The organism is Paraburkholderia sp. (genome assembly GCF_024281035.1).
Taxonomy (GTDB): Bacteria; Pseudomonadota; Gammaproteobacteria; order Burkholderiales; family Burkholderiaceae; genus Paraburkholderia.
On the sequence record NZ_JAMXLH010000032.1, the window covers coordinates 1 to 230,686 of the forward strand.

The window sequence follows — 230,686 nt, forward strand, 5'->3', positions numbered from 1 at the left end:
AAGGCAAGCCGGATGTGAAGTTCTCTCTTTCCACAAACACCAATCTGCGCGAGTCGGTAAGCGATTCAATGCCCAACCGGCTACCGAAGGTGCGCGAGTACATGAGGATGGCAGGTGGTCGCGTCATTCGCTCCGCTCCCGTTCAACTCGGCGAGATGAAAGCAGACGAATTGCTCCTGGAGGGTCCGTTTGTCAATAGCGTCAAGGGACATAATTTCCTGCTGGAGGCCAATGCCACCACTGGAGGACCGGAGACGCCATTTCTGGCGTTTGTGATGCGTAACGGAGCCAACAGCTTCCTTTTTCCTAGATACGAGCAGGTTCAACGAGCATCGCTAACAGATAACGAAGCGGTTGCGGTGTGGGACGTTATCTCCCGGACTGTGCGGCCACGTCCGTACGGGTTTTGAGGGGATAGCAATGCCCGTTGACTTCAGCAAACTGCCACCGGAAGAGCCGCTGACGGACAAGCCGATGTTCAAGGATGAATGTGGGCGCTCGGCAATATCGTCGCGAAGAAAGTGGGGAAGGTCGATCTGGTGGGGCTCGTCGTCTGGGCGAACCTGATTTCGCCGCTGCCGTTTCTCGTGCTGTCGTATTTCTTCGAGGGGCCGCTGCAAATCGAGCACGCGCTGGAGGGCATCGGCATGTCTTCCGTGCACGCTTTCAACGCAGTCGATGCGGATAACGCGGATAGTGGAAGCACGTCGAAGACGTCACACTCGCATTGCAAGCATCACAAGCCAGGAGGCGACATGAACGAACCGGTACGATCCACGCACGGCAACGGCGAGCGTCACGCCTCGGGCGGCAACGGCAAGCATCGCAGCGCGGCGGATCAGCCGTGCTTCGATCCCACCGCATACGGCAACGGCCCGGACGACTTCGTCACCGACATGACCGAAAACGCCGCGATCACGCATCACGCGATGCAGATCGGCAGCGAGGCGATTGCGTACACGGCGACGGCAGGGCATCTCGTGACCGTCGATCCGGTCAGCTCGCAACCGAACGCGAAGATCTTCTACGTCGCGTTCACGAAGGACGGCGCGCAGGCGCCGGAGCGGCCCGTCACGTTCTTCTACAACGGCGGGCCGGGTTCGTCGGCGGTGTTCGTGCTGCTCGGCTCGTATGCGCCGAAGCGCATCAGGACGTCGATGCCGGGTTTCACGCCGCCCGCGCCCTATACGCTCGAAGACAACCCGGACAGCCTGCTCGACAAGAGCGACCTCGTGTTCGTCAATCCGGTGGGTACGGGGTATTCGGCGGCGATCGCGCCGCATCACAACCGCGATTTCTGGGGCGTCGATCAGGACGCGGATTCGCTCAAGCAATTCATCAAGCGCTATCTCACGGCAAACGACCGCTGGAATTCGCCGAAGTTTCTTTACGGCGAGTCGTACGGCACGGCGCGCAGTTGCGTGCTCGCGTACCGGCTGCATGAGGACGGCGTGGACCTGAACGGCATCACGCTTCAGTCGTCGATCCTCGACTACACGCAAGGCGGCAACCCGATGGGCGCGCTGCCCACGGCCGCCGCCGATGCGTGGTATCACGACCGCGTGGGCGTGACGCCGAAGCCGAAAGATCTTCAGGCGTTTGTCGCGCAGGTGGCGCAGTTCGCGCGCACGGATTACCGCACGGCGCTCGCAACGTTTCCCGATGCGAAGGACCCGGCCATCGAGGCGACGCTCAAGACGCTCTCGCAATACACGGGCATCGACACGCTCACGCTCGCGTCCTGGAACCTCGATATCGCGGCCTACGACAGCCGCGGCAATGCGCTTTTTCTCACGACGCTGCTCAAGGACAAGGGCATGGCGCTCGGCGCCTACGACGGCCGCGTGACGGCCATCGATACCGGCATCGCGGGCAAGATCGATCCGAATTCCGGCGGCAACGATCCGACCATGACCGCCGTGAGCGGCGTTTATACGGCGATGTGGAACAGCTACCTGAACGAGCAACTGAAATTCCGTTCGAATTCGTCGTTCACGGACCTCAACGATCAGGCCTTCCGGAACTGGAATTTCAGCCATATCGACCCGACCGGCGCGCAAAAGGGCATCGACGCGCAGGGCAACATCGTGCTCTACACGGCGGGCGATCTTGCGGCCGTGATGGCGCTGAACCCGGATCTGCGCGTGCTTTCGGCGAACGGCTACTACGACTTCGTGACGCCGTTCTATCAGACCGTCGTCGATCTGCAGAAGATGCCGCTCGCCGACCAGAAGGTGCGCAACAATCTCAGCGCGCGTTTTTACCCGTCGGGGCACATGGTGTATCTCGACAATGCGTCACGCACCGCGCTCAAGGGCGATCTCGCCAGGCTGTATCAGAGCGCGGTGGCCGACCGGCACGCGGTTGCGCGCATTCGCGCCCTGCAGCGCATGAGCACGCTGAGCGCCATGCATCACTGACGCTCGCTCGCCGCCTCCGCGCATTCGCGCTCCTGCGCCATGGCGGCGAGGCACGCGCGCGCGTCGCCGTTCACGATGCGTGCGGCGCACGCGATCATCAGATTTTTCTGGAGTCCGAAATCCTCGACGAGAAACCCGCGTGCGCATTCGCGCCCTTGCGCGCCGGGCTGCGACGGTACACGCTCGGTCAGCGTGCCCGCATCGGTCGTATAGGCCCAGACTTCCTTGCCGAGTGCAGCCGCGAAGCCGATTTCGAATGCCGTACCGGAATCGGGCTCGCCCGGACCGCGAAAATCATCGACGTTGGCCATGACGATGTCGGCTGAGCGGATCGCATCGATGTTGGACCGATAGATCCAGGCGGCCTTGCGCGGGCCTTCGAGACAGGCCGGCGCTTCGGCGTCGAGCGGATAGACGCCTTCGAAGCCGTATTCGGCACAGGCGGCGCGCAGGCGCTCGCCGAATGCGCGCGCGTCGCGGCGGAACACGTCGAAGCCCGCGAGATAGACGCGCGGCGGGCGGGGCGAAAGGCTGTGAGTCATGGCGGTGTCCTCGAATTTCATGGCACGGCGGGAGCCGACGCGGCGATTCTAGCCCGCCCGTCGCCCACTCACGCTTCGTGTGAATCGGCATACGAATGGATATCAACGAATGTCGTAAGTCGCTACTGTTGTTCATCCCCAAACGCATCGGTTTGGGCAAAGCAGAGGTGACGTTGCGATTTGCGTGCCCGGACTCGCGCAAGCGCTGCGGGCCTGGCGTATCTGAAGCATGTGGAGAAAATGCGCACCTTTGCAAACGGCTAATCGAATGCCGATTTGCAAAATCGGGATCTTTTTCGAAGTGCGGTTTTCAGAGCGTGCAATCTTTCGATTCACCTTCTGCGCGAGGCCGCTTCGTTCTATGCTGTCGTTTTGGTTGACTCGAAGCCGGCCGTCAATGCGCGTTCAGTACCTTATTTGGCCGGTGTTTCGTACATTTCGTACAATGTGCCGCCCGATTGAAGGCTGATGAATGACGCGTCGATTCGCATCCAGGCAGGTGTCGTTGACTACTGAAGCAAGAACGCACCGCACTGCGCCCACTGTGTTGTCGGCCGGGGCCAGTCCGGTAAAACGAGAAGGAGGCACGAGGCAATGAAACGACTAAGGCTGCTGGCGCTCGCCTGCTCGATTGCCATGCCGGGTCTTTTGCTGACCCAGCCCGCCGCCGCGCAGGTTGCGCAGCCGACGCTGGAGAAAATCCAGTCGGCGAACCTCATCGCGATCGGCTATCGCGAGACATCGGTGCCGTTTTCGTACATGAATACGGACGGCACGGTCATTGGTTTTTCGCAGGACATCTGCAACAAGGTGATCGACGCCGTGAAGGCGAAGACGAACCGCCCGAACCTGAAGGTGCGCTTCATTCCGGTCACCTCGCAGAACCGCACTTCGCTCGTGCAGAACGGCACCGTCGATCTGGAATGCGGCGTCACGACGAACCTCAAGGAGCGTCAGACCCAGGTGGCGTTTTCCGTGACGTTCTTCATCGCGACCACGCGTTTGCTCACGCGCAAGGACTCGGGCATCCACGACTTCAAGGATCTCGCGGGCAAGACCGTGCTGACCAATCAGGGCACGACGTCCGAGCGCATTTTGCGCCGCATGAACGAGGAAAAGCAGATGAACATGCGGATCATCAGCGCGAAGGATTACGGCGAGGGGCGCGTGGCGCTCGAATCGGGGCGCGCGGTGGCGTACATGATGGACGACGTGCTGCTGGCGGGCACGCGCTCGCTCACGGCCAATCCGTCCGACTGGGTGATCGTGGGCACGCCGCAGTCGTCGGAGGCCTACGGCTTCATGATGCGCAACGGCGACCCCGCGTTCCGGCAACTCGTGAACGACACGATGACCTCGATCATGAAGAGCGGCGAGATCGATGCGATGTATACGCGCTGGTTCGAGAAACCCGTGCCGCCCAAAGGCATTAATTTCGCATTCCCGATGAGTGCGCAATTGCGTGCGCTCTTTGCCGCGCCGAACGATCAGCCGTTCGACTGAATCCGCGTTCCTGAACCATGAGATGATCGCTTGCCCGGCTCCGCGCGGCGTTTGCCACATTCGCCGCACAGCGCCGGGCGGCGAGCGTTGCGGCGCATTCATGAATGGCCGCAACTAATGCGTGCAGCGAACAACTCTCGGGGGCGGGCATGGAAGGATCGGACAGCACGGTGGCGATCGTCGGTGCAGGGCATGCGGGCGGCAATGCTGCCGCGCTCTTGCGGCAATACGGTTTCGAAGGGCGGATCGTGCTGATCGGCGCCGAGCCGGTGCTGCCGTATCAGCGTCCGCCGCTCAGCAAGGCTTATCTGAAGGGCGAGGCCGGTCTCGAACGGTTGTGGCTCAAGCCGCGCGCGTTCTACGACGAGCACCGCATCGAACTGAAGCTCGGCGCAGCCGCCGAGTCGCTCGAACGCGCGTCGAAGACGCTCGTGCTGGCCGACGGCAGCCGTGTTCACTACGACAAGCTGATTCTCGCCACCGGTTCGACGGCGCGCGTGCTTGCCATCCCGGGGCACGATCTGCAGGGCGTGGTGGAGTTGCGCTCACTGGCCGACGCCGACATGCTGCGCGAGCGCGTGCAGCCCGGCGAAAGGCTCGTCGTCATCGGCGCAGGTTATATCGGACTCGAAGCGGCTGCGTCCGCGCGCCAGCTCGGGCATGCGGTGACCGTGCTCGAAGCGGCGCCGCGCGTGCTCGGGCGCGTGACGGGCGTTGCCGTGTCGGCGTTCTATGCCGGCGAGCATCGCGCGAAGGGCGTCGACCTGCGCCTCGACGCGAAGATCGAATCTTTCGTCGCCGCGGGCGCGCAGGGGACTTCCGGCGCACCGGGCGCACCGGGAGCACCGGGAGCACCGGGAGCACCGGGCGCGAGGCTGGGCGGCGTGAAGCTGGCTTCGGGCGAGATCGTGCCGGCGACGGTGGCGCTCGTCGGCATCGGCGTGATGCCGAACGTGGCGCTTGCACAGGCGGCCGGCGTCGTTTGCACGAACGGCGTGCAGGTCGACGCCGATGCCCGAACATCGGACCCCGATATCTTCGCGATCGGCGACTGCGCGAACCGGCCGCTGGCCCACTATGGCCGGATGGGGCGCCTTGAAAGCGTGCATAACGCGGTGGAGCTGGCGAAGCTCGCGGCGGCGGCCATCGCGGGCAAGCCGCGCCCCGCGTGCGATGCGCCGTGGTTCTGGTCCGACCAATACGATCTCAAGCTCCAGACCGTGGGCCTGCTGGAAGGCTATGACGAGGCTGTCGTGCGCGGCGATCCGGCCGCGCGGCGCTTTGCCGTGTGGTACCTGAAGGACCAGACCCTGCTTGCCGTCGATGCGGTCAATTCGATGCCCGACTTCCTCTGCGCCAGGAAACTCGTGGGCAGCGGCGCGAAACTCGATATCGACGCCTTGCGCGATCCGGCGACAGATCTCGCTACGTTCGCGGCGACGGCGCTGGCCTGAGCGGGCAAGGCATCCGGGCCGTTTTTTTATCGGGCGCTATTTGACAAATTATTGACGTGCGTAGCAGTACGCTTTTGCGCGGCGGACTATCATCCCAGGCGGCGCCGCTGCATGTTCGCGTTTTGTACGTGTTCATGTTCGCGTTCGCGGCGCCGTGCCGGTGCGGCAGGGTCGCATCGGCCAGTCCTCAGCCGATGACGAGTCCCGCACGATGAATACACCCGCCCAGATACTGATCGATTCACCGGCAGCGATGCCCCCGGCCGTGCGCGCGAGCGCGCAGCCTGGCGGTTACGCAGCCTGGTTCGCGCGTTCCGATATCCCGGTGTTGATGGGCCGGGAGGGCGTGCGCTACGACTTCAACCACGGCTGCCGCGTGCAGGTGCCCGTAGCGGGTTGGCGCGTGCGAATGCGCGATCTCGACACGAACAGCATTGTCTACGACGAAACGCTCGGTGCGGGCGAGGTTGCGGCCAGCCGCCGCAAGTACTTCGTGCGCTTCCAGTTCGACGTGTTCGACGGCGCGCGCCTCGTGTTCTCCCATGCCTACGACGCGACATGGCGGCATGTGATGATCGAGATCGGCTCGGGTGCGCTCGGCGACGCGATTGCCTGGATGCCCTCGGTCGAGGCGTTCCGGCAGCAGCACGAATGCACGGTGACCGTGCGGCTCAAGCCGGGGCTTCGCGCGCTGTTCGAGGAAGGCTATCCGGCGCTGCAGTTCGTGGACAGCGCGGCAGGCGAGGCCGAACTCGAAGGCGAGAACTTCTATGCGTCGTACCGGCTCAACTGCTTCCTGCCGTATGCGGACCGCGATCTTCAGCCAACCGACGTACGCGTGAGCAGCCGCCAGGACTTCGCGTCGTACATGCTCGGCGTCCCCGCGATCGAGCGGCGGCCGAACGTCGTGGTCGCGAGCAGCGAGCGCACGATCCGCGAACGCTACGTGTGCATCGCCACGCAGGCTTCGGCGCAATGCCAGTACTGGAACAACCCGCGCGGCTGGACCGCGCTCGTCGCGCATCTGCGGGCGTGCGGCTACCGCGTGTTGTGCATCGACCGCGATCGCGAGTACGGCGTGCCCGGCGCGCTGAACAAGATGCCCGCGGGCGCCGAGGATTTCACCGGCGAGCGCCCGTTGCAGGAGCGCGCGAGCCTGCTCTCCCACGCCGACTTTTTCATCGGGCTCGGCAGTGGTCTTTCCTGGCTTGCGTGGGCGGTCAGAACGCCGGTCGTGCTGATCAGCGGCTATGCGCACCCGAAGAGCGAATTCAACACGCCGTGGCGCGTCATCAATTTCAACGCGTGCAATAGCTGCTACAACGACACGACGGTCGAATTCGACCGGGCCGACTTCAACTGGTGCCCGCGCCATGCCGACGAAGCGTCGGGACGCTACCAGTGCACCTCGGCGATCACGCCCGAGCACGTCATGCGTGTGATCGATCCGCTCGTCGTGACAGGCCTGCGCTAGCGATACAAAAAGCATCTTCCTGCGCGAAACGGCGGGCAACGGGCTGCATCTGCCGCCGTTTCCAACGTTGCCGCTGTCGCTGCGGCAGCAATGAGGTTGTCGTGCGTCTGCCGCACGACAAGCGCCTGGCGCGCGCCCGCCGCGACGCGGTTCATGCGCGCCTCCGATGTCGTAAACTGTCGCGACGGGCCGGATTGCCGGCCCGCTTCACATTCGCACCGGATTACGACCTCGCGACATGGCCGCACATCTCATCCTTTCCATTTCAGCATCGCGCGCAATGGCGTCGCGAAGGAGCCTCGCTTGAGCGTGCGCGAACTGCCCACGGGGCTCATGCTCGTTCACGGCAATCAGCCTGAGCGTCTGCGCGACCTGATCGTGCAATGGATCAGCCAGAATCCGGTCGCTCCACTCGAAAAAGAAGTGATGCTCGTGCAGAGCAACGGCATCGCGCAGTGGCTCAAGCTCGCGTTCGCGGCGGACCCGGAGGAAGGCGGCTGCGGCGTGGCGGCGGCGTTCGAAATGTCGCTGCCTTCGCGTTTTCTCTGGCAGGTGTATCGCGCGGTGCTGGGCACCGGGGCGGTGCCCGCCGTTTCGCCGTTCGACAAATCGCGGCTCACGTGGCGCCTGATGCGCATGCTGCCCGCATTGCTCGACACGCCGGGCTACGAGCCGCTCAAGCGCTTCATGGCGCAGGACGACGATCGGCGCAAGCGTTTCCAGCTTGCGCAGCGCGTGGCCGATCTGTTCGACCAGTACCAGGTGTATCGCGCGGACTGGCTCGCTGCATGGGCTGAGCACGAAGACGTGGTGATCGACGCCCGCAACCAGCGCGCGCCGCTGCCCGCCGACGCGCGCTGGCAGGCAGCGCTCTGGCGTGCGCTGCTCGACGACGTGGGCGACGACGTGCAGGACGGCATCGATCTGCGGCAGACGGGCCGTGCGGCAGTCCATGCGGCGTTCATGCGTTGCGCGGAAAGCTGGCGCGAGGGTGACGATGGCAGCGGCGACGGCAGCGGCAGCAGCGCAAGGCCGAAGGCGCTGCCGCGCCGCATTTTCGTGTTCGGCGTATCGAGCTTGCCGCGCCAGTCGGTGGAAGTGCTTGCGGCGCTCGCGCGCTGGACTCAGGTGCTCCTGTGCGTTCACAACCCGTGCATGCATTACTGGGCCGATATCGTCGCCGACCAGGACCTGCTGCGCGCGCGGCATGCGCGGCAGCGCCGCCGCGCAGGCGCGCCCGCCGTGCTCGACGATTCGCTGCTGCACCTTCACGCACAGCCGCTGCTGGCGGCCTGGGGCAAGCAGGGGCGCGACTTCATCGGCCTGCTCGACGAATACGACAGCGACGAAGCGCGCGCGAGCTACGCGCCGCATTTCACGCGCATCGGCCAGCGTATCGATCTGTTCGACGGCGCCGAGGCGCACACGCTGCTGCAACAGCTGCAAGACGATATCCGCGAACTGCGCCCGCTGCATGAGACGCGCGAGCAATGGCCCGCCGTCGATCCGCACGCGGACGAATCGATCCGCTTTCATGTCGCCCACAGCGCGCAGCGCGAAGTGGAGATCCTGCACGACCGGCTGCTGGCGGCCTTTGCTGCCGATCCCGCCTTGCGGCCGCGCGACGTGATCGTGATGGTGCCGGACATCGAGGTCTATACGCCGCACATCCAGGCCGTGTTCGGCCTGCTCGATGCGGACGATTCGCGCTATATCCCGTTCAGCGTCGCAGACCGCACGCAGCGCACGTTCGATCCGCTCGTCGGCGCGCTGGAGATGCTGCTCGCGTTACCGCAATCGCGCGTGAGCGTGAGTGACGTGCTCGACCTGCTGGAAGTGCCCGCCGTGCGTGCGCGCTTTGGCATCGACGCCGAGGATGTGCCGACGCTGCGCAACTGGATCGACGGCGCGAATATCCGCTGGGGCCTGCACGCTACGCAGCGGGCGAGTCTCGGCTTGCCGCAGGCCGACGAGATGAACGCGCCGAACAGTTGGGCCTTCGGGCTGCGGCGCATGTTGCTCGGCTACGCGGCGGGCGACAGCGCGAGCGCGTGGCGCGGAATCGAGCCGTACGCCGATATTGGCGGCCTCGATGCAGCGCTGCTCGGCCCGCTCACGCGCCTCGTGGATGCGCTCGATTCGACGTGGCAAACGCTGCGCGAACCCGCGACGGTCGAAGTCTGGTGCGAGCGGCTGCGTGCGCTGAAAGCGGCGTTCTTCGCCACCGGCGACCCCGAAGACGCCTACACGCTCGAACGCCTCGACGGCGCGCTCGAAACGTGGCGCGAAGCCTGTGCCGAAGCGCGGCTCACGGACAAGCTGCCGCTTGCGATCGTCGCCGAAAACTGGCTTGACGAACTGGCGGGCGGTGGCTTGCAGCAGCGCTTTTTTGCGGGCGCGGTGACCTTCGCGACGCTGATGCCGATGCGCGCGATACCGTTCCGGCGCGTGTGCCTGCTCGGCATGAACGACGGCGACTATCCGCGCAATCGCGTGCCGCTCGACTTCGACCTGATGCGTCGCGACTACCGTCCCGGCGACCGCTCGCGGCGCGAGGACGACCGCTATCTGTTTCTCGAAGCGCTGCTCTCCGCCCGCGACCATCTGCACATTTCGTGGATTGGCCGCAGCGTGACCGACAACACGCCGAGGCCGCCTTCGGTGCTGGTGGGACAGTTGCGCGATCATCTAAAGACGGGTTGGCGGCTTGAAGGCGACGAGGACGCGCAGGAAGCGCTTCTCGACGCGCTGACCATCGAGCATCGCCTGCAGCCCTTCAGCGCCGATTATTTTCCCGCGCAGCGTCACGCCTCGCCGCTCTATACCTACGCGCACGAATGGAGCCGTCCCGCGCCGGTGGCGGACGCCGCGGCGCATGGGGCGGCGCTGCCGCCGCCCGAACGCGACGAGCCGCTCTCGATCGACGAACTCGCCGCGTTCCTGCGCGACCCGGTGCGCAGCTTTTTCCAGCAGCGCCTGCGCGTCGCGTTCCAGGCCGAAGATGCGGCGAGCGAGAATCAGGAGCCGTTCGAAGTGGACACGCTGCAGGCGTGGCAACTCCAGAGCGAACTGATTCGTGCGCAGGCGGCCGCAATGGAGCGCGGCGACGACGACCTCGAACCCGTGGCGCTCGCGAGGCTCGAGCGGATGCACCGCAGCGGGGATCTGGCGGCGGGCGGCTTTGGCGAAGTGATCGGCCAGGAACTGCTCGCGCCGATGGGCGACCTTTTCGCCGCTTATCGCAAGGCGCTCGCGCGCTGGCCGGAACCGCTCGAACATCAATATGAAATACGTCTTGATGCGTCCGTCGATGGGCGCACGCTGACGATCGACGACTGGATCGACGATCTGCGCGCAGGCCCGGACGGAACGCGTGGCCGCGTGATTCTCGATGCGGGCACGCTCGTCAAGGCGAACAAGTATCGCGGCGAACGGCTGGCGGCCTACTGGGTCGCGCACGTTGCGGCACAACTGGCGGCGGGCGAGGTGACGACGGTGATCGTCAGCAAGGCGGGCGTGGCGGAGTTCTCGCCCGTGGCGCCCGAAGTCGCGCGCGACTATCTGACTGCGCTGCTCGGCGCGTGGGACGCGGGCTTGCGCAGGCCGCTGCCGCTTGCGGTGAAGACGGCGTTCGCGTGGCTGCGCCGCCTGCCGGATGCGTTCGACGGCAGCCGGGCAAGCGTGCCCGCCGAGGCGTGGGCGGATGCGCGTGCAACCTTCGAGGGCAACGTGCGTTCCCCCGGCGAGTGCGAGACGAACCCCTGGCTGCGCCGCGCGTACGCCGATTTCGACGCGCTGGTCGTTGACGACGCATTCATCACGCTTTCAACGCGGCTGCTGCTGCCCGTGCAGCGCGCGCCGCTGGCCGCATCGCGAGCGCCGCGCGATGCCGCTGCCGCCGCTACTACTGCCGATGGAGACACCGCATGACCCAGGCGCACGACGTCACGGCCCACGTGCTGGAGCCGCTGCGCTTTCCGCTCTACGGCAGCCGCCTGATCGAGGCGAGCGCGGGCACGGGCAAAACCTTCACCATCGCCATGCTCTATGTGCGGCTTGTGCTGGGCCACGGCGCGGCAAGCGAGCATGACGAGCCGGTCGATGCGATCGAGCAGGCCGGGCAGGGCGAATGCGCGCGGCCGCTTACGCCGCCGGAAATTCTCGTCGTCACGTTCACGGACGCCGCGACCAAGGAACTGCGCGAGCGTATCCGTGCGCGGCTGATCGAAGCGGCGGAAGCGTTCCGCGCCGATCCCGACGAAGTGTTCGCCAGCGAAGCGGACGGCGATCTGCTGCACGCATTGCGTGCTGACTACGATCCCGCAGCGTGGCCCGCCTGCGCGCGGCGGCTGCAACTCGCCGCCGAGTGGATGGACGAAGCCGCGGTTTCGACGATCCACGGCTGGTGCAATCGGATGCTCAGCGAGCATGCATTCGACAGCGACAGCCTCTTTTCGCAGACGCTCGTCACCGACCAGACGGAACTGCGCGCGGAAGTCGTGCGCGATTACTGGCGCACCTACATGGCGCCGCTCGACGCGCAATCGGCCCAGGAAGTGCGCGCCTGGTTCCGCGATCCCGACGAACTGCGCAAGGCCATCTTCGGCCTGCTCGCGCATGCGGACCTGCTGCCCGATGCAAGCGAGCCGGCCGCCTCGCTGTTCGCTGCGCGCACCCAGGCGCGCGAGGAACTCGAAGAGATCAAGGCCCCATGGCGCGGCTGGATCGACGAAGTAAAGGCGCTGCTCGACGCCGCACGTGCAAAGAAGCAGTTCGACGCCAGGAAGCTCAACACGCGCAACTGCGATACGTGGATCGAAAAGCTGCGCGCATGGGCGCACGACCCGGAGCTCGTGCAGCCCGCCTTTGATGAGAAGGCCGCGGTCTGGACGCGTCTCACGCCCGCCGGACTCAAGGATATCTGGCAGCCCGGCAGCGAGCCGCCCGAGCATCCGGCGTTCGTGGCGATGGAGACGTTACGCGACACGCTCGCGGTGCGTCCGAACGCGCGCCAGGCGCTGCTGTGTCACGCGGCGCGCTGGGTCGCGCGGCGCTTCGAAGACGAAGAGGCGCGCCGCTCGCAGATGGGTTTCGACGACCTGCTCACGCGCCTGCTCGCCGCACTGAAGAAGGAAAACGGCGAGCGGCTTGCGGCGATCATCCGCAAGCAGTATCCGGTGGCGCTGATCGACGAGTTTCAGGACACGGACCCGGTTCAGTACCAGATCTTCGACCGGATCTACCGCATTGCCGAGAACGTCGCCGATACGGCAATCGTCTTGATCGGCGACCCGAAGCAGGCCATCTATGCGTTTCGCGGTGCGGATATCTACACGTATCTGCGTGCGCGGCAGGCGTGCGAAGGGCGGCTTTATACGCTGAAGACGAACTATCGCTCGACGTGCGCGATGGTGGCGGCCGTCAACCGCTGCTTCGACGCCGCGGAATCGCGTGCCGAAGGCAACGGCGCCTTCCTGTTCCGCAGCAACGACGGCGAGGCGAATGCGCTTCCGTTCGTCCCTGCCGAAGCGCATGGCCGCGCGGAAAAACTCGTGGCGCAAGGCGCAGCGGTGCCCGCGCTCAACGTCTGGTGGCTGCCGCCAGGCGTTGATGGCAAGCCGCCCTCCAGCAAAGCGTCGTACCTCGTGAGCATGGCCGCGAGCTGCGCGACCGAAATGGTGCGGCTCATGAACCTCGGCGAGGCGCAAGCGGCAGGCTTCGAAAGCGAGCACGGCCTGCGTGCATTGAAGCCATCCGATATGGCCGTGCTCGTGAACAATCGCGACGAGGCGAGCGCAATCCGCCAGGCGCTGCGCGCGCGCGGCGTGCGCAGCGTCTACCTCTCCGATCGCGATTCCGTCTACCTCACGCCGCAGGCTGAGGAACTGCGCTACTGGCTCGCCGCCTGCGCGGAACCCGACGATGGACGGCGCGTGCGCACGGCGCTTGCGACGTCGACGCTCGGACTCGGCTGGAGCGAACTCGACGCCCTGGGTCACGACGAACTCGCATGGGAAGCGCGCGTGCTGCAGTTCCGCGGCTATCGCGATTGCTGGCGCAAGAAGGGCGTGCTGCCGATGCTGCGGCGCCTGCTCAACGACTTTCACGTGCCGCAGCGGCTGCTCGGCGAGACGGCGGGCGCCAGCGTCAACGGCGAACGCGCGCTCACGAACCTGCTGCATCTGGCCGAACTGCTGCAACAGGCCAGTACGCAGCTCGACGGCGAGCACGCGCTGATCCGTTACCTCGACGAACAACGCGAGGACGAGAGCGCGGGCGGTGGCGGCGACGCGCGGCAACTGCGCCTCGAAAGCGACGCGGCACTCGTGCAGGTCGTCACGATCCACAAGTCGAAAGGGCTCGAATATCCGCTCGTGTTTCTGCCGTTCGCCTGCGCGTATCGCGCGGTCAAACCGGACGAAGTGCCGCTCAAATGGCATGACGCAGAGGGCGACCTGCACATCACGCTCGAAGCGAACGGCGGCGAGCTTCAGCAGGCGGACCGCGAACGGCTCGGCGAAGACCTGCGCAAGCTCTACGTCGCACTCACGCGCGCGCGTTACGCGACGTGGGTGGGCTATGCGCCGCTGCAGGGCGTCGAGTCGAGCGCGTTCGGCTACCTCATGAGCGGCGGCGAGCCGCTGCCCGCGGACCAGTCCGAAGCGTGTCTTGAAGCGCTGCGCGGCGACTCGACCGACATCGACGTTGCGCCCGCACCCGAACCCGGCCGCGAACTGTTTGCGATGCGCGGGCCACGCGTCGCGCGAGGCCATGCGCGCACGATGGCGTATCGCGAGCGCGAGCGCTGGTGGGTCGCGAGCTATTCGAGTCTGAAGACGGTCGAGGCTGCGCCGGGCGGCATCGCCGCGCCCGATCCCGATGGCGCGCGCGCCGCGCCGGATACGCGCGGCGAGGACGTGTTCCTCGAATTGCTCGACGCGACCACGCCGCCGCAAGAAGAAGCGGACGAAGCGGACAGCGCGCCGTCCGTCGCGCTCGCGGGTGACACCATGCACGGCTTCGAGCGTGGCGCGGACGCGGGCACCTTCCTGCACGACCTGATGGAATGGGCAGCCAATGAGGGGTTCGACAAGATTGCCCAGGATGCCGCAAGCGTGCGCGATATGGTGGCGCGGCGCTGCAACGTGCGCGGCTGGTCGCGCTGGGTCGAGCCGCTCACCGAATGGCTGTTGCATCTCGTGAACATGCCGTTGAGATTGCCGCCCGTGGAGGGCGAAGCCGTGTCGCCGGTCGTGTTCGCCAACCTGGCTTCGTACATGGCGGAAATGGAGTTCTGGGTGACGGCGCACGCGGTCGATACGCTCGAACTCGATGCGCTCGTCACGTCGATGACGCTCGACGGCGAGGCGCGTCCCGCGCTCGACGCCACGCGTCTGAACGGCATGCTCAAGGGCTTCATGGATCTCGTGTTCGAACATGAGGGCCGCTACTACGTGGCCGACTACAAATCGAACTGGCTCGGGCCCGACGATGCCGCATACACGGCCGCAAAAATGCGCGCGCAGATCCTGCATTCCCGTTACGAACTGCAGTACGTGCTGTATCTGTTCGCGCTGCATCGGCTGCTCAAGGCGCGCTTGCCGGACTACGACTACGACCTTCACGTGGGCGGCGCCGTCTATATCTTCCTGCGCGGCGGACGCGCGCCGGGCCAGGGGCTGCATATCGAGCGACCGCCGCGCGAGCTGATCGAACGAATCGACGCGCTGTTCGCGCGTCACGAAGCGGCAGAGGGCATGGCATGACGAAGCGACGCACGCAGGACATGATCGGCGTGACCGGCGATCTGTTCGCGCAACAGGAGCTCGAAGCGGTGGCGCAAGACGCGCCACTGCCGGATGCGGGCAAGGCGCCGCGCGCACGCGAATCGGCACAGCAGATGCTCGCGGTGCTCGATCGCTGGGTCGAGCGTGGCTGGCTGCGCACGCTCGATGCCGCGTTCGCGCGCTTTCTCTGGACCGAGACGCCGCAGGCTGCACCGCTCTTGCTGCTTGCCGCCGCGCTGGCGAGCCATCAGCTCGGGCGCGGTCACGTCTGTCTCGATCTTCGGGCAACGCTCGACGATCCCGCTTTCGCGCTCTCGCTGCCGCCCGACGGCCCGCAACTGCCCGCTGCCGAACCGGTGCAGCCGCCTGCCGAAGTGCTCGCTGGAGTGACGCTCGCGCAGTGGCGTGCGGCACTCGATGCGCCGGAGATGGTGGGCATCGAGGCCGGTAATACGCCGCTCGTGCTCGCGGGTGCGCGGCTTTATCTGCGGCGCTACTGGCAATACGAACAGGACGTGCGCGCGGGCATCGAACGGCGGCTTGCGCGTCGCGCGCAAATCGAGGCTGCGTTACCCGCAGACGCGGCGCGCCGTGCGCTCGACGCACTGTTCCCTGCGCGCGCAATCGACGCGGGCCAGCCGCCGCGTGCGGACTGGCAAAAACTCGCCTGTGCGCTTGCGGCGCGCAGTGCGTTCAGCATCGTCACGGGCGGGCCCGGCACCGGCAAGACGACGACTGTCGTCAAGCTGCTGGCGCTCCTGCAGACGCTCGCGCTTGGACAAGCGGGCACGCGCGGCGCGCGGCCACTGCGTATTCGTCTCGCGGCGCCGACCGGTAAGGCGGCCGCGCGGCTCAACGAATCGATTGCGGGCGCGGTGAAGCGCTTGCCGTTCGACGCTTTGCCGAACGGCGAAGCGCTGCGCACGGCGATTCCCACGGTCGTGACGACGCTGCATCGCGTGCTGGGCACGCGGCCCGGCAGCCGCCGCTTTCGCCATGACGCGGCCAATCCGCTGCCTGTCGACGTGCTCGTGATCGACGAGGCGTCGATGGTCGATCTGGAGATGATGGCCGCGGTGCTCGATGCGCTGCCGTCCACGGCGCGCCTGATCCTGCTCGGCGACAAGGATCAGCTCGCTTCGGTGGAGGCGGGCGCGGTGCTCGGCGAACTGTGCGAGCGCGCGCGCGAAGGCCACTATACGGAGACGACGCGCGCATGGCTCGAAGCGGCGACGGGCGAGCGCATCGACGCCGCGATGCTCGACGCGCACGGCACGCCGCTCGATCAGGCGGTCGCGATGCTGCGCGAGAGTCATCGCTTTGCAGCCGATAGCGGCATCGGCGCGCTGGCCGAACTGGTCAATACGGGTGATGCGGCGGGCGTCGCGAAGATCTGGGCGCGCGGTTACGCCGATCTCGCGCGCGTGGCTTGTTCGACGGCAGACGATGCGCCGCTGCGCGCGCTGATCGTCGAGGGTCGCGCGGGTAATACGAGCGATACAGGCGATGCGCGCTCCGGCGAGGGCGCGACGGCGAGCCGTTACGGCTATCGGCACTATCTGGAGACGATGCGTGCGCTGCGGCCCGAGCCTGGCGCATCGCCCGAAGCGCTCGCGCAATGGGCGGCGGCAGTGCTGAAGGCGCATGGCGAGTTTCAGTTGCTTTGCGCGCTGCGGCGCGGCCCGTGGGGCGTCGAAGGATTGAACCAGCGTGTCGCGCGGTTGCTGCACGAAGGCGCGCTGATCGATCCGCGCGGCGACTGGTATGCGGGGCGGCCCGTGCTCGTCACGCACAACGACCATGAACTCGGGTTGATGAACGGCGACATCGGTATCGCGCTGGCCTTGCCCGTGCGCGACGGCGAACCGGCCGTGCTGCGCGTGGCGTTCCCCGCCATGGATGGATCGCGCGGCGTGAAGTGGGTGTCGCCGAGCCGCCTGCAAAGCGTGGAAACCGTGTTCGCGCTCACCGTGCACAAGTCGCAGGGTTCCGAATTCACCCACGCCGCGCTCGTGCTGCCGGACACCTATAGTCCCGTTCTCACGCGTGAGCTCGTCTACACGGGCATCACGCGCGCGCGGGAGTTTCTGACGCTTGCGGTGCCGGAGGGACGGCCCGTGCTCGACCGCGCGGTGGTCTCCCGGGTGCAGCGCGCGAGCGGCCTGATGGCGGGCCTCGCCGACGATGCGGATGCGGCCTGACGCGGGGTGATATGGCGTTTGGCTGCGAGCGATAAAAAGGGCGAGCCGCTAGTGCGGCTCGCCCTTTTTTCCGGATCGGCGAACTCGGCGAATTCGGCGCGCAGACGCTTAAACGATCGTGAGCGTTACGTCGATATTGCCGCGCGTGGCGTTCGAGTACGGGCAGACGATGTGGGCCTTGTCGACAAGCGCTTGCGCTGCCGCACGGTCCATGCCCGGCAGCGAAATCTTCAGTTCGACTTCGATGCCGAAGCCGTTCGGGATCTGCCCGATGCCGACGTTGCCGTCGATGGCGGCATCGGCGGGAATGGCAATCTTGTCGCGCGCGGCGACGAACTTCATTGCGCCGATAAAGCAGGCGCTGTAACCGGCAGCGAAGAGTTGCTCGGGGTTAGTGCCCGTGCCGCCCGCGCCGCCCAGTTCACGCGGCGTGGTGAGCTTGAGGTCGAGATTGCTGTCGGGCACGACGGCGCGGCCATCGCGGCCGCCGGTGACGTGGGCATGAGCGGTGTAAAGCACTTTTTCGATCGACATGACGAACTCCAGGGAGTAACGGTTGAAGGGCACTGCGGAAGGGAAATGATTAATGATGCAAAGCCAAAATCGGCGTTTCAGGTTTCAGTCTGATTTCAATTAGCTATCTATCAGAAGATAGATATCATTCGACAAAAAGAAGGCGGCGCACCGCCTTGCTTGAGAAGGCGGCGCACCGCCTTGCTTGCCAATTCTTTCAGGAGCTTCAGGCGGCGCGCTTTCTCCACGTCGCTTCCACGTCTTTGAGACGCGACTTCGTGTGAAACAGCCGGCTTGCCAGCACACTGCCCTGCAATGCCGCAAATAACGTTCGCGCCGCGCTTTCCGCACTGCCGTTAACCACGAGCGTGCCTTCCGCTGCGCCGGCCGCGAGTACCTTTGCGAGCCAGGCTTCGTTGGCGCGGAAGAACGCTTGCACCGCTTCGCGCACGCTATCGGGCAGCGATTCGATATCGGCGGCGAGCATGCCGCACAGGCAGATCTGATCGCCGTCGCCGAGTGTCTTGCCGAACATCTTCGTGTAAGCCGCGAGCTTTGCCTCGGCGGATAGCGTCGCATCGACCGAGCGCAGACCCGCCATCACTTCGTCGCTATATTGGCGGACTGCTTCGAGCACCAGGTCGTCTTTCGACGGGAAGTAATAGTGAATGCTCGACGTCTTGACGCCGACCAGTTCCGAAAGATCCCGGTAGCTGAATCCGTTGTAGCCACGCAGCATCATCAACGTGATGGCGTGATCCAGAATCTGATCCCGAACGGTCAATTTCGTTTCCATGTATCTCAATTTATCTACTGGAAGATAGAGAATCAAGGGCGACGCGAAAATATTTTTTCGCGTCGATGCGATGCTCGCAATAGGTACGGCAGTTTCAACAAACGACTGTCGCGATTCAGAGTCCGCGTTGACCTGCGGTGAAAATCAGGCGCAGACCGAGCGCGCCGATGGCGACGGCTGCGGTGCGGTCGATCCAGCCTCGCGCGCGCAGATAAAGTTCGCGCGGCCGCTGGCTCGAAAAGCAGAGCGCAACCACCGTGTACCACCCGGTTTCGATGATAAAGATGAACGGCGGCAGCGCGAAGTAGCACCACATCGGCGGATGCTGCGGCAGGAGCGCCACAAAGATGCTGCCGTAGGCAATGGCCGTCTTCGGATTGCTCAACTGCGTGGTGAGGCCCACCCAGAACGATTTGCCGGGGCGGCTCGCGGCGGCTTTGGCGCTGCCCACCGTGAACGGTTGACTCGCACCGCGCCAGATCCGCGAGGCGATATAGAGCAGATAGGCGCCGCCCGCGATCTTGAGCCCCATATAGAGCCATTCGACGGTGGAGAGCACGGTGTACAGGCCGGCGAGCGCGATGCCCGCGAAGCAGATCGCTCCGGCGCCCATCCCGAGCGCGGTGGCGACGCCATCGCGGCGCGACAGCGCGATCGAGCTGCGGGCGACGAGCACGAAGCTCGGGCCGGGGCTCATGGCGCCCAGCAGAATGGCGGCGAGGATGCTGACGACAGCGGCGAACGGAGTCATGGCAGGGCCTTCTGGAGGGAGGAACTGGCTACGGTAACACGACAAATATGAGCAAAAGTAGCGCTGGATCAAGACGTTCGCAGACGTTCGCGACTCCAGTGCGCGAGCAGCACGCGCGTCTGCTCGCGGATGTTCGTCTTCACGAACTCGGCTTTTTCCGCGTCGATATCGTCCCACTGCAGCAGCGCGAGCGTCGAGCGCCGCGCAACGTGGAACAGCAGAAACTGCCCGTACAGGCTGAACATGCGCACGACGGTGAGCGGATCGTCGGCAGGCACGCCGGTAATACGCGCAAGGAGCGCGACATTGACCGCGTTGAGCGGTTCGCGCACGCGCTCGCGCAGCACCTGTGAGCCGATCTCGGGTTCGCCGCCGCCTTGTTCGCGCGCGAAAAAGAGCCGCGCGTCGGGTTCGCGGTGCTTCACGAACGTGCGGTCCGCCACAGCCATCTGGATGCCGATGAATGCCTCGATGAGCGCATCGGGGTCAGCGTTGCTTGCCAGCGCTTCGCGGCCGCGCATCACGGCGGGCTCGAAAGCCTCCCACGACTCGTCCGCGAGCGACTCGGCGCACGCGCGGTAGAGCCCTTCCTTGTTCTCGAAGTAGTACTGCAGCGCGGGCGCGTTGACGCCCGCATGCGCGGCGATCTCGCGCGTGGATGCGCCTTCGAAGCCGTGCTGGCCGAACAGGATGATTGCGGCCTCAATGATCTTGCGCCGGGTTTCGTCGCCGCGTGCATAGCCTCCGGCCGTCGGGCGGCGCAGTCGTTTGCTTTCGCTCATGGGTCTCCTTGCCTGGCTGCCCGGAAATATATCACTTGACACAATTTTTCCAGTTGGAATAATTCCGTCAACCGGAAAAATTGAGACAGAAGACATGTCAACGACAGCAGGCGTGCCCGCACGCGATGCAGCGGACGCGGGCAACACGTCGGCGCGACGCGGCACGAAACGGAATTTTCTGATCGGAACCTTGCTGGCCGTGGTGGTGGCCGGAGCGGTCTGGGGCGGGCACTGGTGGGTGGTGGGCCGCTTCATCGAATCGACCGACGACGCCTATCTGCAAGCCGATAGCGTGACGGTCGCGCCGAAGGTGAGCGGCTACGTGAGCGACGTGTATGTCGCCGACAACCAGGCGGTCAAGGCGGGCGATCCGCTCGTGAAGCTCGATGCGCGCCAGTATCAGGTGGCGCTCGATCAGGCCCGCGCAACCATCGACGCGCGCGTCGCCGACATCGAGCATGCGCAGGCGCAGCTCGCCCAGCAGCGCGCGAACATCGCGCAGACGCAGGCGCAGCAGGAAGTCGCGCGCGTGAGCCTGCGCCATGCGCGCGACGAGGTTGCGCGCTACGCGCCGCTCGCCGCGACCGGCGCGGAAACGACTGAACGCCTCGCCGGACTCACGAGCACGCGCGACGAAGCCGCGGCCACGCTGGCCGCCGATTCGGCCGCAGTCGAAGCGGCGCGCGCGCAGATTACCGCGCTCACCGCGCAGCTCGCCCAGGCCCGCGCGCAACTCGAAGCCGCACGTGCGAATGCGGCGCAGGCACAACTCGATCTGGACAACACGGTGGTGAGGAGCGCGCTCGCGGGACGCGTGGGCGATCGCACGGTGCGCGTCGGCCAGTACGTGCAGCCCGGCACGCGCATGTTGACCGTCGTGCCCGTGCAAAGCACCTATCTCGAAGCGAACTTCAAGGAAACGCAGATTGGCCGCATGCGCGTGGGCCAGCCCGTCGAGCTTTCGGTCGACGCGCTGCCGGGTCATACGCTGCACGGCGTCGTGGACAGCTTCTCGCCGGGCACGGGCGCGCAGTTCGCGCTGTTGCCGCCCGAGAACGCCACGGGCAACTTCACGAAGATCGTGCAGCGCGTGCCGGTGCGCATCCGCCTCGATACCGGCCCGCAAACGCGCAGCGTGCTGCTGCCGGGCATGTCGGTGACCGTCGACGTGGATACACGCTCGGCGCGCGACGACGAGCGCCGCATCGACGCCGAGAATCACCGTGGCTGACGCAGCCGTTCGCGAGGCGGCCATTAGCGAACCGGCGCCCGCACCGCGTGCGAGCACGGCGGACTGGATTGCCGTTGCCGCCGGTGCGCTCGGCGCGCTGATGGCCACGCTCGATATCTCGATCACGAACTCGGCATTGCCGCAGATCCAGGGCGAGATCGGTGCGACCGGCACCGAAGGCACGTGGATCTCCACGGGCTACCTGATGTCCGAGATCGTGATGATCCCGCTCGCGGCGTGGCTCACGCGCGTGTTCGGCCTGCGCAATTTTCTGCTGACGAATTCGGCGCTCTTCATCGGTTTCTCGATGATGTGCGGCTGGTCGCACACGCTGCCCGTGATGATCGCCGGGCGCATCGGACAGGGCTTCACCGGCGGGGCGATGATCCCGACCGGACAGACCATCATCCGCACTCGCTTGCCGCTGTCGCAATTGCCGGTCGGCATGACCGTATTCGGCCTGATCGTGCTGCTCGGGCCGTTGCTCGGGCCGGTCGTGGGCGGTTGGCTGGCGGAGAACATCAGCTGGACATGGTGTTTCTTCATCAACCTGCCGGTGTGTCTTGCGCTGATCACGCTGCTCGTGGTGGGCCTCGCGCCCGACCGCCCGCACTGGGAGGCGTTCTTTAAGGCCGACTGGCTCGGAATCGCGGGCCTTGCCGCCGGCCTCAGTTCGCTGACTGTCGTGCTCGAAGAGGGCCAGCGCGAACGGTGGTTCGAGTCGGGCATGATCGTTGCGCTCACATGGGTCTCGCTTGCGGGCATGGCGTTGATCGCGCTCTCGCAGGTCACGGCGAAGAAGCCGATTCTGCGCCTGTCGCTGATGCGCAATCCGCGCTATGCGAGCGTGATCGTCATCGTGTTCGCGGTGGGCGCGGGGCTGTATGGCATTTCGTATCTGCTGCCGCAGTTCCTGAGCCTCGTCGCGGGCTACAACGCGCAGCAGTCGGGCTCGATCATGCTGCTTTCGGGCCTGCCCGCGTTTCTGATGATGCCGATTCTGCCGCGCGTGCTCGGCAAGATGGATTTTCGCGTGCTCGTGGTGAGCGGGCTCCTGCTGTTCACGCTGAGCTGCATGCTCGATATTTCGCTGACTGCGCAGAGCGTCGGCCACGATTTCGTCTGGTCGCAGCTCGTTCGCGGCACCGCCCAGGTGCTGGCGATGATGCCGCTCAATCAGGCGTCGATGGCAGCCGTCGCGCGCGAGGAATTCGGCGACGCCGCGGGTCTTTACAACATGGCGCGCAATCTCGGCGGATCGGTGGGGCTCGCGATCATCGGCACGCTGATCGACCGCCGCCAGACGTTCCATACCGCGATGCTGCGCGAATCGATCAGCGCGAATTCGCTGATCGGGCAGGAGCGCGTTGCTTCCGGTGCGTCGTATTGGCTTTCGCAGACCGGCGACATGGCGTATTCGCAACTGCGCTCGCTCGGCCAGATCGCAGCGCAGATCCAGCAGCAATCGATGGTTATCACGTATTCCGAAACGTTCTGGGTGCTCGGCATTGCGCTTGCCGCCTGTGTGCCCCTCGCGCTTTTGCTCAAGAAACCGCAGCCCGGCGCGAAGGTGTCGTCTGCGGGCCATTGAGGTTCAACTTTTTTGCTCATGACGGCCTTTCGTTCTTTTCGTTTCCACTTCGCGCCGCTTGTTTCGCTGACGTCGCTCGCCGCTGCGTGTGCGCTCGCTGCCTGCACAGTCGGTCCGGATTATCGCGGGGCGCCCGCCGTGGCCACCGATGCCGTGGGGGCCGCCGCATTCGTGCGTACGCCCGCGATCGGCTTGGCGAGCCTGCCTGCACCAAGCGACTGGTGGCTCGCGCTGAACGACGCGCAACTGAACGCGCTGATTGCCGCCGCGCTCGCGCACAACCCCGATCTGCGGGTGGCCGAGGCACGCTTGCGCGAGTCGCGTGCACAACTTCAGCAGCAGCGCGCAGCGGAATTGCCGAAGGTCTCTGCATCCGCTGCGGCCGTGCGCATGCGCGAGCCGAATCTGAGCGTGTTTTCTTCGTCGCAGCCGCAAGGCGGGGCGGGTGGCCAAAGCGGTTCAAGCGGAGGCGGTCCGCTGCAGTTCTACACGGCGAATTTCGACGCGTCGTGGGAGATCGATCTGTTCGGCGGCACGCGGCGCGCGGTGGAAGCAGCGAGCGACGAAGCGGACGCGGATAACGCCGAACTCGCCGACGCGCAGGTGTCGCTCGCAGCCGAGGTCGCACAGGCGTATATCGACCTGCGCGACGAGCAGCAGCGCCTCGCGATTGCACAGCACACGGCAGACTTGCAGCAGCAGATGCTGACCTTGACGGAGGAGCGCCGCGCGGGCGGCACGGCGGCGGAAGTCGACGTCGAGCGGCTGACGACGCAAGTGGAGAGCACGCGTTCGACGCTCACGCCGCTCGCCGCCCAGGTGGAGATTTCGCTCGACCAGCTTGCGGTGCTGACCGGCAAAGCGCCTGGTGCGCTCGACGCGGAACTCGCCGCGCCGCAGCCGTTGCCCGCGCTGCCCGCGTCCGTGCCGGTCGGCGATCCGGCGGCGCTGATCGCGCAGCGGCCCGACATTCGCGCGGCGGAGCGCCGTCTCGCATCGAGCAATGCGCAGATCGGCGAGCATATCGCCGATTTCCTGCCGAAGCTCACGCTCTTCGGCGATCTCGGGTTCACGGCGGCCAATCCCGGTCATCTGGTGCGCAAAAGCAATTTCAGCTGGGTGGGCGTGCCGTATCTGCAATGGAACGTGCTCGATTTCGGCCGGACGCTTGGCGCGGTGCACGGCGCCGAGGCCGCGCGCGACGAAGCAGGAGCGCGCTACGAAAAGGCCGTGCTGGGTGCGCTGCAGGATGCGAATGGCGCGCTCTCGCGCTATGGTTATCAGCGCGAGCATCTGGTGACGCTGCAAAAAGTGCAGGCGTCGGCGCAGCGTTCGGCAACATTGATGCGCGAGCGCTATCGCGCGGGCGCGTCGAGCCTGATCGATCTGCTCGATACGCAGCGCACCGAATTTGCTGCACAGCAGAACGTGATCGCCGGGCAGGCGGAACTGCTCAAGGATTTCGTTTCGTTGCAGAAGAGTCTGGGCCTCGGCTGGAAACCGGCGGCGTAAAGTTAGGGCGCGCGGTTTCGCGTCCATTGGCGAAACGGAGGAAGCGATGCTGGCTGGCGGCTGTCAATGCGGAAGGATTCGCTACGAGATCACGGGCGAGCCGATCGAGTGCACCGCGTGCCACTGCGAGGATTGCCGGCGCGCGTCTGCGGCGCCGTTTACTGCCTGGTTGAGCGTGCGCCGAGAAGATTTCCGTCTGGTTGCGGGGATGCCGTGCACCTACGCTTCGAGTCCGCCTGTCGAGCGTACGTTCTGCGCGGATTGCGGCACGCCGCTCACTTACCGGCACGCGATGTTCGCGGATGAAATCGACGTGGCGACGGGCAGTCTCGACCGGCCTGACGCCGCGCCGCCCGCGCATCATACCTGGACGTCGCAGAAGCTCGAATGGGTGCAACTTGCGGATGGGCTTGCGCAATATCCTCGTGCGTATCCCGAGGTTTGACGCCAAGACGCTGGCGCCGCGCTGCTCCGTGCGTATGCACACCCGGAGCAGCGCAGTGCGTGATTATCCCGCGATCAACGATGCTCGGTGACGAACTTCGTGATCAGATACGCGTCCATCGCTTCGGTGCCGCCCTCCGAACCGTAGCCGGAATCCTTCACGCCGCCGAACGGCGTTTCGGGCACCGCGAGGCCGTGGTGGTTGATCGACAGCATGCCCGCCTCGATGTCCTCGGAAAGGGCGGCAGACGTCGCGCTCGAGCGCGTATACGCATACGAAGCGAGGCCCCACGGCAGGCGGTTGGCCTCGATCAAGGCGTCTTCATAGCGCGAGAATCGCGAGACTGGCGCGAGCGGGCCGAACGGCTCTTCGTTCATGATGCTGGCCGAAAGCGGCACATCGGTCAGCACGGTCGGCGCGAAGAAATAGCCTTCGCGGCCGATGCGTTCGCCGCCGGTCAGCACCTTCGCTCCATGATCGCGTGCATCGGCAACGAAACGTTCCATTGCGGCGAGCCGACGGTCGTTGGCGAGCGGACCCATCTGCACGCCTTCTTCGAGGCCGTTGCCGACCTTGACCGAGCGGAGCGTGGCGACGAAATGTTCGACGAACTCGTCGTATGCCGCGTCCTGCACCATGAAGCGCGTGGGCGAAATGCAGACCTGGCCCGCGTTGCGAATCTTCGCGAGCGCGAGCAGCTTTGCTGCGCGCGGCACGTCGGCGTCCGCAAACACGATGGCGGGCGCGTGTCCGCCCAGTTCCATCGTGACGCGCTTCATATGTTCGCCGGCTTTCGCCGCGAGCAGCTTGCCCACCGGCGTCGAGCCCGTGAACGAGATCTTGCGGATCGCGGGATGCGCGATCAGATACGACGAAACCTCGGCAGGCACGCCGTACACGAGATTCAGGGCGCCAGCGGGCAGCCCCGCATCGATGAACACCTGCACGAGCGCGGCGCAACTCGCGGGCGTTTCTTCAGGTCCCTTCAGCACGACGGTACAGCCCGAAGCGAGCGCCGCCGACACCTTGCGCACCGCCTGATTGAGCGGGAAATTCCACGGCGTGAAAGCCGCAATCGGGCCGACCGGCTCGCGCGTGACGATCTGGCGAACCGCATCGGCTCGCGACGGAATCACGCGGCCATAGGCGCGACGGCCTTCTTCGGCGAACCAGTCGATGACGTCGGCGCCCGCGAGCGTTTCGGCTTTTGCTTCGGCCAGCGGCTTGCCTTGCTCGCGCGTCATGACCGCGGCGACTTCGTCGGCGCGCTCGCGCAGCAGCTGCGCCGCGCGGCGCATGAGCTTGCTGCGTTCGAGCGGCGAAACCTTGCGCCAGTCGCGAAACGCGCGTGCGGCGGCTTCGGCGGCATCGGAGAGGTCTTGCTCGCTCGCAAGGCTCAGGCGGCCGATCTGCGCTTCGGTAGCGGGGTCGATCACCGCAATCGTGCGGTCGCCGCCGCGCCATGCGCCGTCGACATAAATCTGGGTATCCGGATAGGGCTTCACGCTGGACGTCATGATGGGGCAATCCTCTTCGACAGTGGTTATGGCGGACGCTCGCGCGCACACGATTGCGTGTGCGCGCGTCGCTGGAAGATGCAGACCGCACATTGTGCCACCGCATTGCGCTTCGCGTGCGACGCACCGCTTGCCACGGCGTGCGGCGCATCGCACGCGCGGCGGACGGCGCACGGACCGCCGCTTGTGACGATGGCGCCGCCCGGCTAGGATGTCTTCGGCGCGCCCGCGCCGCGTCGTCAATCGAACCCGAAGGAGGAGGCGCCGTGCTGAAGAATCTGGATCCGCTGCTGAATGCCGACGTGTTGCACGCATTGGCTTCGATGGGGCACGGCGACGAAGTCGTGATCTGCGACGCGAATTTTCCCGCCGACGCGCTCGCGCGCGAGAGCGTGCTCGGCCGGCTGCTGCGGCTCGACGGCGTGGACGCGCCGCGTGCAGTACGCGCGGTGCTTTCGGTGTTGCCGCTCGACACTTTCGTCGATCATCCGGCGCTGCGCATGGAAGTGGTAGGCGACCCGGCCGCGATTCCCGCCGTGCAGCGCGAGGCGCAACACGAAGTCAATGCGGGTGAGGGCCGCGAGGTGCCGTTCGCCTCGCTCGAACGTTTTGCTTTCTACGAGCGTGCGCGCCGCGCGTACTGCGTGATTGCCACCGGCGAGCAGCGCGGTTACGGCTGCTTCGTCTTCAAGAAGGGCGTGCTGCTGGCAGCGGACGAGCCACGTCATTAAACGTGCAGTAAGCGTGCACGAAACCGGGCTGGAGGCGGTGCGCCGTCGTGCATCACCCGTGACGGGCGGAGTAAAATATGCGCCATTGAATGCCCGGATCAAGACGTTTTTCTTACACCCTCCAAGATGAATCCCGTCCCGAAGAACGAACCCAGGCGCAAGCAGCCGGCCCCCTGGGTGCTGAATACCCTTACGGCGCTCGTGGGGCTGATTACGCTCGGCCTGGGCGTCGGCTGGCTGGTTTATAGCTGGATTGTCGATCTGGAGATTCCGTATTTCGCGATTCCGCTGGTGCTTTGCGTGCCCGTGATCGTCGCCGTGGCGTTTCGTAACTTCTGGGATTAGCGCTGCGGGATGCGAGACGGGCGCTGAAACAAGCGGCGAGGGTGGCGTACTGGCGGCTGATGCAAACCGGTGTCAATGTAGCAGGCCCGATGTTGCGTCGCGGATGATCGAATGAATCAATGGATCGTTGATCACGCGAATCCTGCCACTTGATATGACCTTGCCTTCTGAAATTCTGCTCCATCTCACGTATCGGCAATTTTCGTAGCACGAAAGTGTGGCTGTCATAGGTCCATCCTGGTATCGAATCAATGGGCCGCTCGACTCTTCCCCCAAATACCAGACGAACACATACTCGGGTTCTGTTGAATCGCCGAGCGGCACTTTTTGGTACACGTAGGTATTTCCATTTTTTGAAACATATCCGGGGATTTGCGAGGATTCCTCGGGCGCTGGATTACCTGCGGACCATGCAGGCACTCGGAACCCGGAAATTACGAGAAGCATGAATATCAGGCTACGTATGAGATGCGTGGCATATTTAGTACAGGATGCGGAGTTTTTTCGCATTGGCAGAATCCATGATTGATTGTGTGTAACTTTAGATCGCGGTCTTTCGGTTCATCATGCGTTGAAGCAGAGACGGAGCCCCCCGCAGCTTTCCAGGCAACCGCAACCAGAGTGAGATGAACGCTGAAACAAGCGGTGAGGGCGGCGCACTGGCGGTTGATGCCGCCAGTTGATTAGCGCTTTAGCGACCGCCTAGGCAGCTTCTGCAGCCCGCCTTGAACGTGACAGAAATTCGCCTTCATACCATTGCTCCGCGTGCTCCGGCGGCAGGTTCAGGAATTCTCTGAAGCGAGGAATCGCGCAGTAGGCTACGGCTGCGAGCAAGATAAAGGCAGACACCCCGATGTTCACGGTAACGAGTTGAAGATGTTCCAACGCGAAGCCGCACAGCGATGAGCCAATCGAGCCGGCGATCATGGCGAGCGTCATTCCCGACGAAGTGAGCCGTGCGCGAAAGTTCTTCGGAATGGCGAGTGTCCTCTGCGCACTGAGCACCAGACCGGATGTGGTACCGCAGAACCCAAAGAAGAAATAGGCGGCAGCGAAGATCAGCGGCATTGTCGTGACGCTTGCCACGAGAAGAAATACACCTTGGCTGATGCATCCGCACATGAACAGGCCGAACCGGCTCAGTTTTCTGGTCGTTTGAGTGATTCGCCCCAATCCGGCAAGCAATGCCCCAGCGCTAATGCATGCCTCCGTTATTCCAAAGATCTGCGTACCCCACCCTTCGGATTGAATCCGGAGCGGGACCAACATCGTGATTGCCGGAAGGAACGCGATGAGAGATGCCATCGAAAGCAGGCTGAGGTATCGCTCGATAGGGATTTGAAGGCGAATGCGCCAACTATCCAGAATGTCGTTGCACCACGAGGCGATCCGACGCGCCTGTTTCGCTTTCGTCACGGCGGATTCCACGCGCGGCATGAAAAGATTCAGAATGCAGACGATGACCGTCATGGCGGCGTGGACCGCCAAACATGCCGCTGGAGAAAACTCGATCAACGCCAGACCAGCGCAAGCGGGACCAAGCGTTCGAGCGACCGAAGAGATCGAGTGCTGAATGCCCAATGCCGGTTGCAACTCATTGGCGGGGACGAGTTCTGGCAGGAATGCCGCACGAGCAGGAACGATGATCGACATTGCAATCGCATTGATTGCCTGAAGCGCAATGATGGTTGCGAGTGAGACATTCGGGAAAGCTGCGACGCCAGCGAGCAAGATCGAGCGAAAGGCGATCAGCCAGGACGTGGACTGTACCAGTTTCAGCTTGTTGTATCTGTCGCCTATAGGTGAGAGTAAAACATACGACAGGCAGGCGACTGCAGCCTGTACTGCGTAAAACTGAGCAATGCCCGCCGCGCCAAATTTTTGCACGATGAACCAGGACAGTACCGATAAGCCGAACAACCCCGAGAACAACGCCACGAATTGCCCGGCGAGAAAGGGTACAACGCCGGGTGTTCTGAAGGATTGAAGGTTAAACATTATTCGACTCAATGACGCTGCTGAAGTCAGGCGGTTTCAGATACATCGCATGGATTTATTCGACCTGCCGCTTTAATGTCGTGGACGCTTTATTTCTGACTTCCCCAGGCATGGCCACTGGCGATTTAAGATAGACACCTCTCTCCGTATCGAGGTCATGCTTGTTCCTTGGGAAACTATGGAGTACGGATCATCGCGACAATCTCAAGACATTTCGTCCTGCGAGAATCTTGTCGCGGATCCCAAGTTATCGACGGAACATTACATCCGGTTTACATGCGGGTAATCCGGCGCAGCCGAAGACATTCGCGAATTTGAAATCTCGCGAACTCTGCGCTACCGGAAGCGTGACGGCGCGCTCGTCGCCGGAGTTGATTCCATTGACGGACGAGCGCGGCTATACCGCGGTGCGCGTATCGCTCAACCTGCAATCTTGTACGCGGGCAGCTTGTCACCAAGGCGAGCGCCCATTTCCGCGCCGAGCGCCTGAAGCCCGCTGAGCGGGCGCACCATGACCTCGAACTCCACAATCTTGCCGCGCTCGTCGAACGTGATCAAATCAATGCCCTTCAGCTTCCGGTCGCCGACGCGTGCGCCGAATTCGAGCACGACACTCAAACCATCGTTGCTAACAAGTTGACGGTAGTACGTGAAGTCTTCGAATACGTTGATTACGGTGTTCAGTGCCAGCGCCAATGCCGCGGACGGACCGTAAGGCGTTGCCGCCATCGGCGAACGAAACACGGCGTTGGGATCGACAATCGATTCGAGTTCGCCAAGGTCGCGCCTGGCAACCATCTCGTGCCAGAGCTTCAGCGATGATGCGACTGCCGGGGGGATGTGCTGCGCCAGTTCAGTCATGTGGTCTCCTGTTTATGCCGCTTCAAGCGGCTTGTCTTTATGGAAAGGCGAGGCATCGAATGGATGCGGCGAGCGTCGTGGCTTGAGGAATCGCCCGCTCTGATTACTGCGACCGGCAAGGTACGTTCGAAAACGCAATTCGCAGCGCTGCCTCGCGGAGCTTGACAGCGCTGCGAACGATGTTTGACGCCGCTCAGGGAATCAGCACTTGCCGTCCCACCACACGGCCTTGCTGCAGCGCACGAAGCGCGTCGTTGACTTCTTCGAGCGGCCGGGTCGTCACCGGCGCGGGCCGGATCTTGCCGTCGCGCATCAGCGCAACGAGTTCGCGCAACTCGGCGAGCGTGCCGACGTAGCTGCCTTCGATACGCAGCGGGCGCATCGGGATGATCGGCAAGGCCAGCGTAATGTCGCCGCCCATCAGGCCCACGATCACCACATGTCCGCCGCGCGCGCATGAATCGAGCGCAAGCGAAACGGTCGACGTCGAGCCGACCAGATCAAGCACGGCGCGCGCGCCGCAGGTTCCGCCCACGGCCTCGACAATCTGCGTCGCGGCGTCGGGCGCGCGTGCGTCGATGGCGGCGAGCGCGCCTTCCTTCAACGCGGCTTCGCGCTTGTCCGCATCGATATCGACCACAATCGCGCCCTTGCCGCCCAGCGCCTTGATGACCTCGATGGCCATGAGCCCGAGACCGCCCGCGCCGATCACGACGACCGGCGTTTCATGAATGCGGTCGCCGAACTTCTTGATAGCGGAATACGTGGTGACGCCCGCGCAGGCAAGCGGTGCGGCTTTGACGGGGTCGAGCCCGCCGAGATCGACCAGATAGCGCGGGTGCGGCACGATCACGTACTCGGCGAAGCCGCCCGCGCGCATGACGCCGAGCGATTGCGGCCTCACGCAGATATTCTCTTCGCCGCGCAGGCAGGCCGGGCATGCGCCGCAACCGATCCACGGATGCACGACGGCGATCATGCCGGTTTGCACGGGGCCCGCATCGGGGCCCGCGGAGATGACCTCGCCGCTGATCTCATGGCTGGGCGTGAGCGGCAGCTTGATGCCGCGGTCGGCGAGCGAGAGTTTTTTGCCGCCGCCGAGGTCGTAGTAACCCTCCCAGATATGCAGATCCGAGTGGCACAGGCCCGCCGCCTTCACGCGCACGAGGACTTCGGTGCCCTGGGGTTGCGGGATGTCCTGGTGAATCAGTTCGAGCGGCTGGCCGTGGCCAGTGACGCAAAAGCAGCGCATCTGCATCGATATCTCCGTGAATGAAAGTAGGACGGTTCAGCGATGAGGAAAGCGATGACCAATTCTCCGCATCATAGCGGATCGCTCGTGCGTGGGGGCAGGGTGGTTTGATTCGGGTCGTGAAGCCTTGTCGTGAACCCGTGATGTGAACTCGTTTAGCGAATTCTTGTTGTGAACTGGTGTTGTGAATACCAGGGTGCGCTGCAGGGCGCGCGGACTAGCGTGCCTTGCTGCGCGCGCTCTTCCTGCCGCCGGCCGTGCGCGGCGGCTCCTTGCTGGCAACCGCGTCGGCGATGCCTGGCTGCTCCATCCAGGACAGCGCGTCCACGTAGGTAAGAAAATGCTGGAGATAACCCGGCGAAAGCTCGCGCATCAACGAAAGCGCCCGATGCACGAGGCTGCTGGAATTGAGTGGTCCGGCGTTTTGCGGAACCTGTACGAGCGACTGGCGCAACTGGCTTTCCGTGCGCACGGTGGCCCAGGTTCGGCGGAAGTAGTCGAGCATTTCGGGCGTAGACGGCCGCACGCGGCCGTTCGCCGGATCGTTCATCAGGTCGGCCAGTTCGCGCAACGGGCCAGGAGCGGGCGCGCGGTCCTTCGGCGCCACGGCAGATACGGCGTCGCCAAAGGATGCCGAATTTTGCGCAATCTGTTGCGCAATCAGTTCGGATAACGTGGCATTCAGTAATTCGCGTGCTGTGCCGCTTTGACTTGCCGCACGCCGCTCCAGCGCCTCGATGAAGCGGGCGCGTACGGGATCGAGCCGCGCCGCGCCGCGCTGTGCCTCGTTCGGCATCGCTTCGTTAGCGTCTTTAGCGTCGTTATTCACCGCGCTCACCACCGGAAGCCGTCGATCGCGGGACCGGCGCGATCTCCACGCGCCGGTTCTTCGCCCGTCCAACGGCGTCCGCGTTCGAACTCACCGGCTGCTCGGAGCCGAACGCCGCCGCAAACACGGACGAGGCGGGCACGCCTTCCTCGATGAGCGCGCGCGTCACCGTCAACGCGCGCTGCGCCGACAATTCCCAGTTATCGGCAAAGCGGTGATTGCCTGCGTGCACCTGCTGGTCGTCGGCGAAGCCGCTCACCATCAGGGTCTCGTCGCGCGCTTTCAGGTAAGCGGCAAGCGGTCCCGCCAGGCTCTTGAGCAGTGCGCGGCCCTCGGGCTGCAACTGGTCGGAGTTCAGGGCGAACAACACGTTGCCGCTAATGCCGATGCGCCCGTTGACGAGCGTGACCCGGCCCGACGCGAGCGGCCCCGCCAGCGCCTGTTCGAGTGTCTTGCGCCGCTGCGTTTCGAGCTGGCGCTGCTTGATCTCGTGGTCGAGCTTCGTCGAGAGTTCGAGCTGCACGCCGATCACCGCCACGAGAATCAGCACGAATGCGCCCAGCAGCGCCGACATCAGGTCGCTGAAAGCGGTCCAGATGGGCGTCGCAGGTTCGAAACCACCGTCGATGCCGCCGTCGATGTCCTCGCTCATGCGGCTTCGGCTCCCGCCGCTGCGCGCCGCGCTGCAAGCTGCTGCAAGCCTTCCATGATCTGCTTTTGCGACAGCATGCTGAGGTCGACGACTTCGCGCGCCTGCGCAACGTAGTACGCAAGCTGTTCGTCGCTGCGCGCGAGCGACTTGTCGAGCGCGCCTTCGATGCGTTGCAGTTGTTCGACGAGTTGCGCGTTCGAGTTGCCGAACGCCTGCACCGATGCGCCGAACGCGTCGCCGAGGCTCGCCACTTCAATGGCGCCGTGTGTGATCTGCGCGGCGATGCCGTCGAGCTTGTTCGTTTCGGATGTCACGCGATCCGTGAATTGCGCGCCGACGCGCTCGAAGAGTTCCGCCGACGTGCTGACGAGCGCGTCGATCGCGCCACGCTGTTGCGTGGAGGCGTGATTCACGGCGTTGAGCAGGGTTTCGAGCGTGGCGAGCAGGCGGCTGCGTTCTTCGAGCATCGCGGTATCGCGCACCATGCTTTCCGAGAGCTTCTGGCGCAGTTCGGCGATTACTTCAGCGGCGGCGCGCGGCGCTTCCGAGGCGGCTTCGACGAGCCGCGCGATCTCGGCGATGGTGTCGCGCGCCTGGGCCTGCGTTTGCGCGGCGATGGCGCTCGCGGTGCGCTCCAGCGTGTCGCAGATGGCCTGCTGCCGGGTCGCGTTCTGCACGGCTGCGTCGTCCCAGCGTGCGTAGAGCGTCGCGCTCATCGAAGCGATGCTCTCGCGCCACGCGTCGAGCCGCGCCGCGTCTTGCGATACGAGCCCCGCCTGCAGCTGCGCGTGCGATGCATTCACGTCGTGCAGCAGCGCTGCCGCGTGCTGCTCGAATGTTGCGGCTGCAACGGACAGGGCCTGCCGATGGTCCGCGGCGAGTTGTTCGTTTGCGCGCGTCTGCTGCGAAAGCGCGGCGTTCCAGTTTTCGGCTGCCGTGCCCGCAGAACGGTCGAGGCGTGCGGCGACGCCGTCGATCAGATCTGCGCAACGCGTTTCGAAGGTGGCCGCATAGCGCTCGAACGATGCGCGCAGATCGGTCGACAACGTTTCACTAGACTGGCGATGATCGGCAAGGGCTTCGCGCCAGAGCGCCGAAACGGTGGCCGCCGTGGTTTCGTGGCTTGTCGCGAGTCCGGCCATCTGCTGCTCGACGGCTTGCGTGACGGCAGCGTGCAGCGCGGCCGTTTCGGCCCTGACGTCTTGCACCATGCTTTCCACGGCCGGGCGGATCGCCGCGCCCGCGGCACGCGCGCTTTCGGCGGCGCCATCCTTGAACGTGCGCGCGACGGATGCGGCGAGTTCCGCGTAGCTGGCTTCGACTTTGCCGAAAAACTGCTGCTGGCTGGCGATCTGCCGCTCGTTCAGTGCGAGGCTTTGCTGCTCGATGGCCTGCATCATCGCCTGAAGGCGATCCACGAGCACGGGCATGGCCTCGGCCTGGCGCTGTAGCAGCTGGAAGCTCGCTTCGCGCTGATGCGCGTGCGAGAAAACACGCAAGGTCGTCGCGATTCGCGTGTCGAGTTGCTGGGCCGCATCGCTGCGCTGGCGGCGCACGAGTGCCGAGAGCAGCCCGAGCATGGCGGACGTGGCGACGCCGGCAATCGACGTCCCGAAGGCGAAGCCCAGCCCCTTGACCGGTGCGGCGAGCGAAGCGCGGATCGCGAGCGGATCGACGGCGCTTTCCAGCGCCGCGCCCGTGCCCTTGAGCGTGGCGACCATGCCGAGCAGCGTGCCGAGCATCCCGAGCAGCACGAGCAGGCCCACCAGATACGGGGTCAGCGCAGGGCCGGGCAGGGCCACGCGCGCGCCTTCCACGCGCAGTCGCACCGGGCCGCGCAGGCCGGGGTCGATCCGTTCGAGCCAGGCGCCGAGCGTGGCGGGCGGCTCGGCAAGCGCGGTCACGGCGTGTTCGAGCGTGGTGGTCGCCTGCCGATAGCGCCACAGTTCGAGTGCGCCCGCGAAATAGCAGGCGCCGATCAGCAGCGTGACGGCGAGCGCCAGCGGATTCGTGCCGAGATAGCCGAAGGAGATCCAGCAGAGCGCCGCACAACCGGCGAGAAATACAACGAGGTCGAAACGAAATCGGGACATAAAACTATGGGGTTAGCGGGCGCGAAGGGCTGCGAGCAGTCCTTCCACCGGTTGAAACCGAACTTCGAGCTCGGCGAGCAATACGCTCTGCCTGTCCTTGCAGAACCTGTCGAACCAGGCGCGAGGCGCGACGGCTTCCGGCTCGCCCGCGGCGTGTGCCGCGCGCAGCCGCTCGAAGTGCGCGCCGAGCAACGCAGGCACCGAAGCCAGCAGACTGCGCTCGCGCGCACCGAGAGAGCGCTCCATGATCGCGTCCACCGCCGCGAGGCGCGCGAGCGCGGGCGTCTTCGCCGCCAGCATCGCGCGCAGGCGGCCGCGCAACTGGCCGATCTCGGTTTCCAGGGTCTGCTGGATCGCGAGATGGCGCTGGCGATAGTCGCGGTAGTCGACCTGGTCGGCAGGTTCGTCCACCGGCGCAACGTGGGCTGTGCCACGCTCGCCACGCACGCCGCGCTGGACGGGCGCGGGCGCGTGCTCGCGGGCGATCACCTTCGTCAGCGCGCTGCGCACGCTCGTGCAAAGGTTTTTCGCCTCGTCGTCGCCGGACGCGCGTGCGCCCGCCGCACCCGCCGTGCCTGTCGCGACGGTTGGCGGCTGTCCGCTCAGCGCCGTGGACAGTGCGATGGCATCGGTCCAGACGAGCCACTGGCTCAGGCGGTCCGAGAGCGACTGCGGCGGTTCGGCGAAGTCGGCGTCGGCCAGTTGCGCGAGCAGGCGTACGAGCGTTGGTCCGCTCAGCGCCGGTCGCCGGGGGGCTTGCACCATGCTGCGAGAAGCAAAAAAGGCAGCAGTTTACACGCTGGCGCGGTTCGGGCTCTGAGAGCCTCATCGGCGGAGGTGGCGGCCGGGGGATTTTGGCGGTTCGGGCAGCGTGTTTTGAGCGCGCGAAACAGCGATCAAGCAGCGCAAAAAAGCAGCGCAAAAAGCAACGCTCAAAACACGCCGGGATGGGCGCGATACAGGGCGATGCAAGGCGATACAAGGCCGCGCAGGGCCGCGCCGCCTCAGCCTTTCTCGCGCCGCTGTTCCATCGCGCGTGCGAACGCATCGAACCAGGCGAGCGTCTCGGGGTTGGCCATCGTCCCTGGATTGGCGACCTTGTCGAGCGGCTGCCCGAGCAGCAGCTTCTTGATGGGCAGTTCCATCTTCTTGCCGGAGAGCGTGCGGGGCACGCCGGGCGCCTGAAACACCTCGTTTGGGACGTGCCGCGCGGAGAGCGCGACCTTGATGCGCTCGCGGATCGCCGCCGTCAATTCCGGCGTCAGCACATGATCGGGCCGCAGCACGACGAAGAGCGGCATATACGACTCGCGGCCCAGGTATTCGAGGTCCACGACGAGGCTGTCGAGCACCTCGGGAAGATCTTCCACGGCGCGATAAAGCTCGCTCGTCCCCATGCGGATGCCGTGGCGATTGATGGTCGCGTCGGAGCGGCCGTAGATGACCGCGCCGCCGTGCGCGGTGATGCGCACCCAGTCGCCGTGACGCCACACGCCCGGCCAGACGTCGAAATAGCTGTCGCGATAGCGCGTGTCGTTCGCGTCGTTCCAGAAGCGCAGCGGCATCGACGGCATCGGGGCCGTGCAGACCAGTTCGCCGACTTCGCCGATGAGCGGCTTGCCCGTGTCGTCGAATGCCTCGACGCGCGCGCCGAGGCAGCGGCACTGCATTTCGCCGAGCCGCACCGGCAGCGTCGGCAAGCCCGCCAGGAAGCATCCGGCGAAATCGGTGCCGCCGGAAATCGCGTCGATCCACACGTCGCCGACATGGTCGAGAATCCACCGGTACGCTTCCGGCGGCAGCGGCGAGCCGGTCGCGCCGACCGCGCGCAGGCGGGACAGATCGGCTTGCTGGCGCGGCTCGATTCCCGCCTTCAGGCACGACTGATAGAACGCGGAGCCCGCGCCGAAGAAGTCGACCCGCGCGTCGCCGATGAAACGCCACAGGGCGCCGAGGTCGGGATAGCCGGGGCTGCCGTCGTAGAGGCACAAGGTTGCGCCCGCAAGCAGGCCGCCCACCTGGCAGTTCCACATGATCCAGCCGGTGCTGGAATACCAGTTGTAGCGGTCGCCGGGGCGCAGGTCGAAATGCAGCGCCGCGATCTTCACCTGCTCCAGCACGATGCCGCCGTGCGAGTGGACGATCGGCTTGGGCAGCCCGGTCGTGCCCGACGAATAGACGATCCACAGCGGGTGATCGAACGGCAGCGACTCGGTTTCGAGTGTCGCATCGCCCGCAATGGCCTCGGCCCAGGCGACGCCGTGCGGGAATTCTGCGGCATTCGCCTGCACGTCGAGATTCGGCACGAGCACGACGTGGTGCACGCTCGGCAGCTCGTCGAGGAGTTCGTGCAGCAGCGCGCGGCGGTCGTACGGCTTGCCCGCGTACCGGTAGCCGTCGACGGCGATCATCACCGCGGGCTCGATCTGGCGGAAGCGGTCGAGCACCGCGAGGCGGCCCATGTCGGGCGAGCACACCGACCAGATTGCGCCCACGCTGGCGGTGGCCAGGAACGCGACGACGGTCTGCGCGATGTTGGGCATGAATGCCGCCACGCGGTCGCCGCGCTGCACGCCCATGCCGCGCAGCGTCGCCGCGAGCGCGCCCACCTGGCGCTCCAGTTCGGCCCAGCTCATTTCGCCGTCCTCACCCGCCTCGTTGCGGTGAACGATGGCGGGCCGCGCGGACGTCGCGTAACGGAACGCCTGCTCGACGTAGTTCAGCTGCACGCCGGGAAACCAGCGCGCGCCGGGCATCGCGGCACCGGCGAGCGCCTGGCCGCGCGGCGTATCGGAGGCAATGCCGGCCCAGTCCCAGATCGCCGACCAGAAAGCGTCGATGTCGTCGACGGACCAGCGCCAGAGTGCGTCGTAATCGTCGAAGCAAAGGCCGCGCTCGCGCGCGAGCCAGTGCATGAATTCGGTGATGCGCGCATTCGCGACGGTTTCGGGCGACGGCGCCCAGGCGATCGGTGCGTTGGCTTCGGTGGACGGACTCACGTTTTCGGTTTCCCTGCGGTTGCGAATGGGGCGGCGTTCAGTCACGGGCGCGCTCAATGGCATTGGGTACCATTTTTTGCGCCCGGCCCGCCACCCGGTTAAACGCCGAGATCGCTCGTGCCGCGTGGTTTGTCGCGTGTGGTTGCGTAATTGTTTGCGTGCCTGGTTGCGTGCTTTATCGCCGTTTTTTCCGCTTTTTTCCGTTTTTTCCGCCTTTTACCGTTTATTGGGGCGGGGACGTGGTGCGCGAAATGGGGCTATGCTTGGCAAATGTTCGATCAGTGTCTCTACTTCAACACCGCGGCGCTGGCGCGGCGGCTGGAACGCGAGTGGTCCGGTGCGTTCGAGCCCTTCGACCTCACACCGCCCCAGGCTTTCATGCTGCGCGCCGTGCTGGATCGTCCGCACGTGCTTCAGCACGAACTCGCGGATCTGCTTGCAATCGCGCGGCCCACGGCGACGCGGGTGCTCGACGGCCTCGAAGCGCGCGGCTACGTGGAGCGCCAACGCACCGAAGGCGACGGCCGTGAAGTGGCGATCGTGCCGACGGCCAAGGCGCTTGCCATTCGCGAGGCACTCAATGGCGCCAGCGCGGCCGTGACCGGCCGGATCAAGCGCACGTTGGGTGGCGAGGCGTTCGTGGCGACCGTCGCGCGTTTGCGCACGGCGCGCGCGACGCTGGGCTGATCCGGCAGGGCGCCTTACCGCATTACAAGTATTCGGTCTGGAGTTTCAACATGCGGCGCATCGGCGCTTTTTTCGTTTCGAGCTGGCTTGCAGCCGCCGTTCTTTTCCTTGGCCGGCATTCGGTGCCGATGATCGCGCTGAGCGGCGTGATCGCGTTTGCGGGTTTTGACATCTTTCGTCCCGACCGTTCCTGACCGTTCCTGATTGTTTGTGCGGGCGCAAGACGCCCAACCGCTGCCACGCTCGCGGTTTCCAGGGTGGGTTTCCAGGCTGATTTTGCAAGGCTGTTGCGTGTGCCGTTAGACTTCACGCTTCGCCCACAGCCAGCCCGCATGCCGCGGGCATGCCGATGACCGACGCTCTGCTTCCCGTCATGACCGATACGCCCGCGCAACTTCGCGAGGCGGCGCAACGCGCGCGCACCGCGGGCGACGAACTGGCCGCGCTCGCGCATCTGATTGCGGCAGAGGCGCTCGACGCGCGCGCGTCGGGTACCGGATCGGACGGCGCCGCGCGTGTCTGCATGGTGGCCACGGGCTACTTCATGAAGGGCGATCACGCGCGCGCGCAACGCTGGTACGAACTCGCGCTCGATCTCGATGTGGCCCAGGCCGCGGCCTGGCAGAATCTCGCGGCCATTCACGCGCAGGCGGGACGCGCCGGTGCCGCGCAACGTTGCCGCGACCGCGCCTATGCGCTGCAACGCGTCTATGTGGAAGCGTCGGGCGAGCCGGTGCGCCGGGTGTTGCTGTTGTGCGCGGGGCGCTCGGCGGGCAATGTGCCGTTCGATCTGCTCGTGCCGACGCCGCGCAATGCGCGCATCAAATACGCCCTCGATTACGCGCAGCCGCAAGAAGACGCGAGCCTGCCGCCAGCCGATCTTGCATTCAACGCAATCGGAGACCCGGATATAGCCGAGCCGCTGCATGCGCGCGTGACGCAATTCGCTCACGCGTTCGCACATCCGTTTCTGAATACGCCCGAACGTGTGGCGGCGACGCGGCGCGACCGGCTTCCCGCGTTGCTGCATGGCCTGCAAGACGTGCACACCGCCGCTTGCATCCGCATCGAAGCGGCGGATGAAAATAAACACGACCAGGTCCACGCACGCATCGACGCTGCCGGGCTCGCCTTGCCGCTGCTCGTGCGCCCGGTCGCCACGCACGGCGGCGAAGGCCTGGTGCGCTGCGACACGCGTGCCGAACTCGACGCGGCGCTGGCCGCGCAATCCGGCCCGTTCTACGTCAGCGCGTTTCACGACACGCGTGACGCAGACGGCTCATGCCGCAAGTACCGCATGGCTTTCGTCGACCGCAGGCCGTATCCGTACCATCTCGCGATTTCGCCGTACTGGATGGTGCATTACTTCTCGGCGGGCATGGAGGGCGTGCGCTGGAAGCTCGATGAAGAGGCTCGCTTCCTCGCCGAACCCGCCGCGACGCTTGGCACGCGCGGCGCGGCTGCGATTGCCGCCATCGGACAGCGGCTCGATCTCGACTACGCGGGGGTGGATTTCACGCTGCTGCCTGACGGCAGCGTGTTCGTGTTCGAAGCGAACGCGACGATGCTCGTGCATCGCGAGCGCCATGACGGCGAACTCGCGCACAAGAATCCTTACGTGCAGCGCATTTCGGACGCGTTCGAGGCGATGATGGACGCGCGCGTGCGCGCGGCCTGAAGTGCGTGGATAGTGCGTGGATAGTGCGTGGATAGTGCGCGGATAGTGCGTAGATAGTGCGTAGATAGTGTGGGGATCGCGCGTGGTTCGTGCTTGATCCGCTAGCGATCCGCTAGCGATCCGCGCGCGATCCTGCAGGATCAGACTTCCTCGGGCCAGGACATGCCTTCGCGCGCGAGCAGCGCCGACGAAGCAGCGGGACCGTACGTGCCTGCCGTGTAGGTGCGCGGCCGGTCGCCGAGCTGCTCCCAGCCGTTGAGAATCGGCTCCACCCACGTCCACGCCGCTTCGAGTTCGTCGCGGCGCATGAAGTGCGTGAGGCGGCCGCGGACCACGTCGATCAGCAGGCGCTCATAAGCTTCGGCGCGGCGCTCGGGAATTGCCTGCTGCAGATCGAGGTTCAGGTTCACGGGCAGGATGTTCATGCCGCTGCCCGGTTCCTTCGCGAGCATCTGCAACTGGATCGACTCTTCGGGCTGAAGCTGGATCACGAGGCGGTTGCCGTAATTGCGCGGGCCGCTCGGGAAGATCGAGAACGGCAGATCCGCGAATTCGATGACGATCTCCGACTGGCGCTTTTGCATGCGCTTGCCCGTGCGCAGGAAGAACGGCACGTTGGCCCAGCGCCAGTTATTGATGTGCGCGCGCAGCGCGACGAAGGTCTCCGCGCGGCTGCCGGGCGGCACGTTGTCCTCTTCGAGATAACCAATCACCGGCTGGCCGTCCACGGCGCCCGCCGCGTATTGGCCGCGCACGGTGTCGCGCGCGATATCGGCGACCGACATCGGGCGCAACGAACGCAGCACCTTGAGTTTTTCGTCGCGCACGGCGTCCGGGTCGAGCGAGACGGGCGGTTCCATCGCGACGATGCAGAGCAGTTGCAGCAGATGGTTCTGCACCATGTCGCGCAGCGCGCCGGTGTGGTCGTAAAAACCGGCGCGGCTGCCCACGCCGACGGTCTCCGCCACCGTGATCTGCACGCTGCGGATGTACGGCGCCTGCCACAGCGGTCCGAAAATCGGATTGCCGAAGCGCAGCACCATCAGGTTCTGCACCGTCTCCTTTCCCAGATAGTGGTCGATGCGGTAGATCTGCGATTCCGCGAAATGGCGGCCCACCGATTCGTTGATCTCTTTCGCCGACGCGAGATCGTGACCCAGCGGTTTTTCGAGCACGACGCGCGAACGTTCGTCCACGAGCGACGCCGACGAGAGGTTGTCGCAGATCGTCGTGAAGAGTTCGGGCGAGGTCGAGAGGTAGAACACGCGCAGCGCGTCCGCGCGCGAGGCTTCACGCAGATGCGCATAGTCCGCGGGCGCGTTCACGTCGATGATCACGTACTTGAACAGGCCGAGGAAGCGGTCCCATGCCTCCTGATTGAACGCCTTGGCGTCGACGAACGGGCGCGACTGCTCGTCCATGAACGCGTGGTATTCCTCGATCGTCCAGTTCTTGCGGCCCACCGCGATGATGCGCGTGTCGCGGGGCAGATTGTTGTGCAGATGCGCCATATAGAGCGCGGGCAGCAGCTTGCGCGCGGCCAGGTCGCCCCCGCCTCCGAAGATGATCATGTCGAGGGGCAGGTTGGGCACGGCTTGGACAGGCTGTTTCGTCATGGCGGATTAAATTTGACGCATGGTGGCGCGCAGGTGGCGCACCGGTTTCGAAAAAGCCGCGTCGGACGGGCCACCGGACGGGCGACAGGGAGCGGCGAAAAGAACTAATACTGCATGGTTTCCGGGGATTTTGCACGCGGACGGCATTCATGGAGCGCTGTTGGCACGCCGTTGGCACGCTGTTGGCATATCGCTGGCGCGCTGTTGGCGTATTGCGCGTGCATCGCCATCGCATCGCCATCGCATCGCCGGCGCGCGCCGTCGCTAGCCGAGCCCCGGCACCGTCACGCCAAAGGTATCGAGCAGCAAGACCACGTTGAGCGCGAGCACGGCCATGGCGCCCGCCACGGCGAACCCGGCCGTGAGCGGGCGATTGCGATACGGACCCATCACGTCGGCGCGGCTCGTGAACCAGACGAGCGCGGCCATCGGCACGGGCAGCGCGAGGCTCAGCACGACCTGGCTCGCGACGAGCGCCTCGGTGGCGTTCATGCCGAAGCCCACCACCACGAAGCTCGGCACCATCGTCACGGCGCGGCGCAGCCACACCGGAATCTGGAAGCCGATGAAGCCCTGCATGATCATCTGCCCCGCCATCGTGCCGACGACCGAACTCGAGATGCCCGAGGCGATCAGCGAGACCAGAAAGATGCCCGCCGCGCTGGCGCCGAGGAGCGGCACGAGCGTGCGATAGGCCGACTCGATTTCCGCCACGTCTGGGAAGCCCTGGTGAAACGCGCCCGACGCCGTGATGACCATCGCCATGTTGATGAGCCCGGCGATGGAGAGCGCGATCACGACCTCGATATTGGAGAAACGCAATAGCCGCGTGCGCTCGATCTCGTTGCGCGGCGCGACGCGCGCCTGGGTCAGGCCGGAATGCAGGAAGAGGGCGTGCGGCATGACCGTCGCGCCGATGATGCCGACGGCGATCATCACGGCCGGCGCGTCGGGCAGGCTCGGGGTGAAGGTATGGCGCAGGACGCTCGGCCATTCGATCGGCGCGATGAAGAGTTCGAGCAGATAACAGAACCCGATGATGCCGACGAGCGCGCCGATCACGAGTTCGAGCGGCCTGAAGCCCGTGCGCTCGAAGAGCAGCAGCCCATAGGTCACGACGGCGGTAATGGCCATGCCGGCAATGAGCGGGAGGTGGAAGAGCAGCGAGAACCCGATTGCGCCGCCGAGGAATTCGGCCAGATCGGTCGCCATGGCCGCGATTTCGCTTACGACCCACATCGCCCAGACAACCGGCGCGGGGAAGCGTTCGCGGCACAGTTCGGCGAGATTGCGTCCCGTGACGATGCCGAGCCTGGCCGAGAGCGACTGGAACAGCATCGCCACGATGTTGGCAAGCAGCACCACCCAGAGGAGCGCGTAGCCATAGCGCGCGCCCGCCTGAATATTGGTGGCGAAGTTGCCCGGATCCATGTACGCCACCGACACCACGACGGCCGGACCGGCGAGCGGCAGCATCAGCGCGGCGCCGCTGCGGCGCCCTTCGAGCGCCTCCCGCACGGCGGTAATGGTGCGCTTCGTCAGACCGTCGTGCACGGGTTCGTCGCGGGTGCGATGGTGCATGCACGGCTCCTCGGAAATTTGGGGGGCGGAACGACGGGCGCCATCGCGCGGCAACGCGAATCATGCAAAAAACGCGTCATCGGATTGCGGCCCTCGCACGTTAAGTGGGAAATCCATACACGAGCCGCCGATGGATTCCGCTATCACAGCACAAACCGGTGGTTCGCGCCTGTCTCGATTTGTTTGTCCGACGAAATGCCCGTACTCCCGATCATCGCCGTAAACAAGGCCCGTCTCGCGTTCGCAGTGCTGATGGGCGCGCTCGCTTGCAGCACGCTCGCCCATGCCGGCGACCGGGTCGTTAACATGGCCAACAGCGCGGCCAACAACGCGGCTACCAACGCAGCCACCAACGCAGCCACCAACACGGGCAACCGGGTCATCGTGCTCGATTCCGGCGAGGCGGCGCTCTCGCTCATCGACGAGGCGAGCCGCACGGTCGTCGGCACCGAGCCGACCGGCAAGCAGCCGCACCACCTGATGGTCACGCCCGACGGCCATTCGCTGATCGTCGCGGATTCGGTCTCGAACGACCTGATGTTCCTCGACCCGGTCACGGGCAAGGTGCAGCGCCGCGTGGAGGGCATCGAGGATCCGTATCAGCTCGCCTTTTCGCCCGACCGCAAATGGTTCCTGACGACCGGGCTGCGCCTCGACCGCATGGACATCTACGGCTACAACAACCACGATTTCACGCTCGTGAAGCGCATCGAACTCGGCAAGACGCCGAGCCACATGACGTTCACCTCGGACAGCAAGACCGTATTCGTGACGCTGCAGGACACCGGCGAGATCGCCGCGATCGACCTGGCCACGCAGACGGTGCTCTGGAAACTGCCGGTCGGCGACACGCCCGCGGGCCTGTGGATGACGCCCGGCGACAAGTACCTGCTCGCCGGCATGACCGGCGAGGACGACGTGGCCGTGATCGACTGGCGCAACCGCACGGTCGTGAAACGGATCCAGACCGGGCGCGGCGCGCATAACTTCCGCAATCTCGATGACGGCAGCCATGTGGCCGTGTCGAACCGCGTCGAGAGCACGATCAGCATCCTCGACTACCGGAAGCTCGAGAAGGTCGCCGACATCACGGGTCTCTTGCCCGGCCCCGACGACATGGAGCTTGCCGCGGACAAACGCTATCTGTGGGTGACGTTTCGCTTCGCGAAGCAGGTCGGGATCATCGACCTCGCGACGCGCCAGTTGATCGACACGATCCCCGTGGGCCGCTCGCCGCACGGCATCTATTTCGCCAATCGCGCGCCGGTCTATGCACCGAACCCGGACTGAGCGGACTCATTCCGCACGAATCAAAGGACTCATTCGAGGCACTCGATGATCGACACCCTCGTCTCACAACTCGATAACGCCGTGTCGTGGCTGCAAACGCTCGTCTACGTCGACGTGGTGCAGCCGTTTTTCTACAAATTCGGCTTCATGAGCTACGACGAGGACACCTACGACGCGCTCTACTGGGTGATCGTCGGTGTGCTCGAAGTCGTGATCACGTATATCGTTTTGCGTCCGCTCGAAGCGCTGCGGCCCGCCGAGGCGTGGGCCGACCGCAAGGCGCTGCGCGCGGACGTCTGGTACACGTGGATCGCGAAACTCGGCGTGCTGAATCTCGCGTTCTTCTTCATGCTCCAGCCGGTGTTCAACCACTGGCAGAGCCTGATGGCGATGTACAACGTGCCGAACATCGACGTGGACAGCCTGTGGCCCGGCGTCACCGACAAGCCCTTCGTCTCGTTCCTGATCTACCTCGTCGTGCTCGATTTCGCGGGCTACTGGTATCACCGCTGGCAGCATCGCATCGGCATCTGGTGGGAACTGCACGCGGTCCATCACAGCCAGCAGCAGATGTCGCTCTGGTGCGACGACCGCAATCACTTCCTCGACGACATCATCAACGCGGCGTTTCTCGCAGGCATTTCGCTCTTTATCGGGGTCGAGCCCGCGCAATTCGTCGTGCTCGTGGCCATCGGCAACTTCATGCAGAGCGTGCAGCACGCCAACATGCGTCTGCCGTTCGGCCCGGTGCTCGAGCGCCTGATCGTGAGCCCGGCGTTTCACCGCCGCCATCACGCAGTCGATTTCGGTCACGAAGGTATGCATTACGGCTGCAACTTCGGCGTGCTGTTTCCGTGGTGGGACATGCTGCTTCGCACCGCGTCGTGGAATGCCGAAGTGGAGCCGACCGGCATTCGCGACCAGTTGCCCGCGCCGCACGGCCACGGGCGCGATTACGGCGAAAGCGTGATCGCGCAGCAATGGCGTGCGCTCGTGCGCATTGCGCGGCGTCTGCGCGGCACGCGTTATCGGGAGCAAGCCGCGTCCTGAGGCGCGGCAAGCGCGGGCCGTATGCTTCGCGGCCCGCGCATCCCGCGGGCGGTGCAATGCCGCGTTGAAGTCCGCCTTGCCGTCCGGCTTGTAGTGCACATGGAACCCCGCCCGGAACCCCGCCCGGAACCCCGCCAGGGTGCTCGCCAACGCTGCGCGCCGCCGGATGCGATAATCGCGAATTCATCCGTTCCGGACCGCACGACCCGCGCCACGCGCGAGGCAGGAGAGCATTTTGATCCGCATCGACAACCCGCAGCACGACCACGAAGTCGGCGTCGCCGACGCCACCGTTGACTCCACCCGCATCGACGACGTGCGCATCGGCGCCGTGCGCCCGCTGATCTCGCCCGCGCTCCTGCTCGACGAATTGCCGGTGCCGGAGCGAACGCAGACGCTCGTCGAAACGAGCCGCGCGCAGATCGCCGACGCGGTCAAAGGGCGCGACGACCGCCTCGTCGTCGTGGTGGGACCGTGCTCGATCCACGACCACGGCCAGGCCATCGAGTACGCGAAGCGGCTCAAGGAAAAAGCCGACGCGCTAAAAGACGACCTGCTTATCGTGATGCGCGTGTACTTCGAGAAGCCGCGCACGACGGTCGGGTGGAAGGGCTATATCAACGACCCGCGTCTTGACGGCAGCTTCCGCATCAACGAAGGCCTGCGCGCCGCGCGGCAACTGCTGCTCGACATCAACGCGCTCGGTTTGCCCACGGCGACGGAATTCCTCGATCTGCTGAGCCCGCAATACATTGCCGACCTCGTGGCATGGGGCGCGATCGGCGCGCGCACGACCGAGAGCCAGAGCCACCGGCAACTGGCGTCGGGACTGTCGTGCCCGATCGGCTTCAAGAACGGCACCGATGGCGGCGTGCAGGTGGCCGCCGACGCCATCGTCGCCGCGCGTGCGAGCCACGCCTTCATGGGCATGACGAAGATGGGCATGGCCGCGATCTTCGAAACGCGCGGCAACGACGACTGCCACGTGATCCTGCGCGGCGGCAAGAGCGGCCCGAATTACGACCAGGCTTCGGTGGCGGCCTGCTGCGAAGCGCTCGTCAAGGCGGGCTTGCGCGAGTCGGTCATGATCGACTGCTCGCATGCGAATTCGAACAAGGCGCATCAGCGCCAGATCGAAGTGGCGGGCGATATCGCCGTGCAACTCGCCGACGGCGACAAGCGGATTACCGGCGTCATGATCGAAAGTCACCTCGAAGAAGGGCGCCAGGATCTGAAGCCGGGCGTGCCGCTCAAGTACGGGGTGTCGATTACCGATGCCTGCATCAGCTGGGCGCAGACCGGGCCGGTGCTGGATACGCTCGCGCAGGCGGTGCGTGCGCGCAGAAAGGTGTAAGGCGTGCGCGGGCGGCGGCGTATGCGCTTGCCGTCCGGCTTGTTATGCCTGGTTTAGATGTCAGTGCGCGCCCGCTGCGCCGCCGCCGCCCGAGCCCTTCGTCGACTTCGTGATCCAGATAAGCGGGATGATGGCGACGAAGATAATCGCGGAAATATAGAAGATATCGTTCAGGCCCATCATCGCGGCCTGCGCGTTCAACTGGAAATCGAACAGTGCGCGCGCAGTGGGCTCGCTCACATGCAGGAGCGTCTGCACGTTCTCGATTGAATTGCGGAATACGGGGTTTTCGGCGAAAGCCTGCTCCGTGAGCCGCGCGTGATGCAGGACCGTGCGGTTGTTCCAGGCGTTCGTCGCAATCGAGGTGCCGACCGCGCCGCAGAACACGCGCACGAAATTCGAAAGCCCCGCGGCGGCCGGCACGCGGCCCGGCGGCTGACCCGCGAGAATGATCGCGGTGAGCGGCACGAAAAAGAGCGCCATCGGAATGCCCTGGAGCAGGGTCGGCAGCACGAGGTGGAACGTGTCGACTTCGATCACGTACTGCGAGCGCATGAAAAACACCACCGCGAACATCAGGAACGCCATCGTCGCGATCACGCGTGCGTCCGAGCGCGGCAGGATGTGCCCGACCACGGGCGAGAGAATCAGGGCGAAGATGCCGAGGGGCGCGGTCACGAGGCCCGCGTCCACCGACCGGTAATTCAGGTACTCCTGCATCCATTGCGGCAGCAGCACGAGGTTGCCGAAGAACACCGCGTACGCGACCGAAATCGCAATCGTGCCGCCAAGAAAATTGCGTTGCTTGAAGAGGCGCAGATCGACGATCGGATGTTCCTCGGTCAACTCCCAGACGAGAAAGAACGAGAAGCTGATGAGGGCAGTCACGCCGAGCGCGACGATCACGGGCGAATTGAACCAGTCGAGATCCTTGCCCTTGTCGAGCAGGATCTGCAGCGACGCGACCCACGCGACGAGCAGTCCGAGGCCCACGACGTCGATGGGCGGCTTGCGTGTTTCGGATTCGCGGTGGCGGTAGATGGACCAAGTCACGAAGCTCGCGACCAAGCCCACCGGAATGTTGATGTAGAAGATCCACGACCAGTTGTAGCTGTCCGTGATCCATCCGCCGAGCGCAGGGCCTGCGATCGGGCCGACCGTCGTCGTCATGGCCCAGAAGGCGAGCGCCGTGGCCGATTTTTCCTTCGGCCAGGAACCGAGCAGAATGGCCTGGGAGAGCGGAATCAGCGGTCCGGCGACCGCGCCCTGGATCACGCGCGCGACGAGCAGGAACGGCAGGCTCGGCGCGATGCCGCACAGCCATGAGGCCACGACGAACGACAAGATCGACGCGACGAAGAGCCGGACCTGGCCGAAGCGCTGCGTGAGCCAGCCGGTAAGCGGAATGGAGACGGCATTGGCCGCGGCGAACACGGTGATGACCCACGTGCCTTCGTCGACGGAAACGCCGAGATCGCCCGAGATGGTCGGGATCGCGACGTTGGCGATCGACGTGTCGAGCACGTTCATGAACGTCGCGAGCGCGACCGCGATGGTCGCGAGGATCAGGCGGCCCCCTTCGAGGGGCGGCGGGGCGGGCTTGCTCAAGCGTGTTCTCCGCGGATTCGCTGGTAGCAGTATGTTGCGTGCACGGTGCGGCGCCGGTTTGGGGCAAGCATAACCGCAATCGGATTGCGCCTGCCCATGCCGGCACCAACCCGTTTGCGCTCGGCGTATGCTTGCGGCTGTCATGCGGGCATGATGGGGCGCGATGAGCGGGCGGCGATGGCCGCTGGCGCAGCGCTCATGCGACCGGCAGGCCAACAAGGGAGATTTTCCAATGGGCTGGGAATCGTTCGATGGGGGCTGGCGGCTTGCGCCAGCGGGGGGCGCGGCGCGGGCGGCGGTCGTGCTGCTGCACGGCGTCGGTAGCAACGCGCAGGATTTGATGCCGCTTGCCGAGACCTGGCGCGACGCCTTGCCGGGTGTCGCGTTCGTTTCGCTCGACGGCAGCGAGCCGTTCGATGGCGGGTTCGGCGGGCGTCAGTGGTTCAGCCTGCGCGACATCAACGAGAGTAACCGTGAAGAGCGCGTCGTCGCGGCGGCTGCGGTGCTGCGCAAGCGGCTCGACGCTGAACTGGCCCACTGGGGCCTCGGCTACGACGCGCTCGGGCTGGTTGGATTTTCGCAAGGCTCGATCATGTCGCTTTATCACGTCGCGACGCAGCCCGAGGGCGCTGCCGTGGTGGTCGCCTTTGCGGGGCGGCTCGTGACGCCCGTTGCGGCCAGGAGCCGCACGGCGCTCACGCTCGTGCACGGCGAAGACGACGAGGTGATCCCGGCGCAGGAACTGGAGCGCGCGGCCATCGCGTTCAGCGATGCGGGCTATGCCGTGGCCGCGTACGTCCTGCCGGGCGTGGGCCATACGATTACGCCGCAAGGCGTGCTGCTTGGCCGCGAAGCGCTCGTGCGCGGGCTCGAAGCGTGCAAATAAGGCGCCAGTAAGGGTGCCAGTGAGGGGGCAAAAAAGCAGCGCCTGAAAACAACAAATTTGTTGTGACTTTGGTGATCTCCCTCCGAGTGCCGACGGCCAATGAGCATGAAAACACGCAGCCTGAAATGCAACATACATGTTGTATTTCAGGCTTGACGTGCACAACATGAATGTTGTAGTGTCTCCGGTGACTCGCGACCACAGGAGAAACAACCGGTGAAGTACAGCGAGTTCCGGAAGTGGCTCAAGAAGCAGGGTGCGGAGTTTGAAAAACACCGAAGCGGATCAAGCCACTACCGAGTTACGCTGAATGGCAAATCAACAATTTTCCCAGACCACGGTGCAAAGGAAATAGGTACGGGGTTAGTTGAGGCGATCAAGAAGCAGCTCGGGATTAAATGATGGTATGGCTCCGCTGGGGCTGGCTTGCAAATCGCTGTATATGTTTTTCTTGCCTGGTTTGATGATTAATTGGCTAAATATTGGATTTTTATTTAAATTAGCTGATAATCTGTATATTTGAGTTATATATACTGGAGAAGGTAATGTTGTCGTATCCCATCGTGTTGACGCCGGATTCAAACGGCACGCTGCTTGTCACGTTCCCCGACGTGCCGGAAGCAATCACCGTTGGAGAGAGCGAAGAAGATGCGTACGTACAGGCACTTGATGCACTTGAGGCGGCATTTGAAATTTATTTTTCTGAGAAACGTCAGATTCCGATGCCTTCGAAATCCAGGCGCGGTCAACCTACGGTGACGTTACCAGCCCTGGTGGTATCGAAGGTGTTGCTTGCCAATGAAATGCTAAATCAAAAAGTGCGCAAATCTGATCTGGCTAAACGGCTTAAAGTAAATCAGGTGCAGGTGGATAGACTTTTGAAGCTTAATCATTCTTCAAAAATCGAGATGGTGGAGTCTGCATTTGCCGCATTAGGCAAGCGCCTGGACATTCGAGCTGTGTAAGCCACAAGCCCCACAACAGGCTGGTCAAATAAACGCGGTACCGCGGATCGTGCGTGTCGATGCGGGACGTGGAGGGACCACTGGATCAAATTTCCCGAATTTCCAGAAAGGCGTGGCCGAACCTGTGCTCGGCGCGCTCGTCGGGGGGCGTGAGGTCGGCAAATTAGCGACTTATTTGTTCAAAACGGCGTGGTCGGACTGCACAGTTATTTTTGGCGCAGCTAAAGTTCGCGGCTGCCGTGGCCGTTAAACAGGCCAATGGGCCGAAAAGGCCCGATCCACCCGGGCGTGAGACCAGAAACAGACGCGCATCGGGATTGACGTCCGGGGTGTCCCGACGGCAGGGCGCCTCTTTTCACATAAGAAAGACAGACATGGCCCAAGCCACGCCGCATTCCTCGTTTCTGAAAAGGCTGTCCCGCCACGACGTGGCGGTCGATATCGGCACCGCGAACACGTTGATCTATACGGCAGACCGGGGCGTCGTCCTGAATCAGCCGTCGGTGGTCTGCTTCGAGCGCCGCGCAGGGGCCGGCGAGGCAACGGTCGCCGCCGTCGGGCGCGAGGCGAAGGAATTACTCGGGCGCGCACCGTCGAATCTGGAACCCGTGCGGCCGCTGTGCAACGGCGTAATCGCCGATTTCCCCGCTGCGGGACACATGATGCGCTGCTTCGTGGCGATGGCGCGCACGCACCGCCCGCTTGGCCGCCGCGCGTCGTTCACGGTCTGTGTGCCGGCGTCGGCCAACCAGGTGGAGCGCCGCGCGATCCGCGAAACCGCGCTTGCGGCGGGCGCGGCAAGCGCGAATCTCATCGGCGAATCGCTTGCCTCGGCGATCGGGGCCGGGTTGCCGGTCGCGTCGGCGACCGGATCGATGGTCGTCAGTATCGGCGGCGGCACGACCGAGGTCGGCGTAATCGCGCTTGGCGGCCTGGCCTGCTGCGGCTCGGTGCGCGTGGGCGGCGACGAGTTCGACCGCGCCATCATCAATTACGTGCGGGGGCTGTATGGCGTCTTGCTCGGCGACCAGACGGCCGAGCACGTGAAAAAGACCATCGGCAGCGCGCTGCATGGCCAGCCGGTCGAAACCATGCGCGCCACCGGTCGCAGCCTCGACGACGGCCTGCCGCGCACGATCGAGCTGACGAGCCACGACATCGCGGACGCGCTTGCCGTGCCGCTGCGCCAGGTGATCGGCGTGGTGCGGCAGGTGTTCGAGACCGCGCCGCCCGAACTCGTGACCGACATCGCCGATACCGGCATCCTGCTGACCGGCGGCGGCGCGCTGCTCGGGCAGCTCGACGCGTGCCTTGCGGCCGAGCTAGGCGTGGCAGTGCGCGTGGCCGACGAGCCGCTCACCTGCGCCGTGCGCGGCGCGGGCCTCGCAGCGGCGTGCCTCGACGCGCACGCATTCCAATAAGCGGCATTGATCCGATGAATGGCGCGTCGCACGCGGCGCGCGCCATCGTGGGACAATAGCCCCTTTTTTCGCGGACGGACACACGCGGCGCCATCGTCGTTGCGCTGTGCCGCTCTGCTGCGTTTATTCCGCTTTTATTCCTTCGTGCCGTGAGTCAAGCCGTTTTTCCCGCGCCCCGATCGTTCATCGAATTGTCCGGGGGCGTGCCCATGCCATTCGTCGCGCGCGGCGAGGGGACGTTGCTGTTGTTCGTGCACGGCTCGCTGTGCGACTACCGCTACTGGCAGCCGCAGCTCGCGGGGCTCTCGAAGCAATACCGCTGCGTTTCCGTGAGCCTCTCGCACTATTGGCCCGCTGCCGATGCGGTGCACGATCAGCCTTTTAGCTGGAGCCGGCACGCGGACGAAATCGCGGAATTTATCGAAGCATTCGGCGCCGGACCGGCTCACGTGATCGGGCATTCGCGCGGCGGCAGCGTGTCGTTCGAGTTCGCACGGCGCCATCCGGAACGCGTGCGTACGCTCACGCTGGCGGACCCGGGCGGGCCCGTGCAATTGCCGGGACAGGCGCACGTGCAATTGCCGGAGATCGTCAATACGCTGCGCGCGCGTGCCGTGCAATTGATCGAGTCCGGCGAAGTCGATGCCGGGCTCGAACTGTTCGTGGATTCGGTCAGCCAGCCGGGCTTCTGGGCGCGCAGCACGCGCGCGTTTCGCAAGATGGCAACGGATAACGCGCACACGCTCGGGCCGCAATTCCGCGATCCGCTGCCTGCGTACACGCGCGAAAAAGCCGCTGAAATCGCGTGCCCGGTATTGCTCATCGATGGCGAGCTGAGTCCGCTGGTCTTTCATCGAACAGTGAAGGCACTCGACGAATGGCTCGGGGACGCGCGGCGCGCCACTGTGATGGGTGCGTCGCACGGCATGAATCTCGCGCTTCCCGCGGCGTTTAATGCAATCGTCGACCGGTTTGTGCGCGAGCGCGGTTGAGGTTTTTCTTTGGACCGTTCTTTGCGTAATCGGCGTTTTTTCGCTTTTTAACTGTCGTAGTCCTCAATTAATGCATGTGGTGTTTTTGAACCCGTGCGTCGAGTAGAAGGTTGACGCTCTGTGTCAGCTGTTCGTCGCCAATTCGCCGCACGCCGCGTCAAGCAGCTTTCCACGCAGCTTTCGTGCCGACAAGAGGCCCTCGCGCGCATGCACGTGCGCATGTACGTGCCAAAGCAGAAGCCTCTACAATCAGAAAAAACGAAACGTACGGCAACACCGTTCTACGCCTTCGGAGTAAGCGCTGAAGCGCTCACTCCGATCGACAACCCCGATCGAAACAGGAGCTACGCGATGCAGGATCCCGAGGAACTCGGCGGCGTCACCCGTGCAGGCGGTGTGGATCATCCCGACCACGACACGGACGGCGCATTCATCGCACCCGAAACACCCGACGTCGCAAGCGCGGACCAGCATGTGCTGAAGTCGGGCGATACATTCATCGTCAACGATCCGCTCGGCGATATCACGGGCATCGACGACGGTCTGTTCGTCAACGACACGCGTGTGCTCTCCTCGCTGCGCCTCACCTTTGGCGGGCGCGCGCCGTCGCTGCTCTCCGGCAGCGTCAGCAGCGACAACACCGCGTTCGCGGCACATCTCACCAATCGTCCGCTACCGCCGCTCGGCGGCAAGACCACGCCCGAAGGCGTGATCCACGTGCAGCGCTCGCGCGTGCTCTCGGGCACGATGATGACCGAGGCCATCGAACTCACGAACTACGGCACGACCGATGCCACGGTGCCGCTCTCGATCTCGTTTGCGAGCGACTTTCGCGACATGTTCGAGGTGCGCGGCTTGAAGCGCGAACAGCGCGGCACGCTTGTGCCGCCGCGCGTGGAAGACGGCGAGGTGCGGCTCGAATACATCGGTCGCGACAAGGTCGCGCGGCGCGTGCGCATCGAGTTTTCGCCGCCGCCCAACAAGCTCTTCGCGGACCGCGCGGACTATTCAGTCGAGTTGCCCGCCCAGGCCTGCGTGTCGCGTTACCTGACGGTCACGATCGAGGTCGAGCCGCTGCCGGGCGCCGCGCCCGGCACGCCGAGCGCGGGCATCGTCCAGCCCGAGCATTGTCTTGTCGACGACAAGGAACTGCGCGTGGGACGCGCGGCCGTGCGCGCAGCGCTCGTCGATTCGCATATCGTCATGCGCGAACGCCGCCGCGTGACGGCACGCGTGCGTTCGAGCAATCCGCTTTTCAATGCGTGGATCAACCGCTCGATTGCCGACCTCGGCTTGCTGACCACCGACTTGCCGACCGGTCCCTATCCGTACGCGGGCATTCCGTGGTTCTCCACGCCGTTCGGGCGCGATGCGATCTTCACCTCGCTGCAGACGCTGTGGCTCACACCGGCGCTTGCGCGCGGCGTGCTGCGCTTTCTCGCGGCGCACCAGGCGCGCGAGACCTCGGCGTTTCGCGATTCCGCGCCGGGCAAGATCATGCACGAGATGCGCAAGAGCGAAATGGCGGCGACGGGCGAAGTGCCCTTTGCGCTCTACTACGGCGGCGTGGACTCCACGCCGCTCTTCGTCGTGCTCGCGGGCGCCTATGCGGAGCGCACCGGCGATAGCGCGCTGATCGACGAACTGTGGCCCGCGCTCGAACGCGCGGCAGCGTGGGTGGCGAGTGTGTGCGACCGCAATCCGCACGGGCTGCTCGACTACCGGCGCGAATCGGAGGGCGGGCTGGCGAACCAGGGCTGGAAGGACAGCCACGATTCGGTGTTCCATGCCGATGGACACTTCCCCGATGGCCCGATTGCGCTGGTCGAAGTGCAGGCCTATGCGAGTTCGGCATTCGATACGATGGCGCGCTTCGCCACGCAGCGCGGGCTCGCCGAAGACGCGGCCCGCTACGCAGCGCGGGCGTCGAAAATTCGTCAGTGCGTGGAAGAAAAATACTGGATGGAGGAAGCCGCTTTCTACGGCATTGCGCTCGACGGTCACGGCGAACTCTGCCGCGTGCTGGCGTCGAACGCGGGGCATCTGCTTGCGTTCGGCCTGCCCGAATACGAGCGCGGCCGCAGCGTCGCGGGCGTGCTCGAATCGGCGCTGTTCCATACCGGATGGGGCGTGCGCACGCTGGCGGCGGGGCAGGCGCGCTTCAATCCGATGGCCTACCACAACGGCTCGGTCTGGCCGCACGATAACGCGATCTGCGCGCGCGGGCTCGCACGCTATGGCCGCAAGGAAGCGGCCGTGCGTCTGTTGCAGGCGCTCTTCGAAGCGGCGGTCACGTTCGATATGCGCTTGCCCGAACTCTTCTGCGGTTTCCCGCGCCGTCGCGGCGAGCCGCCGACCGCCTATCCGGTCGCGTGCCTGCCGCAGGCGTGGGCCGCGGGCTCGCCTTTCATGATGCTCGAAGCGTGTCTTGGCGTATCGATCGATGCGGCACGCAACGAAGTGCGCGTCGAGCAGCCGATGCTGCCCGAGGGTATCGACTGGATCGAGATCCGCGATCTGCGTGTGGGCAAGGCCGCCGTCACGCTGACGTTCCGCCGCGTGGACGGCAAAGTGGTCGCATCGGCGGATCGCAGCGACGTGAAGGTCGTCGCGTTGCTGTAGCGCTGGCGCGCGTTGCGGCGAGTGTGAACGATGCCGGGGTTTCACGCGGGTGATGACCCCGGTTGCGCTTATCGAGTCGGCTAGTTGTCCGCGCAGGGTCGCAGCGTGAAGTTCGTCGCCACGCCGCCTGTCTCCACGTTCTTCGTATTGCGGATTTGCGGCGTGTGGAAGCGTTCGAGTGCGGCGCGTTGCGCAGGCGTGCCGACGTTCAATTGCGCCAGCACTTCCATGACCGTCGCGTAGAGCGCCGTCGCGTTACCGTCTTCCATCTTCACTGCAATACCGATTGCGCGCCCCATCCCTTGCGGCACGGCGTGGCCGGACGCGCGCACGCCGATCGCGTAGCTGCCGTCGGCACCCACCTTGCCAACGAGCGTGCCCTCGAACGCTTCCATGAGCACCGTGCAGAAGCGGCCTTCGCCCGCAACCATCGCCGGATAAGAAGTCATCGCGCGGTAGATGCGTGCGAGCGCTTGCGTGCGCAACGAACCCGCAGCGCCGCCCGGGGCGAGCGTATCGGCGGTATCGGCGGCATCGGCGAGCTTCGCATAGAGGCGTGCGAGCCGGTCGAGCGGGAACGCGGGCGTCGGCAGATTGCAGCCGTCGATGGCCCATTGCACGCCGTCGTCGGGCAGGTCGCACACGTCGGCGACCGTGTGCTTCACGTGTGCCTGCAACGGATGCCCGGGCAGGTGGTAGTCGGCTATCGGCGCTTCGATGGCGCGTGCGCCCGCGAGCATGCCCACATGCTTGCCTGCGCAATTGCTGCAAACCGGGCCGGGCATGAAGTCGCGTTTGATCCACGAGCGGTAGACGGCATCCGATAACGGCACGTGCCCGCCGCAACGCATGTCCGATTCCTGCGCGGCCACCTTGGCGAGCATCTGGCGGACGCGTTCGATGTGGCGATCCTCGCTGCTGTTCGAGCCGCACATGAGGGCGAGGTCGGCGTCGTCAAAGCCGAAGCGCGCAAGCGCACCCGTTTCCGCAACGGCCAGCGCCTGTGCCGGTTTGGCCGCCGAGCGCACGAGCGTGACGCGGTGCGGATCGCCGAACGCGTAGCACAGCCGGCCATCGGCATCGACGACCGCGACGTGGGCTGCGTGAGTCGTCTCGACGAGCCCGCCGCGATAGACCGTGACGGCGGGTTCGAAAGCGTGCGTTGCCATGATGGATCGACCTTGTCGGGTGTGCGGGATGGGGGAGATGGTACAACGCGTGCGCTAGTGGCGGCGAGGTAGTCACGCTTCGGCGCGACACAAAAAAATAGCGCCGCAGGCTGAAAGCCTGCGGCGCTATTGCGTGATGCTTCAACAAAAACTGCGTAAAAAACTACGGCGATAACTACAAGGAGAACAACTGCGACGAGGACATCGCGCCGTAGCCCAACAACGCGTTTACATCGTCACGCTGTCGGCAACCTGCTTGAAATCTTCGATCTGGTCGAAGTTCATGTATTGATAGATCTTGTCGCCATCGGCGTTGATCACGCCCATGTCGGTCATGTACTCGTCCTTGGTCGGGATCTTGCCGAGGCGCGAGCAGATTGCCGCCAGTTCCGCCGAGCCGAGGTACACGTTCGTGTTTTTGCCAAGGCGGTTCGGGAAGTTGCGGGTCGACGTCGACATGACCGTCGCGCCTTCGCGCACCTGTGCCTGGTTGCCCATGCACAGCGAGCAGCCCGGCATTTCGGTGCGCGCACCAGCCGTGCCGAACACGCCGTAATGGCCTTCCGCGGTCAGCTGCTTCTGGTCCATCTTGGTCGGCGGGGCCACCCACAGCTTGACCGGGATGTCGCGCTTGCCTTCCAGCAGCTTCGATGCGGCGCGGAAGTGACCGATGTTGGTCATGCACGAACCGATGAACACTTCGTCGATCTTGACACCGGCGACATCGGAGAGCGTCTTCACGTCGTCCGGATCGTTCGGGCAGGCGACGATCGGCTCATGGACGTCGGCGAGGTCGATCTCGATGACGGCGGCGTACTCGGCGTCGGCATCCGGCGACAGCAGTTGCGGGTTGGCCAGCCACTGCTCCATCGCCTTGATGCGGCGCTGCAGGGTGCGCGCGTCCTGGTAGCCGTCGGCGATCATGCACTTCAGCAGCGTGATGTTGCTGTTGAGGTACTCGATGATCGGTTCCTTGTTCAGGCGCACCGAGCAACCGGCGGCCGAACGCTCGGCGGACGCATCCGACAATTCGAACGCTTGCTCGACCTTCAGATCGGGCAGGCCTTCGATTTCGAGAATGCGGCCCGAGAAGATGTTCTTCTTGCCTTGCTTGGCAACGGTCAGCATGCCTTGCTTGATGGCGTACAGCGGGATGGCGTTGACGAGGTCACGCAGGGTCACGCCCGGCTGCATCTTGCCCTTGAAGCGGACCAGCACCGATTCCGGCATGTCCAGCGGCATCGTGCCGGTGGCGGCTGCGAAGGCGACCAGGCCCGAACCGGCCGGGAAGCTGATGCCGATCGGGAAGCGCGTGTGCGAGTCGCCGCCGGTGCCGACGGTGTCGGGCAGCAGCATGCGGTTCAGCCACGAGTGGATCACGCCGTCGCCCGGGCGCAGCGCAACGCCGCCACGGGTGCTGATGAAGTTCGGCAGGGTCTGGTGCGTCTTCACGTCCACCGGCTTCGGATAGGCGGCGGTGTGGCAGAACGACTGCATGACGAGGTCGGCCGAGAAGCCGAGGCACGCCAGATCCTTGAGTTCGTCGCGGGTCATCGGGCCCGTGGTGTCCTGCGAGCCGACCGAGGTCATCTTCGGTTCGCAGTACGTGCCCGGGCGCACGCCCTGGCCTTCCGGCAGACCGCAGGCGCGGCCAACCATCTTCTGGGCCAGCGAGAAGCCCTTGCCCGTGTCGGCCGGCTGCTGCGGCAGGCGGAACAGCGTCGACGGCGCGAGACCCAGCGCTTCACGCGCCTTGGCGGTCAGGCCGCGGCCGATGATCAGCGGAATGCGGCCGCCGGCGCGCACTTCGTCGAACAGCACGTCGGACTTGACCTGGAACTCCGAGATCACTTCGCCGTTCTTCAGCGCCTTGCCTTCGTACGGGCGCAGTTCGACGACGTCGCCCATTTCCATCTTCGACACGTCGAGTTCGATCGGCAGGGCGCCGGCGTCTTCCATCGTGTTGTAGAAGATCGGGGCGATCTTGCCGCCGAGGCACACGCCGCCAAAGCGCTTGTTCGGGATGAAGGGGATGTCTTCACCCGTGAACCACAGCACCGAGTTGGTGGCCGATTTGCGCGAGGAGCCGGTGCCGACCACGTCGCCCACGTAGGCGACCAGGTTGCCCTTTTTCTTCAGCGATTCGATGAACTTGACCGGGCCGCGCTTGCCGTCTTCTTCCGGGGTGATACCGGGACGGGCGTTCTTCAGCATCGCCAGCGCGTGCATCGGGATGTCCGGGCGGGTGGTGGCGTCCGGGGCCGGCGACAGGTCGTCGGTGTTGGTTTCGCCCGTCACCTTGAAGACGGTGATGGTCAGGCTTTGCGGCACTTCCGGACGGCTGGTGAACCATTCGGCGTCGGCCCAGCTTTGCAGCACGGCCTTCGCGTTCGCGTTGCCCTGGTCGGCCAGTTCCTTGACGTCGTGGAACTGATCGAACATCAGCAGGGTTTTCTTCAGCGCGTCGGCGGCGACGGTGCCCACTTCGGCGTCGGACAGCAGCCCGATCAGCGGCTGGATGTTGAAGCCGCCCAGCATCGTGCCGAGCAGTTCGGTGGCGCGGGTGCGCGAGATCAGCGCGCAGGCGGTTTCGCCTTTGGCCACGGCGGCCAGGAAGCCGGCCTTCACGCGGGCGGCTTCGTCCACGCCGGCGGGCACGCGGTGGGTGATCAGGTCGAGCAGCGTCTGCTCTTCGCCCGCGGGCGGATTGGTCAACAGTTCCACCAGCTCGGCGGTTTGCTGAGCCGTCAGCGGCAGGGGGGGAATACCGAGCGCGGCGCGAGCGGCCACGTGAGCACGAAAGTTTTCAAGCATGGGGGACCTGCTGAATTGGCGTTTCAGGGGGGAGGCTTGTAAGGCGCTCCGAGGCTGTTCCAGGCACTACTTTGATCGCGATTCTAATTGCAATGCACTGTAGCGTCAAACATCTTATATCTTATATAAGAGTTGGAAAATAAAACCGTTGGAAATCATGGCTGTAAAGACGGGGACGGATTTTTCATGCGCGGTCTGGCTGGCGCGTGGGGTGTGAGCTGCGCTCGGTGGGTTCGAAGGCGCCTGTAAGGTGGGCGAGGCGCTCGGGGGAAGCAGAGGGCGTGGCTGGCGGTATGGACGTTCCGGTTCCGGTATGTCGCGCCGCGAAGTCGCTAGCCGGCTTCGAGTCGTGCTGCTGAAACAGGCTGCACATATTGGTTGGCCGGGGTGCCGAAAGTGAACTTGCCTGAGGCTTGTGCACGCGCAATAGAAACGGCTGTGTCCATCGACGGCGTAGCGGCATTGTTCGCATGCGCTCCGCGTACTTTTCTTGCGTTGGCAAACAGTGCGCCCGCGAGTTTCGTCTTCGTGAGGCCGGGAAGCAGAGCATTCACACGGATGCCAAGGGATTCGCATCCCTTGGCAAACGCCCTGGTCATGTTGACGACCGCAGCTTTCGTAATCGAATTTCAATTAGAACGAGTGACGGATACCGGCAGAGGCAGCGACAGTGGTGCCACTCACGCCGACCAGATTGCCGTTTTCCATCGTGGGGCCGATATGTTCATCGCCATGGTTGCTAACCACAGCAACTTCGCCATAAACGGAAGTCCGTTTCGAGAGGTCGTAGCTCACGCTGCCCGACGCTTGAAACGTATGACTATTCGAATGATCGGGATCCAGAATCCAGGAGATCGTTCCATTCGTGGTGACGAAAGGTGTTATCTCCCACGCCGCACCCACGTTGTAGACGTCGTTCTTGCCACTCGCATTTGCCAGCAGGTCACCACGGAATGTCGTGTAGTTGGCATACACGCGCACCTTGTCGAAACCGTACGACGCGCCGATGGTTTTCGCGATGACAGGTTGAGTAAAGATGAAATTGGGATTGCTTTCCTCCGTACCGCTCGCCTCAACCTGATCGAGCGCACCGGCCACGATCTTCAGGCCGCCGATTTCATACGTGAGCATCCCGGAATAGCAGAAACCTTGCCGGAAATCGCCTGCGTGTCCGCCGAGACAGGTCATGACAACGCCCTTCAGTCCATGGATTTCAGGGCTGCGGTATTCGAAGGCGTTCGGTGAGAACGTACCCGAGATGTTGTTCGCGCTGTACAGCGTAACCAGCGTGCCAATCTGTTGAAACCCACGCGGATCCAGTTCGAACATTGCTTCTTCGAAGGGCGAGAACTGCACACCTGCCCGTACTTCACCGAGGGGGCCGCTGACGCCGACCCAGGATTGGCGACCGAAGAAGCTACCAGCCAGATTGTTGTCGAAGCCACCGTTTGCGAGGCTGATGCCGCTTTCGAGCTTGAAGTTGGCTTTGTAGCCGCCACCCAGATCCTCGTGACCCTCGATGCCCCATTTGGATGGCAGGTAGCTACTGTTCACGAACGATACCGTGGCACCCGCATTCCGACCATTTGCGCCCGGGGTTTTGCTCGTGTACATAATGCCCGCATCCAGCATCCCATACAGCGTGACACTGCCTTGTGCATGCGCTGAAGCAACCAGACCAATACCACTTGCGAGAAGCGCAAAACCGTTTTTCGCGGCTTTATTCATGACGTCTCCATTTATTGTGTACTGCTTATTTTGAAATTCTATATTGAATCTTTACCGCGACAGCATTGGATCGGAACAGATTTGATTACGGAATCAATCCTGATGTGCTAACTCAATCAAACTGCCGACTGCTCGAGCAGCGGCTTACCGTACTTCATTAGTCAGTGAGAGAACAGCCGTTCGTTTCCTTCATGCGCCAAACCGTGACCAACGTAATGAACGAACCAGCCGACACATAGATCAGGAAATAGTTGTCGAGGTGCATCGATTGCAGCCACGTCATCAGGAACGGTGTCGTGCCACCGAGAACGGCAATAACGATATTGATCGGAAGACCAATGCCGACCGTGCGAATTTCCGTTTTGAACATTTCCGACAACGTTGCGGGAACGATAGACGAGAAAAGTGCATACAATACGAGGCCGAAGAGCTCAATACCGGCAATCGACCAGAACGTGGGTTGGACCGAGAGCACGACTGGGTACAGGAATACCGTATAGCAGGCTGCGCAGAAAAGCATCTGGGGACGGCGGCCAATCCTGTCCGAGAGCATGCCGAAAAACGGATGCACCGCCGTGTAGATCAGGAGCGAAAACGAACTCGCGGCATACGCAATGGAAGGCGTGGCACCTGCACGTTGAATTGCATAGACGGGAACATAGACCGCGAACAGATAAAACGCAAACGTTCCACAAATGCAGATACCGATAAGCGTAAGTACCTGTTTCCGGTGATTCGTGAACAGTTCACGAAGAGAACCCATTTTTCGTTTGCCCGCAGCCCGCGCTTCTTCGAAGATCCGGGTTTCGGCCACATTGCGACGCAACCACCAGGCGTAGATGCCGCTGATTGCCGCGATAACAAACGGAATACGCCATCCGAAGGCCATCATTTGATCGTGGGTCAATACTCCATTAAGCAGCCACACGATACCGGACGCGCACATGAGACCAATACCTGTCCCGAAGAACAGGAAGCTGCCGTGGAGCCCTCGTTTATTCGAGGGTGCTGTTTCACCCAGGAAGGTAATGGCGGCTGCGAATTCGCCCCCAGTGGAAAGCCCCTGGAGAAGACGTGCAATCGTTGCGACAATCGGGGCGGCAAACCCGATTTGATTGTAAGTCGGCACGACCGCGAGCAGCAGCGAACCGAAGGCCATCAGTTGCACGGAAAGGGAAAGGGCAGAGCGTCGCCCGCGACGGTCCGCCAGTACACCGAGCAACCAGCCGCCCAGAGGACGCATCACGAAACCGAGCGCGTAAACGCCAAAGGCGGCGAGTAGCTTTGCGCCTTTGCTGTCGCCCGGAAAGAGTTGACCACTGAAGAAGATTGCGAGATTCGCGTATATCGAGAAGTCAAACCACTCGATACCGTGTCCGATGCAACCTGCGATTCGACTGCGTAACACACCGGCCAGGTTTTTTTCATCCCTTTCGATGTGCGAAAAAGACTGTTCCATATTGTCTCCACCATCTTGTTTCTGATGCGTTAAATAATATGTTTCCAGGTGCTCCGGGCGACAAAAAGGGCAATGCAAACTGCGGGCGGAAAGCAAAGGTCTTTGCTTTCCGCCGGTAATGAAATTACATACCGATCAAATCGGCACGCTCTACCAGATTGCGCACAATACGAACAGACGCAATATCGATCATCTTGCCTTCGTATTGCACAGCGCCGAGACCCTGTGCCAGTGCCTCGTCGTAGGCCTTGATCATGTCCCGGGCACGATCGACATCTTCCTGCAGCGGTGAAAACACTTCTTGCGCGAGCGAAACCTGCGCCGGATGGATCGCCCATTTGCCGACCATGCCCAGCGTCATCGCACGACGTGCTTCCTCGCGATAGCGGTCCGGATTCTTGAAGTCCGCGTACGGGCCATCCACCGCATCGATCTTGTTCGAACGGGCAGCGATGGTCAGACGATGGCGCTGGTAGTGCCAGATGTCGCCCGGATAGCCACCGTCGCCGCCGATGTCGCGCATCGACACGCCCTGGCTTGCCGAATAGTCGCCCATGCCGAAGATCAGGCATTCGAGGCGCGGAGTCGAAGCCGCAATCGCTTCAACGTTCTGCATGGCCTCGACTTCTTCGATCAGCACGTCAATGCCGATACGCTTCTTGAGCCCGAGTTTCTTTTCCATCATGGTCAGCAGCTTGTCCACGAACTGGACATCCGAGGCAGACATCGCCTTGGGCAGCATGATCATGTCGAGGTTTTCACGTGCACCCTCGACCACTTCGATGATGTCCTCGTATGCGTATTCCGTGGTCAGATCGTTCACACGGACACAGCGGACCGTGCGACCCCAGTCGAGCGTATTGAGCGCGGTCACGATCTTTTGACGAGCGGGGCGCTTTTCCGAGGGAGCGACCGCATCCTCCAGATCGAGGAAGACATAATCGACGCTCATGGCCGAAGCTTTGGCCATCATCTTTTCGCTCGAACCCGGGACCGACAGCTGGCACCGGCGCAGGCGCCTGATCTTTTCCGACATAACTATCTCCTTAGACTTTTAACGCTGCTCCACTACATTGTTTTTACGCAACTCTGCAATCTCCGATTCGTGCAATCCCAAATCGCGTAACACGCGTTCCGTATGTTCACCGACCAACGGTGCACGTTTCCGGATGCCGCCCGGTGTATCGCTCATATGGACAGGCGTACCCGCGATCACGAGCTTTTCATTCGCGCCCGGTTGTTCCGTCTCAACCAGCATATTTCGGATCTGGAAGTGCTCATCCTCGAAAATGTCTTTGGCTTCGAATACGGGACCAAATGGAATGTGCCCGCCGAAGATTTCAGACAATTGACGCTTGGTCCGTACCAGAGTCCACGCATTCAACAACTCTTCGAGTTCGCCGCTATTGGCGACCCGTAAATCATTAGTTGAAAACTTGTCCTGCATGATCCATTCAGGACGACCCATGCACTCGACCATCTTTGCCCAGAAATTGTCATTCGGCACGCCGAGGCTGATATAACCATCAAGCGCCTGGAATAAACCGAACGGACAGAGCAGGGGATGACCATTGCCTTCACGGCCGGGCGATTTTTTGCCCACGCCGTACTGGAACACGATACGTTCGCAGATAGCCAAAATGGAGTCGGTCATGCCGACATCGACAAATTGCCCCTTGCCGGTCCGTTGTACGGACCAGCAGGCAGCAGTAATGCCGAATGCGAGAAACATTGCGGGGCCGATGTCACCAATGCCGGGACCAATCTTGGTCGGCGGTCCATGACGCACATGGCCCGTAATGCCCATGATGCCGCCCATCGCTTGCGAAACAGGATCATAGGCGGGCCAATCGAGATACTGACTGGCGCCGGAACGTCGGTCACCAAAACCTCTGAGTGCGCCATAGACCAGACGTGGATTGATTTCACTCAGACGCTCGTAACTCAGACCCAGACGTTCCATCACGCCTGAGCGGTAATTTTCGATTACCACGTCCGCGCGTTGGACCAGACGCAAGAAGAGGGCACGTCCTTTATCGCTTTTCAGGTCAATGACCAGCGATTCCTTATTCCGGTTCGTAGAACCGAAATATCCGCCGAAACCACCTTGTTCGAGCTTTAGAGCCCCCTCCAGATGGGGGCCATTGCGACGTGTTTTGTCGCCACCCGGCGGTTCGATCTTGATAACGCGTGCACCCTGGTCTGCCAGCATCATTGTGCAGTAGGGTCCAGCAAGCATAGCCGTCAGGTCCAGTACGATCAGACCATCAAGCGCGCCACGCCCTGCGGACCCCGTACTCATTGCTTCACCCAGTGGGACTTGCGTTTGATCAGGGCCGTGCGCTCAGCCTGAACGCATAGCTTGTCGTGCTGGTTGATGCCATAGTGCTTGAAGCGGACGATACCTGCGTCTTCGCGGTCCGAATCTTCCTTGCCCAGCACTTCGGTGAACGCATACAGCGTGTCGCCATGCAGCACAGGCGTGGTCAGGCGGATCTTGTCGAGCGCGATTTCCCCGATGCACTGCTCTGCCGTGTCTTGAGCAGCGAGACCCAGGACCATCGACAGATTGATGCCCCCGAATACCACGCGCTGGTTGACGAATGCGCCCGGATTCCTGTTCATCACGTCTTCGTTGAAATGGCCTTCCGCCGTATTCATCACCATATTGGTGATCAGTACGTTGTCCATTTCGGTAACGGTTTTGCCCCGGGCATGACGGATCAGCATTCCGGGCTCGAAGTCCTCGAAATAACCGTCTTCGCTCGTGATAGGCGTATTGGCATTCGCGCTCATGCATGTTCTCCCTTGAGGCCCTTTGCTTCCTGGTACTTCTGGAATGCGCGTTCAGCGATCATGCCCTCGACTTCCGACTTGCCGAGCAGGTTGGTCGCGATGATGCGCTGCTGGATTTCCGACGTGCCTTCGAAAATCTTGGTCAGGCGAGCATCGCGCCAGTAGCGTTCAATCGGGAACAGCTTCGTATAGCCGGCGCCGCCAAAAATCTGCAATGCTTCGGAGGTCACGCGTTCAGCCATTTCCGTGGCGAAGTACTTCACCATCGAGGCTTCCTTGTCGCAACGCCGGCCACTGTCGATTTCGTTGCACACGTAGTAGAGCAGCTGGCGCGCGGCCTCGATCTCGGTGGCCATCGTCGCGATCTTGAAACGGAGTGACTGATATTCGGCGATGGGCAAACCGAATTGCTTGCGCTGGGTAGCGTATTCGATGGAATCTTCGAGTGCGCCTTGCGCGAGCCCGATGCCGCGAGCAGCCGTATGCGCACGTGCGACTTCCAGACCCTTTGCCATGACGAGGAACGCCTTGCCGGGCTCACCGAGCAGGTTTTCCTTCGGCACACGCACGCCGTCGAGCGCGAGTTCGAATGTGTTCCAGCCGAAGTAGCCGATCTTGGGAATCTTGTTGCCGGTCATGCCCTTCGGGAAAGAACCGCGCTCTTTCTCGATCATGAAGCACGAAATGCCTTCCCAGCGCTTGCTCGCCGACGAAGGATGGCCGGTCCGCGCGAACACAGCCAGGTAGTCGGCGCCGTCTGCAAACGTGCACCAGTACTTGTTGCCGGTCAGCACCCATTCGTCGCCTTCCAGCACCGCACGGCACGAAATCGACGCCAGATCCGAGCCCGTATCCGGTTCCGACAAGGCGCTTGCATTCAGGAATTCACCGGCAACGACACGCGGCATGTATTGCTTGAGCCGTGCTTCGTCCATCGTCTTCATGAGCCAGCCGCCTTGTGCGCGAGCCAGGATCGAAGCCACGGACATCCAGCCACGGGCCAACTGTTCCGCGACCAGACAGTATTCGAATGCGCCCATGCCGAGACCGCCATATTCTTCGGGCAACATGATGCCGAAATAGCCCATTTCAGCCATCTTCCGGCGCAGTTCCATCGGGATTTCACCATCCGGGCCATCGAGCTTGTTGGCCACGGGCAGCACTTCTTTCATGGTGAATGCACGCGCAGCATCGCGAATCATGATGCGCTCTTCGGTCATGTAACCTTTGCCGTCATTCGACATATTTAGCCTCGCGTGCGAACCAGATTGGAACGTTTGAACTCGATAACAAGTTCGCCGTCTTGATTGAAACCCTTCGTGTGCCAGGTGGTGATGCCAAATCCCGGCTTGTTGCTGGGCAGGCGCTTATCCACGACAGCTGACTCGGAATACAGCGTGTCACCCGGATAAACCGGCTTCAGATATTTCAGTTCATCCACGCCCAGGAACGGGCCGCCACCTTCCGACAGGTCCTCCACGGACAGGCCGAATACCGTGTTGAACACGAGTAGCGGGTTGACAGGAATACCCGGATAGCCGTTGGCTTTCGCGGCTTGCACGTTGGTGTATTGCGGGTTGTAATGCATCGTCAGGATCGAAAACAGCGTATTGTCAGATTCGCTGACCGTGCGCCCCCAGTGGTGTTTGAATTCACGGCCGGGCTCAAAATCTTCATAGCGATTGCCGCGACTGCGCAATACGGCATTCGCCTTCAGATGGGCAACCACCGATTCATTAGTTGTCATCGAATAGCCTCAAATAAAGGGTCTACGGTAGAAAGCTGGTCCATGGTTTCCAGTACGGCGATCAGGCGTCCAAACCTAAGTGCGCCGATGTGCGGGACGACTAGTGCCTGTGCCTTGGTAACGAGCAGATTCCACTGCTTCGTAAGGTCGGTGGCCGGGATGCCGACGTTCGCCTCTTCACGAATCGTGCGGCCATCGACGGTTCGAATTTCGACAAGGGCACCGTTGCGGCCTGCTTCAGGCGAGGTAATCAAAGTGACTTTGCGACGTGCGGCTACATAGCGCGGATTGCGCGCCGTTTCGTCCGTAAACAGTTGCAGCGACGCAGTAGGCTGACCGTCGAGTGCCATTGCCACGAGCTGCTGGATCGCGAACTTGACTTCGAGGCCGGTATTCGGTTCTGCGATGTCGCAGACGCCACGTTGTGCGCCACCGACAGTGATCGTCATCGACTCCAGCGAAGCGAGGCCGATCTCATGTTTCCGACGTGCCTGATTCACCGCCTCGATGGCGGAATGCGTCAGGTAGCAAGCGGCGTGGAACTTGAACAGGGTGCGTTCGATGCCCGTCGCGGCGCTTGCTTCGAACGTGGCGGGGAAGACCGGGGTCTCCCCGGTCTGTGTCGGGCCGAAGCCTTGCGCGCACTCGATGGCGTTCGGGTTGGCAGTAAAGCCCTTCGATGCAAGGCGTGCCGCCATCACACCATTCATCGCTGCTTTGCCCGCGTGCAGCGGCTTAGCCATCGTGCCGAACATGCTCTTGAGGCCTGCGGCCTGTGTTGAGGCCAGACCCAGGGCAATGGCTGTCTGATCTGCATCGAGGCCCATCAACGAAGCCGCCGCCGCTGCAGCGCCCAGCGTGCCAGTCGTGCCCGTGGGGTGCAGGCCCAGACGGTACTGGCTATCGCCCACGACTTGACCGATGCGGCCTTCGACTTCGTGGCCGACGATGATCGCTTTCAGGAGTGCTTTGCCGCTCGACTTTTGTGCCTGGGCAACCGCGAGCGCAGCAGGTGCAACAGGAACGGTAGGATGGCCGTGCATCTGCGAGTTCACATCATCGAAGTCGAGTGCGTGGCCTGCTGCACCATTAATCAGTGCGGCGCTCAGGACGCTCGTCTGAAGGGGGCTAACCAGAAGTGAGCAGGAACTCTCCAGAGTCGCGCCATACTCGCCAGTGAGGATTTTCACCAGCGGTTCCTCAGATGCGGCGACAGTGACTGCCACCCAGTCGAGCAGGGCATGCCGCGCCCATGCAAAGGCATTTTCGCCAGGCATCGATTCGTTGACGCTGCTAATCCAGGTCGCGATGGCACGCGTATACCCGAAGGGCCGACCGTCTTTTGGGCCTTGTTCCATGTCTCCTTCCTTTTCATGTGGTGCAGCAGTTGTTGTGACGAGTATCAAATGCCGATTTGATCGCCTGTATCACATACGTGATAAGTGCACGGGCGTGCAAAACTAATCACATATGTGATGGTCGGAGCGCTTGTCGTGGCTGAAACTGTTCCCGGCCCCCTCTTTTCAACTACATCACGACGATCATGGAAAATTGCCTGCCCCGCCGTTCGGTGCTTTATGTTCCCGGTGTTAATACCCGAGCCATTGAAAAGGCGCGTGCAATTGCATGCGATGTAATCATTTTCGACTGGGAGGATGCGGTTGCACCTTCCATGAAGAGTGCTGCCCGGAAAACTGTTGCCGACGCCTTTGGCACCGGCACTTTTCTGGCCCGGGAAAAAATCATCCGTATCAATAGTCTGGGTACGCGTGAGTTTGAGGCGGACTTGCAAGCCGCTGTCGCCTGTGGGCCTGATGCGATTTTGCTGCCCAAGGTCAACAGTGCGCACGATATTCAGCGCTACGCATACGCCAGGCGTCAGTTGAAGAGAGAGGACAATACGGCGCTCTGGATCATGGTTGAAACGGCTGCCGCTATTTCGAATTTAAATTCGATTATTGAGGTGGCGCCCGGGGCGGGTATCAAGCTCGGTTGTCTGGTGCTGGGAACGAATGACCTGGCGAAGGAAACGGGCGTCTCTACGGCCAACGGTCGCCAATACTTCATTCCGTGGCTCATGTCGATTGTTCTCACCGCCAGGATGAATAACGTCACGGTAGTGGACGGCGTATGGAATGACTTCCGTAATACGGAGGGATTCGATACCGAAGCACGCCAGTCCCTGGAAATGGGTTTCGATGGTAAGACGCTGATCCATCCGTTGCAGGTTGCTCCAGCTAATGCAGTGTTCACGCCCAGCGACGAAGCTGTTGCTGATGCAAAGAAAATCATCGCCGCATTTGACCGTCCGGAGTATGCGACGGCGGGCGTCATCGATCTTGACGGTCGCATGGTCGAGCGCCTGCACCTCGAACAGGCGCAGCGTCTGATTGCCCGGATGGAAGCGATCACGACCCAGCCCCAGACTGCATGAGGCTGGCAGGTTAGTGCGGCAGGGCGTGTCTCAGGGCACACCCTTTCTCGATTTCTACCGCTGATTCCCCCAATAGATGGGGCGCGAAATCCAGGCTATCCTGGAGGGAAGCCTATGTGGCGCGTTATTGCGCGAGAAAACACCGTGGATGACAGCAAATCCGTAAAGTCAGCTACCCGAGTATTCGATATTCTCGAACTATTCGAACAGGAGCGTCGGCCTTTGCGTGTAGGCGAGATTGCCGAGCGGCTGGGAATTCCACAGTCCAGTGCTTCCGTGTTACTCAAGACGATGGCATTCAGGGGATACGCGGAGTATGACGCACAGCGCCATACATACTGCCCGTCAATACGTGTCGCGTTTCTATGCGACTGGGCGGCCCGCAAAGAAAGTGTGCACACCTCCGTTCATGAAGTTCTCAGAAAACTCGCACGAGAAACTGGCGAAACCGTACTGCTTGCACGCCAAAGCGGTATACGCCTGCAATATCTTTCCGTACTCGATGCGCCCTCGACATCGCGAATTTCTGCCGCATCCGGATTAATGCGCCCAATGCACATGACGGCCATTGGGATCATGCTGCTTAGCCGTATGCAAGACGATCAGATTATGAGGCTATTGCGACGTTACAATGCCGAATGTGAATCGCACGAGCCGCCAGCCAAAATTGATCAAGTTTTGGCCGCTACTGAGCGCGCACGTAACCAGGGCTATTACGAATCCGCAAGTCTTGCGACGCCCGGTTCGGGAGTTATCGCAGCAGTTATGGTGACGCCAATTCGGGATAAACTGCTTGGCATTGGAATTGGTGGCCCTGTTGCGCGCTTACATGAACACCGTGAAAGACTTGTCGCTGCTGTAACCGATACGGCGCAAGAATTTTAAAAAGCCCGCATTTGAACTTCACCCAAAAAGCCGGACACCGATCCTGATTTCCGGCGAGCCGTTCACGCATGGCCTTGACGCTGCCGCCCGACGAAAACGCGGTGCCGGCGCCGGTCTGGATCACTCAGCGGACCGAGCGATCCAGGTTGATGCGCTCCGCGGATGAGATGAGTGCAGGCTGTATGCCGGGGTCCGGGATTGCATTGCGCATTTCCGGCCTGTTGATGGTCAGCGTGACTACCCCATCTTGCTGCTCATAGAGCAGGATATCTTCCATATCGTCTCCCGATTTATTCGGCTACTGTTGGTCTGCCTTTAGATGACAGCCGTGGTCCGAGCGTAGACCGGATTGCAGGGAAATGGAACTCCTGCATACACATATGAATATTGTTGCTCCAGCAACCAAAATGCGAGACCGGAGCCAGTATCATCAAAAGGGCCAAGCGCGTGTTCGGAGTGCTCGAATACTTCCGGAATGTGCGACGGCCTATACTCGCGATGCCTTTACGTGTACCTGATATCTATGGATGTATCGGACCCGCCATTGGTGGGCCTGGTTTGTGTGTAGAGGCAAAAGTATCGGCCTTGGCCACAATCATGAACCGGTACGACAAGGCAGATGGCTATGAACGTTCGCCCGTGTAGGTGAGTTCTACATACATAGAATTTTATTTGGCTGTGCCGTGTTCTCGCTCCAATACTGCGTGTACGCCCATGAAAATGGGCGACTACAACATGGAGACATTAATGAGTACGCAGGCGCAGCCAGAAATGGTCGAGGTTCTGGGTATACCGGCCACGACCGCAACAGACCGCACATCCAGGTCGATCAGGGCAGCAACTATCGGCAGCATTATCGAGACCTACGACTGGATGATTTATACAACCTTCGCAGTATATTTTGCGAAGCAGTTTTTCCCATCCGAGAATTCAACCGCTTCGATTCTCGCGGCGTTCGCAGTCTTTGCCATCGGATTTTTCGCGCGGCCCATTGGTGGATGGCTGCTGGGGGCGTTTGCGGATCGGGCTGGGCGTCGGCGAGGCATGATGATCGGTGTTTGGGCAATGTCGGCCTCATCGTTCATCATTGCGATTCTGCCCACCTACGCGTCTATCGGCATCGCCGCTCCAATCCTGATGACTTTGGCGCGCGTGCTCCAGGGCCTGTCAGTGGGCGGCGAATATGCGACCGCAACTCTGTTTCTTGCGGAATCGGCACCGACCCATAAACGCGGTTATTACTCCAGTTTCCAGTTTTTAAGTGTGGCTGGCGGCATTCTTCTGGCTTCTGGTTTAGCTCTCGTTCTTACACACGTACTGACGAAAGAAGAGATCGAAGCCTGGGGCTGGCGTATCCCATTCGTGCTCGGAGGTTTCAGTGCACTGATTGGCGTCTACATGCGTAGTCGTATGGAAGAAACAGCGGCATTTGAAACCGCCCGCAGGGAAGGACGGGTACAGAAGCGCTCACCCATCTGGTGTTGGGTGAATTACCCGCGAGCCACATTTCGTCTTATTGGGGTGACTATTCTCGGCGCGTTCTCCTTTTACATTTTCGTCAGCTACATCCCGGTCTACGCGATTCATCAGAAGCATGCGGATCCGGGCACTACGTTCGCTGCCGGGACTGTCTGCATGGTGATTTTCATGATCATGCAGCCTCTGTTTGGCGCACTATCGGATCGAATTGGTCGTTGTCCTCAACTGATCGTGTTCTCACTCGGTTATCTGATTTTTCTGTATCCGGTTGTGAACTCCATTCACGCCAGCTTCATGTCGATTCTGTCGGTCGAATTGTTCGGCATGCTGCTCTATGGTCTCTATACCGCAGTTGCCCCAGCAGTTATGGTTGAACTCTTCCCCACGGAAGTGCGCGGCGTCGGCATTGGCTCAACCTATAACCTGATCGTGGCATTGCTGGGTGGAACGACGCCCTATCTAATGACGATAGCGAATCAGTCTAACAATACCCGCTGGTTTATTGCCTACGTGTGTTTGGGTGCCTTCCTTAGCCTGATTACGTATATCAGGATGCCCGAAACCCGGGGTATCGACCTGCACTAAAACCAGTTGATCCGGGAAGGCCATTCGAAATCGGCTTTTTCGGTTTGGTTAACGGCTTGACTACGGAGGAGGAAATGACAGTAATGGACGAGCAGCTTGTTGAGACCCCAGCCTGGTTTCTTGACGCGATCAGGGCGCCGAAGGTCTCGCGTTATGTAAACGTCGAGGGTGCGGTCATTCACTATCAGGCGTGGAATGAAGGGGATTGGGATAAACCTGCTTTGCTGTTCGTGCACGGGTTCTGTGCGCACGCAAAGTGGTGGGACTTTATCGCTCCCGCGTTCTTGAACACACATCGCGTGTATGCCATGGACCTGTCAGGCATGGGTGATTCTGAGAGCCGCATCCACTACGTCCATGAAGTCTGGAGCAAAGACATCGTGGAAGTTGCTCGAGCGGTCGGCAACGGCCAGAAGGTGGCAGTCGCCGGTCATAGTTTTGGTGGTTCACGTTCTACTGAAGCTGTTGCCCAACATCCCGAATTGTTCTCCCAACTCGTGATCCTTGATTCGTACTTCTACCTGGCAGAAGGCGAGGAATCACGTCGAAAACGGAACGTTCCTCCTAAAGGCGGTGAACGGATTTACGATACGTTCGAAATCGCATATTCACGATTTCGTTTCACTCCAGATCAATCCACGCTTCCCTTTATCTACGAATACATTGGGCGCAACTCTATCCGTCAAAGGGGCGATCAGTGGGGATGGAAATTCGATAATGAAATCCTGGGTTTCACCCATCATGATCTCGACCACTCGACTTCCCTAAAGTCAGTGCAGGTACCCGTATCGCTAATCCACGCCGAGCATTCGACCGTCGCCTCCCACTCCCTCGTCCAGCGCATTGCGGATACGGTGCCCCAATGTAAGGCCAAGATTATGATCTCGGGTGCTCAGCATCACATCATGTGTGATAAGCCACTCGAATTGATCGAGGCTCTCAAATCGGTGCTGTGACAGTGCGTCGATAGCATGGCATCCAGAATGAGCGGGTACAGTTCTCTTACGATATAGCGCTTCGGGCAGCGGTGAATTTCCTTGTTCGACATGCCTTCCCTGGTTCGTCGCTCGACGTACGCCCGGGTTCCCGGATCACTGCGCATTTGCACCATCGCAATGGTTCACAGGGTTTTGTTTGTCGCGGTCGCCTCCACGGTTCAGGCGATGTCGGACTGTTTTGCCGGAGGCTGATTCAGCTCGAACTGAATTGGAGCTTCGCTCTTACTCGTCTGCTTGACTGTGCAGTGTCCGATTCGGCAGGCAGCTGTCGAACTCAACTCATCTCCACTCGACTGTGGGCAAGTCGGTCAGGCTGCATCGTCTCCGACCTGCCGGCAATCAGCGTCGCCTCGCGCGGGTGGGTGAAAATATTTATGAATCGACGAATTGCGCCAGCTTTCGTTGGGCCAGATATTGTTTGCGAGCGGTGATTCCCGGGCCAGGTTTGTTTGCAACGCATTTGACTAAGTGATTGATTCTTCTGAGGTGGTGTTTGCGCTCGGCGTGCGGCGGTCATTCAGATGGGCGTTGGTAATTTGTTCCTTGGCGCGAGATGGGGGAGCGGCGAAGCAAAAATTTGCGCGCAATTCCCTGTGGGATAAGGGGTTGGCCGTAGCTGTCGATTTTTCACGACAGTTTTGATTGCAAGGAACTGGCTAGGACAACATCGTTTGCAACAGGACAGGAATCGTTTGTCACCCACCACCACCACCAGTCCGCCGCTCTCCGCAACACTTCACAACACAAGTGCTAACATTTGTTGTCGCCACCTCCCAATGACGCCCGCATGCCAGACAGCTTCGACCAGCTTGCCGCGCTCATCCGCGCGCGCTTTGCCGAACTGAGTCCGCAGTTCCAGACAGGTGCCGCGTTTCTGCTCGATCATCCAGACGAGGTGGCGGTGTCGTCGATGCGCAAGGTCGCCGAGCGTGCCCGCGTGCAGCCCGCGTCGCTCGTGCGGCTCTCGCAGCAACTCGGTTTCCCCGGCTGGAACGAGTTGCGCGCGCTCTTCGTCGCGCGCGTGCGCACACGGCCCGAGCCGCTCGCGAGCCGGGCCCGCTCGCTCGTGGCGGGCAGCGCGAAGGACGCGCTCGCGCACGATCTGCTCGTCGCGCAGCAGCACAACCTCGACGCCACCGCGGCGCACAACACGCGCACGATGACCGAGGCCGCGCGGCTGTTGCGCAAGGCAAAGCACGTCAACGTAGCGGGTTTCCGTTCGTGTTATGCGGTCGCGTTCGGGCTCGTTTATGGCTACCGGCTCTTTCGTCCTTCGGTGTCGCTGCTCGCGGGCGAGGCCGGGACACTCGAGATGCAGCTTCTTGGCATCGAGCGCGATAGCGCGACGATCGTGGTCAGCTTCGCGCCTTATTCCGTCGAGGCCGTGCGCGTGGCCGAAGCCGCGCTGGAGAAGGGCAGCCGCCTGATCGCAATTACGGACAGCGCGGTGTCGCCGATTGCACTCAACGCCGACAAGGTCCTCATCTTCACGCACGAAAGCCCGTCTTTCTTCCCGTCGCTCGTGGCGGCGAGTGCGCTGGCTGAATCGCTCGTTGCGCACCTGCTTGCGCTGGAGGGCACGGGCGGCGTCGCACAGCTCGAACAGACCGAGCGATTGCTCAACGCCCGAGGCGTGTACGTACCCTGAGCGTACGACGGGCTGTTTTCCGATAGTCCACGCGCGTTTTCCCGTTTTCCAATCCGCAATTTCCGTTTTTTCGCGCTGGCTGTTCCGTTGGACGGGACGGCCGGCGCCGGCGCACCCTCCTTAAATCCATTTGTTGTTTTGTATCTGATGTTGACAACATATGTTGAGTGACGTATAAATTTTCCGCGTGGACCAGGGCGGTTTCGCCGCGAGACGTTTCCCATTGGAAAGTCCCGGCGCGGCCCCGAACGAAGCGAGAATCCCCATGCAGGAACTGCCGTCTTTCCGGATCACCGGCGCGCCGGAAGCGATTGGGTGCCGGCTCGGCGTCATCGCGAAACCCATCTTCGACGCCTATACGGCGCAAAGCGCCGCCTGGCGGGCCGTGAGCCGTTGGCGCGGCAGCACGTTCGTGCGGCAACTGCGCGATGCGGCCGAACACTATTTCCCGGCCTATGTCGCCGAACTCGACGCGATGGCTGGCGCGCTCGGCTGGCCCGTGGAAGACCTGTTCCTCTGGAACTGCCGCGGCGAACTGGTTCATCGCGTGCCGGACGGCTGCACGACGCTTGCGGCGCCCACGCCGGAGGGTGGTGTGATCGCGCACAACGAGGACGGCGATCCATATCTGCGTGGCGGCTGCTTCGTGGTCGAGGTGGCGCCCGAGGGCAAGCCGGGATTCACGAGCTTCTGCTATCCGGGCTCGCTGCCGGGGCACACATTCGCCGCGACGCACGCCGGGTTTGCCCAGACGATCAACAACGTTCGGATCCGCGAGCCGCACCCCGGCGTGCCGCGCATGATCCTTGCGCGCGCCGTGCTGGACGCGGCTTCGCTCGACGACGCACTGGCGCTATTGCGCGACACTCCGCGCGCGAGCGGATTCCATCACACGATCGGTGCTACGGATGCCTCGCACGGTGTGCGCCTGTATAGCGTCGAAGCCACCGCCGCGCGTTGCTCGATCCAGCGGATCAGCGCACCATCGGGCCACGCGAACCACTTGATCCACGCCGGGTGCGAGTGCGAGGCGCAGATCGTCACCGATTCGTCGCGGGATCGCCAGGCGCGTCTTGCTCGATTGCTGCCCATGCCTGGCGCGCAACCTGACGGTGCCGCGTTTGTGGACGTCCTGCACGACCGCGGCGGTGACGGTCTGCCGATCTTCCGCGACGATCCGCACGATCCCGACGATGAGAACACGCTGGCCACGGCCTGTCTGCGCATTGCGGCAGACGGCGTGAGTTTCGATGTATGGCAGGGCGGAGAACGCGTGCTCGAACGCTTCATCGCCGCCGGTTCGCGCCGCTGAACGACAGCGCGCGTCACGCTCCATTTCGCAAAGAGGGAACCTCATGTCCAAAGTCTTTCATCGCATGCCCAGGCAGACGCTACCGGTCGCGGTGGCCGGCGACGGCATCGAAATCATCGATTCGACGGGCAAGCGCTATATCGATGCCAGCGGCGGCGCGGCCGTGTCGTGCCTCGGGCACAGCAACGCGCGCGTGATCGAGGCGATCAAGCGCCAGGCGCAGCAATTGCCCTACGCGCACACGTCGTTCTTTACCACCGAGGCTTCGGAGCAGCTCGCCGATCACCTCATCGCCGCCGCACCGGAAGGGCTCGATCACGTCTATTTCGTGTCGGGCGGCTCGGAAGCGATCGAAGCCGCACTCAAGCTCGCGCGGCAGTATTTCGTCGAAAAGGGCGAACGCGCGCGCCGCCACTTCATCGCGCGGCGCCAGAGCTATCACGGCAACACGCTGGGCGCACTGGCGATCGGCGGCAATGCGTGGCGGCGCGAGCCGTTCCTGCCGATCCTGATCGAGTCGCACCACGTGAGCCCGTGCTACGCGTATCGCGAACGCCGCGAGGGCGAGACCGACGAAGCCTACGCGCAGCGTCTTGCCGACGAACTCGAACAGAAGATCCTCGAACTCGGACCGGAGACGGTCGCGGCGTTCATCGCGGAGACGGTTGTGGGCGCAACGGCGGGCGCCGTGCCGCCGGTGCGCGAGTATTTCCGCAAGATCCGCGCGGTGTGCGACCGCTACGGCGTGCTGCTGATTCTCGACGAGATCATGTCGGGCATGGGCCGCACCGGTTACCTGTACGCCTGCGACGAGGACGGCGTGGCGCCCGATCTGCTGACTATCGCGAAGGGCCTCGGCGCGGGTTATCAGCCGATCGGCGCGACGCTCGTCAGCAAGCGCATCTATGACACGATCGTCGGCGGCAGCGGCTATTTCCAGCATGGCCACACGTACATCGGGCACGCCACCGCGTGTGCGGCGGCGCTCGAAGTGCAGCGCGTGATTGCCGAAGAGAAACTGCTCGATAACGTGCTCGCGCGCGGCGAGCAATTGCGCGCGCGCCTGCGCGAGCGCTATGCGGCGCATCCGTATATCGGTGATGTGCGCGGACGCGGGCTTTTCGTCGGCGTCGAGCTGGTCAAGGACCGCGAAACGCGCGCAACGTTCGATCCCGCATTGAAACTGCACGCGGCGATCAAGCGCGAAGCGTTCGCGCGCGGTCTGATGGTGTATCCGATGGGCGGCACCGTCGACGGCAAGCACGGCGATCATGTACTGCTCGCGCCGCCGTTTATCTGCACGGCGCAGGATATCGATACGATCGTGGAACGCCTCGCCGACGCCGTCGAAGGCGCGCTCGTCGCGACCGGCGTGGGCGTGGCCTGAAGCGCACCGCTATCACGGAGTCAACCGATGACGCAGTCGAACAAGCAATCGACCAGGCAATTGACCATGCAATCGAACCCACCACGGCTGCCCGCGTTCGACGCGGCGCACGCGACGCCCGAGCAGAAAGCCGTGCTCGACGAAATCCTCGCCGGTCCGCGCGGCAATCTGAACGGACCGTTCCTCGGCTGGATTCACAGCCCGGAACTGGCTCAGCATGCGCAGCGCCTCGGCGCGTTTTGCCGCTACCGCACGGGCTTGCCGCTGCGGCTCTCCGAGCTCGCGATTCTTGTGACGGCGGCACGCTGGCAGGCGCAGGCCGAGTGGTACATCCACTATCCGATTGCATTGCAGGCGGGCGTGCCCGAAGCGCTTGCGCAGCAGATCCGCACGGGCGCCGAACCGCACTTCGACGATCCTGACGATGCGCTGATCCATGCTTTTGTCACCGAGCTGTACGACACAAAGCGGGTATCCGGCGAAACATACGCGCGCGCGATGGCGCGCTTCGGCCGTGAGGTGACGGTCAACCTGGTCGGTCTGCTCGGTTATTACGCGTTTGTCGCGATGACGCTGAACGTGTTCGAGATGCGCGCCGAGGGGCAGAACACGCTGCCGTTCACCGAATAATCGCCCCGGATCGCGGTTGTGGCCGCGAACTGGCCAGTCTTTTGCGCAATTTTGTGCATGTCTGAACGCCCCATCCGGTTTTGCCGGTTGGGGCGTTTTGTGTCGATCGGCAGACAGCGCAGATTCCCTGAAAATCCGGCTTGAACGTGTTTACGTGACGCTGTTATTTCAATTCTGTATTTTGAAGAATAGTCAGGCTATGACGCGAAATCGGCTCGCGGTAATGATGTTGTCAAGATTATTCAAAAAACACTTCATGAGTAAATCGAACGGGCGGACGATTCCCGCAAGAATCGCTTTTAGCCTTGGCAATCCCTTTTTTGAGCAGGTCATTATGCCGCGCGCGTGCATGTTACGCGCGTGTCGATATGTGGCATTGCGTTGCAACATAATAGGCATGAAAGTTATTGAAACTGTTTGTTCGTTGTATGCCGCCTGAAGCCATATGAAGCCTTGCAAAGTCTCATGAAGTGATACGTTTGCCCGATGCAACGGTTATGCTTCGTCTGCCGGCGCGACTGCCGTTCATGTCGAAATTAATGCGCGATGCGTTTCGCATCTCATGGAAAATCCCGATATGTGCGATTTTTTATAAAAATAACTTGCGTTGATTAATTCAGGTTGTTAATCTTGGCGGGCATAAAAAGACTCCGACAACATTACTGGCAAAGCGGCGTGCGAGCGGGGATCGCTAAACTCATCAGGGTTTGCCTTAATCCTTTTTCCGGGGAACCATATGCTTGATACGACCATCGACATAGCCGACGGCGAGCGTTCTGCCGAAGCGGGTATTGGTGACGTCGTCACCCTCAAGTCCGGCGGTCCGCGCATGACCGTCATGCATGCCGGTCCAGTGGGGTTCGCCGCGGGTCACTGGCTGATCTGCCAGTGGTTTGACGAACACGGCGAACTGCGGCAGGACATGTTCGCGCAGGACATGGTCCAGAGCGTGCCGCGCTCCATTCCCGCGGCCTCGGTGAAACTGCGCCTGCCCGGCGGCCGCGCGCCTGCCAGCCGCGCTCGGGGTGTCTGAGGCGCCGCAGGCGCAATTCCCGTCCCACACTATTGCGGCCCTGACTTCGCAGGGTTGCTGCTCCTGTTTCCTCAGCGCTGACCTTCGGCTGCGATTCGCACCGCGAGGCCCGCAAGCACCGTTCCCATAAGCCAACGCTGGATCACGAGCCAGGCGGGGCGTCCCGTCAGGAACGCGGCAATCGTGCCGGCCGTCATGGCCACCGTGGCATTCACGCTGATCGAAAGCGCAATCTGGATCATGCCGAGCACGAGCGACTGCACGAGCACGCTGCCGTGCTGCGGATCGATGAACTGCGGCAACAGCGAGAGATACAGGATCGCGACCTTCGGATTCAGCAGGTTCGTCACGAAGCCCATCAGGAACAGCTTGCGCGGGCGGTCAGGCGGGAGTTGCCGTACCTGAAACGGAGAGCGGCCACCCGGCTTGAGCGCCTTCCATGCGAGCCACAGCAGATAAACGGCGCCGCCCAGACGCAATGCGTCGTATGCGACCGGCACCGCCATCACCAGTGCGGTAATGCCGAACGCCGCGCACAGCATGTAGAACATGAAGCCGAGCGCGACGCCGCCGAGCGAGATCAGGCCTGCCTTGCGCCCCTGGCAGATCGAACGTGAAATCAGATAGATCATATTGGGGCCGGGCGAGAGCGCCATGCCGAGCGCGACAGCGGCAAAGGCGTAGAGCGGGGCGACGTGATGCATGACAGGCTCCGGTGGCGTTCGGGTAGCTAACCGCACAATTAATAGCGCAGGTAACCGGGCAAACAAGCAGGTAAATAAGCGGGCCGGTTTGCGCGGCTGGCGAGGCAAGTGGCGATTATTTCATGCGCGTACGCAACGCGCTCGCCGGAAACGGCCAATCAGGCCGTCTGGACAAGGCGAGGCAGCGCCAGGCCTTAGTGCGACGAACGCTCGTGATCGGCCATCCGCGCCGCGCGCGCGGCGATGCGCTCGGACAGCAGCCGTGAAAACACGCCCATGCCGGCGCGGCGCTGGCGGTCCTTCGTTTCGGCACCGAGATTCTTTGGCGGATTCGCCTGGAACGCCCAGCAGAGCGCAAGCACCCAGCCCAAACCCGTCCAGCCGAGCACGGCGTTGAAGAGCGCGAGGACCATCAGGTCCTGACGCCCACGCCGGTCCGCGATCAGCGCGGGCAGGAAATAGAGCGCGACCGCCGCCACGAGGACGACGATCTCGAAGATAGAGTGATTCGCCATATCGATCCTCCGAAAACGAGGGGTGCCTGATGTGGCCAATGCGTGGCCAATGCATGACCAATGCGTGGTCAGCGTGTGGCCAGTGGCGACCGGTGATTCATTGTCGCGCCAAACCGGACGACGCGCAGAGCTCGTACCTGGCCGGATGGCCAATGGGATATCGGCGGGCAGGGCATCGGGGCTATCATCGCTACTTTCTTCGCAGGGGCTCTTCACCATGATTTCCGATTCGACCCAGGCTACCCGGCAACTGGATCACGATGAACTCCGCACATTCGTCGAGCGCAAATGGAACGACGAGATCGTCCCCGCCCTGACCGACTACATTGCCATTCCCGCAAAAAGTCCGGCTTTTGACCCGGAGTGGGCGAAGCACGGCTACCTCGAACGCGTCGTGCAGGATGCGGCCCAGTGGGCCGAACAACAACCGGTGCGCGGTCTGAAGCTTGAAATCGTGCGGTTGCCGGGCCGCACGCCGGTGATCTTTTTCGAAGTGCCCGCCACGCGCCCCGGCAGCGAGGAGACGGTTGTGCTGTACGGTCACCTCGACAAGCAGCCGGAATTCGCGGGCTGGCGCAACGACCTTGGACCGTGGACGCCGAAATTCGAAGACGGGCGGCTCTACGGCCGCGGCGGTGCCGACGATGGTTACGCGATCTACGCGAGCGTCACGGCGCTCGCAGCGCTCGACGCGCAGGGCATTGAGCGGCCGCGCTGTGTCGGCCTGATCGAGACGTGCGAGGAGTCGGGCAGTTACGATCTGCTGCCGTATGTCGATGCATTGCGCGAACGGCTCGGCACGGTCGGGCTCGTGATCTGCCTCGATTCGGGTGCGGGCAATTACGACCAGCTCTGGCTGACCACGTCGCTGCGCGGCCTCGTGTCGGGCGATCTGGAGGTGGAGGTGCTCGAAGAGGGCATCCATTCCGGTTCGTATGGCGGCATCGCGCCGTCCAGCTTCCGCGTGATGCGCCAGTTGTTCGAGCGGCTCGAAGACGCCGCGAGCGGCACGCTACTGCCCAAGGGCTTCCATTGCGCGATTCCCGCGAATCGCATGAGCGAGTCCGAAGCGACGGCGAAGATTCTCGGCGAAAGCGTGTGGAAGACATTGCCGTGGGCATGCGGGCAAGAAGGCCGTCGCGTGCTGCCCACCACCACCGATCCGCAACAGGCGCTGCTCGATTCGACGTGGCGCCCGTCGCTTTCCGTGACCGGCGCGGCTGGCTTGCCGGCGCTGGCCGATGCGGGCAACGTGCTGCGTCCGCGCACGGCGTTCAAGTTGTCGCTGCGGCTGCCGCCGCTTGTCGAGGCGTCGAAGGCCGTAGCCGACCTCAAGGCGCTGCTCGAATTCGAGCCGCCCTATAACGCGAAGGTCACATTCAAGCCCGATGCCGGAGCGGCCAACGGCTGGAGCGCGCCCGAACTCGCACCGTGGCTTTCGGATGCGCTCAACTTCGCCTCGCGCACGCACTACGGCGCCGATTGCGCGTATCTGGGCCAGGGCGGGACGATTCCGCTCATGAACGTGCTGCAGGCCGGCTTTCCGAAGTCGCAGTTCATGGTGTGCGGCGTGCTGGGTCCGAAGTCGAACGCGCACGGGCCGAATGAGTTCCTGCATGTGCCGTATGCGAAGAAGCTCACGGCGACGGTGGCGGAGGTGATTGCCGCCGCGCCTTGATACGGCTGGCGGCGTGAAGCTTTAGCCTGGCGCGAAGAGTGAAAGGCGTGTGCCCCGATCTCTATCGATCACACCGCTTGTCACCGCAGCGACGCGAGCGTGCTTCGCCGCGTCACCCGGTAACGGGCGCGTCGGCCTGATGGCCGCCATGCCCGCTACGGCCACTCTGGCCGCTAAGGCCAGCGAGCCATGGCCGGGCGAGCCGCGCCTGCAACGCCGCGCGTGTGGCATCGTCGAATGCGTCGAGGAAGCTGGTCCGCCCGGCGATCAGCGTCGCGGCCGGTACGCCGTCGCGGAACACGACGCGGTTGCCCGCCACGGCGGGCACTTTCTCGCCGGGCAGCAGTGTGCCGACCAGATTGAGCGGATCGGCCGCCGAAATGCAGACGAGCGCGCCTTCTTCGGCACCGCGTCTCCTCACATCGCGCAGGAGCGCGACGGCTTCCGGCAGGGCGAACTGTTCGCCCGAGAGACCGGTGACGAAACGCCCGCCGCGCAGATGCCCGCGTGCCTCCATGCGATGCAGCACGCGCAGCAGATCGCGCCACGGCGGCAGCCAGGACGCCTCGCGATTCAGCAACTGCCAGCAGACCACGCCATAGCGCCGCAGCAGCACGTTCGCGACGTGCTCCATCAATTCCGGGTCCGTATTCGTGCGGCGTAACGCCGTGGTGACGCGCTGCCGTGCGGGTTCGCTTGCCGTCGTCGCCAGGTCGCGAGGCGTGATGCTTCCGCTGTCGGCAGCGGGAGCATCGTGCAGCTCCGCTGCTGCGTCCTTCGCTTCGGGTGCACCATCGCGTGCACCACCGCGTGCATCAATCACCTGACCAGCAGGCAGTTCGATGCGTCTAAGCACGGCCCAGCGTCCCGCGTCGGCCATGCCGCCCACGAGCGGTGCGAAACCGCGTGGCCGGCGGCGTCCGTGGTGTGCATTGCGCTTCGCTGCCGGTTTCACGAGCGCGCGCAGTCCGGCGAAACTGTCCGCATTGACCAGTCCCGCCGCGACCAGCTCGCCCAGCGCGTTTTCCAGTTCCACGCCGAGCAGATGTGCGTCGGCGGCCAGTTCGTCGAAGAACATCGCACCGTGCCGCAGCAGCGTTTCGTAGACACGTCGCGCGCGCGGCCCAAGCGCTGCCGTTTCGGGCGCTTCGAGCAGCGCGGTCCAGCGCGCGAGTTCACGCCGGGGCAGCAAAACGACCGGTGTGCTGCGCACGGTTGTTCCCGATAGCACGCGCCCGGGCAACCGTCCCCATGCGAGCCACCCAGAACGGCACAGTTCGTCGAGCATCATCGGCGTGAAATCGTCGATGCGCGCGGGCAGGATCTCGTCCTCCCATGCGAGTGCGGGCGCTTCCCAGCCCTCCATCTGTTCGATCGCGGCGACGAGCGTGTCGCGGCCCGATCCGCGTGCAGCGGGAGCGACGCCCTGCCATTCGAACAGGAAGCGCATGAAATCATGGCGCTGGACCGGTTCGATCTCGCGCCGCAGCTTGCGCACCGTATAGCGGTGAATGCGCGCGAGCAGATGGCGCTCGCACCATTGCTCCTCGCGCTCGCCTGGCGTGAAGCGACCGCGCATTGCCGTGCCCTGCGCTTCGAGCGCGGTGAGTGCAAGCGCGGCAACGCTCGCCTCCAGCGCAAGCGGCCGCGCGACCTGCGCAACCGTCAGCGGGCCGAAGCCCGAAAGGCGCGCACGCACCACCTCGACGAGCGCGGCCTCTTCGGTCCACGCCGCATCGTATTCGGGCGGCGGCTTCAGCGCCGGTTCGCAGCGGGCCTGAGGATAGATCGCGCGCACGCACGCGAATCGTTCGGCGCTCACCCAGAGCGCGTCGTGTTCCGAAATTGCCAGCCGGGTTGCGCGACCCGCCTTCGCCAGCGCGTGCAGCCACTCGATCCAATGTGCTTCGCGTTGCGCTTCGTGTTCGGCGATGCCGCCGAGCGTGGTGAGCGCGTCATGCATTTCATCGGTGTCGCGCGCCTGCGGCCAGGCTTCTTCGCACACGCTCGCAATCGCCTCCACGTCGAGCGCGCCGAGATCGTCCGCCGATTCGGGATCGCTCCACCGGCGGCTCAGCACGGCCTGGGTCCGGCGTTCCTCGAGCGGCGCGTCGTCGAGGAACGCATACGGGCGCGCCGTGAGAATTTCGGCGGCGAGGGGCGACGGCGCGTTCAGCTCACGCGACACGAGCCGCACCTCGCGCGCCTCGATGCGACGCAGCAGCGCGAGCCAGCCTTCGGTGTCCATCGCGTCATGCAGGCAGTCATCGAGCGTCTGATCGACGAGCGGATGCCGCGGAATCTCGCGCTCGCCCGCGAGATTTTCGACGCACGCCACCTGATCGGGAAACACCGCCGCGAGCAGGTCCTCGCTGCGCATGCGCTGGATCTGCGGCGGCGTTTTATGCCCGCCGGTCTGGCGCGGCAGCGCGAGCGCAGTCGTCGCGTTCCAGCGCCAGCGCACGCCAAAAAGAGGCGCGTCGAGCAGCGCCTGCACGAGCAGATGCTCGGCCGTATTCGAATGCAGGTAGCGCCACACATCGTCGAGCGCGAAGCTGTGCGCGCCGGTGAGCGAGAGGATGATCGCGTCTTCGGTGGCGGCGGCCTGCAATTCGAAGTTGAACTGGCGGCAGAAGCGCTTGCGCAGCGCGAGCCCCCAGGCGCGGTTGATACGGCTGCCGTAGAGCGAATGGATCACAAGTTGCGTGCCGCCCGATTCGTCGAAGAAGCGCTCCATCACGAGCGTCTCGCGGGTGGGCAGGACGGTGAGGGCGGCGTGCGCCCGCGCGAGATATTCGGCGATCTGGCGCGCGGCGGCGGCGTCGGTTCCAAGCGCGTCGATGAGCCACTGGCACACGCGTTCGACCGCGGCCGCGGCGGGCTGCGGATCGTTTCCGTGCTCACTCGCTGAATTGCAACTAACGGCCTGCCCCGGTTCCGCCCCGGCAATGGATCGGTCCACGACGCTTTCCGCTGGTTCTGCCGGCAATGCGTCCGGCGCATTTTCATCCGTTGCGCGCAGCACACTTTCGATTTGTGTGCGCAACCGACCAATCGCAGCCGACAACTCGTCGCTGCGCCCCGGTGCCTCGCCGAGCCAGAACGGAATGTTCGGCGGCTGTCCCTGCGCGTCCTCGACACGCACGCGGCCCGCCTCGATGCGCAGAATGCGGTACGACGCATTGCCGAGTTGAAACACGTCGCCCGCAATGCTCTCGACCGCAAAATCTTCGTTGACCGTGCCGATCTGCAGGCCCTGCGGTTCGAGCAGCACCGTGTAGTCGGCGTTATCGGGAATCGTGCCGCCCGACGTGAGCGCGACGAGCCGGGCGCTGCGCCGTCCGCGCAGCACCCGGTTCACGGCGTCACGATGCAGATACGCCGCGCGCGGTCCGTGGCGGCTCGTGTAGCCCTCGGCGAGCATGCGCAGAACCGCGTCGAACTGCGTCCGTTCGAGTCCTGCCCAGGGCATCGCGCGGCGCACGAGGGCGAAGAGCGCATCTTCGTCCCAGCTGTCGCAGGCTACTTCCGCGACGATCTGTTGCGCGAGCACGTCGAGCGGCGCGTCGGGCACGGTGAGCCGGTCAAGCTCGCCGCGCCGCACGCAATCGAGCAGCGCTGCGCATTCGACCAGATCGTCGCGCGAAGTCGGGAACAGGCGCCCCTTCGGCACGCCGCCGACCTGGTGACCCGAGCGGCCAACGCGCTGCAAGAAACCCGCGATCGAGCGCGGCGAGCCGATCTGGCAGACGAGATCGACATCGCCGATATCGATGCCCAGCTCCAGCGACGCCGTCGCCACGAGCACGCGCAGGTCGCCGCGCTTGAGGCGCTGCTCGGCGTCGAAGCGGTGCTCGCGCGCGAGGCTGCCGTGGTGCGCGGCCACTGCATCGGCGCCGAGCCGGTCCGTGAGATGCCGCGCGACGCGCTCCGCCATGCGGCGCGTGTTGACGAACACGAGCGTCGTGCGATGCTGCGCGACGAGCTCGGCGAGGCGGTCGTAGACGCGCTCCCACACGTCATTGGCCATCACCGCTTCGAGCGGCACGGGCGGGACTTCGAGCGCCAGATCGCGTGCGCGCGCGTGTCCCGTGTCGACGATCTCGCAGGCCGGCGGCGCATCCGTGTTCGCGCCCATGCCGACGAGAAAGCGCGCGACCGTATCGATCGGCTTTTGCGTCGCCGACAGCCCAATGCGCAGGAGCCGCCGGCCGCACAACGCGTCGAGCCGTTCGAGACTGAGCGCGAGATGGCAGCCGCGCTTGTTGCCCGCGAGCGCATGGATTTCGTCGACGATCACGCTGCGGGCACTCGCGAGCATGCGTCGTCCGGACTCCGAGCCGAGCAGCACATAGAGCGATTCGGGCGTCGTCACGAGGATGTGCGGCGCGCGTTTGCGTAGCGCGGCGCGTTCGGATTGCGGCGTGTCGCCGGTGCGCACGGCGGTGCGGATGTCGACGGGCGGCAGGCCGAGCCGCGCGAGTTCTTCCGCGATGCCTTCGAGCGGGCGCTCCAGGTTGAGCCGGATGTCGTTCGAGAGCGCCTTGAGCGGCGAAACGTAGACGACGAGCGTGGCGTCGGGCAGCGCGCCGCCGTTCGCGAGGCCTTCGCGCACGAGTTCGTCGAGTGCGGCGAGGAATGCCGTGAGCGTTTTGCCGGAGCCCGTCGGGGCGGCGACGAGCGTCGCGCGGCGGCTCGCGATCAGCGGCCAGGCGGCGCGCTGGGCGGTGGTTGGCGCCTCGAAGCTGCGCCTGAACCAGCCCGCGACGCACGGATGAAAGCGCGCGAGCGGATCGTCGGCGGCAGCGAGGGCACTGCGATCTGGAGCGGAAGAGGATGAAGTCATGCGCACGCAGTTGGGGACGTGTCGCGCGTGGTTCCCGCGCGCACACACGATGCAGTCTCGCAGCTTTTGCGCGCGCCTGCCACGCGACTACCAGGCGACTACGAAGCGGCTACCAGGCGCCTTTCTTGCAATCGCGCGGCGTGCCGGAGCGGCACATCAGGCCGTCATGGCGCGGCACGAGCACGGCAGCATCCTGCATCCGGGTTCGCTTTCTGCACGCTCGCGCATCGAGCGGTATGCTCGCCCCGTTGGTTTTTCCATGAACCCAGCACGGAGTCTCGACATGCGATACAACACCCTTGGCCACACCGGTCTGTTCGTTTCGGAACTGTGTCTCGGCACGATGACTTTCGGCGGCGGCGACGGTATCTGGCACCAGATCGGCGACGTCCAGCAGGCCGACGCCGATCGCCTTGTGGGCCGCGCCATCGACGCCGGCATCAATTTCATCGACACCGCCGATGTCTATTCGCAGGGCGTGTCCGAGCAGATCACCGGACAGGCCCTCAGGAACCTCAAGATCCCGCGCGACCAGGTCGTGATCGCGACGAAGGTTTTCGGTCCGATGGGCGAGTCGCCCAACCAGAGCGGCGCGACGCGCTACCACATCATGGATGGCGTGAAGGCGAGCCTCAAACGTCTGCAACTCGATCACATCGACCTGTACCAGATCCACGGTTTCGATCCGGCGACGCCGGTCGAGGAAACCGTGCGCGCGCTCGACACGCTCGTGCAGCAGGGCCACGTGCGCTACGTGGGCGTATCGAACTGGGCGGCGTGGCAGATCGTCAAGGCGCTCGGCATCGCGCAGCATCGTGGGCTTGCGCGCTTTCAGTCGCTACAGGCGTACTACACGATCGCGGGCCGCGATCTCGAGCGCGAACTGGTGCCGATGCTCGCGAGCGAAGGACTGGGACTGATGGTCTGGAGCCCGCTCGCGGGCGGGCTGCTGAGCGGCAAGTACGGGCGCGACAAGGACGGTGAGGCGGGCAGCCGGCGTACGACGTTCGATTTTCCGCCGGTGGAGCGCGAGCGCGCGTGGGACTGTGTCGATGCGATGCGCTCGATTGCCGACAAAAAAGGCGTGTCGGTCGCGCAGATCGCGCTTGCGTGGCTGCTGCATCAGCCCGTGGTGACATCGGTGATCGTCGGAGCGAAGCGCATCGATCAACTCGACGACAACGTAGCCGCGACGAAGGTGAAGCTCTCGGCTGAGGAACTCGCCGTGCTCGACGATGTGAGCCGTCTGCCCGCCGAATATCCGGGCTGGATGTTTGCACGCCAGGGTGAGCGGCGGCGTGATTTGATCAGCCAGTCGGAACGCGGATAACAGTACGTTGAAGTAAATCGCAGGACGTGGCCGCGCACCGCACGGTGCGCGGCCCATTCAACACGAATGAAAGCGCGCGAGCAGACGCTTTATCAACCAAGCAATTTCGATTTCAGCAGATTCTGTGTGCTGCTACTCAGGTTCAGACCTTCGGTGATATAGCCGCTCGTCGAACCGAAGCTTGTCACTGCCTGGTTAAAGCCGGCCAACAGGAAATGTGTCTGAACGCCAAGCAGCGGATAGAAGTTGTCGGCATAGGTCTGCCCATAGTGGGCAATCATGGCGTTGTATTGCGACTCGATAGACGCCGCGGAATAAATGTTGGTCAGCAGATAATCCTGAATCACCACGCTTTCCGGCACTTCTGCGAGCGTCAGCAGAATCGCCGCGATCCAGCCTGCGCGATCCTTTCCGGCGGTGCAGTGAAAAAGCTGGGCATTCGCACCGTTGGCCATGCCCGTGAGCGCCTCGCCGATTCGCGCGCGTATGCCTGCATCGGTGACGAATTGCCGTTCGATTTTCTCCATAAAGGCAGCGGCGTCGGCGGGTGACTGGAGCGTGGGCACGACCACGTTACTGCTCCCGAGAATATCGACGTTGACGTATTTCGCACCGGCTGGCACGGTATCCGGCGCCTGCGTAATTTCCGAGCCGGTTCTCAGGTCATAGACGGCCTTGATTCCCAGAGTGTTGATCGTTGTGAGGTCCGCAGCGGACAGGGCGAGTGCGTTAGACCGGTAAAACACGCCTCGACGCAGTTTCTGCCCGCTAGCGGTCCGATAAGCCATATTGTCGTCGGCGCCTGCAAGGTCGCGAAAGTTGTTGACCGAAGCGAGAATCGGTGTAGGTGGCGTCGGTGCAACCGGCGCGGGACTCGTTGGCGTGGCCGTGGCTGTACTGTCATTCCCCCCGCAAGCCGTTAGCAGCGAACTGCCGACTACCGGCAGCATCAGCGCACCAAACGCGCCTTGAACCGTCCGCTGCATCAGTCTGCGTCGGCCCGGCGAATGCGGTGCGTGTTGTGTTTCGTATCGGCAATGCTGCATTGCTATCCCTCCAAAAAAGAAAGCCGCAATGCTGCAATCTACCGATTGCATCGATATGACCGATTAGCATCTCGAATTATTTTGGTGATTATCCGAATTCGGGCGAACGCGGGTGAATCGGCTTACACGCCGTCCGCGGCGTAACCCGTCGCTGTGTCAGCCAGCCGGAACGCGGTTAGCAGGACGTGGCCGCGCACCGCACAGTGCGCGGTGCGCGGCCCATTCATGCAGAGCAGGGATGTTGGTGGCAATTTCCGGGACACCGCATCAAGCGGTGCTCAACGGGCCACGACCTTCAAATGATCCTTTACCTCCGTTACGCCGGCCACGTTCTGCGCGACCAGCTTCGCGTTATCGCGATCTTCGGCACTCGGCACGGTGCCTGTGAGCGAAACGACGCCCTTGTGCGTCTTGACGTGAATGTGTTCGGACTTCACTGTTTTCGCGGCGAGCAGATCGACCTTTACTTTGGTCGTGATGAATGCGTCGTCAACGTGCCGGCTGATTTTCCCCGCCGTGGCGGAAATGCCCGAAGCGCCCGAGGGCGCAGGCGTTTCCGATGCGCTCGTCTGCGCGGCGGCCGTGAACGCCAGGATCATGCAGGCGGCACCCGCAGCGGTTTGTAGAATCCGGATGTATTTCATGGTGGAACCTCCTTTTCCGATGGTATCCGTCCCATCCCCGCAAGGACCGCGCCGTGCTGCACAAAATCGCCTTGCGGCAGGCTACGAACGGCGGTTTATTCTGCTGCGGATGCATTAAAGCGCGGCCTGGCGGGGCTAAACGAGCCGGGGGGGTGGAAAAAAGCGCGCCAATCTTGCCGGTCGATTGTAAAAATGTCCGCTGACTCGCCGCGCACGTGCGCCGCAACGAGGGATTCGCCAAACCCGATTTCGTTTCAGGTCAGAGAGTTATAAAAGCTGGCACAGGTATTGCATGAGGACGTTCAATCTCATCGGTCAAGAACGGAATTGCCATGCCTTCCATCGCGCTTCACGCGCGCCAGCAAATTGCGCTGACGCCGCGCCTGCAGCAGGCGGTGCGCCTGTTGCAACTGTCGTCGCTGGAGTTCCAGCAAGAACTCCGCGAAGCACTCGACACCAATCCGTTCCTCGAATACGTCCCGCCCGCGCAGGAAACCGGGGAAGCCGCGGAGGCTGCGCAAGGCGCAGCGGGCATCGGCACGGTCGATGCCGCGGTGCCCGAAGCGGGCGTCGAGATCGTGGCGAGCGACGGCATGGACGGTGCGATGGACGACGGTGCGATGTCGCTCGAATCGCCATCGTATTCCGGCGAAATGTCCGTGCCCGGATCGCTGCGCGCGTCGAACCATCGCGGCCCCGACGACGGCGACTCCGAAGCCTCCGAGTGGGTGCGCACGCCGATATCATTGCGCGAGCAACTACACGACGCGCTGCGCCTCGCGCCGCTCGACGACCTCGATCGCGTGGCCGCCCAGCTCGTGATCGAAGCGCTCGACGACGACGGCTACCTGCGCCAGGATCTTGCGGATATCGCGCACGTCGACGGCGTCGGCGACACGCTCGACGAAGACCGCCTGCGTGTGGCGTTGCGCGTGGTGCAGTCGCTCGACCGGCCGGGCATCGGCGCGCGCTCGCTGTCCGAATGTCTGGCGCTGCAACTCGAAGCGATGCCCGTTGACACCCCGCAGCGCGATCTCGCGCACCGGATCGTCACGGAGCATCTCGAACGTCTGGCGCGCCGCGAGAACGGCGAACTGCAGCGTCAGCTTGGCTGCGATGCCCACACTTTGCAGTCGGCCTGCGCCCTGGTGCGCCATCTCGATCCAAAGCCGGGCGAGTGTTACGGCCGCGCGGACGGTGGTTACGTCGTGCCGGACGTCATCGTGCGCCAGGTGCGCGGACGCTGGGTTGTCAGCGTGAATCCGGCCATCGAGCCGCGGGCGCGCATCCACAAGCTTTACGCGGACATGTTTGCGCGCTCGGACCAGACGAGCCGTTCGCCGCTCGCGCAGCAACTGCAGGAGGCGCGCTGGCTGATCCGCAATGCGCACAAGCGCTGCGAAACGATCCTGCGGGTGGGCGAATGCATCGTCGCGCGGCAGAAGGCGTTCTTCCAGTACGGCGAGATTGCCCTGCGGCCGATGCTGCTGCGCGATGTCGCCGACGAACTCGGCCTGCACGAATCGACGGTTTCGCGCGCAACGGGGAACAAATATATGGCGACGCCGCGCGGCATTTTCGAATTCAAGCGCTTCTTCCCGCGCGAACTGGAGACGCGCACGGGCGGCACGTGCTCGGCAGCCGCCGTGCGCGCGCTCATCAAGGAGATGATCGATTCGGAAGACCCGCGTGACCCGCTCTCGGATGTCGTGCTCACCCAGGAGCTGGACCGGCAAGGCGTGCGCGTCGCGCGCCGCACGGTCACGAAGTATCGCCAGATGATGAAGCTGCCCGCTGCGGAAATGCGCAAGCAGTTTTGATGCGTAGAGGTGCTGTGGAAGTTACGCGCTGATTCCGGCGGATTATGCGGACGCGGTTCCTGTTTCCCGCACGCTCATTCTTTCGAAAAGCGGCGCCCACCACACGGTGCTTGCGAACGCATCCATCGGCACATTCGTGTCCAGGTCGACGGTAACGCGCCGTTCCGCGCAATCGAGCGGATCGGCGCTCGCCATCTGCGCCGCGAGCACCGCTTCCCCCGCATCCGAAGCATCGCGTGGCCCGCGTGCGCGCGCATTGACGCGTTCGATGAGCACCGCCGGGGCGGCATGGAAGTGAAGGATCAAGAGCGGCACTTCGAGCCGATGAGCCAGCGCCGCGAAGCGCGCGCGATGCTCGGCCCTCAGGAATGTCGCATCCACGAGCGCGGTATAGCCTGCGCCGAGCACGGTAGTCGCCAATTCGACGAGACGGTCGTAATGCACCGCGATGGCTTCGGGCGTATAGGCGTTCGCAGGCAGCGTCTGCAACTCGGGCGGCGCGAACGGTCGCACGCGCTTGCGTTCGATATCGCTCGAAATTCGGATTGCGCCGATCTGCTCTGCGAGCGCCCGACTGGCCACCGATTTTCCGGAACCCGACAAGCCGTGGCACAGCAACAGCGTTGGCGTGCGCGCGCGCGTCGTGTGGGCTGCGAGTTCGAGGTACGGCGTGTACGGTCCGGCCTCGATTTGAGGCGTCGAAGCCTGTGCGTGCGGCGGCCCCGCCTTGAGCAGCGCGACCATGGCCCGCACGAGCGCCCGGTACGTCACGTAAAGCGGCAGCGCTGCGAGTCCGCCGAAGTCGCCGGTTGCTTCGAGATAGCGCGCGAGCAGGCGGTTCGCGTGGCGCGCGCGCCCGTGCGCGTGCAAATCCATGACGAGGAAGGCGAGGTCGGCGGTGACGTCGATCCAGCGCAGGTCGTCGCTGAATTCGATGCAGTCGAACATCAGCACCTGGCTGCCGTGACGAATGAGATTGTCGAGATGAAGGTCGCCATGACACGCGCGCACGAAACCATTCGCACGGCGTGCATCGAGATGCGCGGCAAGGCGTTCGAGTTCGCCTTCGCAATAACGCCTTAGCTGCGCCGTTCGAGCGGTCTCAGCCGTGCGGGGATCGCGCTCGACCGGTGCGAGCGCGGCCAGCACCTGGTCGCGCAGCAAAGCCGCCGTTCCGGCCCGCGTCGGGCCGTGTGGGAGCCGTTGCGCATGCAAATGGTTTTTGGCGAGTCTTTGCGCCGCGCTGTCGATGTCGGTGTCGTCAAGCTCGTCATGCGCGATGCGACTTGAGAAAAGCTCGCGCTGATCGAAGCGCCGCATCCGTACAGCGTAATCGATCACGCGGGCGCTGCCGTTGCCGCCGCTGTTGCCATTGCCGCGGCCAAGGCGGCAGCGTCCCGCGTCGATCGAAAGCGGCTTCACGTCGAGGTAAATCGCACCGGAGAAGGGCCGGTTGAGCCGGATCTCGGCTTCGCAGCAGCGGCGTCGCGCATCGAGCCTGGTGAAATCGACGAAACCGAAATCGACGGGCTTCATGATCTTGTACGCGTAGCGCCCGGCCAGATAGACCACCGAAATATGTGTTTCGATGCGCACGATACGGCCCGCCGGATGCGGATACGTTCCCGCCCGCCGCAGCGCTGCGTCGATGGCGCGGCTATGGCGCCGGGCAGCGCGCAGACGGTTGCTCCGGTGCTGCGAGCGTGTGGGATGGGGCGCGTCGGACATGAGCTGATGCTTCGGACGTTATCGCGTTCGAGCATACACGGCATCGCGCAATGACGGTGTGCTGTCGGCCTGCGTGCCTGCCGACGGCGTCAATTGCGGGGGATTTTGTCTGAATGGCCTTTCGTGCGCGATACTGTGAAAGTTATCGTACTGAGATTGACAGAACATGGCGCACTTCGACGTATTCAATGGCGACGCAGACGGTATCTGCGCGCTGCACCAGCTCCGGCTCGCGAGACCGCGCGAGGCCACGCTGATCACGGGCGTCAAGCGCGACACCGAGCTCGTTGCGCGCGTGCCCGCGCATCGCGGCGATTCGCTGACGGTGCTCGATATTTCGTTCGATTCGAATCGTGAGGCGCTCACGAAGCTGCTCGACCAGGATATCCGCATCGAGTACTTCGACCATCACTACGCGGGCGATCTGCCGCAAACCGTGAATCTCATCGCACATATCGACACCACCGCCCAGGTCTGCACGAGCGTGCTCGTCGACCGGCATCTGGCTGGCCGCTACCGCACCTGGGCGATCACGGCGGCGTTTGGCGACAACCTGGGCGCGACGGCGCAGACGCTCGCCACGCAGGTGGGGCTCACGCAGGCGCAGACGGATCAGCTGCGCGACCTTGGCGACTCGATCAACTACAACGCCTATGGCGACACCGTCGAGGATCTCATCATCGCGCCGCAGACGCTGTACGAGACGCTCAAGCCTTACGCCGATCCGTTCGAATTCATCGCTGCGGAGCCTGTCGTGCAGCGTCTCGCCGAATGCCGCAAGGAAGATCTGGCGCTCGCGCAAACCGTTACGCCGCTGATCGCGCTGCAGTACGGCAGCGTTTTCGTGCTGCCCGACGCGCCGTGGACGCGGCGCGTGCGCGGCGTGTTCGGCAACGCGCTCGCGACCGGCGAGCCCACACGCGCGCACGCCGTGTTGACGACCAACACGGACGGCACCTATACCGTGAGCGTGCGTGCGCCGCTCGCGAGCCCGCGCGGCGCCGACGAACTGTGTCGCGCATTCCCCGGCGGCAATGGCCGTGTGGGCGCGGCGGGCATCAACAGCCTCGAGCACGGCCGGCTCGACGCATTCGTCACGGCGTTCGCGCGCGTGTTCGGGCGCACGCGTTAAGCGCTTCCAGCTTGCGGCTTCTATTTTTCATTCACTCGCTGCGTCCGGGCTGCGCCTCGCCGCGTGCCCCGGACCAGCGCCAGTTGCGGATCCCGGGCATGTCGTCGCCGTACGTGTCGACGTAGCGCCGGTGCTCAGCATGGGTGGGAAAAAACGGACCTGCAGTGAATCGGCAAATAGCGAGCCAGGGGCTCGGCGCGCTGAATGCGAACGTGTTGCCGTATCGCTCGTAGCCGGGACGGTAGATCGGCGTGTAATGCGCTTTTAGTCTTTTTAGTTCGTGGCGCGCAACGCACCTGGAGAGAGTGCTTAAAGAAGGCGCTTTAAGCACATGCGCGCGTTCGCGGATGCTTCGGCCATTACCTGCGACGATGTGGCTCAAGTCCGGGAACGCGCGCATTTGCGTTGATGAAACGCGTTTTAGCGCTCTTCCTGCAGATGCGTTTGCAATCCTGCCGTAAACGCTGCGGCAAAACCCAACGCACCTGCTGCGGAAAAGCGATTTAAAGGAAGCTGCCCAACGCCTTGTCGAACCTCGCGACCGTGCCTTCGATGTCATGCAGTTTGTCGAGGCCGAACAGGCCAATGCGGAAGGTTCGGAAATCTTCCGGCTCGTTGCATTGCAGGGGAACGCCGGGAGCGATCTGCAAGCCGGCATCGGCGAATTTCTTGCCCGAACGAATGCCATCGTCGTCCGTGTAGCAAACCACGACGCCCGGTGCCTCAAAACCTTCGGCCGCCACGCTCCGGAAACCCTTTGCAGCCAGCAGTGCGCGAATGCGCTTGCCGAGTTCGAGCTGCTCGGCTTGCACCTTGTCGAAGCCGTATGCCTCGGTTTCCATCATCACGTTGCGCAGCGTTGCGAGACTGTCCGTGGGCATCGTCGCGTGGTATCCGAACCCGCCGTTCTCGTAGGCTTCCATGATCTGCAGCCATTTGCGCAGATCGCAGGCGAAGCTGGTACTGGTGGTGGTTTCAATTCGTTCGCGGGCGAGCGTGCCGAGCATGACCAGCGCGCAGCAGGGCGGTGCGCTCCAGCCCTTTTGCGGTGCGCTGATCAGGACATCGACGCCACTCGCTTCCATGTCGACCCAGATCGTGCCGGAGGCGATGCAATCCAGCACGAACATGCCGCCGACAGCATGCACGGCGTCGGCGACCGCGCGCAAATAAGCCTCGGGCAACATCATCCCGGAGGCGGTTTCGACGTGCGGCGCAAAGACCAGATCAGGCTTGTGTTCCTTGATTGCGGCAACGACTTCTTCGATCGGGGCCGGTGCATAGGCGGCCTGCCTTCCCTGTTCGACCGGGCGCGCTTTCAACACCGTCGATTCGGCCGGAATGCCGCCCATGTCGAAAATCTGCGACCAGCGGAAACTGAACCAGCCATTGCGGATGACCAGACACTTCTTGTTCGTCGCGAACTGCCGGGCGACGGCTTCCATGCCGAACGTTCCGCTGCCCGGAACGACAACGGCCGATTTCGCGTTGTAAACCTTTTTCAGGGCGCGCGAAATATCGTGCATCACGCCCTGAAAGAGCTTCGACATGTGATTGATCGATCGGTCTGTGTAAACGACCGAATATTCGAGGAGCCCCTCGCGGTCGACATTGGGAAGTAAACCTGGCACGCTTGCCTCCGGTAAGAATTGAATTATGGTGTGCAGTATTTTTGAATTGATACCGCTGCAACAACGCAAATAGGTTTTTCGCCTCAACGACAACAGATTCTAACGAAAGCTGCTTGCAACCTGGGGCATATTTTGTGTGTCATTTGGCGCACGCACGCGCAGGATTCGCGCCACACGAAGCTCCCACGCGCGCAAGATATAGCGCGCACCGAATGCGTCAACATGCTGCACCGTCGTTCAGATCGCGGCGCGTGCGCCGACCGCGTAACATGATCCGTGCGGGCGCCGCGGTGCGTGTGGCGCTTCTCCAGGAGGAGGCAGGCAATGCGAGCGATGTTGTTCGATGGCGCGAGTCCGTTGTTGCGCGAAGTCGAACTGCCCGACCCGACGCCGGGCGCGGGTCAGTTGCTGGTCGACGTGCGTGCCTGCGGCGTGTGCCGCACGGATCTGCACGTGGTCGACGGCGACTTGCAGCATCCGAAGCAGCCCCTGATTCCGGGCCACGAGATCGTCGGTACGGTCGCTGCAACCGGCGGCGGCGTGACCGGCTTCGCGCCCGGCGACCGCATCGGCGTGCCGTGGCTCGGCCACACCTGCGGCCATTGCCGCTTTTGCCTGCGGGGCCGGGAAAACCTCTGCGACGCACCGGGTTTCACCGGGTATACGCTCGACGGCGGCTACGCCGGGCGTACCGTCGCCGACGCCCGCTACTGCTTTCATTTGCCGCGCCAGTACAGCGACGTCGAAGCTGCGCCGCTGCTGTGCGCGGGCCTGATCGGCTATCGCACGCTCGCGATGGCGGGCGACGCCGAGCGCATCGGCATTTACGGCTTTGGTGCGGCCGCACATATCGTCGCGCAGGTCGCGCGTCATGAGGGGCGTACGGTCTACGCGTTCACGCGTCCCGGCGATGTTGCCGCGCAGCAATTTGCGCGACGCCTTGGCGCCGCATGGGCGGGCGGCAGCGATGAGGCGCCGCCCGAGCCGCTCGACGCCGCGCTTCTGTTCGCTCCGGTCGGCGCGCTCGTTCCCGCGGCGCTGCGGGCCGTGACGAAGGGCGGAACGGTTGTCTGCGGCGGCATCCACATGAGCGACATTCCCGCGTTTCCTTACGCCTGGCTTTGGGAGGAGCGGCGCATCGTGTCGGTTGCGAATCTCACGCGCGAAGACGGCGCTGCGTTCATGGCGATCGCCGCGCGTCACACGCTTGAAATCGATGCGACGCCTTATCCGCTTGCGCGCGCAAACGAGGCGCTGGCCGACTTGCGCGCAGGGCGGCTCACGGGAGCAGCGGTGCTGACAATGACCTGAACGCGGGTGCTTGCGGCCGCAACGACGCCTGAACGTGGCAACGCACCGCATTGGCGCGAGGGCTAATCCGTACCCAAATGTAGTGGAATGATCAGACAATCGTAGTGGAAATGATCAGACAAACAGCGCGCGGCGTGAGCCGCGCACCATGGGCACAGCCCGGGAGGTCATGATGTACAAGCAGATTCTGGTGGCGATTGATGGCAGCCGAAGCGGCCGGCGCGCACTCGACGAAGCCGTGAAGATCGCGAAGGCGACAGGCGGCCATGTGCAGGCGCTATGTGTCGTGCAGCATCCCGCCCGGCTCGCGGACGTCGGCGCCGCTTATGCCGAAGAACTCTCGCACGATCCCAATGCAAACGATGCCGCCACGTTGGCGCTGGACGAAGCGAAGACGGTATTCGCGCAGGAGGGCGTCTCGGGCAGCACGCGTGCCGCCGATGCCGTCGGCGAGGACATCGCCGGGGTGATCTACCGCATTGCAGCAGAAGACGACGCCGAACTTGTCGTGATGGGCACACGCGGGCTTTCGGGGGTGAAACGCCTGCTGCTCGGCAGCGTGGCAGAGGCATTTCTACGCATGGCCGATCGTCCGGTCATGCTCGTGCGCAGTGCTGAGGAAGCCGACGCGTAAGTGAGCGGAAAGGCACGGCAAGGCGCTTGATATCCCATGCAGCGCCTCGCACGTGCCTGATCATCTGTCGCGAAAATAGCAAATAAGCATAGAAGTAAAGACGCTCACGCGTCACATGAATCTTAATAAATGATCTGGATCATCCGGCGCACGCACACTCGCCCCGCGCCGGCCTTTCTTCGTGCCTATGATGATGAGGGGATCTGGCGTAGTTCGAACTCGCCGCACTCCGAATCATCGTAGAGACGCGGCCGTATCCGCCTTTCACGAGCCGCCGTGATCCTCCATGCACCGCCGGGACGCAATTGTCGTCGCGCCGCTTGTTACCCGCCTGTGGCCCGCTCTTTGCGGGTTGCTCGCGGCCCCGCGGAATGTCTGCGTCCACGCTTCACTATTCGCGGTGCGCCGCACCTGGCGCCACGCCGGGCACTGCAATCTTGTGAGGACACTGAACATGGTCACCGTTTCCAATCCCTCGTTCGACGCCTGGCGCGTCAACGCCACTGCTGTGCTACAGATGCTCTCGCAGGGCGAACAGTGGCGCGAGCAGCTTCTCTCGCTTCAGCAACGCCGTTACGAACGCGACCGGGCCGCACTCGAGGGCGTGATGGAGACGCTGCGCGCCGCGCAGGACTGGAGCGATTTCGCAACGGCAAGCCAGTCGGTGCTGCGCGACTATCTCGGCGCGAGTGCGGCGATCTGGCAAGAGAGCGTCGCCGCCGCCATGCAGGGCGCGGGCGCCTGGACCGATACGGCACGCGGCATCGCGCAGAGCTGGCAGGACACGCTTGGCGGGCTGGAGCCGGGCGCGGCGACCGCATCGGCGATGCCCATGCGTGAATGGATGGCCGCATTCGAGCGTGCCGTCGGCGCGGCCGTGGCCAACGGTGTATCGATGACGAACGGCATGACCCACGGCGCGGCGGGACACGCGCACGGCAACGGCAAGCAGGCTGCACACACACAAGGAGAACAACATGGCAGCTAATCGCATCGCATTCGTGACGGGCGGCATGGGCGGTCTCGGCGCGGCAATCAGCCGGCGGCTTTGCGACGCAGGCATGACGGTTGCGGTGTCGCACTCGCACGGCAACGATCACGTGCTTTCCTGGCTCGACGCCGAGGAGGCCGCGGGCCGTCACTTCGTGACGTACGAGATGGACGTCAGCGATTACGACTCGTGCCATCGCGCCGCCGAACAGGCGCTCGGCCAATTCGGCCATGTGGACGTGCTCATCAACAACGCGGGCATCACCTGCGACCGCACGTTCGTGAAGATGACGAAAGCCGACTGGGATTCGGTGCTGCACACCGACCTCGACGCGCTCTTCAATATGACGAAGCCCTTCATGCCCGGCATGCTCGAACGCGGCTTCGGGCGGGTCGTCAATATCGGTTCGGTGAACGGCTCGCGCGGCGCGTACGGGCAGACCAATTACGCGGCGGCGAAAGCCGGGCTGCACGGCTTTACGAAATCGCTCGCGCTGGAAGTGGCGAAGAAGGGTGTGACCGTGAATACGGTGTCGCCCGGCTACCTCGCGACGCAGATGGTCGAGGCCGTGCCGAAGGAGGTGATGGACACGCGCATCCTGCCGCAGATTCCGGTCGGGCGGCTCGGCCAGCCGGACGAAATCGCGGCGCTGGTGGCGTTCCTGTGCTCCGACGAAGCGGCGTTTATCACGGGTGCCGATATCGCAATCAACGGCGGGATGCACATGCAATGAAGTCTGCGACGAAGCACACCAGGCCGAATGCGCGCCATGCCGATACCGCGCTGCAGGGGTCGGGCGGGATCAGCGCACCGAAAGGCAAGGAACCGGCGCACGCGCACAGAGCGGCGGTGCGGCCCGCGCCGCCCGCGATGACCCTCGTCGGCCTGCATGACGATCCGCTCGATCTCGTTGCGCATGCAAGTGTCGCTGCGCTCACGGGAGGGCTTTCGCCGGTTTCGGCCGTGCTGGCGTGCCTCGACTGGGGCATGCATCTGGCGATTTCGCCGGGCAAGTGTTTCGATCTCGCCCTGCGCGCTTCGCACGACGCGGCCGCTGCCTGGCGCGCTGCCCTGCCAGTGGTGGCTGGCGTGGCTACGGCGTCCGCAGCGTCGATGAAGGCGCCGGAGGCGCCCGCAGACGATCTGCGTTTCATTGCGCCGTCGTGGTCCGCGTGGCCGTTCAGCGCGTGGCGCGACAACTTCCTGCGCACGCAGGAATGGTGGCAGGAAGCGACGACCGGCGTGGCGGGCGTCGAGCGCCATCACGCCGACATCGTGCGTTTTCTGGCGCGTCAGTGGGTCGACGCGTGCTCGCCGGGCAATTTCATCGCGACCAACCCGGTCGTGCTCGAAGCCACCCTGGCGAGCGGCGGCGCGAACTTCGCCCAGGGCATGAAGCACTGGATGCAGGATTACGTCGCCGTGACAAAAGGTATGGGCGGCGCGCCCGTGCATACGCCGCTCGCGTATGAGCCGGGCAAGGATGTTGCGCTGACGCCGGGCAAGGTCGTGTGGCGCAACGCACTGTGCGAGTTGCTCCAATACGATCCGGCAACGGCCGGCGTGGCGCGCGAACCTGTTTTCGTGGTGCCGTCGTGGATCATGAAGTACTACATTCTCGACCTCCAGCCGCACAACTCGCTGATCCGCTATCTGGTCGAGCAGGGGTTCACGGTGTTTGCGCTGTCCTGGCACAATCCACGGGCGTCTGCACGCGATCTCGGCCTGAACGATTACCTGCAGGCGATGCTCGATGCGCTCGATGCCGCCCGGGCCCGCTGCGGCGACGAAGCGGTCCAGGCCGTGGGCTATTGTCTCGGCGGCACGCTGCTTGCCATCGCGGCGGCGACGCTCGCACGCGACGGTAAAGACGACGCGCTACGTTCCATCTCGCTGATCGCCGCGCAAACCGATTTCAGCGAGCCCGGCGAGCTCGGCTTGTATATCGACGCGAGCGAACTGGCTGCGCTCGATGCGCTCATGTGGCGGCAGGGCTATCTGGACGGCTCGCAAATGGCGGCGACGTTCCAGTTGCTCAACGCACGCGATCTTGTCTGGTCGCGCATGATGAGCGAGTACCTGCTTGGCCGCCGCTCGAAGGCCAACGATCTGATGTCGTGGAATGCGGACACGACGCGCATGCCGTACCGCATGCATATCGAGTATCTGAACGATCTGTTCCTCCACAACGATCTCGCCGAGGGACGCTACTGCGTGGGCGACGAACCGGTTGCGCTTTCGGATATCGAGCAGCCGATGTTCGTCGTCGGCACCGAGCGCGATCACGTTTCGCCGTGGCGCTCGGTCTACAAGCTGCTGCTCTCGACCCACAATCCGCTTACGTTTCTGCTGACCGCGGGCGGTCACAACGCGGGCATCGTGTCGGAGCCCGGGCATCCGCGGCGTCATTACCGCTGTGCCACGCGCGACCCCGGAATGGCGTATCGCAGCCCGCAAGCGTTCTTTGACGGCACGCCGCCGGTTGAAGGATCGTGGTGGCCGCGCCTCGTGGAGTGGCTGCAGGAACAATCGAGCGGCGAAATCGAGGCCCGCGCCGTAACCGGAGGACTTGAGGACGCACCGGGTGTCTATATTTTCGAGCGATAAGCGGTAAGCCGCGCGAGGTGTGTGAAGCACATGGGGCCACGGTGCTGAACGCCGTTTTGCGTTGCAGGAACGGCGAACGAATTAGATATCTGAATCATTGATCGGATGATCCGGGCACAGAGTACATGCTTTTGAACCCGTCACCGTTTTGGTGGTGTTGAAAAGGTGAGTTTCATGCCTTAAATCGCGCGGCATGAGACATGCGCACGACGTACGGCAATGCGGCCGATGCAACCCTTGCGGCGCGCATGCGCGTACGCGTAACAAAGCGAAACACGTCTGTAGCGAAACTGTACGTTTCGGCCACTATACCAGGCAATACCGGGCGTTTTCGCACAGGAGAGATTCGATGCTCAGTCACCACGAACTAGCGGCGCTGTTGCTGATTCGCGATGCACATACGCCAATCCAGACGCTTGACTCCGATTTTCTGGCTCTGCAGCACTATCAGCTCGTGGAAATGGACGAGCACGCCGACGACACAGTGCCGCGACTCACGATACGCGGGCGTGAATTGCTGAGACGCCTGGACGGCGACGGTGACGGCGACGGCGCAGGGGGTTGAAACCCGCATAAAGGGGATTAAAGGCGAGGGATTAAAAGCGATGGATTAACGGCAAGGAAGCAATGGAACCGGGACTGTCAAGCGGCTGACATTTGACGCTACGCCGGTTACAAACGCGTAATGAAGTGCGACGCCTTCTGCGTTAAACTTCCGTGCCGTTTCAAAACGGCCCTTTTTAACCGTATTACGCTGCCGTTAAAAATCCCAAAACATGAAAGCCGCATTCAAGCCTGTTCTCCGTTTGTCCGCCCTTATTTGCTGTGCTGCCATGCTCGCGCCGATCGCCGCGTTCGCGTCGCCGGCTCACGTTGCCTGCCACGTCGAGCATCACAATCATCATCCCGTGCGCGTTTGCCATCGTCTTCACCATCGTTGAACGCAGGGTGCGACACCGCAACGCCGCGCGTATGCGCGGCATTTTTGTTTGCTTCACGTTAATCAGGAATCCGTATATACAAGCACCACGCCAACGCGATGCCCGGTAGCGGATCGGCTGTGCGTGCGCGCGTGGCTACGGCTGTTGGAGGCGGCGCTGAAAGCGGGTGAACTGGTGAGAATCAGATGGACGGTGTGCGGCAAGTGGCACACCGTCCAGCGGGATGGTTGTTATCGACTGTTGCGGACTCAATTACCGCTGCCGGGTTGCCGGTTTCTGCCGCCGCCAGACGAACGGTTGCCGCCGCCAGCATCAGGCGGGCGTCTGCCACCGCCCTGGCCCTGCGGGCGTCCGCCGCCCTGACCAGCTTGCGCACCGGGCGGGCGACCTCCGCCGCCTGCGCCGGGAGGCCGTCCAGGGCCGGGTGCCTGCGCGCCGGGTCCCTGCCCGCCGGGCGGCCTGCCTGCGCCGGGCGGGCGGCCCCCGCCTGGCGGCCTGCCGCCACCGGGTGGACGGGCGTTGTTTCCGGGCCCGCCGCCTTGAGGCGGCCGCCCGCCAACGCCGGGCGGCCGGTGCGGCGGCCGGATGGGAGGCGGCCTGACCGGCCGCGGCGGCGGACGACGCATCCAGTACGCCTGGTTGCGGAACCAGGGCCGGTCGCGATAGAAGTTGCCCCAATACGCACCGAGCGAAAACGTCACGATCGGCAGGCCGATCGTGGGGCCGTAGCTCATGACCGGGACGGGTCTGCCCTGGAACGTGTAATTCAGGAAGCCGCCCCAGACCCAGCCGCGCAGGCCAGATAGGCTGACGTCGCACCAGCTGAAGCCCGCGAGGCATCCCCACACCGAAACCGGGACGCCGCCCGGCACTTGCGCGACGATCGGATAATCGCCGGCTGGTCCGGCGAATAGATTCACAGTCGTGTTGGTGAACGCCGGAGTCTGGGCGGCGGCCGGCGGCGAAGCGATGAAACTTCCGGCCAGACCGGCGAGTACCGCACCGACGAGCTGCTTGCGCATCGCAGTTCCTCCTTGAAGGGAGATCGCCCGACGATCGTTGTGCGATCTGTCACTACGGTAGCAGATAAGCCAGTTTGGGCGCCGTCACGCGTGTAACGGGGTATTTCGCGCAGCTTTTGCGTCGCTATTTGCGTTTGATTTTCTTCAGCAGATAGTCGCGCAGCAGGATCGCGTGGTTGTGCTCGACATCGCGCGTGCCATAGAGCAGGGCGATCGGCCCTTTCGCGCACGCGTCGGCGAGCGGCTGCCACGCGTCGGGATTCGCGTCGAGTTCGGCAAGGTAACGCTTGCTGAACTCGTCCCATTGCGAAAGATTCTGGTGATACCACTGACGCAGCGGCGTGCTGGGCGCAACGTCCTTGAGCCATTCGACGTGCCCGAGCGCTTCCTTGCGGATGCCGCGCGGCCACAGGCGGTCGATGAGGAAACACGCGTGATCGCCGGTGGGCGGCGCTTCGTAGACGCGCTGAATGTCGATGGTCGGCTTGGTCATCGTTGTATCTCCATTCTGCGGTTGCGGCGCTAGCGGGTGCGCGGCAGCCAGCGTTGCCGCGACGCGCTCGCGCAGTGCGGGCAGCACATCGTGCTCGAACCACGCATGGCGTGCGAACCAGGGTTGATTGCGCGGCGACGGATGGGGCAGCGGCACAAAGGCGGGAGCGTACTCGCGCCACGCCTCGACGGTTTCGGTGAGCGTTGCCTTGCGCCGGTCACCCAGAAAATAGCGCTGCGCGTATTGCCCGATCAGCAGCGTGAGCTGCACGTCCGGCAGTTGCGCGAGCAAGCGTGCGTGCCAGCGCGGCGCGCACTCGGGACGCGGCGGATTGTCGCCGCCCGCGCCGCGGCCCGGATAGCAGAAACCCATCGGCACGATGGCGACTTTCGAGGCGTCGTAAAAGGTCTCGCGATCGATGCCGAGCCATGTGCGCAGGCGCTCGCCGCTCGCGTCGTCCCACGGAACGCCCGATGCGTGCACCTTCGTGCCGGGCGCCTGCCCCACGATCAGTAAACGCGCGCCCGCACCGGCCTGGAGCACGGGGCGAGGGCCGAGCGGCAGCGCGTCGGCGCACACGGTACAGGCGCGGATTTCAGCGAGCAAACGCGAAAGCGGGTGGGAAGGCGAGCGGGTGGAAGGCACGGTGGGCGGGCGGGGATTGCCGATGCAAGGAATGGTTTCGAGTCTACCAAAGGTGCAAAACAAGGTAGCAAGCGAGGGTACCAGGCGAAGGTAGCAGGCGAAGGTAGCAGGCGAAGGTAGCAGGCGAAGGCACCACGCCGCGGCGGCATCACACCTGTGCGAGCCGCTTGCGCCTTTTCCTGTACCCTCGTGAAGGTCGCGTTTTCACGGAGCCGCCATGCCCGCAGGAACAGAAACGACACACAGCACGACCCGCACCGAACCTTTGCCCGTCGATCTCGCGCTGCAAGGCGGCGGTTCGCACGGCGCCTATACGTGGGGCGTGCTCGACCGTTTGCTCGAAGAACCGTGGCTTCAGATCGAGGGCATTTCGGGCACGTCGGCGGGTGCAATGAACGCCGCGGTGCTCGCAAGCGGTCACGCGAAAGACGGCGTGCCGGGCGCGCGCGCGGCGCTCGAACGCTTCTGGCGCCGCGTGGCCGACGCCGCGCGTTTCAGCCCGTTCCGGCGCGGCTTTGTCGATATGATGCTCGGGCGCTGGACGCTCGATCATTCGCCGGTCTATCTGGCGTTCGACATGATGGCGCGCGTCATTTCACCGTATGACATGAACCCCGCGAGCATCAATCCGCTGCGCACGATCCTTGCGGACACAATCGATTTCGACGCGCTGCGCAACTCGCGCATCAAGCTCTTCGTCACGGCGACGCGCGTGCGCAACGGCCAGGCGCGGGTATTTCGCAACGCCGATCTCACGGCCGACGCGCTGCTCGCATCGGCGTGTCTGCCAACGCTGTTCCGCGCTGTCGAGATCGACGGCGAAGCGTACTGGGACGGCGGCTACGCGGGTAACCCCACGATCACGCCGCTCGTGCGCGAGACCGATTCGGTCGACACGATCCTCGTGCAGGTCAATCCCGTGGAGCGGCCGGGCACGCCGCGTTCGGCGCGCGAAATCATCAACCGCCTGAATGAAATCGCGTTCAATTCGCCGCTGCTCAAAGAACTGCGCATGATCGCGCTGCTGCATCAGGTGGCCGACCCGGGCAACAGCGAAGGCCATCGCTGGGCGACGATGCGCGTGCACCGCATTCACAGCGACAAGCTCGTCACGCTCGGCACGTCGTCGAAGCTCAACGCCGAATGGTCATTCCTGACCATGTTGCGCGACGAAGGCCGGCAAGCCGCCGACGCCTTTCTCGCGACGCACGGCGCGAGCGTCGGCGTGACGTCGTCGTTCGATTTCGGCGCGCTGCTCGACGGGGTGCTGCAATGAGCGCGGGCACGCTCGCGGTGGGGCTCGCTGGCATGCTCGCGAGCCTTGCGCTGCTCATCTGGCTCGCGTATCGCGGCTGGAGCGTGCTGCTGCTCGCACCGCTCTGCGCGATGCTTGCCGCGCTCATTTCGGGGCAACCGGTGCTCGCGCACTGGACGCAGACTTTCATGGGCAGCACGGGCCGGTTTCTCGCCCAATTCTTTCCGCTTTTTCTGCTCGGCTCGCTGTTCGGCAAGCTCATGGAAGACAGCGGCTCGGTCGACGCCGTCGCGCAGTTCATGATCGACAAGCTCGGCTCGCGCCATGCGCTGGTCGCCGTCGTGCTGGGCGGCGCACTCGTCACGTATGGCGGCGTCAGCCTCTTCGTCGCGTTCTTCGTGCTCGCGCCGATGGCGCAGGCGCTGTTTCGCTCGGCCAATCTGCCGCGCCGTCTGATGCCCGCCGCGATCATGCTCGGCACGGCAACCTTCACGATGTCCGCGTTGCCGGGCACGCCCGCGCTGCAAAATGCGATTCCGATGCCGTTCTTCGGCACCACGCCGTTTGCCGCGCCGGGGCTCGGCGTGATTGCGAGCATCGTGATGGCGGGCTTCGGGCTCTGGTGGCTTTCGCGCGTGGCCGCTTCGGCGCGCCGCAACGGCGAGGGTTTCGTCGAACCGGAGAACAGCGCTGCAAAGGGGCAGGAGGACGGCACGTCCGCGCTCGTGCGCGAACGCGCGAGCGTCGCGCAGACGTTCGACCCGGCTGAAATCGGCGGCGCCGAGCCGTCGAAGGAAGCCGGTCCACCGCCGCCGTGGGTTGCGCTCACGCCGCTCGCGGTGGTCGTGGGCATGAACTTCGTGATGAATGTCGTGGTGTTTCCGCGCATCGACGCGTCGTATCTCGCCGAGCCGCGCTGGGGTGCGACGACGCTCTCCGCCGTGGTGGGCGTGTGGGGCGTGTCGGTGGCGCTCGCACTCGGCATCGTCGTGCTCGTCGCGCTGAACCGGCAGCGCCTCGGCGCGCTGCGCGAAAGCGTCGACGCCGGTGCGAATGCGTCGGTGCTGCCGGTATTGAGCGTCGGCAGTCTCGTCGGCTACGGCGCGGTGATCGCCGCGCTTCCCGCGTTCGAGGCGGTGCGCGACTGGGTGCTCGGCATCGGCGGCGGCCCGCTCGTGTCGCTCGCCGTCGCGACCAACCTGCTCGCCGGGCTGACCGGTTCGGCGTCGGGCGGCCTGACCATCGCGCTCGATGCGCTCGGCGATACTTACATGCAACTCGCGGCTCAACATCATATCGATCCGGCGCTGCTGCACCGTGTTGCGGTCATGTCGTCGGGTACGCTCGACAGCCTGCCGCACAACGGCGCGGTCGTCACGCTGCTCGCTGTCTGCGGCTCGACACACCGCGAAAGCTACCGCGATCTCGTGGTGGTCAGCATCCTCGGCGCGTTGCTCGCGCTTGCGGTCGTCATCGTGCTGGGGACGCTGTTCGGCAGCTTCTGACGCTGCGGGGCCGTCGCGCCGCTTCCCCGGGCTGAGCCCGCCGAACGCGCGTAGACTCCCACGAAGCAGCAATATCGAATGGCCGGGGCACGCTTTTTGCGTTACCGGTGAGCACCTCGCGTGCCTCGCGCACCTCGGCGGTGCGGTGCATGACGTGCGGCAAATCCGAGCGCGATGCGACAAGCGTGCCGCGACGGGCTGGCGCGTCGCAAGGAGGCTTCATGAAATTGCTTGCTGTCCATCCGAGCGGCCTGATGTACACGCGCGTATTCCTGCGGCTGGAACCGCTGGGGCTCGAATCGGTTGCCGGGGCCGCGCGCGAAGCGGGCCACGACGTGCGGCTGCTGGATCTGCAGGTCGAAACGCACGCCGATCTGATGCGCGTCGTGCGTACCTGGCGGCCCGAGGCGCTGTGCTTCTCCGGCAACTATCTGGCGAACATTCCCGAGATCGTCGACCTCGCGCGAGCCGTCAAGGCGGCGCTGCCGTCGTGCTTCGTCTTCGTGGGCGGCCATAGCGTCTCGTTTACCGCGCACGATCTGCTGCGTCACGCCGAAGGCGATATCGACTGCGTGGTGCGCGGCGAGGGCGAGGCCTCGATTGCCGCGCTGCTCGACGCCGTCGCGCACGGCGGCGATCTGCTCGCGGTGCCGGGCGTCGTGACGCTGCGCGGCGTTGGGCCGCCGCCGGGCTTTGTCGAGCATCTCGATGCCGTGCGTCCCGCGCGCGACCTCCTGCGGCATCGCCGAAAGTATTTCATCGGTACGCTGGATCCGTGCGCGTCCATCGAATTTGCGCGTGGCTGCCCGTGGGATTGCACGTTCTGCAGCGCGTGGACGTTCTATGGCCGCAGCTATCGCACACGCAGCCCGGAAGTCGTCGTCGAGGATCTCGCCGCGCTGCGCGAGCCGGGTGTATTCATTGTCGACGACGTGGCTTTTGTGCACGCCGACCACGGCATGGCCATCGCCGAAGCGATCCGGCGGCGCGGCATCGACAAACACTATTACCTGGAGACGCGCGGCGACGTTCTGCTGCGCAACAAGGAGGTGTTCCGGTTTTGGCGCACGCTCGGCCTCAATTACATGTTCCTCGGCCTCGAAGCTATCGATGAGGAGGGGCTCAAGGCGTTTCGCAAACGCGTCAGCCTCGACCGCAATTTCGAGGCGCTGGAATTCGCGCGCTCGCTCGGCATCTCCGTCGCGGTCAATCTGATCGCCGATCCCGACTGGGACCGCGATCGCTTCGAGACGATTCGCAAGTGGTGTCTGGAAATTCCCGAAATCGTCAATATCAGCGTCAATACGCCGTACCCGGGCACCGAGAACTGGCAACGCGAATCGCGCCCGCTCACGAGTCTCGATTACCGGCTTTACGACATCCAGCACGCCGTGGTGCCGACGAAACTCCCGCTGCCCGAGTTCTACGCGGAACTGGTGCGCACGCAACAGGTGCTGAACCGCAAGCATCTTGGCTGGGTGGCGCTGCGCCGCGCGTCTCGCCAGGCGGCGCGCCTTCTGCTGCACGGCCAGACCAACTTCGTGCGCATGCTCTGGCGGTTCAATTCGGTATTCGACCCCAACCTGCAGCTGGCCGATCACGCGCGCACGGTGCGCTACGCAATGACACCGCCGCCGCGGATATCCGGCGAATCGCATATCGATATGAAAACGATCTACATTCACGGCCCGGCCGGACGCAAGGGCCGCAAGATCGACGACGCCACCGAAAAGTTCGTCGACGAGACGCGCACGGGCACCGAGTGAGCCTGGCGGACGCCCGGAAAATGCCCAAACGGGGGACGTGTCTTCTTGTCTGCGCCGCGCGATGATGCCGGTCTGACGCGCGGGTTTTCCGGCTGCCTGGACGCCGGCGCGATTCCAGTCCACTATTGCGCGTGCGCAACAAGACGAAAAACATATGGAATTCCGGCAACTACGCTACTTTCTCGCGGTCGCGGAGCATCTGCATTTCAGCTCGGCCGCAAGATCGCTCGGTATCGCCCAGCCGCCGCTCAGCCAGCAGATTCTCAAGCTCGAAGCCGAGATCGGCACGCGGCTGTTCGTGCGGCATTCGCGCCACGTCGAATTGACCGAGGCGGGGCGGCTCTTTCGCGAGCGTGCGCGCCGTATCGTCGAAGAAGCCGAACTCGCGCTGGCCGAAGCGCAGAACGCCGGGCGCGGCGAGACGGGGCGGCTCAGTCTCGGCTTTGCCGGGTCGACGGTGTTTCACCCCCTTGTCGCAGCCGCGCTCCAGCGCTTTCGCAGTGCCTGGCCGGGCGTTGCGATCGGTTGCGAGGAAAGCAATAGTTCGGTGCTGCTGGAACGCGTGGGCGAAGCGCGCGTGGATGCGGCCTTCGTGCGCCTGCCGCTCGACTGCCGCGGGCTCGCTACCCAGCCGCTCGTCGAAGAGGACGTGCTCGCCGTGCTGCCGCCGCGGCATCGCTTTGCGCGACGGCGCAGCCTGGATCTCGCCGATCTCGCGGGCGACCCGCTCATTCTTTTCCCGCGCCCGATCGGGCCGGATCTGCACGATTCGATTATCAGCGCGTGCCATGAGGCCGGTTTCCATCCAGTCATCAGCATGGAGTCGCCGCAGATTTCCTCGGCCGTCAACATGGCGGCGGCGGGCTTCGGTGTGACGCTGATTCCTTCGTCGATGCGGCAGATTCAGGCGAAGGGCGTGACTTATCACGCTCTCAGGGGCGGCGCGCTGCATACGACGATCGCGCTCGTGTACCGGCCACAGGACCGGGCGCCCGCGGTGCAGAATTTCATCGGGATCGCGCGCGATATCGCACGGCATCCGCAGCAGATTTGACCCCTGACGATTGATAGGATTTTCGTCTTGATTGCGGCGTTTTGCGATATTGGACGGATTCATTGGGTCGGCCTATCCTTGCGCAAAATTTGCCGGTCCCGCCGGCACCTTAATATTTCGTGCAGGAGACGCCTACATGTCCACCGTCCGCCAAGGCACCGTTTCGCCAGCCACGACCCGGGTCGAAGGGCGAGCGCCGCTCGTTGAATCCCTGCAGTCCATCGTCGGCCGAAAATATGTATTGACCGGCGACAAGGCCACGCGGCGCTATCGGACGGGCTTTCGATTCGGACAAGGTTCCGTTGCCGCCGTGGTGCAGCCCGGCTCGCTCGTGGAGCAATGGAAGGTACTGCAGGCATGCGTGGCGGCGAATGTGGTCGTGATCTCGCAGGCGTCGAATACCGGTCTCACCGGCGGCTCGACGCCCGATGGCGATAACTACGACCGCGATGTGGTCATCGTCAGCATGACGCGCATGCGCCAGGTCTACGTCATCGACAGCGGTAAACAGGTGGTCTGCCTGCCCGGCTCGACACTCGACCAGCTCGAACAAACGCTCAAACCGCTCGGCCGCGAGCCGCACTCGGTGATCGGCTCGTCGTGCCTCGGCGCGTCGGTGATCGGCGGCATCTGCAATAACTCGGGCGGCGCGCTCGTGCGGCGTGGCCCGGCGTACACGGAAATGACCGCGTACGCCCAGGTGGATGCGCAAGGGCAGCTTAGATTCGTGAACCATCTGGGGATCGGTCTTGGCGAAACACCGGAGGAGGTGCTTGGGCGCCTCGATCGCGGCGATCTGCCGGAAGACACTATCCGTCACGATGTCGGCGCCGCATCCGATCATCAGTACGCGAAACATGTCCGCGATGTCGACGCCGACACGCCCGCGCGCTACAACGCCGACCCGCTGCGCTTGCACGAAGCGTCGGGATCGGCGGGCAAGGTGATGGTTTTCGCGGTCCGGCTCGATACTTTTCCGATCGAGAAGGGCACGAAGGTGTTTTATATCGGCACGAACGAGACGTCCGAACTGACCGATCTGCGTCGCCATATTCTCGGTGAGATGTCGAACCTGCCTGTCGCGGGCGAATACATGCATCGAGACGCTTTCGATATTGCCGAGCGCTACGGCAAGGATATGTTCCTGCTCATTCAGCACCTGGGCACGAAACGCCTGCCCGCGTTGTTCAACCTGAAGAGCCGCTGCGATGCAATTTTCGAGCGCATCGGCTTTTTGCCTTCGCATTTCACCGATCGCGTGGCGCAGGCGGTGAGCCGGCTTTTCCCGAGCCACTTGCCGGCGCGGCTGAAGGACTATCGCAATCGCTTCGAGCATCATCTGATGCTCAAGGTCTCTGCCGATATGACTGACGAGACGCACGATTATCTGAAACGCTATTTCGCGGGCGCAAGCGGCGACTTCTTCGAATGCACGGCTGAAGAGGGCACCAAGGCGTTCCTGCATCGCTTCGCAGCGGCGGGCGCGGCCGTGCGTTATCGCGCCGTGCACAGCGCTGAAGTGGAGGATATCGTCGCGCTCGATATCGCCCTGCGCCGCAACGATCGCGAGTGGTTCGAGCAACTGCCCGAGGCAGTCGAAAAGCCCATTGCGATCAAGCTCTACTACGGCCACTTCCTCTGCCACGTTTTCCATCAGGATTACATCGTGCGCAAGGGCCACGATTGCCTCGCGCTCGAACACGAGATGTGGAAACTGCTCGACAATCGCGGCGCCCAATACCCGGCCGAGCACAACGTCGGGCACCTCTACTATGCGAAACCCGAGCTGAAATCGTTCTACGAATCCCTCGATCCGTGCAACTGCTTCAACCCGGGGATCGGCCATACGTCGAAGTTCGCGAACTATCGCGATACAGCCGAATAACGGAAACCACGACTAGAATGATCAAGCTCAACATGAGCTTGATCTCTTTTATTTCCGGTGCGGTTATTCGGCATGCTTATTTATCGATACTGAAACGCGACGAGCACTGTCGCGTCCGGCCCGCGCCGAAGCGGTGGCCGGGTCGAATGCGTATGCTTGAACAAAGCCGCGCGGTTGGCTAACGCGCGCGCAGGGCGCGGCCTTCTGCCGCCGTATCACACTTGATGGGTGTCGAAACAGATGAAAACCGGAATCGATGGAAAAGTCGTGGCGATCACGGGTGGATTCGGCAACCTCGGCCTGGCGACAGCCGCGTTGCTGATCGAGCGCGGCGCGCGCGTGGCGCTGATCGGCCGCGGCGCCGTGCCGGACACGCTTCCCGCAGGCGTGACGGCCGCATTGGGCCTCGGCGGCGTCGACGTTGCAGATCTGCAGGCGGCAAAGCAGGCGCTCGACGCGGTCAACGATCAACTGGGCCAGCTCGACGCGGTGCTCAATATCGCGGGCGCGTTCCGATGGGAAACCATTGCGGACGGCGATCCGGCCACGTGGGACCTCATGTACAAGGTCAACGTGAAGACGGTGCTCAACGCATCGAAGGCGGCTTTGCCGCATCTGCTCAAGAGTGAGGCGGGGCGTATCGTCAACATCGGTGCGGGCGCGGGCCTGAAGGCCGGTGCCGGCATGGGCGCCTACGGCGCGTCGAAAGCGGCTGTCGCTCGCCTCACCGAGGCGCTTGCCGAGGAACTGAAAGACAAGGGCATAACCGTCAATGCGATTTTGCCGAGCGTCCTCGACACGCCGCAAAACCGCGAGGACATGCCCAATGCGGATTTCACGCGCTGGGTTCAGCCGCGCGAAATTGCGGCGTTGATTGCGTTCCTGCTCGGCGCCGATGCGCAGGCAATCACGGGCGCGTTGATTCCGGTGAGCGGACGCACTTGAATGGCGTGCGCGTGGCCTGAGGCGTGCGGCGGTCGGGGCGCGTCAATGCGTATCGCGGATCGCATATTGGATTTAGCGTCCGCGCGGACCGCCGCCGTGCCCCATGCCACCGCTTTGCCACTGCCCGCCACCGCCGAAATGTCCGCCGCCGAAGTGCCCTCCACCGCCGAAGTGCCCGCTGCCACCGAAGTGCCTGCCGCCGCCATGAAAGCCTCCGAAGTGTCCCCGGAAGCCATGCCGCCCGAAGCCGTGATGGAAGAACCGGCCACCGCCGCCGAAGAATTCGATGTTCGCGACGCCTGGGTAATAGCCCCCGCAGTAGCCGTAATAGTCGGTGTACGGATAGCCGTAGCAAGGATAGCCGTAGTACGGGTAGCCGTATCCATAGTCGTAGTAGTCGTAACCCGAATAGGGTTCGACGGCGCAGCCGGCCAGAACGGTCGCCGCCGCCAGTGCCAAAGTGAGCCGCAACACGATTGTCTCCCTCTAATATTGCTTTGAAACCGAACTAAGGGATCGGGTTCAAAAGCAATTGTGTCCACAGATTACCGTTGCCGTGTGTAGCAGAACGAATGCGGTGCGTGTTACCGGAAAGCCGCGAATGGCGACACAAAACCGGGCGCACAAGCCAGCACGTCATCGGTCATACCAGTTGATTCAGGATGTCGAAATAACGGATTTCGCGCCCATCAAATTCCATATCGAATCGCTGAAAAAAACCGGCGATGCCGATTTACGGTTGATCTGGCGCTTTACATTGCCGGACTGCGTGTGAGGCGAAGATCGAGTGAAGTGGGCGGAAATCGCGCTCGCGGTATTGACGTCGTTCACGCACGGGGAACACGCGTCTGCGACGCGCAGTGACAAAGTGACCCATCGGCGCAATTCACCTGCGGCGCAAGCTTGACGCGCCGTCTCGCGAGAAAGCCGGGGCACGCGGCCCACGGCGGGCTTGCGTACAGCCGTGAAAATGAAAGAGAATTCGTACCGCATTCAAAGAATGGTCGAGCACCTTCGTGCTCGCGGCTTTACGGGTACGAGCGATGCAATTTGACGCTGGCACCCGGCGCTTTCACACCCGCTTTTGCACCCGCTTTTGCACCGTTACGATGCCACCGCCTGTATGCACGTATCAGCATGTGGACGTACGTAACTGTATTTGCCGCTTTCTCTGGAGGCTGTTGAGCCATGCCCGCCGTACTCCCCCATGAGCCGCCGGTCCTCGACGCGCACACTTGCCGTGTCGATTCGGACCCGGACCGCTGCGCGCCGCCACGGCATCGAAGCGATGGCCGCACGGCGCCGTGCGGTCTCGTCCTGCCGCTCGCGTTCGCCGCACGCATCGATATGCGCTCGCAGACTTCATCGCGCGACGCGACGGCTTGCCCGCTCGATGGGAGCGTCCTGCGCCTTTGGTGTCTGCGCGTGCGTCACGGAGCCTGTCCGAACCGGACGCCGGACAATCGCGCTTAGCGGCTACAGCGGCTACAGCGGCTACAGCGGCTGCAGCGGCTATAGCAGCTAAGCAGCTAAGCAGCTAAGCAGCTAAGCGGCTGCAGCGCGACCCCCGCCATGTGCCCGCCGCCGGAAATCCTGCGCTTCAGCGCCCCTTGCCGCGTCCGTGGTTTGCGCGCTTCGGCTGCGCGGCGGTGTACCAGTCGCGAATAGTCGACCAGATCTCGTCAGCCGTTTCGCAGAACGTGAACAGCGCCTTATCGACGTGATCGATCATCCCTTCGTCGGCGAGAAACTCGAAATTCACCGCTTTATGCCAGAACGCGCTGCCCACCAGCACGACGGGCAGCGGTGTGATCTTGCGCGTTTGCAGCAGCGTGAGCACTTCGAAGAGTTCGTCCAATGTGCCGTAGCCGCCCGGGAAGAATACCGCTGCCTTCGCGCGTTCGAGCAGATGCAGCTTGCGGATGCCGAAATAGTGGAAGCGGAAGCACAGTTCGGGTGTCTGCCATGGATTCGGAAACTGTTCGTGCGGCAGCGTGATATTGAGCCCGACGCTCGGTGCGCCGGCCTCGCTCGCGCCGCGATTGGACGCCGCCATGATGCCCGGGCCGCCGCCTGTGACGATCGTGAGCTTCGGCAAGGTGGCTGTGGCTTTCGCCGCACCGACGAGCCGTCCGAATTCGCGTGCGACTTCGTAGCTGGCACTGCGCTCGACGAGCCTGCCAGCCGCGTGTACGGCTGCCTGTAGCGCGTGGTCGTCGGGTTGTGCGCGCAGCGCACGGCGTGCCTGTGCGAAACGTTTGTGGGCTTCAGCGGGTTCGAGCGTGCGACTCGCGCCATAAACGACGACTGTGTGATCGATGCCTGCGGCCTGCAAACCCCGCTGGGCCTTTTCGTATTCGAGCTGCAGACGCACGCCGCGCATATCCGGCCGTTGGAGAAAGTCGGGATCGCGGCTCGCGTCGCGCCACGTCGGGCCGGACATCAAACGCTGCACGCGCGGCGGCAACCCGGAATGGGCAGGTGTGTCGAGACGCGGGTCGGTAGCGGGCTTCGCGGTTACCGCAGTTACGGAAGTTACCGAAGTTACATTCAGGCGTTTGGAAGAGGCTTTCATCGATGCGTGCCGCAGAGGGAAGAGGTGACATGCCCTTTATCGTAGCGGTGGCGCGCGTGAAATGTGCGGCGGCGCGATGTCGGGCGTGGTCGTCGCACTGTAACCGGCCGGGTCGTTCGTGCGTAGTTTGTGCGTAGTTCGTGCGTATAGGGACGAGGCGGAATCGCCAGGCGCACGGGCACTCGCGCTATCCTGTTGTACCTTTTTGCGCGTGGACATCCGCGATTGACGGATGTCGGAATCCGCGCAAAGGTTATCGCATACCTATTTTTACAGGGATACCCTAATGCGCCGACGTGAATTTCTCATCAGCTCCAGTGCCGCACTCGCTACCGGCAGCCTCGCGCTGGCCGGTTGCACGACGACCTCCCTCGGCGGGCGTGACTCCGCTTCACAAAACGCGGCGAAGCGCCAATCGATCGACGCCAACGTCGACGCCACGCTCGCACGCCTCTACAACACCGTGAACGGCTCGCGCGAACTGCTTTCGAGGGCGAACGGCGTACTGGTGTTTCCGAGCGTGTTCGCTGCGGGCTTCTGGATCGGCGGGCAATACGGCACGGGCGCACTGCGTGTGGATGGCCGCACGACGGGTTACTACAGTACCGTGGCAGGCTCGTTTGGTTTGCAGATCGGCGCGCAGTCGAAGGCGATCATCTTCGCGTTCATGAACCGCGAGGCGCTCGACCGCTTCCTCAACAGCCAGGGCTGGTCCGCGGGCGCGGACGCAACCGTTGCGCTCGTCACGGTCGGGGCGAACGGCAACGTCGATACTTCGACCGCAACCAATCCGGTCGAAGCGTTCGTGCTCACCAATGCCGGTTTGATGGCGGGTGTGTCGCTCGAAGGCGTCAAGGTTTCGCGCCTCATTATCTGAAGCAGCGGTCATCCCGGTGCGTATGGGGCGTATCGAATCGCTGACGAAACGCCCGCTACCCGAACGGTGCTGCCGTGAACCGGATCGAGGCGGGCGGCACGCCGCGCGTGTCGCCCCGCATTCGAATTCCGGGCCAACGACGTGTCGATCTGGCGCAGTCCAGACGCCGACAACAATCAAACGCACTGCCTGAATGCAGTGGCACAATACGGCCTGTCGAAGCGCACCAGGGTTTATCGGAAGACTTCATATCGGATCGCCGGTTTCGGGGCGAACGCGGTAACCGGCAGCATCCGGCAGTGCCCGCGCGGCACCCCCGGCACGTCCCGCAGCCATCACCCGTAATTGGGATGTATCGGTATCCAGACGAAGCCGGGCAATATCCAGGCAATAACATTCCCGCACGTTTTTTCATATTCGTCACATAAATACAGTTGCCTGGCCGTAATGTTGAGTTGCATCAACGCCGCAGCGCAGCAAGCCACTACGCTTTGATAAGGAACACCTCCGTCAAATACGCGAACTGGGAGAAGCATCATGCGTGCAGTGGATGTCATGACCACCAACGTCATTACCGTCAAGCCGGAAATGAGTATCCGCGAGGCAGCGGCATTGCTGCTCGAGCGGCACATCAGCGGCGCGCCGGTGCTCGACGCGGACGGGTCGCTCATCGGAATCATCAGTGAGGGCGATCTGCTGCGGCGCGTCGAAATCGGCACCCAGGAGCTACGCCGTTCGCGCTGGCTCGACTTCTTTACGACGCGCGCCGATGCCGAAGCCTATGTGAAATCGCATGCGCACCGCGTGGAAGATGTGATGACACGCGACGTAATCTCCGTGGACGAAGAGGAACGGCTTTCGAGGATCGCTACGATCATGGAAACACGCGGCGTCAAGCGCGTGCCCGTGCTGCGCGATGGCCACCTCGTCGGCATCGTGAGCCGCGCGAATCTGCTTCAGGCGCTGGCGAGCAGCACGGCCGACTCGCAGACAGTATCCGCCAGCGACCGCGAAATCCGCGAAGAATTGATCGCCGAACTCGAAGGGCGTCCGTGGGCATTTGCCGGGCGGAACATCGTCGTGACCGATGGTGTCGTGCACCTCTGGGGCATCTTCAGTTCGACGGAAGCGGTGCAGGCCGTGCGCGTCGCGGCAGAGAGCATTCCGGGCGTGCGCGGCGTGGAAGACCACACAGAACCGTATCCGGTCATGCCCGGTTTCTAAACACCGGTTAATACGGGTTACAGGGCGGCGCGAATGCTCGCAGCCGCTTCATCCATCTTGATCTTCTTGATCCGCGTGCATGGCCGTTTTCAGCGGCCATGCATCGTCCACACATTGAATTCGCTGGCTGAATTAATCGCGTGAATTAATTATTGGATTTGATTACCCGAGCGCCGTGCGGCAGCCGCAATTCAGCGGCCAGCTTCGAGCGCCGACTGCAGTTTTGCAAAGGCTTGTTCGTCGGTCCGTTCGAAGCGCAGCGGCGTCACCGAGACACATCCTGAATTGACCACGGCCGTTTCCGTGTCGGGGCCGTTTTCGCGTGGCCCGCGATTGAAACGCAGCCAGTGGTAGTCGATACCGCGCGGGTCGATCTGCGGTACGACGTCGATGCCCTGAACGAGTCCAACGCCCTGGCGCGTGACTTTCAACGGGCCCACCGCGCTCGCGTCGATATCGGGAAAATTCACGTTCAGGCAGATGGGCGCGTCATGCGAGACCGCAACGAGACGGCGGATCGTGTCCGGGGCAAGTGCGCGCGCGGTATCCCAGCGCACACGTTCGCGGTCACGGAAAGTCTGGCTGAGCGCGATCGACGGCAACCCGAGCAACAGGCCGGTCATCGCCGCGCCCACCGTGCCGGAAAACATCGTTTCCACACCGAGATTGCCGCCGCGGTTGATGCCCGACAGCACGAGCGAAGGCGTCACGTCGCCCATCAGGGAACGCACGGCCATCACGACGCAGTCGCCCGGCGTGCCCATCACACCGAAGCGCCGCTCGCCCCGGCGGCTCACGCGCAGCGGCGAATGCAGGCTGATCGAGTGCGATGTGCCGCTCTGATCGTGTTCGGGCGCGACAACCCAGACTTCGCGCGCCAGTTCGGCCGCGACGGCCTCGAGCACGGCGAGGCCAGGCGCGTCGATGCCATCGTCGTTGGTCAGCAGCACGCAGGGCAGTTTCTGATCAGAAACAGACATGACGAATTTCTCCAGGCGGGACAAGTTTGGGGAGCCGTCATTATTCCAGAGTGCAGCACGGGGCTGTTATGGCCTGCTATGCCTGTTATGGCCTTTACATTCGTGACGTTCGTCACGTCCGTCATGCGCGATGTGACGCCATAATCTCGACGGCCCATCGCGCATCCGGGATAGACTGGCGCGTCAACAGCCTGGCGCGCGCTGTTCCGCAAGGAGAGCGGCCACCGGGCGCCGTATCGATTGCCGAGCGTGGCTGCATGCCGCGAGGAGGACGTAGTGAAGCCGCAAGATTCACCGGATATTGCCCGCATCCTGTTCGTCGTCGCGATTCTCTGCGCGTTGACGATCGGCTCGCTCTATGTGATGCGCCCGTTTATCCCCGGGCTCATCTGGGCGACGACGATCGTCGTCGCGACCTGGCCTGCGATGCTCGCCATCGAGCGCCGTTGCGGCAACCGCCGCTGGCTGGCCACCCTGGTCATGCTGCTGATCCTGCTCGTCGTGATGGTGCTGCCGCTCTACGAGGCGATCTCGACGCTCGCGCAGCACGGCAGCGAGATCATGAATGTGGTTCGCAGCCTGCCCGATTACACGCTCGCGCCGCCGCCGGACTGGGTGCGCGATGTGCCCGTCATGGGCGCGCGTATCGCAAGCAAATGGCAGTCCCTCTCCGACGCCGGTCCCGGCGGCCTGCTCGCGCAACTCGAACCCTATGTGTCGATTGCGGCGCACTGGCTGATCACACACGCCGCATCGGTTGGCGTATTCGTCGTTCACATGTTCGTCACCGTGATCATCACGGGCGTCCTCTACAGTCAGGGCGAACACGCGGGCGCGTACGTCGTGCGCTTCGCGGACCGCGTCTCGCCGGACCATGGCGCCGAAACGGTTCGGCTTGCGGGCGCGTCGATCCGCGCAGTCGCACTCGGTATCGTCATCACGGCGGTGATCCAGTCCGCGCTCGGCGGCATCGGATTATGGGTTGCGGGCGTGCCCGGCGCAGGCGTGCTGACCGCCGTGCTGCTGATGATGTGCCTCGCGCAGATCGGTCCGGTGCTGCCGATGGTCGGCGGCGTCGTCTGGCTCTTCGTACACGACGCGCGCGTTGCCGCCATCTTGCTGCTCGCGTGGTACGTGGTCGTCGAACTGGTCGATAAATTGCTGCGCCCCATGCTCATCCAGCGCGGCGTCCATCTCTCGATGCTGCTGATCCTCTCCGGCGTATTGGGCGGCATGTTCGCGTTCGGCATCGTCGGGCTCTTCATCGGTCCTGTGATTCTGGCTGTGTCGTCGACCCTGCTTTCCGAATGGATCAAGGAATCGCGCGCCACCGTCTGAGCCACTTTCCTTTACGAAACGCACCCAGCCAGCATGCGTTTGCACGCAGGCGCAAGGCTCGGCAGCCTGCCGACGCGCCGTCGCGTTCGACGTTACGATGTTGTCTGAACGACGGAACGGCAATCGAGCGGCAATACGGCGGTAATTCCTGAAGGCTTTCGTGCGCCAGAGCGGCACGCTGTGGTGTGAGGCGAGCGGGCGGCCGTGCATGCGGCGCGGCGCTCTCAAGGAGACGAAATGGCTCAGTTCAACTGCGACATTTGCGGCGTTCGCCCGGCGACGGTGCGGGTAGCCGTGTTGCAGGACGGCAGGCGGCGCTACATCGACGTCTGCGATTATCACTACGCGCAACTCACGCGCCACCAGCGCACGCTGAGTCCACTCGAAGCGCTGTTTCGCAGCGCGCAGCAAGAAGATGCCGCGCCGCAAGGCGTCCAGCAAACGGTGGAATCCGGCGAAAGCGCCGTCGTCGAGCGTTATTTCAGCGATGTCGCGCGCGAATTGCTGCAGCGCGCGGCCGAACGCGCGGTCCAGTACGGCCGGCGTGAAGTCGATACGGAACACCTGCTCTACGAAATCGCCGGCGATGATGCGGGTGCCGCCATGCTCACGCGCCTCGGCATCGAACCCGATGACGTGCGCGCGTATATCGATGCGAACGCGCAGAAGCGCGAGCCGTTGAGTGCGGCGGATGCGGCGCGCATCGCCGTTTCGCCGCGGCTTAAAGGCGCGCTCGACCGCGCCTTTCTCGTCTCGCGCGAGCTTCGCCATGGCTACGTTGCGCCCGAGCATCTGCTGTTCGGACTCTCGCAGGTGCCGGACAGCTTCGCGGGCCATCTGCTCGGACGCTATGCCATCACGCCGCAAAAGGTGCTGGAGCAACTGGTCGAGGCCGAAGGCGATAAACACGAACGTCCTGCCGCAAAGGGCCCCAATCCCACGCCGCATCTCGACCAGTACAGCCGCGACCTGACGGCACTCGCGAGCGAAGGCAAGCTCGATCCCGTGATCGGCCGCTCAGTCGAGATCGAGACGGTCGTGGAGGTGCTCGCGCGGCGCCGCAAGAACAACCCGGTATTGATCGGCGAGCCCGGCGTCGGCAAAACGGCCATCGCGGAAGGCCTCGCGCAGCGCATGCTCAACGGTGACGTGCCGGAATCGCTGCGTGGGCGGCGTCTTGTCGAATTGAATGTGAACGGGTTGATCGCGGGTGCGAAATACCGCGGCGAATTCGAAGAGCGCGTGAAGCACGTCATGGACGACATTGCCGCGCAGCGCGATACGCTGGTGCTCTTTATCGACGAAGTTCACATGATCGTCGGCGCGGGTCAGGGCGGCAGCGAAGGCGGCCTCGATATCGCCAATGTCTTCAAGCCGGCGATGGCGCGCGGCGAACTGAACCTGATCGGCGCGACGACGCTTGCGGAATACCAGAAGTACATCGAAAAGGACGTCGCGCTCGAACGCCGGTTCCAGCCTGTTTTTGTCTCTGAGCCGAGCGTCGACCAGACGATCAACATCTTGCGCGGCCTGCGCGACAAGCTTGAAGTGCATCACCACGTCACGATCCGCGACGACGCGCTGGTCGCCGCCGCGGAGTTGTCGGATCGCTTCGTGACGGGCCGCTTCCTGCCCGACAAGGCAATCGATCTCATCGATCAGGCGGCGGCGCGCGTGCATCTTTCGGCAACTTCGCGGCCCGCCGCGATTCTCGAACTCGAATCCGAACTCGCGCAATTGCGCCGTGAGCAGGACTACGCGGCCACGCGCAAAAATTTCGAGCGCGCGCACGCGCTCGATGAGCCAATTGCGGATTGGGAAAAGGCTTTGGCCAAAGCGACCGAGGAATGGAAGGGCCGTCTTGGCTCCGTGACCTCCGATGTCACGCCCGAGCACGTCGCCGAAATCGTTTCGAAGCTGACGGGTGTGCCCGTTACGCAGCTCACCGCCGAAGAACGCACGCGTCTGCTCGATATGGAAAAACTGCTGCATGAGCGCGTGATTGGCCAGGACCAGGCAATCGTCGCCGTCAGCGACGCGGTGCGCCGTTCGCGCGCCGGTTTGCGGCGCGGACACCGGCCGACTGCCGTGTTCCTGTTCCTTGGACCCACTGGCGTGGGCAAGACGGAACTGGCGAAGGCGCTTGTCGAGGTCGTGTTCGGCGACGAAAACGCGATCGTGCGCATCGACATGAGCGAGTATATGGAGCGCCACGCGGTGTCGCGCCTGATTGGCGCGCCGCCGGGCTATGTCGGCTACGACGAGGGCGGACAGCTCACAGAACGCGTGCGGCGCAGGCCGTATTGCGTGATCCTGCTCGACGAGATCGAGAAGGCGCACTCCGATGTTTACAACGTGTTGCTCCAGGTGTTCGACGACGGGCGGCTCACCGATGGCAAGGGCCGAGTCGTGGATTTCAGCAACACGGTGGTCATCGCGACCAGCAATCTTGGTTCGGACGTGATTTCCGGTCAGAAACGTTCGGGGCCGGGGTTTCTTTCGAGTGCCGAGGCGTCCATGCAGAACGCCGTGCTGAGCGAATTGCGCCAGCATTTCCGGCCCGAGTTTCTTAACCGCATCGACGAAACCATCGTGTTTCAGCCGCTCTCGGACGATCAACTACGCGAGATCGTGCGTCTGCAGCTGGAGCAGGTGAAGCGGATGGCGCACAGCCAGGATATCGAATTGACGTTCGACGAAAGCGTGATCGATTACCTGGCTGCCGATGGCTACCGGCCCGAATACGGCGCCCGTGAGCTGCGCCGCCAGATTCAGCAGAGCGTCGAAAACGAACTGGCGAGAGAAATGCTCAAGGGCGCGGTGAAGGAGGGCGCGAAAGTCGTCTGCCGCTACGATGCCGCGCAGAAGCGCATGGAATTCGTTACCGCGACCGAGAGTACGGGCTAGGGTCTGACGGCAGGGATTGGGTGTGGTGAATAGCGGTGTGCGCACGCGCGCATATCGCCCGTTTCCGTTGCGAAACAATGGTGCCTGATCGCGCGATGGCAATCGTATGAAAGATTTGAAATTTACCGTATTACGTTAGATTATCGATAATCTAACGCCAGTTCCGATCGGAAATCGGGAAAATAATCGGCACGCAGGCGGGCACGGAAAATCCCGCCTGAGCGTCACATCGCTCGCAGCACGGCGCGCTTGAGCTTGCCGGTTTCCGTCCGCGGCAGCGCATCGATAAAGACAACGATGCGCGGATACTTGTACGCCGCCACGGCATTTTTCACGAACTGCTGCAATTCGCCCACCATCCCAGCGTCGCCCTGGAAGCCTGGACGCAGCACGACAAACGCCTTCACCACCTGGCCTCGCAGTTCGTCGGGTGCCCCAACGACGCCGCATTCCGCCACGGCTGGATGCTGCAAGAGCACCGTCTCGACTTCCGGACCGGCAATGTTGTAGCCGGATGAGACGATCATGTCGTCGGCGCGCGCCTGATAGAACACGTAACCGTCCGCGTCGATCGAAACGGCGTCGCCCGGAAGATTCCAGCCGTCGCGCACGAATTTCATCTGCCGCTCGTCGGCCAGATAACGGCAGCCGGTCGGCCCGCGCACCGCCAGATGCCCTGTGACGCCGGGCGCGACTGGCTGGAGCGCGTCGTCCAGCGCCTGCACGACATACCCCGGCACCGCGCGCCCGATCGATCCGGCGCGCACATCGGCTCCTGCGGAAGAGACGAAGATATGGATCATCTCCGTGCCACCGATCCCGTCGATCATTTCGATGCCCGTCGCGTCGCGCCAAAGATCGCGCGTCGTCGGTGGCAGCGCTTCGCCAGCCGAAACCGTCTTGCGCAGGCTGGAAAGGTCGTGCTCTTTCGCGAGCGGCGCCATCTGCCGGTAGAACGTGGGCGCAGTGAACATGATCGTTGCGCGAAAGCGTTCGACGAGTTGCAGCAACAGCGCAGGAGTGAGCTTTTCGACCAGCACTGTCGAGGCCCCGACGCGCAGCGGGAAGCACAACAGTCCACCGAGACCGAACGTGAACGCGAGCGGCGGTGTGCCGCAAAACACGTCCTCGGCGCCAGGCTTGAGCACATGGCGCGGGAACAGGTCGCACATCGCCAGCACGTCGCGATGGAAATGCATGCAGCCCTTCGGCGTGCCGGTCGTGCCGCTCGTGAAGGCGATCAGGCACACGTCGTCGATCGCGGTATCGCACGCCGTAAAGGTCGCTGGTTTGCCGTTCGCGAGCGATTCCAGACTCTCCGGTGCGTCGTCGTGGAAATAGCGCACCTGTTTCAGATCCGCGCAGAAGAACGCATCGGCAGGATCCGTGCAGTGCGACAGTTCGCCCGCGAGCCGCACGTCACACAGCGCCGCGCCAATCTGAGCTTTATCGATGATCTGCTTGAGTTCTTTCGCGCGCAAAAGCGGCATGGTCGGCACGACCACGAGCCCCGCCTTGAGCGCCGCGAGCATGGCTACGGCCATTTGCAGCGTATTCGGGCCGTGCAGCAACACGCGATTGCCCGGCTGCAATCGCATATCCTCGGTCAGCACATGCGCGCTCCGGTCGACCAGCGCGCGCAATTCAGCATAGCTCGTGGCATGCGGTGCGCCGTCGACATCGGACCAGATGGCTGGCTGGTCGCCACGGCCAGCTTCGATGGTGCGGTCGAGCAACTCCGCCGCGCAGTTCAGGCGCGCCGGATACGCGACATCGGGATTGTCCAGCAGCAGCGCGGGCCATTGCGATTCGGGCGGCAAATGATCGCGCGCGAAGGAATCGACGTGGGCAGTAGGGTGCATAACGTCTCCGTTCAATGTTCTCGAGCTGTCTGCCGCAGCTTTGCTGTGACTCGATCAGGCCGCGCGCGCGCGCTCGGGAATGACGGCCGTGGCTTCGATTTCCACCTTCGCGTCATCTTCGATCAACGCGACGACCTGAACCGCACTCATGGCAATGTCATAGTCGCCGATCAGTTCACGAAACGCCGCACCGATCGCTTTAAGCGAGGCCAGATACTCGCGCTTGTCGGTGACGTACCACGTCATGCGGACGAGATGTTCAGGCTTGCCTCCGGCGGCTTCGAGCACCGCAACGACGTTGCGCAGCGCCTGCACGGCCTGCGCGCTGAATTCGCGGCTCGTGAAGCACGCGTTCTCGTCCCAGCCGATCTGACCGGCGATATAGACCTGCGTGCCGCTCGCGGCGACGCCGTTTGCGTAGCCGCGCGGCTTGACCCAGCCTGCGGGCAGAAGGGCTTTTTTCATGTGTCGTTCGATTCGGTGAGTGACATAGTGGGTTGCAGATGCATCACGCTTGCGCCGCCGCGTGTTCCTTGAGCAGATCGCGCCCAACGATCAGTTGCTGCACTTCCGTCGCGCCTTCGTAGATGCGCAACGCGCGGATCTCGCGATAGAGCGTCTCAACGGTCGTGCCGCTTTGCACGCCCATGCCGCCCCAAAGCTGGACGGCCGCATCGATCACCTGTTGCGCGCCCTCGCTGGCGTGCCATTTCGCCATCGCCGCTTCGCGCGTGACGTTCTCGCCCTGATCGCGCAGCCAGGCCGCGCGATAGACGAGCAGGGCGCTGCTGTCGATCGTCAGCGCCATCTGCGCCAGCTTCGCCTGCGTCAACTGAAAATCGCCGAGCGTTTGCTCGAACATCTTGCGCGACGCAGCACGCGCAAGCCCTTCGGCCATGGCGCGGCGCGCAAAACCCAGCGATGCCGCAGCAACCGAAGTGCGGAAGATATCGAGCGTGCGCATGGCGATCTTGAAGCCTTCGCCGGGTACACCGAGCATCTGGCCGCGCTTCACGCGCGCACCGGCGAAACGCAGGCGCGCAAGCGGATGCGGCGCAATCACGTCGATGCGTTCTGCAATCTCGAGCCCCGGCGTATCGGCATCGACGATAAACGCGCTGATGCCGCGCGAGCCCGGCGCTTCGCCGGTGCGTGCGAACACAACATAAAAGTCGGCGATGCCGCCGTTCGAGATCCACGTTTTCTCGCCGTCGAGCACGTAGTCTTCGCCCTCCGCGCGTGCCGCGAGCGTCATGGCGCCCACGTCCGAGCCCGCTTCCGGTTCCGAAAGTGCGAACGCGGCGAGCGCTTCGCCGCGCGCGACACGCGGCAGATAGCGCGATTTCTGCTCGTGGTTGCCCGCGAGCGAGATGGCGCCGGAGCCGAGCCCTTGCATCGCGAGCGCGAAATCCGCGAGACCGGCGTGCTTCGCGAGCGTCTCGCGCAGCAGGCACACGGCGCGCGTGTCGATCGTGTCGCCGTGGCCGCCGTATGCGGTGCCGCCCACGCCGTAGCGCAGCCAGCCGCCATCGCCGAGCTTGCGCACGAGTGCGCGACAGGTGGCGTCGATGTCGTCGTGCGGCACGTGGGCGAGATGTTTTCGCGCCCACATTTCGATGCCCGTGGCGAGCACGCGATGGCGGTCCTCGAAGAACGGCCAGGCGAGTGCGTCGTGAAGATCGATTGCAGCGGCTGCGTTCAAATCAGTCTCCCTCGAAAACCGGACGGGTCTTTGCCGCGAACGCCTCGTAGGCGCGGCCGAAATCGCGCGTCGCCATGCAGATGGCCTGCGCCTGCGCTTCCGATTCGATCGCTTCGTCGATGCTCATGGTCCATTCCTGGTGCAGCATCGTCTTGGTGATGCCGTGTGCGAAGGTCGGACCCGCGGCGAGATCGGCAGCGAGTTGCTGTGCATCGGCGAGCAATGTGTCCGGGTCGCACAGACGGTTGTAGAAGCCCCACGCCATGCCTTCGTCGCCGCTCGCGGAGCGGCCCGTGTACAGCAGTTCGGCGGCGCGTCCCTGGCCGATAATGCGCGGCAGGATCGCGCACGCCCCCATATCGCAGCCCGCAAGACCCACGCGCGTAAAGAGGAATGCAAGCTTGCTGCGAACCGTCGCGTAACGCAGGTCGGAGGCCATCGCGAGGATCGCGCCCGCGCCCGCACAGACGCCGTCGACCGCAGCGATGACCGGCTGCGGACAATGACGCATGGCCTTGACGAGATCGCCGGTCATGCGCGTGAACATCAGCAGTTCGGGCATCGGCAGATCGATGAGCGGCGCGATGATGTCATGCACGTCGCCGCCCGAGCAGAAGTTGCCGCCCGCGCCATACAGCACGACGGTTTTGATGTCGGTGGCGTAGGCGAGCTGGCGAAAGAGGTCGCGCAACTCGGCATACGATTCGAACGTGAGCGGATTCTTGCGCTCAGGGCGATTGAGCGTGATGGTCGCGACGCGGCCTTCGACCGACCAGCCGAAGTGTTGCGCGCGGTAGCCGGCCAGCGTGACGCGATTGCCCGCGAAAAGCGCGCCGGCGTCGGAACGTGTTGTCGTCAAGATATGTCTCCTGTGATGCCTGTTCTCCAGCAGCGGTTCAGTCTTGCTGGCTGTCGCGCAGATGCTGCTTGAGCTCGCCGAGGCGCTCGTGCATTTCCGACTTGTCGTCGAGTGACAGGCCGCCGAACATCTCGACCACCCATTGCTCGTGCGCAACGGCCATGCGATCGAACAACGCGCGGCCTGCGGGTGTGAGGCGCACCGCGATCGAGCGGCGGTCGCCGGGATCGACATCGCGCACAACCAGGCCTTCTTTTTCGAGTTGATCGGTAATGCCCGTGACGTTGCCGCCCGTGACCATCATGCGGCGCGACAGCTCGGTCATGCGCAGCCCCTCTGGATGGCGTTCGAGCTGCGCCATGAGGTCGAAGCGCGGCAGTGTCGTGTCGAACTCGATGCGCAGGCGGCGGCGCAGTTCGGTCTGCACGAGATTTGTCGTGGTGAGCAGGCGTAACCACAGACGCAGGCCCATATGGCTGTCCGCGCCCGTGCTCATCTCCATGTCGACGACGTTATCGGCCGGCATCGCAACACCTTTGCGCGGCGTCTTTGCGGCGGACGTCTTGCGGGAGGACGCGGGCGAGGTCATGTGATTTCTCCACCAGAAACAGATAGGGACTGCCCGGTGATCGCGGACGAACCGGGCGCGCAGAGCCACAGCACCGCGTTGGCGACCTCGTCGGGCGTGACGAAACGCTGCTGCGGGTTGTGGCGCACGAGGATGCTGCGTGCTTCGGCGATGCTGCGCGATGTTTTACGCGCGATCTGCTCGAGCGATGCATCGAGAAGCTCGGTTTCCGTGTAGCCCGGACACACCGCGTTGACGGTCACGCCCTGCGTGGCGACTTCGAGCGCGAGCGCGCGCGTCATGCCGATTACGCCGTGTTTCGAGGCGCAATATGCAGCCACATAGGGATAACCGACCTGACCCGCTGTACTCGCAACGTTGACGATGCGCCCTTGTTTTTGTGCGAGCATGCCGGGCAGCACGGCGCGCGCGCAGAGGAACGTGCCGGTCAGATTCACGTCGAGCATGCGTCGCCACAGCGACAGATCGGTTTGCACGAACGGCGCAGCCTGCGCCTGGCCCGCGTTATTGACGAGAACGTCGACGGTGCCGAAGCCTTCGGCTGCATGCGCAAAGGCGGCGTCGACAGCGGTTTCGTCGCTGACGTCGACGCTCACGCACGCCACGTTTTCGCCGCCGCCGAGCGTCACACGCCGGCTTTCGAGGCGCGCACCGTCGCGGCCCATGAGTGTGACGCGCGCGCCCGCGCGCAGCAGGGCAGCCGCGGTTGCCGCACCGATGCCGCTGCCGCCGCCCGTCACGACGGCGTGACGGCCAGAGAGAGATTGCGCTGTTGTGTTCATACCGCTCCTTCCGCGCGCTGCGCACGTTGAAGCGGAGACAGGCCCGCGCTGGCCGCGGCCATGGCGCGCTCGCGCTCGATATTGCGTTCGAGTTGGGCCTTGGCCGCCGTGTACTGGCGCGGCCACATCACGTCGAAATAGCCGATTTTCGCGGCTTCGGTAAGTGTCCACGCAGGATTCGCGAGGTGCGGACGCGCAATCGCACACAGGTCCGCACGGCCCGCCGCGATGATGCCGTTGACGTGATCGGCTTCGGAAATTGCGCCGACCGCGATGGTCGGAATGCCGGCCTCGTTGCGGATGCGGTCGGCAAACGGTGTCTGAAACATGCGGCCGAAGACCGGACGCTCGTCCTTGCTCACCTGACCTGAGGAGACATCGATCATGTCGGCGCCCGCCGCCTTGAAAGCGCGCGCGATCTCGACGGCATCGTCGGGCGTGTTGCCGCCTTCAACCCAGTCGTGAGCTGAAATCCGCACGGAAATCGGTTTGTCCTTCGGCCAAACCTCGCGCATGGCCGCGAACACTTGCAACGGGTAGCGCAGCCGGTTGTCGAGCGATCCGCCGTATGCATCGGTACGCCGGTTCGTGAGCGGTGAGAGGAAACTCGACAGCAGATAGCCGTGTGCGCAGTGCAGTTCGAGCCAGTCGAAGCCCGCTTCAGCCGCCATCTGTGTCGAGCGCACGAATTGCGCCTCGATTTCGCGGAGTTCCTCGATGCTCGCCTCATGCGACCATTGGCTCACGCCTTGCAGATATTGCTGCGGCGAAGCCGAGACAAGCGACCAGTTGCCATCGGGCAGTGGCTGGTCGATGCCTTCCCACGCAACGCGCGTCGAGCCCTTCGCACCCGAGTGACCGAGCTGAATACCGATCTTCGCATCCGACTGCGCGTGCACGAGATCGACGATGCGGCGCCACGCATCGCGCTGTTCGGACGTGTACAGGCCCGGACATCCCGGCGTGATGCGCGCCTCGGGAGACACGCACGTCATTTCGGTCATCACGAGTCCCGCGCCGCCCATTGCGCGCGCACCGAGATGCATGAGGTGATAGTCGCCGGGCACGCCGTCGCGCGCCGAGTACTGAGCCATCGGCGACACCATGACGCGGTTTTTCAACGTAACGCCGCGCACCGCGTAGGGCGTGAACATCGGCGGCACGGCGCGCTCGCCAGCACCGGCTCTCGACGCGAGCCACGACTCGAAACCGCAGAGGTAGCGCGCGTCGCGCTCGCGCAGATTTTCGTGCGAGATGCGTTGCGAACGCGTGAGCAGCGAATAGGCGAACTGTTCGGGCTCGAACTGCGCGTAGCGCTCGACGTGCTCGAACCATTCCGTCGAATTGCGTGCGGCGTTCTGGATCCGCAGCACGTCCACGCTGCGCACGCTCGTGTAGTGCGCGAGCGCGGCGCGCAGGTCGCCCGGATGCGCATCCATGCTGTTGGCGAGTTCGATGGCGTCTTCGAGCGCGAGCTTCGTACCGGAGCCGATCGAGAAGTGCGCGGTATGGGCCGCGTCGCCCATCAGCACGACCGGGGTCTGGCGGCCCTCTGCGCGCGGCTTCCAGTGCACCCATTCGCGGTTGACGACACGGGGAAAGCGGATCCATTGCGACGAGCCGCGCAGATGGGCCGCATTCGAGCGCAACGTATGGCCATCCAGATAGCGTGCAAAAAGCCTTTCGCAAAACGCGATGCTGTCTTCCTTGCTCATCGTGTCGAGACCTGCGGCACGCCACACGTGCTCGGGCGTTTCGACGATGAATGTGGACGTGCTGTCGTCGAAGCGATAGGCGTGCGCCTGAAACCAGCCCCATTCGGTTTGTTCGAACGCGAAGGTGAACGCATCGAAAAGCTTCGAGGTGCCGAGCCATACGAAACGGCAATCGCGCACGTCGATGTCGGGCTGATAGGTGGCCGCGTACTTCTGGCGCGTGGCGCTGTTGAGGCCGTCGCTCGCAATGATCAGGTCCGCTTCGCCGACATCGTCGTCCGTGCTTTGCGTCTCGAACACGAGCTTCACGCCGAGCGCTTCACATCGCGCTTGAAGGATATTCAGGAGGCGCTTGCGGCCGATGCCGCAAAAACCGTGTCCTGACGAGCGGATCGTGCGGCCGCGAAAATGAATTTCAATGTCGTCCCAATGATTGAACGCGTCGAGAATTTCGCCCGCGCTTTCGGGGTCGGCGACACGGAGATTGCCGAGCGTCTGATCCGAAAACACCACGCCCCAACCGAAGGTGTCATAGGGCCGGTTCCGCTCGAACACCGTGATTTCGTAGTCCGGGTGACGGCGCTTCATCAACAGGCCGAAGTACAGGCCGGCGGGGCCGCCGCCAATACAAGCAATGCGCATGCTCGCTCCCTTGCCTTGGTTATTCCGTGTTTCGCAGATTCAATGTAGAGCCAGTTACTTTAGGTGTCAAGTAAATTGATGGGATGACGAGGATGCTGCGATGCGCTGGTACTGCGCATACTTGCGGGAACCGGAACGGCGACGACGCCTCAACACTGAGACATGCTTTAAATCGGGGATGCCCGATTCAGGGTGTCTTTTTGCCGACAAGATTGGGTAAAGGTGCGGCACAAGGAGCACGCGTGTGCTGTCTGATCGCGCAAACCGCGCACCGAAGTTGTCAGCGTGCGCGAGAGCAGGGCAAAAATCGTTGAACATTTGCGTGGCGAGCCGATGAGCGGATCGCGAGAGTACCGTACGGTCGGCAATTGTTGCCGGACGATTCGAAGTTTCTTTTAATGTGGGCCTGGCATCAAATTCGCTTTAAAGGCGCCCGCGCATCGCACCGACCTGACCGGCGCGGATGCCAGGCTGCGGTGAGAGTTTGCGGGAAAGGATCATTCATGCGCATGGCAAAGCGGCGCGAAACACCCGCGAAACAACCCTTTGACGTTGCGCGATTTCCCTTCTGGAATCACGCTGAGGTGAGCATTTGCGGGATTGGTTTCAGGATCTTGCAAGCTCGCGCACATCGGCAATCGGTGTCGAGCCGAATGCATCACTGAGCGCATAGTCGATCAACTGCTGCGCCGCCGCCTCCGGTGTCGTGAGCTGGCCGTTCTGTTTCAATTGTTCGAAGCGCTCGCGCAAGGGAAACTGTTCAACGCTGGTCGAGCGAATCGCAGCCTGCATGGCCGTATCGACCACGCCAGGCGCCACGCTGCAGATACGCACGCCCGGCGGCGCTTCAAGTGCCACTGCGCGCGCGTGATGATCGAGGGCCGCTTTCGTCGCGCCATATACGCTCCAGCCCGCATAGGCGTTGCGCGCCGCGCCGCTCGAAACATGCAGGATGCGGCGCGTGGTTTTCGCACTGGCTATGCGTGGTGAGGCGAGCGCGTTCGCGAGCATGAGCGGTGCAGCAACATTCAACGCAATAGCGCGCGCAATTGCGTTCGCGTCTTGCGTACCGCACGGCGCAATGGGGTCGACCGTGCCCGCGTTGTTGAACAAGAGCACGCAGTCGGCTTCGCCGATGAAGGTGCGTAGCGCATCCGTGGTGAGCCATTGATCGATGGCTGCGGTATCGGCGAGATCGAGCACCGTCTGCGAAAACGCCGCGACGTGGCGCGTGGCAAGCGACGAATTTGTGCTGCGCGCGAGGCCAAGCACCCGAATGCCGCGCGCGAGCAGATTGTCCGCGAGCGCAGCGCCGAGACCGCGGGTATGTCCGGTGACGATGGCGCAAATCGAGCCGCCGGAGAGCGTGGATAGAGTCATTGAAATCCGGGGAAAAAGACGAGGGCACACGCGTAAAATCGCGCAGAGCCGGATGAACGAATACGGGCCGCCTGCCACATCACACCGTGATATTGGACGGCGCGCAAATCACCGCGCCGGAAATGCGGCTCGCGATTCGGTATCATAGCGTCCGATCCCATATGGAAGAGAGCTGGACGTGAAAGCTGCATCGCAACAACGCCGCACCCTGAGCTTCAAGGAAGGTCTTCTGGAAATCCGGAAAAGCATGGGGAAGGGCTCGGGGCAAACGCCCGAAGAACAACAGCAGGCGCCGCAGGACAAACCGGCGCGCAAAGCGCAGCCTGCGCCTGCAAAAGACGCCCAGTCGCGGGACGCGCGGTCGCGCGCGCGCCCACAGCAGCCGGGCGGCCGGCCTCAGGGCGGCAAGCCCCAGCAGCCGAAGCAGGCTCGTCCGCAAAAGCCCGGCGAGCGCCCCGCACAGCAGCGTCAGCGGCCCGCACGCCCGCAGCCGCAGCCCGCTGCCAACCTGAGCGAGGCCGAAAAGGCGCGCATCGAGCGCAACCGCCAGCTCAACACCATCTGGAACGTTTTTGCAAAACTCTATCCCGCGTTTCGCGAGCGTTCACCGCTGAAAATCGGGGTCGCCGAAGATCTTGTCGCGCGTCATCCCGACTATGAACGCACGGTTATCGTGGCGGTGCTCAAGCGCCATGTGAACCACCCGCGTTATCACGAGCGCGTCGCGGCAGGCGGCTCGCGCTACGAACTGGACGGCAGCGTGTCGGCCGGTCCGGGCATCGATCCGTCGCACATCGGTCGCGCGAACGCGGCACTGGCGCGCCAGAAGGCGAAGGCCGAAGCAGCCGCCAAGGCGAAGGAAACGGGCAAGGCACAGCCGCAGGAAGCCGCTCAGGCGCCGTCCGAGGCTCAACCGCCGCAGCCGCAGCCGCAAATCGAAGCACAGACTCCTGCACAAGCCTCTGAGGGCGCCGAGCCCCCTGTGACTGGCGCATAAGCGATATTTGCCGATTGCCGGGCCCTGGCGCCTGGCGCGGTCGTACCCCGCCTTTTGCATGTTCCCGGCTATTCGACTGAATAGCCGGGGTTCTTTCGTTCGCGCAGGTGTGCTGCGATGGATCAGGCAGAAGCAAACACACTCATGCGGTAAGGCATCCGCAAGCCGACGCATTCAATCCGCATCTCGCCGACGCAATTGCGCAACACAATCGTTAGTTATCGACGCGGTGCGTGGCGCGCGACAACAAGGCGCATCGCCCGGTTATCTACCGTTTTTCGCGATCGGTTTTTATGAAAATTCGTGGGAATGAGATCGATCAGGGCGTGGTGTGCAGCAAGTTCGCGTGCTGCGGAATCGATAATGCCGCTACGCAATCCTTATCGATTGTCATATAAAACCACGGCTCGATTTGCGCAAACCGGTCTAATGCTGCGGTACGCCATGCGGCAATTCACCGGCTCACATGAACTCAGTTTGCGCCATGCCCGGCGGCAGGGATGGCTGTAACTTCAGCTGTGGCCGGTACAGCCGATGCCGTGATGGCCGACGTGTCGGCATTGGCATCCGCCGCCGCGACCACGGTCGGTGCGCTCGCAACATTCTGGCCGGTTTGGGCGTTCTTGAAGAGGGATGCAAATTCGGCAGCGCGCGACTCGATCTTCTCAGCGTAGGTGGACGAGCCGCCATAGTTCTTCATCGCGGCGCTCAGGTCGCCGCCCGCAGCGCGCCGGTAGCCGTAAAGGATCGATGAACCGACGTCGATATTGACGTCCGGGCTAGTGAGGTTCTTTACGTTGTGCAGCAGATTGCGGTGCGCAGACGGCACGATCTGCATGAGGCCCGTCGCACCGTTGGCGCCGCGTGCGCGCTCGCGAAAGCGCGATTCGATTGAAATAATCGCGAGGAGGACGGCGGGCGGCAGAGAATATTTTTCCGCAGCCGAAGTGACCGCTGTGGATATCTGGACGGCCTTGGCCTTCGCCACTCCAAACCGTTGCGTGAGGTACGTCGAAATAGTGTCGGCGGCAGGTGGCTGCTGGGCCCACGCTTGTTGAAGGAGGCCCGGCAGCAGGACAAACAGGCAAATCAGTCGCCTCATGGCCAGTGCGTGTCGAGAAGAAGGAGAAAGCGTCAAGTATAACCTTATGCCTTGAAGGCAAAATAATTGTGCACGCATCCTCCTGCGACCACGGAAACAGGCGCGCCAGGGTCAGACTTTGTCGACCGATGCCTTCCAGATCTCGTCGATGCTCTGCACAAGCGCAGCATCGAATTCGGGCTCGCTCATGGACTTCGTGAGGTCGTTGATAAGCGCCCGCGAAAAGCTCGCGATCATCTGGTGGTTGGCGGCGAGGCGCCGGCACGCATCGCTGCGCGTATAGCCGCCCGAGAGCGCCACCACGCGCACGACGCGTGGGTGATCGATCAGCGGCAAGTAGAAATCCGGCGTATCGGGAATGGTCAGCTTGATCATGACGTTGCGCGTGCTGGGCAACGCATCGAGTCCCTTGAGCAATTCGGTGCGCAAGAGCGACTCGGCTTCCGCCTTGTCGGCGATCTTGATGGAAACCTCGGGTTCGAGGATCGGCACGAGGCCGTGTGAACCGATCTGAGCCGCCAGTTCGAACTGTTGGGCGACTACGCCCGCAATGCCCGATGGAGAAGCTCGCTCGATCACCGAACGCATTTTGGTGCCGAAAATACCCGCTTTCGCCGCGCGGCTCAGCAGCGCATCGAGCGCGGGAATGGGCTTCATGAAACGCACGCCGTCCACTTCGGCTTCCAGCCCTTTATCGACCTTCAGGAACGGCACGACGCCGCGGTCCTCCCACAGAAACGCGGGCACCGGCTTGCCCTGCGCCATGCCGTCCATGGTGGCCTCGAACAGGATCGCGCCGATCACCTTTTCACCCGTAAACGCGGGTGCCGTGATAATCCGCACGCGCATTGCATGGATGAGACGGAACATTTCGTCATCGCCGTTGTATGCGCTATCTGGGATGCCGTACTGGCGCAACGCACCGGGCGTCGAACCGCCGCTCTGGTCGAGTGCCGCGATAAAACCGGGTTTGTCGCGCATCTGCGTCAGCATCGTGTCGTTCGCCATGACTCTTTCTCCGAAATAGGGCGCCATTGCGGCGCGAGCCTTCGAACCCGTCGCGGGCCGTCTTCACGAAGTGTACTTGCCTCGCGGCGGATTCACGCTTTGTTGTGTGCGGGCGGACACAACAACGTGCGCGGCGCAATGGCCACCGATTGGCCACTGATTGGCCGCTCAGTAGCCGATACGAAACAGTCAGGAATGCTCTTCAGCAGGGCTGCAGCAGCGCCGCGCTTTTATGCGGATATGTGTTTATGCCGGTTCTAGGGCGACAGGCTGCTAGGTAACATGGGTCGCAAGCCATTGCAGATTCTTCCAGAAATCCTTCTGCAACCTGGCGATATCGACAGACCGGGGATTGGTCGTGTCCGCCTCGCACGCGCGGCGCGCCTCTTCGAGCTTGCTCCAGAACGCCTTCGCGTGGTTGTGCAGATCGTTGCGCTTTATATACTCCGTGTCGAGTTGATTGCCTCGCCAGGCGCGCGCAAGTTCTTCGAACCAGTTGCCAACGTGGACGATCCGCTTGAACGAATCGGGATTCTTCAAACGCTCCGGGCTAGTCAGATCATCCATGGCATCGCCGATGGCCGTCTCCCAATCGTCGTCGCTGAATTGGCTGACGAAATCCATGGACGTTTCAAGCGCCGCCTTTCGGGCCTGGCGGCGGTCACTGATGGTTTTAAAAAGCAGCGTAAAAATCGCGGAGAAAACGGCTGCGGCCACGGCCGGTATCCACCACTGCGCCGATTGCTTTTTCTCCAGCGCATCGAGCCGCGCGCCCATTGTCTGGCTCGCAGCATCGAGCCGTGCGCCGACGCTTGCGTCGAGATCGCTCAATTTGCCGTCGATTTCTTCACGCGAATAGCTGTCGTTTTGCGCCGGCCTGTGCACGGCTGCGGCCGCGGAGCGATGTGCGCTGCGCCGGTGATGCTGCCCATAGGCCGTTGAAACGGTCACGCAAAGAACGGCAGCCAGCAGCAGTCGCGATACAAGCGAAGCGAATTTTGCCAGTTTCTTCATATCTTCAGGCCGGTTTCGCGAGACAAGCTACCAAGATAAGCCACGATATCCGGCGTATCAAGCAGGTGCATTTACTACGTTTTCGCCACGAATTTGCCCGCGGATTTGCGTGCGGATTTGCGTGCGGTTACGCGTTGAAGCTCAGCGCTCGCCGCGTATGCCGAGTCGGTCGAGCAGGGTGGTCATCAAGTCGATCGGCAGCGGAAAAACGATCGTCGAGTTTTTGTCGGCGGCAATGGTGGTGAGTGTCTGCAAGTAGCGCAACTGCATGGCCTGCGGCTGCTGTGCGAGCCGCTGCGCAGCCTGCAGCAGCTTTTCTGATGCCTGCAATTCGCCCTCCGCGTGGATCACCTTCGCACGGCGTTCGCGCTCGGCTTCGGCCTGGCGCGCGATGGCGCGAATCATCGTCTCGTTCAGATCGACGTGCTTGATTTCGACGGTCGACACTTTGATTCCCCATGCGTCCGTCTGCGAGTCGAGCGTCTTCTGAATATCGGCGTTCAGTTGCTCGCGTTCGGCGAGGAGGGCGTCGAGTTCATGTTTGCCGAGCACCGCACGCAGCGTCGTCTGCGCGAGCTGGCTCGTCGCCTCCATGTAGCGCGCAACCTGAATCACGGCCTTTTCCGGATCGACCACGCGAAAGTACACGACGGCGTTGACTTTCACCGACACGTTGTCGCGCGTAATCACGTCCTGCGACGGCACATCGAACACGACCGTGCGCAGATCGATACGTACCGCCTGCTGGACCATCGGGATGATGAGCACGAGCCCCGGTCCCTTGACCTTCCAGAAGCGCCCGAGCATGAACACGACGCCGCGTTCGTATTCGCGGAAGATGCGTATGGACGAGGCGGCGAGCAACAACACCAGTAAAAAGAGAATGCTGGAAAAGCCGAACGTGTAGCCGATCATGATTGTTCTCCCTGGCGCACCGCTCCGGCGAGCGGCACGACGGTCAGCATCAGGCCGCTGCGGCCAGTCACGCGAACCCGGCTGCCGGCGGCGAGCGGCGCATTGCAGGCGACCCGCCAGCGCTCGCCACGAACGCGTGCCCAGCCCATGGCCGCCGGTGCAGCGTCTGCGGAACCGGCCGGATGATCGGGCCGCAGGCCATCGTCGAGCACTTCGCCGACACTGCCGATGATCGCCTCCGCGCCCGTCACGACGGGCCGCCGCCGGGCGCGCAGCGCAACGCTCGACACCGCTGCGACGAACGCCGCGCCGCCGAACGCGAGCCCCGCAATGAGCGGCAGCGGGATGCCGTAGCCGGGCGCATTGGTGTCGATCAGCATCAGGGAGCCGATTGCAAATGCCACAATGCCGCCGAAGCCGAGCACGCCGAACGTGGGCAGGAACGCTTCGGCGACAAGGCACGCCAGCCCCATCAGCACGAGGGCAAGGCCCGCGAAATTGACGGGTAACAGTTGCATCGCGAACAGGCCGACCAGCAGGCAGATCGCGCCGACGACGCCGGGCAGCACGAATCCGGGGTTTGCGAATTCGAAGAAAAGGCCGTACACGCCGAGCGACAGCAGGATAAGGGCGACGTTCGGGTCGGCGATGATCGACAGGAACCGGTTGCGCCAGTCCGGCTCGACGTATTCGAGCGGCACATGTGCGGTTGCAACGTGCACCGTGCCGGCCGATGTCGTGACAGTGCGGCCGTCGAGCTGACGCGCGAGATCGGCTGGATTCTGTGCGATCAGATCGATGACGTGCTGCGCAAGCGCCTCTGTGTCCGACAAGCTCACGGCTTCGCGGACCGCGCGCTCGGCCCATACGGCGTTGCGCCCGCGCAGTTGCGCGAGCCCGCGGATGTACGCTGAGGCGTCGTGCATGACTTTGCGGGTTTCGGTCGATTCCGTGTCGCCTGGCGCGGCACCGGGCTGCGCGCCCGATGCCGGACTGGTTGGCGCACCCGCGGGGCCAATTGCGGGCGCACCCGCGGGGCCGCCTGGGCGGCCCGCGCCGCCGATGCCGAACTGCACCGGCGACGCCGCGCCGAGGTTGGTGCCCGGCGCCATCGCCGCAAAATGGCTCGCGTACTCGATATAGGTTCCCGCGCTCGCGGCGCGCGCGCCACTGGGCGCGACGAACGTGGCGACCGGCACCGGCGAAGCGAGGATGGCCTTGATGATCTGGCGCATCGACGTGTCGAGTCCGCCTGGCGTGTCGAGCTGAAGGATTGCGAGCGGCGCGTGCTGTTTCGCGGCCTGGTCGAGCGTGCGCACGATGAAATCGGCGCTCGCCGGGCCGATCGCGCCGTTGACGGTCATCACGACGACGGCAGGCGGCGCGGTGGGCGCCGCTGCTACGGCGCAGACGACGAGCAGCGCCGCGAACAGCGCTGCGCGGACAACCCGTGCCGACACGGGATGGCGCGGGTGGGACGGCGGCGCATCGAGCGCCGCCTGTGAAGTACGATGAATGGGCATCGGAACTTCCGGACGGCGTGCAGTTAAGGCAATGGCCCGATAACTAAAGATTAGGCGGTTTCCGGGCGAGGCGCGATGCGATCCCGTTTGCTGGCGTGCGAAAACAAAAAACGTTAACTAACCTCTTTTAAAAATGGTGGGCTTCGACGTCGATCTCGGCAATGAAATCTGTCGCCGTCTGAATGCGAAGTGCGTGTGGGTCGACCAGGACTTCGACGGGATGATTCCCGCACTGGAAGCGAAGCAATTCGACGGCATACTTTCCTCGATGTCGGTCACGCCGCAGCGTGCAGCTGAAATCGCGTTTTCGGCGAAACTGTTCGACACGCCGACTCGTCTTGTCGTCCTGCAAGGTCGATACGGACCTGAAGCAAAAGATTGACGGTGCGATCATCGCGATGATCAAGGATCGCACGTACCAGAAACTAGCCAGCAAATACTTCGATTTCGATATCTACGGCAAGTGACATCGCGGGTCAGTCGTGGCGAATCGAGAAGGCGTACATGAAGATGCCGCCTTGCCCAGCTTTCACATTGCCATCATCGTTGCTCGTGCATACTGCCCTGGCCGGACGCGTTTCATCCGTGACGTATCGACGTGGCTGCATACCTGCAATCCTGATCCAGACGAGGGCAAACATGAGCATTTTCGGCGATATCGTGAACAAATTGTTTCATAAGGCCAAACCCGACGCTGCACCTCCCGCAACGGAGGCGACACCTGACCCGGCCGCCGCACAGGCAGCACAACCCGAAGCAGCACCGGCACCGTTGGCAGACGTCGATGTCGGCGCAGTAATGGATCAATTCGTTGCGGAAAGCGGGCAGACGCTGAACTGGCGGACGTCGATTGTCGACACCCTTAAAGCACTGGGAGTGGAGAGCAGCCTCGAGCATCGCAAGCAACTCGCCCAGGAACTGAAATACACGGGTGACACGAACGACTCTGCGAGCATGAACATCTGGTTGCACAGTCAAGTAATGGCTGCACTCGCAGCGAATGGCGGCAAACTGCCCGATGATCTTGCCCACTGAATTGGGGTGACGCGGCACCGGACCCGGCCGCTTTTTTTAACTGATGCGTAGAGACAGCGCGCCGGGCTCCGGGAGAAGTTCAACACAAAGCGGTGACGGGTCTTGCGGTTGTCGCGGCATGCGTCAGTGTCCTTTGTTCGTTTCGCTTGCCAACCAAGACGCAAAAGGCCACGTGAAGGTGGCTTTTTTATGGTTCATCGAGGATTACCGGGGAACGCGAACGCGATCTGCTCATCGGTGTATCTGTTCTTCTTCACGGCATAACACCTTCCTGTCGGGGTTGCATCATGCCGGATTTCTCTACTTCCAGATGGTCCGTTTTTTTGAATCAGTCTCATACTGTTGGGAAATAAAAATAAACGATCTTGAAGTAGTTGGATATGGAAATACGTCTGAATAAATTTGGATTGAAAATTAATCTCATGGGGCATAAGAATGCGGCGAAGGAGTCTGATTAAAGCCACAGGGGCTGTGGCTGGGTTGGTGGCAATTCCCGGTCGAAAGGTTGCGGCGGCGGTCACGCATGTTTATCCGGTATTGCCGCAAAAGGATTCGTTAGTGAACCAGGTGGCATTCAAGCCGCTGGACCAAACGGACCCGTGACTAATTAAATACCTTGACCGATCCTGCAGGGGATCGATACATGTGACGAGTCTGCGTTATTAACGTCGGTGCGGGCGGTATTGATGCTAGAGCTAAAGATGAATGCACTCCGGTTGATGCCCGAACGAGTATTGGCTCGTTTCCATGCGCCACGCCAGGCGTTTGATTGAGCACTGGCGTATCGAGTACAACACCGAGTGGCCCCACAGCTCGCTCGGCTATCTGGCGCCAATGCAGTTCCCGCTGGCCCACGAAGCGAAGGAATTATTAACCTCGGACTCTAACTGTGCTTCGCACTAAAACCGGCGGCAGGCCAAGGGTTTGCTGCACGGACGTGAGCCACTTCCTGCGCTTTATTCCGCGGTAGATTGCTTCACGTCTGACGTCAGTCAGATTTTCCAGAAATATTTTTGTAAAAACTCTGACGCAGAGCCTTCACGCCTCGCTGCTTTAATCCTACTGCCGTGTAGCCTCCCGCACCCACCCGGCATCAACCAGATGCGGGTCTGGTAGTCCCTGCCCTGCGCACTCCAGGGTCATCCCCCCGCGACAACACGAATGTAACCAGGAGCCGAATATGCAATTGCGTCACATGGCAGTTGGCACGCTTACGGCCGCAGCTTTCGCATCGACACTCGCATGGAGTGCTGGTGACGGCCATGACAAGAACCACCCGAACGACGTTCGCACGGCTACGCCGATCAAGCATCTGGTCGTGATCTATGGCGAAAACGTTTCGTTCGACCATTACTTCGCGACCTATCCGCATGCGGCCAACCCGTCGGGTGAGCCGGCATTCAACGCGCTGCCCGGCACCCCCGAGGTGAATGGTCTTTCGGGCGCGCTGCTCAGCAATAACCCGAATTTCACGAATCCGGCCAATGGCGCAGGCGCGGCCAATCCGTTCCGTCTCGACCGCACGCAAGCGGCTACGGCCGACCAGAACCATGCCTATACGGCCGAAGAGCAGGCATATGACGCCGGCGCGGCCGACCTGTTCCCGGAGTACACGGGTAACGGCACGAACGGAGGGGCAGGTGCCTTCGGTACGAAGGGTCAGGTGATGGGCTATTACGACGGCAACACGGTCACCGCGTTGTGGAACTACGCGCAACAGTTCGCGATGAGCGACAACGCGTACACGTCGACCTACGGTCCATCGACGCCGGGCGCGATCGAAGTGGTGGCCGGGCAAACCAACGGCTTCGTGCCGGTGCTGACGACGAAGCAACCTTCGGCCGCAGGCTCGTATTACGTGAACGACGGCCAGGGCGGCTTCACGCTGATCAACGACGTCGACCCGGGCTATGACCTGTGCTCGAGCAAGACCGACACCGGGATGTTTACGGGCAAGAACATCGGCGATCTGCTGAACGCGGGCAACATCACGTGGGGCGGCTTCATGGGCGGCTTCAACCTCGCAACGACGAACAGCAACGGCACGACTGGCTGCAAGCGCAGCACGTTGTCGCCCGTCGTTGGCGCGGCCACGGCCGACTATATTCCGCACCACAACTGGTTCCAGTACTACGCGTCGACGTCGAATCCGAATCATTTGCGCCCGAGCTCGATCGCCGCGGTCGGCCACACAATGCAAGCGAACGGCCACACGCCGGATCCTGCTAACCACCAGTACGACACCGACGACTTCTTCAATGCAGTGAACGCCGGCAACTTCCCGGCCGTGAGCTTTCTCAAGGCACCGGCCTTCCAGGATGGTCACGCGGGTTATTCGGATCCGCTCGACGAGCAGGCTTTCGTCGCGAAGGTCGTCAACTTCCTGCAGCAGCAGAAGGACTGGAACGATACCGCTGTCGTTGTCGCATGGGATGACTCGGACGGCTGGTATGACCACGCTTATGCCGTGCCGACGGCTTCGTCGTTCGATTCGGTCGCTGACCAGCTGAATGCCCCCGGCATCTGCGGTTCGGGTTCGGCACCGAACGGCGTGAACGGCAAGCCGGTGAACGGCCGCTGCGGTCCGGGCACGCGCATTCCGTTCGTCGTGATCTCGCCTTACGCGAAGCAGAACTACGTCGACCATACGCGCATCGATCAAGCTTCGGTGGTTCGCTTCATCGAAGACAACTGGCTCGATGGTCAGCGTGTCGGTGGCGGTTCGTTCGATGCGACGTCGGGCAGCATCATGGGCATGTTCGACTTCGACCGTCCGGGCAAGAGCCACGTCGAGCAGCGCAAGCTCTTCCTCGACCCGCTGACGGGGCTGGCTCTCGACAAGGCTCCGAAGAGCTGATGCGCGAGTTCGGCTGACGATTGAGGCATGACTTCCGTGCGCCGTTTTCCAGCTGCACCCGCAGCGTGGGAAGGGCGCACGGCTTTATTCAATCGCTCGCCGCCCGTTTTTTCCTTTCGTGGAATTTCGCAGAAGACAGATCACAACATGCCCGAGCTTCCCGCTTCGCCTACACCGTCTTCTCCCACGCCGCACGCCGCAGCGAAATGCACGCGCCCCGTCTTGCGCGGCGCCGCCGTCATGGTGGTCGCCGCGTTTGGCTGCGGCGCCTATGCCCTGGCATTTCCGGCTGCCGTGCCCGATACAGTCGGCGAGGCCGCGGAGAACCTGACCGGCGCGAATCCGCATCCGGTTGTGCTGCAGCGCCCCCCGGTAGCGCCGCTCACGGCGATGGCGCAGCTCGGCAAGCAGCTTTTCTTCGATCCGGCGCTCTCGGGTTCCGGCCAGCAGTCCTGCGCGTCGTGCCACAGTCCCGCGCACGCCTATGGCCCGCCTAACGGGCTCGACGTACAACAGGGCGGCATCGCGATGAATCAGCAGGGCCACCGCCCGCCGCCTTCGCTCATGTACCTTTATCGCCAGCCGAACTTCAGCATCGGCCCCGACGCCAGTGAAAGCGACGATGCCGCGACGGTGGTGCAGCAGGCCACGGCGGCAGCCAACGTCGTGAAGTCGCAGAAGGTGGCGGGCGGCGCGTCGACTTCGGTGGAGATGGTGCCGCAGGGCGGCCTCTTCTGGGACGGTCGTGCCGACACGCTGCAACAGCAGGCGTATGGCCCGCTGCTCAATCCGGTGGAGATGGCGAACACGAGCATCGAGCAGGTGTCGGCGAAGCTCGAGAAATCGCCTTACGCGAAGTCCTTCACGCAATTATTCGGATCACGAATCTTCAATGACCCCAAGATGGTCGTTTCGGAGGCGATGTTCGCGATCTCGCGCTATCAGGTGGAAGACCCGTCGTTCCATCCGTATAACAGCAAGTACGACCGCTGGCTCGAGGGCCACGCACGCCTCACGCAAGCCGAGCTGCGCGGTATGCGCCTCTTCAACGACCCGAACAAGGCGAATTGCGCGGGCTGCCACGTCTCGAAGCCCGGCAAGGACGGCCTGCCGCCGATGTTCACGGACTACCAGTACGAGGCGCTGGGCGTGCCGCGCAACCACAAGCTTGAACAAAACCAGAACCCGCACTTCTTCGATCTGGGCGTTTGCGGCCCGTACCGCATGGATTTCAAGGAGCAGACGCAGTACTGCGGCATGTTCCTCACGCCGACGCTGCGCAATGCGGCCACGCGCGCTGTCTTTTTCCATAACGGCATCTATCACACGCTCGACCAGGTGATGGCGTTCTACAACGAGCGCAACACGAACCCGGGCAAGCTTTATCCGCACGGCCCCGACGGCGAGATCGAAAAATACGACGATATCCCGGCACGGTTCCAGAAGAACGTGGACGTGATCGATGCGCCGTTCGACCGCAAGTTCGGCGACAAGCCCGCGATGACGCAGAGCGACATTCAGGACATCATCGCGTTCCTCAAGACGCTCGACGACGGTTATAAGGGGCCGGGCAACTGATGCGGCGAGTGTCCCGATTGTGGGCGTCGTTACAGCCGGCAGCCGTATGAACGGCCTGCCAAAGGGTGGCCTGTCGGCACCTTACGGTGCCGTTTCATTGAACATAATCAATGCACAAAATGGACATAGAAGGCTGTTAATGTCGTTCCTTCTTAACCGTCAGATGAACGTCAAATCGCGCTCGATGAGCGGCGGTAACTCATAGGACGATCCTCAGTATCTCGTGGGCAGATTGATGTTTGCCTGGGTGTTCGTGACGCTTGTCTGCCGGCGGTGGTGATCGCCGGCTTCGAAATGATCTCCATGAGAAGAAAACGTATGGCTTTGCGCCGCGTCGTCGCGGCGTTGCTCGTGAGCGGACTCATGACAGCGCAGCTTGCGCACGCGGAGGTCACGCTCAATTTCGTCAACGCCGATATCGACCTTGTGGCGAAGGCGATTGGCGCCGCCACCGGCAAAACGATCATCGTCGATCCGCGCGTGAAGGGGCAGCTCAATCTCGTTTCCGAGAACCCCGTGCCCGAGGACCAGGCACTCAAGACGCTGCAAGCGGCGCTGCGCATGCAGGGCTTCGCGCTCGTGCAAGACCATGGCGTGCTCAAGGTGGTGCCCGAAGCGGACGCCAAGCTGCAAGGCGTGCCCACCTTTGTGGGCAATGCGCCGGCTGCGCGGGGCGACCAGGTCATCACGCAGGTGTTCACGCTCAAGAACGAGTCGGCGAACAACCTGCTGCCCGTGCTGCGCCCGCTCATTTCGCCGAACAACACCATCGCCGCCTATCCGGGCAACAACACGCTTGTCGTGACCGACTACGCGGATAACGTGCGCCGCATCGCCTCGATCATCGCCGGCGTAGACACGGCCGCGGGCCAGCAGGTGCAGGTGGTGCCGCTGCACAACGCCAATGCGCTCGACATTGCGTCACAAATTTCGAAGATGCTCGATCCGGGCGCGATCGGCGCGTCGGACCCGTCGCTGAAGGTTTCGGTCGTCGCCGACCCGCGCACCAACTCGCTGATGCTGCGCGCCTCGAACGGGCAGCGCCTCGCATCCGCGACCCAGCTGGCGAGACAACTGGATGCGCCTACGAGCGTGCCAGGCAACATGCACGTCGTAGCGCTTCGCAACGCCGACGCAGTGCAGCTTGCCAGGACGTTGCGCGGAATGCTGGGCAAAGGCGGGGGCGAGTCATCGTCCGGCAGCAGTGCAAATGCGTTCAACCAGAATTCGGGCGGCGGCTCCAGTACCTCGACCGGCACCCCGGGCACGCCGCCCCTGCCCAGTTCGCTCGGCGGCAGCACGTCCACGGGCGGTCCGATGTCGGGCGGGGGTGCCGGCGGCAGCAATGACGCACCGTTCCTCGGCGGCGACAAGGACAAGGGCGACGAGAACACGCCGGGCGGCATGATCCAGGCCGATCCGGCGACCAATTCACTCATCATCACGGCGCCAGACGCGGTGTACCGCAATCTGCGCACCGTGATCGACCAGCTTGACCGGCGGCGCGCCCAGGTCTACATCGAAGCCCTGCTCGTCGAGTTGAACTCGGACACGAACGCCAATCTCGGTATCCAGTGGCAGATCGGCAGCGGCAACGTGCTGGCCGGCACCAATCTCGCCACCGGCAGCGGCAACAGCATCGTCAATCTGGCGGCAGCTGCGGCAGGCCCGGCGGGTATCGGAGGCGCGCTCGCAGCCCAGGGCCTCCAGCAGGGCCTGAACGTCGGTTGGGTGCACAACCTGTTCGGCGCGCAGGGGCTCGGCGGATTGCTGCAGGCACTGTCGCAGTCGAGCGATGCCAATGTGCTGTCCACGCCGAACCTCGTCACGCTCGACAACCAGGACGCGAAGATCGTCGTCGGCACGAACGTGCCGATTTCGACGGGCCAGTATTCGAACCTCACGAGCGGTGCGACGAGCGCGGCGTTCAACACGTTCGAGCGCGTCGACGTCGGTCTGACGCTGCACATCAAGCCGCAGATCATCGATGGCGGCCTCCTGAAGCTGCAGCTGTACACGGAGGACTCGGCAATCGTGAACGGGACCACCAATGCGACGACGAATCCGGCCGGTCCGAACTTCACGAAGCGTTCGATCCAGTCGACCGTGCTCGCCGACAACGGCGAGATCATCGTGCTCGGCGGCCTGATGCAGGACAACTACCAGGTCAGTAACAGCAAGGTGCCGCTGCTCGGCGACATCCCATGGATCGGCCAACTGTTCCGCTCGGAAAACAAGACGCGCTCGAAGACCAACCTGATGGTGTTCCTGCGTCCGGTGATCATGTCCGACGGCGACACGACGCGTGCGGTGACGTCGAACCGCTACGACTACATCCAGGGCGTGACAGGCGCATACCGCACCGACAACAACCTCGTGAAGGACCGCGACGATCCGGTGGTGCCGCCGATGCCGGTCGGCCCGAGCCAGGGTGGATCCCCGCTGAACCTGTTCGATCTCGACAGGATGAGGCGTCAACAAACGACAGGGATGGCTCCCGCAGAGCCCACTGCCCAGAGCGGCGCCGCGACGAACGTCGAATCGCCGGGACCGCACCCGTGAACGCGCTCGCGCAGGCACCGGCTCCTGCTGTCGGCGAGCGCGAGGCGCCATCGCCGCTTGCGGCGCGCCTCGTACCTTACGGCTTCGCGAAGAGCGGTCAGATCCTCGTCGCCCAGCAGCGCGTGGACGGCCTCGAAGTGTGGATCAGCGAACGCACGACCTCTGCCGCGATCGCCGAGGTTGCGCGCAACTTCGGCGCAATCCAGTTTGTGCGCGTCCTCGCCGATGAACTCACCCACGCAATCAACCAGGCCTACGCGCGCCAGGACGGCAGCGCGGCGCAGGTGGTCGGCGAGGTGGAGGGCGAAGTCGATCTGTCGCGTCTGATGCAGGACATCCCCGAAGTGGAGGACCTGCTCGAATCCGAAGACGACGCACCGATCATCCGCATGATCAATGCGCTGCTCACGCAGGCCGCGCGCGAGCAGGCTTCCGATATTCATATCGAGCCGTTCGAAAATGCGTCAGTGGTGCGCTTTCGCGTCGATGGCACGCTGCGCGACGTCGTGCGCCCGAAGAAGGCACTGCACGGCGCGCTGATCTCGCGTATCAAGATCATGGCGCAGCTCGACATTGCCGAAAAGCGTCTGCCGCAGGACGGTCGCATTACGCTGCGCGTGGGCGGGCGTCCGGTCGACGTGCGGGTTTCGACGTTGCCGACCGGGCACGGCGAGCGTGCGGTGCTGCGTCTGCTGGAGAAGGACGCGCAGCGGCTGAATCTATCGGCGCTCGGCATGGCCGGCGACATACTCAAGCAGTTCGACCGGCTCATCGCGAAGCCGCACGGCATCGTGCTCGTCACCGGGCCGACGGGCTCGGGCAAGACGACCACGCTTTACGCGTCGATGTCGCGGCTCGAAACGGCGGCGACGAACATCATGACCGTCGAGGATCCGATCGAATACGACCTCCCGGGCATCGGACAAACTCAGGTGAACGAGCGCATCGGCATGACGTTCGCACGCGCGCTGCGCTCGATCCTGCGTCAGGACCCGGACGTGATCATGATCGGCGAAATCCGCGATCTCGAAACCGCGCAGATCGCCGTGCAGGCTTCTTTGACGGGTCACCTCGTTTTGGCGACGCTGCACACGAACGATGCCGCTTCGGCGGTTACGCGTCTCACCGATATGGGCGTCGAGCCGTATCTGCTCGCGTCGTCGTTGCTCGGCGTGCTCGCGCAGCGGCTCGTGCGGCAACTGTGCCCGCACTGCAAGGAAGAGCGCGAGGAAGACGACGGCAAGAAGCGCTGGCATCCGGTCGGCTGCGATCGCTGCGGTCATTCGGGCTACGCCGGGCGCCGCGGCGTGTATGAACTGCTGCTCATCGACGAGCCAATCCGCGCGCTGATCCACCGCCACGCCGCGGATGCCGAGATATTCGCGGCCGGCTGCGCGCAAGGCATGCGCACGCTGCGCGACGATGGTGAGCGCTGGATCGACGCCGGTACGACTTCGCTCGAAGAAGTGCTGCGCGTCACGGGCGGCGCATGATGGATTGCAACCAGGCGGGGGCGTAGACAGACATGCCGGCATTCCGTTTCGAAGCGATCGACGCAACGGGCAAGGGGCAAAAAGGCGTTCTCGACGCCGACAGCGCCCGCAGCGCCCGCTCGCAGTTGCGCGGCCAGGGCCTGACGCCGCTCGTCGTCGAACCGGCCGCGAGCCGCACGCGCGGCGCGCGCGAGCAGCGGCTCGCGCTCGGGCGGAGTCTTTCGCAGCGTGAACAGGCGATCGTGACGCGCCAGCTCGCGAGTCTGTTGACGGCGGGCCTGCCGCTTGGCGAGGCGCTCTCGGTGCTCACCGAACAGGCCGAGCGCGACTACATCCGCGAACTGATGGCGGCGATCCGCGCCGAGGTGCTCGGCGGCCATTCGCTTGCGAACGCGCTCACGCAGCATCCGCGCGACTTCCCCGACATCTATCGGGCGCTCGTTGCGGCGGGCGAGCATACCGGCAAGCTCGGCATCGTGCTCTCGCGCCTCGCCGACTACATCGAGCAGCGCAACGCGCTCAAGCAGAAAATCGTGCTCGCGTTCACCTACCCGGCGATCGTCACGCTCATTGCGTTCGGCATCGTCACGTTCCTGCTGAGCTATGTGGTGCCGCAGGTCGTCAACGTGTTCGCGAGCACGAAACAGCAGTTGCCATTCCTCACGATCGTGATGATGGCGCTCTCGGGTTTCGTGCGGCACTGGTGGTGGGCGGTGCTGATCGTCGTGGCGCTCGTCGCGTGGATCGCGCGCTCCATCCTGCGCCGGCCCGGCCCGCGCCTCGCCTTCGACCACTGGCTGCTCACCGCGCCGCTCGCGGGCAAGCTCGTGCGCGGCTACAACACCGTGCGCTTTGCCAGCACGCTCGGCATCCTGAGCGCGGCGGGCGTGCCGATCCTGCGCGCGTTGCAGGCGGCGGGCGAGACGCTCTCGAACGGCGCCATGCGCACGAACGTTGACGATGCCATCGTGCGCGTGCGCGAAGGGACGTCACTCTCGCGCGCGCTAGGCAATACGAAGACGTTTCCGCCGGTGCTCGTGCACCTGATCCGCTCGGGCGAGGCGACCGGCGACGTGACGACCATGCTCGACCGTGCGGCGGAAGGCGAGTCGCGGGAGCTGGAGCGGCGCACGATGTTCCTCACGAGCCTGCTCGAACCGTTGCTGATTCTCGCGATGGGCGGCGTGGTGCTCGTGATCGTGCTCGCGGTCATGCTGCCGATCATCGAACTGAACAATCTGGTGCAGTGAGCCGCGCAACGCGCTTAAGAGGCGCGGCGCGCGGTGATTCAGCGGACGTAGATGGTGGGGCCTGCGGCGTTGGCCGGCAGGGAGATTTCGGAATGCACGCCGTGACGGTCGATGATGATCGAGCGGGCGTGCACTTCGGCAAGCGTGGCGTCCTGGCCGACAGGACCGCCGAGCGAGACCGCTTTCGCCGGGGCGTCGCCGACGCTCACGATGGCCGCGGCGCCCTTCGAAATCGCGAGGATGCCGAAGAGGTGGATGTCCTGCACGATGTTGTGCTCGAGCTTGCCGCCGAAGAGCGTACCGGCCTGGTCTAGCGAGACGCTCGCCTGAGCGGCAGCGGCCTGCACGGGAGCGGCGCGCGTGGTGGAGATTTCGAGCGCCGACCACGCAGCCGTGGCGCAGAACACCGCGCCGGCGGCGAGTGACAGAAGACGGATTTGCAGTGGGTTCATGCGCTCGATTGTACGGAGTATTTTGGACGATTTGATGGCGCATGTTGCGTGATGAGCCGGGTCATGAAGCGAGGGGCTCAAAGGCGTCATCGTGTGACATCACCATGAAACAGCCTGGCGTTCACCGTGGCGCCGCAACAATCATTTGCGAGGAGGTAGGGAAATCATGTCCATGCGGGTCAAATGCCGGGCCGGAATCAAAGGGATGCGCGCGCGCCGCCAACGCGGTTTCACGCTCATCGAAATCATGGTCGTGATTGCAATCCTCGGCATTCTTGCCGCGCTGATCGTGCCGAAGATCATGAGCCGCCCCGATGAAGCGCGCCGCGTCGCCGCACGCCAGGACATCGGCACGATCATGCAGGCGATGAAGCTGTATCGCCTCGACAACGGGCGCTACCCGACCCAGGACCAGGGGCTGCAGGCACTCGTGCAGAAGCCGGCTACCGACCCCGTGCCGAACAACTGGAAGGATGGCGGCTATCTGGAGCGCCTGCCCAACGATCCGTGGGGCAAGCAGTACCAGTATCTGACTCCGGGCGTGCATGGCGAGATCGACGTGTTCAGCTACGGCGCCGACGGCAAGCCGGGCGGCGAAGGCAATGACGCCGACGTCGGGTCCTGGCAGTAGCCCTTCCTTGCCGCAGGTTTCGGCGCCTCGTCCGAGGTTGCGGCAACAGGCACCGTCCACGCCGTGCGTCGTGTGAGTCGTTAGTTCCACATCCTTCAGCCCCATGCATTCCTGCTTCTTTTGCCGCCAAAAGGGGACTTCGATGCGCACACATCCGACACAGTCCATGCGCGCCCGCCCGGCGGGTTTTACGTTGATCGAAATGCTCGTCGTGCTGCTGATCGCCGGGATTCTCGTCGCGCTCGCGTCGCTCACGATCACGCGCAATCCGCACACCGACCTCAATGAAGAGGCGCAGCGGCTTGCGCTGCTATTCGAATCCGCCAGCGACGAGGCACAGGTGCGTTCGCGGCCGCTCGCCTGGCAGCCGGTCGCGGGGGGCTTTCGCTTCGATGTGCGCACCGAGGATGGCTGGCGTCCGCTGCACGACGATCTGTTCAGCGAGCGCCATTGGGAAGGCGGCGTGACCGGCGCGACAATCACGTATCCCGGCGGCGACGACACCCCGCACTCAAACCGCCTCGTGTTTGGCACCGAGGCCGTTGAGCAATCAGTCCAGATCACGCTCTTCTCGCCGTCGGGCCGTGCGACGATCGTCGGCACCGGCACGGGTCGTTACGAGGTCCACTGAGATGCGCTCCACAGCCCATTCCTGCACGGGTGCCCCGGCGCGTCGGAATATTCGTCGCTGCGCCGCGGTTCGTGGCTTCACGATGATCGAAGTTCTGGTTGCGCTCGCCATCATCGCGATCGCCCTGGCGGCTTCGCTGCGCGCCGTGGGCAGTCTCGCCGCGAGCGAGGCTGCTCTGCACGACCGCCTGCTCGCGGGCTGGAGCGCCGACAACGCGCTCGCGCGGCTGCGCCTGGACCATGGCTGGCCCGACACTGGCGAGAGCAGTTTTGACTGCTCACAGGGCAACCTGGCGCTGACCTGCACACAGCGCGTCACGGCGACGCCCAATCCAGTTTTTCGCCGTGTGGAGGTGTCAGTGACGACGCCGGGCCGCGCCGGCAATCTCGCTCAACTCGTCACGATAATTGCCAATGAGACGAACCGCTCGCTGTGACCGCGCGCGACGCACGGGCGGCTTCACGCTGATCGAGCTGCTCGTTGCGATCGCCATTCTCGCCGTGGTGGCGCTGCTTTCGTGGCGCGGCCTCGACGCGATCGTGCGCGCTCGCGAGACCATCACGCGCTCGATGGCCGAAGAGCGCGCCTTCGCGCAGATGTTCGACCAGATGCGAATCGACGCGCGCATGGCCGCGAACGACGATGAAGCGGGTGCGCCCGCGATCGCCCTCGAAGGCGGCACGCTGCAGTTCGTGCGCGCCTTCGCGGTGCCGCCGGGCGCGCCGCCGCGCCTGCAGGTGGTGCGTTATCGCGTGACTGCGGGGCAGGTGGTGCGCTATGCGTCGCCGCCGCTCGCCAATCTCGGAGCGTTGCGGCGTGCGCTGCGCGGCGACGTGAGCGACACCTGGAGCGCGTTGCCGATGATGCGGGGCGTGGGCTCGATCAACGCGCGCTTCTATGTGCCAAAGGTCGGCTGGACTGCGGACATGAGCGCGGTCAGCGAACAGGTTGCCGACGGCAATAATGGCGTGGCGGTGGCGCAGCTCGGCAACGCGCCGGTCCCGCGCGTGGTGAGGGGGATCGAAGTGAGTGTCGGCTCCAGCTCGCTCACGCGGCCGGTCACGCGTGTTTTACTGGTGGGGGAATGAGCATGCGCCGATACCCTGGCTCCTCACGATCAGGCCGCGCCGCGCGTCGCCGTGCGCCGCGCGGCGCGGCGCTCATCACCGCCTTGCTGGTGGTTTCGCTTTCGGCGATGCTCGTCTCGGGCATCCTCTGGCGGGAGCAGGTGCAAGTCCGGCGCGTCGAGAATCAGCGGCTGCACGCCCAGGCGCTATGGATCGCGCGTGCCGCGGTCGACTGGACGCGCCGCGTGCTGCGCTCCGAAGCCGAAACCTCGGCAGGCGTCACCTGGCTGGGCGGCGCGTGGAGCATGCCGATTGCGAAGACACGGTTCTCGGACTTTTTCGGCCAGATCGGCGAGGCGCGGGCCGAGGATGGCGCGGACACCTGGCTCTCCGGCTCCATCGAAGACGCCCAGGCGCGCTTCAATGTGCGCAATCTCGTTTCGGCGTCGGCGACCGGCACACTGCAACTGAACCTCTCGCAGATCGAGGCGTTCGCGCGCCTTCTGCAGACCCTTGGCATCAACGGCCAGCTCGCGAAGAACACCGCTGTCTATCTGCGCTCGGCACTGGCTTACTCGGCCACGCGCTTCCAGATGCCAGCCGCCGCGGCGAACGGCGCCTCGCAGCCCCAAGTGGTCGCAGGCGGCGGTTCGACGGGTGGCGGCGCGTACACCGACAACCCCGGCCTTGCCGATGCCGACACCAACAGCGCCGTCGCGCCGCTGCAGATGACGAGCCTGGACTCGTTCCTCGACGTGCCTGGCTTCACGCCTGAGATCGTGGCGCGGCTGCGCCCGTTCGTCACGATCCTGCCCACCCCGACGGCCGTGAACATGAACACCGCGAGCGCCGAGGTCATTGCGGCGATCGTGCCGGAAATGAATCTATCGGGCGCGCAGGCCCTGGTCGCGCGCCGCCAGTCCGTGTTCTTCCGTAACGTGGCCGACGTGCAGCTCGCGCTGCAAGGTGCCGGCGCCGCACAGACGACTGTCGATACGACGCTCTGTGACGTCAATACGAGCTATTTCCTGGTGCATGGCCGCGTGCAGCACGGGCGCGCGGTGGTGAACCGCACGACGCTCGTGTGGCGCGATCCGCTCACCCATTCGACGAGCATCGTGCGCGTTCGCGACGAACCATGAACCTGTGCCCGTCCAACATCGAAAAGAGGTGCGTTTGAGTACGCTGATCGTTCTCATGCCGGCGCGCGATCCGGCGGTCCAGGCGCAGGAATGGCAACTGCCCGAGCTGCCATTCCTGCTGTTCAACAAGGCGGGCCATACGCAGCGCGCTGGCCGCGCGGCACTCGGGCTGCTACCGAAAGCATCGGCCACCATCCTGCTGATCGCCGCGCGCGATCTGCTCATGGTCCGCGCCAGCGTGCCGCCGCTCAAGGGGCCGCGCCTGCGCCAGGCGCTGCCGAATATCGTCGAGGAGCATCTGATCCAGGATCCGCAGGCCTGCCATCTCGCGCTCGATCCGGCGACCCAGGCTGACGGGAAGCAGACCGTCGCGGCGATCGACCGGGCGTGGTTTCGTTTCCTCGTCGAAGCCTTTACGGGCGCCGGGCACCGTAGCCTGCGCGCGGTGCCGGTGGCGCTTTGCCTACCTGAAGCGCCGGGCCAGGGCGTGCCGGCTGAATCGCAGCCCGCTGAGTCAGAAGCAGTTGGGCAAGCTGCGGCGGGCGAAAGCACGGGCCTGGCGGTTGACGCGGAATCTGCTGAATCCTCGGTGGACGGAAACGAGCCCGTGACGGCCTGCGTCTACGGCGCTGTCATGCGAACCGCGCCGGCATTTTCGCCGGACGTGGCAACCGTCATGGCAGGTGCCGCCCCGGATGTGCCTGGCACGCTGCTCGAACTCTCGATTGTGCGTGGCACCGCGGCGAAGGGCTTCGCGGTGCCGGCGGCTAGCATGGCCGCAACGGTCGAGGCGCTGGCAGGAGACGCGAACGTGACGTTCCATGTGCTCACCGGCCTGTCCGGCGAGCCGGGTGATGCCGCCGAAAAGGCGACCTTCGCGGCAGCATTGCCGGGCGCGCAGCCGCTAAGCTTCGAGGCACTCGCGAGGCGTGCGCTTGCCTGCAAGTTCGACCTGTGCCAGTTCGAGTTCCTCGTGCAGCGATGGCGGTTCGACCGCGTGACGCTGCGCCGTCTGCGCGTGCCCATCGCGCTGGTGGCAGCCTCAGTCGTGGTAGCGGTCGTCAGTGCGAACGTGCAGTGGCTGATGCTCGCTCGCCAGCGCGACGCGATCAGCGCGCAGATGACCGAGTTGCTCCTCAATGCGTTTCCGAAGACCACGGTCGTGCTCGACCCAGCGGGTCAGATGACGCGCCAGCTGTCGCAACTGCGAGTGGCTGCGGGCGTGCCTTCGCCCGACGATTTCCTCGTGCTCGCCGACGGCCTCGCGCGCTCGCTCGGCCCGGTACCCGCGAACGGCATCGCGGCGCTCGACTATCACGACCGGCGTCTGGAAGTGACCTTCAAGCACGGCGTCGACGTCGACGCCGATCTCGCCAAACGCCTCACGAGCAACGGCCTCGCGGGCACGGCGGACGCCAGCACGGGCAAATGGACCATCAGGAGCGCAACGTGAAGACATCGGCTTTGAGCGGCGCATGGGCCGAGACCTGGACGAATTTCTGGGAGGCGCGCAACCCGCGCGAGAAGATGCTGCTGACGTGGGGCAGCGCGGTGCTCACCGTGGCGATCGGCTGGTCGGTACTCTGGCAGCCAGCGGCTGATGGGCGCTTGCGCTTGCGGGAGAACCTGCCCGCGATGCGGCGCGACCTCGCGCAGATGACCGCGCAGGCCGACGAGGCGCGCTCGCTCGCGAGCGCGGCGGCGAGCGTGGCACCGAGCGGCCAGGCGCTCAAGGACGCGCTAACGGCGTCGTTGACCGACCACGGCTTGCCGAACGCGCAGGTGCAGTTGATCGGCGCGACAACGCAGGTGCAGATGAAGAACGCGTCGTTTCCGGCGTCGACTGTCTGGCTCGACGATGTGCGCAAGCAGTTCAAGGTGCAGGTGATTGAGGCGCATATCACGGCGCTCAAGGACGATGGTCAGGTCGACCTGACCGTCTCGCTTCAGCAGGTGAAGTGAAAACCAGGGGCGTCGGCGGTATCGCTATGGTTTCGGGGCGGTGACGAATCCGATCCGGGTCAGGCCGCCTGCATAGGCGGCTGACATCACCTGTGCCACCGCTTCGTACGGAACCTTGCGATCCGCGCCGAGATGCAGTTCCGGCAGAGGATGTTCGTGTGCGGCGGAGGCGATCTTTGCGCGCAGCGCATCCGGTCCGACCGGCTGTCCGCCCCATAGCACGGTGCCATCGGCCTCGATCGACACGTTGACCTGCGCCGCCTTCGTGTCTTCCTTCTGGCTGCTCGCATGCGGCAGGTCGATCTTCACCGCATGGCGCATCGCGGGAATCGTCACCATGAAGACGATCAGGAGAACCAGCATGACGTCGACGAGCGGCGTCATGTTGATTTCGCCCATCAGTCCATCGTCTTCGTCGTCGGAAAAAGGCGTCATGGCCATCGCTGGTCCTCGGGGGTCAGTTGTTGCGGGTGGCGAGACGCAGGCCGCTGGCTTGCGCCGAAGACGAAAGGATCGAGCCGGTCACAAAATACGCGTGAAGCCCATGCGCGAAGCGCTTCAGCCTCCCGGCGAGCGCCTTGTTCGCGCGCGTCAACGCGTTGTAGCCAAGCACGGCGGGAATGGCGACGAAGAGGCCGAGCGCCGTCATGATCAACGCTTCGCCGACGGGGCCGGCGACCTGCGCAACCGACGATTCTCCAGTCGCGCCAACCGCCAGCAGTGCGTGATAGATGCCCCATACCGTGCCCAGCAACCCGACGAACGGCGCGGTACTGCCGATCGACGCCAGGATCGAAAGGCCGCCCTGCATGTGAGCCGCGCTTTCGTCTATCGCGTCTTTCAGGCAGCGCGTGATCCAGTCGGACACGTCCATGCGGTCATGCAGTTGCGGCTGTACCCGGCGATGGTGATCGGCGGCCTCCTTGCCGGCCAGCGCGAGCGCGATAAACGGATTGTCGCGTGCGGTTGCCGCGCGGCTTTCCGACTTCTGCGCATTGCCGATGAAATTATCCAGATCTCCTATCGTCTTTCCGACGCTTTGGGAAAGGCGTTTCAGCCGGATCACCTTCCAGCCTTTCACAATAATCACGCTCCACGAGAGCACCGACATGGCGAGCAGGGCGAGCGCGATGCAGCGCGTCACGAAATCGCCGGCTGACAGGAAGTGTGCGATACCGTAGTTCTGCATTTCAGATTCCTTGTTAACGTCCGCGCTAATCGTTCAAGGCGAATACGAAAGGGACGGACGTGGGCACACGGCGCGGAGCGCCGTTTTCGATATAGGGCCGGCACGTGCTGTCGCGCACGGCGGCAAGCGCGGCTTCGTCGAGGCGGCTGTATCCGCTGCTGCTTTTCAGTTCCACCGATTCAAGCTGGCCTGTCAACCCGACAATGAACTTCACCGTCACCGAACCCGTTTCGCCCCGTCGCTGCGAGTGCGCCGGGTAGGGGGGCTGTGCGATGCTGCAGTTCAGATGCGAGATGTCCTGCGGTGCGGCGAGCCCGATCGTTGGCCGCGGGGAGTCCGCCGCGGGCGACGACGCGGCTGCCGCTGGGGCTACGGCCGTGGGTACGGGAGTCGGTACTGTCGCCGTCGATGGGGCAGGTGCCGGCGACGCCGTTTCAGCGGGATCGGACACACTGAGCCGATGCGTCGATGGCGCGCGCGTTTCAGGCAGCGGTGGCGTTGCGTGCTTCGTGCCCGTTACGTGCTGGGGCGGCACCTTTGGCTTCGCCATATCGGCCGGCGACGCAGGCGGTTTCAGCGTTGGAGCGGGGCGCTGAACGACGGCGGACGAGATCGCCGGCGCGGGAGCCAGCAGTTCAGCCGTGATCGTGCGCGCGGAGGCGGGCGGCGACACGGCTTCGTCGCGACTGCTCCACACCATCGCGAGCAGCGCCGCATGAATGCCGACGACCACGATGACGGCGGCCGTTGCGCGGACATTCAGTCGTTCGGGCAACGGCGGTGCCCAATCGGAAGAAAGCGGATGCGAAATTTGCATGCAGCGGATCCGGTTCAAACGGTTCATCTTGACGAACCTCCGCAACAGCGTGCCGGTTTGCGGTAATGCTTCGATGACGGCGGGCGGCGATCCAGATGGACCGCCGCCCGCCGATACCGGCTACTGTGCGTTCAACGCATCGGGCAAAGCGAGCCCCTCTGCGCTAACGTCGAACAACGCGACTCACTTACTCGTCGTCGTCGTCGAGTGCTGCGACCGTCTTCGTCCCTTCAGCTGCGACCTTCGAGTAGATCGAATGCGGCACCGGATACGGCTTGTCGCCCATCACGCCTTTCCACAGCACGCGGTTGAACAGATCGGGCGGAATACGATCTTCCCTGGAGAAGTCGAAGTCCTTCGTCGCGTTCGCCCAGTACGTCGCATTGTGGAGCGGGTGAATGTCCGCACCTTCGGCAAACTGGTCGCCGTCGATGCCGCTCGCTACGTTACCGACGTTCGTACCCTTCAGAATCGTCGAAGCAACGGCTGTGTACGTCCACGAACCGTTCGACTTCGTGTCGAACACGTCAGCCATCGGCTTGGCGTAGGCCGTGTTCAGGTTGATGTGCTGGGTACCCAGCAGATCTTCCATGGTACGGACTGCGTTGACCTGGCCGTAGGGCGTGCTGACGACGGCGTTCTTCTTCACGTATGCGCCGACGATGTACGCGGGCGCGCGGTGCGAGTCGACGTGATCCGAACCGGCTTGTGAGTCATCCTCGACCACCACGACCACCGTGTCCTTCGCGTAAGGGCTGTGCGCGACGGTCTCGATCAGCTTGCCGACTGCGAAGTCGTTATCCGCCTGTTCCTGCTCGGCCGAACCCATCTGGCCGACGTTCTGGGCATAGTTGCCCGTGTGGTCGGAGCCCATGCGGACGAACTCGAACGACGGAAGATGGCCGTTTGCGACGTACTGCTGGAACTCGCGGTTCCACTCGAGTTCGCGGAAGGTGTCCGGATAGGACTGGTCGAACCCGCGGTAGTACTGGTCCGTCAGGTTGACGAGCGATGGCTTGAGCGGGTGAGCCTGGACGATGTTCTGACCGTGCGGGTCGAGCAGCGGGCTGGCGATCGTGCCGATCGAGCCGACGTTGTTGACCATGCCGCCGTAGTCGCGGACCGTACCGCCTGCTTGCAGAACCGCGTCGTAGATGCTCGCCTTCTGGTAGCCAAACGGCGCATCTTCCACCGAGACGTCGGCGATACCCGGCAGCGCGTTGGCCGTGCCGCCCGGCAGCGAGGCCGTAGCCGAGGTGAAGCTGCCGTTCGAGGCAGCGTCACGCATTGCGGTCGTGGCGAGGCCGACCGGCAGGCCGCGGTTGGCGCCTTCCGATTCATAGGACATGCCGCGCGACACGCCAGCGTAGTTCTCCTGCTGCGAAACCTCTTCGGTCGGCGTGATGTGCGCGTGCTGCACCCACGACCAGCCGTCCATCGAACCGTCGCCCGGATCGGTGAAGTTGTCGATCGTGACGAAGTTGCCCGCGAGGTTGTGGAAGTTCGGCGTCGTGGACTTGCCGTACATCGTGAGCGTCGGATCGCCGTTCGAGCCGTTGCCGAGGTCGCCCAGGATCTGGTCGAACGTGCGGTTTTCCTTCACGACGTAGATCACGTGCTTGATGTGCTCGCGCATGAACTGCATCGTCTGGGCGTCGCTGGCCAACTCCTTCACCGAATAGTGGTTGTTTTCATCCACCTGGCTGGTCAGCTGGGCCAGCACGTTCTCCGTCGGGACCGGGGCGCTGACGAGTGAGCTCTGCTCCAGACCAAACTGGTATTGGGCCTGCGTACCCGAGATGTAGAGAGGGTTCGGGCCAGTGACCGACTTGCCGTTGATGATGTACATCGTCGAGCCGTCGGCGCTCAGCGTGATGTCCTTGGGCGCGTAGGCCGTCGGGATCAGGCCGGCCACATGGTAGCCGTTGTTGCCGTCGAGCGAGATCACGGCGATCGAGTTGTCGCCGTTGTTGACGGCGTACAGCGTCTTGCCGTCCTTCGAAACGGTCACGTTGACCGTATCGCGGCCGCTGTATTTCTTGTTGTTGCCGCTGCCCTGATCGTTGCCGTTGCCATTCTGGCTGGCGATCTGGATCGTCTTCTCGACATTGTGGCTCGCGGTGTTGATGACGGCGATCTGGTCGTTGCCTGACACTGCAACGTAGAGCTTCGACTGATCCGGCGAGAAGGCCATGCCGTAGGCGTTGCCGTTCACCGGGATGCGCTTGATGAATTGCGGCGCGGCGGGGTTCGACAGGTTCAGTACGACGACTTCGCGGTCACGCACCGACGAGATGAACGCCGTGCCGTCGCCCTTCAGCGAAACGGCCCACGGGTATTCGCCACCGGCGACGCCATTCTGGCCCGACGTGTTGAACGGGCGCAGGTCGTATTCCGCCACGACCGTGTTCGACGTCGTATTGATGAGGGAGATCGAGTCGTTGTAGTTGTTGGCAACGACGAGCGTGCGGCCGTCAGCGGAGAGGGCCAGGCCACCGGCGTTCGGCTTCACGCCCGAACCGATACCCTTGGTGTGGTTCAGCGCGATGGCGTTGGTCTGGGTCCATTGAGCCGACGGGGCAGCCGAAGCGCGGCTGTATACATATACCTTGTCGTCAACACCGCCAGTGCCGTACAGGGTCTGGTTGCCGCTCCAGACGAGACCATCGAACGCGTTGTTCTGGTGGATGGCCTGGACAAACTTCGGGTTGGCCTTGTTCGCGCCCGACACGTCATAGATGAAGATGTACTGGGTCGAGTCAGCCTTGTCGAGTGTGCTGTTGTTGGCGCCCGTGTAGACCGTGTTGTAACCAGCCGTGATCACGGCCAGCGTGTTGCCGTCCGGGCTGAGTTGCGACTTGATGGCGCCGCTGACGACCTGCGTCGGCTTCGCCGCAAGTTGCGGGTTCATCAACTGCTGCACGGCACCGGGAATGGCCATCGGCGAGATGAACTGGCCAGTCGGCAGAAGCGCCATGTTGCCCGGCGGTACCGCCATTGCCAGGCTGGTGGTGAGCAGGCCAGCCGCAAGGCTGACCTTGATGAGACTAGGGTTCATTGTGACTCTCCAAATGATAGAAACGGAATTGCCAGATTTGATTCCAATTGGACCATTGGTCAGATCAGTTGCCCCTGATAACGACAATGCGCCAACAGATCGACCGGGGGGATATCGGAACTACGGTTTCCCGGGTCTGTCAGCGTGGAGTATTTGGACATTTAAGGATGTCAATGAAGTGACGTGTATCAAATACTTACCTATTTTTATATATAATATTTCTGTCATTTTATTTGTAATTTTGATGTACTTAATATTTATGATGTGTCACGAAATTGAGCGATTATGATTCAGCACCGCTGCTCAGATGAATGCTATCGTGCGATACGTTCGGACGAAAAGGCGTCGCACTTGTCATTAACAGTTTCTGTGCGCAAGACTATTTTTGTAACGCCGTATTTCACGGATTTATCGAAGATATCCGTGCCGCCAATGTGCTGGGCCTCGATTACAATCGGTTCGTATTTCGATCCAATGCGTCGCTTCCGGACGCATTGCTTGCGACATGGCGCATAACAGCGTTAAGTTGCTTTCTGAGTTTGACGGAATTCTCGATTAATGCAGCGGAGATCCAGATAGATGCACCCCACGGGTGCCGATTGTTGATCGGATTTTCTCCGATTTGCTCATTGCTTTTTTGCTGACTTCTTTTAGGCCGAAACGTGTTGCACATGCAGGTGGCTTTACGCATTTTCCAGTTGCAACCCGGCTTTGAGACGCAATCGTGCGAGGCTAACCTACCGGTGGCTCCGATTTGCACCGGAAAAAAACAGCCAGGAAACGCCACCGTGCGCAGTGGCCGATTCCCGGCTGTTCGTGTGCGATCAGAAGTCCGCGTGCAGGGTAGCGTAGGCGGCCAACGGCGCGCCCAGGTATGCACCGACCACATTCGTGGCGATGTAGTAGCGCTGGTTGGTGATGTTGTCGATGTTCAGATCGATCCCCCAGTGACGCTCCGCGTAACCGAACTGCAGATTCTCGATCACCGAGGCAGGCGCCCAGTTATAGCCGTTCGCGAAGCCGCTCGACATCCGGCTCATGTAATTGATGCCGGCACCCGCATGAAAGCCTGCCTTGCCGAAGACGCTGAAGCGGTACGTCGTCCACAGGTTCGCCATATAGGCGGGCACGCCCTGCGGGACCGTGCCGGCCGCGCCAGGGGTGTCGGGACTATAAGTGATACGCGCATGCTCCGCGGTGAAATTCGCGTACATGTGCCAGTTCGGCGTGAGATCCGCATCAAACGAGGCTTCGGCGCCGCGCGTGCGTTGCGAATCGAACGCGATCTGGTCGTCGCCGAACGGGGTCGCCACGTGTTCCCGCTTCACGTCGAACAGCGCGGTGTTGAGCACGTAGCGCCCATCATCGAACGACCACTTGACGCCTGCCTCGTATTGCAGCGCCGATTCCGGCGGACCAATGGAAAACGCCGTGTTTTCCGAGTTGAAATTTGCGAGGTAGCTGCGCGATACGCCGAAATACGGCGTCATCCAGGGCGTGAGTTTGTAAAGCACCCCGGCGTTCCAACTGGTCGGGGCATCGTTGCGCGTATACGTATTGCCCGGGATCAGCTTGATGCCGTCGTTGGCGGTGCGGTTCGGCTCGCCGGGGACCGGGTTCAGGGTCAGCGACGTATCGAACCAGTCCTTGCGAACGCCCGCGCGGATCTTCAATTTGTCCGTCACGTCCACCTGATCGGTCGCGTAAAGGCTGTAGAAGTTGGCGGTCACATGATCGTTCTGGCACGAGTGAGAGGGCGCACACTGGAACTTCAGGGTTGCGATGGAGGTTTCCCGCGGCACCGGCGCGAAGATGTTATCGATGTCCGGCAGGTCTGCCGTTGTCTTCGCGCTGTTGAGATTCTGGTTCAGGTATTCGAATCCCGTTAGCAGCGTATGGTGGATGCCGCCTGCCGAGAATTTCCAGACGGGTTCCAACTGGTAATCGAACGTGTTGAGCGAATCGTCCTGATCGCGCAACTGGCGGCCGACAAATGCGTTGCCCTGGACCTTCGCGTGCGTGCTGTCACCGTTGCTGTAGAAGTCCAGCGTGTGGTGCAGGTATGACAAGCGATTATTGATTGTCAGGTAGTCGCTGATTCGCCACTCGTCCGTGAGCGTGGCACGAATGTAGTTGCCGTGCGCGTTGGCGAAGGGCGTCGAGTATTTGGCGTCGAACGGCACATTGCGGATCGGCATCCCCTTGTAGTAGATGATCCCGTATGAGTCGGGAGTCGCCATGTAGTCCTGCGCGTCGATCGAGAATTCGACCTTGTGGTCGCCGATTTTCCACTGCAGATCGGGACGGATTTCCTTGTTCCACGATCCCAGGTCGCGGTAGCCATCCGAGCGGCCCGCGGTGGCGTCCACGCGATAGTTCAGTCCGTCGATGCCGGTTGGACCGGTGACGTAGCTACTCGCGTTGAATGTACCGAACGAGCCCGCCTGGATCTCGCCGCCCCAGTGGAACTGCGCAGACGGCGTGTAGTGGACCAGGTTGATCGAGCCGCCCGGAGGGCCGCTGCCGAGCAGCGCCGACCCAGGACCTTTGAGCACCTCGATGCGCTCGACGCCCAGCAGCGAATGCGTTGGGCCGTTGACCTGGTCGCCTTCCGAGAAACCGTCGTCATAGGTCTGCGCCTGCAGTCCGCGGATCATGAAGTGGTCGGTGAAGCCTTTCGAATCGGTGCCGCCGTAGTTCACTCCGGACACGTTGCCTTTGCGGATCGCATCCCGCAACGACGTGACGCCTTGTTCGTCGAGAATCCCGCGCGGAATGACCTCCACGCTCATGGGCAGGTCGCCGAGCGGGGTGCCGGTTTTGCTAACACCCACGACTTGTTCAGGGTCGTCCACGTAATCGGAAGCAACCGCTGATCTAGTTGCATTGACAACGACTGGCCCCAGCGTTACCGGCTTGACCGGCTTGACCGGCGCTTCAGTCTGTTGGGAGGCGGCGGGCTGAGTCTGTTGAGCATTCGCTCCATTGGCGAGCGATAAAGTTGCAACGGAGGCGACGATGGCGATTCTGGACGGCGATGTTCTCATTTCTGAAAGTTCACAAGGTCGCATCGCCCAAACTTAAGCCATGGGCGTGACTGTCTCATGTCCAGTCTCTTGAGCGACTGCGCACGCAGCATGGATGCGTTTTGGCCCGTTTTACGTGACGTTTGATCCACAGGGTTGTGCAGAGGCGCAATTGACACGATGCGACGTGAATCCGGCATCAACGCAAGGCAAATGTGTCGACCCGACGATCGGCGAAGGCAATCTTGTTGACCGAATCACCAGGCGCGGCTGAACGCAGGGTAATTGATGCGACAGGCTGCCGAAAATCCCTCGGATGCGTAGGCTGTTGAGAGGATTACCTTTCGAGCGTTAACACATTTACCTTGGGCGACCAGGTAACCACTGAGCCCGTTGCCAGCGCAAATGGTCAGGTTTACATCGCTGGTGCGGTCAAGGTGGCATGCGTCGGTCATCGACTGGATGACCTTGAACCGGTCGACTTCACGCATCGTCATCGTGATCGTCCCAGTCGCGTTCATCGCCGGCGCTCCCTGTTGGATGTCCGGCGCTCAACCTACACAGAACACGACATTTGTACTTTGCCAAAAGAGGATCAACGTAAAGTTGACATGTAATTGTCTGCCCGCTGGCCCCCATGCGACGGCAATCTAGGCTGAATTACCCGGAAGGTTCAGGTGGAAGATGCTGGTACGGTTGAACTGCTTTTGAAGACTATCCACCCAAAATCCAATGTAATTGAGTCGAAAGCAAATACTCCACCTAATACGCCATGAATTGAGCGCGCGCGTGCGCTGTGTGCCTGTTGATGAATGTTGACGCTAGACTGTCTCGTCTTCCTTGCTGAGAGAGGAGTCCATGGGCAAGATTAAGATCGTTGGTGGAGACATTTATCAACGCGTATGGGATAGGCCTGCGCAGAAGGTCGCACGAGAGCTTGGGATATCCGGCACTAGGCTGAAGAAGATCTGCAGGGAACTGGGCGTCCCGACGCCGCCACGAGGTTACTGGGCAAAAATCGAGGCGGGAAATTCTGCCATGCGGACGCCACTTCCCGATACGGCAACGCGGCAGGTGATGTACTGCGATTCCACAGCGAAAAAGTATCGCGATGCGCCGCCGCCAGATCTTGGCCACCGACTGCGCCAAATCAAGACGGAAGAGGAATCTTGCCTTCCGCCGATCGTCACGTATGTCGATGGGCCGTTGCGCGCAGCGTGCGTACAAGTTATCTCTGAGAGGCTCTTCTTCCACAAGCCAAATTGCATTTCCGATGCGATAAGCACGTCGCGCGAGCGTCGACATCGAGCGTTGGTCATTGCAGACGCGCTGGTGGAGGCGTTGCGTCAGCGCGGTTTCAAGGCACAAGAGAGGAAGGGAAGACTTGTCATATCTCGCGGACTGTTTGAAATGACGGTTCGCCTTACTGATGTCGACAGTCTGAACGGGCAGCCGACTGCCACCCCAGGGAGTCGCGGTCTGCGCCTGATACTGCGTCAGATTGGCGGGAGAGGCCTCGTTCATGCTCGAGACGAAGCGACCCGGACAATTGATGATCAACTCGGGCGAGTAGTCTTAGCCATCAGGCGGGTGGAGGCCACGAATGCCTACTACGCGGACCGCGCAGCGGTGGAATCGCAACGACTCGTTGCCAAGCTTGAACTGGAGAAGGTGAGTCAGTTGTGGGAGGAGGTCGACACCTGGTTGCGAGTTCAACAATGTCGAAGTTATCTTGACCGGTTCGAGGCCGAACTTGCGGCAACCGGCGCTTCTTTTGACACTGATTCCAGTCCTGTTGCGTGGCTTCGTTGGGCGAGAAGCGTGTGTGATACGCATGACCCCATGCTCGCTCGCATTTCCCGATCATTGGCATCCGGTATGTCGCGGGAAGCACAGTAACCATTGGCGATGTTTCACGTTGTCCAACGAAGCGTTATGCACTCCTTCACAAATCGCCAATCAAACTGCTGCTAAAATTCAAACAACGGAAATGCTGAGATTGAATCGGGAAATCTTTGCATTTTTAATTGGTAATTCTTGGCGCGATATAAATGAAAGTGGCTGTATTATTTATAAGCGTTAAGCGTACTATTTAACCATATAAAATTTTGATTTCTTTGTGCGTTTGATGTAAAAACTCAATAGCCGCGTTATTTGGAAGCGGCATGTCAAACTTTTCGCTTGTTGAAATGACAGGATGCCAGCGTGGCCTGCATACCTTGGGCCCGGGGCAGGAGATTCCATCATGGGATACGGATAAAGCGATTCCGTCGAGGAGCTATTGGCGTAGCTCCTCGACGCAGATGACGCGCAAGAACTGCGTTCCGGCCTCTTCTTGCGGAAAGTACACAGCAAGGTGTGCTTGAGGATGATTTTTGCCCAGGAAAAGCCAAAAGTCAACCTCATTTGCGCCTTGAACAATTGAGGGGCGTAAATGAAAAGAAAGGAATTCATTTTCCCGAGTTCATCGTCCCCCAAAATCGCGCGACCCTCCTTGGCCGCTGCGAGCGCTGCCCGTGGGCGGGGCAGTGAAAACATCTGGGTGGCTGACATTCCCAAAGCCAGTGCCCGATCGGTCATTCTTGGCAATGCTTTGCTAATTCACAGCGTGTGCCGCCTGGTACTCGATCCTGCCGTGCGCTGGTTTGGGGTGGACTGGGCGACAGTGAAAGAGGCCGCAGAATCCGACGGCCTGAAGGGTGACGGCATGATCCTCGTGGAGTCCCTGCGGGGAGATAGGACCTGGCACCGCGTCTACTCGGGAGGCGAGAGCACCGGGGCTTCCGGGTACCCGGAGCGATCCTCGAGCGGTATACCGATCCAGGTGTCCACCATCCAAGAGCTCGGAGACTGGCAGATCCGGTTTGACAACCTTGCCACCTTGATCCAGATGGCGAATTCGGTGCGCAGATACAGCTGGTCGCCCCTTTATCTGGAGTTGGTGGCGCGTCTTAATTTGACCGGCGTGTCGACATTTGAGGAACTCCTAAGCTTTTATCCAGATGACCGTGGTTTGGCTCTTGGGGCTGTCGCTAGGATGGTCCTCGAGCGCACGGCTTTCATTGAGCTGGACGAGGATCTCTTTGGGTTGGGAACAATACTGCGGGCGGTGCCGGAGGACAAGGCGGAGTTGGCGCGGGTCGAGCCGGTCGTTGTTCACGCCCCTCTGGCTGCCCACGCTGAGCCCGCATTGGCTCAGAAGGCTCGGCGTGGTCGGCCCCGGACGCGAGCCAGCAACTATACGTCTACGGTCGGGTGGCCGGCACCCGATGCCAGCGCGATTCCCGACGACCAGGTTTATGAGCGTCGGCGAGACGCCGTGGAACTGTATATTGCCGACGCATCTGCCGACGAGATCCAGCAGTTGACCGGGCTGTCGATTGATCAGGCTCGCTACTATTTTGATCGATGTACAACCACGAGCGACGACCGTGGCATTTTTGGATTCTATGGACTGCTAGACAACTACAGGGTGAAGGCTTACGTGCGTAAAGCGCCCACAAACGGAGAGGCACAGTACAAGTCAGCCGGGTTTGCAGGTGCGCTTGGACAGGCGTTGGCGAAGTTTGAGGATGTGGAGACGTGGCTGAATGAAACAATTCTGAAAGAAGCGAACGGGGAGGGTCCGCGCAATTCGAACCCGAAGCTAGCACTAGAGTTGAAGAAAAAGCTGAGCGCCCACGGCGTGGGTGACGACGAGTGGCCGGGTTGTACGGATGACGGCGGATCTGAGGCCATCCGGCGGTATCGTCATGAACTTGTCGGTCCTGGCAAACCGGTTACCGGGGGTGACGCAGCGCGACAGGCTAACCAGATAGGGACCGGCCACGAAGTTGTGATCAAGTCCCTCCGACCACTTTCATTCATACAGCTCGACTATCAAACCATCGGAGCACATACGATCCTGAAGTTGCTGAACAAATATGGAAAGGTCGTCAAGATTCCGCTTAGGAGATGGAGTATTGGCTATGCCGCGTATGAATACCCTCGCGCCATAGCAGGCGTCGGTACCTGCTATGAGCAGGAGCCGTCCGTTGATACCGCGTTGGAAACCATTAGCAGCCTGCTTGATCCGGGGGACGACATACTCTATGAAGGCCGCCTTCGCCGGACGGAGAACGGCAAGTTTCTCGCTCGACACTTTGTGAAGGCTCTGGAGTGGAACGCATGGACTGTTTTACTGCTGGACAACGCCAAAGTGAACAAGGCCCAGGACATGGTCCACAATGTAATCGACGACACTGGGTGTTTTATCTGTTTCGGGGCGCCACACAAGTGGTGGCCACGGTCCATCATTGAGGCGGTGATCCATCGCATCAACGCCAACGGGCTCGCGAGGGTACAGTCCACCGCCGGTACGGGTCCGGCGGATACAAAAAAGAAGAAAAACCCTGCTGCCGTTGCCATGCGGATGGAATTCGATCGGGATGCTGCAGAGGAAATCATTTTTGGCTCTATTTGCGACTACAACGTCTCAGCCGCAGGCAACCTTCAAGGTTCGAGTCCAATCGATGCCGCTGCTTCATACGTCAGAACAGGCAACAACGGTTTTTTTCTTCGACCGCTGCCGAAGGAAACCCAACTCAACGCAAACCTGCTCTACCACTGCGTAGAAGCGACGGTTCAAGTCCACCCACGCGGGGGTAAGCCCTTTCTGAGGATCAAAGGCCCACACTTCACGGGTGAGATCCTTGCGTCTGCGCGCCAATTCGTCCGCAAAAAAGTGCTGGCGTTCTTGTTACGCCGGGACGTGCGGTATGGGAAGGTCTTCGCGAAAGATACCGGCGAGGCGTTGGGTGAGATCAGAATGCAGGGCGATCGGGCACGTGCGCCCCAATCGTGGAAAGACTTCCTGCTTTTCAAGGGGGAGCCATCGGCGGGGCGAAATATGCGCGACGCTCTGAGTGGGGGGGATGAGGAGAAGGGCCGGCCGAAAGGTAAGTCCACGCGGTCCGCATCGAGCGGATCTGCACAGGCAGTGCCCGACGCCCGCGCAATCCTTCGGGAGGAGCGCACAGCTGTGCTCGCCGCTCGTGCGCCAGCAGCGTCCGTTTCACCGTCGCCTGCTTCGCCACCACCTGTTCCGCAGACAAAGGACCCGCAAGGAGAGCCTACGGTGCCGGAGGTTCTTGATGACCCATGGGGAATCGCGTCTGTTCCTCGCAATGCAGGAATCCATCATGGATGAGCAGCTTGTCCGCCCGAAGCTTGGCCAGCGCCCGGATCTCTCCCGCCAGGAACTTCTGGCGCTGCATCCATTGCCGAATCGGGAACCGGTCGAAACCGCCGAACTGGTTTGCGTATATCGGTTGGTCAAACTACTGGTTCTAATCGGCGGTGACGGGTGTTGTATTGAAGGCGCTTCTTGTTCGGGCAGGTCGACGTTGATCGCATCGACCGCGCTGTATCTCCAGGCAGATTTTCCCAAGATTCCCCACTACGTGTATACGACGCAGTCAAGCGCACTCAACGACCGTGAATTTCTGGAGAGCTGGCTTGCGGCCATCGGTCATGAGTTTCGTCAGGGACGCGACCGCACGTTGCGTCAGCGGATTCATACAAGATTCGTGAATGCGGCGGCCAGCCTTGGCGCAAGAAAGATCATCCTTCTGATCGATAATGCTCAGTTCATGCATACACGGGAGCTCGATTTTCTCGTAGATGTACGGGGCGAACTTGCCAGACACGGCATTACTCTCGTCACGGTTTTCTTTGGTGACATTGGAACCGCCAACGCTCTGAGGAAGCTGGCGGGGGACGAGTCGCCAGGAATGTGGTCGTTGAACCTCACATTCCAGTTGTCAGGCTTGAGTTCCGATGACGTTCAAGCGGTGTTTGACACTCTCGATGCACTTCCGTTTTTTGAGGCGGGAACAACATGGACCCAGTTTTTCATGCAGCAGGCTTGGGAAAAAAAGTGGCGGTTGGCTGATCACGTGACAACCTTTTATGCCGGGCTGGAGAAGTCCAGGCTAGCCACCGCGTTGCGCACCGCTTCCGGCAAGGGAAAAGGCGAGCGGCCGGACGTGCCAGCCGGCTTGCTGTTTATGACGCTGCGTCGCTTCCTCCCCTACGTGGGCTCGCTCGGGGATCGGTTTAAGCTAGGGGACATGCCCAGCTATTGGGACATAGCGATCCGGACATCAGGTTACACGTCGTCCGACCAGCGACTCAGCGAGGCTTTGCCCCTGTTCGGTCTGCCGCGCGGCGGCCAGTCGGGACGAAGATTGCCATAGACGCCGAAATGTTGCCCTTCGAGTCTGAGTTTTCGGTTCATGTACGTTTTGCCCAAGCGAATATCGTCGGCGTCAGCGGGGTACGCGTGGGTGCCGCTCGGCCGTGTCAGTGGTTGCCAAGCTTCAACCGTCCGGCCCAGGCGCGATCAGCTATGCCAGGCGCCGCAGCGAGTGATGCCTGGCTTGCCGTTCAAGGCAAGCAACGGGGTACCCTTGTCGAACGGTATCTGTTTTCCAGCCAGTTGCGGATCTGCCCGGTCTGCTGGGCAGAGCGATACCATTCATATGTGTATCAGCTAGTCTTCGCGCCCGTCTGCCCGGTCCATGGCTGTCCCCTGGTTACCGAGTGTCTTGCGTGCGGGGCGGATCTACCGGGCGAGGGAGCCGACAATCTACGCGCGCATCGCTGGTATCGGTGCAGGCAATGCGGGGCGCCGGTTAGCGGGGCGAGTGCGGACTGTTCGGGGTACGTGCAGGACGGTGACCCGGCGAGCCTCGCGACTGCACTCGTTGAGCGATTGTCGCCACTCGTCGCATGGCTCGAGCGCATCAGTACCGCACCTTTCATGAAACCGCAGGTGCTGCGCCAGATCCACGCCCGTGCGTTTCCCTGGGAGCCCGCCGCATTCCTCCACAGCGTCGCATATGTCAGGCTTGCTGGTCCATCCTCGTTGCTTCAGTCTCCGGCGTTTGCCAATATCACGACGCTGCACTGGAAATTAGAAGTACTACCAAATCGATTGATGCCAGATTGGACGTTCGATAGGCGCGTCGACCGAGTGACGCTGCATGTAATGTGGTGGAAGGTCTGTCGTCGCGTGGAGCACTGGTCTGCGGACTCGCCAGGCTCTACGCACAGGAACAGTCGAGATGGGAACGCTGAAAGTGGGGCGGTCGCGACGCAGTTGCGAGCGACGTTTCAGGCGTCGCCGGAATTGAGGTTGTTGGCCTCATCTCGCATTCCGCCGCTCGTACCACTAGAGCGGCATGCGGGAGGCGCCCCCCGACTGGCCCTGCTCGCGTATTTTCTTGGTGTATGGGCGACGGCGATCTGGAAGGCGTTTTTAGGGCAGCCGGTCAATCCATCGAACTGGAATCCCCCGTTCTTCGTTGAGGAGTCAGGCGGTGTGCAACAAGGCTGGGTTCTTTTTCCATCAGTGCCGGGCCTGTCGATCTCCCCCTTCAACTGTGAGGAGGTGCCTCTGGAATTTCCCACCGGCAACCGCGATCGGTTCACCTGAGGACTAGAGCCCCGCCGACGCGAACAGATCGGATACGCGGCACCCCAGCGCACGTGCGACCCGGATCAGCGTCTGTGCGGACGAGTTGCGTTCGCCGCGCTCCAGCTTGCCCAGATTCGTCGGGTGCAGCCCGCAGTCAGACGCCAGTACTTCCTGGCTGAGACCCGCCTGGAAGCGGCGCTCGCGCACAGCCGCCCCCAGTGCCACTAGGTTTTCATCCCGCACCAATCCCCTTGCCGCTCCATGATTTGCCATGGCCGCAATGGTCTGTCCGTGCTAATATCCCGTCTAATGTCTTTGAGATCTTTTTTGTTAAATTTTCGAGAAATCCAGTCACGGAATGTTTTTTACTGATCCATCGTGGCAGGCAACGGTCCGTATTGCCGGGATGGCACCGTCGTTGCCGCAGAAGTTTCACAGGTGGAGACTGGTAGGGCTGCCATTCAATGCGCCGACATTCATCGTGTCGTCAACAGACGGCGGGCCCGACATTGATACGCAGGCATTGATGGTCAGTGACCCCGACGCGCTGATCCAGTTGCTCCAGCAGTCGTGGCCTGAGTCGACGCCGATCGTCCGCGTTATGGGGCGCGGCAAGATCGCACTCGTGCGCGAGCTTTGGCTGTACTCCTTCGGGCAATGGGAGGGTTACGCCTACAAAACCAGTAAAGGAAAACTGGAGAGCTGCAGCCCATACCAACCCGATATCCCAACTGAGGCAGAAGGGATCTGCATTTGGACTGGCCGCGCTGGCATGCTCGTCACAGCTACCCGGAAATCGACTTCCCAATCGGGCTAAACCGTGGTTTCCGCATTTTCCCCACCGGGAGACATGGTCAGCGGTGCCGCGGGGCTGGGGTGGATGCCACTGCCATCGGAATCCACGTGGGGAGTGCTCATGCGGCTTGCAGTGTGGAATACCGTGTCGATCTGGGAGGCTCAGGCGTTTCTGGCGGAGACTACCTGCCATAAGACCGCACGTAATCTATACCAATCTGGGTGGGTATCACCCGTTACCATTCGGCGGCTCGGGTGGCGATGGCGACCTGCCGAACTGCAACTGTTCCCGTCAAGCAGCCGCTTCCAGCCGGTGCTTTGGGCGGAAATCGTACGATTCTGTCCGATCTGTCTTGGGCTCGGATTTCACTCCATCTGGTTTCAGCTCAGGGCATTACAGCAGTGCCCGATACATGGTTGCCGAATAGAAAGCAGTTGCATGGCATGTGGCGTTAGATTGTCGCAGTATCGTCTAACCAGCTGCGAACGTGCGCCCGCTTACTACTGTGTCACCTGCAAGGCTGCGATCGCTGGTGCGCCTCTCGTGGCCGACGATGTCATGGAATTCTTCGAACAGCGCGAGTGCGTCGAAGACGCATTTGCACCATGGAAACGGTGGTTCCACCGCGCTCAATGCCGTCTGGCTATTCTTGACGAGCATGTGCGCCAAAAGCGCACTGGCCACCTTGTTGAAGGGTACCGGCACGGGCTAATGGCCGGTGCAGTGCAGGTACTGGCTCCATATCCGGCCAGGTGTGCGAGCGGGCTGGGGTATCCCGTTCAGTTGTGCTCGTGGCGCGTCCGGCTTGCCCGGCCTGCCAGCTTTGAGTTGCCGACCAGACGTGGATTCCTGAGCGGAGGTATGGCGCAACGCATTTACCAGGCGACGCTGCGCGCTCTCATCCAGTATGCGTCGAGCCTCCCGCAGTCGGCGGACGTGCCGGACAGGCTGGTGTTCTGTGGCGACCGCTCGGCAGAGCTGGCTGGATGGCAGGCCGAGCGGTTGGCGCTCATTCTCCTGCGATGTGCCTTCGAGCAAAGTCAAATCCTGGACTGGAAACAGGACGTTGCAGGTGCGGCTCTCCGGGAGTCTGCCCTCATAGCCGCCATCAGCAGCAATACCCTGCTGCGCGTGACCTGTCGGGCGCTCATCGTCGCCGCATATCTCGGCTTTTGCTGGCTCGCCAGATACCACATCTGTAACGGCTTTCTTTCGAGGGCAGATCTTGCGACGGCTCCGGACGAACTGTTTGTATCGGGTCGGGCCAAAGTCGGGGACGTGGAGTACGGCGTCGCTATAGTGCCCTGTCACACGTTGCCCGAGAGCCTCTTTCCACGAAAAATGGGACGACAAAACCATGGGGACAAGGCGGTGAAGTCATGCTGCGATTGACGTTGAATGCCGATTGGCGTGCGGGAGAAAGGCTGCATGTCTCCGTAGAATTGATAGGACCTGGATCCGGCTGACAATTCCGGCCGGCAGACCTGGTTGCACGCCTGGTAGCGATCGGAATTGGTAGAAAACTGTCCGCCAATACGGCGACCTGGACTCGAGTTCTCAGGCAAACCGAGGTGGTTATGAATGGACAGGAATATTGCGAACACCTGCGTGAAATTGTACCTGTCGAGGGTTCACCAGTCCGCTTGGCAGCGGTTCCCGCTCGATGGCGGAACGAGCTGCACGAGTACATCAGGATGAATTGCATCCCTGTCTCCAATGACGGTGCCGGAGATGCCATGTATGCGTGGGAATGGGGGGATTGGCTTGACGGCCGCATTCCGAACATTCACTGAAGAGCGCTCGGACGAAATATGGCTATTCCTCTCCAGACAGACCCGCCTGAGCCGGACGGGACAGCGGCGATCGAGTTCCGTAATGAACTGCTTGGAAAGGGGTGGCCCGACGATCGCCGCATTTCCGAACTGGTCGGCCTTCCGCCTGGTCCGGAAAGCACGGCCTACACAGTCAAGGCACGAGCGAAAGGTGCCCTGCTGGGGGTGTGGTCTGCTCCGCTGCGCGGTTTCGTCTATCCGGACTTTCAGCTTGACCGTTCAGGCAGCCTTCGGTCGGATGTCGCCGAACTCCTCGCCGTACTACCCGACGATAACGACCGCGGCGGCTGGAGGCGCGCATTCTGGCTATATTCACCGCATGCACTGCTCGATGGCCGGACGCCAGCGGACGTATTTGCAGACGCCCCGACGCGCGTGATCGAGGTCGCACAGGATGAATTCTGGGGCTCCCCCGACACCGCCTGGTGAGGGTGCGGCCCGCACCGGCGATTGGCGACCCCACGGTCGCGGTTTATGGGAAGGTCTGCACGAAGTGGCGTCCCCCTTTGACAGGTGATTCATGAGCACCAAGCACCACATCCGGTTTCAGGCAAAACAAGGCGATCAGCCCGGCTGGGATCTCTACGTCGAGCTTTTCGAGCCGGACGATGTCGTCTATCTCGAGCTCGAAGGTGTTCAGGCAGACCTTACGATGATGGGAAACCTGGAGCATGCGGCGTGTACGTTGCTGCTGCGCCTGCCGGTCGCCACCGCGAAGCAGTTGGGCCTCGTGCCGCCGGCTTGGGATAGGGACGACCGCTGGCCCAAGGAGTAAGCCATGCCCAAATATTCTCGCCCGCCCGCGTGGCTATTCTCAGCAAAATGTGAAATCAAACACCGGTATTCAGATAACCATCCTTATCTGACCACCCTCGATGCTCGACCAAAGCCGGCCGCCGGAAAACGCGCCGCTGCGGCGTGAATGAAGCTGCCCCCTGGTTTCCTCCGCATCCGGTGCACGTTCGCCCCCTCGCCCTGGCCGTGGTGCCGGTACGGCGGCGCATGCAGTCCCCGGTGACCGTGCCGCCGGCGCAGGGCCTGGCCCGAACACGCCCGGCAACGCCATGCATTGCCTTGTGTGTGGTGGCCTCGGCGCTATTGGGAAGGACGTAGGGCGTACCAGAGAAGGAACACGCAGCCTGTCTCGCTGTGGAATGATTCGTCCGTCGTGCCTTTCTCTGCGACCGAGGACCAGCCTCGACCCAGCCGTTTGCCGTTCTGCACCGCTTCACCGTCGAGCAAGAAGATGAACTCCGCGCCGTTGTGCAGATGCCGTGGAAATGACGCTCCTGGCTCAAAACGGACCAACTGCAAACCACGGCCATTGGCCTTGCCAAGGTTCTTGACCTGAACCCCTCTGGCATGTTTGGAGTCAATCCAGGGCACGGCCTCGCTGTCGGTGAAAAGGAACTGTGGTTCGGCGATGAAAGTCATGCTTGCCACTCCGGGATAGTCTGCCGTCATCCGGGCGATTACGGCCTGCTGGAACGCGGCAGCGCGAATCCTAGGATTCCTTTCACAATCCACTCCGCGGCTATCTCAGCGATCCTCAGGGGCCGACTCTTGGCGTTGCCGCTGGGTATCACGCCAGCATTTATGACCCGCAAGCCAGCCACGCTGAGCTTTCGCATTTAGCGGTCGCCCCCCGATCATCGGATCATCCGGAAATCCCATCGCGATGGTGCCAACCGAATGGAGGATGGTGGTGGCGATGTCGCCGGCAAGGCAGATCAGCTCCGCTTCGCATCCCCTGGTACTGTACACCGGACCTCCACTCTTCCGGAAGGCGCCAGCGCTGACTGCCCTGCGATGTGGTGTGGCTTATCAGAGTGCGCCCGCAGCAGATCCCTGGAGCTTTCGGGCATTTCTGACCACTGCGGCGAGGCTACCTGCTGCGTCTTCCATCTGCTCGCTGCTGAACCCTCCGAACCCAAGAACGAGTCCTGGGCGCATGCTGCCCGGCGCGAACATCGGCGACACCGCACGCACTGCCACGCCCGCCATGGCCGCCTGACGAACGATTGCGTGGTCGTTCAGATCATTGGCAAGCCATAGAACAAGATGCATGCCCTGATCGCCGGGTTCGACCCAGGCGAGATCGGAAGGCAGCAGCGCTTTGAGCGTTTCGATAAGGCGAATCCGCTGTTCTGCATATACGTGCCTAACCTTGCGGATGTGCCGCTCGAGATGCCCCTCCATTATGAAGGCGGCGAGGACGTGCTGATCCGCAGTCGGCGGGTGGCGGTCCATGAGGACGCGAGCGCCGCAGAACGCATCGACGAGCCCGTACGGGACAATTGCGTAGCCAAGTCGCAGCGAGGGGAACAGCATCTTGCTGAAGGTGCCGAGGTATACCACTCGCTCCGGGTCCAGGCCTTGGAGTGCCGGAAACGGATAACCCTCGTAACGTAGCTCGCTGTCGTAGTCGTCTTCAATGACCCAGGAGTGATTTGCGCGGGCCCACGCGAGCAAGGCGGCGCGCCGCGCCATGCTCAGCGGCATGCCGAGAGGGTATTGATGAGATGGCGTGACAAACGCCGCGCGAGCCCGGGGTGCCATCCTTATACCGGCTTCGACATCAAGGCCCTCTGCATCGACGGGTACTCTCGTGATGCCATCACGATGGCCTACGCTCTCCAGAATCGCTGTGACGCCGCGGTAGGCGGGGTTCTCGATCCATGCCTGGTCCCCCGACGTGAGCAGCACCTGGGTTGCGAGAAAAAGGCCTTGCTGCGTACCGCTTGTGACGATGACCTGATCCGCTTCGCAGCGCACCGAGCGTGATTTGCGCACGTAGGCGGCGATCGCCTCGCGCAGCGACCGCACACCGAGCGGATCGGCATATCCAGTCGGCGCGCCCGGGCCTCGTGCGCGGATGCGGTTGCCGAGCCGCCGCCAGACATCGGAAGGCGCGGTCAGGCCGATAGGCACCGAAATCGCAAATGGTGTGGACGCGAGGGGCCGGAATTCCCTCGCTATCTGCGCGAACAGTTCGGCGCGTTCGGGCAGTACTTGTGCAGCCTGGAGTGTTGGAAACACGTGCGGTGTGTGGGCAGGCTGTCGCTCGGCCAATGCCTGTGCAACGCGGGTCCCGACGCCGGCTTTCGATTCGAGGAATCCCTCGGCGATGAGTTGCTCGTAGGCTTCGATCACCGTGCCTCTTGCGACCCGAAGCGAAACGGCGAGTGTGCGTGTCGCCGGCAGCGCGTCGCCGGCGCGGATGTCCCTTCGGCGTACGGCTTCGCGCAGCGCCTCTGCCAACTGGCGGCTCAGATTGCCTGCGGTGCGGTCCAGCGCGCCGAAGGAGGGCATCTCCGCGACGCGCGCAGTTCTCGACATGATTCTGGTTCTATAAAAATAGCTGAAACTGGATCTACAGGATAAACCACTTTCAGCGCAGACTTGAACTGTGGTGCGATGCCAACCCCGCTTATCCTGTTCACGAGAGGACCGCTTATGTACATACCCGCTGATTTCGCTGAAAACCGCAAGGAAGTGCTGCACGCCACCATTGCACAGCATCCATTCGGAACCCTGATTACCCACGGGGAAAATGGGCTCGACGCGAACCACATTCCGTTCGAGCTGGTGCCGGACGGGGGTGAACTGGGCGTACTGCGTGCGCATGTTGCTCGCGCCAATCCGGTCTGGCAGGATGTGGCGAACGGTGACGAGGTGCTGGTGGTGTTCCGTGCGGGGGACGCCTATATTTCGCCAAACTGGTATCCGAGCAAGCACGAGTTCCACAAGCAGGTGCCGACCTGGAATTACGTGGTGGTTCACGCGTACGGACGAGTTTCCATTCATGACGACGAGCGCTATGTGCGCGGTGTGATCGGGCGCCTGACCCGCACACACGAGGCATCGCAGCCTAGACCGTGGAAGATGTCGGATGCGCCCAAGGACTACACCGATGAGCAGGTCAGGGCGATTGTCGGCATGGAGATCGGGATCACTCGTCTTGTCGGCAAGAGCAAGCTCGGCCAGAACAAGGAGGCGCGGGATATCAAGGGCGCCGGCGACGCGCTGGTGGCATGCGGCGAGGCGCAGATTGGCGAGGCGATGCTGCGCGTCCTTGCGGACAAATCGTAGCCGCCTGGGGCGACCTTTTTCCCGCGGGTGCAGTCAGACCGATCCGTGACGGGCGACTGGAAATCGCCCGGCTCTTTGGACAGCAAGAATTCTTCTTCCCTGGTTGGATGCGTCTGCTGCTGCGGCCTTCGCAGGCCACATGGTCATGCAGAAATTCGCTGTGATTGACTGACAAGAGCGGGCTTTTCACCACGCCAAAGCGTGCGTCAAGCAGGTACGCCAGGAGCGTGGTGTGGGCCGGGTCGCAGTTGTGCAGGGACCGCCAGACTTCTTTCCGGCCGGTGATAGTGGCCAGGTCGGGCGGCAGGACGATACGGGAGCAAAAAACACCGTAGGATGGGCGGCACGACCGCGATGCAGGTGTACGGCCATGGTGGCGAACCCACGGTTGACACGCACCCTGATGAGGTTTTTCTTATCCGCCAGGATAGGAAAGCTCCTGATTTTCTCAATTACATTAGGGATTTTCTTGATCCTGGAGGGAAACAGGAATCAAACCCCGGAGCTGCGAATTCACATCGCCGTACTCGCGGATAACCTGGGCAATTATGACCCGGTATCCATTCAGCCATTGCGCCTGCTTTGACTTGGCTTCCAGGTGCACAGGATGCGTGACCAACTGCTGCAGGGCTTCTTCTGATTCCCAGTAGTAGATATTCTGGACTAGCCCGCTTTGCGGGTTCTCCCACGTCTCCTCACCCAGGTATCCATGAATTGAACGCGCGATTTCGGCTATCTGCTGATCGAGTCGGTGGAACTCCTCATTGTATTGACCGGGCTTGAAGGTAAAGGTCGCCGAGATCATGGGCACTCGCTTGTTATCGTTGATGGGACACCATGGTGCTGCAAGCAGGCCGAAAGTATGGTGATTTTTGCGTAACTTCAGGATCGCTTTGACAGGTTTGCGTCTGATCTATATATTATACTAAATAGATCAACACGTTGAACTTTTCTGTGCGGCTGGTGCCAGAGAGAGACGCCGGTAAAATTGCCGGAGCATCGGGGGAGCGGCTCCGGCGCGTGGACGGGGCACAGGAGAACGGATGAAGCGGATACTCGACAAGGTTGACGAGAAAATCCTCGCGCAGCTTACAGAGAACGCACGCCTGTCTCATAACGACATCGCGGGATCAGTCAATCTATCGCGTAACGCGGTGCGCCTGAGGATCGAAAGGCTGGAGCGAGACGGCTTCATCCGTGGGTACACCATCAGGCCTGGAGGCGCCACGCCTGATTCCCAGCCGATCCGCGCGCTCATGTTCGTCTACCGGAAAGACCGTATGCGCGGCCTCGATGTGCTCCGCCATGTGCGCTCGGTTCGGGAAGTGGTGGCCTGTGATGTCATGAGCGGGGAGCTGGATATCGTCCTGCACATCGAAGCGCCAACGTCGGACCGGATTCACAAGCTATGGGAAGAGATTGCGGCCCTGCCGGAGGTGCTGAACACGGTCACGTCGTTCGTTCTCACCCGCTCGAAAAACACCGTCTCGCCCGGCTGATTGTGGTTTGCCGCCAGCGGTGCACTTTACAAGTGATGCCGGGCATCCTGTCCAGTATTTCGAACAAACTGGCCGGTTCGGCCCGACACGCCTGCTGATTACGATCTTCACGATCCGCCCCAGAGGGTGATGCGGATCGAGTCACCGAATACAGGCTTGCCCTGGCTGCATTTGATGATGTCAATCGGGCGTCCGTTCGGCTCGCGGTGGAAGTCAATGCGCTTTTCGCACGCGAGCCGGAATTTGCGCTGAATGCTACCGGTCTGGCGGAAGCGCTGGCTGCATCCCGGGACGTGAAAATGGAGCTGGCGAGGGAGTTCACCCCCGCCAGCCCCATTTTCATCGGATGCAGCCTTATCCGGGCGATTTGCGTTGGCGGCGGACCGATTACATTACGTCCATCACGCGAACGTGGCGTCGAGCGCTGCGGCAATGTCAGCAATCAGGTCCTCTGGCTCTTCAAGCCCGACGGACAGTCGCAGATGCCCGTACTTCTGGAATGGTGCCGGGTAATGTTCGGAGCCGCCGCGGCCTTCCGCGCCAACATGTACGATCAGCGTCTCGTCATGTCCGAGTGAAACCGCTGACGTGATGACCCGCAGATTGTCAACGAACCGGTTCTGGACGGCCGGGCTGCCATCGACGGCGAACGCCATGACGGCTCCGAAATATGTGCCACCAAACTGGCGTGCTGCCAGCTCATGTTGAGGGTGGGAGGGCAGGCCGGGAAAGGCTACAAAGGCGACCCGCGGATCGGAATCGAGGTACGCCGCGACCTTCCTTGCAGACGACATATGCCTTGGAAGGCGCAACGGCAGAGTCACTGAGCCTCTCATGATCAACCACGCGTTGAATGGGGAAATGGTCGCGCCCAGGTCGACCAGCGCAGCATGTTTGATCGCGCGAATCTGTTCCTTACGTCCTATCACCGCACCGCCCATCGCGTCGCCGTGACCATTGATATATTTGGTCAACGAGTGAACGACGAAATCGGCACCGTGTTCAAGCGCTCTGAACATCGGCGGTGGCGTGAAGGTTGCGTCGATCGAAAGCAGGGCTCCGCCGGCGTGGGCAATCTTGGCGACCGCCGCGATATCGACAACTTTCGTCGTCGGATTGGCGATCGTTTCGGTGTGTACCAGACGCGTGTTGGGGCGCATTGCGCGGCGCACTGCCTCAAGGTCACCCATATCGACAAAGGATGCCTGGATGCCGTAGCGCTCGGGCAACAGCTCTGCAAAGAGGCGCCAGACTGCTTCGTAGGTTACATCGCCCACTACGACGTGATCCCCACTTTTGAGGAGCGTGAAGAATATCGCGTGCAGCGCGCCGACCCCGGTTGCAAAGACGGCGGCTTCTTCCGCGTGCTCCATGGCAGCGAGCTTGCGCTCGAGGCAAACCTGGTTGTGCCCGGCATTACGTGTGTAGGTCAGCCCGTCTGGATCCGACCAGTCCATCGTGGACGGGTCGTCAGGAAGGCGATATGAATTGGCCATGACGAGGGGGGTGCGGATTGCACCCGTGGTCGTGTCCATGACATTGCCTCCGTGCACTGCCTGGCTTGCAAAGGAGAGCGTGGTCAGGTCCGCCTTGTCGGGGCGCTGGGGTGTGGTTTTGTTTTGCATTGCTAATCTCATGTAAAGCGTTAATGGAATGTGCGTCGGGGGACCCGCATGCGGAAGGAGTTGCCGGGCCAGTGCGTTTCAGGCTAGCCCACGGACCGCTAGCCCCGAACCATCAGGGCAATACCGGACAACGCAAGCAGCACGCCCACCATGCGTTGCCAGGTCAGGCGCTCACGCAGCAGCGTTGTCGCGAGCAGTACCGTGGTGAGCGGATAAAGGGAGACCAGTGTCGCAACAATCGACAATGGGCCGCGATGGATCAGGGCGGACCTGAACAGGGCTGTGCCCGATGCGTCCAGACAGCCGCTGAGCGCGATAAGCGCCGCAGCCGCCGGATTCGGCCGCGCCGCAAACATCGTGCGCTGGCCCGCGAGCGTGGCGACCCCGACAAGACCGAGAGCAACGAATCGGGCGGTGAATAGCGGCACGAAGCCTGCGTGCACTGAAACCTGCTTCAGGCAGATATAGGTCATGGCAATGCAGGTGCCGGCAACAGTGGCAAGCAACAGTCCCCTGCCTGCCTGGCGGTTGTCGTCCCTGTCTGCCGAAACGTGTTCCGCTCCACTGACAATGGCGACTGCCAGCGCGCCCAGCAGGCATCCTGCGTATGCCGTAGGTGAAGGCGATTCATGGCCAACCAGTACGCCGAATATCATCGGCGCGACAATGCCGATTAATGCGGTGACCGGGGCGACGACTGCCATCGGCCCGACTCCAAGCGCCAGATACAGTGCGGGAAGCTGGATCGAGATGCAAAGGCCCGCTCCGACACTCCATAACCAGTCTGCCGGGTTTGTCATCGCCCCAGGCGTGAGCAAGGTGAACAGGCCGGTAATCAACAGACCGGGAATCTGGTTCCAGAGAAGCACGTAGCCGATCGACACGCGCCGCGTCGCATAGCCGCCGAGGAAGTCCGCCGTGCCGTAGCATACCGACGAAAGTAAGGCCAGAACCGATCCCATGTCGCTTTGCAGTCCAGTTGGAAGCACCGGTGCAAGGTCGGCGCTTCTTGTTCAATATAAAACGCAATAGTACATTATATTGAACTTTCGGCAAGCGGGGATTACCCTTCAGATGCGAAGAGACAGGGGCAGGCTGGTATTTGCAACGCACATCGGTGGCGGCGACGCTCGCGTGTCACCCGTCGATGACAATGGTCTGGTCCAACTGGTACAGTATAGTGAACTGAAAGCAAAGGCCTGTAGCACATGAATGATGTCGATGCCATCAACACCATCGTCGGAAAAAATCTTGTCACACAACGCAAGGCTCGCGCGTTGACACTTGACCAGCTGGCGCTTGCGTCAGGCGTCAGCAGGGGGATGGTCGTCCAGATCGAGCAGGGGAAGACCAACCCGAGCGTAGCCACCCTCTGCCGGCTGGCAAATGCTCTGGGCGTGCCCATTTCCAGATTGATTGAGCAGGCTGCCCAGCCATCAGCCTACAAAACCACACTGGCAGATGCCCAGGAACTCTGGCGCGGCAGTGACGGGGGCTGGGGACGACTGATCACCGGGTTTGACGATCCGTCCGTACTGGAATTCTGGGAGTGGCGCCTGAGCCCGCACGAATTCTACGATGGCATTGCGCATCCGCCAGGCACCAAGGAACTGCTGATCGTCAATAGTGGCACGCTCACTGTGACCGCAGGCGCTGTGAGCGAAGCAGTTGGGGAGCGTGAGGCGCTCGTGTTCTCGGCGGACGTTCCCCACCGCTATGCCAACCAGCGCGACCGTGACGTCGTCTTTATGATGGTTGTGGTCGAGCCGAGGCTGACCGCACGTAGTGGCATTCCGGCAAAAAGTGCATTTTGATTTACCAATAGATAAATATATTGAACTAGAAAAAATTTCGGGCTATAGTCATCTCCAACATGTCTCTGGAGGTGTTTGATGTCTGCGGAAAAGAGTGATCCAGTTGCGGCGGCACTGGATCAGTTTCGGGTTGCCGAGGCGATCTATGATGACTATCCCGAGACGACTGTTGCCGTCGTTGTCGCACTGGGGCTGACCAATGGGCCGTCCACGGCAGAGAGCCAGGGAGCGTTAGCTTCTGCGGCAGCTGCAGTGCGGGAAAAGCTGGATGCCGATGGTCTCAAGGACCATCCGAAAGTCTCCTGTTGGCACGAAATCTACAAGCGGTTCAACGCCAAGCCGCGGAAGTATCCCTCGTCGGTGGAGTCGCTCGCCCGTCGGGCCTTGCGCGGCGAATCGGAAATCCCAGGGATCAATGCTCTGGTCGACTTCTACAATGCACTCAGCCTGCGTTATCTCGTTCCGATTGGCGGCGAAGATCTCGATACACTCGTCGGCCGGCTTGAGCTGCGACTGGCAACCGGCAATGAGCCCTTTGATATCGCAGATGACTCAGCTGCGAGTGAGGTGATCGTCCCGACCGGCGAAATTGTCTGGGCTGACGACGTTGGTGTCACGTGTCGACGCTGGAACTGGCGCCAGGGACGTCGGACGCGCCTTACCGAGTCGACAGTAAACGCGTGGTTCATTATCGACTCGGCCCTTCCGTCAACAGGCGGCAAGGAAATCGGCGAAATTGTGAAGGAGCTCTGTAACGTCCTGCGCGTGCAGGGGCGGGCTATGCATGTTGGCTACCGTCTCATCAAGGCCGGGGTTCCCGCTCTCTGAGCGCCGGAAGGAGTCAAAGTCATCTGTCGGGAGGGGCAGGGGAATGTTCCCCTGTTCGGCAAGATGAGGTTTGTGGTGTTAAAGCAATAATAATTAGTACAACGAGTTAATATGAAGTTGCGCCCCGGGTTTGTCTATTCCTGGGGCTGATAACCTGACATGTTGAAGGAGACAACCGTGAAAAAGATATTTGTGTGCCTCGCGCTGGCGTCTGCTGCGGCTGGTGTTTGTGCGAAAGACTGGACAACGATCCGCTTTGGTGTTGACGCAACTTATGCGCCGTTTGAATCCAAAGCTGCAAATGGGGATGTTGTCGGCCTTGATATTGATCTTGGCAACGAGATTTGCCATCGTCTGAATGCAAAATGCGTGTGGGTGGAGAGCGACTTCGACGGGTTGATTCCTGCTCTGAACGCGAGGAAATTCGACGCTGTGCTTTCGTCGATGACTATCACCCCGCAACGAGCGGAGCAGATCGCGTTTTCAGACATGATCTACAAAACTCCGACACGCCTTGTCACCAGACAGGGGGCCAATCTGCAGCCGAGCCCCGAATCGTTAAAGGGCAAGGTTGTGGGGGTCGAGCAGGGCACAATCCAGGAGACTTACGCCAAGAAGAACTGGGCGCCGAAGGGGGTGCAGGTCGTGGCATACCAGAACCAGGACCAGGCGTATGCGGATCTGATCGCCGGGCGTCTGGACGCCACACTGCAGGACGAAGTCCAGGCCGATGTGGGCTTTTTGAAGACCTCGCGTGGCACCGGTTTTCAGTTCTCAGGCCAGGAAATTCCGACAGGTGAAGCAGCGATTGGCCTGCGCAAGGATGACGCAGATCTGAAGGGCAAGATTGACGGTGCGATTGCCGCCATGGTGAGAGATGGAACGTTCCTGAAGATCGAGAAGAAATATATTTCGGTTGATCTTCGCACCAATTGATCTCGCTCGCGGCGCAGCTTCGGCTACGGCCGCGTCATTTCCGGAACTATTCCAGATGATTCTTCAGGGATTTGGCCCATTATTGTGGGCGGGAACGGTCGAGACCGTAAAACTCTCGGTACTTTCGCTTGCTGCTGCTCTTGTGCTTGGGCTTGCTGGCGCTTCTGCAAAGTTATCTCTGTACCGCGGAATCGCAGCGATCGGCACCACCTATACCACGCTTGTCCGGGCGGTTCCCGATCTCGTGCTGATGCTGCTGCTCTTTTATGGGATGCAGATTCTACTTAACCGGTGTACTGATTTGCTGGGATGGGACCAGATCGATATCGACCCGTTTGTTGCAGGGGTTATCACTCTCGGTTTCATCTATGGCGCGTATTTCGCCGAGACATTTCGGGGCGCCTTTCTCGCGGTGCCGCGAGGCCAGATCGAAGCAGGATTTGCATACGGCATGAGCGGTTTGCGTGTGTTCTTCCGTATCCTGTTCCCGCAGATGATGCGTTTTGCCTTGCCTGGTCTTGGAAATAACTGGCAGGTGCTGGTGAAGGCCACAGCCCTCGTCTCGATAATCGGCCTGGCCGATGTGGTGAAGGCCTCGCAGGATGCGGGCAAGAGTACGCTGGATTTCTTTTTCTTCACCCTGGTGGCGGGCGCAATCTATCTTGCAATCACGACAGTTTCGAACGTTGTGCTGCACCACCTCGAGAAACGTTATTCAGTTGGTGTCAGGAGGGTCTCATTATGATCGGGATCATCGGTCAATACTGGCAGAATTATTTGTACACGGACGGCTATCGCTTCAGCGGGATCGCCGTGACGCTGTGGCTGCTTGTTGTGTCGGTTTTGCTGGGCTTCCTGCTGGCGGTGCCACTGGCTATTGCACGGGCGTCGGACAATCCTTGGATGTCGCGGCCGGTCTGGTTCTTCACGTATGTGTTTCGCGGCACTCCCCTGTATGTGCAGCTGCTCATGTGCTACACGGGCATCTACAGTTTGCACGTTGTTCATTCCAATCCGCTACTGGGCTCGTTCTTTCGTGATGCCATGAACTGTACGCTGCTTGCGTTCACATTGAACGAGGCCGCCTACGCGACGGAGATTTTCTCCGGCGCCATAAAGTCCACGACCGCGGGAGAAATAGAAGCAGGTCTCGCCTATGGGATGTCGCGTTTCAAGCTGTACACACGGATCATCCTGCCCTCGGCGCTGCGCCGTTCGATCCCGATGTACAGCAACGAGGTCATCCTGATGCTCCATGCGACGACGTTGGCATTTACGGCAACTGTGGCTGACGTCCTCAAGGTAACGCGTGACGTCAACTCGGCAACCTATATGCCATTTCAGGCGTATGGAATTGCCGCAATCATCTATGCGGCGATCGCGTTCTCCCTTATCTGGATGTTCCGCAGGCTGGAAGCGCGCTGGCTCCTTTTCCTTGCACCGCGTACACGCTAACACCCCCAAAAGGATACCGCCATGCACAAGCTTGTCGTCGAAGACCTGCACAAGAAGTTTGGTGACAATGAAGTCTTAAAGGGCGTTTCCCTGAAAGCCAGAGGTGGGGACGTCATCAGCCTTATCGGCTCGAGCGGCTCGGGCAAGAGTACGCTCCTGCGCTGCATCAACTTTCTGGAGCGGCCGTGCTCGGGGCAGATCACGATTGGCAATGAGCTGATCCGCACAACAATCGATCGCGATGGCGCCCTGCGGGTCTCTGACCAGAAGCAGCTGCAGCGCATGCGTACCAGGCTTGCCATGGTGTTCCAGCACTTCAACCTGTGGGCGCATATGACCGTGCTGGAAAACGTCATTGAAGCGCCGCTTGCTGTCCTCGGGCTTCACAGGGACGAGGCCGTTGCGCGTGCGCGGGGGTACCTGGAAAAGGTGGGGTTGCCGGCTCGGGTCGAGGGCATGTATCCCTCGCATCTGTCGGGTGGGCAGCAGCAGCGTGTCGCCATAGCACGGGCGCTCGCGATGGAGCCAGAGGTCATGCTCTTTGACGAGCCCACCTCTGCGCTTGATCCTGAGCTCGTGGGTGAAGTCCTCAAGGTCATGCAGGCGCTGGCCGAGGAAGGCAGAACGATGATCGTGGTAACACACGAGATGGGCTTTGCCCGCCATGTGTCGAACCATGTCGTGTTTCTGCACCAGGGAAAAATTGAGGAGCAGGGTGCCCCGCAGGATATCCTGGTCAATCCGGGTAGCGAGCGGTTGTCCAGGTTCCTCTCAGGAAAGCTGAAATAGTGTAACTACCAATCTGGCGGGTAACGCCACGGTGACGGCTATTCCTGAATCGACGCACCTGCGATCCGGACTGCGAAGCGCAGGGATAGCCGGACGACTCTTCTGGCGCGGCGTCTATCACCGGATTGCACTGGCCTGCACCGATCATTGGAGCGCACTCGCAGTAATGTGAAGCATATTTGTTGCAAGCGCATATTGAGATATCCGCATTCAATACACTCCTCGCTGCACACCGTGTGCGAGCAATCTGGCGTTGCTGATGCGGTCCTATTCATAGACGTAACTAGATTGGGCTGACGTTGTAATCGTTGTTCGTTCGCGCGATCGTTACGCTGGGCTTCGGACACCGGACTACAAGCTCCTGCGCCGTGCCCACGTCAAATTCGTGCTGGCTAGCTTCGCTCCGGCGAAGTGGCTTTGACGTATAATTTCCCGCTGAGGACGACCTCGGCCTACGGGCTTATTTGCTGTCCGGGACGACCCGGCTCTTTGACACAGGAGGAGCCGTATGGCCTGGGTTTTTCTCGTTGTTGCAGGTTTGCTTGAAGTCCTCTGGGCTTACGCGATGAAGCTGTCCAATGGCTTCACGCGGCTGAACTATTCCTCCATCACCATCGTGGCCATGATCGCCAGCTTCGCGCTGCTGTCGGTTGCGATGAAATCCCTCCCCCTCGGCACTGCCTACACGATCTGGACAGGTATCGGGACCGTGGGCGCATTTGTCGTCGGCATCCTTGTGCTGGGCGAGGTTGCCAGCCCGATGCGCATCCTTGCGGCTGTCCTGATCGTTGGCGGCCTTGGGCTGATGAAGCTCTCGTCCTGAGCAAAATCCGCTGGATCTTCCGCAATAGAGGAGAAGCACGCATGAACACCAATACCTCTGCCCTGCTGCCACTCATGGCATACAAGAAATGGATGGACACGGGCCTGTATGAGTCGCTTCAGTTACCGGCCTATGCAGACAGGCCCGATGCCGTTCAGCAGGCGCTGTACTGGCTCAACCACATCCACATCGTCGATCAGATATTCCAGTCCCACTTGCTGGGGGAGCCTCACGGCTTTACCTCGACCGAGAGCAGTTCCTTTGCTCCACTACCGCAATTGCGCAGCGCGGCCGAAGCGCTTGACGAGTGGCTGATCCAGTACGCACAGCAACTGGATGACGCTGCCGCCGCCGAAGAAATCGACTTCGTCTTCACTGATGGCGACAAGGGTCGCATGAGCCGGACGCAGATGCTGATGCACCTGGCCAGTCATGCCCTCTATCACCTCAGCGTCACCACTCACGAACTGTCCCGTCAGGGCCTGCCTACTCCGCCCCTCCTGCTGACGACCTGCCTGGGCCGGTAGGCAGTAGTGCGAGCAGAAAAGAGCTTGCGGAGGGCAGAAAACCCACGACTGACAGATGGGTCACGCTACGGGTAGCCGATATATCTCGGATGGTACGAATCGCGCCTATATATAATATAGTTATCCTTAACATAATAGATGAGATCCAACTTTAGTGGTTCCTACCTGAGGCGCTCTCTGGTTTGTTGACTGAAAGCGGGGGCGTTATCGCCGACGGGCGTAGCAAAAATGCCGAAGTGCTCTGTCGCGTAATCGGGAGAAGCAGACAAGGTTGGGACATTGAGGTGACGCGCGATGGCTTCGTCACTCTGTCAGAAAGGAATCCCTTCTTCGGCTACAGCACAAAAGGTGCTGGGGCAGCCGCCGAATTGCCATGGAGCCCGCGAAACCGTCCGGCCGTTCAGCGGTATCCCGACGTAGCACGCTACGCTCCCCGTTGTCAAACGCAATCTCAAGTTGATACAGCTTCGGACGCAAACGCAATCGTAATTTGATACACCCGCTCATGCGGTTAATGACTGGGGGCTGCCTCCTTCGAATTGCGTTTGCGTTTGATGTCGTCTGCGTCGTTTAGGTGCGGTGGTGGCATGCGGTTGATCATGCCGGCCTGACGTTTTTCCTTCAACCTGTACGAGTCGCCGGAGATCGGCACGACGTGTGCGTGATGAAGAAGCCGGTCGAGGAGCGCCGCCGTGAGCGTTGCATCGTCAGCGAAGGTCTGGTCCCACTGGCCGAACGGCAGATTGCTGGTCAGGATGAGACTGCCGGTTTCGTATCGTTTGGCGACCACCTGGAAGAGCAGGTTCGCCTGCTCCCGGTCCATGGGCAGGTATCCCATCTCGTCAATGATGAGAAGCTTGTAGGGCTTCGTGATCCGCTTGATGGTTTCCTCGAGCTGGTTGCGGCGCAACGCTGTCGTCAATTGCATCAGCAGATCGGCGGCAGTGATGAAGCGGGTGCGAAACCCGGCCTGCGTTGCACGATATCCAAGCGCGACAGCAAGATGGGTTTTACCAACGCCACTGGGTCCGAGGAGCACGACATTCTCGGCACGCTCCACAAAGGCAAGACTGCCGAGTTCGAGAACCAGTGCTTTCGGCACGCCGAGTGCGAATTCGAAGTCGAATTCATCAAGCGTCTTGATTGCCGGGAAGCCAGCCAGACGCGTCAGCATCCGGCGCATTCGTTCCGCGCGTGCCATCGCTTCATCCTTCAAGGCCTGTTCGAGGAAGTCGAGATAGCCGAGTTCGCGTTTCGCGGCCATCTGGCCGAGATGTGCAATCTGTGTCGGCAAGTGCAGCAGGTTGAGCTGCTTGCACAACACAGTCAGTCGTTCGAGCTGTGGCGTCATGCGCTTACCTCCTGCGCGCGGCTGAACGCGTCGTAGACCGACAACGGGTGCTGCAACGGTCTGTTCCACTCCGGGCTCGCGTACCGTGATGCTGGTTTCGGCTGCTGATGTGGCGTCGCGCCCGTTCTAACCGATCGTCCCACGTAGGGTGCCGGCAGTGGCAGAAGATGCGGCCGCTCCTCGAGCAACACCTCGACTGGAACCCGTTTGGTAGTGCCGTGCACACGGACGTTGGCGACGTCGCGCAACCACAGTCTGACGCGCTCATTGCACAGGCCGCAGTCGGCTGTGAGCCCTGCCTGTTTAAGCATTGAAACCAACGGGACCCAGAAGCTGTAGCGCAGATATCCGATCATACGCTCGACCTTGCCCTTCGTCTTCGCGCGGTATGGCTTGCACACGCGAGGTACGAACCCATGGTGTTTGGCGAAGTCAGCGAACCCCGGATGATATCGGTGCTGCTTCTTGCCATAGGCATCGCGTTTCAGGATCACCGTCTTCATGTTGTCGTACACGATCTCTCTGGTGACGCCGCCAAATGCCTCGAATGCCCGCACATGGCAAGCCAGCAGCGTTTCGATACGCATGTCGGTGACAAACTCCGCGTAGCTGACGCGGCTGTAGCCCAACGTCGCAACGAACGCCGCGAGCATGCCGAGCTTGTGCCCCGGCTTGCGAAACTCGATCCAGTCCATCTGCATCTGATGGCCCGGCTCTGTCTCGAACCGGACCACTGGATCGGGGCGTGCAGCGGGTCGAAGCTTCTGCAGATACTCCTGCACCCGGCGTAACCCGCCCGTGTAGCCGCGCTCCTCAATCTCCCGCTTGAGCACCGTCGCCGGAATCCAGTCCGGCTTCGCTGCTTCGACCCGGCCCTCCAGATAGGCCTTGAAGGGTGCAAGCTTGCCGGCGACTGGTTGCCGGGCCTTACGCTGCGGCGTACCCGATTCCAGATACTTCCTGACTGTGTTGACTGACATGCCGGTCTCGACCGCGATGTCCCGGAGGCTGTTTCCCTGGCGACGCAGAATCTCGATTTCCATGTACTCCTCGTAGCTGATCACGGGCCGCCCAAAAGGAGCAACCCTACAACGAGGTGTATCAATTCCTAACTGCGTTGCTGTATCAATTTACAACTGCGCGCGACACCGTCCGAAGGGTTGGTCCCGAACCGGGTTCGCACGATGCAATTTGAATCTCTGCGAGCAATCTGCTTGTAATTTTGGTCAGAACGCCATATTGGGACTGCCTCTCACGTCAGATAGCATTTTCATCATCGTTCAACAGATGAAGGTGCCGAAGTGAGTGAGTACAAAGTTGCTTTGATTGGGTTTGGCGGAGTGAATCGTGCTTTGGCACAGCTTGCCGCGGACAACAACGCCCAGTGGAAACAGGAGCTGGGCTTCGAACTGAAGATCGTCGGTATCAGCGATCTGCATCTGGGCGCAGCGGTCTGCCCGGACGGGTTTGATCTGCGGGCGTTACGGGAACTCCCGGCCGAGAAGGGGGCACTGAGCCGGCTGCCGGGTGGCAAGAAGGAAGCTGCGACCGAGGAAGTCATCGAGACCTCTGGTGCCGATATCGTAGCCGAAGCCACGTTCACCAACGCAGTCAATGGCGAACCCGCTTCTTCCTACTGTCGCCTTGCGCTGACCAAGGGAATCAGCGTGGTCACCACGAACAAGGGCCCGGTAGCCTTCCATGCCGAGGCTCTGAAGCGTGCAGCTGCGGAACATGGCGCTTACTTCGAGTATGAAGGCGCCGTCATGAGCGGAACGCCTGTCATTCGGCTTGGCCGGGAGTTGCTTGCAGGATCGGCATTGAAGGGATTCGAGGGCATTCTCAATGGCACCTCGAATTTTGTCCTGTCGAGCATGGAGTCGGGGCTGAGTTTCTCTGAGGCGCTCGAAAAGGCACAGCGTCTGGGTTACGCAGAAGCGGACCCGACCGCTGACATCGAGGGGCATGACGTTCGCCTGAAGGTTGTGATTCTCGCCAATGAACTGCTCGGCGCGAAGCTCACGCCTGCTGATGTTCCGTGCAAAGGCATCAGTGGTCTGACGCTGCAGAACATCCAGGATGCTGTTGCGGCGAATGCACGGTGGAAACTGATCGGAAGCGCATCGAAGATGGCCGACGGGACCATCCGGGCTAGCGTTGAGCCCAGAATGCTTCCGCTGGAAAATTCGCTGACTGGGGTGGGCGACGCGGTCAATGCCGTCACGTTCAAAACGGGGCTGCTCGGGGATGTCACCGTGCGCGGGCCGGGCGCAGGCCGCATTGAGACGGCTTATGCACTGCTTGCGGACATCATCAGTATCCATAAAGCCAAAACGGCAAAGGGGAACTAATCATGAACAGTATCAGGTTGCCCGCCGTGGGCTCCGGCACCGCGATCGCAGTCACCAGTCCGTTCGATGGTAGCGAAGTTGGCTTCGTGGCAGACATGCCCCCGGAAAGTGCAGCTACGCTGATCCAGATCGCCAGGGATGGGGCGACTGTGTCCCGCCGTATTCCACGGCACGAGCGTGCCCGCATTCTCGAGACCTGCGCCGGGTTGATTGACCGCGATAGAAAAGCGTTCGCGGAACTCATCGTGGCTGAAGCCGGCAAGACGCTGAGGCAGGCCGAGAAGGAGGTCTCCCGCTGCATAAATACACTCAAACTGTCGGCCGATGAAGCGCGTCGTAACAGCGGGGAGGTGATCCCGTTCGATTCATATGCGGGCTCGGAGAATCGTCAGGGATGGTTCACGCGCGAACCCCTCGGCGTAATTGTGGCGATCACGCCGTATAACGATCCGCTTAACCTTGTTGCCCACAAACTCGGCCCCGCGATCGCTGGCGGCAACTCGGTCGTGCTTAAACCGTCGGAGCTGGCGCCGCTGTCGGCGATCAAACTGGTCGACTACCTGAACGTAGCGGGCCTGCCGGCAAACGTCGTCTCGATTGCGACCGGGGGGGCTGCCCTCGGCGAAGCCCTCGTAGGGGCGAAAGATGTGCGCATGATCTCGTTCACCGGCGGATTCGTCACGGGAGAAAAGATCGCGCACGCTGCTGGTCTCAAGAAGCTGGCGATGGATCTCGGCGGTAATGCACCGGTGATCGTGATGGACGATTGCGATCTGGACGATGCCGTCGACTCGTGTGTGTCCGGAGCCTACTGGGCTGCGGGCCAGAACTGTATTGGAACGCAGCGGATCCTGATTCATTCGAGTATTTATGACGCGTTCCGGGATCGCTTTGTCGCAGGCACTCGCGCATTGAACGTGGGTAACCCTGCCTTGCAGGACACGGATGTCGGGCCGATGATCACTACGAAGGCGGCACAGCGTACTGAAAGTGTGGTCAACGATGCCATTCGCCTGGGGGCGAAATTGTTGTGTGGCAATGTACGGGACGGTTCGGTGTACGCGCCGACAGTTCTTGAAGACGTGAGCTTTCAGTGCGATCTGTGGAATCAGGAGATTTTCAGTCCGGTAGTGGTGCTCCAGAGAATCGAGTCGATCGGAGAAGCTCTGGAACTTGCGAACAGCCCGGCGTATAGCCTGCATGCAGGGATCTTCACGAGTAACCTCGAGACGGCCCTGAAGGCGGCAGACAGTCTTGAAGCAGGCGGAGTCATGATCAACGATTCTTCCGACTATCGCTTTGATGCGATGCCGTTTGGCGGGTTCAAATACGGAAGCCTCGGTCGTGAGGGTGTGAGGTTCGCCTATGAAGAAATGACGCAGCCAAAGGTGGTGTGCATCCGTAAGACCGCGTGCTGATTTCAGACACCTCGCACGGTGAAAACGACTCACGAATTCCCGTGGGTCGTTTTCGCTTGTGCACACGAACAAGGAAGGAAAAAGTTATGGCAAACACCAGTCATATCACCAGTCAGATCCGCGGCAGTATCCCTGCCATCGTGACCCCGATGCATGAGGATGGCAGTCTCGATCTGCCAGCATTTCGAACGCTCATCGACTGGCACGTCGAAGAAGGCTCGAATGGACTCGTCGTGGTAGGCACGAGTGGGGAGTCGGCAACGTTGTCTGTGGAAGAGCACATCCTCGTGGTGAAGACTGCGGTCGAGCATGCTGCAAAACGCCTTCCGGTCATTGCAGGAACGGGGGGGAATTCAACAGCGGAAGCGATCGAACTGTCGCAACTGGCAAAGGAGGCAGGAGCGGACGCCACGCTGCAGGTCGTGCCGTACTACAACAAGCCGACACAGGAGGGTATGTATCGTCACTTCTGTGCGATCGCCGATGCCGTCGACCTGCCAATGATTGTCTACAACGTGCCTGGCCGCACCGTTGCCGACATGAGCGACAAGACGATCCTCCGTCTTGCAGATGTGCCTGGCATTGTCGGTGTGAAGGACGCGACCGGAAATGTCGAGCGTGCAGCGCAGCTCATCAAGCACGCGCCGTCTCACTTCTCGATATACAGTGGGGACGACGCCACGGCCATTGCACTGATGTTGCTTGGTGGGCACGGTAATATTTCAGTTACCGCGAACGTCGCTCCCAGGGCAATGAGCGAGCTTTGCCGTGCTGCGCTTGAAGGCGATGTCGGTACCGCCCGCCGCATTCATCTGAACCTGTTGTCGTTGCACCGGCAGCTCTTTTGCGAGTCGAATCCTATTCCCGTCAAGTGGGCGCTGCAGGCGCTCGGGCGGATTGAAGGGGGCATTCGCCTTCCGCTTACGCCGCTTGGCGAGCCGTTCCGGGATGTCGTTCGTGCAGCGCTTCAGGAGGCAGGATTGCGGGCGTGACCCACGGGGTTGCGCGTAAAGCGGGGGCACGTCAGATGGCGCTGCCCCCGCGTGAGCGGGACGGGGGCGTTAAAGATAGAAGGCCGTGGCTTTCGATCCAACGAGATGCCGAATCCGGTCGAATGATGTGACGAGGCTGTCGCGTGAAGCCGCCGATCCGTCAAGCAGTACCGGCGCAAAATGAAGCGCATCGATTCCGGCCGGAACGGGAAAGGCGTCTTCTGATCCATTCCCGGATTCTCCGGTGACCGCTGTCCCGGCAATGGCAATTAGACTCATGTACAGCCATGCGGCCTGACGAGGGCCGAATTCCAGAAGAAGGGGTGGGGCGGCGGGGGGTGTTTCCTCATGCGCCGGTAACCGGTAGCGCGAAGCCATCGATAATGCCCTGAGCAGGGGGAGTTCGTAAATGCCTGGCCACCATGCCCTTGGCTCCTGCATCCAGGGCCCCACCTTTAGCACGCCGGCCATCTCGATTTCACCCCCCGGGAAGAGGTACGCATAGGCTTCATGCTTTCCGTGGTTGTCGACCGACGAGGTCGCCAGCCAGCCATCGCCGTGGGCGTCCACATGATGCAGGGCTGTGTTTGCCGGCTCCAGTGAGAGCAACGATGTTGGCGCTTCTGACAACGCGAGCGAGCGATGGGCAGCGCTGATACTGCTGTCTTCGTACAGGATCCTGCCGATCCACACGGGACCTTGGGCAAGTGGAGCATAGGCGCTGCCGGCTCGAATTTCGGCCGCGCGGCGGTAAGCTTCCTCCTGCATTGCGTGTAACACATCGGACATCTGATTCTCCAGTAGGCGAATACGTCAGGCTTGCGTACAGTGGTTTGTCTGTTGATGGTGAATTGGCGTCCTGGCCAATACAGTCGACAATACCTGGATTCTAGAAGTGCACCGGGAGCAAAAAAAGCGATGAGTTTTGACGATGATGGTGAGTTTGAATCACCTGTCCATCGGCAGCGCCTGCCGTCACTTCATGCGTTGAGATGTTTCGAAGCGGCTGCGCGGGAGGAAAGCTTCCGGCGGGCAGCCGATGCCCTCAACCTCACGCATGGTGCGGTCAGCCGGGCCGTGCGCCTGATTGAAGACGATCTCGGAGTGATATTGTTCGACCGGCGCAACAGGCGCGTGTACCTCACCAGGGAGGGGCGTAGGCTCGCTGAGGCGGTGAGTGGTGGCTTTAGCCTGATTGAGTCGGCCTGCCGGGAATTGCGCATGCATGGTGGCCGCGCCACCTTGACACTTGCCTGCGAGCCGACGCTGCTCATGCGCTGGCTGATTCCGCAATTTCCCGCGTTCCAGAAGGCCAATCCGGACCTCGATGTTCATCTGGTGGCGGCATCCGGCACGGTGCTTGGCAATGGCATCGACATGGCAATTCGTCGCAACGACATTTCGTGGGGGAAGGAGATCGCTGCTGTCTGCCTGTTTGACGAGCAGGTTGGTCCGGTATGCCGGCACGATCTGGTGCAGGAATTCTTTTTGCCCACCGATGGCTTGTTGCGACTGCGGCGTTCCGCGACGCTGCTTCACACCAGCACGCGTGCGGACGCGTGGAAGACTTGGGGGAGCCTGGCGGGCCAGAAACTGGGTTCTCACAAGGCCAGGACATTCGAGCACTTTTACTACAGTCTCCAGGCCGCAGTGGCAGGCCTGGGGGTCGCGATTGGGCCATGGAAACTGGTCCAGGCCGATATCGAAAGTGGCCTGCTCGCGGCGCCAGCAGGGTTCGTGGAAGACGGCTCGGCCTACTATCTTCTTTCTTCCCCGTCGGGTATTGAGAACAGGACCAGGGCCATCGTCACAGAATGGCTTACGACGATAGCGCACCCGCGGGCGCCTTGATACAAGCCTGCAGCGATGGCCAGTTTCAGTCACCGACGCAGATTGGCAACTGTCTTCGAAAAAAAGCTCCGTTTTTCCGGTGTTGGCATACCCTGCTCGACACAACCGGAGTGGCTCGTTACGTGATGCTGAATTACTACATCGCCTCTGAGCCTTATGTCACAGCGGAGGTGATTTACCTTCTGCTGCCCCTCTCCTGCACCCGTTTCTTTAAATTCGCTAAAGGCCGTCGGCGGCAGCATCTTGTTCCGCGTGTGCGGTATCTGATATGAAACAAATCGTCTAGTTGAGGGTTGTCTGGGCGATGTGGAGGAGGAGCGACAGGAGCGCCGACTGAACACGCCCCCGCCGTGAGATCGCGACGATCCTGCGGCGGAGGGCCGGACTGGTGATCCTTATCCGTTTGAGATGGTAGTCCTGCAGCAGCCTGGTGGGCATAAGGTCCGGCAGGATGCACTGGCCAGCCGTGACAGAGGCAAGCTTGAGCATGGCATCAACCGTGTCGACTTCCGCCGCGATATCGAGATGTGGGATCTCTGCGGCCAGCATCCGCCGCAGCGCATAATGCTGGGGAAAGACGATGAGAGGAACCTTATTCTCGGTGAGCGAGATCTCATCGAGCGCGACGAATGCCGAATTTTCATGGACGACAAGGCACATGTCTTCATCGAAAAGCGGGGTGATGTCGACACCGTCCGATGCTACCGCCGTGTCATAGACGAATCCCACGTCTGCCTTGCCAGTCTCTACCAGATCGACTACGTCAGGAGAGCTTCGCCCGAGCAACGTTATATTGACTTTGGGACGCTGTCCCATGAACTTTGCCATGACGTCAGCTATGAAGTAGTAGCTCAGCGTATGAATGGTCGCCACGCGCAGCGTACCCTCGGTGATGCCTTGCTGCTCTCGCAGCTGGGTGATGCAGGTGTCGATCAACTCATAGGCGGGGCGGGCAGCGTCCAGCAGTCTTTGTCCGGCATCCGAGAGTGAAACGCCACGTCCGTGCCGCTCGAACAGGGCTTGTCCGACGTAGGATTCCAGTGTGCCCAGTTGCTTGCTCAGGCTCGACTGGGTCAGGTCCAGCGCTTCCGCTGCAGCAGAGAGGGATTGGGATTTTGCGATTGCAAGGAACAACCGCAGTTGATGATCCATGTATTTCATTGGGGCGGGCACCGTCGTGGGTAGAGTTTCCGCGCCCTGGCGATTTCTTTTCACGTCGATAAGGCCAGCCGTCCGGCGCCGAATTGCCCTTTTGCAAGCCCGAGCAGGTCGCATCTGCGCGGCCGGGCTGGCGGGATAGGGGCGCGCCGATCGTATCACGAAGCGTCTCACCAGCTTTGTTCAGGCGGCTCCTCGTAGACGAAGCGTAGCTGCCCTCGTAAAACCACCGCGATCAGATCCGCGTCTTACGCTGCCTTTTTGGTCTGACGGCACCAGTAATCGAACGTGCCGCGAACGATCGACGGTTTCAGCAGATAATCGTGGGCTTCCTGCGCCAGAGTGGCGCTCAGTGGTGTAAGCGGTCCGAACGTCTGGGCCCGGACCTGCATGCGGGCAGCCCGCTCCAGATATACCGACAGGTATGTCGCTTCCTCCACGCAGTTGCCCGTGGCCAGCTGGCCGTGATGCGCGAGCAGAATGGAGCGCTTCTCGCCGAGCGCCTGAGAGATGATGACACCCTCCTGGTCGGCGATGGGTACGCCGGGCCAGTCGGCGAGAAACGCACAATCGTCATGGAAGGGCGTCATGTCCATCTGGGCCACCACCAGTGGTTGTCGAGCGGCGACAAGGGCCGAGACCCAGGGGGAGTGCGTATGGATGATGCTCTGGACGTCGGCGCGGGCCTGATAGACCCACAGGTGAAACCGCGTGGCCGGGTTTGCCATCCCATTGCCGGACAGTGTGTTCAGGTCACGATCGACCTCGATAAAGTCATCCGGCGTTGCTTCATCGAAGCCGAGCCCGAAGCGTAGCGTCCAGTAGGCGTCCTTCCGGGTCGACCGTGCGCTGATCTGGCCGGCGAGACCGGCTTCCTGACCTGTCATTGCAAGGATCCGGCAGGCGAACGCCAGTGTCTCCTGTAGTGTTCGACTGGCTGGTTTGAGGTGTTCGCGCATCTCGCGCGTGGCCCGTTCGTCAAAATACGCTTTCGCTCTCAAGTCCATTTGAATCGTCCCGCATGCGGAAAAGGGAAAGTATGGCCAGAGCGTAGGCGCGCCGGGAATCCTGAGCTATCGTGCTACGCTCATAGCAGATATGAATTTCTTCCTATAGCAAGGCGGAATCTAGCCTCGAATACTTCAAGAGAGGCGCTGGCAAGTCCCGTCTATACCTGACTTACGGGCAGGCCACCCAATGTGTGAATCGGATCATCAACGCCGGCAGCGCCGGGGTCGACGCCTCGGAATTGGCAAACTGGACACGGACAGCACAATGAACGGGAAGCGGGACTACGAGGAGATGGGCTTTATGACGAGGGCCATCCACCTTGGTTACGACGCGCAGGATGAGAACGGCGCTGTCAATGCGCCGGTTTATATGACGTCGACCTATTCATTCGACACAATGGCCGAGGCCGAGGCCGTATTCGCCGGCGAGAGCGACCGATACGTTTACGGTCGTCAGCACAATCCGACACAAGCGCTACTCGAGAAGCGCCTGGCCTCGCTGGAGGGCGCCGAGGCGGGGCTTGTGACCGGTACGGGTATGGGCGCCATCTGCTCGACGATGATGACCCTGCTTCAGGCCGGCGATGAGATCATTTCGCATCACACGATCTATTCGACGGCGTCGATGTACCTCGACGATGGACTGCCTGGCCTCGGTATCGGCGTGAAGAAAGTCGACCTCACGAATCCCGAAGAGTTCGCGGCCGCGCTCACAGCGAAGACGCGGCTCGTCTACTTCGAGAGCCCTGTGAATCCGTCCGGCGAAGTGCTGGACATCAGGGCGATCGCGGATCGGGCTCGAGCGGACGGTCTGCTCGTAGTGGTTGATTCGACATTCGCGTCCCCTGCATTGCAGCAACCGATTTCGCTGGGGGCCGATCTCGTCATTCACTCGTTGACAAAATATATCAATGGCCATGGGGACACTCTTGGTGGCGCGGTGCTTGGCAGCGCCGAACTGATCGACAAGATCCGGACCAAAGGCATGCGATACATGACGGGTTCCAGCCTGTCGCCCATGAGCTGCTTCCTGGTGTTGAGAGGTTTGAAGACGCTAAAAATCCGGATGCGTCAGCACGGCGAAAGTGCACTTCAGATTGCCGGGTGGCTGGAGCAGCATCCAGCAGTGTCGACGGTATGCTATCCGTTCTTGCCCTCACATCCGCAGCATGACCTGGCACGCCGGCAGATGAGTGCGGGCTCCGGAATGCTGTCCTTCGAATTGCGGTCTGGTTTTGATGGCGTCACGCAAATGATTGATGGCCTCCATCTGATCGGAAAGGCCGTGAGTCTCGGCGACACTGAATCGCTGATTACGCATCCTGCCGCGCTCGTCGAGGCCAGGCAGCGGATCGATCCGTCGGCAAGACTCGCAAGAGGCGTGTCTCGGGCCATGATCCGGCTTTCCGTTGGTCTCGAAGATGTCGAGGACATCTGGGCCGATCTTGAGAATAGTCTTGATCAACTGGTTTGATCGGGTGGGCGATTGCCTGGAGATTTTGACGGGGGTATTGGTCCCTACCAGAACATTTATCGGCCCGAAGCTGGTTCGGACATTCCTGATCACGGTTGCGCTTACGCGTACGACTGACTGAACATTTCCAGTGGGCAACGCTAATGCGAAGGGGCAAGGGCACTTGATTCGTGGGTCTAACTTGCCTGCAAGCGGGCTCGTCGACCAAAAATTGCCTTCAGAAAACGCCCTGAATCTCTGCGATCTCGGGGATCGGATTGCCGAATTGGTCAATGATGCACGCGAGATATCAGGGCTCGCCAGCCAGTTCGCTGAAAAAGGTCTTGTCTTCCGTCTTTCGCCGACTCTTCACCGCAAGCGGATTAGTCACTTTCGGGTGATGCCATTGACCGACTGTTTGCGCCGTCACCCGCTCCGTTCCGGTTATCCCTACTGCGACTGCCTCCGGCGAAGGGGCGACCGCACGTCTGACGGTGCGGTTGATACTGTGACGTGCTTTCCTGCCAGAGTTTTCTTCAATTGCAGGTGGACATCCGGCATCAGACCTCGCACAACGCAACCGGCGGGGCAAGCGTTCATATGGAATCCGGTCAAGGGTAGCCACCATTAGCGCCGTGTGCTTCGGCCAGCCATTCCCGAATCCGCTGTTGCGCCTCAGCGTCACCAATACCGCGCCGGGACTCAAGCAGGACGAGATGCGGCTCAAGCGGGAGAAAGTTGGTGCTAAGGTCGCGTGCGCCATAAACGGAATCATCGATCGCCAGCCAGTTCTTCAGGCGATGTTCGAGTACGTACGAACGAATGATATAGGTGCGCGCGATACCAATCTTCCAGTCGCCGAAACGCGCCCTGTAACCCTGCGTTGTGCCAACTACCCGATTTGCAAGCGGCAGGGGCAGGAACGAAACGACCTGCTCGACAGACAGCTTGTTGAGCCAGGATGTGGTGAGAACGACTTCGACCTGGGGATAGGGTTCGAGCAGACTGACCAGCAACTGCGCAAATTCAAACAGCGGATTTCCTGTATCGAGAGATACTTTACCGCTTTCGTCAAGCAGCGCGTGGCCGCGGTGAAGTGCTCCATCGTAGTCAACGAAGAGCGTTGGCGTTGGCTGATCCAGAACTGCCACCAGGGATTTTGACTCGTTGCTCAAGCTTCAATCTCAGACATCGTGAACATGGTTCTCGCATTTTCGCATGGGCCCGCGCGGCAGGAGATAGCGGAGCTGCGAAAAAATTCGCGCTTCGCGGTCACCGACGACACGCATACCGTTTGGACGATTGAAGACATCAGGGCGACCGCATTGCACACGACGTTGCAAACAGCGACACCCGTAGACACGCCCGAGCGGTTCGCTCGGGCGCATGAAGCAAGCCAGCAGTTATTCGCAAGGCGCCTGCGATCCGGATGAGCTTGAGGATCGAAAGATTTCGATCCCCCCGTTCGATACGACCGATACGGCTGCGCTCGCTGGGGAAGGCGCGCGCGATGTATCCCGCGTAGCTTCATGATGGACGTAAGGTGGAACGCGTTATCACCTAACCGGTCTGTCGAAGGCGTGGATGTCGTCGGCGCCGCCGCGCTACTGCGCATACAAGGTGGCAGGCCGGTCGATCACTGGCAGCTCGATCCGCTGCAGGAGATCCGGGGCGGCACAACCGAGCCCAGCGCGTCTGAACACCGGCTCCCGACGGTGACCCGATTTATGACCGGTGCCAACTTATGACCCCAGGCGACGGCGAGGCATGGCCGGTGGACGTCACGATCCCTTACACCAGGCCGGCCGCGCCGCGCCAATGCGGCGGCGCGGTGCTATATCTTGATTTTGACGGCGTGCTGCACCCGGAGGATGTATGGCGCCGTCGTGGCGCGGGCCCCTATGTGGCCTCGCCGCCGGGGCACGCGGTGTTCGAGCATGCGGCACTGCTGGCGTCGTGCCTTGTGCCGTACCCAGACCTGCGCATCGTGCTGTCGACAAGCTGGGTGCGCGTGTTTCGCAGTGTCAGCAAGGCGGCCCGGTGTCTGCCGGCGTCCCTACGTGACCGGGTAGTTGGCGCCACCTTTCACACCCGGATGGCGTCGGCGGCATTTGAGGCGCTGCCGCGCGGCGCTCAGGTCTGGGGCGATGTGTGCCGCCGCCGGCCGACCGCATGGCTCGCACTCGACGATGATGATGCAGGCTGGCCGACGGTCTGCCTGGATCATTTAGTGCACGCGGATCCGGTGCAGGGCATCAGCGCGCCGCCGGTCCTGGCGGCACTGCAGGCCCGCCTCGCGGCGATGTATCCGGAAGAGGGCGGGTTACCATGATCATCCGCCACTTCTGGCGACCAGCGTCCGAGCGCCTCATCCGGTGCGTCATCCGCCGGAGATCAAATAAGCAAACGCAGGAATCCCTTAATGCAGATTAGGTAACTATCGTACAAATTTTCCAGGCCTGGAAATTCGATGAGACCGGCTAACGACACAGTCCATTTGAGCCAGAATGGCCATTCAAATGGAGGCAGTCCCCGATGACGACCACTGCTCCCGCCACCAGGGCAGGTCGCGCGAAATCAGCCCCGGCGCGCAAAGAACGCGTCCCCGGGGCGTTCCATCTTTTCGACTTCGCAGCGGTGTCTCAGGCAACGCCGCTGGAGCGCATCGCATGGATCAGGCATGGCATTGGCGCCGGATGCGTCATGGAGATGGCGGCACGAATGGACATCAGCCAGGATCGGTTGATGAAGCAGCTTGGCTTGCCACGCGCCACCATCGTACGCAAGGCAACGGCACGTCAAAATCTGTCGACCGCACAGGCCGAGCGTGTGATTGGACTCGCAATGCTCATCGTCCAGGTGCAGACGATGGTGAACGAATCGGGCAACCGGGAAGGATTCGATGCCGCGCACTGGCTTGCTCAGTGGTTCGAACGTCCGAATGCAGCCTTGGGCGGGCGGCGACCGGCCGAATTGATGGACACCGTCACGGGACAGAATCTGGTGTTCTCGATACTGGCGAAGCTGCAAAGCGCGGCCTACGCATGATCACAGTGCCACAGGCCCGCCCGGCGACAGCGCGGGCGGTATGTCTGGTGTCCTGCAAAATGCCGACGTTCACGGCCTCCCGGGTCGCGCGGCGTACTACGAGGTTTCCTGGCGCGCGCGCCTGGTTTTACGTGCCGACGACGACTCGTCACGGGCCTTGAGCTGGCCCTGTAGTAACGCAGCCTGGCGGGCCAGCGCGTCACGCTCCCGCCTCAGGTCACGGGCCTCTTCGAGGACACTGCCGAGCTGCCGCTCATGGCGGCCGGCAAGCCGCCTGTGTTCATCGGCCTCGGCCGAGATCCGCTGGACATCGGCGACGAGCTGCTCGTTGCGCTGGCGCGCGTCCGACAGCGCGGCCTCACTGCGCCGCTGTGCACCTCGCGCCTCTTCGGTCTGCAGCATCACATGTTTCTGGACGCTTTCAAGTCGTGCAGTCGCCTGGTCGACCTCGCCCCGCAAGGCCGCTTCGTGCTGCGCATGCGTGGTCCGTAACGCTTCGAGTTCACGCATGTGGGCGGCTTGCAGCTCGCGCAGTGTCTGTTCCGATTGTGCCCGGACTGCATCCCGTTCGGCCACGGCGGTTTCGGCCTGCCGGTGGGCGGCATCACGCTCGGCATCGGTTTTCGCGTGCTCAGCCTGCATCGCCGCGAGCCGTGCGTGCTGGTTGTCAAGCCGGGCGCGAACGGTGCGAAGTTCGCCCTGAAGTTCCGCGTTGGCAGTCTCGAGTGTCCCGGCGCGCGTGATGGCTGCGGCCGCTTCCGCTTCGAGTTCGTCGCCACGCTGAGCAAAGACCCGTTCGCCTTGCTCGACCGCGAGTGCCCAGACCGACAGCATCGCATTGGCGACGGCCGGCGGCAGCGCGGCCGCGAGCGCGTCGTTGCGCGCCTGCTCGTCCTTCCACAGCTTCAGTTCATCGTTGATGGTGGTGCGGCTGCCCTGGCGGATTTCGGCGTAGATCAGGTCGACGGTGAGCTCATGCGCAAGCCGGCCGGCGGTGACGAGTCGCGCGGCGGCTTCCCGGGTACGGAGTCGGGTGTCACTGATACGGCTCATGGGCGGAGTTTCACCGTGAAAAGTGGTTGAAGGGGGCGATTCGCCCAAAATTATAACGTTATATCTCAGTATAACGTTATACACATAATGATTTGATGGAGAAATTTGTGATAACGCCCATAATCGCAAGTTCTTATCCTGTACGCTGCGAAAACTCCATCCGAAAACGCGTCACACCATGAACCTTCCGACCGTCGCCCCAGCATCGCCGGAACTGCACCTGTCGCTCGGCCTGCCTGCGGCCCTCGACGGGCGCGACGGCACCAACCGCGCACGGGGCGGTCACCTGCAGATCGCGGCCGACACGGACGTGGAGGCCGTGCGCCTGTGGCTCGCGGAATATGCCGGCTCGCCGCACACGCTGCGCAGCTACCGGAAGGAAGCGGTACGCCTGCTGATGTGGGCCACCCGGACGTTGGGCAAGCCGCTCTCGAGCCTCACGCGCGAGGACTTCCTGCTATATGAACGGTTTCTCGCGGCACCCACCGGAGATTGGGCGGACCCGGCCCGGCCGCGTCGGGGTGGCACGCGCCGGCTGTTCGACGGCCCGCTGTCGGAGCGCAGCCAGCATCAGGCGCTCGGCATCCTGTCGGGCCTGCTGTCGTATCTGGTCAGTGCCGGTTATCTCGCTGGCAATCCGCTTGCGCTGCGTCGCAGGACCGGCGCGGCGGCGAAGCGCACGCGGCGGGTCGAAAGGTATCTGGATCACGCGCTGTGGGACTATGTGCTCGCCAGCGTCGAGCAGTGGCCTCGGCTAACCGCGCGGGATCACCAGCACTACGAGCGCAGTCGCTGGCTGATCCGCCTGCTGTACCACACAGGGTTGCGGGTCTCGGAAGCGGCGCATGCAAAGGCGGCCGACTTTTATCAGCGGCGGGGTAACTGGTGGCTGCACGTGGTGGGGAAGGGTGGCGCCGAGGGAGAGGTGCCGGTGAGCGCCGCGCTGATGGTGGACTTCGCGCGGTACCGGGTTTTTCATGGGCTCGCGCCAACGCCATTGGGAAACGAGACGGCGGCCGCGGTGATGAGCGTCGCGGGCGACCCGTGCAGACATCTGACGTCGGCGGCGGTCTACCTGATCGTCAAGGAAGTGTTCCGACGGGCCGCCGACACGCTTGCGATGAGCGATCCCGCGGGTGCCGCGACGCTTCGACGCGCATCCACTCACTGGCTACGGCATACCGCGGCGACACATCAGGCCGATGCTGGCACTGACCTGCGCTTCATCCAGAAAAACATGCGCCACGCGTCGATCCAGACGACCGGCATCTATCTTCATGCTGAAGATGATCGGCGGCATTTCGAGACCGTACAAGAGAGTGACGACAACATTGCACCGGAAGTACACCCCAGCGCTACGGGCATCTGAAGCGATGCGAAACCGATCGCGCGAACGTGTTCGAGTTGAGTCGGCGGTGACGTGATGGCGTTCGAATCGCGTCACGCAGGCAATTGAAACGGCTGAGCAGAGGCCACTTCCAAAGTAGACGAACGTACACTAATATAGAGTCATGGGGCGGCCGAACAAAGACCACATCTATCTAGAGAAAATCCGCGAGTATTTCGGGATGTACCGGTCGTTGCCGTCCTACGCGGAGCTAGGCAGGATGCTGGGCTTCAAGACGAAGAACGCGGCGTTCAAGGCGGCTGAACGGCTCACCGCCGCCGGGTTTCTAGAAGCGGGGCCAGGCGGCCGACTGGTTCCAGGCCCCGGATTCTTCCAGATCCCCTGGGTGAGTGATCGGCTTCCCGCTGGCCCTGTCGAAAGCGGCAGTGTTTCAGATGCGCTGGAGTTTCCAGACATTCAGGAGTTGCTGATAGAGCGGCCAGCAGAGACGCTCCTTGTTACAATCCGCGGCGACTCGATGATCGATGCAGGCATTCTCGACGGCGACATCGCGATAGTGCGTAAAAGCAGCAACGCTACAGCTGGTGATTTTGTGGTTGCGCTGGTCGACGGGGGCTTTACGTTAAAGGAACTGGGTTATCGCCGGGGGCAGCCCGTTCTCGTGCCTCATAACAAACGGTACAAGACCATCGCTCCTCAAGCTGAACTGAGCCTGCTGGGCATAGTGACAGGCATCATCCGTCGCTATCAGATGAAAGCCGGCGGCATTCGAGCGAGTTCGAAAAGGAAAAGACCATGACAACCGTCAGCAGCATTGAGTGGACTGAGCAGACCTGGAACCCTACCGTTGGATGCACCAAAATATCTCCGGGATGCAAGCATTGCTACGCGGAAGGAATGGCTCGTCGTCTAAAGGCAATGGGCACGCCGGGCTATGAGAATGGCTTTTCGCTTACACTGCTACCGACGCGGCTGGAAGATCCACTCAAGAGAAAGCGGCCGACAACATACTTCGTGAATTCGATGTCGGATCTGTTTCACGACAGAGTGCCTGATGCCTATATCGAACAGGTATTTGATGTTATCGCGCGCACCCCGCATCACACCTACCAGATCCTGACGAAGCGCGCTCCGCGGATGGCCCGTTACTTCAGGAAGCGCATCGTGCCGGCCAACGCATGGCTTGGTGTATCAGTCGAAGACCGCAAGTACGGCGTTCCGCGGATCGACCATCTCCGCACAATCGATGCGACGATCAGGTTTCTGTCCGTCGAACCCCTTCTGCAGGACGTCGGCGACCTTGACCTGTCCGATATTCACTGGGTCATCGTCGGTGGCGAGTCGGGCCCAAAAGCTCGGCCCATGAAAACCGAATGGGCATTGTCAATCCAGAGGCAATGCGAAGAGCAGAACGTGGCGTTTTTCTTCAAACAATGGGGCGGCTGGGGGGCGGATGGCAAGAAACGCGCGAAGGCAGCCAATGGCAGGCTACTCGATGGACGCACCTGGGATGAAATGCCGGCCGTCGTTTCCGAGCGTCTCGCGTAGCGTGCTCCGTTGTTTTCAGGGTAGGGCTTGATTTTACTGAGGCTTTTAGGGCAAATTGTTTGCCTGATAAGAAAATACGCCGCGATACGAGGCCGGTCGCGGACGACCTCACATGATTTCAAATCACTATGACTGGGTTCCCGGGGGGCCGCCGCCGTTAATCAAACGGCATAGCGAGGTCAAACACTCGCTGTTGCGGTCTTATCTGGTCGACTATTTCCTGACGCTCGTTTCCTCGCCGGCACAAGATCGGATCAAATTGACAATCGTCGACGGATTCTGCGGGGGCGGGTGTTACGTCAATGGTGCCGGGGAACGCGTGCCTGGCTCACCCCTTGTGATCCTAAACGCTATGCGCGAGGCACAGGCCAAGGTGATGGATCTCCAGCAACGTCGCAAGGAAATTCACTTTGACGTTGAACTGGTCTGCATCGATGAGTCAGCCGACGCAATCGCTTACCTGAGGGGGGAACTCGACGCGCAGGGCTATGGTCATGCTCTTCACTCCGGCTCGGTAAAGCTGCATTGTGGTACCTTCGCCAAACTGGCGCCCCAAATTGTCCAGAGGGCGACTGAGCGCTCGCCAAGAAGCGGGCGCGCCATTTTCGTACTCGACCAGTACGGATACAAGGCCGTGCCGCAGAGTGCCCTGGCGCTGATTTTCCGCACACTGCCGAGCGCCGAAGTCATCCTGACGTTTAACGTCGACGCGCTCATTAACTACCTGTCGCCCGGGACGCTCAGTGCCTTCGAACGCAGGACCGGCTTTACAGGTGCCGTCACCGCTGCCGATCTAGACCGCGGTACGCGAGGTCCAGGATGGCGTCATCACATCCAGTCCAGTCTCTATTCAACTATCACCGGCAGTTCCGGTGCGGATTTCTTTACGCCGTTCTTTATCCGACCCGAGCGGGGACACGGCGATTTCTGGCTGTTGCATCTATCCAAGCATTGGAAAGCCCGCGATGTCATGGCGCAGGCTCATTGGCAGCACCACAATCACTTTGGGCACTACGGACCGCCCGGGCTCGATATGTTGCGCACTGGCTATGCCGCCGTCATTAATCGCGAGAGCAGCCCACAGGCAACGTTCCAGTTCGATGATGTCGCCCGGGCAGCGAGTACGGACGCCATGCTTGCACAAATCCCCAGAAAGTTGGCGGCGCGGCCCAACGGCATCCCTTTCGGAGAGTTTTTCCTTTCGCACATTAACTCAACGCCCGCGACCATGAAAATGGTAGAAGCATCGGTGCTCGAACTGGTGCGCGCAAAAGAGATACAGGTGGTCGACACCGTCGGCGCTATCCGCAGTGTGCGAACCAGCCTGAGGCCCAATCACATCATCCGGTTGCCGTCGCAAAAGTCGTTTGCCTTCATTTGATTCACGATCACGAGGCCCGACGCAAATCGCATCTCATAGGCACGAGGAAGCACTATGGAAAACTCGATTATTCCGACTTCCTATCTGGGCAGGGAGCAGGCGCTCGTCAAACATCATCTTCTCAGGGAATACCTCGAAAAGCTTATGCTCATCATGGGCATGGGCTCTCGCCAGAAGGAGCTGATGGAACTATGTTACGTCGATTGCTTTGCCGGACCTTGGGGCGACGATAGTGAGGCGATGGAATCTACCTCGATCGCGATCTCGCTGAACACGCTTGAGGCTTGCCGCAAGAAGCTGGAACAGTTGAACATGCCGGTCCGTGTGCGGGCGCTTTACATCGAGGAAAGTCCTCGCGCCTTCGCCAGGCTGCAAAAGTTTCTGGCGACAAGTACGCCGGGTGGCATCGAGTCCTCGTGCCTCCAAGGCGACTTTGTGGTGCTTAGGGCGCAGATTCTCAAGTGGCTCGGGCCGCGCGCATTCGGATTTTTTTTCATTGATCCCAAGGGCTGGAGCGAAGTTAGCGTTCCCATCCTGCGTCCTCTGCTCGAGCGTCCGCGCTCGGAGTTCCTTATCAATCTTATGTACGACTTCGTGAATCGCACGATGTCGATGGCTGGCTGGAAGGAAGAGATGGCTGATCTCATTGGGGAGCAGCTCGACCTGACGGGTATGGACCCCACTGAGCGGGAGCAGCGCATTGTCCGTGCTTATCGTCAGAACCTGAAGGCGTGTGCTCCGTGTTCCAACCGTGCCTATCCGCCGCGCGCGGCCCATGTCCGCGTCATGGACCCTGAGAAAGACCGTACCAAGTATCAACTCATCTATCTGACGTCGCATGCGAAGGGGATTGTCGAGTTCAAGCGCATCTCGGAACAGGTCGACAAGGTCCAGCATCAGGTGCGCGCGGAGAAACGCGAGGTGCGGAAACTGAACCTGTCAGGGACCGGAGATCTCTTTGGCGCCGAGGGATATTTCGACCCGTCTGCGGGCCATGCCGGCGCGCTGGACGTGGTCAGATTCTGGCGGACGCACCTGAACGCGGGGCCCCAGACGATCAATATGTCGGATTTTGCGGATATTTTGGAGGAGACGGACTGGTTCGAATCCGACCTTCAGGCATCGCTTGCGCGTCTGATCAAGGATGGCAAAGTCGCAAACCTTTCGGCGGACGTGAAACGGCGAACAAAGCGGCCGCTTCACTTCGAAGAGAAGGGCGGCGAGACCTTGAAATGGATTGAATGAGGCTCCTCGTTCGCCATGAAAGCGCGCCGTCAACACTTTGCTGGACACGACGAGAGTGATCCGCGCCAGGCCGCACGCGACTTCCGGTGCGTCGAGAGCATTCGACGTCTGAAACCGGAAATTTCGCGCTTGCGCGAAATCGCCTTTCGGATAACGATCTAGCTCAAACGAGCCCTGACGGCTTGCGACGTGAGTTCGTTGCCAGCGAGCATCTGGCCGATTTTCGCGTTGTTGTTAAAAAGCGGACCGTCGAACGACATCGCTGACAACGTAGCCTTCAATCGAACTGCGATCGGCAGTACGTCCGCCTCCGCCTAGTTGACTTCGGGTCCGTTCATCTGAAGAACTGCTGGTACCCCTTGTCGTCGTCGCGACTGCGAAGGGGGCGTCGCGGCGCGAAGTCCGCGTCGCACCATAATGGTGCATGACGCCCGGTTTCCCTGCCGCGCGTCACGTGGAGCTCGGCGCGGGTGTCCGCATGCCCGCGGCGGACAGGTACAATTCTGTGCTGGAGAGGCAACGCAGTCGCGAGAGACCAGTGATGACAGACCTGCAAGACTATCTGACTAACCAGTACCCATCGGACACCCGTGATATTGACGAAGTCGAGCAGATGCTCGTCAGCGTCACCGAAGTCTACCGACTGGAGTTCGATCCGTCGGCAGCATGGCCCTATGAAATCCGGGCGAGCAAGGGCGTCAGCCCCCGTGCGGGCGCAAGGACGCAGAAGGCTCCGTCCCAAAGCACGACAGCAATGATCCTCGACGCGCTGCTGCGGTTCGGGGGACATTTCGACACTGTCGACACGAGCCCCGGCGGGATCAAGCGGAACGTGTTCGCCATTGCAAGCGGGAACGAAGGGTCCACGGCCCAGAACGGAACGCAGAACAATTCGCTGCCGGCTGTAGTCAAGGGGGCGGGCGCCATTCTGTCCAGCGTTGTTCGGCCATCCGGGACGGCCAGCACGTTTTCCACGACGTACGGCAAAAACGATATCTTCACGCTGGCCTGGGTGGCCGAAGTGGCGAGCGCCGACTGGAAGGGCATCTATCGGGACGACAAGGCGGCGACCGCACCGGCGGAGTGGGAAACGATCGCCAAACAGGTCGCGTTGACCGTTCTGAGCAAGGCGCGCAGCTGGCTGTGCAATCCTAATAAGTTCACGGAACTGCTGGACCCCGGTAACGAGAGTGACACGGCCGAGTCGCAAGCCAAGGTCCAGCCGCACGCATTCACCGTGCTCCGGCTGGTGCAGGCCTTGCAGCGCCTCTCCGCTCACTTGCCGGCCAGTCAGGTGCAGGACTGCTTCACGGCGTGCTATCAGTACTTCGAGCGGTTGTTGCATGAACAGCTGTCATTCAGCTCGATTCCAGACAGCCGTTTTGACCCCGCTGAACTAATGTTCTGCCTGGAAGGCATGCTGATCTGCCAGGAGAACACGGTGGATCGCACGGTCTTCGACCGCGTGATCTCGGTGCTGTCTGAAGTGCAGAAACAGAGCCCTTACTGGCGGCCGGTCAAGCCCTTTCTCACTACGCAGAAGGGCTATGCACTGTTTCCGGTGAGCGTCGAGATCGCCAACTCCCTGATGCGGGCGTGTGCGCTGCTTGATGGTGATTCGTTGCAGGACACGTACGGTTCGCGCTGTGTCGGGCTGCTGCGTCGTTACTGGCAATGGTTGCGGGCGCGCGCGCTCCGTTTGCAACGTGAAGGCGGCGTGCGGATTGGCTGGCATTCCGAACATGTCAACGACCCGGAGGTCATTCACCTCTGGGAAACGAGCCAGGTGATGGAATTCCTGCTGTCGTTCAGAAACGCGCTCCACCGACATGTCGCCCGCACCACGCTGGTCCTTTCCCGGTTCACCGAAAAGACGCCGAAGGTGAGTTCATGGGAAGCAGTGACGGCGAGCCACGAAGCGGTGAACCCGGACAATGGCGTCGGCAAGGAACAGCGACTCTCGATCTATCGTCGCATCAGAAAAGACTTTATCGGTCCGCGGACGGGCGAGGGGGGCGATCCGAACTTCTCGATGCTGCTGTACGGGCCGCCGGGTACGGGCAAAACCACTGTCGCCAGTGGGCTGGCCGCCGTGCTGAACCTGCGGTTCATTACCATCACGGTCAGCGACTTCCTGGCCGAGGGAGGAGCGCAGCTCGAAGCACGAGCCAAGGATATCTTTACGGTGCTGATGGCGCAGCCGGACTGCGTCGTGCTGTTTGACGAGATTGACCACTTCCTGCTGGACCGGGACTCGGAGCGGTATGGCAAGCAGGACACCGTGTTCCAGTTCATGACGCCAGGCATGTTGACCAAGCTGAACGACCTGCGTCGCAGACAGCGGTGTCTCTTCGTTGTGGCGACCAACTATGAAGACCGCATCGATGCGGCGATCAAGCGGACCGGCCGCATTGACCGCAGCTATCTCGTCCTGCCCCCGGATGCAGACAAGCGGAAATACTTCATCCAGCAGTGGATCGGCGAAGAGCCGATGAATCCTGCGAAGGAGAAGTATGAGAAACGTCTCTTTGGCGACGTTCGCATTCTGGACGAACAATGGATCACGCTGAAAAGGGAGTCGCTGTTTCTCGGATTTAGCGACATTGAAGGGGCAGTCAAGGAAATGAGGGGCAGCGACGCGCCTACCGTCGAATTGCTCGCGAAAGCGCTGGAGGCCCGGGCGCGTACGACTTCGCTCGAGGCTTACCAGAGCCGTTTCGCCACTAAAGAGGACGATCCTCTTCCTGTACGTGAAACGCCGATCCGGGAGTTTCTCTGCCTGCTGGCGCTGTACTGTGAAGCCCATCTGGGCAGGGCGCTTCCGCCTGGGAAGCTCGCGGCGAATGAAACGTTCGACCTTCCAAAAGACACGATGTCCCAGTCGGCGATCGCCGTTGTCGGCAAGTGCTATCGGGTGATCGCCGTTGAGATTGAAGGCAAGGAGGGCGCGGTGGGTGTGGTGGCCAAGTACGCTCCGGAGCTCAATGAGCGTGCTACACAGGCAGTCGCGGGCGTGCTCCTGCGATGCAAGCCACCGAAGCCACAGCCACAGGAATAGACCGAGGATGTGTCGTGAAACGCGCACGTGGCCGACACATCTGACAGGGACATCACAACGAATCAGGGTTGGGCCCGCATGGAAAACAGCTGCCAATCCGTGGCATTGAACGATGAGCAGCTACTTCAGGCGATTGCCTGTGTAGTTGATGGCAAAACCGCGACCTACGTGAGCGGTCCGATAACGACAGGCCAGCACTTCATCAACTGGTACCTTCGTACGGGCTCTCACCTTGTGCATGGAAGCGAGGACTATCTTGACGCCTTGCGTCGGGACGTAGTCAGCGCGAACCAGGCGATGATTGCGGAGGTTACGCGACAGACGCGACGCACAGGTCGCCTCGTCATTGAACCCGCCACACTCGAGGTGAACGGTTGGGGCCAGACAAACTACGTGTCCTTCTGGTTAAAGGTGATCGACACCTTTGCGTCGGACATGGTGATGGTTCCGCAGTGGCAATATAGCCTCGGCTGTTGTGCGGAATTTCGCCATGCAATCGACGGTGGATTGACAGTGAAAGACCACCGGGGCGAGCACATCGACCGCGCGACAGGCATGAACATGCTCCTCGATGCGGCAAACGATATTGAGGCGCGTGGCCACGATTTTCAGTTCCTTATAAAACTCGCTGCCAAGCTCCGGCGATTCGCTGATCAACATTAATGAAGCAGGTCCGATCAAAATGAATTTTCGCAAGGATGAATCTCTCGACCGTCTGGCCGAGGTTTTCAATGTCGCACAGTTCGTCAGCTATGCGCCGGGCGCGGTGCCGCTTCAGGCCTACGCGCGCGTGCTCGGCTATGAGGCGAACCATCAGTTTGCGACGATATCGGATGCTGTCGAGGTGCTTCTGGCAAGAAGCGCTGAGCGAACGGTCAATGTGCGCAGCTTTCTGCCAAATGACCCGAGAAGTCACGAGTTTATCTATGGTCTCTCGGACAAGGATGCTGTAGTCGACGCTGTCAGGCGGATCGCAGCGGCCGGCTTTCACGTCATCGTGAATGAAACCATCGACGTGAGCGATGGAGGCGTTTCCGGGGTGCTCGAAGGGGGCATCATGGAATTTGCGCCTGATGACACGCCGCGCTGCGTGGAAAAGCCAGGCGTCGCCTCGTTGCCGCGTCGTCAGGCCATCGACCTGCTTCAACTGGTATATGGATTTCCGATCGACATCAGATTCGATGACGATTTTCGGCTCGAACTCAGTATTCACCCACGACCCTGCGGCTGGAAGCATACGCACGTGATCGGCTGGGAACTTGAACGGGTCGGGTTCAAGTCGCTGCAGGCGAAGAATGCCTGGCCCAACGCATTCAGTCGGCATGTTGGCGACAAGGCATTCGGGCTGATCATGGCAATGCAGGCAGGTGTCGACGTACCGTACACAACGGTCATCGGACGTCGGGTCGCGCCTTTCTCCTTTGGTCGCGACACTGGTAACTCTGAATGGTGGCTCCGCACGTGCCCGAAGGAACAGGTGCCCGGCAAGTACACAACCCATCACGGGTGGCTTGATCCTTTCAGGCTTCTGGCTGAAGAAGATCCAGAAGGGTCTGCCATTGCGTCCGTTCTGTCCCAACGGGGTGTCCGCGCGCAATACTCGGGCGCGCTGATCGTCGATGCCAGTGACAAACCGGTCATCGAAGGAAAGCGGGGCGAAGGTGAAGATCTGATGCTTGGAATAAGACTTCCCGAGCAGTTACCGCAGCAAATCACTGCAGACGTTATGTCCATCTTCAATTTTCTTCGAGAGCGACTTGGTCCCGTGCGCTTCGAGTGGGTGCACGATGGAAAAAAAGTCTGGATCGTCCAGTTGCATCGGGGTGCGACACAGACCGCAGAAGGGATTCTGGTGCCGGGCGAGGCAAAGGTCTGGAACCGCTTTTATGTTTCGACGGGGCTCAATGCGTTGCGGAGCGCGCTCGATACACTCCCCGAAAACGAGGGGATCGTGCTGGTCGGAGAGATCGGCCTCACGAGTCATATCGCTGACGTTGTTCGAAAGGCCGGCAAGCCAGCCAGGAACATCGTGCGCGACGAACCCGTCAGCGTCTGACCTTCGTCCCTGCTGGCCTGCTGACAAGCAGGCGGCGAGACTTAGCGAAGTACCACTTTGCGGTGTCTTCGCTGTCAGGGGCTGCTGCCGCTAACCGCGGCGCGGTTACGCTTTCCAGAATCTGTGGTAAGCCGGCCCTTCTGACTTGGGCGGGTGTTCCGGCTCGGTTATCTTGACGGGCGTGGGCATCGGAAAATCGACACCCACCAGAATGGCCTCGCCCTGCCCAAGCGTCGGCAGGAATGCTGCCGCCGAACCGTCCAGATTCCCGCACGCTTTTTCGACAACGTCGCGATCCCGTTCATTGATGAGCCGATGGACGATAAACACACCCATCTGGCTTAGCACATCCTCGGGCACGTCGCGCGGGCGTTGCGTCGCCAGGATCGTCGTCAGACCATACTTTCGCCCCTCCTTGGCAATCAATCCAAAAGCATCCAGGTGTATGCGGTTGTTTTCGTCGCCCATGTTCCGGTTCAAGAACTGGTGCGCCTCATCCAGCACAACGACTACAGGCATCTTTTCGAAGACACGTTGACGAGCCATACCGAGCAGATAGCGTCCGATGGCATTTGCCAGCAGTTCACGGGCGTTGTGATCAAACGGCAGGAACTCCATCGAAATCCGGAGAACCCGGTTGCCAGATTCGAGAAATGCATCGATCTGGCCAGTGAGTGACGCCTCGAATGCCTGCGGATGGAAGAGGCAGCGCAATGATTTCGAGCGGGTAATCGAATAGATCTTCGCGACGAGTGTTTCGCAATAGCCTTTTGTGCGTTCGTCGTACCCGCCCCACACGGAATAGTCAGGTTTCGTCAGGGAGCCGCCGTTTTCGTAGACGCACTCCTCGAAGATCTGCTTTCCGAGCTGCGAAATAAGGTATCGGGCGCCTTCGGCCTCGACAGTTCCTTCATGGCGGGCCCAGGCAACGTTGAATTCCCGACGGACGGCGCCTGCCTTCTTGATGGTCAGGGGCTCCTCTTCGCCGTTCAGGACGTAGTTGAGCTTGAGGCTGCGCAGCGCTTCGCGCAGCTTGGGTACTTGCGCCCCGGGACTAGGCTGGAAGATGGCGAAAAGATCGGCCTCGGTGAGCTGCCAGTATGGAAAACCGACGAACTGGCGGGGATCGTCTTTGCTTTCTCGCTCGCCTCCCAGATGGATCGCATGGACACCTTCCGTGAAGGTATGAAATTCCCCCGTCGGATCGATCAGGATGATTTTGCCGCCGATGCGGGCGGCTTCCTGGACGATCCTTGCCACGGTCCAACTCTTGCCCCCTCCTGTAGCGCCAAGCACCGCACAGTGCCTGCCAAACATATGTGCGGGGCTAACATTTACCCGGGTACCCGATTCCTGCGAAATCGTCGCCAGTTCAATGAGCCCGGCAACGCCGGCGTTGTTGCCCTCGACGATGTGTTTGACCAGAAGGGGGTGTGCCGAATAGACCTGCTGGCCGATGCGGGGATGAACCGGAATGCCAGAAATCACCTTGCCGCTTGCCAGCTCGAGTGTCGTCAGTAACTGCACGAAACCGACCGGATGCGCGTCGGGGCGCTCACCCAGCACAGGTTCTGCCTTGAGCCGTTCATTGTCCGGCAGCCGGACCTCGGTAATCCGGCCGAGCACGGCAAGTCCTTCCCCTTCGATGAAGACAAACTCACCCACCTGGCCGCCGAGAACTGCGTATCCCGAATACTGGCGCGCCGACACGCTTGCGGCAAAAGGCAGATTGATCTTCGCAGCGTCGGGACTCACATACGATACGGAGCCGACATACCTGCTCGGATCGAACGGGCTGGTGGACAGGCGCCTGTTCATTCTTTTTCGCCTCGCAGACGCCGGAGACGCTCCAGGTGCTGCTCGAGATCCGTTTCAGCTGCAATGTCGGGCAGATGAGGCACGATTTCCTCGAACGTGGCGCTGATCAGCGCAAGGCGGGCATCGCCATGCTCGATGAGGTAACGGATCTTCTTCAGGTGTGCATTCGTTGCATCAATTCCCGCCTGTTTCGGATTGTTCATGCGCCAGCCCAGGCCCGGGTCACATACGGCTACCTTTAGACCAAGATTCGAGTTGATCGCCGACAGGATAGGTTCCGCAATGTGGTTGTCGTTAAAGCCGAAGCCGAGGATCAGCAAACCAGTGTCGGGTTGGCGAAGCGCCGCCTGAAGCGACGACATCATCTCAAAATAGGGTTGCTCGAACGCGAGTTCATATTTTGTGTTGCGGGGATAGACGAGCAGCGGACTGTCGCAATCAGGCTTTTTCTCGATCTCGTTCGTTACCGGGTTTCTCATCCAGTCAATCGATCCATGCAACTTGTAGAGCAGAAAGACGTTTGAGATGAAATCATGGCTATCGGGATTGCTGTCGCGCCTGACGATGTCGTACGTGAAGTAAAGGCTGTCGAAGACCTGTGGGCTGGCGTGCGAGAAGCCGTCGATCACGACGTAGCGTCCCTTACGCGCGGCGTACTCAAAGCACAGATCATAGTTCGTGGTGAAGAGCTTGCTGCGCATCTTGCGCGGTGAGCGGCGCGACAGTCTGGCGCAGAAAGTCTGCGTGTACGGCTACGTCATCATCGGGCTCCAGGAAACGCACAGCGTCCCGAACCGTCGATTCGGCCGCGTGAATGAACCGGCGGACGGCCTCGCGCCCATCCTGATCAGCCAGGAACTCGGCGGCGATCTTGCAGTGAGAAAGCAGCGCCTCGATATTTCCTTTTCGCTGCTCATTTTCTGGTAGACGTGAAAGCGCAAGAACCTGCTCGAAATCGTCACCGGTCACCTCGCGCACTTTTGACCACAGGTCCCACATGGTTGGCGCCAGTCTTTTGCCTTCGACCGGCTTGCGACCTTCGGCGCGTTTTTCCGCATCAACATTCACGTGCAACGATGTCCCGAGGCCTGTGAGAACAACCAGGTTACTGCACCGGAAACAGTCGGACAGACTGCGGCGAATTTCGTCGAGCGCCGGATCTGCCACGGGTTCGCCCTTCTCGACGGGTGGCTGTGTCATTTCCCACTGTCCGGCACTTCGGTAAGTGAAGACCTGCATTTGCTGGGTTCCGCGATGATAGTGCCGGGCAGTATACGATTTTCAGGTGTGTGCGAGGGTACCTACTGGCTTGGGTGGAGTCGAAAACGGGCGCGTTGTCATGCAATCTGGATAGTCGCTGGGTAGCCGGGATGTGCCGAAAGGGCCCTTTCGCCGGATGATAGACTTTGCACCCGGCACAGCAGGGACCGCCAGACGATCCGGACTGTGTGACGTCTATCCAGAGAAACAACAATGGCGAGCAACACAGAGCTTTTTACTGCCGGACACGGCGGGTTGGTGCCGCAGGGCGACGCTGCACGTCAGGCGGTCGATGCTCTGCGTGGCTATGCGTATCAGGTGACGGCAGCTGCGCTTGCCTGGCTGGACATCGACGCACAGGGCCGGCTGTTTCTGGAAGTTGCGGAAGATTACGCAGTGATCGCCCGTGGCGCCCTTGAAGCAGTTCAGGTCAGGGACACTGAAATGTCGGGATCGATCACTCTCAACTCGGCTGGAGTGCGGGAGGCGATCGCCAGTTTTGTGTCGTTGAGCGAGCGTAACCCGACGGCGGATGTCCGGTTACGCTACCTCACGACTTCAGAGATCGGGACCGAACGGTCAATCAGCGACCGGCCTGGCGGAATTGCAGGTCTCGCGTATTGGCGCAATGCTGCAACAGGCGCTGATGTCGCGCCGCTGAGGTCGATCCTCGAGAACGACGGCTTTGCGCTGCCAGTGCAGGGGTTTGTGAAAGCCAGGGATGACGAAGCCGTTCGCAGCGATCTGCTGCGCAGGATTCACTGGGACTGCGGCAAGCCGGACCTCGCCGCACTGCGCCTGGAACTGGAGGAGCGGCTTGTTCTGATTGGCCGCGATGTATTCAGACTTGCCGCGCCCGAAGCGAAACGCCTTGCCGACGTACTTATCTATTGTGTGTTGCAAAGGAGCATTGCGAGCAGGGTGGAAGAACGCATTCTGACGCGCTCCGGCCTTTATGCAACCGTGGATGAGGCTACCCGGATCTTCGTGCCGCGCGCGACGGCCGACCTGATGACGCTGCTCACTTCTGGACTTGCCAATTCGCTGTTAGGACAGCAGAACGCGGGCGTCCACCTCGCCCTCGCTGAACCAGGCTGGATTATCGACGGCAGTGCACTGCCCTCCGGACGGCGCATGGTCCCCCGTACAGCAATCGAGTCCGGCGTGACTGAACTGGTCCGTCGGCTTGGCGCCAGTTTCATCGTCGGCGCAAGCGGCCTTGGAAAGTCCTCGATTGCGCAGGTCGTGGCGAGACGTCTGGCCGGGAGCTTCGTGGTCGTGGAGTTCCGGGGTGTTGACGCGCACGAGACGCGGAGTCGACTGGATGCACTGGTCTCGCGCATTGGGGCCCTTCAGGCGCGCACGATTATCCTGGACGATCTGAACGCATTTAACGACGCACTCGTAGCTTCGTCGCTCGCGATTCTCTTTGAGGCGTTGCGAAGGCGCGATCTCGCCGTTATCGTCACGTGCTATTTCGCGCCGACGGCGACATCCCTTTTCAATGCCGGGCTCGCTCCGGACTGCCGGATCGACTGTCCGTACTTTACGGCAGAAGAAACAGCGGATCTGGTCACGCTTTACGGCGGCGACCCCAAACTATGGGGGCGTCTGGCTCATGTCGCCGGTGCATCTGGGCACCCACAACTGGTCCACGCCTTTGTATCAGAGATGGGCGCGCGCGGCTGGCCAGCCAGTGCGATCGGGGAGTTTCTTGCCCGAGGTCTTTCGTCGGACGACGTCGAGGCAGTGCGGGAGGCCGCAAGGCGGGCACTGGTATCGGCACTCCCGGAAAACGCGCGAACGCTCCTTTATCGGCTGAGCCTGGCATCAGGCCACTTCGACCGCGCCATGGCGTTGTCTATCGCACAGGTGCCGGAGCCCGTCGCGCAGGCGGGAGAAGGCCTGGATGCGCTGATCGGGCCCTGGCTGGAAATTACCGGTCGGCGGCAATATCGCGTTTCTCCACTTGCGGCCGGCTCCGGACAGGAGACGCTCACACCCGTGGAACAGACCCGCATCCATAGCCAGATTGCGACGCAACTGACGGCCGGCGGCACCATCAATGCCGGCGATGCGGACTCGATCCTGATACACGCGATGGGCGGGAAGAACGCTGGGGTCCTATTCATCCTCTCACACAGCATCCTGACTGCCGATGAACGCACACTGACGCTTCTCGCGGATAACCTGCTGGCACTGAGACTACGGCGTACTGACAGGCCGATTTTTCCAGAACATGCCCGTGTATCGGGTATGTTGCGGCTTGCGCAGTTCAAGATCCTTGCCGCTGCCCGGGACTTCGAAAGGGCCGGGGCGTGCGCATTCGCTCTATTTTCCGAGGCCGGACGGCAGCCAGATGACGAATCGGGGCGTGCTTTCAGGGTGGTAGCGTACGCTGTCGTGCTCGGGACGATGTCCGTTGCGCAATACGTTGACAACTGGCTTGCTCTCCTTCAGGCGTTTGAGAAGGCGACAAATGGCGACGAACTCCTGAGCCGTCTGCGCCACAACTTCGAACGGGGTAACGACCGGTCTGCAGACGTGTTCGCGGTCCTATTTACCATTGGTACGGCAGGTCTGTCGAGCGTGGCCCGACTGGAGCGCCTCATCGGGCAACTCGACGACATCGACCCCGGGCGCCGTTCGCACTATCTACTGGGTATCACGGACGTTGTTCCCGACTGGTCGGTGTTCGTAAGCGGACCATGGACGCTGGAGCGTCAACGCGGTGTGCTGGACGCAGTCGACGCGGCCGGGCGGTACCTGCGGATGGCGTCTACGACCGCTTCGTGGGGCCTCAGATCCCTGACCGCGCAATGCTGGATAGCCCGGGCCGTCATGTTTGATGAGTACCTCAACGATAGTGGCGGCGCGCTGGATGTGCTGGATGAAGCGGTCCGGGCACTGGGCGAGGACGTGCTGCTGTCCCGCGCCCGGGCCAGGGTGTACTGGCGCCGGCAGGACCACTCGCGCTCCTTGGAGATCCTTCGGGAGATCGCGGACGAAGTGGCGCGTGACAATCCTGTTGAGCGCGCTAACGCATTGCGGGAGGCCGCGATGAGCGCAGCCCATTGCGGCGAGTGGGCGCTGGCCGAGACCTGGTTCTTGGAGAGCAGGCAGGCTGCAGCGCAGGTCGAACTCCCCGACATGGCGGTCATGGCCATAGGTCTGGGCGCGGACGCGGCAGTGGCGGCCCTGCACTGTGGTGCGGTCGAGCAGGCGCTCACAGGCCTGCGCGATGCGCTGACTGCGCTGGCAACCCTCGATCCAGCCTCATCACTTCGCGCCCTGTATTGCCACCATGTTGTCCGTCACGTTGTCCTGTGGGCGCAGTCCTGCGTAGAACGAAGCGGGATCGAGATCGACGGCGAGCCGATCCGGGTGGTGCCCGGGTGTTGTAGCAATCCCGAACCACCGCAGGCGATTGCGGGGCGCCCACTTACCTCGATCGACGTTGCCTGGTATATGCTTGCCGAGACAGAAATGTCGGGTGGCATCAACGCTGGCATCACCGATCGCCTAAATGTGCTGCTCGTCGACGGACAGATTCCCCCGCTGGAAGTCAGCCTACGTACAAAGCGGTTGACGCATGACATGGCCCAAATGAATGTTAGTACTACTTTCGCACGGCATCTGTGGGAGTACATTGAGGCGAGGGTGTACGCGACGGAAAGGAAGGCCGAAATCATGGCGACCTTCGATATCCTCAAGCCAGCACGTGGAACGGTACCAGCGTTGCCGCGAAGTGATGTTTCGCTTCCGGTCGTTGCAGGACTCGCAAGGGATGTAGTCCTCGCCTATTGCATTCGCGCTGCCTGCTCGCACGAATCAGAGATGCTCGCGGATATGAAGGCGACACTGGATGCAGAGTTCGCTGGCGGGCTCGCGCAGACTTTGCTTTCACGCGTCAGCGCAACGCCTGGCCGGCCCCACGCATCAACTTCTGACGAGGCACTGATCGATGAGGCCGGCTGGTTCTCGACGGACGCAAGACTGACGCCGCAAGCATATTGCATCGCGGGCATACGTTTTTTCCTGTACACGGCTCGGTCTTATTTTGGCAACTTCCTCATCCGCACAATTGCGTCCTGGCAGCGTGAGGCGTGGACGCGGATCATCGTGTCGGAACGATTCCGCCTTTCTTGCCCCGAAAGGACCGTGCCGAACATTGCGATGCTATTGTCGATGGCTGACGATGACGAAGGCTTCCTTGCCGCACTGCTTCCCGCCGTTGCCGATGCGACGTCGATCAGGCTGCCGCAGGATCTCCTCGAACATTTCCGCCTGCTTGCTGCGAAACCCGCCGCCTAACGCACCTTCGCGGGCGCATAGGGGTCCGCGGAGCGGCGAAGGCGGTTTCTGTACGAAGCCGTCAGAAAGCGAACTTAGGTGGGAAAAAGAGAGCTCGGGTTGCATTGCGCGCGGACGCGGCGAACGCGTGCGTTACTGGATGATAGTAGCACCGCGCGCTCGCCACAACGCGGCAACCGGGAAGGATGCCGGAAAGGAATCGTGCCGAAAATGGACCGGGATTGTTGATAATCGTCGCACCGGCCAAACGCGCGGCTAGGGTGACTCAAAGTCCAGTCTCAAATCGTGAGTCAAGGAAAACAATGCCTGTTTATTTCATCGCTGAAAACGAGAACGAAGATCACGACTCCCTGCGCGTAAAAATTGGCCGTAGCCGGGATATTCGGGCCCGACTTCGCGCCTTGCAGACGGGTAGCCCTTATGAACTGAAGCTGATGGGTTGGATCGACAGCGACAACGATCATCTTCTGGAGTCACGTCTTCACGAACATTACACCGCGCATCATGCTCACCTTGAATGGTTCACGATTCATCCCGGTCAGGTCCTCGACACGTTGAAGTCACACGGCGTCTGCGCGTACATTGCGACAGAAGACAATGCCTTCGAGATCCTGTCTCGCGACAGGGACGGCTTGCCGGAGTATGTCGGCGCATGGAAGTGGTCAGACGTCGAGGACGCCGACTTCTGTCCGAAGTGCGGTTGTGGGTGTGGGCTGCAGTACAACGAAAATTATGCTGGCGAGCGCTGCCTTAAGTGCGGAATCATCTACGAATACGAGGAAGGTGGCTGCCCGGATGACGACCTTTGACACTGGCGAGAACGAGCCACGTGTGAGGGGATGTCCCCGTGTCCGCGCATGGATCGCGGCGCCCGATTTTTCACTTGCTACAGGCATTGCGTCAAATCAGATGGTATCGCGTCGTTTGCTTTTCGGCAGTTAGCGCTGGCGAAGGTTCATCGCAGGGCAGGGCGGAGCAGGTGACCTAGCATGAAGTTTTCTGTTGAAATTCGCGCTGAGGAAGTAGCTGCTCTGCTGAACCCCTTAACTTAATGCAGATCACCGGGCCACGGGCGTGGATGCGTCGTTTTGAATAGATTGAGCGGGAACGTTGCGAGGATTTGCTAAAGGAGGGCTGCGGAAGCGATGCGCGGTTGCATGGGCAACGCGGAACCTGTCCGCATTTTTGTGGGCGAGGCGGTTGAACAAATCGTTACCCGCGTGCTTGGGTGAAGCGCTCACCGAACAGGATAGCAAACTGGTTCATCGCTGCCTTCCAGTCGAAAGCTGCACGCACGGACTTGGCCAGCACGTTGCATAGCGCGAGCCACAGCAGCTTGATGGCCGCTTCATCATTCGGGAAGTGGCCACGGGTCTTGATGATCTTGCGTAACTGCATGTTCAGACTCTCGATGGCGTTCGTTGTGTACACAACCTGTTAATTTGCACTGAATCCTGACCCACGGGGGATGGGGATGCGGACAAAATCTTGGACTACCTGGAGGTAGTTCATGTATTCATACGAAGACCGCGTTCGGGCGGTCGAGCTGTACCTGAAACTCGGCAAGCGCATCAAGGCGACAATCCGCCAGTTGGGTTACCCGACGAAGAATTCTCTCAAGGCGTGGTGCGAAGAATTCGAGAAGCGTGGCGATTTGCAGAAGGAGTATGTTCGCGGAAAGCTGAAGTATTCAGAAGGACAGAAGAACGTAGCACTCGAGCACTACGTCAACCACGGGCGCTGCTTCGCCTTCACCCTCAGGGCATTAGGCTATCCCTGTCGCCAGATACTGACGGCGTGGGTTCGCGAGCGCTATCCGGAAACCAGGAGACGCGTGGTTGGCAAGGCAGGTCGACTGGCCGCGTCATTGGCGTCCAGGCAGGCCGCGGTGTACGAACTATGCACACGTGAAGGAAGTGCGCAGGCGTTGGCGCGAAAGCTGGACGTCGACAGGGTGACGCTGTACAACTGGAAGAGCCAGTTACTCGGCCGAGAGGCCCCTGCATCCATGAAACGCAACAAGGGATCACGCGCAGAGACGGATCGGGACGAACTGGAGCGGCAGGTCGAAGGGCTCCGGCGCGACATTCACAATCTGCAGCTTGAACACGACCTGCTGAAGAAGGCGAATGAACTCCTAAAAAAAGACCTGGGCGTCGACCTCCCTTGGCTACCTCAGCCCCATCGAGTACCGTGAAAGCCTGGGGCTAACGACGTAAATCAGTCCAAGAAAATAGCCGCATCCCCCATCCCCGGTGGGTCAGGATTCAGTGCAAATCAACACTCCGCGAGTTCGGAAGCAGGTATCCGCCTCGCGCAGGATCGTGACCATCTGTTCCTCGGTGAACCGGCTCTTCTTCATGACTTCCTTTCTCCGTTGGAAGCCATTCTCTCAAGTTTCAGTTGGTCCGAAAATTCCAGGGTAGGTCATCCAAACATCGCCCCGTTGCTTCGTCGGCACACAGAAAATGGCGTAGCGTTTCAGCGCCCCCATAGTCTCGAGATGGGAGAAGGTTTTCATATCGAATCGGCTTGATGAATCAGCGGTCTACCGCGGGCGTAAAGCAGACACGAGAAGGTTAGCGCTCGGGATCCGGCCTCAAATGAGTGTTCCGCGGGAATACGGTGGCGCGCCAAGCAACCTGTGACTGGATCGAAATCGGCCGAGCGACCATCACTGGATCAGCGTTCGCTCAGCATCATGGCCAATGTGACCAACGTTGCGATCGATCCAACGATACCGGCCGCCACAGCTGAGAGAGCGACAAGCGCCTCCCTGTCCTGTGCACGTGGAAAGAGGCGACGAGCAATGGCAAGCATGTTTTGCCCTCAAAATTTGCGAGTATAAACATGCGGTGCCCTCGAGCATCGGGCGGAGCATGCTGAGAGAGGTATTTGCAACTTCGCTAGAAGCAAAGGCGCGTGGGACAGCCCCTTATCGGACGCTCATTTCCTCGGCGTTGTTTTTTGCCAGGCGACTGCCCGCAAAGGGGTCATTACTCCAGTCAACTACAGACCGACGCAGGGGAGTTTGCCCCGGCGCGTCAATTTCGAAATGCTCGATCGATTGGCCCGCGCTCGTAGCATTGATGACCCATTGGGGAGTCAACCCTTTTCCGTCCCAACTGTTGCCGTAAGCGTCGCGATATTTCACCGCATGAAGGCGCTCTTGATCTTGTGCAATTGACGCTGCAATGGCTTCCACCGTGATATCGAATTCGGCCATTCTTAGCTGAAGGTAGACCACGATACTGTCGCGTTTTCTCTCATCCATCCTGGTTACCTCTACTTGTCAAACGGTCTTCCACTAGCCGCTGCGAGGCGTATGCCGCCAAGCCAGCACAGCCGTGGAAATCTCTAGGCTTCGACTTTTCAGACCAGGATAGCCGGTGCTGCGACAAACCTGGATCGGAGCATATCTATGCGGATTCCGCACCGTCGGCCGCGATCAGCATACGCATGCTCCGGTGTGTCGCGCCTGTCGTTAGCACGCGGTTTTCCTGATGGGCGATCACGGTATTTGCAGCTCAGCACGCCGGAGCATCGGAATGTGGTTTCCGTGCAGGCATTCGTCTCCAAAGTAATTCTATGCGGTTACCGCTCGACCGGAGCATAGATATGTGGCCATGGCAGTTTCTAGGGCAAACCACATGTTTATGCTCCGGCCCACTCTTTGATCAGGTCACGCGCGTTCTTGCTGATTCCGGCGTCTCAACCGAACTTGCTATGAAAGTGCCTCGGCGCGTTTTCTCCACCTAACGCATGATTTATCGGCCGGGAAGCGCTGATGCGGCAAATTCATACGGCATTAGGTGGATTCCGGGCGAATTTCAGAGCAACTTTGCGTTGATCCTCTCCAAAGTACGACACTACTACTTTGCTCTTACACAAAAAATTTGGATAATTTATCTTATGTAAGATTTTAGGTAAACACAAAACCAAAGGATTGCAGCACTTCGCCACACGGTCGCGGCGGTGATCAACAGAAACCCTTCACCGCACAACGTCCCGAAAGCGTGCTCAACCACGTGCCTTCGTATGGCCATCGAATCGGGCATGCTATCCAGCCGCCGCCGAGCGGACTCGAGCACAGCTTCAAATTCCCCTCGGCTGATACGCCGTTACTCGCGCGACGGAACAAAAAGTGGCGACGCCAAACTACAATCCCGCATGCGCCCAAACCAGTTCTCCTTCACTGGCTGAAAAATCCATCCATCTCACTCGCGCGTTTCTCCACGGTAGCGATCCCGCTCAACACGTACTGAATGATTATTTGATGCCCACGCTAAAGACCCCACGCACATGACGATCGCGACCACCGCCTCTGGCGCATGGGCGCAATACCTCGCTCGTTGCGTGCTCGTAGTGGGTGCGATCGCCTCGCCGCTCGTACATGCCCAACCCGTTTCGGCCACCGACGATTCCGGCAACACAGTGTCATTACCCGCACCTGCGCAACGCGTCATCAGCCTTGCGCCGCACATCACCGAACTCGTCTATGCAGCAGGCGCCGGCGACAAACTGGTCGGGGTCGTCTCGTACAGCGACTATCCACCGCAGGCTAAAACGCTACCCATCATTGGCAGCAACAATTCGCTTGACCTCGAAGGTATCGTGGCGCTGCATCCGGATCTGGTCATTGTGTGGCCGCATGACAATGCTCAACCGCAAATCGACCGGCTGCGCGCCTTGCATATACCACTGTTCTTTAGCGCACCGCGCCGTCTGGACGATGTGGCGACTTCGCTGCAGCGCATCGGCACCCTGCTCGGCACGGAAAGCACGGCACAGACGGCAGCCAGCGAGTACCGGCTGAAAATCGATCGGCTACGGGCGCATTACGCGCACCGGCCTACGGTCGATGTCTTCTATCAGGTGTGGGACAACCCGCTGATGACGCTCAACGGCACGCAGTTCATCAGCGATGTCATTGCGATGTGCGGGGGCAGAAACGTATTCGCGAACTTGCCGTCCGCCGTGACCACACTATCGACCGAGTCCGTGCTCGCCTCCGCCCCGGAGGCAATTGTGTCCGCCTCGCCCGGTGTGACCGCCCCAGAGAAGCACCGCCAAAGCCTTGAGCGTTGGCTCGCATGGCCCACGCTCACCGCCGTCGCGCGGGGCAACCTGTTCACCATCGATGGCGATCTGATCAACCGCCCCGCCCCACGCCTTGCGCAGGGTGCCGCGCGACTGTGTGAGGATCTGGAGGAGGCTCGATTGCGACGGCCAACTGGAGGTGCCGCGCCAAGATAGTCGTCGTGCAGCCGCCTATTCGCCGTATGCGCATCGGTTCCGATGTGGAACCTGTACGTCGGTTGACGATCGGCCTCGGCTTCCGGCACGATGTCACGCCTCACCCACCAGACATCAGTCACAAAGACACTGCGACTGAAACAGGTAAGCCATGAAGACCGATACCGAATCCCATGAACGCATGACCCAAGGCCGCCGCGAAAGGCACGATGTGAAGGGGCAAAAATGCGTGGAGTTCTGAGCGTGCCGTCCTGCCCCGCACTATTGATCAGCGGTCCCGCCTCAGGCCAGGGAAAAACCACGGTTACGGCCGGCCTGGCGCTGCTGCATCGCCAGCTCGGCCGACGGGTACGTGTGTTCAAAACGGGCCCGGATTTTCTCGATCCGATGATCCTCGAACATGCCAGTGGCGCGCCGGTACAGTCGCTCGACCTGTGGATGGCAGGCGAACATGGATGCCGCCAGCTACTTGCCGAGGCCGCGCAACAGGCGGACCTGATCCTGATCGAAGGCGTAATGGGGCTTTTCGATGGCACACCGAACAGCGCCGATCTCGCCGCGGCTTTCGGCATTCCCATCGTGACTGTGATCTCGGCCCACGCAATGGCGCAGACGTTTGGCGCCATTGCGCTGGGCCTCGCGCAGTATCGGCCGGATGTCGCCATTCACGGTGTACTGGCCAACCATGTCAGCTCGGCGCAACACGCACAGATGCTTCAGGACAGCCTGCCCACTGGCCTGCGCTGGCTCGGTTACCTTGCGACATCCGAACACATCGCGCTGCCTGAGCGGCACCTCGGGTTGCATCAGGCAGCCGAAATCGACGATCTCCAGTCCCGCATCGCCGTCACCGCACGGGCACTGGCCGATACCGCACTGGCGGAATTGCCGGCGCCGGTCAGCTTTCATTCGCCGCCCGCCTGCCCGCAACCCGAATTGCTTGCCGGCATGCATATCGCCATTGCGCGCGACGCGGCCTTTTCGTTCATCTATCCGGCCAACGTGAGCCTGCTCGAAAGCCTCGGTGCGCGCGTCACGTTCTTTTCGCCGCTGGCGAACGAACGCATACCGGGCGATGCCGATGCACTATATGTGCCCGGCGGCTACCCGGAACTGCATGCGACCACGCTGGCCGGAAACCAGGCCAGCACCGCGAGCATTCGCGCGCACGCCCTGGCGGGTAAACCGATTTTCGCCGAATGCGGCGGCATGCTGTATCTGCTCGATGAATTGACCGATGTCGAAGGCACGTCGACGACCATGCTCGGCCTGCTACCGGGACGGGCGGCCATGCAGAAGCGGCTCGCGTCGCTCGGCATGCAATCGCTGCACACGAAATACGGCGTGCTGACCGGCCACACGTTCCACTACTCCAGCATGACGACTCCGCTACAGCCCGAGTATCACGCCATCCGGCCGCAGTGCGCCACGGCCGGCGAACCTGTTTTCCGGTCGGGCGCGATCGTCGCAACCTACATGCACGGCTACTGGCCATCCAACCCTGCCTTGATCGCAGCGATCTTCCGTGGCAAAACCTTTTAGCAGATTCGATCGGGCTGCATGAAATCCTTCTGCCCGGTCTTTTCAATCTTGTTGATTGCGCACGCACTGCCCGTTCGCTTCCTGGCTGGCAACGTCAAGCGCGGCAGCTAACCGCGCCCATTCCGGCTCATCCGCGGGCAGGCCGAAACGCAGCCCGCGCACGACTTCGAACCGCCGTGTCCAGATGCCATGACGGGCCAGTGCATCCTGCCACCGCGAAGCCCGCTCATCGCGGATCCAGCAGAAGAGCGACGTGTGCTGCACGCCAGCGAAGTATTGCCCGAGCAGACACGCAAGCCTCTCGCCCGAGGCGGCAAGCCTGATTCGCGTCTGCACCTGCCACGCCGTGTCCAGCAACGCAGCACGTGTCACGATGCGCGCCGGCCCCGATATGCTCCAGGGGCCACGCAGGTAACGCATGGCCCGATCGACATGCGCACCGGCCAGCACGAACCCCACGCGCGCACCAGCGAGCCCGAAAAACTTGCCGACCGAGCGCAGCACGATCAGGCCGTCACGGTCCGCGAACTTCGCCACGCTGAGTTCGGGAGTCGACTCGATGAAAGCCTCGTCGATTACCAGCGTGCCGCCGCGCATCGCGAGTTCTTTGTGCCAGCCGAGGATGACCTCAGGCGTGAACTGTTCGGCCCCCGGGTTGTTCGGATTCACCAGGATCAGATGCTTTAAATCCACAGGCA

General features: G+C 62.2%; 190 protein-coding genes and 7 pseudogenes (1 of these 197 cut by a window edge). 111 read left to right on the top strand and 86 right to left on the bottom strand.

The annotated features are described in order from the left end of the window. Window positions 1-410 (top strand): T6SS immunity protein Tli4 family protein (locus tag Q0L30_RS11385; RefSeq protein WP_296654998.1); only part of this gene is annotated, 410 nt, incomplete at its 5' end. 78 nt (window positions 411-488) lie between these two features. Beyond that, the gene (locus Q0L30_RS11390) at window positions 489-2,420 is read left to right on the top strand and encodes a peptidase S1 (RefSeq protein WP_296655000.1); all 1,932 of its coding nucleotides are present in this window, start codon (window positions 489-491) and stop codon (window positions 2,418-2,420) included. Here the strand turns inward: Q0L30_RS11390 and Q0L30_RS11395 are convergent. Beyond that, window positions 2,414-2,962: a nucleoside 2-deoxyribosyltransferase gene (locus Q0L30_RS11395; protein ID WP_296655002.1), complete on the bottom strand. Its 549-nt coding sequence runs from the start codon at window positions 2,960-2,962 to the stop codon at window positions 2,414-2,416. The genes Q0L30_RS11390 and Q0L30_RS11395 overlap by 7 nt on opposite strands. Window positions 2,963-3,556: 594 nt before the next feature. Here Q0L30_RS11395 and Q0L30_RS11400 point away from each other — a divergent pair. From Q0L30_RS11400 to recD, 6 genes are all read left to right on the top strand, one after another. Further along, complete coding sequence (locus Q0L30_RS11400; RefSeq protein WP_296655004.1) at window positions 3,557-4,465, top strand: glutamate/aspartate ABC transporter substrate-binding protein; 909 nt, start codon at window positions 3,557-3,559, stop codon at window positions 4,463-4,465. Window positions 4,466-4,569: 104 nt separating this feature from the next. Further along, a complete protein-coding gene (locus tag Q0L30_RS11405) occupies window positions 4,570-5,919 on the top strand; it encodes an FAD-dependent oxidoreductase (protein ID WP_296655006.1) in 1,350 nt (449 codons plus the stop codon). A gap of 211 nt (window positions 5,920-6,130) precedes the next feature. After that, window positions 6,131-7,393 carry an autotransporter strand-loop-strand O-heptosyltransferase gene (locus Q0L30_RS11410; protein ID WP_296655007.1) on the top strand — a complete coding sequence of 421 codons (1,263 nt, stop codon included), beginning with the start codon at window positions 6,131-6,133 and terminating at the stop codon, window positions 7,391-7,393. A 309-nt stretch (window positions 7,394-7,702) separates the two neighbouring features. Beyond that, window positions 7,703-11,323 (top strand): exodeoxyribonuclease V subunit gamma, encoded by a 3,621-nt coding sequence (recC, locus tag Q0L30_RS11415; RefSeq protein WP_296655322.1) that lies wholly within the window; start codon window positions 7,703-7,705, stop codon window positions 11,321-11,323. After that, entirely contained in the window at window positions 11,320-15,159 is a 3,840-nt protein-coding gene (gene recB / locus Q0L30_RS11420) for an exodeoxyribonuclease V subunit beta (protein WP_296655009.1), read from the top strand. Before recC ends, recB begins: the two co-directional genes overlap by 4 nt. Next, window positions 15,156-17,381 carry an exodeoxyribonuclease V subunit alpha gene (recD, locus tag Q0L30_RS11425; RefSeq protein ID WP_296655010.1) on the top strand — a complete coding sequence of 742 codons (2,226 nt, stop codon included), beginning with the start codon at window positions 15,156-15,158 and terminating at the stop codon, window positions 17,379-17,381. The genes recB and recD overlap by 4 nt, the downstream gene beginning before the upstream one ends. Window positions 17,382-17,489: 108 nt before the next feature. Here the strand turns inward: recD and Q0L30_RS11430 are convergent, their stop codons facing one another. The 4 genes from Q0L30_RS11430 to Q0L30_RS11445 form a co-directional block, all read right to left on the bottom strand. Then, on the bottom strand, window positions 17,490-17,915 hold the full coding sequence (locus tag Q0L30_RS11430) for an organic hydroperoxide resistance protein (protein ID WP_296655012.1): 426 nt from the start codon (window positions 17,913-17,915) through the stop codon (window positions 17,490-17,492). 205 nt (window positions 17,916-18,120) lie between these two features. Then, on the bottom strand, window positions 18,121-18,690 hold the full coding sequence (locus Q0L30_RS11435; RefSeq protein WP_296655013.1) for a TetR/AcrR family transcriptional regulator: 570 nt from the start codon (window positions 18,688-18,690) through the stop codon (window positions 18,121-18,123). Window positions 18,691-18,805: 115 nt separating this feature from the next. Then, window positions 18,806-19,441 (bottom strand): LysE family translocator, encoded by a 636-nt coding sequence (locus Q0L30_RS11440; RefSeq protein ID WP_296655014.1) that lies wholly within the window; start codon window positions 19,439-19,441, stop codon window positions 18,806-18,808. A 68-nt stretch (window positions 19,442-19,509) separates the two neighbouring features. Beyond that, complete coding sequence (locus tag Q0L30_RS11445; RefSeq protein ID WP_296655016.1) at window positions 19,510-20,223, bottom strand: CerR family C-terminal domain-containing protein; 714 nt, start codon at window positions 20,221-20,223, stop codon at window positions 19,510-19,512. Between the two features lie 94 nt (window positions 20,224-20,317). Between Q0L30_RS11445 and Q0L30_RS11450 the strand changes: the two genes are divergently transcribed. Genes Q0L30_RS11450 through Q0L30_RS11465 form a run of 4 tightly spaced genes read left to right on the top strand, consistent with a single transcriptional unit; the run spans window position 20,318 to window position 25,002 of the window. Next, window positions 20,318-21,454, top strand: a complete 1,137-nt coding sequence (locus Q0L30_RS11450) for an HlyD family secretion protein (RefSeq protein ID WP_296655017.1) — start codon at window positions 20,318-20,320, stop codon at window positions 21,452-21,454. Between the two features lie 22 nt (window positions 21,455-21,476). Next, window positions 21,477-23,045: an MDR family MFS transporter gene (locus tag Q0L30_RS11455; RefSeq protein ID WP_296655323.1), complete on the top strand. Its 1,569-nt coding sequence runs from the start codon at window positions 21,477-21,479 to the stop codon at window positions 23,043-23,045. An 18-nt stretch (window positions 23,046-23,063) separates the two neighbouring features. Next, window positions 23,064-24,557 carry an efflux transporter outer membrane subunit gene (locus Q0L30_RS11460; protein WP_296655019.1) on the top strand — a complete coding sequence of 498 codons (1,494 nt, stop codon included), beginning with the start codon at window positions 23,064-23,066 and terminating at the stop codon, window positions 24,555-24,557. A 46-nt stretch (window positions 24,558-24,603) separates the two neighbouring features. After that, a complete protein-coding gene (locus Q0L30_RS11465) occupies window positions 24,604-25,002 on the top strand; it encodes a GFA family protein (protein WP_296655021.1) in 399 nt (132 codons plus the stop codon). Window positions 25,003-25,076: 74 nt separating this feature from the next. Here the strand turns inward: Q0L30_RS11465 and Q0L30_RS11470 are convergent, their stop codons facing one another. After that, on the bottom strand, window positions 25,077-26,519 hold the full coding sequence (locus Q0L30_RS11470; RefSeq protein WP_296655022.1) for an NAD-dependent succinate-semialdehyde dehydrogenase: 1,443 nt from the start codon (window positions 26,517-26,519) through the stop codon (window positions 25,077-25,079). 266 nt (window positions 26,520-26,785) lie between these two features. On the opposite strand from Q0L30_RS11470, the gene Q0L30_RS11475 reads away from it, so the two are divergent. Both Q0L30_RS11475 and Q0L30_RS11480 read left to right on the top strand, forming a co-directional pair. Then, complete coding sequence (locus Q0L30_RS11475) at window positions 26,786-27,250, top strand: RbsD/FucU domain-containing protein (protein WP_296655024.1); 465 nt, start codon at window positions 26,786-26,788, stop codon at window positions 27,248-27,250. Between the two features lie 126 nt (window positions 27,251-27,376). Next, window positions 27,377-27,595: a hypothetical protein gene (locus tag Q0L30_RS11480; RefSeq protein ID WP_296655025.1), complete on the top strand. Its 219-nt coding sequence runs from the start codon at window positions 27,377-27,379 to the stop codon at window positions 27,593-27,595. Window positions 27,596-28,297: 702 nt separating this feature from the next. Here the strand turns inward: Q0L30_RS11480 and Q0L30_RS11485 are convergent. The 8 genes from Q0L30_RS11485 to Q0L30_RS11520 all read right to left on the bottom strand — a co-directional run bounded on the left by Q0L30_RS11485 (window position 28,298) and on the right by Q0L30_RS11520 (window position 38,279). Continuing rightward, a complete protein-coding gene (locus tag Q0L30_RS11485) occupies window positions 28,298-29,593 on the bottom strand; it encodes an MFS transporter (RefSeq protein WP_296655027.1) in 1,296 nt (431 codons plus the stop codon). A gap of 420 nt (window positions 29,594-30,013) precedes the next feature. Further along, window positions 30,014-30,454, bottom strand: coding sequence for a nuclear transport factor 2 family protein (locus Q0L30_RS11490; RefSeq protein WP_296655028.1), 441 nt, complete (start codon window positions 30,452-30,454; stop codon window positions 30,014-30,016). 193 nt (window positions 30,455-30,647) lie between these two features. Then, window positions 30,648-31,706 carry an alcohol dehydrogenase gene (locus Q0L30_RS11495; protein WP_296655325.1) on the bottom strand — a complete coding sequence of 353 codons (1,059 nt, stop codon included), beginning with the start codon at window positions 31,704-31,706 and terminating at the stop codon, window positions 30,648-30,650. A 217-nt stretch (window positions 31,707-31,923) separates the two neighbouring features. After that, window positions 31,924-32,535, bottom strand: a complete 612-nt coding sequence (locus Q0L30_RS11500; protein ID WP_296655030.1) for a DUF2894 domain-containing protein — start codon at window positions 32,533-32,535, stop codon at window positions 31,924-31,926. Then, on the bottom strand, window positions 32,528-33,187 hold the full coding sequence (locus tag Q0L30_RS11505) for an OmpA family protein (protein WP_296655032.1): 660 nt from the start codon (window positions 33,185-33,187) through the stop codon (window positions 32,528-32,530). Before Q0L30_RS11505 ends, Q0L30_RS11500 begins: the two co-directional genes overlap by 8 nt. Beyond that, a complete protein-coding gene (locus Q0L30_RS11510) occupies window positions 33,184-35,280 on the bottom strand; it encodes a DUF802 domain-containing protein (protein ID WP_296655033.1) in 2,097 nt (698 codons plus the stop codon). The genes Q0L30_RS11505 and Q0L30_RS11510 overlap by 4 nt, the downstream gene beginning before the upstream one ends. 12 nt (window positions 35,281-35,292) lie before the next feature. Beyond that, the gene (locus Q0L30_RS11515; RefSeq protein ID WP_296655035.1) at window positions 35,293-36,045 is read right to left on the bottom strand and encodes a DUF3348 domain-containing protein; all 753 of its coding nucleotides are present in this window, start codon (window positions 36,043-36,045) and stop codon (window positions 35,293-35,295) included. Window positions 36,046-36,284: 239 nt separating this feature from the next. Further along, the gene (locus Q0L30_RS11520; RefSeq protein ID WP_296655036.1) at window positions 36,285-38,279 is read right to left on the bottom strand and encodes an acetoacetate--CoA ligase; all 1,995 of its coding nucleotides are present in this window, start codon (window positions 38,277-38,279) and stop codon (window positions 36,285-36,287) included. 270 nt (window positions 38,280-38,549) lie between these two features. Between Q0L30_RS11520 and Q0L30_RS11525 the strand changes: the two genes are divergently transcribed. After that, window positions 38,550-38,966 (top strand): MarR family winged helix-turn-helix transcriptional regulator, encoded by a 417-nt coding sequence (locus Q0L30_RS11525; RefSeq protein WP_296655038.1) that lies wholly within the window; start codon window positions 38,550-38,552, stop codon window positions 38,964-38,966. A 22-nt stretch (window positions 38,967-38,988) separates the two neighbouring features. Here the strand turns inward: Q0L30_RS11525 and Q0L30_RS11530 are convergent, their stop codons facing one another. Next, window positions 38,989-39,276 carry a hypothetical protein gene (locus Q0L30_RS11530; protein ID WP_296655347.1) on the bottom strand — a complete coding sequence of 96 codons (288 nt, stop codon included), beginning with the start codon at window positions 39,274-39,276 and terminating at the stop codon, window positions 38,989-38,991. Window positions 39,277-39,315: 39 nt separating this feature from the next. On the opposite strand from Q0L30_RS11530, the gene Q0L30_RS11535 reads away from it, so the two are divergent. After that, window positions 39,316-40,644: a hypothetical protein gene (locus Q0L30_RS11535; RefSeq protein ID WP_296655040.1), complete on the top strand. Its 1,329-nt coding sequence runs from the start codon at window positions 39,316-39,318 to the stop codon at window positions 40,642-40,644. Between the two features lie 140 nt (window positions 40,645-40,784). Here the strand turns inward: Q0L30_RS11535 and zwf are convergent, their stop codons facing one another. Together zwf and Q0L30_RS11545 are read right to left on the bottom strand one after the other, a co-directional pair. Continuing rightward, window positions 40,785-42,260, bottom strand: a complete 1,476-nt coding sequence (gene zwf / locus Q0L30_RS11540) for a glucose-6-phosphate dehydrogenase (RefSeq protein ID WP_296655042.1) — start codon at window positions 42,258-42,260, stop codon at window positions 40,785-40,787. Between the two features lie 264 nt (window positions 42,261-42,524). Then, the gene (locus Q0L30_RS11545; protein WP_296655043.1) at window positions 42,525-43,841 is read right to left on the bottom strand and encodes an Nramp family divalent metal transporter; all 1,317 of its coding nucleotides are present in this window, start codon (window positions 43,839-43,841) and stop codon (window positions 42,525-42,527) included. Between the two features lie 195 nt (window positions 43,842-44,036). Between Q0L30_RS11545 and Q0L30_RS11550 the strand changes: the two genes are divergently transcribed. The 3 genes from Q0L30_RS11550 (at window position 44,037) to Q0L30_RS11560 (ending at window position 47,535) form a co-directional block, all read left to right on the top strand. After that, window positions 44,037-45,131 (top strand): cytochrome D1 domain-containing protein, encoded by a 1,095-nt coding sequence (locus tag Q0L30_RS11550; RefSeq protein WP_296655044.1) that lies wholly within the window; start codon window positions 44,037-44,039, stop codon window positions 45,129-45,131. 45 nt (window positions 45,132-45,176) lie between these two features. Beyond that, complete coding sequence (locus Q0L30_RS11555; protein ID WP_296655046.1) at window positions 45,177-46,181, top strand: sterol desaturase family protein; 1,005 nt, start codon at window positions 45,177-45,179, stop codon at window positions 46,179-46,181. A gap of 235 nt (window positions 46,182-46,416) precedes the next feature. Continuing rightward, window positions 46,417-47,535, top strand: coding sequence for a 3-deoxy-7-phosphoheptulonate synthase (locus Q0L30_RS11560; RefSeq protein ID WP_296655048.1), 1,119 nt, complete (start codon window positions 46,417-46,419; stop codon window positions 47,533-47,535). Window positions 47,536-47,595: 60 nt separating this feature from the next. Here the strand turns inward: Q0L30_RS11560 and Q0L30_RS11565 are convergent, their stop codons facing one another. Further along, window positions 47,596-49,143 carry a DHA2 family efflux MFS transporter permease subunit gene (locus tag Q0L30_RS11565; RefSeq protein WP_296655050.1) on the bottom strand — a complete coding sequence of 516 codons (1,548 nt, stop codon included), beginning with the start codon at window positions 49,141-49,143 and terminating at the stop codon, window positions 47,596-47,598. 232 nt (window positions 49,144-49,375) lie between these two features. Between Q0L30_RS11565 and Q0L30_RS11570 the strand changes: the two genes are divergently transcribed. The 6 genes from Q0L30_RS11570 to Q0L30_RS11595 all read left to right on the top strand — a co-directional run bounded on the left by Q0L30_RS11570 (window position 49,376) and on the right by Q0L30_RS11595 (window position 56,029). Continuing rightward, on the top strand, window positions 49,376-50,029 hold the full coding sequence (locus tag Q0L30_RS11570) for a dienelactone hydrolase family protein (protein WP_296655051.1): 654 nt from the start codon (window positions 49,376-49,378) through the stop codon (window positions 50,027-50,029). Between the two features lie 216 nt (window positions 50,030-50,245). Continuing rightward, on the top strand, window positions 50,246-50,431 hold the full coding sequence (locus Q0L30_RS11575) for a type II toxin-antitoxin system HicA family toxin (RefSeq protein ID WP_296655053.1): 186 nt from the start codon (window positions 50,246-50,248) through the stop codon (window positions 50,429-50,431). A gap of 143 nt (window positions 50,432-50,574) precedes the next feature. Then, the gene (locus Q0L30_RS11580) at window positions 50,575-50,994 is read left to right on the top strand and encodes a type II toxin-antitoxin system HicB family antitoxin (protein ID WP_296655055.1); all 420 of its coding nucleotides are present in this window, start codon (window positions 50,575-50,577) and stop codon (window positions 50,992-50,994) included. 374 nt (window positions 50,995-51,368) lie between these two features. Next, entirely contained in the window at window positions 51,369-52,415 is a 1,047-nt protein-coding gene (locus Q0L30_RS11585; protein ID WP_296655057.1) for a rod shape-determining protein, read from the top strand. 209 nt (window positions 52,416-52,624) lie between these two features. Next, window positions 52,625-53,407, top strand: a complete 783-nt coding sequence (locus Q0L30_RS11590) for an alpha/beta hydrolase (RefSeq protein WP_296655059.1) — start codon at window positions 52,625-52,627, stop codon at window positions 53,405-53,407. 351 nt (window positions 53,408-53,758) lie between these two features. After that, window positions 53,759-56,029: an amylo-alpha-1,6-glucosidase gene (locus tag Q0L30_RS11595; protein ID WP_296655061.1), complete on the top strand. Its 2,271-nt coding sequence runs from the start codon at window positions 53,759-53,761 to the stop codon at window positions 56,027-56,029. An 80-nt stretch (window positions 56,030-56,109) separates the two neighbouring features. Here Q0L30_RS11595 and Q0L30_RS11600 read toward each other — a convergent pair whose 3' ends face one another. The 11 genes and pseudogenes from Q0L30_RS11600 to Q0L30_RS11650 form a co-directional block, all read right to left on the bottom strand. Beyond that, complete coding sequence (locus Q0L30_RS11600) at window positions 56,110-57,198, bottom strand: asparaginase (RefSeq protein WP_296655063.1); 1,089 nt, start codon at window positions 57,196-57,198, stop codon at window positions 56,110-56,112. A 228-nt stretch (window positions 57,199-57,426) separates the two neighbouring features. Beyond that, the gene (gene acnB, locus Q0L30_RS11605) at window positions 57,427-60,012 is read right to left on the bottom strand and encodes a bifunctional aconitate hydratase 2/2-methylisocitrate dehydratase (RefSeq protein ID WP_296655065.1); all 2,586 of its coding nucleotides are present in this window, start codon (window positions 60,010-60,012) and stop codon (window positions 57,427-57,429) included. 332 nt (window positions 60,013-60,344) lie between these two features. Next, window positions 60,345-60,638 (bottom strand): annotated as a pseudogene (locus Q0L30_RS11610) (SDR family oxidoreductase); the annotation flags it as partial. Window positions 60,639-60,645: 7 nt separating this feature from the next. Then, a complete protein-coding gene (locus Q0L30_RS11615; protein ID WP_296655067.1) occupies window positions 60,646-61,740 on the bottom strand; it encodes a porin in 1,095 nt (364 codons plus the stop codon). 157 nt (window positions 61,741-61,897) lie between these two features. Then, complete coding sequence (locus tag Q0L30_RS11620; RefSeq protein ID WP_296655069.1) at window positions 61,898-63,199, bottom strand: MFS transporter; 1,302 nt, start codon at window positions 63,197-63,199, stop codon at window positions 61,898-61,900. A 124-nt stretch (window positions 63,200-63,323) separates the two neighbouring features. Beyond that, a complete protein-coding gene (locus Q0L30_RS11625; protein ID WP_296655070.1) occupies window positions 63,324-64,235 on the bottom strand; it encodes a CoA ester lyase in 912 nt (303 codons plus the stop codon). A gap of 18 nt (window positions 64,236-64,253) precedes the next feature. Continuing rightward, entirely contained in the window at window positions 64,254-65,501 is a 1,248-nt protein-coding gene (locus Q0L30_RS11630) for a CaiB/BaiF CoA-transferase family protein (protein WP_296655071.1), read from the bottom strand. After that, the gene (locus tag Q0L30_RS11635; protein ID WP_296655073.1) at window positions 65,498-65,995 is read right to left on the bottom strand and encodes a MaoC family dehydratase; all 498 of its coding nucleotides are present in this window, start codon (window positions 65,993-65,995) and stop codon (window positions 65,498-65,500) included. The genes Q0L30_RS11630 and Q0L30_RS11635 overlap by 4 nt, the downstream gene beginning before the upstream one ends. After that, window positions 65,992-67,239 carry an acyl-CoA dehydrogenase family protein gene (locus Q0L30_RS11640; protein WP_296655075.1) on the bottom strand — a complete coding sequence of 416 codons (1,248 nt, stop codon included), beginning with the start codon at window positions 67,237-67,239 and terminating at the stop codon, window positions 65,992-65,994. The genes Q0L30_RS11635 and Q0L30_RS11640 overlap by 4 nt, the downstream gene beginning before the upstream one ends. 2 nt (window positions 67,240-67,241) lie before the next feature. After that, complete coding sequence (locus Q0L30_RS11645) at window positions 67,242-67,742, bottom strand: MaoC family dehydratase (protein WP_296655077.1); 501 nt, start codon at window positions 67,740-67,742, stop codon at window positions 67,242-67,244. Further along, window positions 67,739-69,100, bottom strand: a complete 1,362-nt coding sequence (locus Q0L30_RS11650) for an MmgE/PrpD family protein (protein WP_296655079.1) — start codon at window positions 69,098-69,100, stop codon at window positions 67,739-67,741. The genes Q0L30_RS11645 and Q0L30_RS11650 overlap by 4 nt, the downstream gene beginning before the upstream one ends. A 185-nt stretch (window positions 69,101-69,285) precedes the next feature. Between Q0L30_RS11650 and Q0L30_RS11655 the strand changes: the two genes are divergently transcribed. Then, the gene (locus Q0L30_RS11655) at window positions 69,286-70,176 is read left to right on the top strand and encodes a CoA ester lyase (RefSeq protein ID WP_296655081.1); all 891 of its coding nucleotides are present in this window, start codon (window positions 69,286-69,288) and stop codon (window positions 70,174-70,176) included. 114 nt (window positions 70,177-70,290) lie between these two features. Further along, window positions 70,291-71,061, top strand: coding sequence for an IclR family transcriptional regulator (locus tag Q0L30_RS11660; protein ID WP_296655082.1), 771 nt, complete (start codon window positions 70,291-70,293; stop codon window positions 71,059-71,061). Between the two features lie 124 nt (window positions 71,062-71,185). On the opposite strand, the gene Q0L30_RS11665 is transcribed toward Q0L30_RS11660, so the two are convergent. Beyond that, window positions 71,186-71,338 (bottom strand): hypothetical protein, encoded by a 153-nt coding sequence (locus Q0L30_RS11665; protein WP_296655084.1) that lies wholly within the window; start codon window positions 71,336-71,338, stop codon window positions 71,186-71,188. Between the two features lie 437 nt (window positions 71,339-71,775). Between Q0L30_RS11665 and Q0L30_RS11670 the strand changes: the two genes are divergently transcribed. The 7 genes from Q0L30_RS11670 to Q0L30_RS11700 all read left to right on the top strand — a co-directional run bounded on the left by Q0L30_RS11670 (window position 71,776) and on the right by Q0L30_RS11700 (window position 80,133). After that, window positions 71,776-73,125 (top strand): MFS transporter, encoded by a 1,350-nt coding sequence (locus Q0L30_RS11670; protein WP_296655085.1) that lies wholly within the window; start codon window positions 71,776-71,778, stop codon window positions 73,123-73,125. Between the two features lie 83 nt (window positions 73,126-73,208). Further along, a complete protein-coding gene (locus Q0L30_RS11675) occupies window positions 73,209-74,081 on the top strand; it encodes an alpha/beta hydrolase (RefSeq protein WP_296655087.1) in 873 nt (290 codons plus the stop codon). 829 nt (window positions 74,082-74,910) lie between these two features. After that, window positions 74,911-75,771 (top strand): MurR/RpiR family transcriptional regulator, encoded by an 861-nt coding sequence (locus Q0L30_RS11680; RefSeq protein WP_296655089.1) that lies wholly within the window; start codon window positions 74,911-74,913, stop codon window positions 75,769-75,771. 265 nt (window positions 75,772-76,036) lie between these two features. After that, window positions 76,037-77,083 carry a C45 family peptidase gene (locus Q0L30_RS11685; protein ID WP_296655091.1) on the top strand — a complete coding sequence of 349 codons (1,047 nt, stop codon included), beginning with the start codon at window positions 76,037-76,039 and terminating at the stop codon, window positions 77,081-77,083. Window positions 77,084-77,126: 43 nt separating this feature from the next. Then, window positions 77,127-78,470, top strand: a complete 1,344-nt coding sequence (locus Q0L30_RS11690; RefSeq protein WP_296655093.1) for an aspartate aminotransferase family protein — start codon at window positions 77,127-77,129, stop codon at window positions 78,468-78,470. A gap of 66 nt (window positions 78,471-78,536) precedes the next feature. Continuing rightward, a complete protein-coding gene (locus Q0L30_RS11695) occupies window positions 78,537-79,100 on the top strand; it encodes a carboxymuconolactone decarboxylase family protein (RefSeq protein WP_296655327.1) in 564 nt (187 codons plus the stop codon). A gap of 736 nt (window positions 79,101-79,836) precedes the next feature. Beyond that, window positions 79,837-80,133 (top strand): YodC family protein, encoded by a 297-nt coding sequence (locus tag Q0L30_RS11700; protein WP_296655094.1) that lies wholly within the window; start codon window positions 79,837-79,839, stop codon window positions 80,131-80,133. Window positions 80,134-80,204: 71 nt separating this feature from the next. Here Q0L30_RS11700 and Q0L30_RS11705 read toward each other — a convergent pair whose 3' ends face one another. Continuing rightward, window positions 80,205-80,837, bottom strand: a complete 633-nt coding sequence (locus Q0L30_RS11705; RefSeq protein ID WP_296655096.1) for a LysE family translocator — start codon at window positions 80,835-80,837, stop codon at window positions 80,205-80,207. 194 nt (window positions 80,838-81,031) lie between these two features. After that, on the bottom strand, window positions 81,032-81,352 hold the full coding sequence (locus tag Q0L30_RS11710) for a superinfection immunity protein (RefSeq protein WP_296655098.1): 321 nt from the start codon (window positions 81,350-81,352) through the stop codon (window positions 81,032-81,034). 217 nt (window positions 81,353-81,569) lie between these two features. Between Q0L30_RS11710 and Q0L30_RS11715 the strand changes: the two genes are divergently transcribed. Continuing rightward, window positions 81,570-83,030: a M20 family metallopeptidase gene (locus tag Q0L30_RS11715; RefSeq protein WP_296655099.1), complete on the top strand. Its 1,461-nt coding sequence runs from the start codon at window positions 81,570-81,572 to the stop codon at window positions 83,028-83,030. 112 nt (window positions 83,031-83,142) lie between these two features. Here Q0L30_RS11715 and Q0L30_RS11720 read toward each other — a convergent pair whose 3' ends face one another. Then, the gene (locus Q0L30_RS11720; RefSeq protein WP_296655101.1) at window positions 83,143-87,876 is read right to left on the bottom strand and encodes a DEAD/DEAH box helicase; all 4,734 of its coding nucleotides are present in this window, start codon (window positions 87,874-87,876) and stop codon (window positions 83,143-83,145) included. A 283-nt stretch (window positions 87,877-88,159) separates the two neighbouring features. On the opposite strand from Q0L30_RS11720, the gene Q0L30_RS11725 reads away from it, so the two are divergent. Further along, complete coding sequence (locus Q0L30_RS11725) at window positions 88,160-89,206, top strand: aldo/keto reductase (RefSeq protein WP_296655102.1); 1,047 nt, start codon at window positions 88,160-88,162, stop codon at window positions 89,204-89,206. 92 nt (window positions 89,207-89,298) lie between these two features. Here the strand turns inward: Q0L30_RS11725 and Q0L30_RS11730 are convergent, their stop codons facing one another. Beyond that, a complete protein-coding gene (locus Q0L30_RS11730; RefSeq protein WP_296655104.1) occupies window positions 89,299-90,192 on the bottom strand; it encodes a tyrosine-protein phosphatase in 894 nt (297 codons plus the stop codon). A gap of 338 nt (window positions 90,193-90,530) precedes the next feature. Beyond that, window positions 90,531-90,896: a BON domain-containing protein gene (locus Q0L30_RS11735; protein ID WP_296655105.1), complete on the bottom strand. Its 366-nt coding sequence runs from the start codon at window positions 90,894-90,896 to the stop codon at window positions 90,531-90,533. Between the two features lie 332 nt (window positions 90,897-91,228). On the opposite strand from Q0L30_RS11735, the gene Q0L30_RS11740 reads away from it, so the two are divergent. Further along, window positions 91,229-92,716 (top strand): RNA polymerase factor sigma-54, encoded by a 1,488-nt coding sequence (locus Q0L30_RS11740; protein WP_296655108.1) that lies wholly within the window; start codon window positions 91,229-91,231, stop codon window positions 92,714-92,716. Window positions 92,717-92,758: 42 nt separating this feature from the next. On the opposite strand, the gene Q0L30_RS11745 is transcribed toward Q0L30_RS11740, so the two are convergent. Beyond that, window positions 92,759-94,444 carry a bifunctional aminoglycoside phosphotransferase/ATP-binding protein gene (locus Q0L30_RS11745; RefSeq protein WP_296655109.1) on the bottom strand — a complete coding sequence of 562 codons (1,686 nt, stop codon included), beginning with the start codon at window positions 94,442-94,444 and terminating at the stop codon, window positions 92,759-92,761. A gap of 166 nt (window positions 94,445-94,610) precedes the next feature. On the opposite strand from Q0L30_RS11745, the gene Q0L30_RS11750 reads away from it, so the two are divergent. Next, window positions 94,611-95,576, top strand: coding sequence for an acetyltransferase (locus Q0L30_RS11750; RefSeq protein WP_296655111.1), 966 nt, complete (start codon window positions 94,611-94,613; stop codon window positions 95,574-95,576). A gap of 31 nt (window positions 95,577-95,607) precedes the next feature. Here the strand turns inward: Q0L30_RS11750 and Q0L30_RS11755 are convergent, their stop codons facing one another. Next, window positions 95,608-95,958: a hypothetical protein gene (locus Q0L30_RS11755; RefSeq protein ID WP_296655112.1), complete on the bottom strand. Its 351-nt coding sequence runs from the start codon at window positions 95,956-95,958 to the stop codon at window positions 95,608-95,610. Between the two features lie 121 nt (window positions 95,959-96,079). Continuing rightward, the gene (locus Q0L30_RS11760) at window positions 96,080-97,207 is read right to left on the bottom strand and encodes an aminotransferase class V-fold PLP-dependent enzyme (protein WP_296655329.1); all 1,128 of its coding nucleotides are present in this window, start codon (window positions 97,205-97,207) and stop codon (window positions 96,080-96,082) included. 324 nt (window positions 97,208-97,531) lie between these two features. On the opposite strand from Q0L30_RS11760, the gene Q0L30_RS11765 reads away from it, so the two are divergent. The 6 genes from Q0L30_RS11765 to Q0L30_RS11790 all read left to right on the top strand — a co-directional run bounded on the left by Q0L30_RS11765 (window position 97,532) and on the right by Q0L30_RS11790 (window position 103,315). Beyond that, entirely contained in the window at window positions 97,532-98,518 is a 987-nt protein-coding gene (locus Q0L30_RS11765; protein ID WP_296655114.1) for a zinc-dependent alcohol dehydrogenase family protein, read from the top strand. Window positions 98,519-98,690: 172 nt separating this feature from the next. Further along, a complete protein-coding gene (locus Q0L30_RS11770) occupies window positions 98,691-99,152 on the top strand; it encodes a universal stress protein (RefSeq protein WP_296655331.1) in 462 nt (153 codons plus the stop codon). Between the two features lie 454 nt (window positions 99,153-99,606). Further along, a complete protein-coding gene (locus tag Q0L30_RS11775) occupies window positions 99,607-100,140 on the top strand; it encodes a hypothetical protein (RefSeq protein WP_296655116.1) in 534 nt (177 codons plus the stop codon). Further along, window positions 100,130-100,876, top strand: a complete 747-nt coding sequence (phbB, locus tag Q0L30_RS11780) for an acetoacetyl-CoA reductase (protein WP_296655118.1) — start codon at window positions 100,130-100,132, stop codon at window positions 100,874-100,876. The genes Q0L30_RS11775 and phbB overlap by 11 nt, the downstream gene beginning before the upstream one ends. Before the next feature lie 137 nt (window positions 100,877-101,013). Then, window positions 101,014-102,750, top strand: coding sequence for an alpha/beta fold hydrolase (locus tag Q0L30_RS11785; RefSeq protein WP_296655333.1), 1,737 nt, complete (start codon window positions 101,014-101,016; stop codon window positions 102,748-102,750). Window positions 102,751-103,099: 349 nt separating this feature from the next. Further along, a complete protein-coding gene (locus Q0L30_RS11790; protein WP_296655120.1) occupies window positions 103,100-103,315 on the top strand; it encodes a hypothetical protein in 216 nt (71 codons plus the stop codon). A gap of 184 nt (window positions 103,316-103,499) precedes the next feature. On the opposite strand, the gene Q0L30_RS11795 is transcribed toward Q0L30_RS11790, so the two are convergent. The 4 genes and pseudogenes from Q0L30_RS11795 to Q0L30_RS11810 form a co-directional block, all read right to left on the bottom strand. Then, a complete protein-coding gene (locus tag Q0L30_RS11795) occupies window positions 103,500-103,748 on the bottom strand; it encodes a hypothetical protein (RefSeq protein ID WP_296655122.1) in 249 nt (82 codons plus the stop codon). A gap of 191 nt (window positions 103,749-103,939) precedes the next feature. Beyond that, the gene (locus tag Q0L30_RS11800) at window positions 103,940-104,713 is read right to left on the bottom strand and encodes an SH3 domain-containing protein (RefSeq protein ID WP_296655124.1); all 774 of its coding nucleotides are present in this window, start codon (window positions 104,711-104,713) and stop codon (window positions 103,940-103,942) included. Window positions 104,714-104,837: 124 nt separating this feature from the next. After that, window positions 104,838-105,206, bottom strand: coding sequence for a DUF488 domain-containing protein (locus Q0L30_RS11805; protein ID WP_296655334.1), 369 nt, complete (start codon window positions 105,204-105,206; stop codon window positions 104,838-104,840). Window positions 105,207-105,263: 57 nt separating this feature from the next. Further along, window positions 105,264-105,851: pseudogene (locus tag Q0L30_RS11810) on the bottom strand (uracil-DNA glycosylase family protein); the annotation flags it as partial. 217 nt (window positions 105,852-106,068) lie between these two features. Between Q0L30_RS11810 and Q0L30_RS11815 the strand changes: the two are divergent. From Q0L30_RS11815 to Q0L30_RS11840, 6 genes are all read left to right on the top strand, one after another. Continuing rightward, entirely contained in the window at window positions 106,069-107,127 is a 1,059-nt protein-coding gene (locus Q0L30_RS11815) for a patatin-like phospholipase family protein (RefSeq protein ID WP_296655126.1), read from the top strand. After that, a complete protein-coding gene (locus Q0L30_RS11820; RefSeq protein WP_296655128.1) occupies window positions 107,124-108,611 on the top strand; it encodes a GntP family permease in 1,488 nt (495 codons plus the stop codon). Before Q0L30_RS11815 ends, Q0L30_RS11820 begins: the two co-directional genes overlap by 4 nt. Window positions 108,612-108,832: 221 nt before the next feature. Beyond that, window positions 108,833-110,377, top strand: a complete 1,545-nt coding sequence (hpnR, locus tag Q0L30_RS11825; RefSeq protein ID WP_296655129.1) for a hopanoid C-3 methylase HpnR — start codon at window positions 108,833-108,835, stop codon at window positions 110,375-110,377. Window positions 110,378-110,531: 154 nt separating this feature from the next. After that, entirely contained in the window at window positions 110,532-111,431 is a 900-nt protein-coding gene (locus Q0L30_RS11830; RefSeq protein WP_296655132.1) for a LysR family transcriptional regulator, read from the top strand. Between the two features lie 136 nt (window positions 111,432-111,567). Beyond that, window positions 111,568-113,316 (top strand): D-lactate dehydrogenase, encoded by a 1,749-nt coding sequence (gene dld / locus Q0L30_RS11835; protein ID WP_296655134.1) that lies wholly within the window; start codon window positions 111,568-111,570, stop codon window positions 113,314-113,316. Window positions 113,317-113,556: 240 nt separating this feature from the next. Continuing rightward, a complete protein-coding gene (locus Q0L30_RS11840; RefSeq protein WP_296655136.1) occupies window positions 113,557-114,261 on the top strand; it encodes an SDR family NAD(P)-dependent oxidoreductase in 705 nt (234 codons plus the stop codon). A 72-nt stretch (window positions 114,262-114,333) separates the two neighbouring features. Here the strand turns inward: Q0L30_RS11840 and Q0L30_RS11845 are convergent, their stop codons facing one another. Continuing rightward, on the bottom strand, window positions 114,334-114,732 hold the full coding sequence (locus Q0L30_RS11845) for a hypothetical protein (protein WP_296655138.1): 399 nt from the start codon (window positions 114,730-114,732) through the stop codon (window positions 114,334-114,336). Window positions 114,733-114,862: 130 nt separating this feature from the next. Here Q0L30_RS11845 and Q0L30_RS11850 point away from each other — a divergent pair, with 130 nt between their 5' ends. Together Q0L30_RS11850 and Q0L30_RS11855 are read left to right on the top strand one after the other, a co-directional pair. After that, window positions 114,863-115,036: a hypothetical protein gene (locus Q0L30_RS11850; RefSeq protein ID WP_296655140.1), complete on the top strand. Its 174-nt coding sequence runs from the start codon at window positions 114,863-114,865 to the stop codon at window positions 115,034-115,036. Between the two features lie 413 nt (window positions 115,037-115,449). Then, window positions 115,450-115,734 carry a hypothetical protein gene (locus tag Q0L30_RS11855; RefSeq protein ID WP_296655141.1) on the top strand — a complete coding sequence of 95 codons (285 nt, stop codon included), beginning with the start codon at window positions 115,450-115,452 and terminating at the stop codon, window positions 115,732-115,734. Between the two features lie 127 nt (window positions 115,735-115,861). Here the strand turns inward: Q0L30_RS11855 and Q0L30_RS11860 are convergent, their stop codons facing one another. Further along, window positions 115,862-116,836: an LOG family protein gene (locus Q0L30_RS11860; RefSeq protein ID WP_296655143.1), complete on the bottom strand. Its 975-nt coding sequence runs from the start codon at window positions 116,834-116,836 to the stop codon at window positions 115,862-115,864. Between the two features lie 286 nt (window positions 116,837-117,122). Between Q0L30_RS11860 and Q0L30_RS11865 the strand changes: the two genes are divergently transcribed. Continuing rightward, a complete protein-coding gene (locus Q0L30_RS11865) occupies window positions 117,123-117,713 on the top strand; it encodes a YSC84-related protein (RefSeq protein WP_296655144.1) in 591 nt (196 codons plus the stop codon). A gap of 537 nt (window positions 117,714-118,250) precedes the next feature. Next, window positions 118,251-118,937, top strand: a complete 687-nt coding sequence (locus tag Q0L30_RS11870; RefSeq protein WP_296655145.1) for a CBS domain-containing protein — start codon at window positions 118,251-118,253, stop codon at window positions 118,935-118,937. Window positions 118,938-119,128: 191 nt separating this feature from the next. Here the strand turns inward: Q0L30_RS11870 and surE are convergent, their stop codons facing one another. Continuing rightward, the gene (gene surE, locus Q0L30_RS11875; protein WP_296655147.1) at window positions 119,129-119,917 is read right to left on the bottom strand and encodes a 5'/3'-nucleotidase SurE; all 789 of its coding nucleotides are present in this window, start codon (window positions 119,915-119,917) and stop codon (window positions 119,129-119,131) included. Between the two features lie 276 nt (window positions 119,918-120,193). Here surE and ydiK point away from each other — a divergent pair, with 276 nt between their 5' ends. Both ydiK and Q0L30_RS11885 read left to right on the top strand, forming a co-directional pair. Further along, entirely contained in the window at window positions 120,194-121,255 is a 1,062-nt protein-coding gene (gene ydiK, locus Q0L30_RS11880) for an AI-2E family transporter YdiK (RefSeq protein WP_296655149.1), read from the top strand. Between the two features lie 237 nt (window positions 121,256-121,492). Then, on the top strand, window positions 121,493-124,162 hold the full coding sequence (locus tag Q0L30_RS11885) for an ATP-dependent Clp protease ATP-binding subunit (protein ID WP_296655150.1): 2,670 nt from the start codon (window positions 121,493-121,495) through the stop codon (window positions 124,160-124,162). Between the two features lie 224 nt (window positions 124,163-124,386). On the opposite strand, the gene Q0L30_RS11890 is transcribed toward Q0L30_RS11885, so the two are convergent. From Q0L30_RS11890 to Q0L30_RS11925, 8 genes are all read right to left on the bottom strand, one after another. Continuing rightward, window positions 124,387-126,024, bottom strand: coding sequence for an AMP-binding protein (locus tag Q0L30_RS11890; RefSeq protein WP_296655152.1), 1,638 nt, complete (start codon window positions 126,022-126,024; stop codon window positions 124,387-124,389). 54 nt (window positions 126,025-126,078) lie between these two features. Next, window positions 126,079-126,489 (bottom strand): RidA family protein, encoded by a 411-nt coding sequence (locus Q0L30_RS11895; protein WP_296655153.1) that lies wholly within the window; start codon window positions 126,487-126,489, stop codon window positions 126,079-126,081. A gap of 43 nt (window positions 126,490-126,532) precedes the next feature. Then, on the bottom strand, window positions 126,533-127,726 hold the full coding sequence (locus Q0L30_RS11900) for an acyl-CoA dehydrogenase family protein (protein WP_296655155.1): 1,194 nt from the start codon (window positions 127,724-127,726) through the stop codon (window positions 126,533-126,535). Between the two features lies 1 nt (window position 127,727). Further along, window positions 127,728-128,585, bottom strand: a complete 858-nt coding sequence (locus tag Q0L30_RS11905; RefSeq protein ID WP_296655156.1) for an enoyl-CoA hydratase family protein — start codon at window positions 128,583-128,585, stop codon at window positions 127,728-127,730. Window positions 128,586-128,622: 37 nt separating this feature from the next. Further along, window positions 128,623-129,174: a MarR family winged helix-turn-helix transcriptional regulator gene (locus Q0L30_RS11910; RefSeq protein ID WP_296655158.1), complete on the bottom strand. Its 552-nt coding sequence runs from the start codon at window positions 129,172-129,174 to the stop codon at window positions 128,623-128,625. Then, window positions 129,171-129,956: an SDR family NAD(P)-dependent oxidoreductase gene (locus Q0L30_RS11915; RefSeq protein ID WP_296655160.1), complete on the bottom strand. Its 786-nt coding sequence runs from the start codon at window positions 129,954-129,956 to the stop codon at window positions 129,171-129,173. Before Q0L30_RS11915 ends, Q0L30_RS11910 begins: the two co-directional genes overlap by 4 nt. Next, window positions 129,953-132,313, bottom strand: coding sequence for a bifunctional salicylyl-CoA 5-hydroxylase/oxidoreductase (locus Q0L30_RS11920; RefSeq protein WP_296655161.1), 2,361 nt, complete (start codon window positions 132,311-132,313; stop codon window positions 129,953-129,955). Before Q0L30_RS11920 ends, Q0L30_RS11915 begins: the two co-directional genes overlap by 4 nt. A 606-nt stretch (window positions 132,314-132,919) precedes the next feature. Next, window positions 132,920-133,693: an SDR family oxidoreductase gene (locus Q0L30_RS11925; RefSeq protein WP_296655162.1), complete on the bottom strand. Its 774-nt coding sequence runs from the start codon at window positions 133,691-133,693 to the stop codon at window positions 132,920-132,922. A gap of 178 nt (window positions 133,694-133,871) precedes the next feature. On the opposite strand from Q0L30_RS11925, the gene Q0L30_RS11930 reads away from it, so the two are divergent. Then, window positions 133,872-134,690: a ProQ/FINO family protein gene (locus Q0L30_RS11930; RefSeq protein WP_296655164.1), complete on the top strand. Its 819-nt coding sequence runs from the start codon at window positions 133,872-133,874 to the stop codon at window positions 134,688-134,690. Between the two features lie 472 nt (window positions 134,691-135,162). Here the strand turns inward: Q0L30_RS11930 and Q0L30_RS11935 are convergent, their stop codons facing one another. From Q0L30_RS11935 to Q0L30_RS11955, 5 genes are all read right to left on the bottom strand, one after another. Further along, window positions 135,163-135,792 (bottom strand): transglycosylase SLT domain-containing protein, encoded by a 630-nt coding sequence (locus Q0L30_RS11935; protein WP_296655336.1) that lies wholly within the window; start codon window positions 135,790-135,792, stop codon window positions 135,163-135,165. Window positions 135,793-135,903: 111 nt separating this feature from the next. Continuing rightward, window positions 135,904-136,800 (bottom strand): fructose bisphosphate aldolase, encoded by an 897-nt coding sequence (locus tag Q0L30_RS11940; protein ID WP_296655165.1) that lies wholly within the window; start codon window positions 136,798-136,800, stop codon window positions 135,904-135,906. A gap of 273 nt (window positions 136,801-137,073) precedes the next feature. Next, the gene (locus tag Q0L30_RS11945) at window positions 137,074-137,577 is read right to left on the bottom strand and encodes a hypothetical protein (RefSeq protein WP_296655167.1); all 504 of its coding nucleotides are present in this window, start codon (window positions 137,575-137,577) and stop codon (window positions 137,074-137,076) included. A gap of 378 nt (window positions 137,578-137,955) precedes the next feature. Continuing rightward, window positions 137,956-138,729: a slipin family protein gene (locus Q0L30_RS11950; protein WP_296655168.1), complete on the bottom strand. Its 774-nt coding sequence runs from the start codon at window positions 138,727-138,729 to the stop codon at window positions 137,956-137,958. Continuing rightward, complete coding sequence (locus Q0L30_RS11955) at window positions 138,726-140,252, bottom strand: nodulation protein NfeD (RefSeq protein ID WP_296655170.1); 1,527 nt, start codon at window positions 140,250-140,252, stop codon at window positions 138,726-138,728. Before Q0L30_RS11955 ends, Q0L30_RS11950 begins: the two co-directional genes overlap by 4 nt. Before the next feature lie 130 nt (window positions 140,253-140,382). Between Q0L30_RS11955 and Q0L30_RS11960 the strand changes: the two are divergent. Next, window positions 140,383-140,719, top strand: a pseudogene (locus tag Q0L30_RS11960) (transporter substrate-binding domain-containing protein); the annotation flags it as partial. 9 nt (window positions 140,720-140,728) lie between these two features. Here Q0L30_RS11960 and Q0L30_RS11965 read toward each other — a convergent pair. After that, window positions 140,729-140,893, bottom strand: coding sequence for a hypothetical protein (locus Q0L30_RS11965; protein WP_296655171.1), 165 nt, complete (start codon window positions 140,891-140,893; stop codon window positions 140,729-140,731). Between Q0L30_RS11965 and Q0L30_RS11970 the strand changes: the two genes are divergently transcribed. The 7 genes and pseudogenes from Q0L30_RS11970 to gspF all read left to right on the top strand — a co-directional run bounded on the left by Q0L30_RS11970 (window position 140,892) and on the right by gspF (window position 151,027). Continuing rightward, window positions 140,892-141,287, top strand: coding sequence for a DUF3597 domain-containing protein (locus Q0L30_RS11970; RefSeq protein ID WP_296655173.1), 396 nt, complete (start codon window positions 140,892-140,894; stop codon window positions 141,285-141,287). The two genes, Q0L30_RS11965 and Q0L30_RS11970, sit on opposite strands and share 2 nt — an antisense overlap. A gap of 732 nt (window positions 141,288-142,019) precedes the next feature. Next, a pseudogene (locus tag Q0L30_RS25795) lies at window positions 142,020-142,190 on the top strand (integrase core domain-containing protein); the annotation flags it as partial. Between the two features lie 277 nt (window positions 142,191-142,467). Next, window positions 142,468-144,144: an alkaline phosphatase family protein gene (locus Q0L30_RS11975; protein WP_296655175.1), complete on the top strand. Its 1,677-nt coding sequence runs from the start codon at window positions 142,468-142,470 to the stop codon at window positions 144,142-144,144. A 147-nt stretch (window positions 144,145-144,291) separates the two neighbouring features. Continuing rightward, complete coding sequence (locus tag Q0L30_RS11980; protein ID WP_296655177.1) at window positions 144,292-145,722, top strand: cytochrome c peroxidase; 1,431 nt, start codon at window positions 144,292-144,294, stop codon at window positions 145,720-145,722. A gap of 318 nt (window positions 145,723-146,040) precedes the next feature. Next, on the top strand, window positions 146,041-148,284 hold the full coding sequence (gene gspD, locus Q0L30_RS11985) for a type II secretion system secretin GspD (RefSeq protein WP_296655337.1): 2,244 nt from the start codon (window positions 146,041-146,043) through the stop codon (window positions 148,282-148,284). Then, window positions 148,281-149,777 (top strand): type II secretion system ATPase GspE, encoded by a 1,497-nt coding sequence (gene gspE / locus Q0L30_RS11990; RefSeq protein ID WP_296655180.1) that lies wholly within the window; start codon window positions 148,281-148,283, stop codon window positions 149,775-149,777. Before gspD ends, gspE begins: the two co-directional genes overlap by 4 nt. Before the next feature lie 32 nt (window positions 149,778-149,809). Continuing rightward, a complete protein-coding gene (gene gspF / locus Q0L30_RS11995; RefSeq protein ID WP_296655181.1) occupies window positions 149,810-151,027 on the top strand; it encodes a type II secretion system inner membrane protein GspF in 1,218 nt (405 codons plus the stop codon). 38 nt (window positions 151,028-151,065) lie between these two features. Here gspF and Q0L30_RS12000 read toward each other — a convergent pair whose 3' ends face one another. Further along, the gene (locus Q0L30_RS12000) at window positions 151,066-151,479 is read right to left on the bottom strand and encodes a general secretion pathway protein GspC (protein ID WP_296655183.1); all 414 of its coding nucleotides are present in this window, start codon (window positions 151,477-151,479) and stop codon (window positions 151,066-151,068) included. A 172-nt stretch (window positions 151,480-151,651) separates the two neighbouring features. Here Q0L30_RS12000 and gspG point away from each other — a divergent pair, with 172 nt between their 5' ends. The 7 genes from gspG (at window position 151,652) to Q0L30_RS12035 (ending at window position 156,912) form a co-directional block, all read left to right on the top strand. Next, a complete protein-coding gene (gene gspG, locus Q0L30_RS12005; RefSeq protein WP_296655339.1) occupies window positions 151,652-152,110 on the top strand; it encodes a type II secretion system major pseudopilin GspG in 459 nt (152 codons plus the stop codon). A 166-nt stretch (window positions 152,111-152,276) separates the two neighbouring features. Further along, window positions 152,277-152,741 carry a GspH/FimT family pseudopilin gene (locus Q0L30_RS12010; RefSeq protein ID WP_296655185.1) on the top strand — a complete coding sequence of 155 codons (465 nt, stop codon included), beginning with the start codon at window positions 152,277-152,279 and terminating at the stop codon, window positions 152,739-152,741. Window position 152,742: 1 nt separating this feature from the next. Further along, window positions 152,743-153,177 carry a type II secretion system minor pseudopilin GspI gene (gspI, locus tag Q0L30_RS12015; protein ID WP_296655187.1) on the top strand — a complete coding sequence of 145 codons (435 nt, stop codon included), beginning with the start codon at window positions 152,743-152,745 and terminating at the stop codon, window positions 153,175-153,177. Continuing rightward, window positions 153,155-153,829, top strand: coding sequence for a type II secretion system protein J (locus tag Q0L30_RS12020; RefSeq protein WP_296655188.1), 675 nt, complete (start codon window positions 153,155-153,157; stop codon window positions 153,827-153,829). Before gspI ends, Q0L30_RS12020 begins: the two co-directional genes overlap by 23 nt. A 2-nt stretch (window positions 153,830-153,831) precedes the next feature. Beyond that, window positions 153,832-154,950, top strand: coding sequence for a type II secretion system minor pseudopilin GspK (gspK, locus tag Q0L30_RS12025; RefSeq protein ID WP_296655190.1), 1,119 nt, complete (start codon window positions 153,832-153,834; stop codon window positions 154,948-154,950). 34 nt (window positions 154,951-154,984) lie between these two features. Next, complete coding sequence (gspL, locus tag Q0L30_RS12030; RefSeq protein ID WP_296655191.1) at window positions 154,985-156,403, top strand: type II secretion system protein GspL; 1,419 nt, start codon at window positions 154,985-154,987, stop codon at window positions 156,401-156,403. Further along, window positions 156,379-156,912, top strand: a complete 534-nt coding sequence (locus Q0L30_RS12035; RefSeq protein WP_296655193.1) for a type II secretion system protein M — start codon at window positions 156,379-156,381, stop codon at window positions 156,910-156,912. Before gspL ends, Q0L30_RS12035 begins: the two co-directional genes overlap by 25 nt. A 24-nt stretch (window positions 156,913-156,936) precedes the next feature. On the opposite strand, the gene Q0L30_RS12040 is transcribed toward Q0L30_RS12035, so the two are convergent. The 6 genes from Q0L30_RS12040 to Q0L30_RS12065 form a co-directional block, all read right to left on the bottom strand. Then, window positions 156,937-157,353, bottom strand: a complete 417-nt coding sequence (locus tag Q0L30_RS12040) for a biopolymer transporter ExbD (protein WP_296655194.1) — start codon at window positions 157,351-157,353, stop codon at window positions 156,937-156,939. A 16-nt stretch (window positions 157,354-157,369) separates the two neighbouring features. Next, window positions 157,370-158,101 carry a MotA/TolQ/ExbB proton channel family protein gene (locus tag Q0L30_RS12045; protein WP_296655196.1) on the bottom strand — a complete coding sequence of 244 codons (732 nt, stop codon included), beginning with the start codon at window positions 158,099-158,101 and terminating at the stop codon, window positions 157,370-157,372. A gap of 25 nt (window positions 158,102-158,126) precedes the next feature. Continuing rightward, a complete protein-coding gene (locus Q0L30_RS12050; protein WP_296655197.1) occupies window positions 158,127-158,918 on the bottom strand; it encodes an energy transducer TonB in 792 nt (263 codons plus the stop codon). 187 nt (window positions 158,919-159,105) lie between these two features. Continuing rightward, window positions 159,106-161,976, bottom strand: coding sequence for a beta-propeller fold lactonase family protein (locus Q0L30_RS12055; RefSeq protein WP_296655198.1), 2,871 nt, complete (start codon window positions 161,974-161,976; stop codon window positions 159,106-159,108). Window positions 161,977-162,800: 824 nt separating this feature from the next. Further along, a complete protein-coding gene (locus Q0L30_RS12060; protein ID WP_296655200.1) occupies window positions 162,801-164,810 on the bottom strand; it encodes a TonB-dependent receptor in 2,010 nt (669 codons plus the stop codon). A 449-nt stretch (window positions 164,811-165,259) separates the two neighbouring features. Next, on the bottom strand, window positions 165,260-165,523 hold the full coding sequence (locus Q0L30_RS12065; RefSeq protein WP_296655201.1) for a hypothetical protein: 264 nt from the start codon (window positions 165,521-165,523) through the stop codon (window positions 165,260-165,262). A 337-nt stretch (window positions 165,524-165,860) separates the two neighbouring features. Here Q0L30_RS12065 and Q0L30_RS12070 point away from each other — a divergent pair, with 337 nt between their 5' ends. From Q0L30_RS12070 to Q0L30_RS12085, 5 genes and pseudogenes are all read left to right on the top strand, one after another. After that, complete coding sequence (locus tag Q0L30_RS12070) at window positions 165,861-166,901, top strand: RWP-RK domain-containing protein (RefSeq protein WP_296655203.1); 1,041 nt, start codon at window positions 165,861-165,863, stop codon at window positions 166,899-166,901. A gap of 535 nt (window positions 166,902-167,436) precedes the next feature. Continuing rightward, entirely contained in the window at window positions 167,437-170,190 is a 2,754-nt protein-coding gene (locus Q0L30_RS12075; protein ID WP_296655204.1) for a hypothetical protein, read from the top strand. Then, window positions 170,183-171,238 (top strand): hypothetical protein, encoded by a 1,056-nt coding sequence (locus tag Q0L30_RS12080; RefSeq protein ID WP_296655206.1) that lies wholly within the window; start codon window positions 170,183-170,185, stop codon window positions 171,236-171,238. Before Q0L30_RS12075 ends, Q0L30_RS12080 begins: the two co-directional genes overlap by 8 nt. 152 nt (window positions 171,239-171,390) lie before the next feature. Then, a pseudogene (locus Q0L30_RS25800) lies at window positions 171,391-171,564 on the top strand (hypothetical protein); the annotation flags it as partial. Window positions 171,565-171,804: 240 nt separating this feature from the next. Continuing rightward, the gene (locus tag Q0L30_RS12085; RefSeq protein ID WP_296655207.1) at window positions 171,805-172,479 is read left to right on the top strand and encodes a hypothetical protein; all 675 of its coding nucleotides are present in this window, start codon (window positions 171,805-171,807) and stop codon (window positions 172,477-172,479) included. A 3-nt stretch (window positions 172,480-172,482) separates the two neighbouring features. On the opposite strand, the gene Q0L30_RS12090 is transcribed toward Q0L30_RS12085, so the two are convergent. Continuing rightward, window positions 172,483-172,686 carry a helix-turn-helix domain-containing protein gene (locus Q0L30_RS12090; protein WP_296655209.1) on the bottom strand — a complete coding sequence of 68 codons (204 nt, stop codon included), beginning with the start codon at window positions 172,684-172,686 and terminating at the stop codon, window positions 172,483-172,485. A 133-nt stretch (window positions 172,687-172,819) separates the two neighbouring features. On the opposite strand from Q0L30_RS12090, the gene Q0L30_RS12095 reads away from it, so the two are divergent. From Q0L30_RS12095 to Q0L30_RS12110, 4 genes are all read left to right on the top strand, one after another. Further along, complete coding sequence (locus Q0L30_RS12095) at window positions 172,820-173,278, top strand: hypothetical protein (RefSeq protein WP_296655211.1); 459 nt, start codon at window positions 172,820-172,822, stop codon at window positions 173,276-173,278. Between the two features lie 537 nt (window positions 173,279-173,815). After that, window positions 173,816-174,649: a hypothetical protein gene (locus Q0L30_RS12100; protein ID WP_296655212.1), complete on the top strand. Its 834-nt coding sequence runs from the start codon at window positions 173,816-173,818 to the stop codon at window positions 174,647-174,649. Window positions 174,650-175,068: 419 nt separating this feature from the next. Further along, entirely contained in the window at window positions 175,069-175,518 is a 450-nt protein-coding gene (locus tag Q0L30_RS12105) for a hypothetical protein (protein WP_296655214.1), read from the top strand. 91 nt (window positions 175,519-175,609) lie between these two features. Then, on the top strand, window positions 175,610-175,864 hold the full coding sequence (locus Q0L30_RS12110; RefSeq protein ID WP_296655215.1) for a hypothetical protein: 255 nt from the start codon (window positions 175,610-175,612) through the stop codon (window positions 175,862-175,864). A gap of 320 nt (window positions 175,865-176,184) precedes the next feature. Here the strand turns inward: Q0L30_RS12110 and Q0L30_RS12115 are convergent, their stop codons facing one another. Next, window positions 176,185-176,523: a cupin domain-containing protein gene (locus Q0L30_RS12115; protein ID WP_296655217.1), complete on the bottom strand. Its 339-nt coding sequence runs from the start codon at window positions 176,521-176,523 to the stop codon at window positions 176,185-176,187. A gap of 390 nt (window positions 176,524-176,913) precedes the next feature. Next, window positions 176,914-178,428 (bottom strand): PLP-dependent aminotransferase family protein, encoded by a 1,515-nt coding sequence (locus Q0L30_RS12120; RefSeq protein WP_296655218.1) that lies wholly within the window; start codon window positions 178,426-178,428, stop codon window positions 176,914-176,916. A 117-nt stretch (window positions 178,429-178,545) separates the two neighbouring features. Here Q0L30_RS12120 and Q0L30_RS12125 point away from each other — a divergent pair, with 117 nt between their 5' ends. Continuing rightward, window positions 178,546-179,181 carry an FMN-binding negative transcriptional regulator gene (locus tag Q0L30_RS12125; RefSeq protein ID WP_296655220.1) on the top strand — a complete coding sequence of 212 codons (636 nt, stop codon included), beginning with the start codon at window positions 178,546-178,548 and terminating at the stop codon, window positions 179,179-179,181. A 457-nt stretch (window positions 179,182-179,638) separates the two neighbouring features. Here the strand turns inward: Q0L30_RS12125 and Q0L30_RS12130 are convergent, their stop codons facing one another. Beyond that, window positions 179,639-179,986, bottom strand: a complete 348-nt coding sequence (locus Q0L30_RS12130) for an antibiotic biosynthesis monooxygenase (RefSeq protein ID WP_296655222.1) — start codon at window positions 179,984-179,986, stop codon at window positions 179,639-179,641. 238 nt (window positions 179,987-180,224) lie between these two features. Between Q0L30_RS12130 and Q0L30_RS12135 the strand changes: the two genes are divergently transcribed. Then, window positions 180,225-180,680: an Lrp/AsnC family transcriptional regulator gene (locus Q0L30_RS12135; RefSeq protein WP_296655223.1), complete on the top strand. Its 456-nt coding sequence runs from the start codon at window positions 180,225-180,227 to the stop codon at window positions 180,678-180,680. A gap of 401 nt (window positions 180,681-181,081) precedes the next feature. Here Q0L30_RS12135 and Q0L30_RS12140 read toward each other — a convergent pair whose 3' ends face one another. Beyond that, window positions 181,082-182,305, bottom strand: coding sequence for an aminotransferase class V-fold PLP-dependent enzyme (locus tag Q0L30_RS12140; protein WP_296655225.1), 1,224 nt, complete (start codon window positions 182,303-182,305; stop codon window positions 181,082-181,084). A 98-nt stretch (window positions 182,306-182,403) separates the two neighbouring features. Next, window positions 182,404-183,267 carry a DMT family transporter gene (locus Q0L30_RS12145; RefSeq protein ID WP_296655226.1) on the bottom strand — a complete coding sequence of 288 codons (864 nt, stop codon included), beginning with the start codon at window positions 183,265-183,267 and terminating at the stop codon, window positions 182,404-182,406. A gap of 246 nt (window positions 183,268-183,513) precedes the next feature. On the opposite strand from Q0L30_RS12145, the gene Q0L30_RS12150 reads away from it, so the two are divergent. The 8 genes from Q0L30_RS12150 to Q0L30_RS12185 all read left to right on the top strand — a co-directional run bounded on the left by Q0L30_RS12150 (window position 183,514) and on the right by Q0L30_RS12185 (window position 189,477). Next, a complete protein-coding gene (locus Q0L30_RS12150) occupies window positions 183,514-184,119 on the top strand; it encodes a helix-turn-helix domain-containing protein (protein WP_296655228.1) in 606 nt (201 codons plus the stop codon). Window positions 184,120-184,197: 78 nt separating this feature from the next. Continuing rightward, on the top strand, window positions 184,198-184,947 hold the full coding sequence (locus Q0L30_RS12155; protein WP_296655230.1) for a B3/4 domain-containing protein: 750 nt from the start codon (window positions 184,198-184,200) through the stop codon (window positions 184,945-184,947). 177 nt (window positions 184,948-185,124) lie between these two features. Next, entirely contained in the window at window positions 185,125-185,883 is a 759-nt protein-coding gene (locus Q0L30_RS12160) for an ABC transporter substrate-binding protein (protein ID WP_296655231.1), read from the top strand. Between the two features lie 55 nt (window positions 185,884-185,938). Further along, window positions 185,939-186,628, top strand: a complete 690-nt coding sequence (locus Q0L30_RS12165) for an ABC transporter permease (RefSeq protein WP_296655233.1) — start codon at window positions 185,939-185,941, stop codon at window positions 186,626-186,628. Beyond that, window positions 186,625-187,338, top strand: a complete 714-nt coding sequence (hisM, locus tag Q0L30_RS12170) for a histidine ABC transporter permease HisM (RefSeq protein ID WP_296655235.1) — start codon at window positions 186,625-186,627, stop codon at window positions 187,336-187,338. The genes Q0L30_RS12165 and hisM overlap by 4 nt, the downstream gene beginning before the upstream one ends. Window positions 187,339-187,359: 21 nt before the next feature. Beyond that, window positions 187,360-188,127 (top strand): ABC transporter ATP-binding protein, encoded by a 768-nt coding sequence (locus Q0L30_RS12175; RefSeq protein WP_296655237.1) that lies wholly within the window; start codon window positions 187,360-187,362, stop codon window positions 188,125-188,127. Window positions 188,128-188,635: 508 nt separating this feature from the next. Continuing rightward, entirely contained in the window at window positions 188,636-188,950 is a 315-nt protein-coding gene (locus Q0L30_RS12180) for a multidrug efflux SMR transporter (protein ID WP_296655238.1), read from the top strand. Between the two features lie 41 nt (window positions 188,951-188,991). Beyond that, the gene (locus tag Q0L30_RS12185; protein WP_296655240.1) at window positions 188,992-189,477 is read left to right on the top strand and encodes a DinB family protein; all 486 of its coding nucleotides are present in this window, start codon (window positions 188,992-188,994) and stop codon (window positions 189,475-189,477) included. A 511-nt stretch (window positions 189,478-189,988) separates the two neighbouring features. On the opposite strand, the gene istB is transcribed toward Q0L30_RS12185, so the two are convergent. Further along, window positions 189,989-190,828, bottom strand: a complete 840-nt coding sequence (gene istB, locus Q0L30_RS12190; protein ID WP_105766932.1) for an IS21-like element helper ATPase IstB — start codon at window positions 190,826-190,828, stop codon at window positions 189,989-189,991. Beyond that, complete coding sequence (istA, locus tag Q0L30_RS12195; protein ID WP_296655244.1) at window positions 190,825-191,871, bottom strand: IS21 family transposase; 1,047 nt, start codon at window positions 191,869-191,871, stop codon at window positions 190,825-190,827. Before istA ends, istB begins: the two co-directional genes overlap by 4 nt. A 258-nt stretch (window positions 191,872-192,129) precedes the next feature. Between istA and Q0L30_RS12200 the strand changes: the two genes are divergently transcribed. From Q0L30_RS12200 to dapA, 3 genes are all read left to right on the top strand, one after another. Continuing rightward, complete coding sequence (locus Q0L30_RS12200) at window positions 192,130-193,179, top strand: homoserine dehydrogenase (protein WP_296655245.1); 1,050 nt, start codon at window positions 192,130-192,132, stop codon at window positions 193,177-193,179. A 2-nt stretch (window positions 193,180-193,181) separates the two neighbouring features. Then, window positions 193,182-194,597, top strand: a complete 1,416-nt coding sequence (locus tag Q0L30_RS12205) for an aldehyde dehydrogenase family protein (RefSeq protein WP_296655247.1) — start codon at window positions 193,182-193,184, stop codon at window positions 194,595-194,597. 86 nt (window positions 194,598-194,683) lie between these two features. Next, on the top strand, window positions 194,684-195,589 hold the full coding sequence (gene dapA, locus Q0L30_RS12210) for a 4-hydroxy-tetrahydrodipicolinate synthase (protein ID WP_296655248.1): 906 nt from the start codon (window positions 194,684-194,686) through the stop codon (window positions 195,587-195,589). Window positions 195,590-195,658: 69 nt separating this feature from the next. On the opposite strand, the gene Q0L30_RS12215 is transcribed toward dapA, so the two are convergent. Further along, entirely contained in the window at window positions 195,659-196,378 is a 720-nt protein-coding gene (locus Q0L30_RS12215) for a hypothetical protein (RefSeq protein WP_296655250.1), read from the bottom strand. Window positions 196,379-196,507: 129 nt separating this feature from the next. On the opposite strand from Q0L30_RS12215, the gene Q0L30_RS12220 reads away from it, so the two are divergent. After that, window positions 196,508-197,440 carry a LysR family transcriptional regulator gene (locus Q0L30_RS12220; protein WP_296655251.1) on the top strand — a complete coding sequence of 311 codons (933 nt, stop codon included), beginning with the start codon at window positions 196,508-196,510 and terminating at the stop codon, window positions 197,438-197,440. Between the two features lie 282 nt (window positions 197,441-197,722). On the opposite strand, the gene Q0L30_RS12225 is transcribed toward Q0L30_RS12220, so the two are convergent. Together Q0L30_RS12225 and Q0L30_RS12230 are read right to left on the bottom strand one after the other, a co-directional pair. Next, the gene (locus Q0L30_RS12225) at window positions 197,723-198,601 is read right to left on the bottom strand and encodes a LysR family transcriptional regulator (RefSeq protein WP_296655253.1); all 879 of its coding nucleotides are present in this window, start codon (window positions 198,599-198,601) and stop codon (window positions 197,723-197,725) included. A 245-nt stretch (window positions 198,602-198,846) separates the two neighbouring features. Beyond that, on the bottom strand, window positions 198,847-199,605 hold the full coding sequence (locus tag Q0L30_RS12230; protein ID WP_296655255.1) for an aldolase: 759 nt from the start codon (window positions 199,603-199,605) through the stop codon (window positions 198,847-198,849). Between the two features lie 268 nt (window positions 199,606-199,873). Here Q0L30_RS12230 and Q0L30_RS12235 point away from each other — a divergent pair, with 268 nt between their 5' ends. Further along, window positions 199,874-201,082 (top strand): PLP-dependent aspartate aminotransferase family protein, encoded by a 1,209-nt coding sequence (locus tag Q0L30_RS12235; protein WP_296655257.1) that lies wholly within the window; start codon window positions 199,874-199,876, stop codon window positions 201,080-201,082. Window positions 201,083-201,672: 590 nt separating this feature from the next. On the opposite strand, the gene Q0L30_RS12240 is transcribed toward Q0L30_RS12235, so the two are convergent. Together Q0L30_RS12240 and Q0L30_RS12245 are read right to left on the bottom strand one after the other, a co-directional pair. Further along, window positions 201,673-202,236 carry an HAD domain-containing protein gene (locus Q0L30_RS12240; protein WP_296655259.1) on the bottom strand — a complete coding sequence of 188 codons (564 nt, stop codon included), beginning with the start codon at window positions 202,234-202,236 and terminating at the stop codon, window positions 201,673-201,675. A 136-nt stretch (window positions 202,237-202,372) separates the two neighbouring features. Continuing rightward, window positions 202,373-202,573, bottom strand: coding sequence for a helix-turn-helix domain-containing protein (locus Q0L30_RS12245; RefSeq protein WP_367277813.1), 201 nt, complete (start codon window positions 202,571-202,573; stop codon window positions 202,373-202,375). A gap of 232 nt (window positions 202,574-202,805) precedes the next feature. Here Q0L30_RS12245 and Q0L30_RS12250 point away from each other — a divergent pair, with 232 nt between their 5' ends. After that, window positions 202,806-203,393, top strand: coding sequence for an HAD domain-containing protein (locus Q0L30_RS12250; protein ID WP_296655261.1), 588 nt, complete (start codon window positions 202,806-202,808; stop codon window positions 203,391-203,393). Between the two features lie 203 nt (window positions 203,394-203,596). Next, a complete protein-coding gene (locus Q0L30_RS12255; protein ID WP_296655262.1) occupies window positions 203,597-204,109 on the top strand; it encodes an antitoxin Xre/MbcA/ParS toxin-binding domain-containing protein in 513 nt (170 codons plus the stop codon). A 96-nt stretch (window positions 204,110-204,205) separates the two neighbouring features. On the opposite strand, the gene Q0L30_RS12260 is transcribed toward Q0L30_RS12255, so the two are convergent. Continuing rightward, window positions 204,206-205,162 (bottom strand): DNA-binding protein, encoded by a 957-nt coding sequence (locus Q0L30_RS12260; protein WP_296655264.1) that lies wholly within the window; start codon window positions 205,160-205,162, stop codon window positions 204,206-204,208. 178 nt (window positions 205,163-205,340) lie between these two features. Here Q0L30_RS12260 and Q0L30_RS12265 point away from each other — a divergent pair, with 178 nt between their 5' ends. The 8 genes from Q0L30_RS12265 (at window position 205,341) to Q0L30_RS12300 (ending at window position 215,798) form a co-directional block, all read left to right on the top strand. Then, window positions 205,341-206,531 (top strand): tyrosine-type recombinase/integrase, encoded by a 1,191-nt coding sequence (locus tag Q0L30_RS12265; RefSeq protein WP_296655265.1) that lies wholly within the window; start codon window positions 205,341-205,343, stop codon window positions 206,529-206,531. Between the two features lie 238 nt (window positions 206,532-206,769). Continuing rightward, window positions 206,770-207,309 (top strand): S24 family peptidase, encoded by a 540-nt coding sequence (locus Q0L30_RS12270; RefSeq protein WP_296655267.1) that lies wholly within the window; start codon window positions 206,770-206,772, stop codon window positions 207,307-207,309. Then, window positions 207,306-208,058 carry a DUF5131 family protein gene (locus Q0L30_RS12275; protein ID WP_296655269.1) on the top strand — a complete coding sequence of 251 codons (753 nt, stop codon included), beginning with the start codon at window positions 207,306-207,308 and terminating at the stop codon, window positions 208,056-208,058. Before Q0L30_RS12270 ends, Q0L30_RS12275 begins: the two co-directional genes overlap by 4 nt. A 112-nt stretch (window positions 208,059-208,170) precedes the next feature. Beyond that, entirely contained in the window at window positions 208,171-209,439 is a 1,269-nt protein-coding gene (locus tag Q0L30_RS12280) for a three-Cys-motif partner protein TcmP (RefSeq protein WP_296655271.1), read from the top strand. A 54-nt stretch (window positions 209,440-209,493) separates the two neighbouring features. Further along, window positions 209,494-210,684 carry a three-Cys-motif partner protein TcmP gene (tcmP, locus tag Q0L30_RS12285; protein ID WP_296655273.1) on the top strand — a complete coding sequence of 397 codons (1,191 nt, stop codon included), beginning with the start codon at window positions 209,494-209,496 and terminating at the stop codon, window positions 210,682-210,684. A gap of 541 nt (window positions 210,685-211,225) precedes the next feature. After that, window positions 211,226-213,742, top strand: coding sequence for an ATP-binding protein (locus Q0L30_RS12290; protein ID WP_296655275.1), 2,517 nt, complete (start codon window positions 211,226-211,228; stop codon window positions 213,740-213,742). Between the two features lie 78 nt (window positions 213,743-213,820). Continuing rightward, on the top strand, window positions 213,821-214,405 hold the full coding sequence (locus tag Q0L30_RS12295; RefSeq protein ID WP_296655276.1) for a DUF4406 domain-containing protein: 585 nt from the start codon (window positions 213,821-213,823) through the stop codon (window positions 214,403-214,405). Between the two features lie 19 nt (window positions 214,406-214,424). Next, window positions 214,425-215,798, top strand: coding sequence for a hypothetical protein (locus Q0L30_RS12300; RefSeq protein WP_296655278.1), 1,374 nt, complete (start codon window positions 214,425-214,427; stop codon window positions 215,796-215,798). 105 nt (window positions 215,799-215,903) lie between these two features. Here the strand turns inward: Q0L30_RS12300 and Q0L30_RS12305 are convergent, their stop codons facing one another. Genes Q0L30_RS12305 through Q0L30_RS12315 form a run of 3 tightly spaced genes read right to left on the bottom strand, consistent with a single transcriptional unit; the run spans window position 215,904 to window position 218,855 of the window. After that, window positions 215,904-217,616, bottom strand: coding sequence for an ATP-binding protein (locus Q0L30_RS12305; RefSeq protein WP_296655280.1), 1,713 nt, complete (start codon window positions 217,614-217,616; stop codon window positions 215,904-215,906). Beyond that, a complete protein-coding gene (locus tag Q0L30_RS12310) occupies window positions 217,613-218,317 on the bottom strand; it encodes an SIR2 family protein (protein ID WP_296655282.1) in 705 nt (234 codons plus the stop codon). The genes Q0L30_RS12305 and Q0L30_RS12310 overlap by 4 nt, the downstream gene beginning before the upstream one ends. Further along, window positions 218,286-218,855 carry a hypothetical protein gene (locus Q0L30_RS12315; RefSeq protein WP_296655283.1) on the bottom strand — a complete coding sequence of 190 codons (570 nt, stop codon included), beginning with the start codon at window positions 218,853-218,855 and terminating at the stop codon, window positions 218,286-218,288. Before Q0L30_RS12315 ends, Q0L30_RS12310 begins: the two co-directional genes overlap by 32 nt. A 234-nt stretch (window positions 218,856-219,089) precedes the next feature. On the opposite strand from Q0L30_RS12315, the gene Q0L30_RS12320 reads away from it, so the two are divergent. Together Q0L30_RS12320 and Q0L30_RS12325 are read left to right on the top strand one after the other, a co-directional pair. Then, a complete protein-coding gene (locus tag Q0L30_RS12320) occupies window positions 219,090-223,190 on the top strand; it encodes an AAA family ATPase (protein WP_296655285.1) in 4,101 nt (1,366 codons plus the stop codon). A 302-nt stretch (window positions 223,191-223,492) separates the two neighbouring features. Then, the gene (locus Q0L30_RS12325) at window positions 223,493-223,999 is read left to right on the top strand and encodes a GIY-YIG nuclease family protein (RefSeq protein WP_296655286.1); all 507 of its coding nucleotides are present in this window, start codon (window positions 223,493-223,495) and stop codon (window positions 223,997-223,999) included. A 403-nt stretch (window positions 224,000-224,402) separates the two neighbouring features. Here the strand turns inward: Q0L30_RS12325 and Q0L30_RS12330 are convergent. Continuing rightward, window positions 224,403-224,627 (bottom strand): annotated as a pseudogene (locus tag Q0L30_RS12330) (transposase); the annotation flags it as partial. Between the two features lie 73 nt (window positions 224,628-224,700). Between Q0L30_RS12330 and Q0L30_RS12335 the strand changes: the two are divergent. Then, window positions 224,701-225,354 (top strand): annotated as a pseudogene (locus tag Q0L30_RS12335) (IS3 family transposase); the annotation flags it as partial. Window positions 225,355-226,125: 771 nt separating this feature from the next. Here the strand turns inward: Q0L30_RS12335 and Q0L30_RS12340 are convergent. Beyond that, the gene (locus tag Q0L30_RS12340) at window positions 226,126-226,464 is read right to left on the bottom strand and encodes an H-NS family nucleoid-associated regulatory protein (RefSeq protein WP_296655288.1); all 339 of its coding nucleotides are present in this window, start codon (window positions 226,462-226,464) and stop codon (window positions 226,126-226,128) included. Window positions 226,465-227,492: 1,028 nt separating this feature from the next. On the opposite strand from Q0L30_RS12340, the gene Q0L30_RS12345 reads away from it, so the two are divergent. Continuing rightward, complete coding sequence (locus Q0L30_RS12345; protein WP_296655290.1) at window positions 227,493-228,446, top strand: cobalamin-binding protein; 954 nt, start codon at window positions 227,493-227,495, stop codon at window positions 228,444-228,446. Window positions 228,447-228,689: 243 nt separating this feature from the next. Continuing rightward, window positions 228,690-229,988 carry a cobyrinate a,c-diamide synthase gene (locus Q0L30_RS12350; protein WP_296655342.1) on the top strand — a complete coding sequence of 433 codons (1,299 nt, stop codon included), beginning with the start codon at window positions 228,690-228,692 and terminating at the stop codon, window positions 229,986-229,988. A gap of 42 nt (window positions 229,989-230,030) precedes the next feature. Here Q0L30_RS12350 and cobD read toward each other — a convergent pair whose 3' ends face one another. Beyond that, window positions 230,031-230,686: the 3' portion of a threonine-phosphate decarboxylase CobD gene (cobD, locus tag Q0L30_RS12355; protein WP_296655293.1), read on the bottom strand. The gene runs 427 nt beyond the window's last position; only the last 656 of its 1,083 coding nucleotides appear in the window; the start codon falls outside the window, past its right edge; its stop codon occupies window positions 230,031-230,033.

Excerpts from the sequence above, each read along its gene's own strand:
- Q0L30_RS11390 (WP_296655000.1), top strand. The coding sequence starts at position 489 with ATGTGGGCGCTCGGCAATATCGTCGCGAAGAAAGTGGGGAAGGTCGAT.
- Q0L30_RS11395 (WP_296655002.1), bottom strand. The coding sequence starts at position 2,962 with ATGACTCACAGCCTTTCGCCCCGCCCGCCGCGCGTCTATCTCGCGGGC.
- Q0L30_RS11400 (WP_296655004.1), top strand. The coding sequence starts at position 3,557 with ATGAAACGACTAAGGCTGCTGGCGCTCGCCTGCTCGATTGCCATGCCG.
- Q0L30_RS11405 (WP_296655006.1), top strand. The coding sequence starts at position 4,570 with ATGGCCGCAACTAATGCGTGCAGCGAACAACTCTCGGGGGCGGGCATG.
- Q0L30_RS11410 (WP_296655007.1), top strand. The coding sequence starts at position 6,131 with ATGAATACACCCGCCCAGATACTGATCGATTCACCGGCAGCGATGCCC.
- recB (WP_296655009.1), top strand. The coding sequence starts at position 11,320 with ATGACCCAGGCGCACGACGTCACGGCCCACGTGCTGGAGCCGCTGCGC.
- recD (WP_296655010.1), top strand. The coding sequence starts at position 15,156 with ATGACGAAGCGACGCACGCAGGACATGATCGGCGTGACCGGCGATCTG.
- Q0L30_RS11430 (WP_296655012.1), bottom strand. The coding sequence starts at position 17,915 with ATGTCGATCGAAAAAGTGCTTTACACCGCTCATGCCCACGTCACCGGC.
- Q0L30_RS11435 (WP_296655013.1), bottom strand. The coding sequence starts at position 18,690 with ATGGAAACGAAATTGACCGTTCGGGATCAGATTCTGGATCACGCCATC.
- Q0L30_RS11440 (WP_296655014.1), bottom strand. The coding sequence starts at position 19,441 with ATGACTCCGTTCGCCGCTGTCGTCAGCATCCTCGCCGCCATTCTGCTG.
- Q0L30_RS11445 (WP_296655016.1), bottom strand. The coding sequence starts at position 20,223 with ATGAGCGAAAGCAAACGACTGCGCCGCCCGACGGCCGGAGGCTATGCA.
- Q0L30_RS11450 (WP_296655017.1), top strand. The coding sequence starts at position 20,318 with ATGTCAACGACAGCAGGCGTGCCCGCACGCGATGCAGCGGACGCGGGC.
- Q0L30_RS11460 (WP_296655019.1), top strand. The coding sequence starts at position 23,064 with ATGACGGCCTTTCGTTCTTTTCGTTTCCACTTCGCGCCGCTTGTTTCG.
- Q0L30_RS11465 (WP_296655021.1), top strand. The coding sequence starts at position 24,604 with ATGCTGGCTGGCGGCTGTCAATGCGGAAGGATTCGCTACGAGATCACG.
- Q0L30_RS11470 (WP_296655022.1), bottom strand. The coding sequence starts at position 26,519 with ATGACGTCCAGCGTGAAGCCCTATCCGGATACCCAGATTTATGTCGAC.
- Q0L30_RS11480 (WP_296655025.1), top strand. The coding sequence starts at position 27,377 with ATGAATCCCGTCCCGAAGAACGAACCCAGGCGCAAGCAGCCGGCCCCC.
- Q0L30_RS11485 (WP_296655027.1), bottom strand. The coding sequence starts at position 29,593 with ATGTTTAACCTTCAATCCTTCAGAACACCCGGCGTTGTACCCTTTCTC.
- Q0L30_RS11490 (WP_296655028.1), bottom strand. The coding sequence starts at position 30,454 with ATGACTGAACTGGCGCAGCACATCCCCCCGGCAGTCGCATCATCGCTG.
- Q0L30_RS11495 (WP_296655325.1), bottom strand. The coding sequence starts at position 31,706 with ATGCGCTGCTTTTGCGTCACTGGCCACGGCCAGCCGCTCGAACTGATT.
- Q0L30_RS11505 (WP_296655032.1), bottom strand. The coding sequence starts at position 33,187 with ATGAGCGAGGACATCGACGGCGGCATCGACGGTGGTTTCGAACCTGCG.
- Q0L30_RS11510 (WP_296655033.1), bottom strand. The coding sequence starts at position 35,280 with ATGTCCCGATTTCGTTTCGACCTCGTTGTATTTCTCGCCGGTTGTGCG.
- Q0L30_RS11515 (WP_296655035.1), bottom strand. The coding sequence starts at position 36,045 with ATGGTGCAAGCCCCCCGGCGACCGGCGCTGAGCGGACCAACGCTCGTA.
- Q0L30_RS11525 (WP_296655038.1), top strand. The coding sequence starts at position 38,550 with ATGTTCGATCAGTGTCTCTACTTCAACACCGCGGCGCTGGCGCGGCGG.
- Q0L30_RS11535 (WP_296655040.1), top strand. The coding sequence starts at position 39,316 with ATGACCGACGCTCTGCTTCCCGTCATGACCGATACGCCCGCGCAACTT.
- zwf (WP_296655042.1), bottom strand. The coding sequence starts at position 42,260 with ATGACGAAACAGCCTGTCCAAGCCGTGCCCAACCTGCCCCTCGACATG.
- Q0L30_RS11545 (WP_296655043.1), bottom strand. The coding sequence starts at position 43,841 with ATGCACCATCGCACCCGCGACGAACCCGTGCACGACGGTCTGACGAAG.
- Q0L30_RS11550 (WP_296655044.1), top strand. The coding sequence starts at position 44,037 with ATGCCCGTACTCCCGATCATCGCCGTAAACAAGGCCCGTCTCGCGTTC.
- Q0L30_RS11555 (WP_296655046.1), top strand. The coding sequence starts at position 45,177 with ATGATCGACACCCTCGTCTCACAACTCGATAACGCCGTGTCGTGGCTG.
- Q0L30_RS11570 (WP_296655051.1), top strand. The coding sequence starts at position 49,376 with ATGGGCTGGGAATCGTTCGATGGGGGCTGGCGGCTTGCGCCAGCGGGG.
- Q0L30_RS11580 (WP_296655055.1), top strand. The coding sequence starts at position 50,575 with ATGTTGTCGTATCCCATCGTGTTGACGCCGGATTCAAACGGCACGCTG.
- Q0L30_RS11585 (WP_296655057.1), top strand. The coding sequence starts at position 51,369 with ATGGCCCAAGCCACGCCGCATTCCTCGTTTCTGAAAAGGCTGTCCCGC.
- Q0L30_RS11590 (WP_296655059.1), top strand. The coding sequence starts at position 52,625 with ATGCCATTCGTCGCGCGCGGCGAGGGGACGTTGCTGTTGTTCGTGCAC.
- Q0L30_RS11595 (WP_296655061.1), top strand. The coding sequence starts at position 53,759 with ATGCAGGATCCCGAGGAACTCGGCGGCGTCACCCGTGCAGGCGGTGTG.
- Q0L30_RS11600 (WP_296655063.1), bottom strand. The coding sequence starts at position 57,198 with ATGGCAACGCACGCTTTCGAACCCGCCGTCACGGTCTATCGCGGCGGG.
- acnB (WP_296655065.1), bottom strand. The coding sequence starts at position 60,012 with ATGCTTGAAAACTTTCGTGCTCACGTGGCCGCTCGCGCCGCGCTCGGT.
- Q0L30_RS11615 (WP_296655067.1), bottom strand. The coding sequence starts at position 61,740 with ATGAATAAAGCCGCGAAAAACGGTTTTGCGCTTCTCGCAAGTGGTATT.
- Q0L30_RS11620 (WP_296655069.1), bottom strand. The coding sequence starts at position 63,199 with ATGGAACAGTCTTTTTCGCACATCGAAAGGGATGAAAAAAACCTGGCC.
- Q0L30_RS11625 (WP_296655070.1), bottom strand. The coding sequence starts at position 64,235 with ATGTCGGAAAAGATCAGGCGCCTGCGCCGGTGCCAGCTGTCGGTCCCG.
- Q0L30_RS11630 (WP_296655071.1), bottom strand. The coding sequence starts at position 65,501 with ATGAGTACGGGGTCCGCAGGGCGTGGCGCGCTTGATGGTCTGATCGTA.
- Q0L30_RS11635 (WP_296655073.1), bottom strand. The coding sequence starts at position 65,995 with ATGAGCGCGAATGCCAATACGCCTATCACGAGCGAAGACGGTTATTTC.
- Q0L30_RS11640 (WP_296655075.1), bottom strand. The coding sequence starts at position 67,239 with ATGTCGAATGACGGCAAAGGTTACATGACCGAAGAGCGCATCATGATT.
- Q0L30_RS11645 (WP_296655077.1), bottom strand. The coding sequence starts at position 67,742 with ATGACAACTAATGAATCGGTGGTTGCCCATCTGAAGGCGAATGCCGTA.
- Q0L30_RS11650 (WP_296655079.1), bottom strand. The coding sequence starts at position 69,100 with ATGGAACAAGGCCCAAAAGACGGTCGGCCCTTCGGGTATACGCGTGCC.
- Q0L30_RS11655 (WP_296655081.1), top strand. The coding sequence starts at position 69,286 with ATGGAAAATTGCCTGCCCCGCCGTTCGGTGCTTTATGTTCCCGGTGTT.
- Q0L30_RS11660 (WP_296655082.1), top strand. The coding sequence starts at position 70,291 with ATGTGGCGCGTTATTGCGCGAGAAAACACCGTGGATGACAGCAAATCC.
- Q0L30_RS11665 (WP_296655084.1), bottom strand. The coding sequence starts at position 71,338 with ATGGAAGATATCCTGCTCTATGAGCAGCAAGATGGGGTAGTCACGCTG.
- Q0L30_RS11670 (WP_296655085.1), top strand. The coding sequence starts at position 71,776 with ATGAAAATGGGCGACTACAACATGGAGACATTAATGAGTACGCAGGCG.
- Q0L30_RS11675 (WP_296655087.1), top strand. The coding sequence starts at position 73,209 with ATGGACGAGCAGCTTGTTGAGACCCCAGCCTGGTTTCTTGACGCGATC.
- Q0L30_RS11680 (WP_296655089.1), top strand. The coding sequence starts at position 74,911 with ATGCCAGACAGCTTCGACCAGCTTGCCGCGCTCATCCGCGCGCGCTTT.
- Q0L30_RS11685 (WP_296655091.1), top strand. The coding sequence starts at position 76,037 with ATGCAGGAACTGCCGTCTTTCCGGATCACCGGCGCGCCGGAAGCGATT.
- Q0L30_RS11690 (WP_296655093.1), top strand. The coding sequence starts at position 77,127 with ATGTCCAAAGTCTTTCATCGCATGCCCAGGCAGACGCTACCGGTCGCG.
- Q0L30_RS11695 (WP_296655327.1), top strand. The coding sequence starts at position 78,537 with ATGCAATCGAACCCACCACGGCTGCCCGCGTTCGACGCGGCGCACGCG.
- Q0L30_RS11700 (WP_296655094.1), top strand. The coding sequence starts at position 79,837 with ATGCTTGATACGACCATCGACATAGCCGACGGCGAGCGTTCTGCCGAA.
- Q0L30_RS11705 (WP_296655096.1), bottom strand. The coding sequence starts at position 80,837 with ATGCATCACGTCGCCCCGCTCTACGCCTTTGCCGCTGTCGCGCTCGGC.
- Q0L30_RS11710 (WP_296655098.1), bottom strand. The coding sequence starts at position 81,352 with ATGGCGAATCACTCTATCTTCGAGATCGTCGTCCTCGTGGCGGCGGTC.
- Q0L30_RS11715 (WP_296655099.1), top strand. The coding sequence starts at position 81,570 with ATGATTTCCGATTCGACCCAGGCTACCCGGCAACTGGATCACGATGAA.
- Q0L30_RS11720 (WP_296655101.1), bottom strand. The coding sequence starts at position 87,876 with ATGACTTCATCCTCTTCCGCTCCAGATCGCAGTGCCCTCGCTGCCGCC.
- Q0L30_RS11725 (WP_296655102.1), top strand. The coding sequence starts at position 88,160 with ATGCGATACAACACCCTTGGCCACACCGGTCTGTTCGTTTCGGAACTG.
- Q0L30_RS11730 (WP_296655104.1), bottom strand. The coding sequence starts at position 90,192 with ATGCAGCGGACGGTTCAAGGCGCGTTTGGTGCGCTGATGCTGCCGGTA.
- Q0L30_RS11735 (WP_296655105.1), bottom strand. The coding sequence starts at position 90,896 with ATGAAATACATCCGGATTCTACAAACCGCTGCGGGTGCCGCCTGCATG.
- Q0L30_RS11740 (WP_296655108.1), top strand. The coding sequence starts at position 91,229 with ATGCCTTCCATCGCGCTTCACGCGCGCCAGCAAATTGCGCTGACGCCG.
- Q0L30_RS11745 (WP_296655109.1), bottom strand. The coding sequence starts at position 94,444 with ATGTCCGACGCGCCCCATCCCACACGCTCGCAGCACCGGAGCAACCGT.
- Q0L30_RS11750 (WP_296655111.1), top strand. The coding sequence starts at position 94,611 with ATGGCGCACTTCGACGTATTCAATGGCGACGCAGACGGTATCTGCGCG.
- Q0L30_RS11765 (WP_296655114.1), top strand. The coding sequence starts at position 97,532 with ATGCGAGCGATGTTGTTCGATGGCGCGAGTCCGTTGTTGCGCGAAGTC.
- Q0L30_RS11770 (WP_296655331.1), top strand. The coding sequence starts at position 98,691 with ATGTACAAGCAGATTCTGGTGGCGATTGATGGCAGCCGAAGCGGCCGG.
- Q0L30_RS11775 (WP_296655116.1), top strand. The coding sequence starts at position 99,607 with ATGGTCACCGTTTCCAATCCCTCGTTCGACGCCTGGCGCGTCAACGCC.
- phbB (WP_296655118.1), top strand. The coding sequence starts at position 100,130 with ATGGCAGCTAATCGCATCGCATTCGTGACGGGCGGCATGGGCGGTCTC.
- Q0L30_RS11785 (WP_296655333.1), top strand. The coding sequence starts at position 101,014 with ATGACCCTCGTCGGCCTGCATGACGATCCGCTCGATCTCGTTGCGCAT.
- Q0L30_RS11790 (WP_296655120.1), top strand. The coding sequence starts at position 103,100 with ATGCTCAGTCACCACGAACTAGCGGCGCTGTTGCTGATTCGCGATGCA.
- Q0L30_RS11800 (WP_296655124.1), bottom strand. The coding sequence starts at position 104,713 with ATGCGCAAGCAGCTCGTCGGTGCGGTACTCGCCGGTCTGGCCGGAAGT.
- Q0L30_RS11805 (WP_296655334.1), bottom strand. The coding sequence starts at position 105,206 with ATGACCAAGCCGACCATCGACATTCAGCGCGTCTACGAAGCGCCGCCC.
- Q0L30_RS11815 (WP_296655126.1), top strand. The coding sequence starts at position 106,069 with ATGCCCGCAGGAACAGAAACGACACACAGCACGACCCGCACCGAACCT.
- Q0L30_RS11820 (WP_296655128.1), top strand. The coding sequence starts at position 107,124 with ATGAGCGCGGGCACGCTCGCGGTGGGGCTCGCTGGCATGCTCGCGAGC.
- hpnR (WP_296655129.1), top strand. The coding sequence starts at position 108,833 with ATGAAATTGCTTGCTGTCCATCCGAGCGGCCTGATGTACACGCGCGTA.
- Q0L30_RS11830 (WP_296655132.1), top strand. The coding sequence starts at position 110,532 with ATGGAATTCCGGCAACTACGCTACTTTCTCGCGGTCGCGGAGCATCTG.
- dld (WP_296655134.1), top strand. The coding sequence starts at position 111,568 with ATGTCCACCGTCCGCCAAGGCACCGTTTCGCCAGCCACGACCCGGGTC.
- Q0L30_RS11840 (WP_296655136.1), top strand. The coding sequence starts at position 113,557 with ATGAAAACCGGAATCGATGGAAAAGTCGTGGCGATCACGGGTGGATTC.
- Q0L30_RS11850 (WP_296655140.1), top strand. The coding sequence starts at position 114,863 with ATGGCGACACAAAACCGGGCGCACAAGCCAGCACGTCATCGGTCATAC.
- Q0L30_RS11855 (WP_296655141.1), top strand. The coding sequence starts at position 115,450 with ATGCCCGCCGTACTCCCCCATGAGCCGCCGGTCCTCGACGCGCACACT.
- Q0L30_RS11860 (WP_296655143.1), bottom strand. The coding sequence starts at position 116,836 with ATGAAAGCCTCTTCCAAACGCCTGAATGTAACTTCGGTAACTTCCGTA.
- Q0L30_RS11865 (WP_296655144.1), top strand. The coding sequence starts at position 117,123 with ATGCGCCGACGTGAATTTCTCATCAGCTCCAGTGCCGCACTCGCTACC.
- Q0L30_RS11870 (WP_296655145.1), top strand. The coding sequence starts at position 118,251 with ATGCGTGCAGTGGATGTCATGACCACCAACGTCATTACCGTCAAGCCG.
- surE (WP_296655147.1), bottom strand. The coding sequence starts at position 119,917 with ATGTCTGTTTCTGATCAGAAACTGCCCTGCGTGCTGCTGACCAACGAC.
- Q0L30_RS11885 (WP_296655150.1), top strand. The coding sequence starts at position 121,493 with ATGGCTCAGTTCAACTGCGACATTTGCGGCGTTCGCCCGGCGACGGTG.
- Q0L30_RS11890 (WP_296655152.1), bottom strand. The coding sequence starts at position 126,024 with ATGCACCCTACTGCCCACGTCGATTCCTTCGCGCGCGATCATTTGCCG.
- Q0L30_RS11895 (WP_296655153.1), bottom strand. The coding sequence starts at position 126,489 with ATGAAAAAAGCCCTTCTGCCCGCAGGCTGGGTCAAGCCGCGCGGCTAC.
- Q0L30_RS11910 (WP_296655158.1), bottom strand. The coding sequence starts at position 129,174 with ATGACCTCGCCCGCGTCCTCCCGCAAGACGTCCGCCGCAAAGACGCCG.
- Q0L30_RS11915 (WP_296655160.1), bottom strand. The coding sequence starts at position 129,956 with ATGAACACAACAGCGCAATCTCTCTCTGGCCGTCACGCCGTCGTGACG.
- Q0L30_RS11920 (WP_296655161.1), bottom strand. The coding sequence starts at position 132,313 with ATGCGCATTGCTTGTATTGGCGGCGGCCCCGCCGGCCTGTACTTCGGC.
- Q0L30_RS11925 (WP_296655162.1), bottom strand. The coding sequence starts at position 133,693 with ATGACTCTATCCACGCTCTCCGGCGGCTCGATTTGCGCCATCGTCACC.
- Q0L30_RS11935 (WP_296655336.1), bottom strand. The coding sequence starts at position 135,792 with ATGAGGCGACTGATTTGCCTGTTTGTCCTGCTGCCGGGCCTCCTTCAA.
- Q0L30_RS11940 (WP_296655165.1), bottom strand. The coding sequence starts at position 136,800 with ATGGCGAACGACACGATGCTGACGCAGATGCGCGACAAACCCGGTTTT.
- Q0L30_RS11945 (WP_296655167.1), bottom strand. The coding sequence starts at position 137,577 with ATGGGCGCGCGGCTCGATGCGCTGGAGAAAAAGCAATCGGCGCAGTGG.
- Q0L30_RS11950 (WP_296655168.1), bottom strand. The coding sequence starts at position 138,729 with ATGATCGGCTACACGTTCGGCTTTTCCAGCATTCTCTTTTTACTGGTG.
- Q0L30_RS11955 (WP_296655170.1), bottom strand. The coding sequence starts at position 140,252 with ATGCCCATTCATCGTACTTCACAGGCGGCGCTCGATGCGCCGCCGTCC.
- Q0L30_RS11970 (WP_296655173.1), top strand. The coding sequence starts at position 140,892 with ATGAGCATTTTCGGCGATATCGTGAACAAATTGTTTCATAAGGCCAAA.
- Q0L30_RS11965 (WP_296655171.1), bottom strand. The coding sequence starts at position 140,893 with ATGTTTGCCCTCGTCTGGATCAGGATTGCAGGTATGCAGCCACGTCGA.
- Q0L30_RS11975 (WP_296655175.1), top strand. The coding sequence starts at position 142,468 with ATGCAATTGCGTCACATGGCAGTTGGCACGCTTACGGCCGCAGCTTTC.
- Q0L30_RS11980 (WP_296655177.1), top strand. The coding sequence starts at position 144,292 with ATGCCCGAGCTTCCCGCTTCGCCTACACCGTCTTCTCCCACGCCGCAC.
- gspD (WP_296655337.1), top strand. The coding sequence starts at position 146,041 with ATGGCTTTGCGCCGCGTCGTCGCGGCGTTGCTCGTGAGCGGACTCATG.
- gspF (WP_296655181.1), top strand. The coding sequence starts at position 149,810 with ATGCCGGCATTCCGTTTCGAAGCGATCGACGCAACGGGCAAGGGGCAA.
- Q0L30_RS12000 (WP_296655183.1), bottom strand. The coding sequence starts at position 151,479 with ATGAACCCACTGCAAATCCGTCTTCTGTCACTCGCCGCCGGCGCGGTG.
- gspG (WP_296655339.1), top strand. The coding sequence starts at position 151,652 with ATGCGGGTCAAATGCCGGGCCGGAATCAAAGGGATGCGCGCGCGCCGC.
- Q0L30_RS12010 (WP_296655185.1), top strand. The coding sequence starts at position 152,277 with ATGCGCGCCCGCCCGGCGGGTTTTACGTTGATCGAAATGCTCGTCGTG.
- gspI (WP_296655187.1), top strand. The coding sequence starts at position 152,743 with ATGCGCTCCACAGCCCATTCCTGCACGGGTGCCCCGGCGCGTCGGAAT.
- Q0L30_RS12020 (WP_296655188.1), top strand. The coding sequence starts at position 153,155 with ATGAGACGAACCGCTCGCTGTGACCGCGCGCGACGCACGGGCGGCTTC.
- gspK (WP_296655190.1), top strand. The coding sequence starts at position 153,832 with ATGCGCCGATACCCTGGCTCCTCACGATCAGGCCGCGCCGCGCGTCGC.
- Q0L30_RS12035 (WP_296655193.1), top strand. The coding sequence starts at position 156,379 with ATGGACCATCAGGAGCGCAACGTGAAGACATCGGCTTTGAGCGGCGCA.
- Q0L30_RS12040 (WP_296655194.1), bottom strand. The coding sequence starts at position 157,353 with ATGGCCATGACGCCTTTTTCCGACGACGAAGACGATGGACTGATGGGC.
- Q0L30_RS12045 (WP_296655196.1), bottom strand. The coding sequence starts at position 158,101 with ATGCAGAACTACGGTATCGCACACTTCCTGTCAGCCGGCGATTTCGTG.
- Q0L30_RS12050 (WP_296655197.1), bottom strand. The coding sequence starts at position 158,918 with ATGCAAATTTCGCATCCGCTTTCTTCCGATTGGGCACCGCCGTTGCCC.
- Q0L30_RS12055 (WP_296655198.1), bottom strand. The coding sequence starts at position 161,976 with ATGAACCCTAGTCTCATCAAGGTCAGCCTTGCGGCTGGCCTGCTCACC.
- Q0L30_RS12065 (WP_296655201.1), bottom strand. The coding sequence starts at position 165,523 with ATGAACGCGACTGGGACGATCACGATGACGATGCGTGAAGTCGACCGG.
- Q0L30_RS12070 (WP_296655203.1), top strand. The coding sequence starts at position 165,861 with ATGGGCAAGATTAAGATCGTTGGTGGAGACATTTATCAACGCGTATGG.
- Q0L30_RS12075 (WP_296655204.1), top strand. The coding sequence starts at position 167,437 with ATGAAAAGAAAGGAATTCATTTTCCCGAGTTCATCGTCCCCCAAAATC.
- Q0L30_RS12080 (WP_296655206.1), top strand. The coding sequence starts at position 170,183 with ATGGATGAGCAGCTTGTCCGCCCGAAGCTTGGCCAGCGCCCGGATCTC.
- Q0L30_RS12085 (WP_296655207.1), top strand. The coding sequence starts at position 171,805 with ATGAAACCGCAGGTGCTGCGCCAGATCCACGCCCGTGCGTTTCCCTGG.
- Q0L30_RS12095 (WP_296655211.1), top strand. The coding sequence starts at position 172,820 with ATGTTTTTTACTGATCCATCGTGGCAGGCAACGGTCCGTATTGCCGGG.
- Q0L30_RS12100 (WP_296655212.1), top strand. The coding sequence starts at position 173,816 with ATGGAATTCTTCGAACAGCGCGAGTGCGTCGAAGACGCATTTGCACCA.
- Q0L30_RS12105 (WP_296655214.1), top strand. The coding sequence starts at position 175,069 with ATGGCTATTCCTCTCCAGACAGACCCGCCTGAGCCGGACGGGACAGCG.
- Q0L30_RS12110 (WP_296655215.1), top strand. The coding sequence starts at position 175,610 with ATGAGCACCAAGCACCACATCCGGTTTCAGGCAAAACAAGGCGATCAG.
- Q0L30_RS12115 (WP_296655217.1), bottom strand. The coding sequence starts at position 176,523 with ATGACTTTCATCGCCGAACCACAGTTCCTTTTCACCGACAGCGAGGCC.
- Q0L30_RS12120 (WP_296655218.1), bottom strand. The coding sequence starts at position 178,428 with ATGTCGAGAACTGCGCGCGTCGCGGAGATGCCCTCCTTCGGCGCGCTG.
- Q0L30_RS12125 (WP_296655220.1), top strand. The coding sequence starts at position 178,546 with ATGTACATACCCGCTGATTTCGCTGAAAACCGCAAGGAAGTGCTGCAC.
- Q0L30_RS12130 (WP_296655222.1), bottom strand. The coding sequence starts at position 179,986 with ATGATCTCGGCGACCTTTACCTTCAAGCCCGGTCAATACAATGAGGAG.
- Q0L30_RS12135 (WP_296655223.1), top strand. The coding sequence starts at position 180,225 with ATGAAGCGGATACTCGACAAGGTTGACGAGAAAATCCTCGCGCAGCTT.
- Q0L30_RS12140 (WP_296655225.1), bottom strand. The coding sequence starts at position 182,305 with ATGCAAAACAAAACCACACCCCAGCGCCCCGACAAGGCGGACCTGACC.
- Q0L30_RS12145 (WP_296655226.1), bottom strand. The coding sequence starts at position 183,267 with ATGGGATCGGTTCTGGCCTTACTTTCGTCGGTATGCTACGGCACGGCG.
- Q0L30_RS12150 (WP_296655228.1), top strand. The coding sequence starts at position 183,514 with ATGAATGATGTCGATGCCATCAACACCATCGTCGGAAAAAATCTTGTC.
- Q0L30_RS12155 (WP_296655230.1), top strand. The coding sequence starts at position 184,198 with ATGTCTGCGGAAAAGAGTGATCCAGTTGCGGCGGCACTGGATCAGTTT.
- Q0L30_RS12165 (WP_296655233.1), top strand. The coding sequence starts at position 185,939 with ATGATTCTTCAGGGATTTGGCCCATTATTGTGGGCGGGAACGGTCGAG.
- hisM (WP_296655235.1), top strand. The coding sequence starts at position 186,625 with ATGATCGGGATCATCGGTCAATACTGGCAGAATTATTTGTACACGGAC.
- Q0L30_RS12175 (WP_296655237.1), top strand. The coding sequence starts at position 187,360 with ATGCACAAGCTTGTCGTCGAAGACCTGCACAAGAAGTTTGGTGACAAT.
- Q0L30_RS12180 (WP_296655238.1), top strand. The coding sequence starts at position 188,636 with ATGGCCTGGGTTTTTCTCGTTGTTGCAGGTTTGCTTGAAGTCCTCTGG.
- Q0L30_RS12185 (WP_296655240.1), top strand. The coding sequence starts at position 188,992 with ATGAACACCAATACCTCTGCCCTGCTGCCACTCATGGCATACAAGAAA.
- istB (WP_105766932.1), bottom strand. The coding sequence starts at position 190,828 with ATGACGCCACAGCTCGAACGACTGACTGTGTTGTGCAAGCAGCTCAAC.
- istA (WP_296655244.1), bottom strand. The coding sequence starts at position 191,871 with ATGGAAATCGAGATTCTGCGTCGCCAGGGAAACAGCCTCCGGGACATC.
- Q0L30_RS12205 (WP_296655247.1), top strand. The coding sequence starts at position 193,182 with ATGAACAGTATCAGGTTGCCCGCCGTGGGCTCCGGCACCGCGATCGCA.
- dapA (WP_296655248.1), top strand. The coding sequence starts at position 194,684 with ATGGCAAACACCAGTCATATCACCAGTCAGATCCGCGGCAGTATCCCT.
- Q0L30_RS12215 (WP_296655250.1), bottom strand. The coding sequence starts at position 196,378 with ATGTCCGATGTGTTACACGCAATGCAGGAGGAAGCTTACCGCCGCGCG.
- Q0L30_RS12220 (WP_296655251.1), top strand. The coding sequence starts at position 196,508 with ATGAGTTTTGACGATGATGGTGAGTTTGAATCACCTGTCCATCGGCAG.
- Q0L30_RS12225 (WP_296655253.1), bottom strand. The coding sequence starts at position 198,601 with ATGAAATACATGGATCATCAACTGCGGTTGTTCCTTGCAATCGCAAAA.
- Q0L30_RS12230 (WP_296655255.1), bottom strand. The coding sequence starts at position 199,605 with ATGGACTTGAGAGCGAAAGCGTATTTTGACGAACGGGCCACGCGCGAG.
- Q0L30_RS12235 (WP_296655257.1), top strand. The coding sequence starts at position 199,874 with ATGAACGGGAAGCGGGACTACGAGGAGATGGGCTTTATGACGAGGGCC.
- Q0L30_RS12250 (WP_296655261.1), top strand. The coding sequence starts at position 202,806 with ATGACCCCAGGCGACGGCGAGGCATGGCCGGTGGACGTCACGATCCCT.
- Q0L30_RS12255 (WP_296655262.1), top strand. The coding sequence starts at position 203,597 with ATGACGACCACTGCTCCCGCCACCAGGGCAGGTCGCGCGAAATCAGCC.
- Q0L30_RS12260 (WP_296655264.1), bottom strand. The coding sequence starts at position 205,162 with ATGAGCCGTATCAGTGACACCCGACTCCGTACCCGGGAAGCCGCCGCG.
- Q0L30_RS12265 (WP_296655265.1), top strand. The coding sequence starts at position 205,341 with ATGAACCTTCCGACCGTCGCCCCAGCATCGCCGGAACTGCACCTGTCG.
- Q0L30_RS12270 (WP_296655267.1), top strand. The coding sequence starts at position 206,770 with ATGCTGGGCTTCAAGACGAAGAACGCGGCGTTCAAGGCGGCTGAACGG.
- Q0L30_RS12275 (WP_296655269.1), top strand. The coding sequence starts at position 207,306 with ATGACAACCGTCAGCAGCATTGAGTGGACTGAGCAGACCTGGAACCCT.
- Q0L30_RS12280 (WP_296655271.1), top strand. The coding sequence starts at position 208,171 with ATGATTTCAAATCACTATGACTGGGTTCCCGGGGGGCCGCCGCCGTTA.
- tcmP (WP_296655273.1), top strand. The coding sequence starts at position 209,494 with ATGGAAAACTCGATTATTCCGACTTCCTATCTGGGCAGGGAGCAGGCG.
- Q0L30_RS12290 (WP_296655275.1), top strand. The coding sequence starts at position 211,226 with ATGACAGACCTGCAAGACTATCTGACTAACCAGTACCCATCGGACACC.
- Q0L30_RS12295 (WP_296655276.1), top strand. The coding sequence starts at position 213,821 with ATGGAAAACAGCTGCCAATCCGTGGCATTGAACGATGAGCAGCTACTT.
- Q0L30_RS12300 (WP_296655278.1), top strand. The coding sequence starts at position 214,425 with ATGAATTTTCGCAAGGATGAATCTCTCGACCGTCTGGCCGAGGTTTTC.
- Q0L30_RS12305 (WP_296655280.1), bottom strand. The coding sequence starts at position 217,616 with ATGAACAGGCGCCTGTCCACCAGCCCGTTCGATCCGAGCAGGTATGTC.
- Q0L30_RS12310 (WP_296655282.1), bottom strand. The coding sequence starts at position 218,317 with ATGCGCAGCAAGCTCTTCACCACGAACTATGATCTGTGCTTTGAGTAC.
- Q0L30_RS12315 (WP_296655283.1), bottom strand. The coding sequence starts at position 218,855 with ATGCAGGTCTTCACTTACCGAAGTGCCGGACAGTGGGAAATGACACAG.
- Q0L30_RS12320 (WP_296655285.1), top strand. The coding sequence starts at position 219,090 with ATGGCGAGCAACACAGAGCTTTTTACTGCCGGACACGGCGGGTTGGTG.
- Q0L30_RS12325 (WP_296655286.1), top strand. The coding sequence starts at position 223,493 with ATGCCTGTTTATTTCATCGCTGAAAACGAGAACGAAGATCACGACTCC.
- Q0L30_RS12340 (WP_296655288.1), bottom strand. The coding sequence starts at position 226,464 with ATGGATGAGAGAAAACGCGACAGTATCGTGGTCTACCTTCAGCTAAGA.
- Q0L30_RS12345 (WP_296655290.1), top strand. The coding sequence starts at position 227,493 with ATGACGATCGCGACCACCGCCTCTGGCGCATGGGCGCAATACCTCGCT.